Source organism: Streptomyces massasporeus (assembly GCF_014648995.1).
GTDB lineage: Bacteria > Actinomycetota > Actinomycetes > Streptomycetales > Streptomycetaceae > Streptomyces > Streptomyces massasporeus.
The window spans coordinates 171,528-402,213 of record NZ_BMSE01000002.1; the positions used below are offsets into that span (position 1 = coordinate 171,528).

Below are 230,686 nucleotides of genomic sequence, written 5' to 3' on the forward strand. Positions count from 1 at the left end.
AAATGGACATCAGCGGCGGAAGCGCGGGAGTCAAGTGAGCCACCCCACCACCACACTCGGTCAGGACACCACACCGGACCACACCACCACACTCGACCAGGGCATCGCGCTCGACGCCCGCGGCATCCGGTTCGAGGGCGGTCCGCAGCTCGTGCTGTGCGCGTCCCTGTTCTACTTCCGCCTGCCCCGGGAACAGTGGCGCGCCCGGCTCGCCCAGGTCCGGGCCTCCGGCTACACCTGCGTGGACGTCTACCTGCCGTGGAACTTCCACGAGACGGCCCCCGGCCGCTGGTCCTTCGAGGGCCGGCGGGACGTCGCCGCCTTCCTCGACCTCGCCCAGGAGGAGGGGCTGTACGTCATCGCGCGGCCCGGCCCCTACATCTGCTCCGAGTGGGACGGCGGCGCGCTGCCGGCCTGGCTGGGCCTGGACCCCCAGCTGAAGGTCAGGCAGCACGAGCCGCGCTTCCTCGACCGGGTCACCGCCTGGTTCGACCAGGCGCTGCCGCTCCTCGCCGAGCGCCAGTACCCGGCGAACGGGCCCGTCATCATGGTGCAGTTGGAGAACGAGCTGGACTTCTTCGACTGCGAGGACCGGACCGGCTACCTCACCGCCCTGCGCGACCAGGCCGTCCGGCACGGCATCACCGTGCCGCTCATCGCCTGCTCCGGACAGGGCGACCTCGAAGGCGCCACCGGAGACGTCCCCGGTGTCGTACCGGCGTGCAACTTCTACCCGGACGACGACTCCCCGCACATCGAACCCGAAGTGCGGCGCTACGCCGAGCTGCTGGCGGAGCGCGACCTGCCCCTGCTGATCACCGAGACCAACCGCCGCCACCGCACCCTGCGCCGCCTCCTGGCCAGCGGCGCCTCGCTGATCGCCCCCTACCTCCAGTCCTCCGGCTGGAACTTCGGATACACCCCGTCCGCGGGGAACTGGGGCAGGCCCGGCAACCTCATGAGCCACGGCTACGACTTCGGCGGCTACGTCTCCTCCACCGGCACCGAACGCCCCGAGTACGCCGAGGCCCAGATCCTCGCCCGCGTCATCGACACCCTGGGACAGCGCCTGGCGCTCGCCACTCCGACCGTCCCGCACACACCGGTCACCACCGACTTCCCGACCAGCTCGTCACCGTCGGCCCTGCGACTCGACGGGGGCGGCCTGCTCCTCGCCGTACCGCATCTCGGGACTCGGACGGGGATGGGATCAGGGGCGGGGACGGGGTCCGGGGCGGGAACGGCGGTCGTGAACGGCGTGCCGGTCGCCGTGGGGCCCGATTCGTGTCCGTTGATGCTGGTGGACGTGCCCCTGGGGCCATGGGGCCACGAAGGGACGCTCACTCTGGCGTCGGCGGACCTGGTGGCGGCGGGGGAGGGCGTGCTGGTGTTCGCCTCCGAGGTGCCGGTCACCGTCGTGATCGGGGACGCCCGGGTCGAGATACCGGCACCGGCGGCCGGAGTGCCGGGGCGGGCGACGGCCGAGGGGCTGACTCTCGTAGCGCTGGCCCCGGCGGACGCCGTACGCCTGCGCGCCACGGACCGCGATGGCACCGTGCATCTCGACGCACCGACACCCGCCCGGCCCACATCGGCGCCCGTGGCGATGCGGCGCGCGCGCCGACGAGTGGACACCACCGCTCCCGAGCGGGCGGCGGGCCGGCACGAACTGCCGCCGACGCTGGAGTCGCTCGGCGTGTACCGGGGGCGCGGCACCTACCGGACCACGACGGATCTCACGGGCGTCGACGAACTGCTGCTCGTCGGGGCGGCGGACATCGTCGACCTGACGATCGCAGGCAGGGCGCGCCCGACGATCGCCGGATTCGGGGCCACCCGGCGAATCGACGTCCGGGAAGCGACCGGTTCCGTCGACGTCGAGGCCGTAGTGGAGATCTGGGGACACGCGAACTTCGACGACGCGCGCCTGCCGGCCCTCCGCCTCGGCGCGCTGCGGGGGCTCGGCATGGTGTGGACGGTCCGGGAGACGACGGACGTCTCGGCCCTGTGGGAGGTGCACGGTCACTGGGCGGGCCGCCCGGCACCCCTGCGCGAGCTCGGCGGCTGGAGCAGCACCCGCGTCGGCGTCCCCGTCACCTACACCCGCGAGATCCGGTCGGACACTGCGGCGGCTCTGCATCTCAAGGGGGTGGTCGAGCCGGTGCGGGTGACGGTGGCGGACGCCGAGCAGCACACCGACCACGAGGCGTACGCCGTGCACGCCGAGGACCCGTGGGTCCTGTTGCCCGCGGGCACCCACCGCATCTCGGTCACGCTGCCGCACCACCCCAGCGGCGGCGGCCTCCGTGCCGAACTGCTCGCCCTGGACCCGGTGACGGACTGGACGTGCTCCGCACAGGACGACGACTTGCTGACCGGCTTCGCCACCGAAGCCGCCCCCGGGCAGGAGGTCCAGCTGCCGTTGGCCCTCACACCGGGGGAGGAGGCATGGCTCGACGTGGACCTGCCGGAGTCCCACGACGGCCTCCTGCTACGACCGGACGGCACACAGATCAGGGTGACCGGGTGGGCCGGCGGGGAGTGCGTGGGCCGGGTCTGGGTCGGCGACCGGCCGGACTTCTCGGGTGGCGACGCGAACGTCCTGTGGGTCCCGCCGGGCTGGTCCGGGCTGACCTTGCTGGTGCGGGGGGCTGCGGGACCGAAGGCTCCGGAGTTCCGCACGCTGTGGCTGGAGTCCTCGGACTGACCGCCGGAGGACACCAAATGGTTCGACAGGCCCCGGTCTCCCCACGCATCCTGCGAAGCCCACCGGCGCGCCGGACAACGTGAGGGAGACGACCGTTGCACCCCAGCCCGAATCCCAATCCCAAGCCCACGCTCCATCCCACCATCCGCCACATCACCTTCGACTGCACGGGCGAGCCCTACGAACTGGCATGCTTCTGGGCCGAGTTCCTGGGCCACGCCGTCTCCGACATCGACAAGCCCGGGGATGACGAGGTCCTGGTGGAACTCCCGGACGGCGCACCAGGCCTCCTCTTCGTCAGGGTCGAGGAGGCCAAGACGACGAAGAACCGCATCCACTTCGACATGGGCCCCACGGGCCGCACCCGCGCCGAGGAGGTCGAACGCGCCGTGTCCCTGGGCGCCCACGTCCTCACGGACCGCACCCTCCCGAACGGCCGAGGCTGGGTCGTGATGGCGGACCCGGAGGGCAACGAGTTCTGCATCGAGCGGGGAGAACTGGGTTGATCGGAGGCGCGGCTGAGCTGCAATCAGGAAGGGCGAGTGCCAGTGAAGGAAGACGAACCAAGGGTGTACGAGATCCGGATCCACGGCTGCCCGACCTCAGGGGAGGCTCTCGCGCTCCAGGCCCCGATCGAACGCCTCCTGTGCCCCGACCCCGACCACGCCCCGCCCTGCGAGATCCCCTGGAGCTTCACCCTCGCCGACGGCGACGACGACGCCTCCACCGCCCTCGTCCTGGGCGTGTATACGTCCAGCGGCCGGGCCACACAGGTGGCGGACCGGGTGCGCGCGCTCGTGGGAGAGTCACGGACCGTCGGTGTGAGCGAGGGCGACGACGGGGAGTGGGAGGAACTGGTCGAGCAGTATCGGGTGGAGAAGCGGCTGCGCTAGGTCGATTCAGGGCCTCGTGCTGACGTACTTCATGGGCTGGACGAAGGAGCGCCACGCATCGTCGCTGACAGCGATCACATCCGCCTCCCCCCTCTTCGAGTCTCGAACAAGAGCGCCATGACTCGTGACCGCGCACTCCACGCACTCGCCTCCGGCACCGTTGCTGTAGGACGACCGGAACCACACGAGACGGCTGCTGGCGTCGGACTCAGGCGATATCACTACGTGTAATCCTTCAAGATCGTCTCGATCAACAGGGCCGAGCGTTGAGGACTCAGGGCTGCCGCTCGCAGGCCGTCGAACGCCCTCATGTACTCACGTACATGATGCTCGCCCTCCAGGTACACAGCATCCGTAATGCCGTCCCGGTACACGATGTCCGGATCCTCGGGGGCTGGAAAGCCCAGCATGGTGAATGACCCAGTGGTCGGACAGGTCCCTGAGTTGAAGGGAAGGACCTGCAAAGTCACGGTCGGCAGCTCGGCCAACTCCAGAACTCGTTCCAACTGCTCCCTCATCAGGGCGCGATCACCGATGACGCGGCGCAGCGCGCCCTCGTTCACGATGAACCAGGCGTCCGGAGCTTCCGCCTGCCGCAGCATGGCTTGGCGTTCCATGCGCACACGCACCGCCTTCGCGATGTCCTGCGCGGACATATGCGCCCCCGCCTTGTGCAACTCCGACGCGTACACCTCGGTCTGCATGAGCCCGGGCACCACCTCGCACTGGTACTGGCGGAAGGTTGAAGCGTCCTGCTCCAGGCCGATGTAGATGTTGAACCACTCGGGCACACCGGCGCCGTGGACCTGCCACCAACCGCGCACTTTCGCCTGTCGAGCCAGTGACTTGAGGAACTCGCGCAGTTCGTCGCTCGTGTCGTAGAAGCGGCACAGGGCGTCGATGTCCGAGGGCTGGACGCGTCCGCTGCCCGTCTCCATCCGGTTGACCTTGGAGCCGCTCCAATCCAGCGCCTCGCCGACCTGAGCGCAGGTCAGGGCGCTCTTCTCTCGAAGCTTCTTCAGCTCGATCGAGAGGCGTCGTCGGCGTGCCGTGGGCGATCCGGCCATCTCAACCCTCTTTCAGATAGCGAGTGCTCAGTCTCGCGCCAAGGGTTGTGCTTGCCAATCACTCGGAAGTGGGAATCCCTTCCTGCAAATTGCAGAACGGGATGGGCTCCCCGCACTCTGGTCACCGACGCAACTCACCGTGAGCGTTCGTGACGTTGCGCTGTCAATGCGGTGTCAACCGCGATGAAAGGGGTCCGCATGAGTCAGGAAGCCTGCATGCCACGCAAACCATGGGACGTCGCCTTCACGGCCGAACCCGCGGAAGTGGCGGCCCTACGCCGGATCATGCGGCTGCACCTGGGTGTCTGGGGGTTGCAGCACCTGGTCGACGAAGCCCAACTGTGCGTCAGCGAGCTAGTCTCCAACGTCATCACTCACGTGGGGCCCGGTACCCCCGCAACGCTGGCCGTTTCCATGAAGAGCAAGCACCTGCGCATCGAGGTGCACGACCCTGACACGCGTGCCCTTCCCACTCTCCGCGACGCGGACACGGACGCCGAGGAGGGGCGCGGGATGGCTCTCGTGGACGCGGTCGCCGACCGCTGGGGCGTGCTGCTACGCCCAGATCGCAAGATCACGTGGTGCGAGCTGGCGACACGGCTCGCCACGGCCGACGGGCACGTCCAAGCCTCCAGCGTGATGCGCGCCGAGGCCTTGCTGCGCCACTACGCTGCCGCTGCACAGCCCCGGCACAGGGTGGGTGCGAGCAGATTGACCTCGACCGCGGCGGAAGAGACGGCGATCGCGGCGATCGCCGACTTCCTCCACTGGTTCCGAGCCCACGGCCGAGACGCGGACGACATGCTCGACCGAGCGCAGATGCGCTTTGAGGCCGAGCACGCCGCCCCACGCCGGGGGCTGTGAGGCATCAGCCGGCGATTGCTGAGTACGTCCAGACATCGGCCGGAATCGAGTGCTTCAACTGCCATGTGATGGCCATCGGCTTGCTGCCTGTGTGCTCCGCATAGTCGGCAGGGCCAAGCAACATCCATGGCTGGGCGCCGCCGATGTCTGTGCTCTTGTAGCGACGCACGAAGAGCAGGACGTGGCTGCCTTCAGTGGCGTGGCGTTGGTACCGCAAACCTGTGGGAGAGGTCTCCGAGGTCTGGTTTTGGGACTCCCAGTGAAAGCGGGTCTCGCTGAGGGCATAGTCGTGGTAGCGGGTCTGAGGGGAGAAGTCCTTCTCATCCTTCTCCAGGGTGATGAGGAGGGCGTCGACCTTCATGGACTCGCACCACTTCACGCCCTCGCGGAAGTCGCCGGGCATGAAGCCGCCGATAGCGGACTGGCCCAGGGCAGGCAGGATCTCCTCGCGACTGTATGAGGCGTGGACGGTCAGTGGGACTCCCGTGTCATCCCCGATGCCGAGGAGTGGAATCGGGACGTGCTCCGTGTGAGCGAGGTTGTACGCCAACATCTGGCGGAGTTCACTCCGCACAGCCGGCTGTTTGCGTAGCGCCGCGAAGCCGGAGTCATAACTGGCGAAGCCTTTGCGGGTCACACCGCCGAGGGGCCAGAGCTGGAAGAAGAGCATGCGGGCATACGCCTGTCCCTGTTCGTCGAGCTCGCTGTAGGCAGGCGCGTCATCTTCCAACATCCGGGTGTATGCGGTAACACGCAGTGGATCATCCACGTGCAGAAACGCAGGGACGCGTTTGAGGAGCGCTGCTTCACCTTCAGGTGCCTCGCCCTTGAGGAGACCCGCACGGCGTAGGAGACCGGTCCAGGAGTTGCCGTTTCCTCGGTAGAGCTCCTTCGGCTCACGGCCGCTCTCTTCTAGGTAACGGCTGAGCGTTGGCTCTGCATAGTCCGCAACTTCGTGCGCTAGTGCGGTGACATTGACGCCGATCTGATCCTTGATGTTGGCGATGATCGCCTTCCTCGCCTTCTCTTCAAGGATGATCTGGCAGCCAGAGGGGAGCTGAGGGAAGTCGTGCTCGATGTGGTCGAGGAGCCGCTTGCGCGTCAGGTTGGTGAGTGCTCGGAACTGGTTCTCGAAACGGAACTCCTTGCGATGCTGTCCAATGAAGTCCAGCACGGTGAGCACCGCTTTGCCTTCAGACCGTCGGAGCCCGCGGCCGAGCTGCTGCAAGAACACCGTGGCGCTGGACGTGGGGCGCAAAAGCAGCAGTGTGTCTACGTCTGGGATGTCGAGGCCTTCGTTGAAGAGGTCGACCGAGAAGATCACCTGGAGCTTGCCCGATGCCAGGTCATTCAGCGCTTGCTTGCGCTGCTCGGCCGGCGTCTCCCCAGACAGGGCGACGGCCTCAAGGCCGGCCGTCCGGAAGACCTCCGCCATGAAGTGGGCATGGGCTACTGACACACAGAAGCCCAATGCTCGCATGGTGTGGGGGTCGGACAGCTTTTCCCGAACGGCCTTCACAACCAGCCGAGCGCGTCTTGCGTTGCTCGACAGCACATTGCTCAGCGCAGTTGGGTCATACGTCCCGCGCTTCCACTCCACCGTGCTGAGGTTTGTGGAATCGCTGATGCCGAAGTAGTGGAAGGGGCTGAGTAGATCATTTTCCAGTGCCTCCCACAGGCGCATTTCCGCTGCGATCCGGCCGTCAAAGAACTCGTCCTGAATGTTCTTGCCGTCCATGCGCTCAGGCGTGGCGGTGAGCCCAAGGAGCTCCAACGGCTTGAACTGATCGAGGATCTTGCGGTAGGTCGGTGCGGTTCCGTGATGGAACTCGTCGATGACGATCACATCGAAGTGATCCGGAGCGAGACGGTCCAGGCCCTTGACGCTCAGCGACTGCACGCTGGCGAAGACGTGCGACCAACGCTCTGGGATCTCACCACTGTGTAGCGATTCGCCGAAGTTCGCCTCCACCAAGACGTCTTGGTACGTCCTCATCGACTGATCGAGGATTTCCTTGCGGTGAGCGACGAAGAGGAGCCGCAGGTCACGGCCGTGCTTCTTGCGTAGTTGTTTGTAGTCGAGCGCTGCCATCACGGTCTTGCCCGTGCCTGTGGCTGCCACCAGCAGGTTCCGGTGTCTGTCGTGCACCTCCCGCTCAACTTCGAGTCGCTCCAGCATGTCGCGCTGGTGGGGGTACGGTCGTACCTCCAGCCCTGACAAGGTGATTCCACGCTGAGTCGCGGACGTCGATGAGGTACCGCCCGCAATCGCCAGGGCTTCGCGAAGGCGTTCGCCATCGGCCTTAGGGTCGTACGTCTCGAAGGACGGGTCGCTCCAGTAGGCGTCGAAGGTGGCCTCGAACTTGCGCATCACGTCAGGCGTGGCCACCGAGGAGAGTCGGACGTTCCACTCCAGGCCATCGAGAAGCGCTGCCTTCGACAGGTTGGAGCTGCCCACGTATGCCGTGTCGTATCCGCTCTTACGGCGAAACAGCCACGCCTTGGCGTGCAGCCGCGTCGAGCGGGTCTCGTAGTTGACCTTGACCTGTGCGTTGAACTCTTCCACGAGCCGATCCAACGCGCGTCGCTCGGTTGCGCCGATGTAGGTCGTTGTGATGACCCGTATCGGTACCCCTCGTGCATGGGCTGCCTTGAGCGACTGCTCAATGATCCGTAGCCCATGCCACTTCACGAAGGCGCACAGCAGGTCCACGCGGTCGGCGGTAGCGAGTTCCGCGCGCAGTTCGAAGCCGAGGCTTGGATCTTCCGGCGAGTTGGTGATCAGAGCAGTATCGGATAGCGGGATACCCGGACGAACGGCGAAGACGCCGGGCGCCTCTTGCCGGGTGATCGCGAGGAGTTGGCGTGGTCCGTCGGCGACCAAGTCCACCCACTCCTTGGCGCCGTGCAGTGTGCTGAGGGACTCCAAGATGTGGTTGGCGGCGTAGACCCGTTCCTCTGCCGGAAGGTTCTGCAACACCTGCCGAACCGTCCCCCCGATGTGTCGCGCTAGGACGTGCGGCACAGATTCAGGCCCCACGAACTCGCTGATGGGGTGCCATCCGCGGCTGGCCAGCTCCTTCAACTGCTGCTCGAAGCGGAGCGTGATCAGCTGCTCGTACAGTCCATCGGCTGGGGTAGAGACGTCGGTGCGGCTCTCAGACACAGGCAGGCTCCCCGGTTGATCGTGTCGATCGACGAGGCTGTTCTATCAAGAGGCACTGACAGGTCCATGGGAGTGGCAAACGGCGTCTCATGTCGGACAGGGTCGGTCGCCCGTATGCGCGATGCCGATCTTCTTAGAGACGGAACTGATCGTATCGAGTTACGTTTTGAGTGTGCTCTTACGTGACTTGCTCATACGCATAGCGGAGACCTACGACCCCGAGGCCGGTACGGCTAGCGGTGTATCAGCCCAAGACCTCCTTCGGGAGGTCGCGAGGATGCCCGATCTGCCCTTGCCTCATGGCTTTGTCGCGTCGGGGTACGGAGGGAAGGGTTCTGCGAGCAGGACTCCCTGGATCGGAGTGTTCGGCGAGTCCATCAATACGCAGGCCCAGGAGGGTCTGTACCTCGCCTACATCTTCGACTCGACCCTGACCTCCGTGACCCTCACGTTGCAGCAGGGCGTCACAAAGCTTTCGGACACATACCCCAAGCTGGGCGACCGGCTGAGGGAACTGAAGCGGCGGGCACGGCACCTCAGGGCGGGTATGGAACCCGAGTTGGCCGCGCGTTGGGCTCACAAGCCGGTCTTCAGCTCCAAGCTCGAACGCCCCCGTGCCTACGAGGCCGCGAGCGTGGCAGCGCGACGGTACGAGATTGCGAGCATGCCAGCGGAGGAAGTCCTCGCAGAGGAGCTCCGTGTGGCATCTCTGCTTCTCCGCGACGCTGCCGCAAGCCATCGCGTCTGGCTCCAGCAGCCGTTGGTAAGCGAGCCCATTGTCTACGAGGGTGAGGGCCATCTCCCCCTCCCCGCCGATGACCCCCTCGACGGCTTTCGCCCGAACGACAGCAGCGACTACCACGTCCACATCAGGGGCGGCCGCCGGCGCAGGGAACGGCACCACGAAGAGCTCATCAAGGACTTCGGCCTTCACGTTGTCATGTGTGGGTATCAGCCGATCACGCTAGGCATGTATCCCAGGGACCTAGTCCTGCGTCGCCCCGCCGTGGATCAGCAGCGCTCCTGGCTTGTGGAGGGCAAGGCCGTCAAGAAGGGCAACGCGACCCAAGCCGTCCGTGAGGCCGTGGGGCAGCTGTACGAGTACAGCTACTACTGGCACCAGAAGCGCGGCGAGCCCAAGCCGCACCTTGTGGCCCTCTTCACGGAAGACATAGGGCACTACGCCGAGTACCTAGAGGAACACGGCATTGCGTCGATTTGGAGGGCTGAGGGCGGGGGTTGGGCGGGTTCTCCCACAGCCGCCTCGTGGGACCTGGCCGTAGGAGCCTGACCAGGCGACGTACGAACCCGGGCGACAAGTGGTTGCCGTAGAGGCCGCCCGCTTCCTGGCCAGTGTCGTGCCTCCCCGCCCCGCCTCAAGGGCGCTTCACTCCGCTGCGCTGCGTTCCGCGTCGGCTGGCGCCGATGGCCCTGCGGGCCACCCTTGACCCGGGCCGCTCCAGCACGGGAGAGAAGCGAGCGGGCGGCCCGGGGAAGTGGGGGCCAGGGTGGGGAGCGCAGCCGTGCGCTGCGCAGGTGCCCGGCGTGACGGGCGCGTCAGCGTTTCCGCGCACGCCGGGTCGGCTCGGCGGCGACCTGCCGGTGGTCCTGGTGTCCCTCGTCAGGTGAGGCGCGTGGCGCGGCCGGCCGCCGGATTGTCCCCGCCCCCGCGTCGGCTCTCAGGCCGTGCCGCCGTGGCATTCTCCGTACGAGCGGCCCGACCCACACCAGCAACCCGCCCCCTGCTGCGGCGGCCACGCCACCGCCCGTCCCCGCGCCGCCAGCGTCGTCGCGTATTGAGGGAGGAGGGTCGGGTCCGTCGGGGAGGAGAGCTCCGATGCGGCGAACGCCTCGTAGGACGGGACCGTGCCGGTGACGATGCCCAGGTTCGGGGTGCCGGAGGCGGACAGTTCGCGGAGGGCCGTCTCTATGGTCGCGAGATGTTCCTCGTGGGTCGGGTACTCCGATGCGAGGGCCGGGTACGCCTCCAGGAGTTCCGTGAGCTCGCCCGCCGGCCAGTGCAGGATCGCTACCGGGAAGGGGCGGGAGAGGGCCTCCCTGTACGCGCCCAGTTCTGCTCGGAGGCGGAGGATCTCCGCCTCCAGTTCCGCGGGGTTCTCCGAGCCCAGGGACCAGACCCGCTTGGGGTCGTGGAGTTCGTCCAGGGTGATCGGGAGGGAGTGAACCGTGTCCGCCAGGGCGTCCCACTCGTCGTGGGTCTTGCCGAGCATGCGGCGGACCCGGTGGCGGCCGAAGAGGAGGGGGTGCGTGGCGTAGGGGGGCTCCGCGACGTCCGTCAGGAGGCGGTGCACGGCCTCCGTGAACGTCTCGTGGGCCGCTTCCAGTTCGTCGTGGGACTCCAGGGACTCCGCGACGATCACCCAGGGGGCCGGGTCCGTGGGGGACGCCACCCGGACGCCATCGATGATCGCGCGGGCCTCGGCCTCGTGGCCGTACTCCCAGAGGTTCGAGGCCTTGAGCGCCCGTACCAGGTGGGGGTTCTCCAGGCCGTCCGGGGAGGACAGCAGGCGGTCGTAGAGCGAGGTCGCGGTGGGGCGGTCGCCGGAGAGTTCCAGGTGGGCCGCTGCCCGCAGCAGCAGGGCCTCGGCGTCCTCGGGATACAGGCCGGCGGTCCGCTCCAGGCGTGCCGCCTCGGCGGTGTGGTCGACGTTTTCGGCAGGCGTGTCGGGGCGCATGGGGGACACCGTACTGCCGGGAGGTGACGAGCGTGAGAGATGGGCAGGCCAGACCCGATATCGAGGGCGTCCAGGGGCTCGCGGGTTTCTCTCACGCTCCGCGCACCTCTAGAGCGTCACGCCGTCTATCTGGAGGGTTTGGACTGATTTTGCCGCGAATGGGACAGCTACCGACTTGCCGGACAGGCGGATGTCCGAGCGGGCCGTGTAGAGGTCGCCGCCGCCCGTCGTGACCGTGTTCCAGCGGGGGACCAGGCCGCCCGAGCCGCCCGTCACCGTCGAGAAGCGGGAGAGGTCGAAGGTGAGGGTCTGGGCCGACGTGGACGTGTTGACCGCCACGATCACCAGGCGGCGGGCCGCCGCGTCGTACGCCGCCACCGCGTAGTCCACGCCTGTGTCCAGGATCGTCATGCCGGGGCGGATGTGGCGGCTGAACTGGGCCATCACATAGTGCTTGGTCTGGACGGTGGTGGGCTGGAGGGTGTTGGCGTCGTAGGCGATCATCGCCCAGCCGCTCGACGGGTCCATGACCTGCCAGTAGCACCAGGCCGTGGGGTGCAGCCAGCGGAAGTCGAGGCAGAGGTTCGAGGCCATCGTCAGGCCCGTGCCGTCGCTGTCGCCCGTCTCGGAGTTCCACAGCTTCTTGCGGGAGGTGGTGACCACGTCCGCGTAGAGGAGGTCGCGGCGGCCGCCCGAGCCCTGGTAGCCGTGCACGTTGACTTGGGAGACCAGGCCCTTGGTGGTGGAGTTGAAGGACGACCAGGTGGAGCGGGCCGTGTCGTAGTTCGTCTCGTCCGAGGCCGCGATGCGCAGGCCCGTGAGGCCGCGCTTGTCCAACTCGCTGCGCATGTAGGGGAGTACGGCCGCCTGGACCGCCGGGTCCATGTGGCAGCCCTCCTGGGTGCCGGTCGCCGTCCACCAGGTGGAGGCCGGCTCGTTGAAGGGGTCGACCGTCGCGAAGTTCACGCCCCAGTTGTTCTTGGCGTACAGGGCGGTCGCCGCCAAGTGGCTGGCGTGCTGGCGGTAGTTCCAGGTCTGGAGGTTGTTGCCGCCGCCCGAAGCGCCCGAGGGGTTGTGGTTGCTGCACATCCACCACATCGGGGAGTTCGCGAACAGTTCGGTGATCGCGCCGCGCTGCGTGGCCTTCACCAGCATCGCGCGCTGGTTGGCGTCCGCCGTCCACTTCCACGCCGAGGACGTGGGGTCCTCGTTGTTCCAGTCCTGCCAGAAGCCCTCGATCTGCTTGAAGGCGGGGATGTTGGGGGACTTCACCATCGTCTCGCCGCCGACGCTGTTGGAGCTGCACGCGCCGAGGTTGTAGCGGGCGATGTTGAGGCCCAGGCCGGGCAGGGAGCGGCCGTTGTACGTGACGGACTTGGTGGTGAAGAACAGGTCGGCGAAGTCGTCCCGGGCGCCGAAGACGTTGGCCCACCAGGCGAGGGAGGTGCCCCAGCCCTCCCAGGTGCCGTACGTCGTCGACGGGTTGACGGCGATCGTTGCGTCCGCGTGCGCGGTGCCCGTCGCCAGGGCGCTGCCGAGGAACGTTCCGCCTGCTGCGGCCAGCAGACTTCTGCGTCGGATCACGGCTCCTCCGTAAGGGAGATGGGGGCGGGCGCCGGTCCCCGGCCCGGCGCACAGGGGTGCCCCCGTGGTTGGTGACGAGAAGCATCGGGTGTGGCGGGTGGGTTGTCGAGAGTTCTGACGAACCTTTCTCAAACCCGTGTACGAAGTAGCGGGCCCGGGTGGAAGGGTGGTCCTGTATAACGGACGACAGGCATACGCACGTACGAGGGGAGAGGCAGCCGTGAACCGGAGCTGGGCCACTCTGCGTCCCGCCCTCGCGCTGCTCTTCCTGCTCGTCGAGGTGGCGCTGCTCGACACCGGCAGCCTCACCGCCACCGTCGCGCTCGCCGCGACCGCCGCCGCCTCGTCCGCCCTCGCGCTCTGCGCCGTCATCGCCTCCCGCTGCGCGCCCACCGTGCCGCGCACGCGGGTGCGTACGGCCATCCGCGACCGGGACCGGCGTACGGCCTTCCTGCCCCAGCGCGATCCCGACGCCCGGGGGCGTACCCGGCCCCGGGCACCCGGTCACCCCCTCCGGGCGACCGTCGCGTAGGGGCGTATCCACACCAGGATGAGGGCGTAGCCACACCTGAGGTGACCCCGCGCGGGTCGTCATGCCGCCATGACCTGTTCCGGCACGACGAGACCCCCGGAGGGCTCACCCATGTCCGTCTTCGCCAACCTGGTCGAGCACCTTGCCGACCTGCTCCAGCCGCTGTTCGGCGCCTCGGCCGCCGCCGCGGCGATCGTCCTGTTCACCGCGCTCGTACGACTCCTCGTCCACCCCCTGTCCCGGGCCGCCGCGCGCGGCCAGAAGGCCCGCACCGCACTCCAGCCGAAGATCGCCGAGCTGCGGAAGAAGCACGGCAAGAACCCCGAGAAGCTCCAGAAGGCCGTGCTGGAGCTGCACGCCGAGGAGAAGGTGTCGCCGCTGGCCGGCTGCCTGCCCGGGATGCTCCAGATTCCCGCGTTCTTCCTGCTCTACCACCTGTTCTCCAGCGACACGATCGGCGGCGAGGCCAACGGGCTGCTCGGCCACCAGCTGTTCGCGGCGCCGCTCGGGGAGCGGTGGACGGACGCGCTCCAGGGCGGTGTCCTCAGCGGTGCGGGGCTTGTCTACGCCGGGCTGTTCGTGGTCGTCGGATGCGTCGCCGCGTTCAGCTACCGGCTCAGCAAGCGCATGACGGCCGCGAACCCGGCCGCCCAGGTCGGAGACGGCGAGCAGCTGCCCGGACTGGGGGCGGTGACCAGGGTGATGCCGTTCATGTCGTTCTTCACGCTGGTCACCGTGGCCGTCGTGCCGCTGGCCGCCGCGCTGTACGTCGTGACCAGCACGACGTGGAGTGTCGTCGAGCGGGCCGTGCTGTACAGGTGACAGTGCGGCCGGGGTCCAGTACGTGAACGGGGTATTGCGGAGTGCACTCTCAGCTTGGAGGATCGACCAGTCCTCCGATGGCTGCCCCGCCGCACCCGGGTCGCGCGCATCGGCCGGGCGCCCGCGATCGAGGGAGACTGATCATGAAGCTGCTGCGAGTCGGTACGGCGGGGGCGGAGCGGCCCGCGCTGCTCGACGCCGAGGGGATCCTGCGGGACCTGTCGGGTGTCGTCGCGGACATCGACGGCGCGCTGCTCGCCGACGAGGAGGCGCTCGGCCGGGTCCGGGCCGCCGCCGACGCCGGTGACTTGCCCGTCCTGGACGCCACCGGGCTGCGGGTCGGGCCGCCGCTGGCGCGGATCGGCAAGATCGTCTGCATCGGGCTGAACTACCACGACCACGCGCGCGAGACCGGCGCCGAGCCGCCCGCCGAGCCGGTCGTCTTCATGAAGGCCCCGGACACCGTGGTCGGGCCGAACGACACGGTCCTCGTGCCGCGGCGGGCCCTCAAGACCGACTGGGAGGTCGAGCTGGCCGTCGTCATCGGGCGTACGGCCCGGTACCTGGGGTCCGTGGAGGAGGGGCTGGCGCATGTCGCCGGGTACGCGGTGGCGCACGACGTGTCCGAGCGGGAGTTCCAGATCGAGCGGGGCGGGACCTGGGACAAGGGCAAGAACTGCGAGACGTTCAACCCGCTGGGTCCGTGGCTCGTGACGGCGGACGAGGTACGCGACCCGCAGGACCTGTCCCTGAGGCTCTGGGTCAACGGGGAGCTGAAACAGGACGGGACGACGGCCGAGCAGATCTTCTCGGTGGGTGAGGTCGTGCGGTACCTCAGCCAGTTCATGACGCTGTACCCGGGCGATGTGATCAACACCGGTACGCCGGCGGGCGTAGCGCTGGGAGCGCCCGAGCCGAAGCCGTTCCTGCGGAGCGGGGATGTCGTGGAGCTGGAGATCGAGGGGCTCGGGCGGCAGCGGCAGGAGTTCAAGGACGCGTAGGCGCTCCGCCGGGAAGGCCGGGGAACTGCGGTCCGTTTCCGGCTGCAGGCAGTCCGTGGCCGGTCGCGCAGTTCCCCGCGCCCCTTGGGGCGCTCACCTCACGCCAGTGCGGAAGCCAGGTCGCGCCACGCCTTCCTCGGCAGGGCGTCCCGCGGCGCACCGTCCAGGACTTGCAGGGCCACGTGGTCCGCGCCCGCCTCGAAGAACGCGTCGATCTTCGTGCGGATCGCCGCGTCGTCGCCCCAGGCGAACAGGGCGTCGACCAGACGGTCGCTGCCGCCGTCCAACAGATCGTCCTCGGTGAAGCCGTGCCGGAGGAAGTTGTTGGTGTAGTTCGGCAGGGGGAGGTAGATCTCCAGGAACTCGCGGGCGAGGGCGCGGGCGCGGTCCGGGTCCGTCTCCGGGACGACGCCCAGCTCCGGGGCGAGCAGCGGGGCCTCGCCCAGGAGCTCGCGGGCGTGCGCCGTGTGCTCCGGGGTGACCAGGTACGGGATCGAGCCCGCCGCCCGGTCGCGGGCCAGCCGGAGCGACTTCGGGCCCAGGGCGGCCAACAGGCGCCGGTCCGCCGGCACTCCGGCGGCGTCCAGGCCGTCGAGGTGCTCGACCAGCGCCGAGTAGGGGCGGGCGTACTGCTCCACCCGCTTGGCGTGGCTCACACCGAGGCCCAGCAGGAACCGGCCGGGGTGGGCCGACTCCAGCTCCCCGAAGGCCGTGGCGGCGGCGTCCGGTTCGTGCTGCCAGATGCTCTGGATGCTGGTGCCGACCGTGAGCTTCGAGGTCGCCTCGATCAGCGGGGCGGCGTTGGCGGCGGAGCTGTTGCCGCCCAGCCAGACGGCGCCGTAGCCGAGTTCCTCCAGTTCGGCGGCGGCCTCGGCGAGTTCGCCGCGCCGGTCCGGGTCCTCCGAGCGCAGGCCTACGCTCCAGATGCCGTACCGGCCGACGGTCTCCTTCAGGGGGGTGGTCATCGGTGGGGATCCCTCCGGTTGGGGCGCCGTGCTTGATCACGCGTACGCAGGTGCCAACCGGAGGGAGTCTCCGGTCATTCCGGGTGCGGGACCTGGAGGTCCTGGAACCGCTCCAGCGCCTCGACCACGAGCCGGTGGTCCTGGAGCTGCGGCAGCCCCGACACCGTCACCGCGCCGATCACGCCCACGCCCTCGACGGTGATCGGGAAGGAGCCGCCGTGGGCCGCGTAGGTGTCCGGGTCGAGGCGCGAGGACTCCTCGAAGGTGCTGCCCTTGGCGCGGAAGCGGGCGCCGACCAGGTAGGAGGCGGAGTGGTAGCGCTCGACCACCCGGCGCTTGCGGGCGATCCAGGCGTCGTTGTCCGGGGTGGAGCCGGGCAGCGCCGCGTGGAAGAGCTGCTGGCCGGCGCGGTGGATGTCGATGGCGACCGGAGCCTGCCGCTCCCGGGCCAGCTCGACCAGGAGCGAGCCGAGCGCCCAGGCGTCGTCGTACGTGAACTGGCGGAACACCAGCAGGCGTTCCTGCTTCTCCAGCTCCTCCAGGCTCGGGGTGAGCTCCGGGTGGAACTTCGGGGTGAGCCCCTGGCTGTGCGAGGGGTTGCTCTTCTGGGTCACAGGGTCACCGTCACCTTCTCGCGGGCCGAACGACGGGCGGCCTCCAGTACGTCCAGGGCGGCGGCCGCCTCCCGTGCGGTCACCGGGTTCGGGGCGCCCTCCAGCAGGGCCTTCGCCACGGCCGCATAGTAAGCGGGGTAGTCGCCGGGGAGTGTGGGTTCGGCGCGTCCGCCGCCGGTCACCGGGGACTCGCCGGAGCCCACGCGGCCCCACAGCGACTCGGGCTCCGCACCCCAGCCGGGGCCGGGGCGCAGGCCGTCCCGGAGCGCCGCCTCCTGGGGGTCGAGGCCGTACTTGACGTAACCGGCGGTCGAGCCCAGGACGCGGAAGCGGGGGCCGAGCTGGGCGGTCGTCGCGGAGACGTAGAGGTGGGAGCGGACGCCGCCGGTGTGCGTGATCGCGATGAACGTGTCGTCGTCGGTCTCGGCGCCCGGGCGGCGGATGTCCGTCTCCGCGTACACGGCGGCCGCCGGGCCGAAGAGGACCAGGGCCTGGTCGACGACATGGCTGCCGAGGTCGTAGAGCAGACCTCCGATCTCTGCGGGGTCGCCGGACTCCCGCCAGCCGCCCTTCGGCTTCGGACGCCACCGCTCGAAGCGGGACTCGAACCGCCACACGTCGCCCAACTCACCCTCGTTCAGCAGCTTGCGCAGGGTGAGGAAGTCGTTGTCCCAGCGGCGGTTCTGGAAGACGGAGAGGAGCAGTTCGCGCTCCTCGGCGAGGGCGGCGAGCTCGCGGGCCTCGGCCGCCGTGCCCGCGACGGGCTTGTCGACGACGACCGGCAGGCCGGCCTCCAGCGCGGTCCTCGCGAGCGGCACGTGCGTCTTGTTCGGGGACGCCACGACGATCAGGTCCAGCTCGGCGGCCCGGTCGAACAGCTCGTCCGGCGTGGCGGCGAGGCGGACGTCCGGGAACTCGGCACGGGCCTGTTGCTGCCGTTCCGGGTTCGAGGTGACCACCGTGTCGAGGGTGAGGCCCTCCGTGGCGGCGATCAGCGGGGCGTGGAAGACGGAGCCGGCGAGGCCGTAGCCGACGAGGCCGACGCGGAGGGGCGAGCCGGGGGCTGTGCCGAGGGGTGTGCCAGTCATGCCACCCACTTTCGCAACGCTGTTGCCAAAGTGCAAGCGCCGGGGACAATGGGGGGTGTGAAGAGGGCGGACGACCGTACGGGCGGAGTGGGCGGCATGCGCGGGACGGGAGGCGCGGGGGCGGCCGGCACGGCCGGGGTCGGGGCCGGGTCGGGAGTCGGCGCCGGGGGTGGCGGGGTCAATCTGCTCGCCCTGCGCAGCCACAACGCCGCGCTGGTGCTCGACCTGCTGCGGACGGCCGGGGACGAGGGCATCAGCCGCCTCGAACTCGCCGAGCGGACCGGCCTCACCCCGCAGGCCGTCAGCAAGATCACGGCACGGCTGCGGGAGGACGGCCTCGTGGCGGAGGCCGGCCGCCGGGCGTCCACCGGGGGCAAGCCGCGCACGGTGCTGCGGCTGGTGCCGGAGGCCGGGCACGCGGTCGGGGTCCATCTGGACCGGGACGAGGTGCGGGTCGTGCTCGTGGATCTGCGGGGGACCGTGGTGGGGGAGCGCCGGGCCGCGCTGGATCTGGGGGCGGGGGCGGAGGCCGTACTGGGAGCGGTGGGGGAGACGGTGGCGGGGGTGCTGCCGGGTGGGTTCGCGGGGGGCTTTGGGCTTGGGCTTGGGCTTGAAGGGGACGTGCGGCCGGGGGCGGCCGGGTTGGACGCGGACTCGCTGCCGGGGCCGGCCGGGTTTGGAGGGGTCCCGTTGCCGGGGTCGCCCGGGCTTGACGGCGGCTCCCGGCCGGGAGCCGCCGGGTTTGACGGAGGCTCGCTGCCGGGGCCGGCCGGGCTCGATCCATCCCTGCTCGGGGTCGGCGTCGCGTTGCCCGGGCCGCTCGATCATGTCCGGGGTGTGCTGCACCGGGTGACCGGATTCCCCGGGTGGGACGGCTTCCCGCTGCGGGAGGCGCTGGCCGGGCGGCTCGGCGTGCCGGTCGTGGTCGACAAGGACACCAACGCGGCGGCGCTGGGCCTGGCCGCCGGGGGCGAGGGGGGCTCCTTCGCGTACCTGCACCTCGGCACGGGACTGGGGGCCGGGTTGGTCATCGGCGGCAGCGTGCACCGCGGGGCCAGGACCGGGGCCGGGGAGTTCGGCCACCAGGTCATCCAGCTCGACGGCCCGCCCTGCACCTGCGGGGACCGGGGGTGCGTCGAGGCCCTGTGCCTCGGTGCCGTGGCGCGCGGAGATCTGGACGAGGCGGCGCGAGTGCTGGGAGCCGGAGCGGCGAACCTCGTCGGGCTGCTCGACATCGACGTCGTCCTGCTCGGCGGCCGTACGGTGGCGGCGGCGCCGGAGGCCTTCGTGGGCGGGGTCGGTGCGGTGCTGGAGGCCCGGGCCCGGCGAACGGGCCAGGACGCGGTGCCGGTGCGCGTCGCGCCCGGCGGGGACGGGGCCGTGGCGGTGGGGGCGGCGCAGTTGGTGCTGGGGCCGGTGTTCGGGCATGGGGGTGGGTGAGGTGCGGGGTGGTGGGGCGGATCGGGAGGTGTTGGGGGTGATGGCTGCGTCGGGGCGGGGCGGGGCGGTAGGGGCCGCTCGGCTCGTGCTCGGGGCGGCGGATTGCCCGGTGGCTTCGTTCCGCTGCTGGTGACCTACGCGGTCCTCACCGCGGTCGGTGCCGTCCTCGCGGGATGGGCCCACACCCGCGCGAAGACCCTGGGGCGCCGCTGAGGCCTGGGCCGCCGCCGGGCTCTGCCCGCCGTCCGGGTTCCGTCCGGCGCCGGGCCCTTTCCGCCGCCAGGCCCTGTCCGCCGATCGGGCCCCGTCCGGCGCCTAGCCTCGTCCGCCGACCAGGACCTGCCCGCCCACCGGGCCCTGCCCGGCGCCAGGCCCTGTCCGCCGATCGGGCCCCGTCCGACGCCAAGCCTCGTCAGCCGACCGGGACCTGCCCGCCCACCGGGCCCCGTCCGCCGCCAGGCCCTGTCCGCCGATCGGGCCCCGTCCGACGCCAAGCCTCGTTCGCCCACCGGGGCCTGCCCGCCCACCGGGACCTGCCCGCCCACCGGGCCCTGCCCGGCGCCAGGCCCCGTCCGACGCCAAGCCTCGTCCGCCGACCGGGACCTGCCCGCCCACCGGACCCTGCCCGCCCACCGGGCCCTGCCCGGCGCCAGGCCCCGTCCGACGCCAAGCCTCGTCCGCCGACCGGGACCTGCCCGCCCACCGGACCCTGCCCGCCCACCAGGCCCCGTCCGCCGCCAAACCCTGTCCGTCGACAGGGCCCTGTCCGCCGACCGGGCGGATCCGCGCCGCCGTTCGGGGCCCGTTCGCGTCAAAGTCGTCTCGCGAACCCCGCCGCTCGGAATGTCACATCATCATGCGAATCTGCACGCCCGCTCATCTCTGCCTGGCGGCGGCAGCGGCGGCCGCCGCCCTGCTCCCCGGTGCTCACCCGGCGCACGCGGACGCCCCCGCGCCCTCCTGTGCCGCGCCCGACGACCACACCTTCCCGCTCACCACCCGCATCCACGGCGGGCCGGACACCTACACGGCCGGGGGCGGGTTCGGGACCTGGTACGTCGACCTGACCAACACCACCGACCGGACCTGCACCGGGATCCACCCCGTGGTCGTGCTCATCGACGACAAGCGGGCCCTGGACCCCTCCCAGCCGCGCCTCGAGTTCTTCGAGGGCGAGCGGGCCCACCCCGTGCGGTTCGAGAAGACCGGCGAGGACGAACTCGTCGGGGCGTTCGCCGACGAGGAGGACCGGTTCGCCGGGTTCACCGTCGAGCCGGGCGGAACCGTCACCGTGAAGGTGCGGCTCACGCTCACCTCGGGCGCCGTGCCCAACGGCGTCACGGCCAACGCCGCGGTGGTGCAGCGGCACGACGACGACGGTGACTGGGTCGGGCAGTCGAACGACTACCGGTTCGGGATCGACGACGGTGAGGCGGGGACCGACACCGGCACGGACACGGACACCGACACCGGCACCGACACCGACACGGGGACGGAACCCCGCCCCGACTCCAGCGCCTCCGTCCCGCCCCGCGAGGACCGGTTCCCCTTCGCGGAGGAACTGGCCCGCACCGGAACCGGCACCCAGGTCGCCGCGGCGGCCGCGGCCCTGCTGCTCACCGGCGGGGTGCTGCTCGTCGCACGCCGCCGTCGCTGAGCAGGACGTCCCGCCAGTCGGGACGCCGCACACGGGCCATTCCGCAAGATCCCGCCACTGTCTAGGCTGGGTCGTACGCAGGACCGCGTACGGCAGGAGATCCCGCACATGGCAGACCGCAAGCCCATCGAGTCGTGGCTCACCGACATGGACGGTGTGCTCATCCACGAGGGCGTGCCGATCCCCGGCGCCGACGCCTTCCTGAAGAAGCTGCGCGAGTCCGGGAAGCCCTTCCTGGTCCTCACCAACAACTCGATGTACACCCCGCGCGACCTGCACGCCCGGCTGCGCCGCATGGGCCTGGAGGTGCCGATCGAGTCCATCTGGACCTCGGCCCTGGCCACCGCCCAGTTCCTGGACGACCAGCGGCCGGGCGGCTCGGCGTACGTCATCGGCGAGGCCGGGCTGACCACCGCGCTGCACGACATCGGCTACATCCTGACCGACCACGAGCCGGACTACGTCGTCCTCGGCGAGACCCGTACGTACTCCTTCACGGCCATGACGAAGGCGGTGCGGCTCATCCTCGGCGGCGCCCGGTTCATCTGCACCAACCCCGACGAGACGGGCCCCTCCACCGAGGGCCCGCTGCCCGCGACCGGCGCGGTGGCCGCGCTGATCACCCAGGCGACCGGCAAGAAGCCGTACTTCGCGGGCAAGCCGAACCCGCTGATGATGCGGACCGGGCTGAACGCCATCGGGGCGCACTCCGAGACCAGCGCGATGATCGGCGACCGCATGGACACCGACGTGCTGGCCGGCATGGAGGCCGGGATGCAGACGTTCCTGGTGCTCACCGGCCTGACCCGGCCCGAACAGGTCGAGGACTTCCCGTACCGGCCGTCACAGGTCGTGGACTCGATCGCGGACCTCGTCGACCGGGTCTGAACCCCGGGCGGCGGACCGCGTCGAACCGGTCCGAACCCCGGGCGGCGGCAGGCGAGGGCCCGAACCCGCCGTCGTCCCCCGCCGCCGAACCCACCGTCGTCCCCCGCCGCCGAACCCGCCACCAAACCCGTCGTCACCCGTCCGGAGCAGCCGCCGCTTCCCTGAGGATGCGGCGACCCACTGCGCGGGGGAGGCTCCAGGCATCTGGAGGTTCACGATGGGTTCCCTGAGAGTCACTGTCTGCACCGGAGTCCTGGCTGCCGTCGCCCTCGCCCCGGCGGCGTACGCGGCGGACGCGGGGAGCGTCTCGGTGACCCCGGCCGTCCCCGCCCCCGGCAGTGACATCACACTCCGCGTCACCGGCTGCGCGCAGCGGACGGCCGTCGCCGCCTCGGCGGCGTTCGTCGCTGACGCCCGGCTCACCGTCACCGGCGCACGCGAACTCACCGGCGAGAGCCGCGTCCGCTCCACGGCCGAGGCGGGTTCGTACGCCGTGCGGGTCACCTGCGGTGCCACGCGACAGACCGGCACCCTCACCGTCCGGGACGGCAAGGCGCGAGAGCCCGAGTCCGCGCAGCCGTCCGCGCAGGAGGCCGAACCGCCCGCGCGCGAGGCCGCACCGCTCCCGGTTCCCGGGGCCGGTGGTCAGCCACCCGCCCCTGGGATGGGCGGGCACCTGCCCGCACCGGGCGCCGCCCCCGGGATGGGCGGGCAGGTGCCCGCACCCGGCGCCGCCGGCGCAAGCGGCCGACTGCCCGCACCCGACGGTGGCGGCCAGCCGTCCGCTCCCGGTGTCGACGGGGAGCCGTCCGCTCCCGGCGTAGACGACGACGCCCCCCTCTCGCACCGGCCCAGCGCCCCGGCTTCACCCGTCGCCCCGGTCCAGGCGGGCGGTGGCGGTGCCGCCGAGCTCGTCGCCGCCGAGGAGCGCGGCGCCGGTCCCGGTACGGCGCAGGGGGTGACCGGGCTGGTGCTCGCCGGCGTGGCCGCGGTGGTCGTCGCGCTGCGCGGTCTCCGCCGGGGCCGCGGAACGGACTGACGATGCACGATCACGATCACGTACAGAGGCGCTTCTCGGGCACCGGCAGGCTGCTGACCGGCATGGCCTGGGTCGTGCTGCTGCTCGGGCTGTGGCTGTGGGGCCGCGAGGTCACCGAGATGCGGCACGGCATCTCGGCCCCCGCCACGGGCGACATGGCGGCGGCCGGACGGCCCCCCGACATCAAGCTGCCGCCCGAGCACCGACCGCTGGGCGACGCGCTGCCGCAGCGCGTCGACATCCCCGGGCTCGGCGTCCAGGCCCCGGTGGTGGCACGCGGCCTCGACGCACGCGGGGCGCCCGATCCACCGCCGTACGACCAGCCGGACGTGGTCGGCTGGTACTCCGGCGGGGTCGCGCCCGGGGCACCCGGCACCGCGCTGATGGTCGGTCACGTCGACACCGACACCCGGCCCGCCGTGTTCTACAAGGTCAGTGCCATGCGGCCCGGCCAGACGATCCGGGTGATCCGGGCCGACGCCAAGGTCGCCGAGTTCACCGTCGAGTCCGTCCAGGTCCTCACCCGCGACCGCTTCGACGCCCACCAGGCGTACGGCCCCCGCGAGTCGGGGCGGGCCGAACTGCGGCTGGTCACCTGCGGCGGCAGCTTCGACCGCACGACCCGCGGCTACACGGCGAACGTGGTCGTCTCGGCGTACCTGACGGGAACCGGCCTCTGAGGTCCGAGGGCGGTGCGGCCCGGCGCCGCCACCCAACCCGGTCGACGACCCGCTCCCCCTGAGGCCGCCGACCGGGCCGGTCCTCCACCGCGCGCACGGGCTGCGGGAGTAGCCCGGCGAGCTGCGCGGGAGGCCACGGAGTCACGGTGGGTGAATCTCTGGCCGGAGGCCGGGCATGTGCTGAGAAGACTCCAGGACCGAAGGGCCACCCCGGCCCAGACGTTGGATAACACCAAGTCCCGATACGGTGGCGCTGCGTCATCCACGCAGGTGGGGTTCGCCTCGTGGGTGTCGCGGGACGTATGTCAGGATTGAGACTTGTAACGCTGCACCCAAGGGGGAGTTGGATGTACGGCAGCAGGGGGGCGGGGGTGTTCGCCGGGAGGCGGATGTCCGCAGCGGTGCTGGGGGCGGCACTGCTGGTGACGGGGTGTTCCTCCTCCGACGGAGGAGACGGATCGGACAAGGGCGCCGACGCGGGCGCCGGGATCACCCAACAGCCCAAGGAAAAGGCCCCGTTCTGGGTCAATCCGGACGGAACTGCGGCGCGGCAGGTCGCCGCCCTGGAGAAGTCCGGCAAGAAGCAGGACGCCGAGCAGATCCGCAAGATCGCCGAGCAGCCGGTCGCCGAGTGGGTCGGCCCGGACAATCCGCAGGAGCAGACGCAGGGCTTCACCGAGGCAGCCGACAAGGCCGGCCGTACGGCCCTGCTCGTCCTCTACAACATCCCGCACCGCGACTGCGGCCAGTACTCGCAGGGCGGCGCCGCCGACGGCAACGCCTACCGAGAGTGGCTCGACGGCGTCGCCGCGGGCATCGGCGACCGGGCCGCCACGATCGTCCTGGAGCCGGACGCCCTGCTGCACCTGGTCGACGGCTGCACCCCGGAGCAGTTCCACGAGGAGCGTTACGACCTCCTCAAGGGCGCCGTCACCAAGCTGAAGTCCCTGAAGAACACGAAGGTCTACCTGGACGCGGGCAACGCCGGCTGGCAGCACCCCGACCAGATCTTCGAGTCCCTGAACCGCGCGGGCATCGCGCAGGCCGACGGCTTCTCGGTGAACGTCTCCAACTTCTACTCCACCAAGGACTCCATCGCCTACGGCAAGCAGCTCTCCACCAAGGTGGGCGGCAAGCACTTCGTCATCGACACCAGCCGCAACGGCGAAGGCCCCTACGGCGCCGGCAACCCCGACGAGCGCTGGTGCAATCCGCCGGGCCGCTCCCTGGGCGAGACCCCGACGACGAAGACGGCGGACCCGCTGGTCGACGCCTATCTGTGGGTGAAGCGTCCGGGCGAGTCGGACGGCGAGTGCAAGGGCGGGCCGAAGGCGGGCCAGTGGTGGGCGGACTACGCTCTGAAGCTGGCGAAGGCCACCGGCTGACGGACCGGCCCGCAGAAGCCGACCGGCGCATACGAAAGGGGCGCTCTCCTCGCGGAGAGCGCCCCTTGCCGTCTTCTTCCACGCCTGCTTCTACGGCACCTTGACCCACTGCGCCTTGCTCGGGGTCCCGTCGGCGTCCGTCACGAACATCATGTACCAGCCCGCCTGGACCAGGTTCCGGTTCTCCGGCACGGTCACCGTCAGCTTGTCGCCGGACGCCTTGAAGTCCAGGGCGATCGACCGCTGGTCGACGTCCGTGACGTGCGTGGCGGCGCTCGGCCGGATCAGCCGGACCTTCTTGACCCGGGAGGCGTCCGAGGAGGTGAACGTCCCCGTGCCGCCGCGCTCGATGGTCTGCGGCCCGCCCGACAGCGAAGGCTGGTCCCCGTCGCCGTACAGGTAGGGCGGCGTGTAGATCTCGATGCGCTGCTCGAACTCGCCCGGCTTGGTGTTGGCCTTGTCGGCGTAGAGCGAGTCGGAGCCGAAGAACATCACGCGGCCGTCGGGCAGCAGGATCGAACCGGAGTGGTAGTTGCGGCCCACGAGCGGGTCGGCGACGCGCTTGAGCTCGTTCTTCTCCGTGTCGTAGAGCCGCGCCTCGAGGATGTTGGAGTCGCCGCGGCCGCGGTAGTCCTCCGAACCGCCGGAGATCAGCACGCTGTCGTCGGGCAGGACCGAGGCGCTCGGGTAGCGCGTGCCCTTGTCCAGGGACGGGCCGTCCTCGAAGCTCGGGTTCGGCTTCTTCAGGTCGACGATCCGGGTCTTCTCGCTGGACTTCTCGGACTCGCCGACGCCGCCGCCGCCGACCACCATGTACTTCTCGTTCTGCGCCGGAGGCAGCAGCACCGTGCCGGACGTCTCCATCAGTGTGGGGTCGCTCAGGCCCGGGATCTTCGAGAACTTGTTGGTGTCGACGTCCCACACGCCCGGCTCACGGCCCACGTTGTCCGGCCCGTAGCCCGCGTTGGACCCCGAGTAGAAGATCTTGCCGTTCTGCATGAGGAACAGCGCCGGGTAGGTCGGGAACTGCCGGACCTTGCCGGTGTAGGTCCACTTCTTGGTCTTCGGGTCGAACACCTCGTTCTTGCCGGGGACCAGCTGGCCGATGTCGTCGAGGCCGGAGACGCTGAGGATCTTCCCGTCGCTCAGGGTGGTGAGCGTCGGGTACCAGCGGGCCTCCTTCATCGGGTCGACCTTGATGTACTTCTCGGCTACGGGATCGAACTCGAAGGCGTCACGGATGCCCTGGAAGTCCTTCTTGTCCAGGGCGAGCTTCTGCGCGATGCCGTAGGTGTTCTTGGCGGCGGAGCCCTTCAGGCCGTGCACGCGGTAGTTGTCCTGCGTGCCCGTCTCGTACTTCTTGCCCCGCTTCTGCGCCTCGACGTAGATCCGGCCGAGACCGGGGTCGTTGCGCAGGAACTTGCCGGTCGCCTTGTCGAAGACCTTCTTGGCGCGCGGCACGAGCACCGGGTCCTTGGAGACGAAGGTCTTGCCGTTCTTCTTGCCGGTGAACGTGGTGCCCGCGGGCAGGGTGATCGGCGCGTCCGGGTTCTCGTTGTGGACGATCATCAGGCCGCCGGCCTTGGTGACGTCACCCTGGAGCTTCTCGTAGCGCTTGGTGCCGCCGGCGATCAGCAGATTGCCGTTGGCGAGCTGGGTGTGGCCGGTGCAGAACAGGTCGGCCGGTGTGGGGACCTTCTTGATGGTGCCCTTGAGCGGGTCCCAGATCCGGGTGTCGAACTTCTTCGCGTCGAAGTTGTCCTGGTTGTTGCCCGACCCCGCGACGAGCAGCACCTTGCCGGTGCGCAGCAGCGCCGCGTGGATGGTGTTCTGCCGGTACTCCTCGGGGAAATCGACGATCTCCCACTTGCCGTTCGCGGCCTTGTACTCCGGCTTGTTGATCTTGTACTGGTGGTATTTCTCGGTGCTGAAGCGGTAGAGCCACGGCCCGTTCATCCCGGCCAGCGCGAGTACCACCGCCGTGCCGATCGCGAGTCGACGGGCCCGGCGGCGGCCTGCACGGTCGTTCATTCCTTACGTCCCCCAAGTCCACCAAGGGCGATCTGCATGGTCTGGTCGGATCCCCCGACCTCCCCGTGTGCGCCCGGGGTCGCGGCCCAAGTGGGCTTCTGCTGCGGGGTGTGCCCGGTCGGCTGCTGCGGGATGGGCAGCGGCTGGGTCCGGGGAGCTCCCCCAGGGTCCTGCGGCCCGCCCTCGGCGGGGGCGGCGGGCTTCTTCGCGTCCTGCCGCAGCTGCCAGCGCCAGGCGAACACCGGCGAGGCGGTGATCAGCAGCGCGAACGTCGCCCAGATGATCATCGCGGGGTGGGAGTGGCCGAAGACGAAGCCGGCGGTGATCGAGGCGCCGAAGATCGCGACGAAGTACCAGTGGTAGCGGAACGTGGCGAACCAGCGGTCCGGGCTGGCCGAGTCGCCCTTGGGCGTGACCACGAACTTGCTCTTGCGCCGCAGCATGGAGTCGATCAGCGCCTTCGCGTACAGCGGCGCCGACAGCGCGGACATCACCATGCCGGCCACACCGCCGGAGCCCTCCGGCTCGTGCGGCGAGACGTTGTGCCGGCGGTTCCAGACGTACAGGCCGATCTGCAGGGCGGAGGCGTTGCCGTAGAGCATCAGCCAGACCGCCGGGTCGATGTTCACACCCGAGGCACCCAGACCCAGGAACAGGCAGCAGCTCAGCGCCGCCAGGATCCAGTTGAGGGCCGACATCGGGTAGAAGATGATCATCATCGTGTAGTTGAAGAGCTTGCTCGGCGGCAGCGAGTACCAGCCCTTCCAGTACTGCCCGATGATCGTCTCGTACGTCCCTCGCGACCAGCGCATCTGCTGGGTGAAGAAGTCCGTCCAGGCGCTGGGGCCCTCACCGACCGCGAGCACGTCCGGCGTGTACACCGAGCGCCACTTCCGCCCCGTCGCCGGGTTCTTGTGGCGGTGCATCTCGAAGCCGGTCGCCATGTCCTCGGTGATCGAGTCGTACAGACCGCCGATCTGCTTCAGCGCCCTGATGCGCACGGCGTTGGAGGTGCCGACGAACATCGGGGAGCCGTAGCGGTTGCCGGCGCGCTGGATCAGCGCGTGGAAGAGGAACTGCTGCGACTCGGCGGCCTTGGTGATGGGGTTGTCGTAGTTGCCGTAGACCTGCGGGCCGATGACGAAGCCGACGTCCGGGTCGCGGAAGAAGCCGAGCATCCGCTCCAGGTAGTTGGGCAGCGGCACGTGATCGGTGTCGACCGAGGCGAAGAAGTCGTAGTTGTCGCCGTGCGCCTCGAGCCAGGCGTTGTAGTTGCCGTGCTTGGTCTTGGCGCGGTGCGGACCCTTGGCCTGGTTCCACTTCGCGACGCCCTTGCGGGAGAAGTGGTGCACGCCGAGGCGCTCGCAGACCGCCTTCACGTCGGGGTCGTCGCCCTCGTCGAGCAGCCACACGTGCATCAGGCCCCGGTGGCGGATCTTCACCGCCGCCTCCAGGGTCTTCGTCACCATCTCCAGCGGCTCCTTGCCGGGCACGAAGGAGGTGAGGAAGGCCACTCTGGTGCCGGTCTCGGGCACCACCGGGATCGGGTCGCGGGCCACCAGCGTGGCGTGCGCGTTCGACAGCACGTTCATGCAGCGGAAGAACTCGATCAGACCGATCGAGACGAGCATCACCATGTCGAGCGCGGGCAGCCAGTCGAAGGCCGGGTAGTCGCGCTCGGTCCAGTGCTCGGGCTGGAGCAGCCAGAACAGCAGCACCAGCGACAGCACCGGGGCGGCGGCCAGCATCAGGGCGACGCGGATGCGGTGCGGTTCCTGCGAGATGAGCGAGCGGTACTGCACCTTGTACGGCTTGCTCGGATCCGGCTGGGTGAGGGGACCCGCGAGCCGGCTGTAGTGCTCGTAGTCGTATCTCGGCAGCGTCTTCTTGATCCGTCGGAACGTCCCCGTGGTGCTCATCCGGTGCGATGGCACCCTGAGCTGGGTGGTCTGGGACGGGTCGTGGTCCTGCCGGGCACCCGTGGGCCTCGACGTCATGAGTCATCCCCCCACACGCGGACAACCGCGTGTTTCGTAGCTTCTTACCGTCTGCTCCAGGTCCCCCTCGACCTTCACAGACGTATCAGTGGTGGATCGCAGTCACCACGTCATCCACACCCTATAGACACGGCAACGCGACCTTCCGGTTGCATGATGCCCCCCTTGGCATCGGTTCATGAACAGGGCCCCTACCCCCGCCCACGCCGCAACCGGTCCCGAATCCCCCCAACTGCCGCGAACGCGCAGCACCTTGTACAACCAGAAAACCAGGGTTCTACGGCGTTCATCATGATCGCAAGATGCGAAACATGGTGGTTACCGGTCAAACGCGTTCATTGTGGCGGGTGTGGGGACCCTGTGGAGCCGTTGTGGACAGGCGGGCGCGGATGTTGCCGAAGTGCTCTCTTATGGCCTCCTCCGCCCGCATCGAATCCCCGGACCGCACCGCGTCGAGGATCTCCCGGTGCTGCCGGCAGGTCACCATCGGGTCCTGCGGCTCGCCCCCGAGGTCCGTTCGCACCCGGTGGAAGGCGTCCCAGAACGCCTCCAGGACCTCGCACAGCAGCACGTTGTCCAGCCCCCGGTAGAGGGTGGCGTGGAAGGCCCGGTCGGTCTCGGCGAGGCCGGCTCCCTGCGCGGCCTGCTCTTCCATACGGTCGACGAGCGCATCCAGTTCAACCAGGTCCGCTTCCGGTATCCGGCCGGCGAGCCGGGACACGAGCCCCGTCTCCACCGCCTCCCTCAGCTCCAGCAGCTGGAGCAGGGAGTCCTCGCCCCGGCAGTGCCCGGCGACCGTGCGGAAGGCGAGGCCCTCGATCATCGGGGCCAGGGACATCGGGCCGACGTAGGTGCCGAAGCCGTGCCGGATCTCCACGATGCCCATCGCCTGGAGCGCCTTCAGCGCCTCCCGCACCGAGTTCCGGCTCGCGCCGAGGTACTCCATCAGCTCGGGCTCGGTCGGCAGCGGGGCCCCGGAGGCCAGCCGGCGGTCGATGATGAGCTTCTTGATCCGCTCCTGTAGGTCACGCGCTGCCATGGCGAGAGGGTATCCGGCCAATCGCGCGGTGGGCCGGGTTCCGGCCAGAGAGAGGTCCGGCCAGGTATCAGCTCAGGAGTCGGACTCATGAGGGAGCGCAAGAAGGCCCCTCGCTTCCGCGAGAGGCCTTCCGGTCTGTGCGCCGCCAGGGACTCGAACCCCGGACCCGCTGATTAAGAGTCAGCTGCTCTAACCAACTGAGCTAGCGGCGCCTGCTGACGTCGTAACTCTACAGGACGTCCGGAGGTGCTCCGGACCACCTGCCCGGGCCCGGGAGAGGGGCCCATAGGGCGGCCGTGTACATCATTCGGACCGTCAGCATGCGCGTGCGGAAGACAGTTGCGAAACTGACGACGCGCGCCCGCTGCACGGGCGCCGCATTTTCCGCCGGAAGTGTGAGGGGAATCGCATGGAGTCTCCGGTATTCGAGGAAATCGACCCCGCGAGCGACTGCGACTGCCCCGGCTGCGTCCACTGGCGCCGCGCCCTGCCGCATTCCTGGGCGGGCCGGGCCGGCGCCCACCCGGCCGCGCATCGGGCTCTCGCCCTGGCCGCCGTCGCCTCGGCCGCGCTCGGCGCGGGTCACGCCGTCCCGGCCGCCGCCGCCCCGCACGCACCCCACCGACCGGGCATCCCCGCAGGTGACGAGCCCGACACCCCCCAGGGCGCCCCGGCCCCGCTGCACGGCCCCGAAGGCCGTCCGGCCAAGCCCTCGGTCGCCCCCAAGCCCACCGCCATCACCCGCACGGAGATCATCAACCGGGCCAAGATCTGGGTCGCCGCGAAGGTGCCCTACAGCATGAGTGCCTATTGGTCCGACGGTTACCGGCAGGACTGCTCCGGCTATGTCTCGATGGCCTGGAAGCTGCCCGGAAACGAATGGACGGGCAGCCTCGCGCAGTACGGGGAGAAGATTTCCAAGGAGGAACTCCAGCCGGGCGACATTCTGCTGTTCCACAATGCGTCCGACCCCGAGCAAGGCTCGCACGTCACCATTTTCGGCGGCTGGACGGACGCCTCGCACACCTCCTACACCGCCTACGAGCAGACTCGCCCGCACACCCGCCGGCAGTCGACCCCGTATGCCTATTGGAACAACTCCGACCGGTACGTGCCCTACCGCTACAAGGGCGTCACCCCGGAGGAGTCGGTCCCCGGCAAGGACGGCGGCCAGCCGGGCGCCCCGGCCGCCACGCCGTATCCGGGAGCGGCGTATTTCGGCCCCGGCGCGAACAACAAGTACGTCACGCAGCTCGGCCGCATGCTCGTCGCGCGCGGGGCCGGCGGCTCCTACGCGTCGGGCCCCGCGCCGCGCTGGACCGACGCCGACCGGCGGGCGACCCGGGCGTTCCAGACGGCGCAGGGCTGGACGGGCGCGGAGGCCGACGGGCTGCCCGGCCCGCACACCTGGGAGCTGCTGGTCACCGGCAAGGGCAAGGAGGTGAAGGACGGGGCGGTCGGCCCGCCGCCCGCCTCCCACGGCGTCCCCGGCTACCCGGGGCGGGCGATGTTCCGCCCCGGCGCGAACAACACCTACGTCACCCAGCTCGGCAAGCGGCTCGTACGGAAGGGGTTCGGCAGGTTCTACCGGGTCGGGCCGGGGCCGATCTGGAGCGAGGCGGACCGGCGGGCCGTCGAGGCCTTCCAGCGCACCCAGGGCTGGCGGGGCGGCGCGGCGGACGGCTACCCGGGGCCGGAGACCTGGCGGCGCCTCTTCTCGTAGACCCCTCGGTCCGCCCTCGCCCTTCCGGGCGGTCCCCCACCGACCACTGTTGTGACGCATCTGGCGCGGAGGCTGGAGGCACGCATGAGTACGACCACTTCCCACCCGTCCGAGCCCGACGGACCGGCCGACGGACCGGTCCGGCCCGCCCGGCTCATCCAGAACGAGGCCACCACCGAGATCCCCGTCCACCTGCTGTTCCGCGACGACCCCGATCCGGCGCCGGTGCCGCTGAAGCCGGCGGTCGTGGGCCGAAGGCAGGGCACGGGGGAGCAACCGCGCCTGCGGCGCCCGGCGGTCGGCGCCCCGAAGCGCCCGGTGCCGCAGGTCGATCCCGACCTGGCGGAGCGGCCCGCGCGGGTGCTGCCCGGCGCGGTGGGCGTACTGGCCGGAGCCTGTGGCGCCGCCGGGTGCGTGGCGACCTCCTGGTGGGCCGGGGTGCTCCCGCCGCTCGCGGTGGAGGCGCTGCGGCTGCCCGGGTACACCGGGGCCGGGCTCGGGCTCGCGCAGTGGGCGGCGTACGCCGGGGCCGGGGCGCTCGGGCTGTTCGGGCTCGGCGGGCTCGCCCGGGGCCGTGCCGGGCGGGCCTGGGTGCTGGACCTGTTCGGCCGTTACCGGGGGACCGTCCGGCGCTCCGGCCTGCTGTGGGTGAATCCGCTGCTGCTGCGCCGCCGGGTGGACGTGCGGCTGCGGCACTGGCGCAGCGAGCCCGTGCCCGCGGCCGACGGGAGCGGGGTCGCGCTGCGGGTGGTCGTCCTGGTGGTGTGGCGGGTGCGGGACACGGCCCGGGCCATGCTGGGCGTCGAGGACCACGAGGCGTATCTGCGCGAGTGCGTCGAGGCGGGGCTGGCCCGGGTACCGGTGGCGATGCCGGGCGGGCCGAGGGGAGCCGGGGACGCGGCGGGCGAGGCGCTGACCCGGCTGGTGGCGGCGGACGCGGCCCCGGTCGGTCTGGAGGTGTTCTCCGTGCAGCCGGTGCGCGTGGAGTACGCCCCCGAGGTCGCCGCCGCGATGCACCGCCGCCGGATCGCCGCGCTGGACGCCCAGCACCGGGCGAGCGTGCTCACCTCGGTCGTGGACTCGGTGGAGGACACGGTGACCCGGCTGACCATGCGGGGCCTGGTGGAACTCGACGACTACGAGCGCAAGGTACTGGTGAAGGACTTGACGGTGGCGTTCTGCGCCGGACGGGGCGAAACAGCTCCGTGATTGGTATGGACATGTTCAACAACCGCCCATAATCTCGAACTTGGTCTAGACCTACACGCACGGCTCACCGAACTTCCCCCACGTTCTCCAGGAGCGGCAGCATGCGTACAAGGACCAAGTTGTCCGCAGCCGCGGTGGGACTGGCCACGACCGGAGCCCTCGTGCTCTCCTCCGGCGGTGCCAGCGGCCACGGCTACACCGACCTCCCCATCAGCCGGCAGAAGCTCTGCCAGAACGGCACCGTGACCAACTGCGGCTCGATCCAGTGGGAGCCGCAGAGCGTCGAGGGCCCGAAGGGCTTCCCGGGCTCCGGCCCGGCCGACGGGCAGATATGCAACGCCGGGCTCGGCCACTTCAGCCAGCTCAGCGCACCGCGCACCCCCTCCGGCGGCGCCTGGCCCGCCACGAAGGTGACGGGCGGCCAGAACTACACGTTCCGCTGGCAGTTCACGGCCATGCACGCCACGACCGACTTCAAGTACTACGTCACCAAGCCCGGCTGGAACCAGAACCACAACCTGGCCCGGTCCGACCTCAACCTCACACCGTTCTTCACGGTGCCGTACAACGGGCAGCGCCCGCCCTCCACGCTCTCCCACAGCGGCAGGCTGCCGACCGGGCTGAGCGGGCGTCATGTCATCGTGGCCGTATGGACGATCGCCGACACGGCCAACGCGTTCTACGCCTGCTCGGACGTGACCTTCTGAACCTCTGAGGTTCTCTTGAGTCACCGGTGCGGCCGGGGTGGGTAGGTTCCTCCCACGCCGGCCGCTCGGGTCCGGCGCATCGACCTCGGGGGATGCGCGATGGACGTGATCTTCTACGTCGTGCCCGGCCTGATCATGGTCCTGGCCCTCTTCATGGCCCACCGCGTCGTGCGGCGCTGGCTGCAGATCCGGGGCGCCTGGAACAGCGGCCTGACGGCCGAGGGCCGCTGTCTGCGGACCTTCACCACGGTCGGCGGCGGCCACGGCGACACCTCGGTCCGCACCACCCTGCACCACGTCTACGAGTTCATCGCACACGACGGCCGGGTCATCCGCTTCGAGGAGGACGGCGGCCCCGCGACGACCGTCGAGGGCGACTACGTCACGGTCTACTACACCGACGGCCGCCAGGTCGTGGCCACGGCCGAGGCGCCCAGCCGGGCCAGGCAGGCGGTGAGCGCCCTCGGCATCCTGGCGTTCCTCGGCGTGATCGTCGTCTTCTGCGCCGGCTTCGTCACCACGTACAGCCAGACCTTCGGCCCGTACGGCGACTTCGTCTTCAGCGTCGACAGCCAGACGTCCGTGACGCCGTGAACCGTGACGCCGTGGCCCGTGACGCCGTGGCCCGTGGTGCCGTGACCCTCCACATCTGACGATACGTCAACTACCGTGCGCACCCATGGACTCACGGGCGAGCACGGTCGCGGAACTCATCGCCGCCCGCTGGGGCGACCACCGCCCCGGCCTGCGCTGCGAGGACCGGACGATGACGCACCACGAGGTGGCGGCGGGCGCCGCGGCCCGCGCGGCGCTCCTCACCGATCTCCTCCCGCCGACCGCCGAACCCCACCTCGGCGTGCTGCTCGACAACACCCCCGAGTTCCCGCTCTGGCTCGCCGCGGCATCCCTGGCCGGGGCCGCGGTCGCCGGGGTCAACCCCACCCGGCGCGGCGCCGAACTCGCCCGCGACATCCTCCACACCGAGTGCCGCGTCCTGATCACCGAGCGGACCCACCTGCCGCTTCTGGAGGGCCTGGACCTGCGGGGCGTGCGCCTGCTGGTGACGGACACGGCGGAGTACACCGGGCTCCTCACCCGCTACGCGGACGCCCGCCCGGACCCCTCCCGCGCCACCCCGCGCGACCGCTTCCTGCTCTACTTCACCTCCGGCTCGACGGGCACCCCCAAGGCCGCGCTCTGCTCCCAGGGCCGCCTGGCCGCCGCCGGGCACTCCCTGGCGGACCAGTTCTCCCTGAGCCCCGACGACGTCCATTACGTCTGCATGCCGATGTTCCACGGCAACGCGGTGATCGCCGACTGGGCACCCGCGCTGGTGACCGGTGCGACGGTGGCGCTGCGCCGCCGCTTCTCGGCGTCCGGGTTCCTGCCGGACGTGTGCCGGTACGGGGCGACGTACTTCACGTACGTGGGCCGGGCGATCCAGTACGTCCTCGCGACCGCGCAGCGAGGGGACGACCGGGACAATCCCTTGCGCCTGGGCTTCGGCACGGAGGCGGGAGCGGTGGACGCGGCGGCATTCGAGCGGCGGTTCGGGGTGCGGCTGGTGGAGGGCTACGGCTCCTCGGAGGGCGGGGCGGCGATCCCGTGGTCGCCGGGCACCCCGCCCGGCGCGGTCGGCCGGGCGGCGGCCGGGCTCGTCGTCCTCGACCAGGAGACCCGCGAGGAGTGCCCGGCGGGCGTCTTCGACGGGGCGGGGCGGCTGCTCAACGGGGACGAGGCGATCGGCGAACTGGTCAACCGCGGCCCCAGCCCCTTCGAGGGCTACTGGCGCAATCCCCGGGCGGAGGCGGAACGCCGCGGGTGGGGGTCCTCCCGCTCGAGCGAAGCCGCGGGTGGGGGAGGCTGGTACTGGACGGGCGACCTCTTCTACCGCGACACCGACGGCTACCTCTACTTCGCCGGACGCACCGACGACCGCCTCCGCGTGGACGGGGAGAACCTGGCGGCCGCGATGATCGAGAACATCCTGGCCCGCTACGAGGGCGCCGAGGCGGTGTGCGTGTACGCCGTACCGGACCCGGTCACCGGCGACCAGGTCATGGCCACGCTCGCCGGCACCTTCGACCCGCTGTCCTTCGCGGAGTTCCTGCTCGCCCAGCCGGACCTCGGGACCAAGATGGCGCCCCGGTTCGTGCGGGTGGTGGAGCGGATGCCGGTGACGGCCACCCACAAGATCCGCCGGGCGGAGCTGCGCAGGGAGGGCCTCTGCGGCCCGGACCCGGTGTGGTGGCGGAGGCCGGGGGAGTGCACGTACCGCAGGCTGACCGACGGCGACCTCGAAAACGCTGAGGGGCCTCTCGCTCCCACGAGAGGCCCCTCATCCGTGCGCCGCCAGGGACTCGAACCCCGGACCCGCTGATTAAGAGTCAGCTGCTCTAACCAACTGAGCTAGCGGCGCATGACTCTCGCCAGCCATCGGAACCGTGTTCCGCGGCGGGCGACGGAGAAAATACTACCCAATGCCGAGGGGTGCTCCGGACCACCCGGGCGAGGGCCGGGGCGACGCCACGGAGATCCGGCAGAAGGACCTAGATCGCCATGGAGAGCAGCACCGGGGCCGCGTGGCGGTTGAGGGCGTCCGCGGCCTGGCGCAGGCGGTGGGCGTGCTCGAGCGGGAGGGACAGGGCGAGGCAGCCGACGGAGGAGCCGGCCGTGATCGGGACGGCCGCGCAGACCGTGCCGACGGCGTACTCCTGGAGGTCCAGGACGGGCACGGTGGGCGGCTGGGCCTCCAGGCGGGAGAGCAGGAGCCGGTCACTGGTGATGGTGCGCGAGGTGAGGCGGGCCATCTTGTGCCGGGCGAGGTGGTCGCGGCGCCCGGCGTGGTCGAGCTGGGTGAGCAGGCTCTTGCCGATGGCCGTGGCGTGGGCCGAGGAGCGGAAGTCGACCCACTCGTTGACCTTGGGCGCGTCCGGGCTGTCGGCGTACTGGGTGATGCTGATCTCGCCGTCGACGTACCGGCTCATGTAGACGGCGGCGCCGACCGAGTCGCGCAGCCGGTCGAGGGTGCGCTGGAGCTTGTCGCGCAGGGCCTGCTCGCGGTGCTGGGCGGAGCCGAGGCGGGCCAGGGTCTCGCCCGTGACGTACGCGCCGTCGGCGATCTGCTCGACGTAGCCCTCGCGGCGCAGCATGCGCAGGAGCGCGGTCAGTCGCTCCGGTGTGATGCCGGTCTGCCGGGATATCTCGGCGTCGGTGACACCGCTGGAACCGCGCGCCACCGTCTCCAGGACGCGCAGGGCTTCCTGGGCCGAGTGGTACGGGGTGGTCGGCTCGTGCTTCAGCGCCACGGTGGTCTCCCCCTGCGCTTGCTGTAGGGCCGTAATCCGGTCAGTGAACCTCTTCCAGGTTAACCGGCAAAGGGCTTGCGGGGAGCGGGGGTTGACAAGATTCCCGGGGCCCCGGACTGGGGCAATGGCACTCTGGCATATGCCAGAAGCATGCCCCAGTCCCCCCTCGTGCGAGGGGTCGGGTGTTGCGCCTGGTCACGGGCCGTAGTCACAGCACTGCGCTGAGGAACTCCCGTGTCCGGTCCAGCTCCGGGTCGCTGAAGATCTTCTCCGGCGATCCCGACTCGATGATCCGGCCCGAATCGAACATCAGCACCTGGTCGGAGATGTCCCGGGCGAAATTCATCTCGTGGGTCACACAGAGCATCGTGATGTCCGTGGAGCGGGCGATGTCCCTGAGGACGTCGAGGACGCCTGCGACCAGCTCGGGGTCGAGCGCGGAGGTCACCTCGTCCAGGAGCAGCACCTGCGGGCGCATCGCCAGGGCCCGGGCGATCGCCACCCGCTGCTGCTGGCCGCCGGAGAGCTGGGCCGGGTGCGCGTCGCACTTGTCGGCCAGGCCCACCATGTCCAGCAGGCCCTTGGCCCGCTCCACCGCCTCGTCCTTCGACATGCCGAGGACCGTGACCGGCGCCTCGGTGATGTTCCGCAGCACCGTCATGTTCGGGAACAGGTTGAACTGCTGGAAGACCATCCCGATCTTCTTGCGGACCTCGCGGACCTGCTTGTCGGAGGCCGGGAAGAGCTGCTGCCCGTCGACCGTGATCGTGCCCTCGTCGGGCTTGAGCAGGGTCATCAGCAGTCGCAGGATCGTCGTCTTGCCGGATCCGGACGGCCCGATCAGGGTGACGTGCTTGCCGGCGTCGACCGAGAAGTCCAGGTGGTCCAGGACCGTGTTGCTCCCGAACTGCTTGGTGACCTGCTCCAGCCGGATCAACTCGCCGGTGCTCCGGTCGGGGTTCTTCTCGGGGTTGGTCCCGGGATTGGGGAGAGTGTCAGTGGGCAAGGCGTCGCTCCAGGGCTCGCAGGGCAAGGGAGGCCAGGTAGGAAATGACGATGAAGGCCACGCCGATCACCGTCAGCGGCTCGGTGAACTGGAAGTGCTCCTGCGAGTACAGGCGCGCCTGGCCGAGCATCTCCAGCACCGTGATCGCCATGACCATCGGCGTGTCCTTGAGCATGGAGATGACGTAGTTTCCGAGCGCGGGGACGACCCGGCGCACGGCCTGCGGCAGGATCACCGCGGACCACGTCCGGTGCAGCGGCAGGTTCAGTGCCGTCGCCGCCTCCCACTGGCCGACCGGCACGGCCTCGATACCGGCCCGGTAGACCTGCATCGTGTACGTCGAGTAGTGCAGCCCGATCGCGAAGACGCCGGTGGTCAGCGCCGAGAAGGTCAGGCCCCACTCGGGCAGCACGTAGAAGAGGAAGAACAGCTGCACCAGCAGCGGGGTGTTGCGGACGAACTCCGTGACCACGCCGACCGGCCAGGTCACCCAGCGCGAGGGCACCCGCATCAGCAGCGCCCACACCAGGCCCAGCGCGAACGAGATCAGCGAACCGAGGGCCAGGATCTGCACGGTGACCAGCAGACCGTCCCAGAGGTGCGGCATGAAGCCGCTGACTGCGCTCCAGTCCCACTTCATGCGACAGCACCTCCCACACCGGTGGTCTGCGGACGGTCCAGCTCCTGATCGGGCGTACCCCCGACGGGCTTTCCGGTGCCGGCCTTGAGCTTGCGCTCCAGGCCGCGCATGCCGCGGGTCAGTACGAAGGCGATCACGAAGTAGATCAGCAGCACGATCGTGTAGATCTCCGCGCTCTCCTGGAGCGCCAGGCGCACCAGGTTGCCGCTGAACGCCAGGTCACCCATGCCCATGATGGACACCAGGGCGGTGCCCTTGAGCAGTTCGACCAGCAGGTTGGAGAACGGCGGGATCATCTCCGGCACGGCCTGCGGCAGCAGGATCAGCCGAAGCCGCTGCCAGGGCGTGAAGCTGAGCGCGATCCCGCCCTCCTTCTGCGCCGGGTCCACCGCGTTCAGCGCGCCGCGCACGATCTCGGAGCCGTACGCCCCGTAGGTCAGACCGAGCGCCAGGGTGCCCGCCCACAGCGGCACCAGCTGCCAGCCGAAGGCCACGGGCAGCACGAAGTACACCCAGAAGATCATCACCAGCGCCGAAGTGCCGCGGAACACCTCGGTGTAGACGCCCGCGAGGAAGCGGACGATCCACAGCCGGTGGGTACGCGCCACGCCGACGACGAACGACACCACGGCGCCCAGCAGGGCGCTGCAGACGAGCAGCTGGACCGTGACCCAGACGCCCTTGAGTACGAGTTCCCAGAGTCCCGAGGTCATCCGCCGCAGAGCTCCTTCGCGGTCAGATCCGTCATCTCGGCCTTGGTGAAACCGAAAGGCCGCAGGATGCGGAAGAGTTCGCCGCTCTTCTTGAGCTTGCGCAGCTCCACGTTGAAGGCGTCCCGCAGGTTGGTCTCGGTCGGCCGGAACGCGAAGGCGCCTCCGTCGACATGCGGTTTGCCGCCCACGATCGGTGTGAAGGGCTTGGTCGCCTCCGCCTTGGCGGACTTCTTCACCACCTCACGGGTGGTGAGCGCGGTGCCGGCGAACACGTCCACGCGTCCCGCCTCTACGGCGTTCAGGCCCGCGACCTGGTCCGGGACGATCAGGATCTCGCTCTCCTCGTACCCCGCCTCGACGGCGTACTGGATCTCGGCGTAGCCGGTCCCGGTGGCGAACTTGGCCTTCTTCGCGACGACGTCCTTGTAGCTGTGCAGCCCCTTCGGGTTGCCCTTGCGCACGATGAACGAGTCGAGCATCTGGTAGTCGGGGTCCGCGAAGATGACCTGCTCGCAGCGCTCGGGGTTGACGTACATCCCGGCGGCCACGACGTCGAACTGCTGGGAGTTCAGGCCCGGGATGAGCGAGCCGAACTCGGTCGGCACGGGCTGCACCCGGTCGATGCCGAGTCGCTTGAAGATCACCTTGGCCAGTTCCGGGGCCTCGCCGGTCAGCTCGCCGTTCTTGTCGATGAAGCCGAACGGGATCTCGCCGGCGATGCCGAGGCGGACGACGCCCGCCGCCCGGAGCCGGTCGAGCAGATCACCGCCCTTGACGTCCGACGCGGTGGCGACCCTGCTGCATCCGGCGGCGCCCAGCGCGCCGAGCGCCGCGACCCCCGCGAGCAGCGACCGGCGTGTGGGCCCGGAGACGGGCCCGGATATGGGTTCGGGACTTCGCAGTGTGCTTCTGTGTGGGCTTCTCTGTGGTGGAGCCATGGGCGCGCGGCTACCCGACCGCATCCGAGTTATTCCGGTCTTTTCAAGCCCCGCACTTACCCGTGCGCTCTTGACCTGAGCGGCGGTGGGCACTCCCATGGAGGGCATGGCTGATCGCTACATCGAAGTCTCGCTGGTCAAGCGCGACGTGACCTGCACGGCCAGGCTGCTGGACGATCGCGCGCCCATCACCTGCGCGGCCGTCTGGGATTCCCTTCCGCTGGCCGGCGACGTCTACCACGCGAAGTACGCACGCAACGAGATCTACGCCCTTTTCCCGCCCTTCGCTCAAACCGAGCCACCCCTGGAAAACCCGACCATCACCCCCATTCCCGGCGATCTGTGCTATTTCACCTTCGCCGGGGCGGAGTTGGGGACCAAGGCCTACGGCTACGACCGCGAGGTCCGCGCCGGGACCACGCTCGTCGACCTGGCCCTGTTCTACGAACGCAACAACCTGCTGCTGAACGGCGATGTCGGCTGGGTTCCCGGCATCGTCTGGGGCCAGGTCGTCGACGGCCTGGAGACCATGGCCGAGGCGTGCAACGACCTGTGGAGGTCGGGAGCGGCGGGGGAGTCGCTCAGCTTCCGGAGGGCCTAGGCCGGCCGGCGGAAGCCACCCCGGCCTCGTACAGCGCGTGGGCCGCCCGCAGCACCAGATCGTCCCGGTGCCGGGCGGCCACGAGCTGCAGTCCGATCGGCAGACCGTCCGCGTCGGAGCCGACCGGCACGCTCGCCGCGGGCTGCTGCGTCATGTTGAACGGGTAGGTGAACGGGGTCCAGCCCGTCCACCGCCGATGGCCGGATCCCTTCGGTACCTCGGCGCCCGCCTCGAACGCCGTGAGCGGCATGGTCGGCGTGACGAGCAGGTCGTAGGTGTCGTGGAAACGGCCCATCCGGCGGCCCAGGTCCATCCGCACGTCCACCGCGGCCAGATACTCCAGCGCCGAGTAGCGGGCGCCCCGCGCGCAGATCTCCCGCAGACCCGGGTCCAGCAACTCCCGCTGATGCGGGCCCAGGTGCTGCGTCACCCGGGCCGCCCCGCTGAACCACAGGGTGTGGAAGGCCTCCACCGGGTCGGTGAGGTCCGGGTCGGTCTCCGTGACGTACGCGCCGAGGTCCGCCAGCCGCTCCACCGCCTGCCGCACCGCCCTCGCGACGGCCGGCTGCACCGCCACCTGCCCGCCCAGTGACGGCGAGTAGGCCACCCGCAGCCCGCGCACCCCGCCCGCCAGGCCGTCCGTGTACGGACCGGCCGGGGCGGACAGCGCCGACCAGTCGCGCGAGTCCGGATGCCCGATCACGTCCATCAGCAGCGCCGCGTCGGCCGCGTCCCGGGTCATCGGCCCGACGTGCGCCAGCGTGCCGAAGGCGCTGGCCGGGTAGAGCGGCACGCGCCCGTACGTCGGCTTCAGCGCGAAGATCCCGCAGAACGACGCCGGGATGCGGACGCTGCCGCCGCCGTCCGTGCCCAGCGACAGCGGTCCCGCGCCGAGCGCCACGGCCGCCGCGCTGCCGCCGCTCGACCCGCCCGCGGTGCGCGAGGGGTCGCACGGGTTGCGGGTGATCCCGCTGAGCGGTGAGTCCGTCACGCCCTTCCAGCCGAACTCGGGGGTCGTCGTCTTGCCGATGAACACCGCCCCGTGCTCGCGCAGCCGGGCCACGGACGGCGCGTCCTCGTCCCACCGCCCCGCCGGATCCACGGCCCTCGACCCGCGCAGGGTCGGCGCCCCGCGCTGCAGCAGGATGTCCTTGACGGTGACCGGCACCCCGTCGAGCAGGCCCCGTGGCTCACCGCGCCGCCATCGCTCCTCGGACTCCCGGGCCTGCTCCAGAGCCTCTTCGGCGGTCAGCCGGACGAAGGCGTTCACCTCCGGCTGGATCGCCTCGGCCCGCTCCAGCGCCGCCCGTGTCGCCTCCACGGGCCCCCACTCGCCCTTGCGGTAGCCGTCGAGGAGCCGTACGGCTGTCAGCTCGGTGAGCTCGGTCATCAGACCTCCCAGGAACGTCAGTGACCAGGTACGTACCCACGCTGCTTGTCGACCACGTTCTTCAACGGCTCCCCGCTGGCCCAGAGTTCGTACAGGTCCACGAACTGGGCGCCGAGTTCGTCCCGCCAGCCGACGATGTCGCCGCTCATGTGCGGGGACACGATCAGGCCCGGGGCCTGCCACAACGGGCTTTCGGCGGGCAGCGGTTCGGCTTCGAAGACGTCCAGGGCGGCGCCCGCGATCCAGCGCTTGGCCAGGGCCTCGGCGAGCGCGTCCTCGACGACGAGCTGGCCACGCCCGATGTTGACGAACCGGGCGGACGGCTGCATCAGGCCGAAGCGCCGGGCGTCGAACATCCCGTGCGTCTCGTCCGTGAGCGGCGCCGCCGCGATCACCCAGTCGGCACGGGCCAGCAGCCGGTCCAGATCCTCCGGGCCGTGCATGCCGGAGCGCGCCGCGCGGCCCACCAGCGCGGTCGTGATGTCCAGCGCCCCCAGCGTGCGCGCGATCGCCCGGCCGATCGGCCCCGAGCCCACCACCACGGCCCGGCTCCCGGCGATCTTGAGCGACTCGCGGTGCCGCCAGGTCCGCTCCCGCTGCAACTCCAGCGTCCTCGGCAGGTCCTTGGCCATCGCCAGCACGAGCGCGGCGACGTACTCCGCGATCGGCTGGTCGAAGATGCCGCGCGCGTTCGTCACCACCGTGTCGGAAGCGGCGAGTTCCGGACACATCAGATGGTCCACGCCGGCGCTCGCCGTGTGCACCCAGCGTGGCCGCGGACCCTCGCCGGGCCACGCGTCCCGCACGGCGCGCGAGGTGAAGTCCCACACCAGGAGTACATCCGCGCGCGGGAGGCGCTCGGCGAGCCCCGCCGCGTCCGTGTGTTCGATGCGGGCGTGACCGGTGAGGCGGCCGAGGCGCGGGAGGGGTTCGGCGTCCAGGACGAGAAGCGTGGGGGTGGGCATGAGCAGCCGTTTCTCCAGCCGTTCGGCGGGGCCGGCCGGCCTGGGTGCGGCCGCCGGTGACGACGAGTTAACCCGGTGTTGACCAAGGAGTGATCCGGGCGGATTGACCACGCTCGCACCCGAACCTACCGTCGTCAACACGGGCGTTCCCACGATCCGTTGCACACTACTTGCCCAGCGTGAGGCCGGTGCCTGCCATGGACGTCTCATTTCTCGGCGGGCCCAGCCCGCAGCGCGGGGTCGGCGTCGTCGCCCCCTTCGACTTCGCACTCGACCGCGAGCTGTGGCGCTGGGTGCCGGACGAGGTCTCGCTCCATATGACCCGAACACCGTTCGTGCCGGTCGAGGTCAGTCTCGACCTGGCCCGGCTGGTCAGCGAGCACGAGACGCTGAGCGAGGCGGTCCGCACGCTCAACGCGATCGCCCCCGAGGTCGTGGCCTACGCCTGCACGTCGGGCAGTTTCGTCGGCGGCACGATGGGCGAGCGGGCGATGTGCGAGGCGATGAGCCGGGCCGGTGCCGTACCGGCGATCACCACCTCCGGCGCGCTGCTGGAGGCCCTGGTGGAGCTGGACGTACGCCGGGTGGCGCTGGTGACGCCGTACACGGTCTCGGTGACGCAGTCGCTGGAGGCCTACGTCGCCCAGGCCGGTGTCACGATCTCCGGCTGCGCCTTCATGGGGCTGACCCGGCACATCTGGAAGGTCCCCTACCGGGAGGTGGTGGACATGGCGCGGCAGGCCGTCCGCGGCGACGCCGACGCGCTGTTCATCAGCTGCACCAACCTGCCCACGTACGACGTGATCCCCCAGCTGGAGGCCGAGCTGCGCATCCCCGTGATCTCGGCCAACCAAGTGACGATGTGGGCGGCACTGCGCCGACTGGGTACCCGTGCGGTGGGGCCGTACCAAGCGCTGATCAATCCGGCGGCGCGTTCCGGTCCCGCAGCGCCGGGGGCGGACCCCGGCCCCGTACTGCCGGAAGAAGAGCAGCAGGAAGGCTGGACATGACAGCACTGGGATTTCTCTACCCGGGCCACTCCGCCGAGGACGACTATCCGCGCATCGAGCAGTTGCTGGGCAGCGACATCCGGGTGGACCTGGTGCACACCGACATCGGTGAGGACGCGCACCGGGTGGACGCGCTGCTCGAGATGGGCTCCGCCGGCCGGCTCGCGGCGGGCGTCCAGGAACTGCGGCACGCCGGTGCGGACGCGGTGGTGTGGGCCTGCACGAGCGGCAGCTTCGTCTACGGCTGGGACGGCGCGCAGGAGCAGGTCCGCGCCCTGGCCCAGACCGCCGGGCTGCCGGCCTCGTCCACGTCCTTCGCCTTCGCGCACGCGGTGCGGGAGCTGGGGGCGCGCAGGGTCGCGATCGGAGCGACGTACCCGGAGGACGTGGCGCAGCTCTTCGCCGAGTTCCTGCGCGCGGCCGGCGTGGAGGTCGTGTCGGTCAACAGCTCCGGCATCATCACGGCCGCCGAGGTCGGCACATGGGGCGAGGCCGAACTCCTCGCCCTGGCCCGGAACTCCGACCACCCCGACGCCGAGGCCCTCCTCCTGCCGGACACGGCCCTGCACACGGCGGCCCACATCCCGGCCCTGGAGAAGGAGCTCGGCAAGCCGATCCTCACCGCCAACCAGGTCACGGTCTGGGAGGGCCTGCGCCTGGCGGACCGGCGGGTGAACGCGCCGGAACTGGGGGCGCTCTTCACACGGGAGCCGATCGTCCAGGTGTGAGGTCTCGGGCACGGTCCTCGCCGCCCGCGGGCAACCGCCGCGGGCGGCGAGGCGCCCTCGGCCCGAGCGACCGCTTCCGGGACGGCTCATTCCCGCTGTTCCGGCGGTGGCGGTGGGGGATGCGGCGGTGGTGGCCCGCTGGGCCGCTCCCGGCGGCCACGGGGAAGGGCCGAGGGGAACGCGAACCCGACGGCTCCGCCGGCAGCGGCCCCGACCGCCAGGGCCAGCAGGAAGCCCCAGCCGACACCCGCGTCGAGCAGTTGTTGCGGCCCGGCGACCACGGCTCCGAAGAAGCCTGCCGCGCCTGCGCCGCGCAGTCTGTCGCGCAGACCCGTCCCGTTCTTGCTCACGGGCGTTCGCTCCGCGCCCGGCGCCACCGAAGCACACGCAGTACGACGTAGGCGGCGAGGGCGAGGGTGAAGGCGACGCTCGCCGCCGCCCGGGCGACCCTCCAGGCGATACCGCCCGGGTCCCAGACCGCCTCGACCAGATTCATGCCGACGGCCACCGCGAACGTGGCTTTGAGGCATCCGGCCGCTCGCGCCACCCGGTACGCACCAGTCGTCATGAAGTCCGAGTGCCCCGGTGCGGCCGAAAACGGGCGCCGTGCCCTCGAACGCGCCCTGCATGCAGGCCGGAATCGGTCCCACCCCTTCTTCGGTACATAGTGGGGCGTAAGCTCCCCAACTCACCGGTCAATGCTGAGGAATGCTCAACTCCGCCGCATCGGGCGACACGCGGGTTGACCGAAAGCGCGTTCCCCATCTGCTGTCCATCGCGTGCACACTGACCACGTCCGCAGCCAGTCATGCCGTGAAGGACTCTCCGATGGCCGAATCGGGCCCGTTCAGATCCTCTGCAAGCGCTGTCCAGCTGTCCGGGCGCCTGCTGTGCTGGAGCCTGGCCGCGGCCATGGCCTCGGCCGCCGCGGACGCCTCCCTCCACCCCGACCTCCGCTGGTGGGGTGCCGTGTGGCCGCTGCCCTGGTGGTTCACCGGCCTGGCCGCCCTCGCGTGGACCGTCCTGCGGGCCCGCGAGAAGGCGCACCGCACGCCCCCGCAGGACAGCACCCGGAGCGACTGGGAGCAGGCCGCCTGACGGTCCCGGGCGCAGCGGCCGGGAATAAGCGGAGACAGTCCCCTGTTAGAGCCGGAACGACAGCACCGGCGCACAGCAGGAGGCACCCCACCGTGGCGGCAGACGAGATACGCGGCGACGAGATACGCGGCGCGGCACAGGGCAGCGCCCCGGCCCCCCTCTCCGTACTGGACCTGGTCACCGTGGGGGCCGGCCGCACCGCCTCCGACGCCCTGCGCACCAGCGTCGACCTGGTTCGCCTCGCGGAGAACCGCGGCTTCCACCGGTACTGGGTCGCCGAGCACCACTCCATGCCGGGCGTGGCCTCCTCGTCCCCGGCCGTGATCCTGGCCCACCTCGCCGCTCACACCGACCGCATCCGGCTCGGCTCGGGCGGTGTGATGCTGCCCAACCACGCCCCGCTCGTGATCGCCGAGCAGTTCGGCACGCTGGAGGCCATGGCCCCGGGCCGGATCGACCTCGGCCTCGGCCGCGCCCCCGGCACGGACGGCGCCACGGCCGCCGCCCTGCGCCGCACGGAACGGCTCAACGAGGGCGCCGACGACTTCCCGCAGCAGCTCGCCGAGCTGACCCGCTTCCTCGACGACGACTTCCCCGACGGGCACCCGTACCGCCGCATCCACGCGGTCCCCGGCCCGGTGCAGGCCACGTCCCCCGGCGGCGTCCAGTCCCCGCACCGCCCGCCGCTCTGGCTGCTCGGCTCCTCCGGCTTCAGCGCCCGCCTCGCCGGTGCCCTCGGGCTGCCGTTCGCCTTCGCCCACCACTTCTCGGCGCAGAACACCGTGCCGGCGCTGGACCTGTACCGGGAGTCGTTCCAGCCGTCCGCCGTGCTCGACGAGCCGTACGCCCTCATCGGCGTCTCCGCGCTCGCCGCCGACGAGGAGAAGGAGGCCCGTCGCCAGGTGCTGGCCGCGGCCCTCAGCATGGTCCGGCTGCGCACCGGCCGCCCCGGCCTCGTGCCCAGCCCCGAAGAGGCGGAGGCCTACGAATTCAGCCCCATGGAGCGCGACTTCGTCGACTCCTGGAACGCCAACGTCATCCACGGCACCCCGGACGAGGTCCGCTCGGGTCTCGACGACCTCGCCAAGCGCACCGGCGCCGACGAGCTGATGATCACGGCCAACGCGCACGGCGGGGACGTCCGCCTGCGCTCCTACGAACTGATCGCCGACGCCTACGGGTTGCCGACGCCCGCCTGAACGTCCGGCGTGCCCAGCAGCTCGGAGATACGGTCCGGCGACACCGGACGGGAGTACAGCCAGCCCTGTCCGGTGTCGCAGCCGATGCTCCGCAGCCGCGTCGCCTGCGCCGAGGTCTCCACGCACTCGGCCGTGACGGTCAGCCCGAGCCGGTGCGCGAGCTGGATCATCGCCTCGACGACGACCTCGTCGGCCGGGTTGGCACGGGCGGCCGCCTCCCGGTCGTCGTACTGGAAGCCGCGTACGAAGGACCCGTCCAGCTTCAGCACCGACACCGGCAGCCGGCTCAGGTACGCCAGGTTCGAGTAGCCGGTGCCGAAGTCGTCGATGGCGATCCGCACGCCCATGTCGCTGAGCGCCTTCAGGGCCTGTAGCGGACGCCCCGCCGAGCCCATCACGGCCGACTCGGTCAGCTCCAGCTGGAGCAGGTGCGGGGCGAGCCCGGTCTCGGCCAGCGTCTCGGCCACGTCCGCCACCAGGTCCGAGTCCCAGACCTGCCGCACCGCCACGTTCACGCTGACGAAGATCGGCGGCTCGTCCGGGTGGTCCAGCTGCCACCGCCGGGCCTGCCCGCAGGCCGTACGGAGCACCCAGCGGCCCAGCGGGACGATCGAACCGTCCTCCTCCGCGAGTCCGATGAACCGATTCGGCGTCAGTACGCCGAACTGGGGATGGTTCCAGCGGATGAGGGCCTCGACCCCGTGCAGCCGGTCGTCCTCCATGCCGACCAGCGGCTGGTACTCCAGCCGGAACTCGCCCCGGTCGATGGCCGGCCGGAGCGTGGAGGCGAGAGCCTGGCGGGTCATGCGGTGCGCGTTGCGCTCCGGGTCGAACAGCGTCCAGCGGGCCTTGCCGTCGGCCTTCGCCCAGTACAGCGTCGTGTCGGCGGCCTGCATCAGAGCGGTGGGGGTGGTGCCGGCCGCGTGCCGCTCCACGACGCCGATCGACGCCGAGACCGACAGCCGCCGGCCGTCGATGTCGAACGGGTCCTGGACCGCCCGCAGCGCCGACTCGGCCAGCTCGGCCAGCTGTTCGGTACCGGTGGAGTCCTCGACGAGCAGCGCGAACTCGTCACCGCCCAGCCGGGCCACCAGCGGGATGCTGGTCCGCGCGTGGCCGGCCTCGTCCGCACAGCGTGTGAGGCGCTCGGCGACGGCGGCCAGCAGCCGATCCCCGACGCGGTGGCCGAGGGTGTCGTTGATGGCCTTGAAGCCGTCCAGGTCCAGGTAGCACAGCCCGATCCGGCCCGTGCCGCTCTGCTCGTACGACTCCGCCTCCAGCGCGGCCGACAGCCGCTCGAAGAACAGGGTGCGGTTGGGCAGCCGGGTCACCGGGTCGTGCATCTGCAAGTGCCGCAACCGGGCCTGGAGTTCCCGGCGGGCGCTGATGTCGGCGACCGACAGCAGCACACCGTCTTCGGCGGGCAACGGGGCGATCGTCACCTGCACCCACAGCGAGTGCCCGTCCGGGTGCTTGAGCCGACGCGTGCAGCGCAGCCGGGACTGCCGTCCGCGCAGCACCTCGCGGTAGGCGTGCCAGGTGCGGGCGTCGGAGGAGAGGTCGACCAGGTCGGCGGCGACGGACCCGGCCAGTCCGTCCGGGCTGCCGCCGAGCAGCGCGGCGAGCGCGTCGTTGGCGCTGACGACCGTGCCCTCGCGGTCGACGACGGCCATGGCGAGCGGGGCGGCCGTGAAGACGGAGCGATAGGGCTGCCGGGTCGGGGGCTCGGTACGGGGAGACGTGTCGATCTCACTCTCTGTGACGACCGGCCGGTCCAGGTCTGCCGCGGGCGCCGGCCCTTCGGAGGTTCCGCTCACCGCTCGCTCCCGCATGTATTCGATCTCTGTCCGTGCAGGAAAGGTCAGGAAAGTGTGCCGATCATAGAGGCTGGCCCCAGGGCCTTCCAGCCGGTGTCCAGTCTTCCCGGCCAACCGGCCCTTCTGCCAGATCGTTTCTGCGCGCACCTGGACGGCTTCTTCAGGCCCCCGACCAGTTGTGACGTTCTGTGAGTACTTCGGGGGTGTCGGCTTCCGTGATTTTTCGGCCCCTTCACCCAACCGGTGCAGGCAAACAGGACGCAGTACGACAAATCATCACAGGCTGGGTGCGGTGTCCCGCGAACCGTACCCGGAGGTACCCGTGCCGCGTCCGTTTCCGCGCGCCCGACTGCGCAGTACCGCGGCCGTGTTCACCACCATGTCCGCGCTCGCCGCCACCTCCCTCGGTGCCGGTCCCTCGGCGGCCGGGCTCGACTCCGCCGCGCCCTGCGCCCTGACCCGGACCGACGCCCACCACTCGGAGGGCCTGGACACCTGGAACGCCGCCTATCCGCGCCCGGCCCGGTCCCTGAACGCGGTGATGGTCTTCCTGTCCTTCCCCGACGCCTACCCGCTGACCACGCCGCAGGAGCTGACCGCGGACCACTTCCCGGCCACCACCCGCTTCTTCGAACGCGCGTCCTACGGCCGTTTCACGCTGCGCCCGCACGCGCTACGGCACTGGATCCAGATGCCGAAGCCGTCCACCGCGTACGCCATACGGCGCGACTGGAAGCCCGAGCACCGGGCCGCGTACCTGCGTGACGCGCTCTCCGTGGCCGACCCGCGGGTGGACTTCTCGCGCTACGACGTCGTGTACTTCGTCGCCGACCCGGACGCGCCGGGCGTGGACTCCGACGCGACCAAGGTGGTGAACCTGACGAGCCCGCTGCGGGCCGACGGCACCGATCTGCGCCGGATCGTCACGGTGTTCGAACAGCATCCGCCGGACCGGCTCGTCCTCGCCCACGAGACCGGGCACGTGTTCGATCTGCCCGACCTGTACCACCGCCCCGCGGACGGCAAGGGCGACTGGGACACGCACGTCGGCGACTGGGACCTGATGGGCAGCCAGTTCGGACTGGCCCCCGACCTCTTCGCCTGGCACAAGTGGAAGCTGGGCTGGCTGGATCCGCGGCAGGTGCGGTGCGTGCAGGACGCCGGCCCCGCCCGGCTGACCCTGGAGCCGCTGGCGGCGGGGGCGGGGATGCCGACGACGGGGGCCGCGGGGGCGCAGCCCTTCGGACTCGGGCGGGGCACCAAGCTCGCGGTGGTGCGGACGGGGCCCGACAGTGTGCTCGCCCTGGAGGTGCGGGGGCCGGTGGGCAACGACGTGGCGGCCTGCCGGCAGGGGGTGCTCGTGTACCGGGTGCGGGGCGGGGCGCAGTCCGGGGGCGGGCCCATCGAGGTGATCGACGCCCACCCCCGCACCGACGCGTGCTGGGAGGACTCCGTCTACCCGCCGCTCGCTGACGCGCCCATCGGCATCGGGGAGAGCTTCACGGTGCCGGGGGAGGGAGTGCGGATCGAAGTGGAGGGGCGTACGGCTTCGGGGGCGTGGACGGTGAAGATCGCGGTGGGGTACTGACGGGCTTCACGGTCAGGCGCTTCATGGTCACGGGCTTCATGGTCACGGGCTTCTTCGGGGCACGCGAAAGGCCCCTCGCTCTCGCGAGGGGCCTTTCACCGTCTGTGCGCCGCCAGGGACTCGAACCCCGGACCCGCTGATTAAGAGTCAGCTGCTCTAACCAACTGAGCTAGCGGCGCCTGCTGACGTCGTAGACCTTAGCATCCTGGTCGGCGGGAGGAAAAATCGAAATCCGCACCGCCGAGCGGGCCGCCCGGACGGCCGCCCAGAGCAGTACTTCGGGGCCGGGAAGCCAGGGCTGACGGGTGTCCGGGGCGACGAGCCAGCGCGAAGCGGAACGGGCGGGGACGGTGTCCCCGGCGGGCGGCGAAGTGGCGGGGGAGATGCTGTCCGACCGGGTCGGGGCGGCGGGGGAGGAGCTCTCCGACGGCGCCGGGGCGGCGGGGAAGACACTCTCCGACGGCGCCGGGACGCTGAGGGAGGCGCTCTTCGACGGCGCCGGGACGGTCACCGCGTCGCCGGTGCCGTGGCACAGCAGCGGCGGTACGGCGTCCGTACGGCTGGCTTCCCGGCTGTCCCGGCCACCCCACTCCTCCCACTCCAGCAGCGCGGGGAGCCGATGAGCCGTCCCGGGGGCGGCGAACAGCAGCATCCGGCCCCGGAACTGCGCGACCGGGCCCGAGCCGGGGCCGTCGTCCCACAGTCGGTCGAGCATCCGCCGGCCGAACATCGCGGGCGCGCTGACCACGTCGAAGACCGACCCGCAGGGCAGCACGACCGGGGCGTCCGGCCGCTCCTCCCAAAGGGCGAGCGTGCTTCGCGGATACGTTCCTGCCGAGGCGAGCCAGGCGGCCCCGTCCGGGGTGACATCGGAGGCGTTCCATGCGCTGCTCATGGCATCAAGGTGTACTCGCCGTGAGTGCCCGGTTCCCGAGGGTTGCGGGAAATCGGGACAGGAAGGGGTGGGAGGGAGTATCTTGCCCGCCTGGCATATGCCAGGTGATCGGGAAAAGGCGTGCGGTGCCCTGTCAGGCGGAGTCGCCGGGGCCCCGGCCCTCGGCGTCGCCCCGCATCAGGTCCCGCCCGAACTCGACCATCTTCTTGGCGTAGTCCTCGGTCCACTCGGCCCGCTCGGCGATGTCCGCGGTCGTCAGCCGGTCGAACCTGCGCGGATCGGCCAGCTGCGCCGCCGCCATCGCCTGGAACTCCACCGCCCGGTCCGCCGCGGCCCGGAACGCCAGCGTCAGTTCCGTCGCCCGGGCCAGCAGGGCCCGGGGGTCGTCGATCGACTCGAGGTCGAAGAAGTGCTCAGGGTCGGAGGCCGCCTCCGCGGGCTCGAAGAGCAGGGGCGCGGGGCGTAGCCGCGATTCGTTCCGACGCGGCGTGGGCTCCGCCATGTCTTCTCCTCCTCGTACGTCGCGCTGGCCCTCCCGGTGGAGTGGGCCACCGTCCATTGTCTCGCGGGCGCGCAAGTGGGCATCGCGGTAGTGGGTACGGCCGCCACACCACCTGGCGTTCGTCACGGCTCCCGGGACACGCCGTGTTCCGGCCACATCAGCGCCGCCCGGCGACCCGGTGTTCCGGCCGGATCAGGGCCGCCAAGCGACCCGGTGTTCTGCCAGGTGCGCGAGCACCGCGTGGTTGGCCTCCCAGCCGTCCGGGAACTTCACCACCGTCCCCAGCTGGACCGGCTCCGTGGACGGATAGTCGTCCAGCAGGTCGGTCACCCCCGCTCGGCAGACCACGATGCAGGCGTGCCGGTGGCGGGAGGCCAGGACGCAGAGGCGGCCCGTCTCCAGGTGGAAGGCCGTGGCGTCGGGGCGTCCGGAGAGGGGGTGGAGGACCACGGTGACGTCGTACTCACGTCCCTGCAGCCGGTTCGCCGTGTCCACGACCACGTCGGTGACACCGAGGCCGGCCAGCGCCGAGCGCACCGCTGCCGCCTGGTCCCGGTGGGCCGTGCCGACGGCGACCCGGTCGGCGGTGAGAGGCGAGGGCGCCGGGGAGCGTTCCGAGGTCGCCGCCCCCGCCCGGTCCAGCAGACGCCGTACGACCGTCGCCACCGCCAGGACCGCCTCCGGGTCCGTGCGCGGGGTGTGCCGGGCGGGCAGCTCCAGCAGCCCCCAGCCCGACTCGGCCGCCTCGTCGATCACCCGGTCGGGACCCGAGCCGTCCGACGGCACGCCGAAGGCCAGGGTCCGGTCACCGGGGCCGGTGCCGCTGCGGAACGGCGTGTACGGGTAGAACGCGTCCGAGACCAGGGGCGCCGCGGAGGCCGGGAGCCGCCAGGAGACCGGCAGCCGGTGCTGGGGCAGGTCCGGGTTGTGCGCCAGCAGGGTCGTCACCGCCGAACCCGAGGGGTCGTACGTGAGGCCCGCCCACTGCTCGCTGCCGACGATCGCGAACGGGTCGAGCTGCCCCGGGTCGCCCACGAACAGCGCCCGCTCGAACAGCCCGGCCACGGCGAGCAGCGCGTCCGAGCGCATCTGGTACGCCTCGTCGACGATCGCGTGCCGCCACGGCTCGTCGACCTTCACATGCGCCCACTTCGCCGCCGTCGAGATGACCACGGCCTGCCCGGCCAGGTCACCCGCCTTGGCCGACTTGCGCACGCTCGGCAGCTCGTCGAGCGCCTTGTCGTACGGGTCGGAGTCGCTGCTGTGCAGCCGGCCCACCGGCAGCTCGGGGTTCTTCTCGGCGAGCCGCAGGACCAGGTCGTCGACCTGGGCGTTGGTCTGCGCGACCACCATCAGCGGGTGACCGGCCTCGGCCAGTTCCAGGGCCGCGCGGACCACCAGCGTGGACTTGCCCGCGCCCGGCGGGGAGTCGACGACGACACCACGCGCGGTGCCGTGCAGCGTGTCGTGCAGGATCGCGTCGGTGGCCTGGGTCGCGGCAGCCGAGGGGTCGAACACCGTGGTCACAGCACATCCTCCTCGGTCACCGGGTCGGCCGCCTCGAGAGTCAGCTCTCCGGGCGGCCCGCCGTGCGTCCACGGCGTCTCCTCCGGGTCGGGCAGCTTCGCGCCGCCCCGCTGCTCGTGCTCGAAGAGCGTGAAGCAGACCCGGTCGCCCTTCTCCGGCACCGAACCCGGCTCGGGCTCCTTGCCGCGGCCCATCTTGTCGAGGATCCGCAGGACGACGTACGCGCCGTCCTCCTCGTCCGCGACGAACTCGGCCGACTGCGGCTTCCCGCCCAGCGACCGGTACACCTTCGTCCGCTCGCCGAGATGCGGCCGGTCGTCCGTGCGCACCGTGACCAACGGGCGCGGGCTGGGCCGCTTGCCCTCGCTGTACGCCATCACGACATCGGTGACCTCACCCGCGAACGCCTCCCCGGACAGCCGCCGGCCCGCCATCACCAGCGGGTCGTCGAGGGCCTCCTGCGCCTCCAGCCGGGCCTGTTCGCGCTCGCGCGTGGCGAGCTTGTTCGCCGCGGTGACCGCGTCGTCGCGGCGCGGCTGCGGGGGCTCCCCGGCCAGCACCCGGTCGCGGTGTCCGGTGAACGACCAGCGGTCGCGGGTCCACCGCTCCTCGACCCGCGCCCCCTCGGGCAGCTCCCGCAGCAGGTCGAGCCCCCGCCAGACCGCGTCCCAGGTGGGCCGGGTGCGGCTGAGCACCAGGTCGCGGATCTCCCGCTCGGCGGCGCTCAGCGCACCCAGCCGGTCGTCCGCCTCCAGGCCGTCCTCGGCGGCGGCGAGGGCGGTGCGGGCCCGGTCGTAACGCTCGATGGCCGGGGCGAGCAGCTTGTTGTCGAAGGCCGGGTCGGTCGCCGGACCGGCGGGCGGGCACGTCAGCTGCCCCTGCGCGTCCCGCTCCAGCTCGGCGCGCAGCGCGGCCTCGGCACCGGTGACGCCCTGCGGTGGGTCGATCCAGGCGAGCAGCGCGCCCAGATGCTGGTCCTCCAAGGTGGATTGCCCGGTCACCCAGTGCCGGCCCAGGACGTCGGTCATCGCCAGCAGCAGCGAGGAGCCGGGCACCCGGGACCGCTCCCCGAAGTGCGTCAGCCACCGTCCGAGCAGCGGCACCCGGGGCGGCGCCGGATAGGGAGCCTCCGGATCCTGCTCCGCCGTACGCCGGAACCGCGTCGAACGCCCGAGCAGCCGCACCAGGTCGATGCCCGCGCGGCTCGGCACGATCAGCTGCGGCGCGTCCGCGCACAGGTCGACCTCGACCTTGACGCGCTTGCCGGTCTCCGGGTCGGTCTCGGTGCGCTCGGCGGCCTCCACGGCCTCGGCGTAGGAGTCGACGTACGGCAGCACGACGTCGGCGAGTTCGGCCAGGAACGCGAACCTCAGGTCGCGGTCGCGGGGCTGCGGGACGGCCAGCAGACGTGGGGCGTCCCGGTCGGTGCCGACCAGCGCGCCCAGCGGGGCGCCGGCCTCACCGGCGGTGATCAGCGGCACGAACACCAGCGGGCGGTCGCCGAGATGCCGGTGCCGGACGGTGGCGGCGGGCTGGGCACGGCCCGTGCTGACGGCTTCGAGACGGGCCAGGGTGGAGATCAGCGACACGCCGCCTCCAGTGCCTCGGCGCGCAGGGCGGCAGCCCGCCGCAGGGCCGCCACGGCCGGGTCGTCGGGATCGCCCGCCTCGCCGCGCGCGGCCGCGAGGACGTCCTCGACCGTCGTGAGGCCGCCCAGCTCCGCCCGCAACGGACGCCCTAGCGAGGTCACCGCGCCCTCCTGGCGGGACCGGGCCCGGCAGTGGAAGGCCAGTTCGCACGCGGACAGGCACTCGGGCGCGTACGTCGCCGGGACCGACTCCACGGCCGCCGTCAGCTCATCGGAGGGCAGCTCGGGCGAGAAGCACGTGCCCTCGGGGAGCGCGTCGGCGATGTCCTCGATGCGGGTCAGCCGGGTCAGCTGGCGGGCCGTCACCGCCCGCTGCTTGCGGATGTCGACGGCGGACGCGGCCGGCAGATTGGAGAAGTCCCTGGGGCAGACGAGCAGCACCCGGTGCCGCACCCGCGGGGCCGGGGCCCCCTCCGCGCCGAGACGGGCCGCGACCTCCTCCAGCGCCAGCACGTACACCGCCGCCTGCCGTGCCGCCGCCCCGACCTTCGCCGCGTCCGCCGAACCGTCCAGCAAGGGGAAGGACTTGATCTCCACGACCGTCCAGCTGCCGTCCGGATGCACCACCACCGCGTCCGGCTCCAGAAAGGCGGGGGAGCCCGCGACGTCCAGCGCGAGCATCGGATGGTCGAGCAGCGTCCACGCGCCCGGGTGCCCGGCGGCCTCCCGCAGCTCCAGCTCCGTACGGGCCGTGCGCCCCCGGGGACCGGCCGCCGTCAGGTCGGGCACGCGCGCGTCGGCGGGCGGCTCGGCGGACCGGTCGAGCTTGTCGTGCACCAGCCGCAGCAGCTCCGCGCCGCCGTCGGCCTTGACCTTCGCCTCGAAGGCATTGCCTCGGGTGAGCGCGAACTGCGACTGCCCGAAGGCCGACGGCGCGCCCAGCGCGCTCGCCAGCGCCGCCTTGTTCACCCCGGCGCCGTCGAGGATCGCGCGCCGCGCACAACCGGGGTTGGCGGCCAGCGCCGCCAGGGCGCGCGCGTCCAGCGCCTTCGCGGGTACGTCGGGGCCGCGCAGCTCAGCGAGCCGCTGCCGGAGCGCCGTCCCCCGCGTCCTTGGGAGAGGCACCCGGCTCGGCTCCGTCTTCGAACCGCGACTCGCGCTGCCGTGGAATTCGCTCACCCGCGGAAGTCTGGCATCCGGCACTGACAATCGAGGAACCCGCGGCGGAGGAGTCCGCCGCGACGGGGGCGGAAGCCGAGGCGGAGGAGTCCGCCGTGACCGGTGCGGCCGACGGCACGAACCGCGCCTTGACCCGGTCCGCGGTGCGCGTCACGACGGGGGCCAGCAGCAGCCCGACGCCCATGACGGCCGCGCCCGCGACCGCGTCGAGGAAGTAGTGGTTGGCGGTGCCCATGACCACGATCGTGGTGATCAGCGGGTAGGCCACGGCGGCCGTCTTCGTCATGCGCGAACCGCCGAAGCGCCACAGCATCACGCCGCACCACAGGGCCCAGCCCACGTGCAGACTCGGCATGGCCGCGTACTGGTTGGTCATGTCCCCCATGCCGCGCGGTGCGCTCGCCGCACCGCCCCACCAGCCGTAGGAGCTGTACTGCGCCATCGTGTCCACGAAGCCGTGGCTCGCGTCGAGGAGCCGGGGCGGGCAGGTCGGCAGCAGGGTGAAGCCGATCAGGCCGATGAGGGTGGACGTCATCAGCCAGGTCCGCGCGGCGCGGTACCGCACGGCGCGGGAGCGGAAGAGCCACACCAGGACGGCCGGAGTGACCAGGTAGTGCAGCGACGCGTACCAGAAGTCGGCGGGTATGCCTATCCAGGCCTCGCGCGTGAAGAGGCGGTTGAGGGGGTGCTCGAAGTTGAGGTACAGCCCCTTCTCGAAGCGCAGGATCGTCAGACCGTGGTCGACGGCGCCGGAGACGTCGCCGCGGGCGAGGAGCCGGCCGGCCGAGTAGCACGCGTACACCAGCAGGATCAGCGGCAGCTCGGTCCACCAGCGCAGCCTGGGCGCGGGGGCCGCCGCCTCGGTGCCCGGTGTCTCGGTGTGCTGCATCCGATCGTCCTCCCCCTTCGTCGTCACGCGTAGCCCGTTCGGCCGTGCCACTTTACGGTGTGTGCGCCCGCCCCGGGGGGCGCCTCCGGCCCTCAAAGACGCAGAGATCGCCCCCCGGGTTGCCCACGGGGGGCGTGCGCGATGATGGAGGAGTTCCCCTTGCGCTGTTCTTCTCGCGTTGTTCTTCCGGAAAGGTGACCCATGCCCGCGCGCATCCTCCTGGCCCGCCACGGACAGACCGAGTGGTCCCTGTCCGGTAAGCACACGGGCAGGACCGACGTGCCGCTCCTCGAGGAAGGCCGGCGCGGCGCGAAGCTGCTCGGCGAGCGCCTGCACCGGGCCCCGTACGAGGGCCTGGCCGACGTCGAGGTGCGCACCAGCCCGCTGGCACGCGCGCGTGAGACCTGCGAACTGGCCGGCTTCGGCGACCGCGCGCGTACCTGGGACGCGTTGCTGGAGTGGGACTACGGGTCCTACGAGGGCATGACCCCCGCGGACATCCAGGCCGTCCGGCCCGGCTGGCTGATCTGGCGCGACGGTGTCCCGGGCGGGGAGTCGCTCGCCGAGGTCACGGCCCGGGCCGACGAGGTGGTCTCCTGGGCCCGCTCCGAGGACCGCGACGTCCTGGTCTTCGCCCACGGGCACATCCTGCGCTCCATCGGGGCGCGGTGGCTCGGCCTGCCGATCGACTTCGCGGCCCGGATCCGGCTGAACCCGACGTCGCTGTCGGTGCTGGGCTGGGCCTACGGGGAGCCGGCGATCGAGAGCTGGAACGACCTGGGGCACCTCGCCCAGGACGTGCCGGACGTCGCGCGGCGGGCGTGACGTTCGCGACAGTCCCTCAGGCCGTCCGCGGCGCCGAGGCGTGCCGCTCCAGGAACGCCGACACTCCGGAGGCCCTGCGGTGCGGCAGCAGCACCCGCGCGGTCGCCGCCAGCATGGTCTGGACGCGGGACGACTGGACCTCCTCCAGCAGATCCAGCACCCGCATCCCCGCCACCGCCGCCTCGTCCGGCCGGCCACCGCGCGCGAGGTCGTCCGCCAGCTCCGCCGTGTAGAGGGCGATGTTCCGCGTGAAGTGCGGATCCTGCAGCTCGGCGGCGCGCCGCGCGTGCCGTGCCGCCCGGGGCCAGTCGCCGAGCGTGGACCAGCACTGCGCCTCCAGGCCCTCCAGTTCGGCCTCCCCGTAGAAGCTCATCCACTCGGGGTCGGCGTCCGAGGGGCCCCGCTCGAAGAAGGCCTGCGCCCGGGCCAGTGCCTGTTCGCAGCCGACGCGGTCGGCCAGTCCGGCCCAGCCGCCCGCCTCGCGCAGCGCCAGCAGCGACATCAGCCGGGCCGAGCCCACGGGCCGGGCGACGCGTTGCGCGGCCTGGGCCGCCCGGACCGCCTCGCGTGGCCGGCCCGCGTCGCGCGCGAGGAACGCCGTGTTGCAGAAGGCGTGCGCCTCAAGGCCCGGGTCGCCGGTCATCCGGGCGGTCGCGAGGGCCTCCGCGTAGTGCGAGCGGGCGTCGTCGAAGCGCCCCGAGTCGTGGGCCAGCCAGCCCACGGAGATGGCCAGTTCACCGGCACCGGAGTAGAGCCGGTCCGCCGTGGTCTGCCGGGTCGTCCCGGCGTCCAGCAGGGCGTAGGCGGCGCGCAGCGGGGCGGCGGCGCGGCGGTAGAGGCCGTCCGCGCCGTGCCGGTCGTCGAGCAGCCGGATCCGGCGGACGGCTTCTTCCAGGGCGCCCGCGTCGCTCGCCCCGGCGCGGTGCACGGGGCGCTGTGCCGCCGAGGCGTCGCGGGAGAGGCCGACAGGCCCCAGTGAGGCGGCGGCCACCGTGGCGCCTCCGCCGGTCATGAACGCGCGACGTAGCACGTCGCTCTCCTCGTAGGTGTCGTGCGGGTGGTACGGGTCGTACGGGTTCTGCGTTTCATACGGCTCGCACGCCCCGCTGGTCTCACTCGTGGCGTTCACCGGGTTCGCGGTGCGCGTCAGGGGCGCGTCCTCGGTGTCGCGCGCCCGGCGTCCGCGTACCGACGAGCGGGGCGCGAACCCCAGGTCGGTGAGTGTGCGGCCTGGGTACATGTGCAAAAACACCCGTTCGTACGCGTAGTTGGGGCAGCGGATCTCGCCCGCCTCGACCCGGCCGATGTACCGCGCGTCACAGCTGACCTGCTCGCCGATCTCGAGCCCGGCCCGGCGGATCACCGCGGCGAACTCGGCCGGCGAGCGCTGTCCGCGCAGTCGCCGGAAGACGAGGTTCGGCCGTGGTGGCCGGTGGGGTTGAGACGAGGTCACCGTTGACGACGCCATGGCCGGGTCCTCCCGTGCGAACCGTCGAACCATGCCGGATCCAGGGCCGCTTGTTGCGAGTTTGTCCGCATGGGTGGCCCCGTGCCCGGCGGGCAAGAACGTACCTGCTGTGATGGAGTCGCCACGCTGGGTTTGGCGACAAACCGGATATCCCATCCGTGATCTGCCATGAAGTGCCATCCTTTGCGGCTCACTTCCGCCGTAGCCGTTGACGCTGTGCCGCGTTGAACCTCGCGGACCGGGAGGCCCCCGACTCCCGACCGCTCGTCCAAGCAGGGGTTTTCGTGGTGGAGGCCGGGATGGAGACCAGCCGGATCGACGATCCTCGTACGCCGCCGGGTGCACCGGCGGCCGGCTGCGATGTGGTGACGGTGCCGGCGCGGCAGGGGCTGGAGGCGGTCGACATCCTGCGGCGCGGACCAGGGGACGCGGTGGGACCCGTGCTGCACGACGACGGTGGTGACACCCTGGGCTTCCTGGTTCCGCCGGGGACGGCCGCCGGGTGGGACGTGCCGGGCAGCACCTGCACACAGACCGACGGGCGCGGACAGACCCTGGCACCCGAGTCTCCCGTGGCGGGCTCGGACTGGCTGCTGCCGCCCGGCGAGGCGGACCTCGCGACCGATCCGGCGGTGCTGCGCGAGGCCCTGGGGGAGGCCGCCCGGATGATCAAGGCGGCGGACAGCTGCCGCTGAGGCCCCCGGCCGGCTGACACTCGGCTGCCTCCGGTCGGCTGACGCTGGTCTACCCCGGTCGGCCGGCGCTGGAGTGCTCCCGGCCGGCCGATGCCGGGATGCGTCCGGCCGACGGGCGCTGGGGCCCCCGGCCGGCCGTACACGCCGGCGTCCCGCCTTCCGGGCCGCCGGAGCCGTACGCCCTGCTTAGCAGCCCACCCCGATAATGAGCCCATGGGAAAGTCCAAGGGCGGCCGGCGCAGACAGGCCGGTGCGGAGGCCGTCGTCGAGAGCGTCGACGGCGGGCTCGCCGAGCTGATCCCCGACCGCGAGCGGGCCCGGGCCTGGACCCTGGTGATCGACGGGGCCCCGCAGTCGCACGTCGACCTGGACGACCCGGCGTACCTGTCCTTCGAGTACCAGCGCCGCCTCGGGCACGTGATCGACCTCGTCGCCCCGCCCGCCCGGCCCGTGCACGCCGTGCACCTCGGCGGCGGCGCCCTCACCCTCGCCCGCTACGTCGCCGCCACCCGGCCCCGCTCCACCCAGCAGGTCGTCGAGCGGGACGGCACCCTCGTCCAACTGGTCCGACGAGAGCTGCCGTTGGATCCGAACGCGCGCATACGGGTGCGCTCCACCGACGCCCGCGAGGGCCTCGCCAAGGTGCCGGACGGCTGGGCCGACCTCGTCATCACCGACGTGTTCAGCGGGGCCCGGACACCGGCCCACCTGACCTCGACCGAGTTCCTCGACGACGTGCGCAGGGCCCTCAAACCCGGCGGGGTCTACGCCGCCAACCTCGCCGACGGACCGCCGCTCGCCCACCTGCGGGGCCAGATCGCCACCGCCGCCGTCCGGTTCGAGGAGCTCGCGCTGGTCGCGGATCCCGCGGTGCTGCGCGGCAAGCGCTTCGGGAACGCGGTCCTGGTCGCCTCCGACCGCCCGCTGCCCGTCGCCGAGCTGACCCGCCTCGCCGCCTCCGACCCGCATCCCGCCCGGGTCGAGCACGGCAGGACCCTCACGGACTTCACCGGCGGGGCCGCGCCCGTCACGGACGTCGCGGCGGTGGCGTCGCCCGCACCGCCCGCGTCGGTGTTCAGATGATCCCCGAGGGCACTCGACAGACGCCGATGCCCGCCGACGGCCCTCAGCAGGCGCCGATCACCGCGTACCGCACTCAGTAGGTCCCGATCTCCACCCGCGGCGGCCCGTCGTGCCAGGTGCAGAACACCGACACCCGGTCCGCACCCGAGGAGAACTCCACGCGGATCCACGACTCCGTCTTCCACACCTGCATCGACCAGCCCGCCCCGGGTGTCGCCGAGACGAGCGAGGCGGAGGTCCTGCCCAGGTCGAAGACCGCCCGGCCGCCGTCGGTGTCGTAGCTCTTGACCCGGCCGGAGGCGGCGGGGGCGGTGCCGGGCGAGGACGTGGACGAGGACGGCGTGGGGGAGGGGGCCGGTTTCCCGGACGCGGACGCCGGAGGCGTGCTCGGCTGCCGCCGCTTCGGCGGAGGCGTCCGTTCCGGCTCCGGCGTGGCCAGCGCCTTCGGCTCCCGCGTGGACGCGTCGGCGGCCTTGATGGGCAGGGCGCGCGGCGGGTCGTAGGCCGTTCCCGCCATCACCGTGTGGACACCCCACCACGACAGCGTGACCGCCGCGCCCGTGGCGAGCAGCCAGGCCAGTCCGTGTACGAGTCCTCTGCGCATCGCGGGCCATATTGCCTCACGCGCCCCACGCGTGGCCCGCAAACGGCGTCCTGCGGTACCCCGTTGTCCACAGCAGGGGAGTTGTCCACAGGCCCGCACCCGGCTGTTCGAGATGGCGTACGGTGCGGCGCATGGCAAGTGTTCTCGTGGTCGAGGACGACCAGTTCGTACGCTCGGCGCTGATCCGGCATCTGACCGACGCCTCGCACACCGTGCGCAGCGTCGGGACGGCGCTGGAGGCGCTGCGCGAGGTCGCCCATGTCCGCTTCGACGTGGTGATCCTGGACCTCGGACTGCCCGATCTCGACGGGTCCGAGGCCCTGAAGATGCTGCGCGGGATCACGGACGTGCCGGTGATCGTCGCCACGGCCCGGGACGACGAGACGGAGATCGTACGGCTGTTGAACGCCGGGGCGGACGACTACCTGACCAAGCCCTTCTCGGTCGAGCACCTCTCGGCCCGGATGGCGGCCGTGCTGCGCCGCGCCCGCTCCGGCGCCGCGGAAGGGGAGCCGTCCCCCGTGATCCGGGTCGGCGGCCTGACCGTCGACCCGCTGCGCCGCCAGGCCGAGCTGGACGGCACGCGACTCGACCTCACCCGGCGCGAGTTCGACCTGCTCGCCTTCCTCGCCGGCCGGCCCGGCGTCGTCGTCCCCCGCAAGGAACTGCTCGCCGAGGTGTGGCAGCAGTCCTACGGCGACGACCAGACCATCGACGTCCATCTGTCCTGGCTGCGCAGGAAACTGGGCGAGACGGCGGCCAGCCCGCGCTATCTGCACACCCTGCGGGGCGTCGGCGTGAAGCTCGAACCACCGGGGGCGCCGCGATGAGGTGGGCCCTGGTCAAGGTGTCCCTGGCGGTGACCACCATGGTCGTGCTGGCCTTCGCCGTGCCGCTCGGACTCGTCATCCGTGAGATGGCCCGCGACCGTGCCTTCTCCAACGCCGAGCGGGAGGCCGCGGCCGTCGCCCCCGCCCTGTCCATCACCACCGACCGCGACCAGTTGGAGCGGGTCGTCGCCTCGGCCGGCTCCGACGCCGGGATGGCCGTGCACCTCCCGGCGGGTGACGGCCGGGAGGCCCTCGATCTGGGGCGGCGGCGCGCCGCCGACGAGGACATCGCGGCCGTGCGGAAGCTGGGCCGCGCCTCCACCACCGGCGTCACCGGCGGCTGGACACTGCTCCAGCCGGTCGCCCTCAGCACCGGCAAGATCGCGGTCGTCGAGGTGTACGTGCCGGAGTCCGACGTCGCCAACGGCGTGGGGACCGCCTGGGCGGTGCTCGCAGGGGTCGGGGTGGCGCTGATCCTCGGTTCGGTCGCGGTCGCCGACCGGCTGGGCGTCCGCATGGTCCGGCCCGCGCGGCGTCTGGTCGAGGGGGCGCACGACCTGGGGGAGGGCCGGCTCGGCGCCCGCGTTCCCGAGGAGGGCCCGAGCGAACTGCGGCTCGCGGCGGTCGCGTTCAACTCGATGGCCGACCAGGTCGTCCAGCTCCTGGCCAACGAGCGGGAGCTCGCGGCCGACCTGTCCCACCGGCTGCGGACACCCTTGACCGTGCTGCGGCTCAACACCGCCTCACTGGGGGAGGGCCCGGCCGCGGACCAGACCCGGACCGCGGTCGAGCAACTGGAGCGCGAGGTCGACACCATCATCCGTACGGCCCGGGAGGCCAAACCGCAGACGGCCGCGGCCGGTCCGGGCGCCGGGTGCGACGCGGCCGAGGTGGTCCGGGAGCGGATGGCGTTCTGGTCGGCGCTCGCGGAGGACGAGGGCCGCAAGTGGCGGGTGGCCGGGGCCGACCGGCCGGTGCGCATACCCGTGGCCCGCGCCGACCTGGCCGCCGCACTCGACGCGCTGCTGGGGAACGTCTTCCGGCACACCGCGGAAGGCACCGCCTTCGCGGTCGACGTGCACAACGGCGAGGACGCGGTGATCGTCCTCGTCTCCGACGCGGGCCCCGGCATACCCGACCCCGAGGCCGCGATGGCGCGGGGCCGCGGCTCCGGCAGCGACGGCTCCACCGGGCTCGGCCTGGACATCGTGCGCCGGCTCGCGGAGGCCACCGGCGGGGACGTACGGCTCGGATCCTCGGTGCTCGGCGGCACCGAGGTGCGGATCTGGATCCAGCTGGACGGCCGCGCCCCCGCGAGCGGAGGACACCGGCAGATGCGGCGGCGCCGCCCCGGCAGGCTCACCGCCGCGTACCGCCGCACCCGGTCCCACTGACCGCTGCCCGCGGGCGGCCTTCACGAGACGGTCACGTTTCGACAAATGAAGGGAACGGCTCTTGACGCATGACCGGACATGCGGCTGTCATTGCGCCACCGTGTTCGGTCAAGTTGATTTCTGGTCGATTACGACTAGAAATCGCGCCACACCCTCGTGGCCGAACCCTGCCTTCAGGAGCCGTCCATGCACGACCTCTCTCCCTCCGGTTTCTCCCTCCCCGCTCCCAGTCGCCGCACCCTGCTGCGCGGAATGGGCGGCGCGGCCCTGCTCGGCGCCGGCATACCTCTGCTGAGCGCCTGCGGGGGCAGCGGCTCGTCCGCCGACCCGAAGACGGTCAGTCTCGGCTCCAACTCGTCCGACGCCGTGCCGAAGAAGGCGTTCGCGGAGATCTACGCCGCCTTCACCAAGAAGTCCGGCATCAAGGTCGACGTGAACACCAAGGACCACAACACGTTCCAGGAGCAGATCAACTCCTATCTGCAGGGCACGCCCGACGACGTGTTCACCTGGTTCGCCGGCTACCGCATGCAGTTCTTCGCCTCGAAGAAGCTGGCCACGCCCATCGACGACGTGTGGCAGAAGATCGGCGGCAACTTCCCCGAGGCGATGCAGAAGCTCAGCAAGGGCGAGGACGGCAAGTACTACTTCGTGCCGCTGTACACGTACCCGTGGGCGGTGTTCTACCGCAAGAGCGTCTTCGCCCAGCACGGCTACAAGGTCCCCACCACCTGGGACGACTTCGTCGCCCTGTGCAAGCGGATGCAGAAGGACGGGCTCGTCCCGATCGCCTTCGGCGACAAGGACGCCTGGCCCGCGATGGGCACCTTCGACCAGATCAACTTCCGCACCAACGGCTACGACTTCCACGTCGAGCTGATGGCCGGCAAGGCCTCCTGGACCGACCCCAAGGTGCGCAAGGTCTTCGACCACTGGACGGAGATCCTGCCCTACCACCAGGAGGGCGCGGTGGGCCGCACCTGGCAGGACGCGGCGCAGACGCTGGTGGCCAAGAAGGCCGGCATGTACCTGCTGGGCACCTTCGTCGGTCAGCAGTTCACCGACAAAGCCGACCTCGACGACCTGGACTTCTTCGCCTTCCCGGAGATCGACCCGCAGTTCGGGCAGGACACCGTCGAGGCGCCCACCGACGGCTTCATGCTCTCCAAGGCCCCCAAGAACCGCGACGGCGCCGTCAAACTCCTGGAGTACCTGGGCACGCCCGAGGCCGAGCAGATCTACCTCAAGGCCGACTCCAGCGTGGTGGCAGCCTCCACCAAGGCCGACACCTCCTCCTACACCGCGCTGCAGAAGAAGTCCTTCGAGATGATCTCCGGTGCGAAGAGCCTCACCCAGTTCATGGACCGCGACTCCCGCCCGGACTTCACCTCGACGGTGATGCAGCCCGCGCTGCAGAACTTCGTCCGCAACCCGAAGAACATCGACAGCATCCTCTCGTCGATCGAACGCCAGAAGAAGACGATCTTCGCCTCCTCCTGACCGAACGGAGACCCGACGACTCGGATCACGACATGACCGCCACCCCCGCGAAGGCTCCGGAGTCGGCCACCCCGCCGGCTCCGGGGCCCGCCCCCACGTCCCCGTCCGCCACGGCGCCCCACGGGCACCGCCGGCTGCTCACCCGCCGCGACCGCCTCACGCTCGGCCTGATGGCGGGCGTGCCCACGATCCTGCACGTCGCCCTGGTGTGGCTGACGGCACTGGCCTCGATCGCACTGGCCTTCACCACCTGGGACGGCATCGGCTTCGACTCCATCAAGTGGGTCGGACTTCAGAACTTCCGTGAACTGTTCACCAGCAACCCGCAGTTCTGGCCCGCCGTCGAGCACAACGTGATCTGGTTCGTGGTGCTCATCCTGCTGCCCACGCCCTTCGGCCTGTTCCTCGCCGTGCAGCTGGACAAGAAGATCCGCTTCAGCCGCGTCTACCAGACCGCGTTCTTCCTGCCGGTCGTGATGTCGCTCGCGGTCATCGGGTTCGTCTGGCAGCTGATCTACAACCCGGACACGGGCCTGATCAACAGCATCATCGGCGCCAACAAGCCCGGCCACTACATCGACTGGATCGGCGACCCGGACCTCAACCTGTGGGCCGTGCTCGTCGCCGCGTCCTGGCGGCACGCCGGCTACATGATGATCCTCTACCTGGCCGGCCTGAAGAGCGTCGACCCCGCCCTGCGCGAGGCGTCCGCCCTGGACGGCGCCGGCGAGTGGCAGACGTTCAAGAACGTCATCTTCCCGACCCTGCGGCCCACCAACACCGTCGTCCTGGTCGTCACGATCATCGAGGCGCTGCGCGCGTTCGACCTGGTCTTCGTCTTCAACAAGGGCGCCCAGGGCACCGAACTGCTGTCGATCCTGGTGACCAACAACATCATCGGCGAGTCCAGCCGCATCGGATACGGCTCCGCGATCGCCGTCGTCCTGCTGGTGATCTCGCTCGCGGTGATCATCCCGTATCTGATCGCCACCTTCCGGAAGGAGCGGCGCGCATGAGCTCCCACCCGTCGCCCCCCACCACCCTGAACGTGGCGCTTCGCGCCGCCCCTTCGAACTCTGGCGGCCCGCGGGGGCAGCGCACACCGATCCGCCCCGCCCGGATCCTGCTGCATACCTTCCTCGTCGTCACCGCCCTGGCCTGGCTCGCCCCCCTGCTGTGGGCGCTGCTCGCGGCGATGCGGCCGTATGCGGAGACCAGCACCAGGGGCTATGTCTCCTGGCCCGACAAGCTCACCTTCGACAACTTCACGAACGCCTTCCAGCAGTCGGACATGCTGCACTACTTCGGCAACACGCTGCTGATCGCCGTCCCGGCCGTGCTGCTGACGCTGCTGCTGTCGTCGATGGTCGCCTTCTACGTCAGCCGCTTCGACTTCCGGGTCAACCTGTTCCTGCTGCTGGTGTTCACGGCCGGCAACCTGCTGCCCCAGCAGGTCATCATCACGCCGCTGTACCGGCTGTACCTGCTGATCGACCTGCCCGGCATCACCATGAGCGGCAAGCTCTACGACTCCGCGCTCGGCCTGGTGCTCATCCACGTGGCGTTCCAGTCCGGGTTCTGTGCCTTCGTGCTGAGCAACTACATGCGCTCCCTGCCGCATGAACTCACCGAGGCCGCCCTGGTCGACGGCGCCTCCGTCTGGCGCCTGTACTGGCAGATCGTGCTGCCCCTGTGCAAGCCGGCCATGGCCGCCCTGGCCACCCTGCTCTCCATCTGGATCTACAACGACTTCTTCTGGGCGATCGTCCTGATCTCCACCGGCGAGAACATGCCGATCACCTCGGCGCTGAACAACCTCTCCGGCCAGTACTTCACCGACCCCAACCTCGTCGCCGCCGGAGCCCTCCTCACCGCGATCCCGACCCTGATCGTGTACTTCGCGCTCCAGCGCCAGTTCGTCAGCGGCCTCACCCTGGGCGCCAACAAGGGCTGACGCCCACCTCCCCGAAAGAGAACCTCCGTGCACCACCCCTTCACCCCGGTCGCCTCCGTGCCGGTCGATCCCCGCAAGGCGCGCGTCCACGAGGAGGGGTGGCAGTCCTGGAGCCCCAGCGGCGCCTACGCCCTGGACGCAACGCCCTACCGCCCGACCAACGCCAACTGGGCCACGGTCTGCTACCGCCCCGGCGTCACCGCCCCCGTCGGCACCTTCCAGGGCGAGGGCCTGCTCGCCCTCGACCCCGGCGACGGCTCGCCGGTCCGGCTCTGGGCGGCGGCCGAGCCGACGCGTGAGGTGCCGTCGATCCGGCTGGTCGGCGGGGACGGGCGGGTCGCCGAGATCAGCGCCGACGGGCCGGTGAAGGAGTGGACCGGCCCGGACATCCAGTCGGTCCTGGGCGAGTGGGCCACCGGCCTCGGCCTCGACTCCCCCCGCCCGGCACCGACCGTCTGGTGCTCCTGGTACGAGTACTTCACGGCCGTCACCGAGGACGACATCCACGAGAACCTCCGCGCGATGGACACCCTCGACCTGCCCGTCGACGTCGTCCAGATCGACGACGGCTACCAGCGGGCCCTCGGCGACTGGCTCACCCTCTCCGGCCGCTTCCGCTCCCGCGCCGGCATCGCCGAGAAGATCCGCTCCCGCGGCCGTCGCGCCGGCATCTGGACGGCCCCGTTCCTCGTCGACCCGGCGAGCGACCTGGCCGCCGCGCACCCCGACTGGCTGGTCCGCGACACCACCGGCGGCTTCGCGCACGCCGGCCGCAACTGGGGCCACGACCTGCGCGTCCTGGACACCACCCACCCGGACGCCGCCGCGTACCTGACCGAGGTCTTCACGACCCTGCGCGCCGAGGGCTACGACTACTTCAAGACCGACTTCCTCTACGCGGGCGCCCTGGACGGCGTACGCCACGCGGACGTCGACGCCCTCACGGCCTACCGCGCCGGCATCGGCCTGATCCGCGACGCCATCGGCGAGGACGCCTACCTCCTGGGCTGCGGCGCGCCCCTCCTCGCCTCCATCGGCCTGTTCGACGCGATGCGCGTCAGCCCCGACACGGCACCCCACCGCCGCCCCGAGGCCGATGACTACAGCCAACCCGGCCAGGACCCCGCCGAGTTCACGGGAGCGGCCCGCCAGTGGCAGCACCAGCGCCTCTGGATCAACGACCCGGACTGCCTGATGGCCCGCCCGGCGGTCGAGACCCGCGAACAGTGGGCGGCGCACGTGGAGGCCACCGGGGGCCTGATGGCCTCCAGCGACCGGCTGCTGTCCCTGGACCCGTGGGGCGTGGAGACGACGCGGCGGCTCCTGTCGGGCGCCCGCCGCTGAGAGACGGCCGGGGCGCGGCACCCCCCGGCCGAGAGACGGGCCGGGGCGCGGCACTCCCCTAATCGTGCCGCGCCCCACCCCCGTTCCCCCGTCGGTCAGACCGCCTCGGCCTCGGGCAACGCCCCGGTCCGCGCCGCCCGGCCGTACCACAGGGCGCTCGTCTTCGGCGTGCGTTCCAGCGTCGCGTAGTCCACGTAGACCGCGCCGAAGCGCTTGCCGTAGCCGTACGCCCACTCGAAGTTGTCCATCAGGGACCACAGGTAGTAGCCCCGGACGTCCGCGCCGTCCGCGATGGCCCGGCGGACCGCCGACAGGTGGCCGTGCAGATAGGCGACCCGCTCCGGGTCGTGCACCCGGCCGTCGGAGTCGATCTTGTCGTCGTAGGCCGCGCCGTTCTCCGTGATGTACAGCGGCAGACCCGGCGCCTCCCGGGTGTAGCGCATGATCAGCTCGTGCAGACCGGTCGGGTCGATCGTCCAGCCCATCTCCGTGCGGTCGCCGGGCGTCTGGTGGAAGGCGACGTCGTCCGCGGCCGGCCACGGCGAGTGGTCGCTCGCCCCGTGACCGTCGGCGCGCGGCGCCTTCGCCGACGCGTCCGCCGCCGAGACCAGCGAGGGCGTGTAGTAGTTGAGGCCCAGCGCGTCCAGCGGCTGGTTGATCAGCTCCAGGTCACCGTCGTGGACGAAGCCCCAGTCCGTCAGGGACGCCGTCGCCACGTACAGCGACTCCGGGTAGGCACCGTGCAGCATCGGCCCGTGGAACACGCCGTTGGCCAGGTCGTCGATCCTGCGGGCCGCGTCCAGATCCGCCGGGTCCTGCGAAAGCGGCCGCACCACCGAGGAGTTGAGGCTGATCGCGACCGTGTTGCGGGCCGGCATCACCGACCGCAGCGCGGACGCGCCCAGCCCGTGCGCCAGATTCAGATGGTGCGCGGCACGCAGCGAGGCCGCCGGGTCCGTACGGCCCGGGGCGTGCACCCCGGAGGCATAGCCCAGGAACGCGCTGCACCACGGCTCGTTGAGCGTGATCCACTGCTCCACCCGGTCGCCCAGCGCCTCGCCGACGATCTGCGCGTACTCCGCGAACCGGTACGCCGTGTCGCGCTCCGGCCAGCCGCCCGCGTCCTCCAGCTCCTGCGGCAGGTCCCAGTGGTAGAGGGTCACGGCCGGCTTGATGTTCTTGGCCAGCAACTCGTCCACCAGTCGCCGGTAGAAGTCCAGGCCCTTCTGCACGGCCGGGCCCCGCCCGGTCGGCTGCACCCGCGACCACGAGATGGAGAAGCGGTAGGCGCCCAGGCCCAGCTCCGCCATCAGCGCCACGTCGTCGCGGTAGCGGTGGTAGTGGTCGACAGCGATGTCACCGGTCTCGCCACCGGCCGTCTTGCCCGGCGTGTGGCTGAAGGTGTCCCAGATCGACGGCGTACGGCCGTCCTCCCGCACCGCACCCTCGATCTGGTACGCGGACGTCGCCGCGCCCCACAGGAAGGCGGGGGGAAAGGCCACCGGAGTGGCCGGGTACTCGGAGTCAGGCATGGAAGCGCTCCCAAGGGGGTCGTATGGACCGACGAGTGGAGGGGGGAGGGGAGAAGGGGCCGAGGCGGCTGTGGCTCGGCCCCTGGGAAAGCAGGACTCAGCCCTTGACGGCGCCCTGCATGATGCCACCGACGATCTGCTTGCCGAAGATCGCGAAGACGATCAGGAGCGGCAGTGTGCCCAGCAAAGCGCCGGCCATGATCAGCGACTGGTCCGGGGTGTAGCCGCGCCCCAGCCCCGCAACCGCCACCTGCACGGTCGGGTTGCCGGTCTGGGTCAGGACCAGGAAGGGCCACAGGAAGTCGTTCCAGGTCTGCACGAACATCAGCATGCCCAGGACGGCCATCGCGGGCCGCGCGGTCGGGAACACCACGTGCCACACCACGCGCCAGCTGCTCGCGCCGTCCACCCGGGCCGCCTCGATGATCTCGTCCGGCAGCGCCTGGATCAGGTACTGCCGCATGAAGAACACACCGAACGCGCTCACCAGCGACGGGAAGATCACCGCTTGGAGCTGGTCCGTCCAGTCGAGCTTTGCGACCATCATGTACAGCGGGATGATGCTGAGCTGCGGCGGCACCATCATCGTGCCGATCACCACCAGCATCGCCGCGCCGCGGCCCTTGAAGCGCAGCTTGGCGAAGGCGAATCCGGCGATCGTCGACAGGAACACGATGGTGAACGACGAGATGCCGGCCACCAGGGTGGTGTTGAGGAACGCCTCGCCCAGGTTGGCGTCCGTCCAGGCCACTTCGAGCTTGTCGAAGAGGCCGGAGCCGAACCAGAACGGCGGCGGGGTCTGGGCCAGGCGCTGGTTGTCGCGCGAGGCGGCGATAGCTGTCCACACCAGCGGGAACAGCGAGATGACGGTGAAGAGGGCAAGGATGACGTACGCCACCGGGCCGGCGTGCAGCTGCCCGCCCGCGCGTGCCGCCTTCATGCCACGTGACCGCTTCGGCGGCTCGGGGACCGCGTCGGCCGGGGGTTTCGTCAGGGTCGTCGTCACGGCCGGTTCTCCTTAGCTACTGGCGCGCAGCCGGCGCGAGATGACGTAGTTGACGACCCCGATCACGATGAGGATCAGGAACATCGTCCAGGCGATGGCGGAGGCGCGGCCCAGGTGCTGGTTGATCCAGCCCTGCTCGTACAGGTACAGACCGAGCGTCTGGAACTGGTGCTGGGATCCGCCGGAGGCGCCCTTGTTCGCGTCGAAGAGCAGTGGCTCGCCGAACACCTGCGAGGCGCCGATGGTCGACACCACGACCGTGAACAGGATCGTCGGACGCAGCGAGGGCAGCGTGACGTGGAGGAACTGCCGCCAGCGACTGGCTCCGTCCAGTGCCGCCGACTCATAGAGGTCCTGCGGGATCGCCTGCATCGCGGCCAGGTAGATCAACGCGTTGTACCCCGTCCAGCGCCAGACGATGATGCTGGACACGGCGATCTGGGACGGCCACTTGTCGTTCTGCCAGTCGACGTGGTCGATGCCGACCGCGTTCAGCGCCCAGTTGATCATGCCGTAGTCGCGGCCGAAAAGCAGCACGAAGACCAGCGAGGCGGCGGCGATCGACGTGGCGTAGGGGGCCAGCATGACGACGCGGTAGAAGGTGGAGCCGCGCAGCTTGTAGTTGAGGATGTGCGCCAGGCCCATCGCCATCAGCAGCTGCGGAACCGTGGAGATGATGCCGATCGTCAGGGTGTTCTTCGCCGCGTTCCAGAAGAAGTCGTCGTCGAAGATCCGTGTGTAGTTGCGCAGGCCAACCCAGGACATGTCCGTGGGTGCCGTCAACTCCACCTGGTGAAGCGAGGCCCAGCCGGTGTACAGCAGCGGGAACAGGCCGAACGCGAGGAAGAGCAGGAAGAAGGGCGAGACGAACGCGTAGGGGCTCCACCGCATGTCGCGTTGCCAGCGACGGGAGAGCCGTGCGCGCTTCTTCATCGCCCGCTCCGTGTCCGCGTCGGCCGGCGGGCGGCCCGGGGCCGCGCCCCCCTCCTTCACGGGGGGCGCGGCGGTGTCGTGCCTGGATGCCATTCCGGTCACTGGTCCAGGTTGTTGTCGATGGTCTTGACGGCCGTGTTCCACGCCTCCTCGGGCGACTTGCCCTGGGTGACGAGGATGACGCCGTTGTCCGTCAGACCCTGCTGGATGATCTGGTCCTTCGGGCCGATCGTCTGCACCGGGCTGCTCTTTGCGGCCGCGGCGAAGATGGTGCCGATCGGAGTGTCACCGGTCATCTCGTTCTTGGCGCTCTTCACCGCGTCCGACTCGTAGGCCGCCGGGGTGCTCGGGAAGCTGCCCTGCACGGCGAACAGCTTGGCCTGCTGCTCGGGTGCGGTCAGCCAGGCGGCCAGCTTCGCGGCCGCCTCCGTGTTCTTGCCCGACTTGGGAACCGCCAGGAAGGAACCGCCCCAGTTGCCGGACTTCGGCGACGCGGCCACGTCCCACTTGCCCTTGGCGTCCGGCTTCGACTTGCCCTTGATGTAGCCGAGCATCCACGGCGGGCAGGACATCGCGGCGAACTTGCTGTTGGCGATCGTCGTGTCCCAAGCGGGCTGGAACTGAGTCTGGTTGCCGATCAGTCCGTCCTCGGCGGCCTTCGCGGTGAGGTCGAACGCGTCCTTCACAGCCGGGTTCGACTTGTAGATGACCTTGCCGGAGGAGTCGTAGAAGCGGTCCTTCTCACTGCTGAGGATCGCCTGGAGCAGACCGCCGGGGGAGTCCAGGAAGGTGGTGCCCTTCGGAGCCTTCTTCTTGTAGTCCTCGCCGACCTGGACCAGCTTCTTCCAGTCACCGGCCCACAGTTTGGCGACCTCCTCGCGGTCGGTGGGCAGACCGGCCTTCTCGAAGAGGTCCTTGCGGTAGCAGATGGCCATCGGGCCGACGTCCGTGCCCAGGCCCACGGTCTCACCGCCCTCGGTGGTGGCCTGCTGCCACTTCCACTCCAGGTAGTCGCTCTTCTTGCCGTACTTGGAGAGGTCCAGCAGCTTGGCGGACTGGGTCTTGACGATCTCGGCGATGTTGCCGACCTCGACGCCCTGGATGTCCTGCAGGCCGCTGTTGGTGGTCAGGTGGTTGACCAGGGTGGGGTAGTAGTTCTCGTTCCGCTCGACGACCGTCTGCTGGATGTCGATGTCCGGGTGGAGCTTCTCGTACTCCTTGTAGAGGCCGGCCTCCTCGAACCCGAAGGTGCCGAAGAGCCCCAGAGTGATCTTGGTCTTGCCGCCGCTGTCGCCGCCGCTGCCGCCCGACGAGCCGTCGCTTCCGCCGTCGTCGGCACAGCCGGCCAGCAGCCCGGCGCCCAGCGACGCGACGGCCGCGACGACCATCGCCTTGCGGGCGGTTCGGATGCGTGCTCGCATGTCGTCCTCCTGTTGCCCTGACGTGCCGACCCCCCGGCCAACTGCATTGTCGGACCGTTTTACGCGCTTAAGGCTCGGGCGGGGAACGTGCGGGTTGTGTATGTGTCAGGTAGTGTGGGAGCGCTCCCACCAGTGATGTGTTGAAGAGTCCCCGGTCGCGGCGGGGGTGTCAAGGGACCGGACAGGGAGAGATGCGTTCAGTTATCTGCCTGTTAACTGGACCCGGGGCCGGACCGGTTGGGGCCCGGGCCGTAGGGATCAAGCCGACAGGAATGCCGGTCGCGCCGGTTCCACCGGCGAAGCGGAGGGCCGGGGGCGGCGCGCCCTCGGCTGCGGTCGGGCGGCTGACGAGCCTGTTAAATTCCAGGCCAGTCGCAGAGTGCGGGTGTGGACGGGAAGGCGGAGCCCATGGCAACCCACGGAGCGCGGGGCCGAAGTGGTGGCCGGCCCACCCTCGAAGAGGTGGCGGCGCGCGCCGGTGTCGGCCGCGGCACCGTCTCGCGGGTGATCAACGGCTCGCCCCGGGTCAGCGACGCGACCCGCGCGGCCGTCGAGGCGGCGGTCGCGGAGCTCGGCTACGTCCCCAACACCGCGGCCCGCGCCCTGGCCGCCAACCGTACGGACGCGATCGCGCTGGTCGTCCCCGAGCCGGAGACCCGGTTCTTCGCGGAGCCGTACTTCTCGGACATGCTGAAGGGCGTCGGGTCGGCGCTGTCCGACACGGAGATGCAGCTGCTGCTGATCTTCGCGGGCAGCGACCGGGAACGCGCCCGCCTCGCGCAGTACCTGGCGGCCCACCGCGTGGACGGCGTCCTGCTGGTCTCGGTGCACGCGGACGACCCGCTGCCCGACCTGCTGGCCCAGCTGGAGATCCCGGCGGTGATCAGCGGTCCGCGCTCGTCGGCGGAGACGCTGCCGTCGGTCGACTCGGACAACTACGGCGGCGCCCGCCAGGCCGTCGAGCACCTGCTGTCCCGGGGCCGGAGCCGGGTGGCCCACATCACCGGCCGCCTCGACGTCTACGGTGCCCAGCGCCGTGTCGACGGCTACCGCGAAGCCATGAGCGACGCCGGCCTCGGGGTGGACGAGGGGCTGATCGAGGCGGGGGACTTCACGGAGGAGGGCGGACACCGGGCCATGGCCGTCCTGCTGGAGCGCCACCCCGACATCGACGCGGTCTTCGCCGCCTCCGACGTCACCGCGGCCGGCGCCCGCCGGGCGCTGCGCGACGCGGGCCGCCGCATTCCGGAGGACGTGGCGCTCGTCGGCTACGACGACTCCGCCATCGCCCGCCACATGGAACCGCCGCTGACCAGCGTCCGCCAGCCCATAGAGGAGATGGGCCGCCGGATGATAGACCTCCTGCTCACCGAGGTCGCCGACCGCCGTCCGCTGGCGTCCCGGGGCCTGGAGCGCCGGCAGATGGTCCTGGCCACGGAGCTGGTGTCCCGGTCCTCTTCGTGACGCAACGGCCCACGGGCGCGGGGGAGTCGGCTAGGGCGTGACGGCGGTCCGCGGGCCGAGGCCGGGGTGGCGCCGCAGGACGTCCAGGCCGTCGGGCACGAACAGCCGGTTCCGCAGCGCCTCCCGCAGGTCCGCCTCGCCGAGCCACCCGTGCCAGGCGATCTCGGACGGGTCGGGGGTGAGGGGCTCCGTCACGACGGCCTCGTGCACCCCGAGCCAGTACGGGCTGATCGCCCCCCGGCAGAGGAACTTGAAGACGAACCGCACCCGCGCCCGGACGCCCAGCTCCTCGGCCAGTTCCCGGGTCGCGGCCTCCTCGTAGGACTCGCCGACCTCGACGGCCCCGCCGATCAGCCAGTCGTGGTGGCCCGGGAAGCGGGACAGGTGCTCTGGCCTGCGATGTACCAGCACCCGTCCCCGCGAGTCACGGCACACCGTGGTCGCGACCCGGTGCGGCCAGCCCTCGCGGATCGCCTCGTCCCGGTCGACCACCCCGAGCACCCGGTCCTGCTCGTCGACCCGTTCCACCCGCTCACCCATGGGCCTCACGGTCCCACGCCCTCACACCCGGGCCGGCGCCGGCCGTCGCAGCAGGTAGACCGCCGCCGTCACGACCAGGACGGCCATGCAGGCGATGAACACCAGCCCCGCTCCCTCCAGGCCGATCGGCCCGGTCAGCAGGCCGACGCCGATCACAGGGACGGAGATGCCCGTGTAGGCCACCACGAACAGCGTTGAGATCACCGCCGCCCGCTGGTGCTCGGGCGAGGCCTGGGCCACGTCGGACAGGGCGCCGCGGAACGCCAGGCCCTGGCCGATTCCGCCGACGAGCGCGCTGGCGACCAGCAGGGCCATCTGGTCCCAGCGCAGCGCACCGGCGAGCAGCGCGAGCCCGGCGAGGAGCCCCGCGCAGCCCAGCGGCAGGGAACGCCGTACGCCGACCCGGCCGACCGCGAGTTGTCCGACGGTCGACGAGAAGAACGCCAGCGCGACGATCAGCCCGCTCACGGCGTGGTCGTCGACGTCCAGGGATTCCACGAGGAAGGCCGGGCTGACGGAGGTGAACACCCCGAACAGGGCGAAGCCGACGAAGGAGGCGGTGGCGGCGGGGCCGAACACCGCGCGCACCTGCGGGGGCAGGGCGGGACGCTGCGGGCGTACGGCGCGCAGCGGCTGCCGTTCCCGTACGGTCTCCGCGAGCCGCAGCAGGACGGCGGCCGAGGCGGCCACCAGCGCGAGGTGGGTGACGAACGGCAGGTACAGCGGCCAGGAGGCGTACTGCGCGAGAAGCCCGGAGAGCAGCGGACCGCAGCCCAGTCCGCCCATGTTGGCGGCTGTCGCCACGAACGTGGCCCGGGAGGCACCGCCCTCGGGCGCCAGCTCCATCACGTATGCCGTGGCGGCCCCGGTGAACAGCCCGGCGGACAGTCCCGACAGCAGCCGTCCCGCGTAGAGCCAGCCGAGCCCGGTGGCGCACAGGAAGCAGACGGCGCTCAGTGCGGCGAAGCCCAGACCGCACAGCAGGACCGGGCGCCGGCCCACGGCGTCGGAGGCGTTGCCGACCAGCAGCAGCACTCCGATCACCGCGAAGGCGTACAGGGCGTAGACCACGGTGACGGTGAGCTCGGAGAAGCCGAACTTGTCCTGGTAGAGGGGATAGAGGGGAGTCGGCAGTGTGGTGCCGGCCATGCAGACGGCGAACACCGCACCGCCGAGCACACACGCGCGCCATCCCGGGCGTCCACCGTCCATACGGCCGACGGTAGCCGCGGCCCGCGGACGCGCCCTCGACCGGCGCGCTGGAAACACGCGCGCTGGAAAAGACCCGCGCCTGGAAACGCTTCAGCCGGTGGCCTCTTCCGAGACCACCGGCTGAATACTCAGGGTGAGTGACGGGACTCGAACCCGCGGCATCCTGGACCACAACCAGGTGCTCTACCAGCTGAGCTACACCCACCATGACCGGCTTGGAGATCAGTGATGTCCCCGACCGGCCGAGAAAAAGTGTACAGGGTCCGAAGGGGTGCTCGCGCCCGGCTTTCTCCGCGGCCCCCGACGGGCCCCCGTCCTGCCTACTGAGCAGGCAGGACGTGCTTCGCGGCGATCGTCCGCGCGGTGTCCGAGTCGGGCCCGGGCTGCGGGACGAACAGGGCCTCGCGGTAGTACCGCAGCTCCGCGATGGACTCGCGGATGTCGGCGAGCGCGCGGTGGTTGCCGTTCTTCTGCGGGCTGTTGAAGTACGCCCGCGGGTACCAGCGGCGCGCCAGCTCCTTGATCGACGACACATCGACGATCCGGTAGTGGAGGTAGCTCTCCAGCGTCGCCATGTCGCGCAGCAGGAAGCCGCGGTCGGTGCCGACGGAGTTCCCGCACAGTGGGGCCTTGCCCGGCTCCTTGACGAACTCCCTCACGTACGTCAGGACCTGGTCCTCGGCGTCCTTCAGCGTCGTGCCGCCGGCGAGCTCCTCGAGCAGCCCGGAGGCGGTGTGCATCTGACGCACCACGTCCGGCATCGTCTCCAGCGCCTGGTCCGGCGGCCGGATGACGATGTCCACGCCCTCGCCGAGCACGTTCAGCTCGGAGTCGGTCACGAGGGCGGCCACCTCGATGAGCGCGTCGTCCGACAGCGAGAGGCCGGTCATCTCGCAGTCGATCCACACCATGCGATCGTTCATGTGTCTAACCTTACGGCCCGCCGCCACCGGCCGGGCCGCCCGTGCCGGGAAAGCCGAAGGGCCCGCGGGGAGACGTGCTCCCCGCGGGCCCCGGCTACCGGATCACGGCGCGCTGCGCTGCCCGGGCAGGCTTGCCGACAGGGCCGGCGACTGGCCCACCGCACTCGCCGCCGCCGTACGGCGGGACTGCAGCGGGACCGGGTGTTCCGGATGCAGCGGGGCGGGCACCTGGCCGGGCTGGCCCGGATGGTGCCCCGCGTGGCCCGGATGGCCCGGCATGCCGGACCCGGGACCGCCCGGCGCGCTCTCGGTCTCCTGGGGCCGCTCGCCCTGCGGACGCCGGGCTCGGTACGCCGCCCGGTACGCGGCCGGGGACGAACCCAGCTGGCGGCGGAAGTGCCCGCGCAGGGCGACCGGCGACCGGAAGCCGCAGCGCCCGGCCACCTCGTCCACCGAGTAGTCCGACGTCTCCAGCAGGCGCTGCGCCTGGAGGACCCGCTGCGTGATCAGCCACTGCAGCGGAGCGCTCCCGGTCAGCGAGCGGAAGCGGCGGTCGAACGTACGCCTGCTCATGTACGCGCGTGCCGCCAGCGTCTCCACGTCGAACTGTTCGTGGAGGTGCTCCAGCGCCCAGGCGACGACCTCGGCGAGCGGGTCGGCGCCGATCTCCTCTGGTAAAGACCTGTCGAGGTAGCGCTCCTGCCCGCCGCTGCGGCGCGGCGGCACGACGAGCCGCCTGGCCAGGGCCCCGGCCGCCTCGTTGCCGTGGTCCGTGCGCACGATGTGCAGGCACAGGTCGATGCCCGCGGCCGTGCCCGCCGACGTCAGCACGTCGCCGTCGTCGACGAACAGCTCACGCGGGTCCACGTGCACCGACGGATAGCGCTTGGCCAGCGTCGGTGCGTACATCCAGTGGGTGGTTGCGGGGCGGCCGTCCAGCAGGCCCGCCGCCGCGAGGACGAAGGCGCCGGTGCACAGCCCGACGATGCGGGCGCCCTCCTCGTGGGCGCGGCGCAGCGCGTCGAGCGCCTCCTCCGGTGGCGGAGAAGTGATCGAACGCCAGGCCGGTACGACGACCGTGCCCGCGCGTGAGATCGCTTCCAGGCCATGTGGTGCGGTGAGTTCGAGGCCCCCTGTGGTCCGTAGCGGGCCGTTTTCGCCCCCGCACACCAGTAGTCGGTAGCGCGGTACGCCGGCGTCCTGGCGGTCAACCCCGAACACCGACAGCGGTATGGAACTCTCGAAGATGGGGCCGCCGCTGAACAGCAGCACCGCGACGATCTCCTTGCGGCGTCGCCCGGAAAGTTTCCGGGCCGCGGCTTCCGGCGCGGCAGTGGAGTCGTGGCTCATACTGCTAAGCCCCCCTCGGTGGTCGCGGCTCCTCGGTTGTGTCGCTCCTGCACGTTTCCCCTCGGTCCTGCACGAGTCCCCCGCCGTAGACAGTCAAGATCGAATCTACTGTGTGCCGTCGTGCCGAAGTGGCCGGTTAGTCACCCGGCACATTGTCGACTTGGCAACTTGGCGTGAAGCATTCGATCACGAAGCGTTGCACTCGTGGGGCGTGCAGGGAAGTGCGCCTTGTCGCGGTGGCCAATCCACGTAGGGTGCGCTGACCCCCTGAGGCCCTTTCCGTGCAGGTCGAACGGGGGTTGGGGGGTGGTCGGACCGGGGGATGCGCCACTATGAGAAGTTGGCTGAAAACCGACGTGCGTGTGCGCGGAAACCGGTCAGCCGACCGGTGTATCCCCTCCGGTGTGCCGTCCGCCACGGTGCGACCCCGTTCCGGTGCGGTGGCGGCGGCCCCGGTGGGGTGCCCGGTCCTCGGCCGCGAGCCGGGCCGCACCGCGCTCGGACTGGCGCAGCAGCACCCGGCAGGCGCCCGTGACGGCCGCGAGCCCGAGGGCGGTGCCGGCGGCACCGGCCAGAGAGGCGCCGTAGCCGAGGAGCACCACCGGGACGAGCAGGCAGCTGAAGGCAGCCCAGCGAACCACATCCGTCGCGGTGTCCCGCGGCGGCGGGGTCGCGCGGTCCGCCTCGGCGGCGGGGCGTGGTGCGGACATGGGTGCTCCCTGTGGCGTGACTCACGGAGTTCAACGCGTGGCCGGGCCGTCGGTCACTGGCGGCCCGGATCGCCGCACGTGCCCACGGCTGAGTGAATCCCGTGCAAACCGCCTGTACAGCGCAGCAACCATTGCGTTACGGGCGGTGCCTCGTGCATGCTCCCTGGAACCCGCACGCACCGTGAGCGGGATCTGGGCTAAGGAGGCGTGCCGCCGTACCCTTGAGGGTATGGGGGTGGGAAGACCATTCCCGGACACAGCTCCGCCGCACACTGTTGTCCCCCATATAAGGATCACGACGCCGAGACAGCCATGGCCGGTCACGAATTCTTCGAACCCGCGGACCGCAAGCGGCCCGTCGCCGATCCCACGGCGGCCGAGCCCCTGGCGGCGGAAGAGCCACGCCATTCCTGCGATCCCGCCTTCAAGCACGGGGTCGTCGTCGGCTTCGACGGCTCCACCTCCAGTGAGCGCGCCCTGGCGTACGCGATCGGCATGGCCCATCGCTCCGGGTCGGGCCTGATCATCGTCCACGTCGCCAACCGGCTGCCGACCACGGTGTGGGCGGGCTGCGAGCCGCCCGTGTTCGTGGACGTGCCGGACCACCGCACCGAGGTGCTCGGTCTCGAGCTGGCCTGCGCGGACTACCTCGCCGAGGTGCCCTGGATCCTGGTCGAGCGCGGCGGCGACATCTGCCACGAACTCGAAGAGGTGGGCCGGGAGTACGAGGCCGACGCGATCGTCGTCGGCTCCACCCACGGCATCGTCGGGCGCATCTTCGGCTCGGTCGCGGGGCGGCTCGCCAAGCGGGCGCAGCGGCCCGTCATCGTCATTCCCTGACGTTCACGCAGGAGCGGCCTCCTGCGGCAACTCCCTTGTGCACCACGCGAATCTACTCACGCGTAGAGGTGTTTGTGCCCTTGTGAAGGGCATATACGGGACACCGCACAACTGCACATGCACGAAGGGAGCCCGCCGTGGACAAAGACGTCTCCGCGGGAAGTGGAATCACGACCGTGGTCGGTCGACTCGCCCTGGGAATCACCCTGTTGGCCTTCGGGCTGGGGCATACCGCTCTGATCGACGGCGTGTCGGCCGCTGACGCCGTGTCAATCGCCCAGTACGTGGGGGGAGTAGCCCTCTTCGTCACCGGCCTCGTGGCCCTGCGCGAGGGCGACGCCGCCGGTGGGACGGCGTTCACGGTGCTCGGGGCCCTGTGGTTCACCTGGGCCGTGACCGAGGTCGCCTCCGGTAACGAGGCAGGGTTGTTCCTGCTGTTGTTCGCCCTGGTGGCGCTGTCCCTCACCGTCGCGGGCGGGGACCAGCTCGGACAGGGCGTGTACGGGCTGTTCTTCGTGTCGCTGGTCCTGCTCGCGATCGCCGCGTTCGCGGAGAACGGCGGGCTGGCGAAGGTCGGGGGCTGGTTCGCCGTCGCCGCGGGCGCGGTGGCCTGGTACGCGGCGACCGCCGCGTTGGCGCACTGGCCCACGGCACTTCCGCGACGCGCTGCCGGCCGGGGCGTGACGGCCACCGGTTAGCTGCGCCGGCCGGGGAGTTGGGCGGCTTCTCGGCGATGAAAACGGACCCCCCGTGCATGGTGGCAGCACGTGGGGGTCCGTCCTCTTTCGTCGGCCTGTGCGGGTGCGTGGGGGCTTGTCGCGCAGTTCCCCGCGCCCCTTGAAGGAGGGCCTCTACTCCACCGTCACCGACTTGGCGAGGTTGCGGGGCTTGTCGATGTCGCGGCCGAGCGCCAACGCCGTGTGGTATGCCAGCAGCTGGAGCGGAATGCCCATCAGGATGGGGTCGAGTTCGTCCTCGTTCTTCGGGACGACGATCGTCTCGTCGGCCTTCTCCTGGGGCTGGTGGGCCACCGCGAGGATCCTGCCGCTGCGCGCCTTGATCTCCTCCATGGCGGCGCGGTTCTTCTCCAGCAGGTCGTCGTCGGGGACGATCGCGACCGTCGGGAGGGCCGGCTCGATCAGGGCCAGCGGGCCGTGCTTGAGCTCCGAGGCGGGGTAGGCCTCGGCGTGGATGTAGGAGACCTCCTTGAGCTTCAGGGAGGCCTCGCGGGCCACCGGGTAGCCCCGGACGCGGCCGATGAAGAGCATCGAGCGGGCCTCGGCGAACTGCAGGGCCAGCTTCTTGACGTCGTCCTCGTGCTCCATGATCTCGGCGATCTGGGCGGGCAGCTTGCGCAGGCCCTCGATGATCCGCTTGCCGTCCCGGACCGACAGGTCGCGGGTGCGGCCCAGGTGGAGGGCGAGGAGGGCGAAGGCCACCGTGGTGTTGGTGAAGCACTTGGTGGAGACGACACAGACCTCCGGGCCGGCGTGCACGTAGATGCCGCCGTCCGCCTCGCGGGCGATCGCCGAGCCGACCACGTTCACCACGCCGAGGACGCGGGCGCCCTTGCGCTTGAGCTCCTGCACGGCGGCCAGGACGTCGTAGGTCTCGCCGGACTGGGAGACCGCGACGTAGAGGGTGTCGGGGTCGACGACGGCGTTGCGGTAGCGGAACTCCGAGGCGGGCTCGGCGTCGGCGGGGATGCGCGCCAGTTCCTCGATCATCTGGGCGCCGATCATGCCCGCGTGGTACGAGGTGCCGCAGCCGAGGATCTTCACGCGGCGGATCCGCCGGGCCTCGCGGGCGTCCAGGTTCAGGCCGCCCAGGTGCACGGTGGAGAAGCGGTCGTCGATGCGGCCGCGCAGCACGCGGTCCACGGCGTCGGCCTGCTCGTGGATCTCCTTGTGCATGTAGGTGTCGTGGCCGCCCATGTCGTAGGAGGCGGCCTCCCACTCCACGGTGGTGGGCTCGGCCGTGGTGCGAGTGCCCTCCGTGGTGTAGGTGCGGAAGTCGTCGGCCTTCAGGGTGGCCATCTCGCCGTCGTCGAGGGTGACGATCTGGCGGGTGTGGGCGACCAGCGCGGCGATGTCCGACGCGACGAACATCTCCTTCTCGCCGATGCCGAGGACGACCGGGGAGCCGTTGCGGGCGACGACGATCCGGTCGGGGAAGTCGGCGTGCATGACGGCGATGCCGTACGTGCCCTCGACGAGCCGGAGGGTCTCGCGGACCTTGTCCTCCAGCTTGGGCGCCTGCGCGCGGGCGATGAGGTGGGTGAGGACCTCGGTGTCGGTCTCGGAGAGGAACTCGACGCCGTCCGCCTCCAGCTTGCGGCGCAGGTCGGAGGCGTTGTCGATGATGCCGTTGTGCACGACGGCGACCTTGTTGTCGGCCGACATGTGCGGGTGGGCGTTGACGTCGGACGGGGCGCCGTGGGTGGCCCAGCGGGTGTGGGCGATACCGGTCGTGCCCTTGAAGCGCGCCGGGACCTTGGCCTCCAGGTCACGCACGCGGCCCTTGGCCTTGACCATCTTCAGGCCGGACGTCTTCGGGGACGTGACGACGATGCCCGCGGAGTCGTAGCCGCGGTACTCCAGACGCTGCAGGCCCTCCAGGAGGAGGGGCGCGACGTCACGCTTCCCGATGTAACCGACGATTCCGCACATGTATACGTATTCCTAGCCGTAGACGATGCGCCGCAGCTGCCGGAGCGAGAGCTCCGGCGGGGCCACCGCGCGGTATTTGAGATCCGCCTCGATCCGCTCGAAGATCGCCGCGTTGACCAGGCCCTGGGCCTGGAGCTCGCGGTGGCGGCGACGGACGTACTCCTCGGTCGTCTCGTCGAAGTAGGCGAGCACGTCCTGGATCACGCGCAGCGCCTCGCCCCGCCCGAGGGCGGTGGACCGCGTCAGATGATCAACGAGTTCGTCGTGCACTCGCTAGATCTTGGGGCACCGGCGACGCTTTCGCAAGAATTCTGCCCGACTTCGGGCAAGCGCCTGCGGGGATCCTTTGGGGGAACGTTGAACGTGTCATGAGGGCTTGTTCGTGACGCGTCCACCGGGTGTCCGGAATCCCGTTGCCCGAGGCGTCGATTTTTGGACGCCATGGACACTCCTCGTATGGGCGTACCCGAGCGGCTCGCCGAGCGCATGACCATGGCCGAGCAGCACGAGTACCTGCGCGCCAGGTTCTCCCGGCGCACGATGATCAGAGGCGGCGCCGTCACGCTGGGCGCCGTCACGGGTGGCGCGTTCGTGCCCGGCGCCACCGCCCAGGCCGCCGTCCCGAGCGGCCGCCCCGGCACCGAGACCGTCGACGGCGCCCATGTGGCCCCCTTCGGCCGTCACCTCGCCTACGGCACCGACCCGCGCACCGAGATGACCGTCTCCTGGCAGGTCCCGGTCGCCGTCAAGAAGCCCTTCATCCGGATCGGCGCCCACCCCACGGACCTCTCCCGCAAGATCGACGCCGAGGTCCGCACCCTCTTCACGCCCGCCGGTGTCGGCACGAGCGGCAACCACACCCAGTACTACGTCCACGCCAAGCTGACCCATCTGAAGCCGGGCCGTACGTACTACTACGGCGTCGGCCACCAGGGCTTCGACCCGGCCGCACCGCACCTGCTGGGCACCCTCGGCACCTTCACCACCGCCCCCGCGCACAAGGCGCCGTTCACCTTCACGGCCTTCGGCGACGAGGGCGTGAGCTACCACGGCCTGGCCAACAACGCCCTGCTGCTCGGCCAGAACCCGGCCTTCCACCTGCACGCCGGCGACATCGCCTACGCCGACCCGTCCGGCTCCGGCCAGACCTCCGACACCGGCTTCGACTCGCGGATCTGGGACCAGTTCCTCGCCCAGACCGAGTCCGTCGCCAAGTCCGTCCCCTGGATGCCCGCCTTCGGCAACCACGACATGGAGGCCTGGTACTCGCCGGGCGGCTACGGCGGCGAGGAGGCCCGCTGGACGCTGCCCGGCAACGGCCCCGACAAGAAGAACCTCCCGGGCGTCTACTCCTTCGTCCACGGCAACACAGCGATCATCTCGCTCGACGCCAACGACATCTCCTTCGAGATCCCGGCCAACCTCGGCATCTCCGGCGGCACCCAGACCACGTGGCTGGAGACGCAGCTCAGGAAGTACCGGGCCTCCCACGACATCGACTTCATCGTCGTGTTCTTCCACCACTGCGCCTACTGCACCTCCACCTCCCACGCCTCCGAGGGCGGGGTCCGGCAGGAGTGGGTGCCGCTCTTCGAGAAGTACACGGTGGACCTGGTCATCAACGGCCACAACCACCAGTACGAGCGCACCGACGTGATCAAGGGGAACAAGGTCACCAAGAAGCTCCCCATCGGCGGCACGGCCTACCCCGAGACCGACGGCGTGGTCTATGTGACGGCCGGTGCGGCGGGCCGCAGCCTCTACGCGTTCAGCGCCCCGCTGTCGTACGAGGGCAACGAGCACGACGTGGAGTCCGTGGCCTCGTTCGTCAACGTCAAGGGCGGCAAGCAGAACGAGACCGTCGCCTGGTCCCGGGTGCGCTACCTCGACTACTCCTTCCTGCGCGTGGACGTCACCCCCGCGCCGAAGGGGCGCCTGGCCACGCTGACGGTGCGCGGCATCGCCGAGACCGGGGACCAGGTCGACCACTTCACGGTGGCCCGCCGGGCGAAGTAGGCGCGCGTCCTACATCCGCTTGAGGATCGCCTGTTTGGCCAGGGCGAACTCGTCGTCCGTCAGCACGCCCGCGCGGTGCAGTTCCCCGAGCTCGCGCAGGCGGCGCAGCAGGGCGTCGTGGTCGTCCTCGGCGGACGCGACCGCAGGAGAGGGCAGCTCCGGTCGCGCGTCCACCGGGTGTGCGGCGGCGGCCCGGGCCGGGTGCGGAAGCCTGGCCTGGACCGCCGCCGCGACCAGCGCCATCAGCGGGTCCTTCTTGAAGCCCCACAGCTCCACGGCGTTGGGGTCGTACTTGGGCGGGGTCTTGGTGGGCGCGTGCCGCACGGTGAAGCGCAGGTGGCCGTTCTCCAGACCGGCCGCCGGGTGCCACTCCACACCCGTGATGTCGGCGAGCGGGAGCGTGCGGGCGCCGGCGGCGGCCTTGGCGTCCTCCGTCTTCCAGTTCCACTCCAGGCGTATGCGCTCGCCGTCGAAACCGGCGGTGCCGTCCCCGGCGGAGACCGACAGGGGGACCGACGGGCCCGGCAGCAGATAGGCGTCGACCGGGCCGGCGGGGACCTGGTCGAGCAGCAGGGCGCTGCGGACCTCGTCCACGAAGTACTCGGCGACGCCGTAGCGGTCGGCCTCCACGATCAGCTGGTACGGGTCGTGGGGCTCGGTGAGCCGGCCGCCGGTCGCGTGCAGCAGCGGGTCGGCGCCGTCGCGCAGCCGGAGCCTGAGCCGCCCCGACTTCTTGCCCTGCTCCAGGGAAACGCCCGCCAACGCCCCCAGCGGGACGTTCAGTTCACCCAGCTCCTTGCGCAACAGACTGACGTTCTTGTCCCGTCCGGGAGTCAGTCGCAGCGCGTCCCCGTCGAAGGCCCACGTACCGTCCTTCTGGATGATTTCCGCCATGGGGTGGATTGTTCCACCCGTCTCACGAGAGAGTGGTCCAGACCTCCTGGAGCTCAACGGCTCGTGAAGGGACACGCTTGTGAGAGATGGCCGTGTGAGACAGCACCGCAGAACGCTCCGCCTGCTCGGTTCCCTGCTGCTGGTCGCGATGGCCGCCTCGGTGACCGGGGCCGCTCCCGCACCGGCGGCATCGCCCACCCCGCTCGACCGGGTGATCCCCGCGCCCGCCTCGGTCACCCCGGGCGGATCCCCGTACCGGATCACCCGCGGCACCCACATCCGCGTCGACGGATCCCGCGAGACCCGGGACGTCGGCGAGTACCTCGCGAAGATCCTTCGCCCCTCGACCGGCTACCGCCTGCCCGTCACCGCCCAGGGCGCCGGGGGCATCCGACTGCGCCTGGCCGAGGGCCCGTTCGGGGCCGAGGGCTACCGGCTCGACAGCGGCCGGGGCGGCGTCACCATCACCGCCGCCAAGCCCGCCGGGCTCTTCCACGGCGTGCAGACCCTGCGCCAGCTCCTGCCCGCGGCCGTCGAGAAGGACTCCGTCCAGCCCGGCCCCTGGCTGGTCGCCGGCGGCACGATCACGGACACCCCGCGCTACGGCTGGCGCGGCGCCATGCTCGACGTCTCCCGCCACTTCTTCACCGTCGAGCAGGTCAAGCGCTACATCGACCAGCTCGCCCTCTACAAGATCAACAAGCTGCATCTGCACCTCAGCGACGACCAGGGCTGGCGCATCGCCATCGACTCCTGGCCGCGCCTGGCCACGTACGGCGGTTCCACGGAGGTGGGCGGCGGCCCCGGCGGCTTCTACACCAAGGCCGACTACCGGGAGATCGTGCGCTACGCCTCCTCCCGCCACCTGGAGGTCGTGCCCGAGATCGACATGCCCGGCCACACGAACGCGGCCCTCGCCTCCTATGCCGACCTGAACTGCGACGGGGTGGCGCCGCCGCTCTACACCGGCACCGAGGTCGGCTTCAGCTCGCTGTGCGCCGGCAAGGACATCACGTACGACTTCGTGGACGACGTGATCCGGGAACTCGCCGCGCTCACGCCGGGCAGGTACCTCCACATCGGGGGAGACGAGGCGCACTCCACCAGCCATGAGGACTACGTGAAGTTCATGGACCGGGTGCAGCCGATCGTCGCGAAGTACGGCAAGACGGTGGTGGGCTGGCACCAGCTGACCGGGGCGACCCCGGCGAAGGGTGCTCTCGCCCAGTACTGGGGGCTGGACGGCACCAGTGCCGAGGAGAAGGCGCGGGTGGTGAAGGCCGCGCAGAACGGGACCGGGCTGATTCTGTCCCCGGCGGACCGGGTGTATCTCGACATGAAGTACACGAAGGAGACGCCGCTGGGGTTGTCCTGGGCGGGGTATGTCGAGGTGAAGCGGTCCTACGACTGGGATCCCGGGGCGTATCTGCCGGGGGTGCCGGGCGGGGCCGTACGGGGTGTCGAGGCGCCGATGTGGTCGGAGACGCTGGAGAACTCCGAGCATGTGGAGTTCATGGCGTTTCCGCGGTTGCCCGGTGTTGCCGAGTTGGGGTGGTCGTCGGCGGCTTCTCATGACTGGGAGCGGTACAAGGGGCGGCTTGCTGCGCAGGCTGAGCGGTGGAATGTCCTGGGTATTGAGTGGTATCGGTCGCCGCAGGTTCCGTGGGGAGCCGGCGGGGGGTGATGTCTCTGCGGGCCGGTGGGGGCTGGTCGCGCAGTTCCCCGCGCCCCTAAAAGATTGCGCAGTTCCCCGCGCCCCCAAAAAGACGCGCACCCCCGGTGGACCGTACACCGGGGGTGCGCGTCTGTCTGTGAGGTCAGAGGTCCGCTATCGGGTTCCTCAGGGTGCCCACCAGCTGGAGGGCGCCCGACGGGTCCGACAGGTCGACCATCTGCTCGTTGTTGCGGAGCTGGAGGCGGTTGAGGCAGGAGAGGGCGAACTCGGGGGCGAACATGTCGTACTGCTTGAACTTGTCGGCGAGTTCGGGCATCGAGTCCTGGTAGGCGCGGGTGACCTCCGCGACCGTGTGCCAGAAGTCGTCCTCCTCCAGGATTCCCTCGGTGGCGAGGTTCGCCGCGAGGAAGCGGAAGAAGCAGTCGAAGACGTCCGTGAAGATCGACAGGAGCTTCTTGTCCTCCGGGACCTCCACGCGGAGCCGCTCGACCGTCGGCGGCAGCACCGCGTCCGGGTCCATGACCGCGATCTCCTCGGCGATGTCCTTGTAGATCGCGCGCTGCACGACCCCGTCCTTCAGCACCAGGATGACGTTCTCGCCGTGCGGCATGAACACCAGGTCGTAGGCGTAGAAGCTGTGCAGGAGGGGCGTGAAGTAGGCCTGGAGGTAGCGGCGCAGCCACTCCTTCGGGGTGAGGCCCGACTGCTCGATCAGGGCGCCCGCGACGGACGCCCCCTGGTGGTCGACGTGGACCAGGGACGCCATGGTCGCCAGTGACTCGCCCTCCTGGAGGGACGGCACCGGGCTCTCCCGCCACAGCGCGGCGAGCATCTTGCGGTACGGCGAGTAGCGGTCCGTCGCCTGCTCGTACTCCAGGTGCCGGTAGCCGACCGCCGCGCGCTCCCGGATGATCGACAGGCCCGTGGACCGCAGCGCCGGGTCGCCCTCGATGAGCTGGGCCAGCCAGTCGTTGATCGCCGGGGTGGCCTCCATGTACGCCGCCGACAGACCGCGCATGAAGCCCATGTTGATGACCGACAGCGCGGTCTTGACGTAGTGCTTCTCGGGGCTGGTCCGGTTGAAGAACGTCCGGATGGACTGCTGGGCCAGGTACTCGTCGTCGCCCTCGCCCAGGCACACCAGGTGCCCCCGTGCGACCTCGGCGGCGAAGGTGACGGTGAGCTTGTTCCACCACTGCCAGGGGTGGACCGGGATGAACAGGTAGTCGGCGGGGTCCAGGCCCGCCTCGCGCAGGACGCCGTGGAAGCGCTCGACGGTCCTCTCGCCCAGCTCCTCGCGCAGGAACGACTCGTACTCGACGCCGACACCGGCCGTGAAGGCCGCCCGTGAGCGGTGCGCGGCCAGCCAGACCAGGCGGACCGGGCTCGCCGTCTCCGGCGCGTACGACAGGTACTCGTGGATGCCGAAGCCGAGCCGGCCGTTGTTGGCGACGAAGCAGGGGTGGCCCTCGGTCATGCCGGTCTCGATGGCCTGGAAGTCGCCGCGGGCCAGCTCGGCCGCCGTGGTTTTCGGCTTGGTGAGCTTGTAGCAGGTGCCGGAGAGGGTGGAGGAGATCTCCTCCAGGTAGACCGGCAGGATGTCGTCGCTCAGGCCCAGGGACTTCTGCAGTTCGATGAAGAAGTCCAGGGCGGCGAGCGGGAGTTCGGCGCCGTCCCGGTGACGGGTGATGGAGGCGGCGTCGACCTGCCAGTGGTCCAGGGCGCGGCGGTCGGCGGAGAACCGGTAGTTCGTCAGGCCGTCGTCGCTGCGGACGACGTAACTGTCGCCGTCCTGCTCGGGGGTGATCAGCCGCTCGTGCGCGAACTCTGCGAGCGCTTTGCGGACCAGCAGGCGGTTGGCCTGCTCCCAGCGCTCGGGGGACAGGTGTGCCACGGCGTCGGACAGGGTCATATCGCCACTCCTCGGGCAGCCAGGAACTGTGCGCGCGTGCAGAAGCTGAGCAGCGCGCGCTTCTCCGGCTTGTCGATCTCGCGCTCGGCCACGAAGCCGACGGCCTCGTTGAGCGCATGTACTGCCTTGTTGCTCACGTCGGGCTCCACCACGACCCGGCGGGTGCGCGGGTCGGCGAACAGCTCGTCCATCACGGCGGTGATGACGGCCCTGGTGAAACCGTGGATCGGCCGGTCGGTCGGCGCCACCAGGAAGTGCATGCCGACGTCACCGGGCTCCGGGTCGTACAGGCCTTCCAGCTCGACGTACCGGGGGTCGTACTTCTCCATCAGGAACGCCGGGCGGCCCTCGTGCAGACCGATGTAGGCGTCGTGGTGCTCGTGCGCGGCGATCCGCATGTACTCGCGTTCGACGTCCTGGAGTTTCGCGTCCTGCATCATCCAGTAGGCCGCCTTGGGGTGGGTGACCCACGAGTGCAGCAGCTCGGCGTCCTTCAGGGGGTCGAGCGGGCGGACGGTGAGCGTTCCGATGCCGGTGGTGGCGCTCATACGGCGAACTCCTGGAACGCGATGCTCTTCTCGACCGGGTAGTACTCGCTGCCGAGCAGCTCGCGGATGATGTACGCGTTCCGGTACGGGCCCATGCCGAGGTCCGGGCTGGTGATGCTGTGCGTGTGGACGCCGGCGTTCTGCAGGAAGATGCCCCGGCCGGTGACGTCGATCGCGTAGTTGCGGGCGACGTCGAAGTTGCCCTGCGAGTCGTAGACCAGGCGGTCCTTCACGGGGGCCAGGAACTCCGGCTCGGCGTACTTGTAGCCGGTCGCCAGGACCAGGCCCTGCGAGTCCAGCTCGAAGTCCTTGCCCTGCTCCTCCTGGCGGAAGCCGAGCGTGTACGTGCCGTTCTCGTACCGCGCGCTGTGCAGCGAGGAGTTGGTGAGCAGCCGGGTGGGGACGGGGCCGCCGAGGTTCTTCTGGTAGAGCAGGTCGAAGATCTCGTTGATGAGGTCGCCGTCGATGCCCTTGAACAGGCCCTTCTGCTCGGCCGTGAGGCGGTAGCGGGTCGCCTCGGGCAGCTCGCGGAAGTAGTCGACGTACTCCGGGGACGTCATCTCCAGCGTGAGCTTGGTGTACTCCAGCGGGAAGAAGCGCGGGGAGCGGGTGACCCAGTTCAGCCGGTAGCCGTGGACGTCGATCTCGCTGAGCAGGTCGTAGTAGATCTCGGCGGCCGACTGGCCCGAGCCGACCAGGGTGATCGAGTCCTTCTTCTGCAGCTCCGCCTTGCTGTCCAGGTAGCGGGAGTTGTGCAGGAAGTCGCCGCCCAGGCCCTGGCAGGCCTCGGGTATGTAGGGCGGGGTGCCGGTGCCGAGGACCAGGCGACGGGCCCGGTAGGTGTCCCCGGCGGTGGTACGCACGACATAGAGCTCGTCCTCGTACGTCACCTCGGCGACCGTCGTGCCGAAGCGGATGCTGCTCAGTTTGCCCGCGGCCCAGCGGCAGTAGTCGTCGTACTCGACGCGCAGCGGGTAGAAGTTCTCGCGGATGTAGAACGAGTACAGTCGGCCCTTCTCCTTCAGGTAGTTCAGGAAGGAGTACGGGGACGTCGGGTCGGCGAGGGTGACCAGGTCCGACATGAACGGGGTCTGGAGGTGGGCGCCGTCCAGGAACATGCCCGCGTGCCACTCGAAGTCGGGCTTCGACTCCAGGAAGACGCCGTCGAGCTCGTCGATCGGCTCGGTCAGGCAGGCCAGGCCGAGGTTGAAGGGGCCGAGCCCGATCCCCACGAAGTCATGAGTCGCGGGAAGGGGGGCCGGGTTGTCAGGACGCGCGGTCAAGGGACTCTCCCAGGTACTGCTCGGCGTGGCCGGCGATCAGGTCGAGGACGGCGGCGATGTCGGACGCCTGCGTCTCGGGGTTGAGCAGGGTGAACTTCAGGTAGTGGCGGCCTGCGACCTTGGTGCCCGCGACGATGGCGTCACCGGAGGCGAACAGGGCCTTGCGGGCGTAGAGGTTGGCGCGGTCGATCTCGGCGGGGTCGGTGACGGCCGCCGGGATGTAGCGGAAGACCAGCGTCGACAGGCTCGGCTCGACGACGACGTCGAAGCGCGGGTCGGCGGCGATCAGCTTCCAGCCCTCCCGGGCCAGGTCGCACACCTCGTCGAAGAGCTGCCCGATGCCGTCGGCGCCCATGGTCCGCAGGGTCATCCACAGCTTGAGGGCGTCGAAGCGGCGGGTGGTCTGCAGGGACTTGTCCACCTGGTTGGGGATGCGCTCCTCCACCATGCGCCGCGGGTTGAGGTACTCGGCGTGGTAGGTGGCGTGGCGGAGCGTGGCGGCGTCCCGCACGAGCACGGCCGAGGAACTCACCGGCTGGAAGAAGGACTTGTGGTAGTCGACGGTGACCGAGTCGGCGCGCTCGATGCCGCTGATGCGGTCCCGGTGCTTCAGGGAGGCCAGCAGGCCGCAGCCGTAGGCGGCGTCGACGTGCATCCAGGTGCCGAACTGCTCGCACAGCTCGGCGATCTCGGGCAGCGGGTCGATGGAGCCGAAGTCGGTGGTGCCGGCGGTGGCGACGACGGCCATGGGGACGAGGCCGTCCTTGGCGCAGCGCTCCAGCTCGCGGGCGAGCGCGACGGTCTGCATGCGCTTGTCGTGGTCGACGGGTATGGAGACCACGGCGTCCGGGCCGAGCCCGAGCAGCTTCGCGGACTTCTTCACGCTGAAGTGACTGACCTCGGAGGCGAAGATGCGCAGTTCGGAGAGGTCGTTGCTCTTGGCCTCCTCGCGGGCCAGCAGCAGCGCCTGGAGGTTGGACTGGGTGCCGCCCGAGGTGAACACGCCGTCGGCGGCCGGGCCGAGGCCGATCCGCTCGGTCGTCCAGTCGATCAGTTTCCGCTCGATGAGTGTGCCGCCGGCCGACTGGTCCCAGGTGTCCAGCGAGGAGTTCACGGCGGACAGGACGGCCTCGCCGAGCACCGCCGGGATGACGACCGGGCAGTTGAGGTGGGCCAGGTAGCGGGGGTGGTGGAAGTAGATCGCGTCCCGGAGGTAGACGTCCTCCAGTTCGTCGAGCACCGCGCCGGTGTCGTGCAGCGGCTGGTCGAGGTCGATCTCGTCGATGCGCGGGGAGAGCGCGTCGACGGTGATGCCGGTGAACGGCCGGTCGGTGGCGGCGAGTTTGGCGGCCACCCGCTCGACTCCGTCGGTCACGGAGCGGCGGTACTGCTCCGCGGTGGTGTCGTTGAGCAGGTGCGAGCGCATGTGGGGGTCCTCCGGTGGGGACAGTCCGGTGTGGGACGGGATGGGCTGGTCTCCGGCGTCCAGAACTTAGGTAAGCCTAACCTAACTTGACCGAGGTAAGAGCAGGCCCTGCCGTGACGGTGGTCACTCGTGTCACCTCATCGCCGGTGAGCTGCGGCTACGCCTCCGCCCGCAGCTGCTCCTCGCTCGCGCCGCGCCGCCAGTAGCCGACGAACGTCACCCTGCGGCGGTCGACCCCGCGGTCGCGCACGAAGTGCCGGCGCAGCTCCTTCACGCATCCGGACTCGCCGGCGATCCAGACGTACGGACGCTCCGCCGGGGGCAGATGGGCGGCACGGAGGGCGTCGAGGGTCATGGGGGACCCCGCGGTGCCCCTCTCGTCCCGGACCAGCCAGGTGATCTCGGCGTCGGCCTCGGTCGCCAGGTCCTGGATGTCGCCGGCGTGCGGGACCTCCAGCCAGACCCGGGCGCGGGTGCCGGCCGGCAGCGCCTCGACGATGGCCGAGGCGGCCGGTACGGCGGTCTCGTCGCCCCAGACGACGACGAGGTCGGTGTCCTCGGGCGGCCGGAACCGGATCGCCCGGTTGTCGGCGACGGCCGGCCCGAGCAGCAGGACCCGGTCACCGGCGGCGGCCCGGGCGGCCCAGCGGGAGGCGGGGCCGGCCTGGACCGTGGCGCCCGGCTCGGTGCCGTGCAGGGCGAAGTCGATGTCGATCTCGTCCGGGTCGCGGCGCAGGGCGCGCAGGGTGTACGACCGCATCACGGCCCGTACGTCGTCCGGGAGTTCACGCCAGCCCTGCCACCAGCCGTCCCCGAGTTCGAGCGGGACGACCGGCTCGGGCTGCCCGGGGTGCGGCAGGAACAGCGAGAGGGACTGGTCGCGCCCGTCGGAGTGGAAGGCGTGCAGATCGGGCCCGCCGAAGGTGACCCGGACCAGAGACGGCCCGAGCCGCCTCGTCCGCAGGACCTGGAGGGAGAAGAAGCGGAACGGGGCGGCTACGGCGGTGGTCACGTGCGGCTCCTGGACGTCAGGAAGGGGCAGGGGGTCAGGCGACCTTCTTGGCCGACTCGATGGCCTTCGCGAGGTTCTCCACGAGAGGCGTGCACTTGTCGTACGACAGGATCGGCTCGGGCGAACGCGAGATGACCTGACCGGCCTTGACCGCGGGCAGCTTCTTCCAGGTCGCCTCGGTGATGTCGGCCGGCTGGATGGTCGAGGCGCGGTCGTCCATCATGATGACGTCCGCCGGGTACTTGTCGACGTTCTCCCAGCTGAGGTTCTCGAACCAGCCGCCGTTGGCCTCCATGGCCTTCTTCGGGGGCTCGACGAAGTTCACGCCGAGGGCCTTGAAGTACTCCAGGTCGATGGAGAAGTTGGAGCCGGAGACGTAGAAGATGGCGTCCGAGGCGGAACCGGCCAGCACCTTGATCTCGGGGCGGGACTTGGCGGCCTTGCGCAGCCGCTCGGAGGCGGCCTCGAAGCGCTTCTTCGCCTCGACGACCTTCGCGGCCTTCAGGTCGGCGCCGAGCGACTGGGCGAGCTCGGCCATGCGCTGCAGCGGCTTCGGCATCTGACGGTCGAAGACCGAGACGGCCACGCTCGGGGCGAGCTTGGCGATCTTGTCCTTGGATGCCAGCGGGACGTACCACAGGCTGCCGGCGGCGTCGAAGGTGGTGGTGATGAGCACCTCGGGCTGGAAGGCCGCGTACTGCTCGACGTTGAACTGGTCGAACCTGTTGCCGAAGACGGTCAGCTTGCTGACGTCCATGTCGCCGGCCTGGACGTCGGCCTTGCCGTCCTTGGTCTTGGTCGGGCCGAAGACGCCCTTGACCTCGATGCCGTAGTCGTACAGGGCGGCGGCGACACCGGTGAACGCGACGATCTTCGTGGGGACGTGGTCCAGGCTCACGGTCTTGCCGCGGTCGTCCTTGAACGACCAGGGGCCGGACTTGGCGGCACCCTTCGCGTCCGAGCCGCCGCCGTCCTTGGAGTCCTCACTGCCACACGCGGTCACGAGGGCGCCGAGCCCGAGAGCACCACCGGCGGCGAGCAGGCCGCGGCGGGAGTAACGGGCGGTTCTGGCGTTCGACATGACTGGGTCTGCTTTCGTGCGTACGGAGCCACTGCGGGCATGGCCGACAGCCCCGTGGCTGAGATCGACCTTAGGTTAGCCTAACCTGAGATCTTGTCCAGGGGGTCGGGGGGTGTGTGCCCGATGGTGAGGGCCTGGATGCCTGAGGATGCAGTGATCCGGATCACGAGGGTGCCGTACGCGGGCACCTTCCGTCGGGTCGGCGCCCACGGCGTTGCACGGTACGTCCAACCGGGTCCGGGCCTACGGCTTGAGCCGGCGCGCCACGGCCCTGACCAGGTCGGTACGGGAGACCTGAAGAGCGAAGGCCTCGCCCTGGTCCGCCGCGGGCTTCGCATACCAAGGGAGGCCGCGGCGGCGCCACTTGGCGGGAACGAGGTCCTCGGGGACCGGCGGCAGGCCCCACGCCCAGCCGCCGAGCCGCAGTTGTCCGGCCCACAGCCCCGCCGGCAGGTCGGCGACCGGCACCCGCACGACGAGGTCGGCGCCGGACGGCGAGGCATGGGCCGGGAAGACGGCGGTGCCGCCCCGGCCGTCCTCCAGGTGGACGGCGAGAGCGCCGTCGGGGAAGCCGGCGAGGGTGCAGCGAACGCCGAACTCCAGCTCGGTGGGCGCGTCCGCCGCCCACCGCACCGTGGACACGCTCACCTGCCGCAGCACGCCATGCTTGCGCTCGCCGATGTCGAGGGTGAAGTTGCCGTGCGGTGTGGTGGTGTAGAGCGTGACGGCGCGGGCCTGGCCGCCCCTGTCCACGATGTGCGTGGCTGCGGCTCCCGACACGGATGCGTCCCGCTTGCTGCCGATGCGCACAGCTCGGCTGATGCCCTGGGCGCCGATGACGAGGGAGATGTCCCACAGTCCGTCGGGCAGTTCGCTGCCGTCCGCGGCGGTGTCGACGTCGACGGAGACCTCGAAGCCGGCCGTCTCGTAGACGTAGTGGCCCTCGTCATCCTCTGCGCCGAGACCGGGGGTGGGGGTGTGCGCGACCGGCAGCCGGTACTCCGTGCCGCTGTCCCGTTCGCGCAGGAGGAGCTCGGTGGTGACGTCCTCGGTCGCGATCCGGTGCAGGTAGCCGTGGCCGGTCAGGTGCAGCGAGGATCCTTGCAGCTCGGCGCGGGTGACGCGGTGGCGCACCCCGAGCCGGCGAGTGACGTCGTAGCAGGCGTCGGGGATGCCGCGGGACGGGTCGCGAAGGTAGGGGTAGCGGGCGTAGGCGCGGCCGCCGTCCACGAGGACGGGTGTGGCGACGCCCTTCCGGCCCAGTTCGCTCTCGAAGCGGACCAGTTCGAGCAGTTCGTCCAGCATGGTGTGCCGTACGAGGTGCAGGCGCAGGCGGGCCATCGCCGACAGCCGGTCGTTCAGCCCTTCGTGCCACAGCGGGGCGATGACCTCGGCGAGCCGGGCCAGGGCCTTCTCCTGCTCGGGGCGGGGCTCGTGCACCAGGTGATCGAGGAGCTGCTGCACTTCGACGGTCAGGTGGCGGTGGGCCAGGTGGTCACGGTCGGGGCCGGGAGGCACCTGTTCCAGGAGCAGATCGACCATGCGGGGCAGGAAGCGCAGCCGGGGCTCGGAACCACCGGTCCGCAGGGTGATGTTGCCGCTGTCCTCCCGCTCGACCCAGTACAGGCAGTCGTAGTCCGCGACGACGGAGATGCCGTTCGCGTGCAGATAGGCGGGGGCGACGAAGAGCTGATCCTCGCCGATCTTCAGGTCGGTCGGGAACCGCAGGTCAAGCCGCTCCAGCAGGTCGCGGCGGAACAGCTTCATGGGGTTGAGGGTCCAGTACACGCGGGACGAGAACACGTCGGTGCGTGGTTGGTTGCGCCGGAACATCGAGGTGGGCGCTCCGCGCCCGCCGACCCCCACCATCTTGCCGAGCACGATGTCCGTGCCGTTCGCCTCGGCCATGGCGGCCATGCGTTCCAGTGCTTCGGGGGCCAGATGGTCGTCGGCGTCCAGGAAGAAGACGAACGTCCCTCGGGCGTGGTCGAGCCCCTTGTTCCGCGGGGCCGACGGACCACCGGAATTCGACTGGTGGAAGACCTGTAAGAGCGTCGGGTATTCCTTCGCGAGACGGTCGAGCTCTTCACTCGTCCCGTCCGTCGAACCGTCATCGACGGCCAGGATTTCCAATGCTTCGGCGCCGATGCTTTGGTCGGCGACGGAGGTGATGCAGCGCGTGATGTAAGGCATCGCATTGTACGCAGCGAGAACCACGGAAACGGCAGGGCCGGCCATCGGAAAGCTCCCCCGGGGAAACGAGGCACGCTCCCCTTTTTTGGCTTGGTCAGAGCCCGCCCGGTGGTCAATCCGGGCATGGGGAGGTGCCATATGGGGCGTAAAGATACCATGGAGTAATAGTGTCTGCAAAGTGGCCTCATGAAGGACTCGCAGCTCGGAGCTGGTTTCGGCCAGTTGGCCTGATGGGTGATTTGTCCGCAACCCGGGGTTGTGTTGTGGCATCTGGTTCGTGACGGTGAAGGGTTGACATTCTTTACCCGCGCCATTTTTAGTCTGCGCTTACAACTTTCATAGCGGGCGGGGGTGGGTCTTGCCCGGATGAACCCAAGGGGTGGGGTGTGCGTACGCGTATGCGTCCGGGCTGGGTATTGGCCGCGACTACAGGCGTCTTTGCCTTGGCTATATGCGGCTTGTCATTGAGTTCGCCGCAGGCCGCGGCAGCCACGTGCACGGCGGGAACATCGAGTGACTTCAACGGCGACGGCGTGACCGACACGGTCATAGCCGACCCGACCGCGACAGTGAACGGAGCCAAGGCAGCCGGGCTGGTGCGCGTCGTACTGGGCGGCGGCAAGGGAGTGTCGGAGATCTCCCAGGCGACGAGCGGCATGAGCGCGTCCCCCGAAGCCGGTGATCAGTTCGGCTTCTCCCGCTCGGTGTACGACATGGACGGGGACGGATGCACCGACCTGGTCGTGGGGGCCCCGTACGAGGACGTCGCCAAGGACGGGGGCCGACTGGTCGACGCCGGAGCGGTGTACGTCATCCACGGCACTCCGACCGGCATCGGCGCGGGCTCGAAAGTGGAGGGCTACACCCAGTCGGAGCTCGACTCCGGCACCTCCACCGAGGCGTACGACTGGTTCGGTTACGCGGTGAGGGCCGGAGGAACCGCGAACGGCACGCCGTACCTCGTCGTCGGAATACCCGGTGAGAACGTCACCGTGGGCGGGACGACGTACACCGACGCGGGCTGCATCGCCTACCTCCAGGGGACGACGAAGGTGTCGGTCAGCCAGAAGGACCCGAACGTCCCCGGCGACGTCGAGGCGCATGACCGCTTCGGTTACTCACTCGCGGGAACGAACCGGTTCTTCGCCGTGGGCGCACCGGGCGAGGCGATCGGAGACGCCAAGTTCGCCGGCGGTGTCAGTGTCTTCAGCCACACCATGGTCGGCGGACTGCCCACCCCCCTCGTGGGACTCGACCAGGAGGGCCCAGGAATCGGCGGGGCAGCCGAGGCAGGCGACGGGTTCGGTACGTCGCTCTCCATGACGGGTTACCGGCCCGGCGATCAGACGTACAACTCGGACGTCCTGCTGGCTGTCGGGACGCCGGGCGAGGACATCGACAAGAGCACCGACGCCGGGGGTGCGGCGGTCTTCCGTGTCCAGCCGTCCGGCACGTACACGGAGTTGGCGGCGATCGACGCCGTGGACCTCGGAGAGACCCCGGCTGCCGGTGACTTCATGGGGCAGCGCGTGACGATCGCCAACACCGACACCGCGGCCGTCACGACCTCCGCGTCCGTCCGGCTCGCCGTCGGTGTGCCCGGTAGGGACACCACGACGGCCAAGGACGCTGGAGCCGTCCGGATCCTCCGCCCGCTCGACGCAGCGGTGGGCGCGGCCGACAAGATCCTCGTCCGTGGCGCGGGGCTGCCGGGAACCGCGACTGCCCGCGACTACAACGGCATGGCCTTGAACTCGGGCTCCGTCAACCTTTACGTCGGGATCCCGCACAGCAAGGCCTCCGACTCCCCCAAGGGAGTGCTCCACGTGCTCCCTTGGACGGACATCGACGGCACGACCAAGGTCGGCACCACGACCTACCTGCCCGGCTCGGGCGGGCTGCCCAACGAGGGCGCGGCGTTCGGAACGGTCGGATGAGCAGCGGATCGGGAAGAGGGAAACGCGCCACGATGATCACCCGACGCCGTACGGCCACTGTCGCCGCCACGCTCGTGGCCCTGCTCGCGGCCGGTATGAGCGGTGCGCCCGCCGAGAAGGCCGTCGCCGCCGATACGAACCCGACCGAGAATCCCGCGACTCCGGCCCTCAGTATGGCCGATGCTCGCATCAGAGCCGCGCAGTCCGGCAAGCCGGTCGAGGTCGTCAGCCTGCGTGACGAGCGCAGCACCACCGTGGCCAACCCGGACGGGACCTTCACCAGCAGCGAGTACGTGCAGCCGGTCCGCGTCCGGAAGAACGGCACGTGGACGGACATCGACACGACGCTGGTCCAGCGGAAGAACGGCACCCTCGCGCCGAAGGCCGCACTGACCGCCATGTCCTTCTCCGGAGGCGGAAACACCACCTTCGCCGAGATCGAGAAGGACGGTCGCACGCTTGCCCTGGACTGGCCCGAAAAGCTGCCCGAGCCCACGGCGGAGGGCTCGACCGCCACGTACACCAACGTACTGCCGGGCGTCGACCTCAAGGTGACGGCGAGTGCCGAGGGCTTCTCGCACGTCCTGGTCGTCAAGAGCGCCGAGGCCGCGGCCAACCCGGAGCTGGCGAGGCTGGAACTGCCGGTCGACACGTCCTCGCTGGAACTGTCGGAGACATCGGACGGCGGCCTCACCGCCACCGACAGCGGAGCCGGAGGAGACGTCTTCGAAGCCCCACAGCCCATCATGTGGGACTCCAGCAAGGGCGCGGCCCCAGAGCCCTCCGCCCCGGAAACGGCTGAGGAAGAAACGATCACTCCGCCGGACGGCGCCCAGGTGGCCGACGTCGCCGTGGACCTGACGCCCGGCACCATGACCCTCACTCCCGACGCGGGCATGCTCGCCGACGCGGACACCGTCTACCCGGTCTACATCGACCCCGTGGTCAAGACGGCGAACCGCAGCGGGTGGACCATGGTGTCGTCGCACTACTCGACCGCCGAGTTCTGGAAGTTCGGCGACGACGAGGGCTTGGGCAGATGCCCCTCCGACGTGTCGTACCGCTGTTCCAGCAACAGCGACGTCAAGCGCCAGTTCTTCGCGATACCGACCGGTGGTTTCAAGGGCAAGGACATCGTCAGCGCCGAGTTCGCCGTGACGATGGTGCACACCTACAGCGACTCCGGACGCGAGGTGCAACTCGCCCGGGTCAACAGCACGGGCGCGAGCGCGATCAACTCGTCGACGAACTGGTCCAACCAGCCCTCTTCCAAGGAGACCGTCGCCTCCAAGTCACCGACCAATCCCGCGGGTTCGTGCACCTCGACCAACCAGAACGTGCGCTTCGGTGTCACGGGCACCGTCCAGAAGGCCGCCGACAACGGCTGGGACACCACGACGTTCCGCCTCAAGGCCGCCAGCGAGTCGGACACCTCGTACTGGAAGCGCTTCTGCGGCAACGCGCATCTCTCCGTGACCTACAACCGGCCACCGCTCCGGCCGGACCAGGACGACCTGAGCATGACGCCCGGCGACACATGCGAATACGGGCGGGCCACCGAGCACTACGTGACCAGGCCTCCGGCCCTGTACGCCGTCGTCAAGGACTACGATCACGGCGACCTGGGCTCCAACTCGGAGACGCTGCAGGCCGAGTTCAAGGTGTGGTGGACCAACAGCTCCGGAGCGGAGGTCGTCCACTATGCGAAGACGGGAAAGAAGAGCACCGTCGACGCGAGCAAGGACGGTCAGACCGGCCAGGCGACATTCAAGTACACCGTCGGTTCCGACCTGTCGAGCGATGAGCACGCAGGATTCTCCCTGCCCAAGAACACCGTCATAGGCTGGGCGGTCCGTGGCTACGATCAGAAGGCGCCAGGGCCCTGGTCCAGCGATGGTGACCAGACGCGCTGCGAGTTCATCTTCGACGACACCAAGCCCCAGGCTGCCGCGGTCACATCGGCCCAGTACCCGAGTGACGATGAGCGGCACGCCGGTATCGGCGACTACGGCGACTTCACGATGGACTCACCGGCACCGGACGTGACGCAGTACAGGTACTACTTCACGGGCCCTCAGGCGGACACCGCCCGTAAGACAGTGAACCCGCGGTCTGCCGGGGGCTCGGCCACCATCCGCTGGATGCCACCTGCCGAGGGCTCGTACACCCTGCATGTCACCGCGGTCGACGGCGCGGGCAACCCGCAGAAGACGCCGACGAGTCATGTCTTCCTGGTCAGCGACGGGCGGGCCCCGGTGGCGGCCTGGACACTCGGTGACGCGAAGAACTCCTCGAAGGCCGCGGGCAGCAGTGGAGCACCGGACGCGGCCGCCGGTTCGGGAGTGACGTTCGAAGCGGACGGGCCTCTGGGCTCCGCCGATACCGCGGCGTCGCTGGACGGGACGGAGAACGCCTATCTCGACGCCGGCAAGTCCGCTGTCGACACCAGTGGCACCTTCTCCGTGAGCGCCTGGGTGATGCTGCCCACGCTGCCCACCGAGAACGTCAACGTGGTCAGCCAGGACGGCACCGCTCAGCCCGGCTTCGAGCTGGGGTACGACGTCGACAGCGCGTCCTGGACCTTCCGCATCCCCGTGAGTGACATCGAGTCCCTCGGCTCCTGGAAGGTCTCCGGCGCGGCGGCCGTGGCCGGTAGCTGGACTCACCTCATCGGTGTCTACGACGCCGAACTCGGCAAGATGATGCTCTACGTGAACGGCGTGCTCGTCGATGACGACGTCCAAGCGCGCCATACGGCATGGAACGCCGCCGGAGCGCTCCAGATCGGCCGCAGGATCGACCTCGGGGGATACACCAGCCACCTCAAGGGCAGCGTGGCCGACGTCAAGCTGCACGACCGCGTCATCCCGCCCACCGAAGGGCAGCAGCTCGGTGGCATCCAGCCCCACCAGCTTGCCTACTGGCAGCTGGACGAGGCGGCGGCCGGCCTGTCCCCGGAGGCGGCGGGCGGCACCGGTCTGACCCTGGGCGGAAGGGCTTCCGTCTATGTGCCGGACGATTCCTGCGACCCCGCGGCCGATCCGGAGTGCACACCACCCGCCGCGCCGCTGTGGGGCGACGGCCACCTGGCCCTGAACGGCACCGGCGCCTACGCGACGCGACCCGCCGGGCTGCTTTCCCGGGAGGACAGCTTCACTCTCACCGCCCGGGCCCGGCTCGCCTCGGCGAAGCCGGCAACGGACCAGACGGTGCTCGCCCTGTCCGGAAGCAGCGGCAACGCGATCAGGGTGAAGTACAGCGCGGCAGCGGCCCGGTGGCAGCTTGTGGCGACCGAGGCCGGTTCCACCACTCCGGTGACGGTGCTCGACCCGAATCGTGTGCCGAGTTCACAGGGAGCCGGAGATCACCTTGCGCTGGTCTACAACGCGGTCTTCGGCGAAGTGGTCCTCTACGTCAACGGTACGGCGGTGGGCAAGACGGCCTGGGACAACACCTGGGACTTCAACACGACGAGCCTCCAGGTCGGCCGTGCGCTGACCGGAGCCACGGCAGGCGAGTACCTCTCCGGCGCCATCGACGAGGTTCGTGTGTATCAGGGCCCCCTCGATGCCGCGCTGATGGCGATGGTCTCGGTCCTGCCGGCCGGCGCCAGCATCGAGGAATCCTCGGCCTGACACGTCAGCCCGGAGCGGGCGGCTCGGGTGGCCGCTCGCTCCTTCGCCCTTGCGCACCAGCTTCCCTTGCATCCCCCGAACACTCATGGAGATGTCATGTCCTCGCCCCCATGGTTCCGGTCCACGAGACCGGCCTGGCGCAGCGGCCGTCGCGGTGCGGCGGTGCTGCTCGGCCTGGCGTTGTCGATAGGCCTGCTTCCGCAGAACGCCCCCGAAGCCGCGGCCGACGAGGGCATGAAGAGGCCCAAGGCGCAGACGGACCTGGACGATCCGGTCCGGGGGAAGAACGCCGAACCGAAGGCCTTCAGGAAGACCGACCCGGCCGAGAAGGCAGCGGTCGGGCGGCCCGGCAAGGTCCGCTGGCCCAAGGCCGGAAGCGCCGAGGTCAAGCTGTCCGGCAAGGCGGCCGAGGCCGCTGGGCTGCCGTTGAGCGCCGAAGCCGCCGGGGGCAAGAAGGCCGCGGATGCCGTCCGCGTGGAGGTGCTCGACCAGGAGGCATCCAAGGCGGCCGGTATCGACGGCCTCCTGTTCACCGTGTCCCGCAGCGACGGTGAAGCAGCAAGGGGCGGCGCACAGATCACGCTGGACTACTCGGGCTTCGCCGATGCCTACGGAGGCGGCTACGGCTCTCGTCTCCGGCTGGCCCAGTACCCGGCGTGCGTGTTGTCGACCCCGAAGCACAAGGCTTGCGCGACTCCGACCTACCTGGAGAGCACCAACAACGCGGCGAAGGAGACGCTGACGGCGACTGTGAGCGCCGCCGGCGACACGTCAGGCGTCGCCCCTCAGCTTCTCGAGGCGCAGTCGGCCGCTTCCTCCGCCACCGTACTGGCGGCCACCGCGAGCAGCGGCGGCGACGGCGGCGACTACAAGGCAACCGGCCTCTCCGCGTCGTCCGAGTGGGGTGTCGACACCAGGTCGGGTGCCTTCACCTGGACGTATCCCTTGTCCGTGCCCCCCGTGCCGGGCGGGCTGCGGCCAAGCATCGGCCTGGGCTACAACTCCCAGTCGATCGACGGGCAGACGGCCACGACGAACAACCAGGGTTCGTGGGTGGGGCAGGGCTTCTCCTACGAGCCCGGCTACATCGAGCGCCGGTACAAACCGTGCGCCGACGACGGCCATGACGACACGTACGGCGACCAGTGCTGGGCATACGACAATGCCACCGTCGCCCTGGCCGGCGGCACCTCCGGCGAACTGGTGAAGGACGACGCCACCGGCGACTGGCGACTCGCCAACGACGACAACTCCAAGATCGAGCGCCTGACCGACACGACCAACGGCGACGACAACGGCGAGTACTGGAAGCTCACCACCACCGACGGCACCCAGTACTTCTTCGGCCGGAACCGGCTGCCGGGTTACGCGGCAGGCAACGAGGAGACCGACTCCGCCTGGACCGTCCCGGTGTACGGCGACGACTCCGGTGAGCCCTGCTACAAGGCCACGTTCGCCGATGCCCACTGCTCACAGGCCTGGCGCTGGAACCTCGACCACGTCATCGATCCGCACGGCAACGTCATGTCGTACTTCTACGGCAAGGAGACGAACCACTACACGCAGGGTCTGAAGACGGGCGAGAACGGCAAACCGTACATCCGCGGCGGCTACCTCAAGCGCATCGACTACGGCCAGCGCAAGGACAAGGTCTACTCGGCCAAGCCCGCTGCCCAGGTCGTCTTCACCCTCGCGGAACGCTGCGTCGGCGCGGCGGCCGACTGCGAGCCCGGGGATCTCACGGACGCCACGGCGGCCAGATGGCCGGACGTGCCCTGGGACCAGAACTGCAAGGCGAGCACCAAATGCGCGGGTCAGAACTCGCCCACCTTCTGGACCCGCAAGAAGCTGGCGAAGATCACAACGCAGATCCGCACCGGCGATGCCAAGTACAGCCCGGTCGACGAGTGGAGCCTCGCCCACCTATTCACCGACAACGGTGACAGCTCCAAGTCGCTGTGGCTCGACGGCATCAACCACACCGGCAAGGTCGGTACGGACGCGTCCGTCCCGTCCGTCAAGCTCTACGGCAAGCAACTCCCCAACCGCGTCGACAAGCTCGGCGACAACATCCAGCCCTTCCACCGTTTCCGCCTGTCAGGGGTGGAGAACGAGACGGGCGGGGCACTCAGCGTCAACTACGCGCCCAACGAGTGCACACCGGCGAACCTGCCCGCCGAGGACTCCTCGACCAAGCGCTGTTTCCCGGTGAAATGGAACCCGCCGGGTGAGAAGGACCCGATCCTCGACTGGTTCCACAAGTACGTCGTCGAGTCCGTGACCGAGACCGACCTGACCGGTGGCAACGGCGACAAGATCACGTCGTACGCGTACGTCGGGGACGCAGGCTGGCGCAAGAGCAAGGCCGACGGCCTCACCAAGGCGGAATACCGTACCTGGGGCGATTGGCGCGGCTACGGCAAGGTGCGCGTCGCCACCTCGAACGGCACCAACTCCCCGTCCAACACGAAGACCGAGCACGTCTTCTTCCGCGGTCTTCACGGTGACGTCAACGCGAGCGGTGCCACGCGCTCCGCATCGGTGACCGACTCGAACGGGACCTCGTACGAGGACACGGAGTGGAAGGCCGGTCAGGAACTCGAGACCCTCACCTACGACGGCGCCACTGTCACCGAGAAGTCGGTGGCGGTGCCGTGGACCACGGTGACGGCCACGAGTACCCAGGACTGGGGCACCCGCAGGGCTCGCTACGTCGCGAACGGTGCGACCGACACCTATGTGGCGCTCGCCATCGGCGGCTGGCGTCGTACGAGGGCGACCACCCAGTACGACGCGAAGACCGGGCGGGTCCGCCAGGTCGACGATTACGGCGCGGTCGGTGTCGCCGACAACGAGTGTGTCCGCACCGAGTACGCGGACAGCGAGAGCCGGCACATGTACGCGTACGTCTCCCGGGTGGAGAAAGTCAGCGTCGAATGCGGCGTGACTCCCGACCGGCGCACCCAGGTCATCTCCGACGACCTGACCCTCTACGACGGCTCCACCACGCTGGGCACGGCCCCGACCAAGGGCGACGTGACCACCACCAAGCGCCTCGAGTCGCACAGTGGCACGACGGCCACCTATCAGACCACTGCCGTCACGACGTACGACGACTTCGGTCGTCCGCTGGTGGTGAAGGACGCGGAGACGGCCTCGTATCCGACGGAGTACGCCACGTCGACCACGTATGCGGAAACGTACGGCCTCGCCACGAAGTCGGTGGTCACCAACCGAGCAGGCTGGACGGCCACGACCGAGTACGCGCCGCAGTGGGGCGTGCCGACCGCCAAGGTCGACCAGAACAACCGGCGCACCGAACTCGCCTACGACGGGCTGGGCCGCCTGACGTCGGTCTGGCTTCCGGACCGCATCGGCGCGACCGAGTCGATCAAGTACACGTACCTGGTGCGCGGGAACACCGGCCCGACCGCTGTGCAGACCCAGAAGATCGAGAAGGGAGGTCAGTCGTACGGCAGCGAATGGACGCTGTACGACGGCCTGTTGCGGCCCCGCCAGGAGCAGACCGAGGGACCGGGAGGCGGCCGCATGGTCGCCGACACCCTCTACGACGGCTCCAACCGAGTGGTACAGGTCAACGACACCTATTACGCCGCAGGTGCCCCGTCCTCCCAGCTCTTCAATCCGGTCAACGCCGACCTCACCGGTCAGACGGTGACCCAGTACGACGGTGCCGGAAGGGTCACCGCCTCGATCTTCAACGTGCAGGGTGAGGAGAAGCACCGCACGTCCTTCGTCCACGGCGGTGACCGGGTCACCACGACCCCGCCGGCGGGTGGCGCGAAGACGACGGTGGTGAAGGACGCCCGGGACCACACCACGACACAGATCCAGTACCCGCAGGGCGGGGACGCGGTCACCACGTCCTACGGCTACACCCCGGCCGGTCAGCTGCAGAAGGTGACGGACGACGCCGGGAACGCATGGACCTACGCCTACGACCAGTTGGGCCGTAAGAAGAAGGCCGTCGACCCGGACACGGGGACGGCGGAGTTCACCTACGACGCCATGGACCGTCAGACGTCGGTGACGGTCAACGGCAGCAAGACCTCCACCCAGTACGACGAGCTGGGCCGGCCCGCTTCCACCTGGCAGGGAGAGCCGAACACCGGCACCAGGCTGTCGATGACGAAGTACGACACCGTCGCCAAGGGCGAGCTGTACGGCGTCTACAGCTACAAGGACGGCGCGGTCCACTCGTCGGTCACCTATCCGACCCTCGACGCGAACAACGACTACAAGCCGGTCTCGACGAAGTACTTCCTGTCGAAGACGGCCGAGCCGCAGCTGGGTGGGACGTACGAGTTCACCGCCCAGTACAGCGACGACGGGACGGTGCTGGGGCAGGGCCTGCCTGCGGCGGGCGACCTGCCCGCGGAAGCCCTCGGCTACTCGTACGACGAACTCCAGCGGCTGACTGGCCTCAACACCTCACTGGGCGGACTCAAGTACGTCACCGATGTGTCGTACTCGCCGACGTCCGACCTGGAGCAGGTGGAACTGTCCACCGGCGAGTCGACGGCCAAGAAGACCTGGCTCAACAACACGTTCGAGGCGGGCACGCACCGCCTGGCCAACGCGACTGTCAGGGTGGAGGGCGCGGCGAGCGCCGCCTACGACGCGGACTTCACGTACAACGCCGTCGGCGACGTTCTCTCGATCGCGGACACGCCCGGCAGCGGCACGGGCGATGTGCAGTGCTTCAGGTACGACGGCCTGCGGCGTCTGACCGACGCGTGGACCTCGTCGGTGGCGACCAACGGGGCCAGGGGCACGGGCGGTGCGGATGCGGCGTGTACACCGGATGCGTCGTCCTCGACGGTCGGCGGGGTGTCCCCGTACTGGACGGAGTACGGCTACGACGCGATCGGCAACCGGAAGAGCGAGACGCGGCACGGTATGGGCGGGGCCCCGACCTCGACGCGGACGTACGCGTACGGGGAGAAGTCCGGTCCCAACGGCACGAACTCCGGTCCGCACACGCTGTCTTCGGTCGTGGAGAAGACTGCGGCCACGAGCACGACGCCCGAGGTCACGTCCCAGGACACCTACACCTACGACGTGACGGGCAACACCAAGACCCGTGTTCTCAACGGGGACACCCAGTCCCTGGACTGGGACAAGCAGGGTGAGCTGACCAAGGTCACCAACGCCGACGGCACGGTGACGCAGTACACGTACGACGCGTCGGGTGAGCGGATCCTCCGGGACACCTCCAAGGAGAAGACGTTCTACCTGCCGGGCATGGAGCTGCACCTGGACAAGTCGACGTCCAGGGTGACGACGACTCGCTACTACGCGTTCGGCGCCATGCAGATCGCCATGCGGGACGCAGCCGGTGTCCACTTCCTGGCGTCGGACCACCAGGGGACGTCTCAGCTGGCGATCAACGCCAAAACCGGTGAGACGACGCGCCGCCGCACGGACCCGTTCGGTAACCCGCGCGACGAGTCCACGTCATCGTCCTCGGCTCCCGCCTGGGTGAACGACAAGGGCTTCGTCGGCGGGACGGTCCAGAAGTCCACGGGCTTGACGACCCTCGGGGCGCGTGAATACGACTCGGACACGGGCCGCTTCATCTCGGCGGACCCGATCATCGACTACACCGACCCGCAGCAGATCAACGGCTACTCGTACAGCAACAACAACCCGGTCACCTTCTCCGACCCGAGCGGCCTCAAGCCCGACGACTGCGTGAACGTCGGCATCACCTGCACCCTGGAGCGTGACGGCGGGTGGGAGGTCAAGGCGACCGACACCTACTACACCTACTACGGGGTCAAGAAGCCGACCGAGTCGCCGGCGCAGCACCGGGCGCGCCAGCAGAAGGCGCGAGCGGACGCGGCCAAGCAGCGGGCGATCGCCGTCGCCAAGGAACTCGGGCAGATCATCGCGGACGAGCTGGGCATCACAGACGCGCTGGACTGCTTCACCACGGGCGCGTTGGGCTCCTGCGGGGCCACGGCACTCAACGTCGTCTCGTCGCTCGTGGCCGGCGGACCGCTGTCACGGCTGGCGGCGAAGTACTGGAACAAGCTGGACAAGGCCTGGGCCTTGATCAAGCGCATCGGAGGCCTGAGCCGCAGGCTGTGGGACAGCTTCCAGGACTGGCGCAAGAGCAGCAAGGCGGCGGACGAGGCGACGGAAGCCGTTGCCTGCAAGGTGGGCAACAGCTTCACACCCGATACCAAGGTGTTGATGGCCGACGGTTCGACGAAACCGATCAAGGACGTCGACATCGGCGACAAGGTCTTGGCGACCGACCCGAAGACGGGTGAAACCAAGGTCGAGACGGTCACGGCCGAGATCAAGGGCAAGGGCCTCAAGCACCTCGTCAAGGTCACGGTCGACATCGACGGCAAGAAGGGCTCGAAGACGGCTTCGGTCACGGCGACCGATGGTCATCCGTTCTGGGTGCCTGAGCTGGGGGAGTGGGTCGACGCCACTGATCTGGAGGCGGGGGAGTGGCTGCGGACTGGCGCGGGCTCGCGTGCGCAGGTTGCTTCCGTGAAGCGGTGGACGACCGGCTGGGCGGCGGTCCACAACCTAACCGTCAGCGATCTGCACACGTACTATGTGGTGGCGGAGTCCTTGCCGGTCCTCGTTCACAACTGTGGTGGATCACAACCCGGGCACTCCGATCTCTGCAGGTGCGACCCGGAGAAGCCCCGCAGCGAGGTGGTCATGGACGCGGACTCGTTCGAACAGGCCAGAAACCAGGCCCTGGACATCGTGGGGCCCATCGACACCGGTTCGTGGCAGCGTCGGCAGGGAACGATGGAGTCGGCGGTCGACACCTTCGGCAGGGATACCGGGTTCACCGCGACCAGCGGTGGGGAATACAGGTCGTTCCGCCTGGATACCGACAATAGAATTGGCCCGCACATCAATGTGATGACGGGCAAGGGTGCGGCGGTTCGAAAATGGGCGATTAGGTTCCCTGGTGGGAGCATTTCGACGTGGTTGAGGCGGAACGCATGACAGGCGGTAGCTCTTATGGAAGGAATCCGGAATATCTTCCGGACTTCATAAACGACCCCCGCGACGATGACGGCCGGCAGGTGGTGAAGCTGGATCTCGCCGAGAATCGCGCACTGGCGGCAGCGACGCTGAGCAGATTTCCGGCGACCACCGGCGACGTGATCGACTTCGAGGCCAGTCCGTTCGAAGACCGTCTCTGGTGGGACGATGAGGAGCACTGGACGAGGATGGCGGCGGAGCTGCTCTACTCGTACGTGCAGCGGGGTGAGCGGATCGCCGTCATCTGGGGCAACTACCTCATGCCGACTGTGACTATGCCCGCGGATGTCGCGGTGCGCCATGCGCGGGACATCCTGGACGCCGGGCCGCACTTCTGGATCCACCCACTTGGCGGTTCAGTCCTCATCGAATGCTTGATGGATGGACAAGTGACGGTCGCGACGATTCCGTCAGGCTGAGTGAAAAGCCCGATAAACGCCCCGCCGATCTCTCGGCGGGGCGTTCTCGCTCGACTCGGTGCCGCTGGGTAGCTTCCCGCTGCCGCAGTTAGGAGGCCCGCCGAGAATGCTCCGGCGGAGCGTTTGCGGGAGGAGCAGGTCCTGCCGCTCAGCCCACCAACCCCAACTCCCGCGCGATCAGCATCCGCTGCACCTCGCTCGTGCCCTCGCCGATTTCCAGGATCTTGGAGTCTCGCCACATGCGGGCCACCGGGTATTCGTTCATGAAGCCGTAGCCGCCGTGGATCTGGGTGGCCTCTCGGGCGTTGTCCACCGCGACCGTGGACGAGTGGAGTTTCGCCAGGGCCGCTTCCTTCTTGAAGGGGGCTCCGGTCACCAGGCGGGCCGCTGCGTCGCGCCAGGCGAGGCGGGACGTGTGGGCCTTCATCTCCATGTCCGCGATCTTGAACTGGATGGCCTGGTTGGCGGCGATGGGCTTGCCGAAGGCGTGGCGTTCCTTGGCGTACTTGACCGACTCGTCGACGCAGCCCTGCGCGAGGCCCGTCGCCAGCGCCGCGATCGCGATGCGGCCCTCGTCGAGGATGCGCAGGAACTGGGCGTAACCGCGGCCCTCCTCGCCCAGGAGGTTCTCCGCCGGGACGCGGACGTCCGTGAAGGACAGCTCGCGGGTGTCCGAGGCGTTCCAGCCGACCTTGGAGTAGGGGGCCGCGACCGTGAAGCCCGGGGTGCCGGACGGGACGATGATCGAGGAGATGTGGGGCTTGCCGTCGGGCTTGCGGCCCGTGACCGCCGTGACCGTCACCAGGCCCGTGATGTCCGTGCCCGAGTTGGTGATGAAGCACTTCGTGCCGTTGATCACCCACTCGTTCGTGGCGGAGTCCAGACGGGCCGTCGTACGGGTCGCGCCCGCGTCGCTGCCACCGTCCGGCTCCGTCAGACCGAACGCGCCCAGGAGTTCGCCCGAGCAGAGGCGGGGGAGCCATTCGCGCTTCTGGGCCTCGGTGCCGTAGAGGTGGATCGGCATCGCACCGAGTGAGACGCCCGCCTCCAGGGTGATCGCCACCGAGGAGTCGACCCGCGCCAGTTCCTCCAGGGCCACACCGAGGGCCAGGTAGTCGCCGCCCATGCCGCCGTACTCCTCGGGGAACGGCAGGCCGAACAGGCCCATGCGGCCCATCTCCCGGACGATCTCGTACGGGAACTCGTGCCGCTCGTAGAAGTCGCCGATCTTCGGCGCCACCACCTCGTGCGCGAACTCCTCGACCGTACGGCGGAGTTCCTCCAACTCGGGGGAGAGACGGTAGTCCATGGTGATCAGTGCTCCTCGGTGTCCTCGTGGGACAGGGCTCGGACGGTGCGGGACGGGCTGGGTCGGCCCAGGTGGGTGGCCATCCACGTGCTCGTGGCGACGAGGCGGCCGAGGTCGATTCCGGTGTCGATGCCGAGGCCCCGCAGCATCCACACGAGGTCTTCGGTGGCCAGGTTTCCGGTCGCCGACTTCGCGTACGGGCAGCCGCCCAGGCCGCCCGCCGAGGCGTCGACCGTGGTGACGCCCTGCTGGAGCGCCGCGAGGGTGTTGGCGAGGGCCTGGCCATAGGTGTCGTGGAAGTGGACGCCGAGGGCGGTGGGCCCGACGCCCGCCTCGTCCAGGGCCGCGAGGAGCGCGACCACGTGCCCCGGGGTGGCCACGCCGATCGTGTCGCCCAGGCTCAGCTCGTCGCAGCCCATGTCCAGGAGGGCCTTGCAGACCTTCACCACCTGGGGGAGGGGGACCGCGCCCTCCCACGGGTCGCCGAAGCACATGGAGAGATAGCCGCGGACATGGACGTCCTCGGACTTCGCGCGGTTCACCACCGGCTCGAACATCGCCAGTGCCTCGTCCACCGTGCGGTTGAGGTTGGCCTTGGCGAAGGATTCCGTCGCGCTGGCGAAGACCGCGACCCGCCGGGAGCCCAGCGCCAGGGCGCGGTCCAGGCCCCTCTCGTTCGGGACGAGCACCGGGAGTGCCACCGGGAGATCGCTGACGAGAGGGAACAGCTGTTCCGCGTCCGCCAGTTGGGGGACCCACTTGGGGTGGACGAAGCTCGTCGCCTCGATCGTCGTCAGGCCCGCGTCGGCCAGGCGGCGGATGAACTCCGCCTTGACCTCCGTGGGGACCGTCGCCTTCTCGTTCTGCAGGCCGTCGCGCGCACCGACCTCATGGATGCGGACGCGGGTGGGCAGGTCCCTGCTCGGGACGGCCATCGGGAGTCCTGGGACCGTCATTCCGCCGCCTCCTCGTGCGGTGCGATGACCGCCAGCACCTGGTCCATGGCGACCGTGGTGCCGGGGGCCACGTCCAGCTCGGTGACCTTGCCGGCGTGCGGCGCGGAGATGACGTGCTCCATCTTCATCGCCTCCACCACCAGCAGGCTCTGACCGGCGCTCACCTCGTCGCCGACGGCGACCTTCACCACCGTCACCGTGCCGGGCATCGGCGCGGTCAGCGAGTCGGCGCCCGCGTGGGCGGCGCGGGTGAGGGACGCGGCGACCGGGTCGTGGTCGCGCACATGCCAGGCGTCGCCGTCGCGGCCGAGCCAGTCGGCGGCGCGGTGGAACGTGTGGCGGACGCCGTCCAGGGTGACCGCAACCCGGTCGTCGGTGACCGTGGCCGTGCCGCGCGGGGTGTGCTCCAAGGGCTCCTGCACCCGCAGGGGGAAGACCGGCGGCTTCGGCGCACCGCCCAGGCGCCAGCCGCTCGGCACCGAGAACGGGTCCGTCCAGCCGCCCGGCTCCGGCTTCAGGGCCTCGAGGCGTACGGCCGCCGCCGCCTCGTACACCTCCTCCGGTACGTCCGTGGGGACCAGTCCCTCGACCTCGCGCTCGACCAGGCCCGTGTCCATGTCGCCGGAGACGACCGCCGGGTGGCCGAGCAGGCGGCGCAGGAAACCGGCGTTCGTCTGCACGCCGAGCGTGACCGTCTCCGCCAGGGCCGCCCGGAGCTTGCGCAGGGCCGTCGCGCGGTCGGGGCCGTAGGCGATGACCTTGGAGAGCATCGGGTCGTAGAGGCTGCCGACCTCCGTGCCCTCGGTGAGACCCGAGTCGGTGCGGACGCCGTCGCCCTGCGGTTCGCGCAGCTTCAGGACGGTGCCGCCGGAGGGGAGGAAGCCGCGGGCCGGGTCCTCGGCGCAGATGCGGGCCTCCACGGCGTGACCGGTCAGCCGTACGTCCTGCTGGGTGAAGCCGAGGGGCTCCCCGGCCGCGACCCGCAGCTGCCACTCGACCAGGTCCAGGCCCGTGATCAGCTCCGTGACCGGGTGCTCCACCTGGAGGCGGGTGTTCATCTCCATGAAGTAGTACGACGACGGGTCGTTGCCGGGGACGATGAACTCCACCGTGCCCGCGCCCCGGTAGCCGCAGGAGCGGGCCGCCTGGACCGCCGCCTCGCCCATCGCGGAGCGCGTCTCCTCGTCGAGGAGGACGCTCGGCGCCTCCTCGATGATCTTCTGGTGGCGACGCTGGAGGGAGCACTCGCGCTCCCCGAGGTGGACCACGTTCCCGTGGCCGTCCGCCAGGACCTGGATCTCGATGTGGCGGGGGCGGTCGATCCAGCGCTCGACGAGGAGCGTGTCGTCGCCGAAGGAGGCGCGGGCCTCGCGACGGGCCGACGCGATCTCGTCCTCCAGCCGGGTCAGGTCCCGCACCAGGCGCATGCCCTTGCCGCCGCCGCCCGCGCTGGGCTTCAGCAGGACGGGCGCGCCCAGCTCGCGGGCCGCGTCGGCCAGATCCGGGTCCCGCCCGCCGGGAACGACCGGCACCCCGGCCTTCTGGACCGTCTCCTTGGCGCGGATCTTGTCGCCCATCAGGGCGATGGCGTCCGCCGGAGGGCCGATGAAGACCAGGCCGGCCTCGGCGCAGGCGCGCGCGAAGGCGGCGTTCTCGGCGAGGAAGCCGTAGCCGGGGTGGACGGCCTGGGCGCCCGTGCGGGCCGCGGCCTCCAGCAGGCGCTCCACCGAGAGATAGCTCTCGGACGCCGGGGCCGGGCCGATCCGGACCGCCGTGTCGGCCTCGCGGACGTGCCGGGCGTCGGCGTCGGCGTCGGAGAAGACGGCCACCGAGCGCACGCCCATCGACCGCAGCGTACGGATCACCCGTACGGCGATCTCGCCGCGGTTGGCCACCAGTACTGTCTCGAACATCGTCGTCCGTCCCCTCACATCCGGAAGACGCCGAACTGGGGGTCACCCAGGGGCGCGTTGGCGCACGCGGTCAGGGCCAGGCCCAGGACCTGGCGGGTGTCCAGCGGGTCGATCACACCGTCGTCCCAGAGCCGGGCCGACGCGTAGTAGGCGTTGCCCTGGCGCTCGTACTGGGCGCGGATCGGGGCCTTGAAGGCGTCCTCGTCCTCCGCGGGCCAGGCTTCGCCGCGGCCCTCCAGCTGGTCCCGCTTGACGGTCGCGAGGACCGAGGCGGCCTGCTCGCCGCCCATGACCGAGATCTTGGCGTTCGGCCACATCCACAGGAAGCGGGGGGAGTACGCCCTGCCGCACATCGAGTAGTTGCCCGCGCCGTACGAGCCGCCGACCACGACCGTCAGCTTCGGTACGCGGGTGCAGGCCACCGCCGTGACCATCTTGGCGCCGTGCTTGGCGATGCCGCCCGCCTCGTAGTCCTTGCCGACCATGAAGCCCGAGATGTTCTGGAGGAAGACCAGGGGGATGCCGCGCTGGTCGCACAGCTCGATGAAGTGGGCGCCCTTCTGGGCGGACTCGGAGAACAGGATGCCGTTGTTGGCGACGATCCCCACCGGGTGGCCGTGGATCCGGGCGAAGCCCGTGACCAGGGTCTGGCCGAACTCGGACTTGAACTCGGCGAAGCGGGAGCCGTCGACGACCCGGGCGATGATCTCGCGCACGTCGTAGGGGGTGCGGGAGTCGACCGGGACCGCGCCGTAGAGGCTGTGCGGGTCGACCTTGGGCTCCGTCGCCTCCTGGACCTCCCAGGGGAGTGCTCCTCGAGAGGGGAGCGTGGAGACGATGGTGCGGACGATGCGGAGCGCGTGCGCGTCGTTCTCCGCGAGGTGGTCGGTGACGCCCGAGGTGCGGGAGTGGACCTCGCCGCCGCCGAGCTCCTCCGCCGTGACGACCTCGCCGGTGGCCGCCTTCACCAGGGGCGGGCCGCCCAGGAAGATGGTGCCCTGGTCGCGGACGATCACCGCCTCGTCGCTCATCGCCGGGACGTACGCCCCGCCGGCCGTGCACGAGCCGAGGACGGCGGCGATCTGGGGGATGCCGGCGCCGGACATGCGGGCCTGGTTGTAGAAGATGCGGCCGAAGTGGTCGCGGTCCGGGAAGACCTCGTCCTGCATGGGGAGGAAGGCGCCGCCGGAGTCCACCAGGTAGACACAGGGGAGGCGGTTGTCGAGGGCGACCTCCTGGGCGCGGAGGTGCTTCTTGACCGTCATCGGGTAGTACGTGCCGCCCTTGACCGTGGCGTCGTTGGCGATGACCACCGTCTCGCGGCCGCTGACCCGGCCGATGCCGGCGATGACGCCGGCGGCCGGGGCCTGCCCCTCGTACATCCCGTCGGCCGCGAGCGGGGCCAGCTCCAGGAAGGGCGAGCCCGGGTCGAGGAGGGTGTCCACGCGGTCGCGGGGGAGCAGCTTGCCGCGGGCCGTGTGGCGGGCGCGGGCCTTCTCGCCGCCGCCCTGTGCGGCGGCGGCGAGCTTGGTGCGCAGCTCCTCGACGAGGGCGTGGTGCCCCTCCTCGTTGGCCCGAAAGGCCTCCGACGCGGGGTCTGCCGCGCTCGTGAGCTCCGGTGCCTCGTGCATCCTGCGGGTCCCCTCACCTTGTTAATGAGCGTTAACGCATTTCCTTCAGGTTAACGACCGCTAACCTCCCTGTCTAGAATTGTTTTCATGGCCACCAGAACCGACGCCCCCACCCGCCGTGAGCAGATCCTCAAGGAGGCCGCTCGGCTGTTCGCCGAGCGGGGGTTCCATGGGGTCGGAGTCGACGAGATAGGCGCCGCGGTCGGGATCAGCGGGCCCGGGCTGTACCGGCACTTCGCGGGCAAGGACGCCATGCTCGCGGAGCTGCTGGTGGGGATCAGCGGGCAGTTGCTGACCGGGGCGAAGCGGAGGCTGGCGGAGGCGGACGGGGGTGGGGCGGAGGCGGTCCTCGACTCGCTGATCGAGGGGCACATCGACTTCGCGCTCGACGACCGGCCTCTGATCACCCTGCACGACCGTGAGCTGGACCGCCTCCGGGACACCGACCGGAAGATGGTGCGGCAGTTGCAGCGGCAGTACGTGGAGCTGTGGGTCGGGGTGGTGCGGGAGGTGTACGCGGGGTTGGGGGAGCCCGCGGCTCGTTCTGCCGTGCACTCGGTGTTCGGGTTGTTGAACTCGACGCCGCATCTGGGGAGGGCGGGGTCGTTGCCCGGGCGGGGTGCTACGGCGGAGTTGTTGCACCGGATGGCCCGGGGGGCGTTTGCGGCGGCGGTCGATTAGGGGCCTTCGCCCACCCGCCCGCCCGTATCTGTCGGCCAGGAGGCTGGACTCGTCCCGGGGCTCCGCCCCGAGCCCCGGCGGGGGCTCCGCCCCGAGCCCCGGCGGGGGCTCCGCCCCGAGCCCCGGCGGGGGCTCCGCCCCGAGCCCCGGCGGGGGCTCCGCCCCCCCCCGCACCCCCACCCACTCCCGAGGCACCCCCCGGCGTGACGAGCGTTACCCCACCCCCACCCTGGACGGTCGTCGATACCCGCCGGTATCTTTGGCTGAGCAAGCGCTTAGACATGCGAAGTCGTGGAGGTGGCGGCGTGCGCCGTACGGTGTTCAACGAGGATCACGAGGCGTTCCGGGAGACCCTTCGCGCCTTCATCGAGGCCGAGGTCGTACCGGTGTACGACGAGTGGTTCGCGGCGGGCCAGGCGCCCCGCGACTTCTACTACAAGCTCGGTGAGCTGGGCATCTTCGGCATCAACGTGCCCGAGGAGTTCGGCGGCGCGGGCCTGGACAGCCACAAGTTCGAGGCCGTCCTGTACGAGGAGACCGCTCGCGCGGGCGTCGCGTTCGGCGGCTCCGGCGTGCACGTGCTGCTCGCCCTGCCGTACCTCAAGATGCTCGCCACCGACGAGCAGAAGAAGCGGTTCCTGCCGAAGTTCGTCTCCGGCGAGGAGATGTGGGCCATCGCGATGACGGAGCCGGGCACCGGTTCCGACCTCGCGGGCATGAAGTCCACCGCCAAGCTGAGCGAGGACGGGACCCACTACGTCCTCAACGGCGCCAAGACCTTCATCACCGGCGGCGTGCACGCCGACCGCATGATCGTCTGCGCCCGCACCTCCGCGCCGACCGCCGAGGACCGCCGCCACGGCATCTCCCTCTTCGCCGTGGACACCAAGTCCGAGGGCTACTCCGTCGGCCGAAAGCTCGACAAGCTCGGCCTGAAGACCTCCGACACCGCCGAGCTGGCGTTCGTCGACGTCAAGGTGCCCGTCGAGGACCTGCTCGGCGAGGAGAACAAGGGCTTCTACTACCTCGGCCACAACCTGGCCTCCGAGCGCTGGGGCATCGCCTTCGGTGCCTACGCCCAGGCCAAGGCCGCCGTGCGGTTCGCCAAGCAGTACGTCCAGGACCGCACCGTCTTCGGCAAGACGGTCGCGTCCTTCCAGAACACCAAGTTCGAGCTGGCCGCCTGCCAGGCCGAGGTGGACGCCGCCGAGGCCGTCGCCGACCGCGCGACCGAGGCCCTCGACGCCGGTGAGCTCACCCCCGCCGAGGCCGCGAGCGCCAAGCTGTTCTGCACCGAGGTCGCCCACCGCGTCATCGACCGCTGCCTCCAGCTGCACGGCGGCTACGGCTTCATGAACGAGTACCCGATCGCCCGCCTGTACGCGGACAACCGCGTCAACCGCATCTACGGCGGCACCAGCGAGATCATGAAGTCGATCATCGCGAAGAACATGGGCCTGTAAGCCGACCGTAGTCATTGGCCGGTACAACAGTTGCCATGAGCAATGCACTTCAGGGCCTCCTCGATCTGCTCGACCTGGAGCAGATCGAGGAGGACATCTTCCGCGGCCGGTCCCGGTCCGCCGTCGTCCCCCGGGTTTTCGGCGGGCAGGTCGCGGCCCAGGCGCTCGTCGCCGCCGGCCGCACGGTCCCCGAGGACCGGCCCGCGCACTCGCTGCACGCGTATTTCCTGCGCCCCGGCGACCCCGGCGCGCCCATCGTCTACACGGTCGACCGGATCCGCGACGGCCGCTCCTTCACCACCCGCCGGGTGGTCGCCGTCCAGCACGGCAAGCCGATCTTCCATCTCTCGGCCTCGTTCCAGGTGCACGAGGACGGGCTGGACCACCAGGAGCCGATGCCCGCCTCGCCCGACCCCGTGACCCTCCCGACCGGTGAGGAGCGGCTGCGCGGGTACGGGCATCTCGACCCCGTCGTGGTGGAGAAGTTCCTCGAGGCCCGGGCCGCGGTCGATCTCCGATACGTCGACGAGCCGCCCTACGGCCGGTTCGGCGAGCCGCGCGAGCCGCACTCGCAGGTGTGGTTCCGGACCAACGGCAAGCTCGCGGACGATCCGCTGCTGCACGTCGTTCTCGCCACCTACGTCTCCGACATGACGCTGCTCGACTCCGTGCTGCTCGCGCACGGGCGCGGGGGGTGGGCCGTCGGGGATGTGGTCGGGGCCTCGCTCGACCACGCGATGTGGTTCCACCGGCCGTTCCGCGCCGACGAGTGGCTGCTGTACGACCAGGAGTCCCCGTCCGCGTACGGCGGCCGGGGACTGGGGCAGGCACGGATCTACACGCAGGACGGGCGGCTCGCCATCACCGTGATCCAGGAGGGCGTGGTCCGCGTCCCGCGCGAGCCGGGCCCTAGCTGAGGCCCGCCTCCGACAGCAGGTAGGCCGTCATCGGGTCGTAGTGGCGGGGGCTGATCACGTGGTCGTCGAGGGGCACCGTCACCTGCACGGTGCCCTCGGCCTCGGCGATGAAGAGGGCCGGGTCGTTGCAGTCGGCGTAGCCGACGGAGTCGACGCCGTGCTGGCCCGCGTAGCCCGCCCAGCCGTGGTCGGCGACGACCAGGTCGGGCAGCGGGCGGCCCTCGCGCTCCAGGCCCTTCAGGATCGCCTTCATGGGTTCGCCCGAGTGGGTGTGCCACAGGGTGGCGCCGTGCTCCAGGACCGCCACGTCCGCGAACTGCATCACGTAGCCCTCCTCGGTCGTCAGCCCCTCCGGGATGACGACGATCTCGCAGCCGGCCGCGCGCAGCGCCGCCGCGGTCGCGCGGTGCACGTCGAGGAGGCCGCCGGGGTGGCCGGTGGCGAAGAGGACGCGCTGCTGGCCGTCCGCCGCCTTGCGCAGCCGCCCGGCCAGCCGCTCCAGACCGTCGACGGTCAGCTCCGGGTCGATGGTGTCCTGGCCGTACCGGTACTCGGGGTCGTCGTTCACACCGACCCGCTCCGCCATCACCGCGAGGACGTCCTGCTCGTCGCCCCAGCGGTCGCCGAGTTCCAGCCCGAACCAGTAGTGGCGGTCGCTGTTCGCCAGCTTGCGGTAGTGGGAGAGGTTGTTCTCGCGGGGTGTGGCGACATCGCCCGCGATGCGCGTCCTGACGAGGTGTTCGACGAGTTCGGCGCGGCTGGGTGTCCCGGATATCGGCATGACATCCATTGTGAGGCAGCCGACTGTGGGCGTCCCTGGCGTATCGCACGCTGGGATGTGCGTCACGTACTCAGCGGGACACCGCTCACGTACTCAGCTGTGCCGCAGCGCGAACCAGAGTTCCATCCGTACGTCCGGGTCGTCGAGGTCCGTCGCGAGGAGGGCCGCGCAGCGGGCGATGCGCTGGCGCACGGTGTTGCGGTGCACGGACAGGGCGACGGCCGTGCGGTCCCAGCTGCCGTGCAGGGAGAGCCAGGTGCGCAGGGTCTCGGTGAGCGCGGGGTGGGCCGTGACGGGGGCGAGCAGGGCGCGGGCGTGGGCCGCCGCCTCGCCGGGCGGGACCAGGTCGGCGAGGGCGGGGCGTGCGCCGTGCCGGAGCAGCGGGGCGCGGGTGGCACGGGCTCGGGCCAGAGCGCGGGCGGCCTGGGTGTCGGCGGCTGGCCAGTCCTCCGGTTCCACGGCGGCGCTGACGCCCAGGGTCCAGCCGGGCAGCGGGTCGGCCGGTGCCCGGTCGGCCGGGACCAGGACCCGTACGACGTCCTCCGCCGGGTCGACCAGCGCGGACCCGAGCGCGGCGCCGAGCGCGGAGGCCGCGACGGGGTCGGAGGCGCCGTCCCCGTCCGGCCGGGCCCGCACGACGACCCACGGCCCGTCGCCGAGCAGCGACGCGACCTCCTCGGGCGGCACGCCGAGCAGCATCCGCACCAGCGCGGAGGAACGGGCGGCCCCGGTGCCGCTCTGCTGCTCGCCGGTGAGCAGCGACAGCAGCACGGCCGCGACGGAGGCGACGGTGTGGTCACCGGCGGTCCGCTGCGGCGCGGCGACCCCGAGCACGAACCCGTGCCCGGCGCCCAGGCTGTAGGCGGCGAGATGCAGCCCGGCGACGGAGTCGGTGGCGGAGGCGGGGGCGGGGCGGCTGGGGTCGGTGGGTGCTGCCGCCGCGGGAGGCTCGGACCGGGTCGGGGCGCCGGGCTCGGCCTGCCGTGGCGCGCCCGGGTTGGAGCCGCTGTGCGGTGCCGCACTCGCGGCCTGCGTCGGCCGGGACGGTCGTACCACCTCCGTCAGCCGGGTCAGCGCCGCCCGGGCCTCTTCCCCGGGCTTCCGTCCCGCCGAGGCGATCTCCGTCCCCTCCGGCCCGTACAGCACCGCCCAGCCGCCCAGTCGCTGGGCGAGTTGGCGGAGGACGGAGGGGACCGGGTCGGGGCGGGACGCGGCGGTGGCGAGGCTCTGCTGGGCCTCGGTGACGCGGCGGAGTTCGGCGAGGCGGGCCCGGGCCATCAGCTGCCAGACCGCGCGGGCCACGCCCGAGAAGGTGGTGCGGGGCGGCACCTCCAGCAGAGGCAGGCCGTGCGAGGCGCAGGCCGCGACCAGGGCCTCCGGCACCGTGTCGTGCACCGGCGCCACCCCGAAGCCGAGGGCGGCGCCGCCCGCCGCCACGATCCGGGAGACGTAGTCGTCGAAGTACGAGGTCTCCGGGCCCACCGCCTCCGGGATGTGCACGCCGGCGCTGAGCAGCAGCTCGCCGCCCAGCAGATAGGGGTACGGGTCGGCCATCTCCGAGGTGTGCACCCAGTGGAGGACGACCTCCTCGGCGGGCGGCCCCGCGAGCTGTCGCAGGCCAAGGTCCTCGCGGGCCAGCAGCGCGGTCAGCGGGACGGGTGGGGTGGGCGGGACCGACGGATCCGGCATGGTGTGCGTTCCCTCCATCCAGCACCGGCTCCAATGGATGAAACGTACACTTCGCAGTCGCTTTCCGGCCACCTAAGGTCAGTCCTCGTCACCCGCCGGCGACACCGATCGAAGGAGGCCCTCATGGCCGTCGACTACGCCGTCATCGTCGTGTACCTGGCCGGCATGCTGGCCATGGGCTGGTGGGGCATGCGCCGCGCCCGCTCCAAGAGCGAGTTCCTCGTGGCGGGCCGCCGCCTCGGCCCGGCCATGTACTCCGGCACCATGGCCGCGATCGTCCTCGGCGGCGCCTCCACCATCGGCGGTGTGGGCCTCGGCTACCAGTACGGCCTGTCGGGCGCCTGGATGGTCTTCACCATCGGCCTCGGCCTGCTCGCCCTGTCCGTCTTCTTCTCCGCCCGCATAGCCCGGCTGAAGGTCTACACCGTCTCCGAGATGCTCGACCTGCGCTACGGCGGCGGGCGCGCCGGGATCATCTCCGGTGTCGTCATGTGGGCGTACACGCTGATGCTCGCGGTCACCTCGACCATCGCGTACGCCACGATCTTCGACGTCCTGTTCGACATGAACCGCACGGTCGCGATCGTCCTCGGCGGCTCGATCGTCGTCGCGTACTCCACCCTCGGCGGCATGTGGTCGATCACCCTGACCGACATGGTGCAGTTCGTCGTGAAGACCATCGGCGTGCTGCTCCTGCTGCTGCCCATCGCCGTCGTGAAGGCGGGCGGGTTCAGCGAGATGAAGGCGCAGCTGCCCACCGAGTACTTCGACCCGCTGGGCATCGGCGGCGAGACGATCTTCACCTACGTGCTGATCTACACCTTCGGCATGCTGATCGGGCAGGACATCTGGCAGCGGGTCTTCACCGCCCGCAGCGACCGGACCGCCAAGTGGGGCGGAACCGTCGCCGGCACCTACTGCCTCGCCTACGCCCTCGCCGGCGCGGTCATCGGCACCGCGGCCAAGGTGCTGTACCCGGGGCTCGGCAGCCCGGACGACGCCTTCGCGACCATCGTCAAGGACGAACTGCCCGTCGGAGTGCGCGGCCTGGTGCTGGCCGCCGCCCTCGCCGCCGTGATGTCGACGTCCTCCGGCGCGCTGATCGCCTGCGCGACCGTCGCCAACAACGACATCTGGTCCCGGCTGCGGGGCCTCGGCAAGGCACCGGCCGACAACGCGGATGACCATGACGAGGTGAAGGGCAACCGTCTCTTCATCCTGATCATGGGCCTCGCGGTCATCTGCACCGCCATCGCGATCGACAACGTAGTGGAGGCCCTGACCGTCGCCTACAACCTCCTCGTGGGCGGACTGCTGGTGCCGATCCTGGGCGGGCTGGTCTGGAAGCGGGGCACCGTCCACGGCGCCCTCGCCTCGGTCGTGGTCGGCGGACTCGCGGTCATCGTGCTGATGGCGACATTCGGCATCCTCGCCAACGAGCCCGTCTACTACGGCCTGCTCGCCTCCCTCGCCGCCTACCTGGTCGTATCCCTGGCCACCCCCGCCACCGACGCCGCCGTCCTCACCGCCTGGCGCGAGCGGCTCGCGGGCCGCTCTCCCGAACTCGCGTCCGAACCGGTCGCGGCTCCCCAGTAGAGTCGTAGAACAAGCAGTGCATAGCAGTACATACGCGATGAAGCGTAGGAAAGAGAGCATTTCTTCATGAGCAGCAACGAGACTCCGCGCGGGCCCGTCGACTCCTCCCGCGTCCCCCGGTACGCGGGGCCGGCGACCTTCGCCCGGCTGCCCCGGCTGGACGAGGTCGGCCGGGCCGATGTCGCGGTCGTGGGCGTGCCGTTCGACTCGGGCGTCTCGTACCGGCCGGGCGCCCGCTTCGGCGGCAACGCGATCCGTGAGGCGTCCCGGCTGCTGCGCCCGTACAACCCGGCGCAGGACGCCTCCCCGTTCGCCCTCGCCCAGGTCGCGGACGGCGGCGACATCGCCGTGAACCCGTTCAACATCAACGAGGCCGTCGAGACCGTCGAGGCCGCCGCCGACGACCTGCTCGGCACCGGCGCCCGCCTGATGACGCTCGGCGGCGACCACACCATCGCGTTGCCCCTGCTGCGCTCGGTCGCGAAGAAGCACGGCCCCGTCGCCCTGCTGCACTTCGACGCCCACCTCGACACCTGGGACACCTACTTCGGCGCCGAGTACACGCACGGCACCCCGTTCCGCCGCGCGGTCGAAGAGGGCATCCTCGACACCTCCGCCCTGTCCCACGTCGGCACCCGCGGCCCCCTCTACGGCAAGCAGGACCTGACCGACGACGAGAAGATGGGCTTCGGCATCGTGACCTCCGCCGACGTCTACCGGCGCGGCGCCGACGAGGTCGCCGACCAGCTGCGCCAGCGCATCGGCGACCGGCCGCTGTACATCTCCATCGACATCGACTGCCTCGACCCGGCCCACGCCCCCGGCACCGGCACCCCCGAGGCCGGCGGCATGACCTCGCGCGAACTGCTGGAGATCCTGCGCGGCCTGGCATCCTGCAACCTGGTGTCGGCCGACGTCGTCGAGGTGGCCCCCGCGTACGACCACGCGGAGATCACGTCGGTGGCGGCGTCCCACACCGCCTACGAACTGACCACGATCATGTCGCGCCAGATCGCCGCGGCCCGGAAGGACTCGGAAGCGAAGTGACTCACGACCACGACCTGGTGCTCCGCCCCACGCCCGCCCAGACGGAGGCCGCCCTCAATCCTCCTCCCGGCCGCAACGGCGGAGACCTGGTCGTGGAGACGCTGGCCGGGCTCGGCGCGACGACCGTCTTCGGGCTGCCCGGCCAGCACGCCCTCGGCATGTTCGACGCGCTGCGTCGCTCGGACCTGAGGTACATCGGCCTGCGGGTGGAGAACAACGCCGGGTTCGCGGCGGACGCGTACGGCCGGATCACCGGTGAGGCCGCGCCGCTGCTGCTGTCGACCGGCCCGGGGGCCCTGACCTCCCTGGCCGCTCTCCAGGAGGCGGCGGCGGCCTCCGCGCCCGTGCTGGCGATCAGCAGCCAGGTCCCGACGGCGGGCCTCGGCGGCGGCCGGCACGGCTACCTCCACGAACTGCCGGATCAGGCCGCCTCGTTCCGGGGCGTGGTCAAGTCCGTCCACACCGTCCGCACCCAGTCCCAGATCCCCTCCGCGATCGAGGCGGCCTGGACGTCGGCGCTGACCGCCCCGCACGGCCCGGTGTGGGTGGAGATCCCGCAGGACGTGCTGCTCGCCGAGACGGCGATCCCCGTCGTGACGGGCGGCGACGCCTTCCCCGAGGAGCTGCCGCCGCGCCCCGAACTGACCGCCGTGGCCGCCGATCTGCTGTCCAGGGCGGCCCGTCCGGCGATCATCGCGGGCGGGGGAGTGGTCCGGGCCGACGCCTCCGGCAAGCTGAGGCAGCTGGCGGAGCGGCTCCAGGCACCCGTCGTCACCACCCCCGGCGGCAAGGGCGCGTTCCCCTGGACGCACCCGCTGTCGCTCCAGTCGTGGATCGAGGACCGGCACACCACCGACTTCCTGGAGGACGCCGACGTCCTCCTGGTCGTCGGCTCCGGCCTCGGTGAACTCTCCTCGAACTACCACACGTTCAAGCCGCGCGGCCGGGTCGTCCAGATCGAGGCCGACCTCGGCAAGCTGGAGTCCAACCACCCGGCGCTGGGCATCCACGCGGACGCCCGCCTCGCGTTGCAGGCGCTGCTGGAGACGGTTGCGGCCCGCGAGGACGCGACGGCCGAGGACCGGGTCCGCGATGTGCTCGCGAAGGTCGCCGACCGAATCGACTCCCAGGAACTCACCCTGGAGCAGGACGTGCTGGCGTCCGTCCGCAGGGCGCTCCCCGCGAGCTCCCCGTCCTTCTGGGACATGACGATCCTGGCGTACTGGGCCTGGTCGGCCTTCGACGCCAAGGGCCCCAATCACATGCACTCCGCCCAGGGCGCGGGCGGCCTGGGCTACGCCTTTCCCGCGGCCCTGGGCGCGGCGGCGGCCGACCCGACCCGGCCGGTCCTCGCGGTCTCCGGCGACGGCGGGGCCCTGTACTCCATCGCCGAGCTGGCGACGGCCCGCCAGTACGACCTGAACGTCACCTGGCTGATCGTGGACGACGGCGGCTACGGCATCCTGCGCGAGTACATGAACGACGCGTTCGGCGAAGCGACCGCGACGGAACTGTCACGGCCCGACTACGTGGCGCTGGCGGAGTCCTTCGGCGTCCCCGGGGTCCGGACGACCCCGGAGAACCTGGAGCAGGACCTCGCCAAGGCGCTCGCGGCGCCCGGGCCCTCGGTGGTCCTGCTCCCGGCCGTGCTGCGGATGTTCGCGCCGACGCACCTGGGGTGAGCGCCGGCCGGCCCGCAGCATCCGACGCGCCGCCCGAGGGGCCCGGCGTTCGACCGCCTGGTCGTCTACAGACCGTCGCGGACCATCGCGGCGACGATGTGGACGTGGCGGTCGGCGGCCGTTCCCGACCACTCGTTGTCGTAGTTCAGGCCGTAGGGCCAGAAGTGGCCGCCGCCGGTGGAGATCTTGGCGCCCGAGCCGTCGTACTGCTTGACCAGCGCGGTGGCCTGGCCGCCGGTCCAGGTGCCGCTGCCGCCGAGGCGGGACCAGCCCGAGCTGGTGCCCACGCCGATGGTGTGGGCGATCTCGTGCAGGGCCGTCCGCTCGCTCATGTAGCTGCGGTTGCTGCCGAAGCGGATCGTGCCGTTGATGTTGCCGTCGGCGGTGGGGACGCCCGGCTCGTAGCGGACGGTGAGGGTCTTGCCCAGGTCGCTGAGGTTGTTGTAGCGGGCCACCGCCGCGTTCATGGCCTTGGTGATGAGGTCGTAGGCCGAGCTCTGGTCCGCCGTGGGGTTGCTCGCGCGGACGAGGGACCAGGTGATGGTGGCCGCCGCGGCGCGGTCCCGGGCGGGGGCGGGCGGAGCCTGGGGGGTGGCGGCCTGAGCGACCCCGGGGCCGGCCAGCAGGGCGGCGGTCAGGGCGGCTATGAGGGCCTTGCGTGGGCTCATGTGCGGATCCTCCTGTGGGGGTGGTCGTCACGAAACACGCGAAACTTCGGACGACGTTCGGGATCTCGGACAAACTGACGCCGCCGGCCACTCACATCCCTTGTTCGACGCGGCAGTTGGCGCGCTGTCGACCGCAAGTATCCCGGTGGGAAAGGCGGAGTCAAGAGTTCCGGCAGGGGTCAGTGGAACCAGAAGAGCAGCGTGTCGGGGTTCGTCCCGAGCTGCCGCGCGCTCTCGTACTCCTGCGCCTCGAACCGCATGGCGTCGATGAACCGGCGGGCCGCGCCACGGAATTCAGGGTCGAGACGGTCGAGTACGCGTGTGTAGGCGTCCGCGAGGTCGGCGGCGCGCCGGGCCGGCAGCGTGCCGATCGCGGGCACCGCGTCGCCGGGGTGGGGCAGCCGCAGCGGCGGGCCGCTGAACAGGAACGCGCCCGGGAGGAGGCCGGACGGCACGCCGTGCCGGGCCAGTTCGTCGTCCATGGCGTGGAACCAGGACGGGCGGCGCCAGGCACCGAGATCGGTGGGGTCGGAGAAGTGCGCCGCGACGGCCTGGTAGAAGGCGTAGCTGTACGCGGGGCAGAGATCGGTGCTCGGGGTGCCGTCGATCAGCTCGTCCAGGGCCCGGCTGATGGAGACGTCGAGGTCGATGCCCTGCTCCCGGAAGCGGGCGTCGGTCCGCTCGCACTCCGTGCGCACCCGGGCGAGGGTGCGCTCCTGCTGCTCGGTCCGCTCCACCGCCGTGAGCAGCCGCACCACCGTTCTCATGTCGCCGGTGCTCATCTCGAGGCAGTAGCCCACCGTTGCGTTTCCCTTCACCCGTTCGCCGGACACCCGTGTACATGATCGGGGACGCGGGAACGGCCCCGGACCGAGTGCCGGGGCCGTTCGACGGTGTGCGGTCGCGTCGGGTCAGCTGACGTCGGACGCGTCCAGGCGGTAGACGGCCGACTGGCCGGACTGCGAAGAGGATTCGGAGCCGTTGCCGGAGGCCGTACTCGTACGGTTGCTGTAGTCGCTCTCCTTCACCGCCGTGCCGTGCTTCTGCACCCACGCCGTGACCTCGGAGCTGACGGAGGAACCGCCGCCCGGGCCGCCGCCCATGCCGCCGCCGAGCTGGACGTAGTGCAGTTCGCCCTTCTTCACCAGCTCCTTGAGCTTGGCGAGCGTCATCGCCTTGTCGCTGCCGGACCAGCCCCACATCGAGATGACGGGCTCCCCGCTGCTCACGATGAGCTGGGCGGCACCCTGCGAACTCGACACCGCCAGCAGCCACTTGGCACCGTCCCGGTGCTTCTTGAGGTACGCGATCAGCTCGCTGCTCGCGCCACCACCCATGCCGCCACCACCGGGGCCGCCCCGCACGCCGCCGGAAGCCCGCTCGCCCTGTGTGCCGTCAGGAGCCTGCCCGCCGCCCTGCGTACCGCCAGGAGCCTGCCCGCCCTGCATGCCTTCCGGAGCCTGCCCGCTCCGCCCGCTCTGTCCGCCGGACGGCATCCCGCCACCGGGGAAGCCGCCCCCGGCCTGAGCGTTGCCGCCCTGCCCGCCGCTCTCGCCAGGACCGCCAGAGCCCCCGCCCGGGATCCCCCGGCCACTGCCGCCCCCGCCCCCGGGCCCGCCGAAGCCGCTGCCCGTGGTCGGTCCGGCCGTCGGGTTCGTACCGCCCATGCCGCCGCCCGCTCCCGACGACGGGACCGACCAGGCGTACGCCGCCGGACCCGCCACCGCCGCGACGACGGCCGCCGCCACCGACACCGCCAGCAACCGAAGCCGCGGCCCCGAGACGCCGGACCGGAAGACGAACAGCCCCACCACGGCCGGCGCCATGACGACCAGGACGGCAGGCCACAGCCAGGTGTTCCAGCCGGAGGCCCGCCGCAGCAGCACCGCCGCCCAGACGGCCGTGACACCCAGCGCCAGAGGCAGTACCCACACCCACCGCCGGTCCGCGCGGAAGGCCCGCAGCAGCAGCACCCCGCCGCCTCCGCACAGCGCCGCGATACCCGGGGCGAGCGCGGTCGTGTAGTACGGGTGCATGGTGCCCTCGGCCAGGGCGAAGGTCAGGTAGTGCAGCACGGTCCAACCGCCCCACAGCACCAGCGAGGCCCGGGTGAGGTCCGTCCGCGCGGCACGGCCGCACAGCACCAGGCCGCCGACGAGCGCGATGCCCGCGAAGGGGATCAGCCAGGAGATCTGTCCGCCGAGGACGTCGTTGAACATCCGGCCGAGACCCGCGGCGCCGGAGAAGCCGCCGCCTCCGCCGCCCCCGCCGTTGCCCTCGCCGCCGAGGATCCGGCCGAGGCCGTTGTAGCCCATGATCAGGTTCCAGGCGGTGCCGTCCGTCGACCCGCCGATGTACGGGCGCTCCGAGGCCGGGACCAGCGACACGGCCGCGGCCCACCAGAAGCTGGAGACGGCCAGCACCACCGCGGCGAGGACCAGATTCACCACGCGCTTCATCACCGCGGGCTTCGCCGCGTACAGATAGACCAGGAACACGGCGGGCAGCGCGATGTACCCCTGGAGCATCTTGGTGTTGAAGGCGAGCCCGAAGCAGGCCGCCGAGCCGAGCAGCGGCAGCAGCCGGCCGTCGCGCGTCGCGCGCAGGGCGAGCGCCGCACCGGCCACCATCAGGAACACCAGAAGGGTGTCGGGGTTGTTGTCCCGGTTGATGGCGACCGTGATCGGGGTGAGGGCCAGGACCAGGGCCGCCACGGCCGCCGCCGCGTGCCCGAACACCCGCTTCACGGAGGAGTGGAGGATCCAGAGGGTGCCCAGGGCGGCCACGACCATCGGCGCCATCATCTGCCAGGTGCCGTAGCCGAAGACCCGGCAGGACAGGCCCATGACCATCAGCGCGAGCGGTGGCTTGTCGACGGTGAGGAAGTTCCCGGCGTCCAACGAGCCGAAGAACCAGGCCTTCCAGCTCTCGGTGCCACTCAGCACGGCGGCGCTGTAGAAACTGTTGAGGCTGGACCCGGACAGGTTCCAGGAGTACAGCACCGCGGCCAGCGCGAGGATCGCGAGCAGCGCGGGGAGGGACCAACGCGGCGCGGGGGCGGTGTCCTGGGGCGGGGCCGCAGGGGGCTCGGCGGCGCGGAGCTGGGTTTCGGTGGCAGATGTCACCCGAGCATGGTGGGCAGCCGCGTTGGGAGGCCGCTGTGCCGAAGCTGGCCGCCGCCTGTGAAACCGGGCGGCTTCCGATAACGACTCGTACAAGCCTTCGTCGCCCGTGCAACCTTTCGCCCGTGTCCGGGAGTCAAGGGGTGCATGACTTCTGGGATATCCCGCCGCGCGAGAGTGCTCGCGGCGGCCGTGGGTACGGGCGTTCTCGTGCCGCTCGTCGCCGCCGCCACCCCCGCCGCCGCTGCCCCGCCGGCCGTGACCTGCACGTCCGCCAAGGCCGGGCTCGCCGCCAAGCTGAAGAAGGACATCACCGCCGCGCTCGCCACCCGCAAGGGCACGGTCGCCGTCGGCCTCTACGACCGCAGCACCAACACGACCTGCACCCTGCGCGCGAGTTCCGCCTACGACTCGGCCAGTGTCGTCAAGGTCACCGTCCTCGCCACGCTGCTGTGGGACGCGAAGAAGACGAACCGGTACCTCACCGACCGCGAGAACACCCTCGCCAAGGCGATGATCACCAAGTCGGACAACGCGGCGACCTCCACCCTGTGGAAGCAGCTCGGCATGACGAAGATCAAGAACTTCCTCAAGGCCGCCGGCATGACGCAGACCACGCCCGGCGCGAACGGCTACTGGGGTCTGACGCAGATCACCGTCACCGACGAGCAGAAGCTGCTGAAGCTCCTCACCGCCAAGAACGCGGTCCTCAGCGACAATTCCCGCGCCTACATCGTCAAGCTGATGGGCCAGGTCGTCTCGTCTCAGCGCTGGGGCACCCCGTACGGAGTGCCCTCAGGCGTCTCGGTGGCCGTCAAGAACGGCTGGCTGCAGCGCTCCACGAACGGATGGCGGGTGCACAGCGTCGGCGCGTTCAAGGGCGGCGGCCATGACTACGTGATGACCGTGCTGTCCCACGGCAACAGCACGATGAACTACGGCATCGCCACCATCCAGGCCGTGGCCAAGGTCATCCACAAGGATCTGGCGGCGAGCTGACAAGCACTAGCCGAGGAGGTCCAGGAGCCTCCTGACGATGGCGAGGATGGTGTAGAGCGAGGGGGGAAGAATGTTTTCCATATCCGGGCAAACGACCACAAGAGGGGCAAGTGCCTCTCCGTGTGACCGACTCACCGGAACGGCCGACCTTCACCTGGCCACCCACCCGACGTCACCGGCCCGCGCCCTACGGTGACGCCCATGCCGCGGGCCCCCCGGCGTGCTCACATCTCCCAGCCCAGCAGCGGAACCCGGACCCCGGTGAGCAGGGCCAGAGCCATCACCGCCGACAGCACCAGCACCGCGGCGAGGCGCACGACGGCGAGTGCGTCCACCGCGGTGCGCAGCGGCGGCCAGGGCGGCAGACGCAGCGACCAGGTCACCGCGACCGAGAGCGCGAGGAGCAGGGCAAGATGCGCGATCGTCGCATCTCCGGACATCTGGCGCGGCGCGCTCGGGTCGAGGTCGTAGCCCTCCGCGTACATCGCGAAGGCGAGCACCCGCCAGCACAGGGCGGCGCACAGGGCCACCACGGTCTCGGCGCGCGCGAAGCGTGGTCGACGAGTCGCCTGGGCGAGTGAGGGCACCATGGCCGGGGAGCGTAGCCCGGGCCTAGGCCATGAGTCGGGGGTTCCTGGTCCTCTGGTCGGGGAAGCGGCGTCGCGGGATGAAATCGGGTGCGTCCCGCGTTGACGCCTTCCGGCAGCTCAGGACGGACGGAAGGCACCGGTGTGACACCGAAACGGGGATGGGCCCGACGACTGTGGGCCTATGCGTGGCGCCACCCGAAGGACGTCGTGCTCGCCCTCGGATCCTCGCTGGCCGGCATGGCCGTGATGGCCCTCGTCCCGCTGGTCACCAAGGTGATCATCGACGACGTCATCAGCGACCACACCAGGGACATGACCACCTGGGCCGGCCTCCTCGTCGCCGCCGCCCTGGTCGTCTACGTCCTCACCTACATCCGCCGCTACTACGGCGGACGTCTCGCCCTCGACGTCCAGCACGACCTGCGGACCGAGATGTACGGCACCATCACCCGGCTCGACGGCCGCCGCCAGGACGAGCTGTCCACCGGCCAGGTCGTCGGCCGCGCCACCAGCGACCTCCAGCTGATCCAGGGCCTGCTCTTCATGCTCCCGATGACCATCGGGAACTTCATGCTCTTCCTGATCTCCCTGGTGATCATGGCGTGGCTGTCCTGGCCGCTCACCCTGGTCGCCCTGGCCGTCGCGCCCGCCATCTGGTGGATCGCCAAGCGCAGCCGCACCCGGCTGCACCCCTCCACCTGGTACGCCCAGGCCCAGGCCGCCGCCGTCGCGGGCGTGGTCGACGGCGCCGTCAGCGGCGTACGCGTGGTGAAGGGCTTCGGGCAGGAGGAGCAGGAGACCGGCAAGCTCCGGGAGGTCGGCCGGCGGCTGTTCGCGGGCCGGCTGCGCACCGTCCGCCTGAACTCCGTCTACACCCCGGCCCTCCAGGCCGTCCCCGCCCTCGGCCAGGTCGCCATGCTCGCGCTCGGCGGCTGGCTGGCGGTGCGCGGGCACATCACGCTCGGCACGTTCGTCGCCTTCTCCACCTACCTCGCCCAGCTGGTCGGCCCGGTCCGCATGCTCGCGGTGGTGCTCACCGTCGGCCAGCAGGCCCGCGCCGGCACCGAGCGGGTCCTGGAGCTGATCGACACCGAGCCGTCGATCGAGGACGGCCACAAGGACCTGCCCGCCGACGCCCCGGCGACGGTCGAGTTCGACGACGTCTCCTTCGGCTACGACGGGGCCCACGGCAAAACCAGCCCCGTCCTGGACGGCCTCTCCTTCGAGATCCAGCCGGGCGAGACCCTCGCCGTGGTCGGTTCCTCCGGCTCCGGCAAGTCCACGGTCTCCCTCCTGCTGCCGCGCTTCTACGACGTCACCCGCGGGGCCGTCCTGATCGGCGGCCACGATGTGCGCGAGCTGACGACGCAGTCGCTGCGCGCCGCGATCGGCCTCGTCCCCGAGGATTCCTTCCTCTTCTCCGACACGGTCCGCAGCAACATCGCCTACGGCCGCCCGGAGGCCACCCAGGAGGAGATCGAGAAGGCCGCCCGCGCCGCCCAGGCGGACCGTTTCATCGCCGAGCTGCCCGACGGCTACGACACCACCGTCGGCGAGCACGGCCTCACCCTCTCCGGCGGTCAGCGCCAGCGCGTCGCCCTGGCCCGCGCCATCCTCAGCGACCCGCGCCTGCTGGTCCTGGACGACGCCACCTCCGCCGTGGACGCGAGGGTCGAGCACGAGATCCACGAGGCGCTGAAGGGCGTCATGCGGGGCCGTACGACCCTGCTGATCGCCCACCGCCGCTCCACCCTGAACCTCGCCGACCGCATCGCCGTCCTGGACGGCGGCCGCCTCGCCGACATCGGCACCCACGAAGAGCTCCAGCGGCGCTCCGTCCTGTACCGGCGCCTGCTCACCGACCCGGACGAGCTGGGCGCGGTCTCCCCGGGCCACACCCAGCCGGCCTGCCCCCAGGAGGACACCTCCGTACGGGACGAGCTCGACGCGGAGTTCGACGCCGAGCGCGGGGTCACCCCACGGCTGTGGACCGGCGACCGCGAGCGCAAGGACCTGGCCCTCGCCGAGAGCCCCGCCACCCCCGAGCTGCTCGCCCAGGTCGAGGCGCTGCCCCCGGCCACCGACGTACCGGACGTCGACGAGGCGAAGGCCGTCCAGCCGGAGGAGTCCTACGGCCTGCGCCGGCTGCTGCGCGGCTTCGGGCTGCCGCTGCTGGTCAGCCTCGCCCTGGTCGCCACCGACGCGAGCATGGGCCTGCTGCTGCCCGTGCTGATCCGGCACGGCATCGACTCGGGCGTCACCCAGGCCGCGCTCGGCGCGGTGTGGGCGGCGGCCCTGCTCGGGCTGCTGACGGTGGCCGTGCAGTGGGCGGCCCAGATCGGCGAGACCCGGATGACCGGGCGCACCGGCGAGCGGGTCCTGTACTCGCTGCGGCTGAAGATCTTCTCCCAGCTCCAGCGCCTCGGGCTCGACTACTACGAGCGTGAGCTGACCGGGCGGATCATGACCCGGATGACGACCGACGTCGACGCGCTGTCGACGTTCCTCCAGACGGGCCTGGTCACGGCCTTCGTCTCGGTCGTCACCTTCTTCGGGATCATGGTCGCGCTGCTGGTGATCGACGTGGAGCTGGCGCTGGTCGTCTTCGCGACGCTGCCGCCGCTGATCATCGCCACCTTCTTCTTCCGCAGGGCGAGCGTGAAGGCGTACGAGCTGGCCCGCGAACGCGTGTCGGTGGTCAACGCCGACCTTCAGGAGTCGGTGTCCGGACTGCGGATCGTGCAGGCCTTCCGGCGCGAGCGGGACGGCGGGCGGCGGTTCACCGAGCGCAGCGACAGCTACCGTCAGGCCCGCATCCGGGGCCAGTGGCTGATCTCGGTGTACTTCCCGTTCGTGCAGTTCCTGTCGTCGGTGGCCGCCGCGGCCGTGCTGATCGTGGGCGGGGCCCGGGTCGACGACGGGACGCTGGCGATCGGCTCGCTGGTGGCGTACCTGCTCTACATCGACCTGTTCTTCGCGCCCGTGCAGCAGCTCTCCCAGGTCTTCGACGGCTACCAGCAGGCGACCGTGTCGCTGGGCCGCATCCAGGAGCTGCTCCAGGAGCCGACGTCGACGAAGTCCGCCGACGAGCCCCTCGAGGTCCTGTCCCTGCGGGGCGAGATCGCCTTCGAGGACGTGCGCTTCGAATACGGCGCCGCCGGCGAGGGCGAGGCGGCCCTGGGCGGGGTCGACCTGCGCATCCCCGCGGGGCAGACCGTCGCCTTCGTCGGCGAGACCGGCGCGGGCAAGTCGACCCTGGTCAAGCTCGTGGCCCGCTTCTACGACCCCACCGGCGGCCGCGTCACCGTCGACGGCACCGATCTGCGGACCCTCGACCTCACCTCGTACCGGCACCGTCTGGGGGTCGTCCCGCAGGAGGCGTACCTCTTCCAGGGCACCGTCCGTGACGCCATCGCCTACGGCCGCCCGGACGCCACCGACGCCGAGGTCGAGGCGGCGGCCCGGGCGGTCGGCGCGCACGACATGATCGCCACACTGGACGGCGGGTATCTCCACGAGGTCGCCGAGCGCGGGCGCAATCTGTCCGCCGGGCAGCGCCAGCTGATCGCGCTGGCCCGCGCCGAGCTGGTCGACCCGGACGTGCTGCTGCTCGACGAGGCCACGGCCGCCCTGGACCTGGCCACGGAGGCCCAGGTCAACCAGGCCACCGACCGCCTGGCCGGCCGCCGCACCACGCTCGTGGTCGCCCACCGCCTCACCACCGCCGCCCGCGCCGACCGGGTCGTCGTCATGGACCACGGCCGGGTCATCGAGGACGGCACGCACGAGGAGCTCCTCGCGCGCGAGGGCCGGTACGCGGAGCTGTGGCGGACGTTCATCGGCGCACCCGAACCGGAGGAGCCGGTCGGCGCGTCCCGCTGACGGCGTCGCCGGGCCGCGTTTTCGTAAACGCTCGCGCAACCGTCCGACATACGTCATGCGTCCGTACATGCGTACGCCGATGGTCGCGGACGACGCGGTACGGGAGGACGACAGTGCACAGTGGAGCGATACGCCGGCGGCTCGCGCTCGGGCTGGCCGTGCTGACCGCGTCCGGGCTGCTCGCCGTCGCGGCGCCGGGTGACGCACAGGCCGCCACCGCGCTCTGCCCCGGGCGCAAGGTCCGCACCCTGCCGTTCTCCACCGGGACCGTGCTCGTCTACAAGCGCGGCGGCTACGTCTGCGCCGTCACCCTCCCCAAGAGGCCCGGCGCCCCGCGGAAGATGTCGGTGAGCGTGCAGGCGCGCGGCAACCGGCCCGTCGTCGACGAGGGCAAGTACGCCCACCACGCGGGTCCGGTGACCGTGCACGCCGGGCGCCGCTGCGTCTGGCTCAAGGGGCAGGTCGGCAGGGGGAAGTTCAGCTCCGGCTGGATCCTCTGCTGACGCCGCGCACCGCGCAACACGCCCCCCGCGCACAGGGTTTTCCCTATGTCCCCTGGTGCTCCGGTGAGTTGGTCCGCTAGCTTCCGGCGCACATCTGTCTCACAGGGGAGTGCGCATGCGCAAGGCGCTCAGATGGCTGCTGGCGCTCACGGTGCTCATAGGCACACTGGGCACGGCGGGAGCGGCCACCGCCGCCGACGCCGCCGGCACCACCGACATCAAGGAGAGGCTGCTCTCCATACCGGGCATGAGCCTGGTCGAGGAGAAGCCGTACACCGGCTACCGCTTCTTCGTCCTGAACTACACGCAGCCGGTCGACCACCACAAGCCCTCCAAGGGCACGTTCCAGCAGCGCATCACCGTGCTGCACAAGGACGTCTCGCGCCCGACGGTGTTCTTCACCGGCGGCTACAACGTCTCCACGACGCCCCGCCGCAGCGAGCCCACGCAGATCGTGGACGGCAACCAGGTCTCCCTGGAGTACCGCTTCTTCACCCCGTCCCGGCCCGCCCCGGCGGACTGGTCCAAGCTGGACATCTGGCAGGCCGCCAGCGACCAGCACCGTGTCTTCAAGGCCCTGAAGGGCATCTACTCCAAGAACTGGATCTCCACCGGCGGTTCGAAGGGCGGCATGACCGCCACCTACTACGAGCGCTTCTACCCGCGGGACATGGACGGCGTCGTCGCCTACGTCGCCCCCAACGACGTGGTGAACAAGGAGGACTCGGCCTACGACCGCTTCTTCGCCCGCGTCGGCACCAAGGAATGCCGCGACCGGCTGAACGCCGTGCAGCGCGAGGCGCTGGTGCGCCGCGAGCCGCTGGAGAAGAAGTACGCGGCCTTCGCGCAGGAGAACGGCCTCACCTTCACCACCATCGGCAGCCTGGACAAGGCCTACGAGGCGACCGTCCTCGACTACGTGTGGGGCTTCTGGCAGTACAGCCTGCTGTCCGACTGCGACCAGATCCCGGCCGACGCCAAGAACGCCACCGACGAGGCCATCTGGGACTCCGTCGACACGATCTCCGGCTTCTCCGCCTACGCCGACCAGGGCCTGTCGGCCTACACGCCGTACTACTACCAGGCCGGCACCCAGCTCGGCGCGCCGACCATCCACTTCCCGCACGTCGAGAAGCGGTACATCCGCTACGGCTACCAGCCGCCGCGCAACTTCGTCCCCCGGGACATCCCCATGAAGTTCCAGCCGTCGGCGATGCGCGACGTGGACACCTGGGTCCGGCACAACGCCCGGCAGATGCTGTTCGTCTACGGCCAGAACGACCCGTGGGGCGCGGAGCCCTTCCGCGTCGGCAAGGGCGCGAAGGACTCCTACGTCATGACCGCCCCCGGCATGAACCACGGCGCCAACGTCGCGGGCCTCGTGCCCGAGCAGAAGGCCCTGGCCACCGCCCGCATCCTCGACTGGGCCGATGTCGCCCCCAGCGCGGTGCAGGCCGACCCGCAGACGGCCAAGCCGCTGGCGAAGTTCGACGCCAAGCTCGACAAGCGGGACGTGCAGCGGGAGATGACGCTGCGCCCGTAAGGCGTGCTGGTGCGCCCGGCCGTGTCACAGCGGCCGGGCGCACCCCACGGGCCGCTTCCCGCCCAGCCGGACGTACAGGGCGGTCGGGGAGGGGCAGTCGGCCCGTTCGGTGACCGCCCGGACCACCTTGTACTGCGGCTCGCGTCGGCCCGTGCCGTCGCAGGCGGTCTCGCGGACCTGCCCGTCGCCGGAGCCGTAGACGCAGTCGCCGACGATCGTGCGGGGTCCGCCCCCGCCGCCCGGGTCACCGGGGTGCGGGGGCTGGAGGTTGCGCATACAGGCGAAGCCCTGCGGGACCGCCCCGTCGCCGTCCTCGTCGGACGCGGGCCGCTGCTCGCTGATGTGCAGCACGAAGTCGGTGGTCGACGGGCAGCGCGGTCCGTCCCGCACCGTGCCGTCGTGCCGCGCCGCGACCCTGGCCGCCGCCCGCTCACCGGTGCACGGCACCTCGGTGAAGCTGGTCGTACCGAACGAGGAGCATTCGCCGACCGCGAGGAACACCGCCCCGTACCCGGACGGCCGGGTCGGTGCCGGCGGCACCGTAGCGGTCTCCCCGGTCCTCCCGGTCGTCCGCTCGCCCAGCCGGCCGTCCTCCGCCACGCCTCCCGACGGGCTCTGGCAGCCGGTCAGCAACGCGCCGAGCAGGACCAGGAGCCCGCAGACCACCCCCACACCACTTCGCTCACGCATCGCCGTCCCCCCGAGTGTGCTCGCCCAGCGTGACCCGCCGTAGCGGGGGCACGCCAGGCAGACGGGGCGGTTTGCGCACGTTGGGGGTGGTGCGCCCGGGCTGTGGCGTACGTCTAGTACGACAGCCCGTAGCCGACGGGGTACAGCACCTGCTCCGGATCATCCGCCCGCTGCACCGGCACCGGCAGTTTCCCGCGTGGCTTCACCCGTCCGGCGATCACCCGTGCGGCGGACCGCAGTTCGACGTCGGTCCAGGAGTAGGCGGCCAGACAGGCCGGCGCGGACGGCAGCTGGGCCACGTCGTAGGGGTTGCGGATCGCCACCGCCACGACCGGCCTGCCGGTCGCCACGAGCTGCTCCACCAGCGCCTTCTGGGCGCTGCCCGCGGTGACGTTGTACGTGGCGGCCACCACCGCGTCCGCGTCCCGCGCCGCCGCGACCGCCTTGGCGATCGTCGCCGCCGAAGGGGCCGTGCCGGTCGACAGGGCCGTGGCGGTGAAGCCCAGTTCGTTCAGCGCGCCCGCGAGCACGCCCGTGGGCGGTCCCGTCGTGCCGGACGGCGACGCCGGGTCCGCCCCGACGACCAGCACCCTGGGGTGCCGGCGGCGCGACAGCGGCAGCAGCCGCCCCTCGTTGACGAGCAGCGTGGTCGTCCGCTCGGCGATCCGGTCGGCCGCCGCCAGATGTGCCCGGGTCCCGACCGTGCGGTCGACCCCGCCCTGACCGACGTACGGCGAACGGAACAGCCCCAGCTTGGACTTCAGCCGCAGCACCCGCAGGATCGATTCGTCGAGCCGGGCCTCGGTGAGCTCGCCCTCGCGCACGGCGGTCAGGACGGCGTTCCAGGCGAGGTCGAGGTCGGGCGGGTTGAGCAGCTGGTCCACGCCCGCCTTCAGGGCGAGCACCGGCACCCGGGCGTCGCCGTACTTGCTGCGCACACCCTCCATGCCGAGGGAGTCGGTGACCACGACCCCGTCGTAGCCGAGGCGTTCGCGCAGGATGCCGGTGAGGATCGGGCGGGAGAGGGTGGCCGGGTCGCCGGAGTCGTCGAGGGCCGGGACCATCAGGTGCGCGGTCATGATTGAGTCGATGCCCGCGGCGATCGCCGCCCGGAACGGCGGTGCGTCCAGCCGCTCCCACAGCTCCCGGCTGTGCGTGATGGTGGGGAAGCCGGTGTGGCTGTCGACGTTGGTGTCCCCGTGCCCGGGGAAGTGCTTGGCGGTCGCGGCGACCCCGGACCCCTGGTACCCGGCGACCTCGGCGGCCACCAGCGCGGACACCGCCCGCGGGTCGGCGCCGAAGGACCGTACGCCGATGACCGGGTTGGCCGGGTTGACGTTCACGTCGGCCACGGGGGAGTAGTCCTGCCGGATGCCCATCGCCCGCAGCTCGGCGCCCGCGATCCGGCCGAGCGCCCGGGCGTCGGACCGCGACCCGCCCGCCCCGACGGCCATGGCCCCCGGGAACAGCGTCGCGGGCTTGCCCACCCGGGCGACGATCCCGTGCTCCTGGTCGGTGGAGATGAGCACGGGCAGCCCGCGCGGCAGCCGCAGGGAGGCCTTCTGGATGCCGTTGGAGAGGTCGGCGATCTGGTGCGGCTCGCGGGTGTTGTGCGCCCAGGCGAAGTAGATGATGCCGCCGACCCGGTACTTCGCGAGCAGCTCGGCGGCCGTGCGGACCCCGATCTCCTTGAGGTTGGCGTCGATGTCGGCCTGGTCGGGTGCGGTGGCGGAGTGGCCGTAGACCCGCATCACGAAGAGCTGGCCGACCTTCTCCTCCAGGGTCATGCGGGAGACGAGGGCGCGCAGCCGGCTGTCGTCCGGGGCGGCGGCGTGCGCGGGCCCTGCGGCCGCGAGGGCGGCGGTGGCGCCGGCCGTGGCGGCGAGGACGGTGCGTCTGGAGGGCTGTGCGGTGTTTCCCGTGCTTCCCGTGCCGGTGTCGTGCACGTGCGCTCCTTCCGGAGGTGATCCGCTCGGATCCACTGAAGGAAACTTCCAAGAGGTCACCAATATCCGGGAAGTTTCTGCCAGTCAAGGGAACGCGCAGCAACCGCACAGGGGCCGCCACCGGCGCGGTTGGAGGGGGCGCGCCGATGGCGGTGGGCCGCCTGCCGCGGTACGGCGGAGAGGGTGGTCAGCGATCGCAGCCAGTGGCGAGGGCCGACACCGCACCGTGGTGACTCTCCGGCGGTCTGCGATTGGACGGGCACGGTCCGGCCCGGGTTCCCGACTCGGCCCCCATTTCCGCAAGTCGGTACGCGGGAGGAACCAGGGGCTCAACGGGGCGGATGAGCCGCCACCTTCGGCCACTGCTCGCCGAGCACCCGGACGCATTCCGCGATGGCCGGACGCCGCGCCGCCCCCGTCCGCCACAGCGCGTACAGCCGGCGCACCGGCATCGGGTCGAGTGGCACCTCCACCACCCCGGCGGGCAGCGGCCCGCGTCCCAGCCGCGGGATGAGCGCCACCCCGAGCCCGGCCGCGACCAGGGCCACGAGGGTGGGGTTCTCGTCGGCCTGGTGGACGATGTCCGGCTCGTGCCCGGCCGTGCGCAGCGTCCGCAGCAGCCAGTCGTGGCAGACCCGCCCCGGCGGCTGGCAGATCCACCGCTCGCCGCCCAGCTCCTCCCGCCGTACGGCCGTCCGCCCGGCGAAGGGGTGCCCCGCGGGGACGAGCAGATCGCACAGGTCGTCCCCGAGGAGTGCCTGCTCCAGGCCCGGCGGGGCGGGCAGCGGCGCGATGTCCCAGTCGTGTGCGACGGCGAGGTCGACGGCGCCCTTCGCCACCAGGTCGACCGACAGGTGCGGGTCGACCTCACAGAGCCGGGCGTCCAGGGCGGGATGCCTGCGGCCCAGCTCGGCCAGCACGCCCGGCATCAGTCCGCGCGCCGCCGACGCGAACGCGGCGATGGTCAGCCGCCCCGCCGGCCGGCCCCGCCGCTCCTCCAGCTCGGTCTCCGCGCGCTCCACGATGGCCAGCAACTCCTGGGCCGTCGCGACCAGTTGCCGGGCCTCGTCGGTGAGCCGCACCCCCCGCCCCTCCCGCTCCAGCAGCACGGTGCGGGTCTCCCGCTCCAGCTTGGCGATCTGCTGGGACACCGCGGAGGGGGTGTACCCGAGGGCGAGCGCGGCGGCCCCGACGGTGCCGTGCACGGAGACGGCATGCAGGGCGCGCAGCCGCTGGAGGTCGAGCACGGGGTGCCCCTCTCTGCTTAGTGATGCTTCATCCAACCATGCAGCAATCATCGCTGGTGCTTCACGGTCGCCGGGGGCGATGCTCACGGCATGCGCCCGTCACACCTCGTCCTCGCCGTCCTGGTCGCCGCCGTCTGGGGCGTCAACTTCACGGTCATAGAGATCGGCCTGGACCACTTCCCGCCGCTGCTCTTCTCCGCCCTGCGCTTCCTGGCGGCGGCCCTCCCGGCGGTGTTCCTCGTCGGCCGCCCCAAAGTGGCGTGGAAGTGGATCGTGGCGGTCGGCCTGGTCCTGGGGGTGGCGAAGTTCGGCCTGCTCTTCGTCGGCATGGACGCGGGCATGCCGGCCGGGCTGTCCTCGCTGGTCCTGCAGATACAGGCGGTGTTCACGGCGGCCATCGCGGCCCTGACCCTGGGCGAACGCCCCTCCCGCGTCCGCCTGCTGGGCATGCTGATCGCCCTGGCCGGCATCGCCGTGGCGGCGGTGGACGAAGGCGCCTCGGGCCCGCTCGGCGCGTTCGCCCTGGTCGTCGGGGCGGCGGCCTGCTGGGGCGCCTCGAATGTCCTCACGCGCAAGGCGGCTCCCCCCGACGCGCTGAACTTCATGGTCTGGGTCAGCACGGTCCCGGTCCTCCCCCTGCTGGCCCTCTCCCTCCTCGTCGAAGGACCCACGCGCGACCTGGCGGCCCTGCGCGCCCTGGACTGGCAGGGCGCGGGCACGGTCCTCTACGTCGCCTGGATCACCACGGTCTTCGGCTTCGGCGCCTGGGGTTTCCTCCTGCGCCACCACCCCGCCTCCACGGTGGCGCCGTTCTCGCTCCTGGTCCCGGTGTTCGGCATGTCGTCGGCGTTCCTGTTCCTGGGCGAGCCGGTGAGCCCGCTGCGGTGGTGCGCGGCGGCGCTGTTGGTGGGCGGGGTGGGGTTGGCGTCACTGACGCCGCGCCGCGCCGCGCCCACGGTGTCGGCCCCGACGGTCGCCGCTAAGACGCCTCGACCAGCATCCCGGGCGGGCTGACGTGCATCGCCGTTCGGTGATTCCGTGATAATGCGAACACGTGTGCCTGTTGTCCCTGGTCGGGGTGGTGCTCGCGGGTTCGGGGCGTGTGTGTGCGGTGGTCGTACATATGGTCCCTCTGCAGGGTTCGGGACTATGAGGGGGTGGAATCAGTGCAGGTGGGGGTGGCTGCAGAGGCGGGGCATGCGCGTTTCACCTACCGGTTGCGTGTGTCGTCTTCCGCCCGCAGGGCTCTGGTGGCGGAGTGGGATCGGTGTCGTTGGGTGTGGAACGAGTGTGTGGCCAAATCCAGGGCTGTGTACCTGCACAACAAGGCGAGTGGGGAGGCGCGGACGTGCGGCCCTGCGCAGCTCGACCGGATGCTGACCGAGGCCCGGAAGACGATCCCGTGGCTCGGTGAGGGGTCGTCGGTTGTCCAGCAGCAGGTCATCCGCGACTTCGGCCGCTCCCGCGCCAAGGCCCACAAGGACATCCGCGAGCGGCTGCCGATGGCGCGCCGGGCGGGGATGCCCACGCACAAGAAGAAGCGTGAGGCGCTGGCGACCTTGAACTACACCCGGCGTGGGTTCCGGTTGAAGGACGGCGGTCTGTATCTGGCGGGTGGGATTGTGGTGAGGGTGGTGTGGTCGCGGGAGTTGCCCACGGAGCCGTCCTCGGTGCGCGTCTACCAGGACAGTCTCGGGCACTGGTACGCCTCCTTCGTGGTGCCCGCCGAGGTGCAGCCGCTGCCTCCCACCGGTCGGGTCCTCGGTATCGACTGGGGAGTGAGGGAGACCGCGACCACCACTTCCGACGAGCACGACCTCCCCCACGCCGAATACGGCAGGAATGCTCAGAAGAAGCTGACCCGGTACGACCGGATGATGGCCCGTCGCAGTCCGAAGAAGGGTCAGCCGGCGTCGAGGGGTTACCGCGAGGCGCGGAAGCTGCGGGCGAAGGCGTACAAGAAGGTCACCCGGCAGCGCCAGGACACCGGCCGGAAGTGGGCCAAGAAGGTGGTCCGCAACCACGACGCTGTCGCTGTGGAGGACTTCCGTCCGAAGTTCCTGGCCAAGAGCACCATGGCGCGCAAGGCCGCGGACGCCGCCATCGGCGCCACTAAGAAGGCCCTGGTCGAGGTGGGCCGCAAGCATGGGCGGGACATCCACCTGGTCCACCCCGCGCACACCACGATGGACTGCGGCAACTGCATGACGAGAGCCAAGCATGCACTGCCGCTGGGTGAGCGCATCTACACCTGCACCGCATGCGGGACCGTGTCCCCACGGGACAAGAACTCCGCACGCGTGATGCTCCACCGGGCTGGCCTCAACCCGGCTGGTGCTGATGGCGCAAGACCTCCTGGAGCGCCGCTCCAGGAGGCAGCCTGAGCCAGGAATCCCCTCCCTTCCCGGAGGGGAGGATTCAAGAGGAAGTCAGCCATGGCTGCTGTTGTCGGGAGTGGCACGGAGGACACGGGTCCGAACACGCCGCTGCCCCGCCGCCGGGTACGCGGGGCAGGGCAGCGGGCGTGGTGCGGCAGCCGGGTCAGCGGGTGTGCTCGGTGAACCTCTGCGCCGTCTCGGCCAGGACCTCCTGGCCGTCCCGTGCCCACAGGACGTCGTTGAACAGCTCCACCTCGATGGCGCCGGTGTAACCGGCCGCCTCCACGTGGTCCTGCCACTCCCGCATGTCGATCGACCCGTCGCCGATCTGGCCGCGGCCGGTGAGGACGCCCTGGGGGAGGGGCGTCGTCCAGTCGGCGAGCTGGAAGGTGTGGATACGGCCGCCCGCGCCCGCCCGGGCGATCTGCGCGGGCGCGGTGTCGTCCCACCAGATGTGGTACGTGTCGACCGTGACGCCGACCTGGTGCGCAGGGAAGCGTTCGGCGATGTCCAGGGCCTGAGCCAGCGTCGACACCACACAGCGGTCCGAGGCGTACATGGGGTGCAGCGGCTCGATCGCCAGGCGGACGCCGTGCCGCTCCGCGTACGGGCCGAGTTCCGCGAGGGCGTCCGCGATGCGCTCCCGGGCGCCGTGCAGGTCCTTCGAGCCGGCGGGCAGCCCGCCCGAGACCAGGACCAGCGTGTCCGTGCCCAGCGCCGCCGCCTCGTCGATCGCGCGGCGGTTGTCGGCCAGGGCCTCCGCCCGCTCCCGCGGATCGACGGCCGTGAAGAAGCCTCCCCGGCACAGCGTCGTCACCGTCAGCCCCGCGTCCCGGACCAGCTTGGCGGTGGCCTCCAGGCCGTGCGCCCGCACCGGCTCGCGCCAGAGCCCCACGTTGCGGACGCCCAGCAGGGCGCAGCCGTCCACCAGTTCCGGCAACGACAGCTGCTTCACGGTCATCTGGTTGATGGAGAAGCGTTCCAGGGACCCGCTCACTGGTTCACCCCGTACACGCTCAGCAGCGTCTTCATCCGCTCTTCCGCCAGCTTCGGGTCGGGGAACAGCCCCAGCCCGTCGGCCAGTTCGTACGCCGTCGCGAAGTGCGGCAGCGAGCGGGCCGACTGCAGGCCGCCGACCATCGTGAAGTGCGCCTGGTGGCCGGCCAGCCAGGCCAGGAAGACCACACCCGTCTTGTAGAAGCGGGTCGGGGTCTGGAACAGGTGCCGGGAGAGCCCGACCGTGGGGTCCAGCAGATCGCGGAAGCCCTGCACATCGCCGGTGTCCAGGACCCGGACCGCCTGAGCCGCCAGCGGGCCCAGCGGGTCGAAGATGCCGAGCAGCGCGTGGCTGAAGCCCTGCTCGTCGCCCGCGATCAGCTCGGGGTAGTTGAAGTCGTCGCCCGTGTAGCAGCGCACGCCCTTCGGGAGCCGGCGGCGGATGTCGATCTCGCGTTGTGCGTCCAGCAGGGAGACCTTGATGCCGTCGACCTTGTCGGGGTGGGCGGCGATGACCTCCAGGAACGTGTCCGTCGCCGCGTCCAGGTCGGCCGACCCCCAGTAGCCCTCCAGGGCCGGGTCGAACATCGGGCCCAGCCAGTGCAGGACCACCGGCTCGGCCGCCTGGCGCAGCAGATGGCCGTAGACCTCCAGGTAGTCCTCGGGGCCGGAGGCCGCCGCCGCGAGTGCCCGGGACGCCATCAGGATGGCCTGCGCGCCGGACTCCTCGACGAGGGCGAGCTGCTCCTCGTAGGCCGCGCGGACCTCGGCGAGCGAACCGGAGGCGATCTGGTCGGTGCCCACACCGCAGGCGATGCGCCCGCCGACCGACTTGGCCTCGGCCGCCGACCGGCGGATCAGCTCCGCCGCGCCCGCCCAGTCCAGGCCCATGCCGCGCTGGGCGGTGTCCATGGCCTCGGCGACGCCCAGCCCGTGCGACCACAGGTGGCGGCGGAAGGCGAGGGTGGCGTCCCAGTCGACCGCGGCGGGCGAGTCGGGGGAGACGTCGGCGAACGGGTCGGCGACGACGTGTGCCGCCGAGAAGACCGTGCGGGAGGTGAAGGGCGTGCCGGGGGTCACGGCCAGGGGCTCGGTGCGGGGCTCGTAGGTCCGCAACGCCCCGCCGGCGCCGGGGAGTCGGATCGTCACAGCGCGATCTCCGGTACGTCGAGACGGCGGCCCTCGGCCGAGGACTTGAGGCCCAGCTCGGCGAGCTGGACACCGCGGGCACCGGCCAGCAGGTCCCAGTGGTAGGGGGCGTCGGCGTAGACGTGCCGCAGGAACAGCTCCCACTGGGCCTTGAAGCCGTTGTCGAACTCGGTGTTGTCCGGCACCTCCTGCCACTGATCGCGGAAGACCTCCGTGGCGGGGATGTCCGGGTTCCAGACCGGCTTGGGGGTGGCGCTGCGGTGCTGGACGCGGCAGTTGCGCAGACCCGCGACCGCCGAGCCCTCGGTGCCGTCCACCTGGAACTCCACCAGCTCGTCGCGGTTGACGCGGACGGCCCAGGAGGAGTTGATCTGGGCGATCGCGCCGCCGTCGAGCTCGAAGACGCCGTAGGCGGCGTCGTCGGCGGTCGCGTCGTAGGGCTTGTCGTTCTCGTCCCAGCGCTGCGGGATGTGCGTGGCGGTGAGCGCCTGGACGGACTTCACCCGGCCGAACAGCTCGTGCAGCACGTACTCCCAGTGCGGGAACATGTCGACGACGATGCCGCCGCCGTCCTCGGACCGGTAGTTCCAGGAGGGGCGCTGGGCGGTCTGCCAGTCGCCCTCGAAGACCCAATAGCCGAACTCGCCGCGCACGGAGAGGATCCGGCCGAAGAAGCCGCCGTCGATCAGGCGCTTCAGCTTCAGCAGGCCCGGGAGGAAGAGCTTGTCCTGGACGACGCCGTGCTTGATGCCGGCCGCGTTCGCCAGCCGGGCGAGGTCCAGGGCGCCGTCGAGGCCGGTGGCGGTCGGCTTCTCGGTGTAGATGTGCTTGCCGGCCGCGATGGCCTTCTTCAGTGCCTCCTCGCGGGCGGAGGTGACCTGCGCGTCGAAGTAGATGTCGACCGTCTCGTCGGCGAGGACCGCGTCCACGTCCGTCGACCAGCGCTCCAGCCCGTGCTGTTCGGCCATCGCCTTCAGCGCGTGCTCCCGGCGGCCGACCAGGATCGGCTCGGGCCACAGCACGGTGCCGTCACCGAGGTCGAGGCCGCCCTGCTCGCGCAGGGCGAGGATGGAGCGGACCAGGTGCTGGCGGTAGCCCATGCGCCCGGTCACGCCGTTCATGGCGATACGCACCGTCTTGCGTGTCACGTCGTTCCCTTCGTACGCGGTCGTCGCGCCGCGTACGCCCCACCCTTCACAGGCGGCCCACTGGGGCACCCGTGGACTGGTGAGCGTTGCAGCAAGCGCTTTCTATATGCGAAGAAGCTAGCCTCTGAACCGCGGTCCGGACAAGACCGTGACCAGGACGAGTTGTTCGAGGGGGCGAACAACCCGGGGTCGGGGGCTTAAGGTCTGCACGGAACCTTGGCCATGGGTTCGCCGGGACAGAGGCGGTCGACCTGCTGTTCCGCGCGGAACCATGGCCAGTGGTCTGGATGTGTACGAGGGCGGAGACGAGAGACGAGATGCGCGACCGGAGGACGACGAGATGACGGTGACCCTGGCGGACGTGGCGGCCCGCGCGCAGGTCTCGCCCGCGACGGTGTCGCGCGTGCTGAACGGGAACTACCCCGTGGCCGCGTCCACCCGGGAGCGGGTGCTGAAGGCCGTGGACGAGCTGGACTACGTGCTCAACGGGCCTGCCAGCGCCCTGGCCGCCGCCACCTCCGACCTGGTCGGGATCCTGGTGAACGACATCGCCGACCCGTTCTTCGGGATCATGGCGAGCGCGATCCAGGCCGAGATCGGCGGCCCGGGCGGCCGGGCGGGCGGGGAGCGGCTCGCGGTGGTCTGCAACACGGGCGGCTCCCCGGAGCGGGAGCTGACGTATCTCACGCTGCTGCAACGGCAGCGGGCCGCGGCCGTGGTGCTGACCGGCGGGGCGATCGAGGACGCGGCACACCAGGCGGCCATGGACGCGAAGGTGCGGAAGCTGGTGGAGGCCGGAACGCGGGTCGTGCTGTGCGGGCGGCCGCCGGCCCCGGAGACCGGGGCGATCGCGCTGACCTTCGACAACCGCGGCGGCGGACAGGAGCTGACCGAGCACCTCATCGGCCTCGGGCACCGGCGGCTCGGCTACATCGGGGGCCCCGAGGAGCGCACGACCACGCGCCACCGGCTGGAAGGCCACCGGGCCGCGCTGGCCGCGCACGGGATCGAGGAGGACCCCCGGTGGACGGTGCACGGGCGCTACGACCGGCGGTCCGGCTACGAGGCGACGCTGGAGCTGCTGCGCCGTGACCCGTCGCTGACGGCGATCGTCGCGGCGAACGACTCCGTCGCGCTGGGGGCGTGCGCCGCCCTGCGCGACTCCGGCCTGCGGATCCCGGAGGACGTGTCGGTGGCGGGCTTCGACGACCTGCCGTTCAGCATCGACGCGGTGCCGTCGCTGACGACGGTACGGCTGCCGCTGGCGGAGGCCGGGGCCCGGGCCGGCCGGATCGCGATGGGACGCGAGGAGGCGCCGCCCGGGGGGATCGCCTCGGTGCGGGGTGAGTTGATGGTGCGGGGGTCCTCCGGGGTGCCGCGGTCTTCTTGAGGCGCTGTGGCTTGAGAGGCTCGGGTTGTTGATGCCAGGGGTGTCGGGGCTGTGGCTCTGGAGGGCTCGGGGTGTTGATGCCGGGGGGTGTCGGGGCTGTGGCTTGAGGGGCCCGGGGTGTTGATGCCGGGGGACGTCGGGGCTGTGGCTCTGAAGGGCTCGGGGCGTTGATGCCAGGGGGCGTCGGGGCTGTGGCTCTGGAGGGCTCGGGTTGTTGATGCCGGGGGATGTCGGGGCTGTGGCTCCAGGGGGCTCGGGGCGTTGATGCCGCGGAGGTGTCGGGGCTGTGGCTCGACAGGGGCGCGGCGTTGATGCCGGCCGTGGCCGTGCTGTGGCTCGTCGCGTGCTCGGCGTCGCTGCGGGGGCCGGGTGACGGTCGCCGCCCGCAGGAGCCCGCTTCGGCGTGAACGGCCTCGGCCCTCATCCGCCCGACGCCCGCCGGTCAGGCTGCTCCGGGTAGGTGCCGCTGGGCCGCCACCTCCGGGCAGCCACCTCCGGGCAGGCTCCGCCGGGCAGGCGCCTCCGGGCAGGTGCCGCCGGGTAGTCCGCTCCGGGCAGGCCCCGCTGGGCCGCCACCTCCGGGCAGCCACCTCCGGGCAGGTGCCACCGGGTAGCCCGCTCCGGGCAGGCTGCCCCGCTGGGCCGCCACCTCCGGGCAGCCACCTCCGGGCAGGTGCCACCGGGTAGCCCGCTCCGGGCAGGCTCCGCTGGGCCGCCACTTCCGGGCAGGCTCCGCTGGACAGCCACTTCCGGGCAGGTGCCGCTGGGCAGGTGCCGCTGGGCCGCCACTTCCGGGCAGGCCCCGCCGGGCCGCCACCTCCGGGCAAGCCCGCTGGGTAGGCGCCTCCGGCGCGTGCCCGCCTGGGAACGCGCAGGCAGGGCGAGTGCGCGAGCCTCGTCCGGGGGCCTCGTCAGCGGACGACGTCGAAGACGTTCTTCTGCAACCCGTTGGCATAGGCCTCGTGCTCGACGAGCCGCAGCTTCTGCGCGTCCTTGTCCGTGGCGCTGAAGAGCCGCTTGCCCGCCCCGAGCAGGAGCGGAAAGACGAGCAGGTGGTAACGGTCGATCAGGCCGGCGTCGGAGAGGGCCTGGTTGAGGGAGGCGCTGCCGTGGACGATGATCGGGCCGCCCTCGGTCTCCTTCAGCGCGGCGACCTCGTCGAGTGAGCGCAGGATCACCGTCTCGCCCCAGTTCGACACCAGGTTCTCCTCGGCGAGGGTGGTGGAGACGACGTACTTCGGCATCACCTTGTAGTCGGCGAAATCCTCCATGTCGGGCCACACGGGACTGAATGCCTCGTAGCTGGTGCGGCCCATCATCATCGCGGTGGCTTCCTGCTGTTCCCGGCCCTTGATCTCGAACGCCTCGGGAAGGAACTCGACGTGCTTGAAGGTCCACCCGGAGTTCCGGTAGCCGGGCTCGCCTCCCGGGGCCTCCACGACGCCGTCGAGCGAGATGAAAGCGGTGCTGATCAGAGTACGCATCGAGGGTCCTCGGTATCTCGTGTCGGGTTGTCGGCGGGTGCCGTCGCCGCACGGTTCCACAACACTCGCGGCTGCGACGCACGAACACCTCTTCCGACTGCCGAGCGCGGAGAAACTCATCGGCCGTCGCCGGTCCTCCCGTCGGCTCGGCCGCCCGGTTCGTCTCGTGCCTGGCTCCGGCTGCCCTGGCGGTCTAAGCTCGAGCACGAATATCTCTGACTGAGTCAAATATCGGGGGTCGAGACCATGACCGTCCAGGACATCCGCTCCTTCAACCGCTTCTACACGAAGGTCATCGGCGCCCTCGACTACGGCCGCCGGCTCTACGCCCCCTACACCCTCACCGAGTCCCGCGTCCTGTACGAGCTGGCCCACGCACCCCGTACGGACGCCGCCGACCTGCGCGCCCAGCTGCACCTCGACGCCGGATACCTCACCCGCATCCTGAACAAGTTCGAGGAGGACGGGCTGGTCGAGCGCGGCCCGTCCGACACCGACCCGCGCCGCCGCCGCATCACGCTCACCGCACCCGGCCGGGAGGCCGCCGCGCTGCTCGACGAGCGGGCGCGGGAGACGGTCGGGGCGATGCTGGACACGGTCCGGGCCGAGGACCGCCCGCGGCTGGCGGAGGCCATGCGGACCGTCCGGACGATCCTGGGCGACGGCGACGGCGACGGCGACGGCGACGGCGACGGCGACGGCGACGGCGACGGCGAACGCGGCGCCCCGCGCCCCGAGGACGTCGTCCTGCGCGAGCCCGCCCCCGGCGACCTCGGCTGGATCGTGCAGCGCAACGCCGCGCTCTACGCCGCCGAGTACGGCTTCGACGCCGACTACGAGGCACTGGTGGCGAGGATCGTCGCCGACTACGGCGAGGACCACGACCCGAACCTGGAGCGGACCTGGATCGCCGAGCTGGACGGCCGGCCGGTGGGGTGCGTGATGTGCGTCCGGGACGACACGCCCGGCGCCGCCCGCCTGCGGCTCCTGCTCGTCGAGCCGGACGCACGCGGCCTCGGCATCGGCGACCGCCTGGTCGGGGCGCTCGTCGACTTCGCGCGCGAGGCCGGCTACCGCGAGGTCGTCCTGTGGACCAACGACATCCTCGGCTCGGCCCGCCGCATCTACCAGCGCCACGGTTTCGTCCTGGTCGCGGAGAAGCCGCACCACTCCTTCGGCCAGGATCTGACGGGCCAGGACTGGCGACTGGATCTTCACGCAACACAGGAGTGACGAAGAGGAGTCGCAGGCGGGGGTGCCGGGTAGGGTCCGTCCACATGAAGCTGGCGTTCTCCACCCTCGGTGTCCCCGGCCTGCCCCTGCCCGACGTCCTGCGGCTCGCGACCACCCACGGCTATCACGGCGTGGAGCTGCGCACCCATCCCGAGGAACCGGTCCACACCGGCCTCGGCCCCGCCGAACGGGCGGACGTCGCGGCCGAGTTCAAGGGAGCGGGCGTAGAGCTCCTGGGTCTGGCGGGCTACGCACGGGTCGCCGCGCCGGGCGACGACGAGCCCGTCCTGGCCGAGATCCGCGCCCTCCTGGACCTGGCCCGCGACCTCGGCGCCCCGTACATCCGGGTCTTCCCCGGCGGCGACCTCGACGTCCAGACCCCCGAGGAGGCCGACGCGACGGCCGCCCGCCGCCTGGGCACGGCCGCCGAACACGCCAATGACCTTGGCGTACGCATCCTCCTCGAAACCCACGACTCGCACCGCACCGCCGCCGACGCGATGCGGATCCTCGGCCTCGTCGGGCACCGCCAGGTCGGCGCCCTCTGGGACGTGATGCACACCTGGCTCGGCGGCGAACAGCCCTCCGAGACCTACGCGGCCCTCTCCCCCCACCTCGGCTACGTCCAGGTCAAGGACATCGCCTCCGTCGAGGACACCACCCCCCTGCCGCTCGGCGCGGGCGTGCTCCCCCTGGCCGAATGCGTCGAGGTCCTCTCCCGCCACAACTGGGACGGCTGGCTCTGCTGGGAGTACGAGAAGCGCTGGTACGAGGCGGCGGCACCCCTGCCCGACCTCCTGGAGTCCGGACGTGAGCACCTGAGCAGGCTGCTGAACGAGTCGGCGTGACGCGTCAGCCCTCGGCGGCCCGGGCGGCCCGGGCGGCCCCCAGAGCCAGGACCGCGAGCAGGGCGATGCACCCGCCGAGCAGCATGACCGCGGACGGCGAGGTGCGGTCCAGGGCGACGCCCCCGAGGAGGGCGCCGGTCGAGATCGTCGCCTGGAAGGAGGCGGTGAACAGGACCGACGCCGCCTCCGGGGCGTCCGGTGCCGCCCGGGAGAACCAGGTCTGTGAGGCGACCGGGACGGCGCCGTATGCGACGCCCCACACGAGCAGCAGCGCCACCGCGCCCGCGTCCCGGCGGCCCAGGACCGGAAGCAGCAGGGTCGCCGCCCCGATCAGACCGGCCGCGAGGCCGAGGACGGTGCGCGGACACCGGACCACCCAGGCCCCGCCCAGCCAGTTGCCGAGCACGCCCGTGGCTCCGTAGAGCAGCAGGAACACGGTGATCGTGCCGCCGCCGGCGTGGGTGACCCGCTCCAGGAACGGGGTCACGTAGGTGTAGGCGCCGAAGTGCGCCAGCACCACGAGGAACGTCAGCAGCAGCGCGAGGCGGATGCCGGTGGTCCTCAGGAGACCGCCCAGGACGCTCAGGCGGGTGGCCCGGACCGGGGGGAGCGGCGGCACCAGCCGCAGCAGCATGACCAGCACGCCGACGGTGAGGATCCCCATCGCCGTGAAGGCCGTTCGCCATCCGGCGAGTTCCCCGACGAGGGTGCCGGCCGGCACACCGAGGACGGACCCCAGCGGAACGGCCGAGAAGATCACGGCCGTGGCCCGGCCGGCCGACTCCGGCGGCACCAGCCGCTCCGCGAGACCGGCACCGATCGACCAGAAGCCGCCGATCGTGACGCCCACCATGACCCGGGAGACCAGCACGAGCCAGTAGTCGGGCGCCGCCGCGGCGAGGACGTTCGCCAGGGCCAGCAGGAGCATGAAGACGCAGAGCATCGGGCGGCGGTCGAAGCGTGCCGTGGCCGCGGTGACCAGGGGAGCGGCGACCGCCGCCAGGAAGCCGGGCATGGTCATCATCAGCCCGGCCATCCCGTCCGAGACGGTGAAGTCGGCCCCGATGGAGGTCAGCAGGCCGATCGGCAGGATCTCGGTGGTGACGATGGCGAAGATCCCGAGCGCCACGGAGACGACGGCCGGCCACCCTCCGCGTGAGGGCCGGGGGGAGGAAGGCCGGTCGTGGACCGGGGCGGTGGTGGGTGCCGGCATGGCGATCCGTCCTGTGGGAGACAGCGCGTTCCGCTCACTCCAGCAGGGCCCCCGGGGGCGGGCTGGCGGGTCTGCGACGGCACCCGTGCCGGTCAGGGGTGATGTCGCATTCCGGCCGAAGGGGTTGGTCAGCGGGCGCCGGGCTTGCCGAACTCCTCGATCAGCACCGGATACTGCTCCTTGCCGTGCCCGGCGGCGACCGCACGATCGGCCATCGCCTTGAGCAGCCTCGGCAGCTCGGCGTTGACCCCCGCCGCCTCGCTCTCCTCGATCAGATGCGCCATCGCCCGCACGTCGGTCTCCAGCGCCGAGACCTCGGCGGGGAACGAACCCCTGTCGATCTGCTCGGCGTACCCCGGCAGCCATTCGGCGACACCGGCGGCGATCTGCCGCGCGAAGGGCGCGTACGCCGCCGCGTCGACGCCGGCCGTCCCGAGCAGGGCCGTGCCCTGGAGCCAGGCGTTCAGCACGCTCCACATCATCGCCAGGCCGGCCACGTCGTACAGCGACGCCAGACCGTGGTCCGCACCGAGGTAGGTGACGGTGCCGAGCGCCCCGAGTGCCGGCTCGTGCGCGTCGAAGTCCGCGCGCGCCCCGCTCTGCAGGATCACCGCGTCAGGGGTACCGATGATCGACGGGACGGCCATGACGGCGCCGTCCAGATAGCGGGCGCCGCGCGCCTCCGCCCACCGGGCTGTCTCCCGGGCCTGGCCCGAGTCGCCCGAGGTCAGGTTGATCAGGGTCGTGCCGTCCAGCTTCACATCGGCTGCGCCGAGTGCCTCGTGCACGGCTCGGTAGTCGGTGACGCAGATGATCGTCAGGCGACCGGGCCCGACCGCATCGCCGACGGTCGGCGCCGATCGCGCGCCCTCGCCCACCAGCCGGTCGGCCTTGCCGGCCGTACGGTTCCACACGGTCGTGGGGTGTCCTGCCTTGAGGAACGCCCCCGCGAGTGCCTGGCCCATCAGGCCAAGTCCGATGACGGTCACGGGTGTTGCGGTTTCGTCGTCCATGGCAGCATCGTCAACGTTGATACCGGTGTGAAGGTCAAGCGAGGTTGTCGATGCGGATCGGGGAACTGAGCCGACGGACGGGTGTCCACGCCCATCAGCTCCGCTACTACGAGGCCCAAGGCCTGCTGGAACCGGCCCGCGGGGCGAACGGCTACCGCGAGTACGACGAGAGCGCCCTGCTGCGCGTGAAACAGATCCGCCACCTGCTCGGGGCCGGCTTGTCCTCGGAGGACATCGCCTATCTGCTGCCCTGTGCGACGGGGGAGGCCCCGACGCTGGTCGGGTGTCCCGAGTTGCTGGCCGCGATGCGGTCACGGCTGCGGCGGCTGGACGACCAACTGGCGAGCCTCGCGCAGTCCCGAGACGCCCTCGCCGACTACATCGAGGCGGCCGAACGCGTAGGGGGCGAGAACTACCCGCCGCTCGGCCTTGCGCTGTCCTCCTAGGCCTCTATGTGCCCGTCTTTGACGGCGGCGACGAACGCGGTCCAGCCACGATGCGAGAAGACCAGGGCGGGCCCGTGGGCGGTCTTGCTGTCTCGTACCGGGACGTCGGGGCGGCCGGGGGCGACTTCGAGGCACTCGCCTTGATCGCCGCCGCTGTAGCTGGACTTGTACCAGCCGGTGAGAGTGTTGTGCTCACTGTCGATCATGCGTATGTTCCTCCGCTGCCGCCCTGACGAGGGCCAGTGACTCCTGCTGCGACAACGCGTCGCTCAGCGCCAGAGCGTAGGCGGTCTGACAGGCACTCACCAGAGCCGGATCGTCCATCAAGTTGCCGGTCTGGAAGCCCTCGACGTAGGCCACCGGGGCCGAGTCCTCGAAGGTCATGAGTGTGAGCAGACTCTGCATGAGTGCGTGCGCCCCCACGCCGTAGGAAAGGACGTGCAGGCGCAGCCGTCCCGACTCGGCCATGTCAGCGACCTTGTGCAACTGCTCTGCCATGACCCGCGGTCCGCCGACGCGACGGTGGAGGACCGCCTCGTCGAGCAGCGTCCAGACGACGGGCTGAGCTGGCCCGTCGAGGATTCGGCGGCGTTGTGTTCGAATGACAACGAGCTCGTCAAGTTCCTCGGGCGTGTGGTTGGGACGGTAGGCCCCGAACAGGGCGCGTGCGTAGTCGTCGGTCTGAAGCACTCCGGGAACCAGAGAGAGTGCGAACTGCTGGATCTGGGTAGCCAGTTGCTCCAGCTCGGCCACCGCCGCGAAATGGTCGGTGTAGCGCGACTCCAGATCCTCCAACCACCGCGCGAAGAACCCGTCCGTCCCCAGCGCCCGGTCGATCCGCCGCGCGTCATCCGGCTTGGGGAGGCGCCGGCCGGCCTCGAAATGGCTGATCAGCGTGGGCGAGCACACTACCTGGTCGCCCAGTTCCTCCTGGGTGAGGCGGGCGGCGGTCCGCCTCAGCCGCATCTCCTCCCCGTACTTCTGACGCGGTGTTCGAAGCATGCGGCGTTCGTCCATCGGCCAACTCCTCTTCTTGACAAGCGCGATGTCAAGCTCCACCCCCTGGCAGCGTAGCGAGCGCCGACCCCACTCTGTGAGTGATCCGGAACAGAACGCAGTCACCGCAGGTGAGAAGGTAGGCAGACAGACGTGGTAGACCTCATCGCCCGGCTCCTGGAACCGATTCTCCGCTTCCTCCTTCCTCCCCGGGGGAGGCGACGGCGACCGGCGGCACCGGCACCACCCCCGCGCCCGTACGTGTGCCCGGTGGCCTGCTGTCGTCCCGACGCGCGTCCGCTCCGGGGAGAGGACAACCGACTGGTGCGCCCCTACCTGATGGCGGAGGCGGGTGCATGACCGGCGGAGATCGCGACCGCGCGGTGGCCGGGCGGCTCCTGCCGTGGACCGGCGCCGACGGAAAGCCGTGCTACCTCGTGGGCGACGGAACCGGCTACGTCTCACGGCTCGCCGACGAGATCGAGGACGTGCGGATCGACATGGCGGACGCCCTGCTCGGGCATGCCGACGAACTCCTGGCGGAGCGCCGGGTGACGAGCGGGGAACTGCACTACCTGGCTCGGCGGCTCAGCGAGTCCCTGCGGGACGTCAAGAGGGTCGCGGAGAGCAGGGGGGCGCGGCTCGCCCACCCGCCCCGGTCGTGACGGCGAGGGGACGGTGTCAGTGCTGCTCGCTGCGACGGGCGTATGCCCGCGCCGCGCGGGCGCGGTCGCCGCAGCGGGTGGAGCACCAGTGGCGGCGACCGTGGCGGAGCAGGTAGCGGTTGCAGGGCGGTGAGCCGCAGGCGGTCAGGCGCTCGGCCGCGGGGGAGGTGAGCAGGTCGGCGGCGTCCGCGGCGAGGGTCGCCAGGGCGAGGTCGACGATCGCGGTGGTGGGGTGGGGGGCGGTGCGATAGGGGCCGGTCTTGTCGTCCCACCGCAGCAGCGGGGCCGTGGGGACCCTGGTCATCGCGTCGTTGACGGCCGACACCGCCGCGGGCAGGGCGGGTACGCCGTCGACGCGGGCGGCGAACAAGGACCTGATCTGTTCGCGCAGTGACCGCAGTTGGGTCGCGCACATCTCCCGCATGCCGGCGTCGACCGGGGCGAGGTCGCGCTGGGTCAGCCAGTGGTTCGCCTGCGCGGGGGTGCCCAGGAGATCGAGTGTGCGCCCGCCGGGCAGGGCGATCGCGGTGTTGGCGAGTGCCAGGGAGGAGTGCTCCTCCTCGCCCTGGGCGGGCGGCGGGGCGGGCTGTTCGGTCACGGGCTCCTCCATGTTTCTCATGGTACGGGTTGCCTGCATCCGTGAGAAGCGGCTACGGTCGTCTCACGGTTCGCCCACGTCTATCCGTGAGGTTCTCCATGTCTTCTGTTCCCGTGACGACCGACTTCCCCGTCCGCGCCCTCGGCGGCCCGACCGCCCTGTTCGAGTACGGCGGCCTGCGCTTCCTGACCGACCCGACCTTCGACGCGCCCGGCGACTACGCCCGGCCCGGGGGTCCGGTCCTGACCAAGACCGCGCCCGCCACCGCCACGCCCGCCGACCTCGGCGGGGTCGACGTGGTGCTGCTCTCCCACGACGAGCACCCCGACAACCTCGACACCTCCGGCCGGGCTCTGCTCGACCGCATACCTCTCACCCTGACCACGCCCGGCGGCGGCGAGCGCCTGCGCGAGAGCCTGGGGGGCAAGGTCAGGGGCCTGGCCGACTGGGAGTCCGTCGAACTGGACCGGCCCGGCGGCGGCACGGTCACCGTGACCGGCGTCCCGGCCCTGCACGGCCCCGGCCCGCGCGAGCAGGTCGAGGCGTTCACCGGCCAGGTCGTCGGCTTCGTCCTGACCGGCGAGGGCCTGCCCACCGTCTACGTCAGCGGTGACAACGCCTCACTCGACGCGGTCCGCGAGATCGCCGGCCGCTTCGCCCCCGTCGACACCGCCGTGCTCTTCGCCGGTGCTCCCCGCTTCCCCGTCCTCTTCGACAACCAGGTCCTCGTCCTGGACAGCGCGATGGCCGCCGAGGCCGCGCAGGTCCTCGGCGCCCGCCGCGTGGTGCCCGTCCACTACGACAGCTGGGCCCACTTCACCGAAGGCGGTGACGCGCTGGAAGCCGCCTTCGCCGCCGCCGGGCTCGCGGACCGGCTGGACTGGGGCAAGGGCGCCTGAGCTGCCGTCACTTCCTCCAGAACAGGTGATGGACCACGCCGCTGGGACTCGGCACGACATCGCAGTGGAAGCGGTCGAGCAGTTCCTCGGGCGACTCCCACAGCCGTGACCCGGACCCGAGCACCACATCGGGCGAGACCGTCACGTGCAGCGTGTCCACCAGGTCGGCGTCCAGGAACTCCCGGATGGTCATCGCCCCGCCGCCGAGCCGGACGTCCTTGCCCCCGGCCGCCTTGCGCGCCTGGGCGAGGACCTCGGCCGGATCCCCGCCGACGAAGTGGAACGTCGTGTCGGAGAGGGTGAACGAGGGGCGCTCGTGGTGGGTCATGACGAACACCGGCGTGTGGAACGGAGGTTCGTCGCCCCACCAGCCCTGCCACTCGTGGTTCTCCCAGGGGCCGCGCTGAGGGCTGAACTTGTTGCGGCCCATGATCTCGGCGCCGATGTTGTGGTGGAAGTCGCGCACCAGGTAGTCGTCGAGGCCCCGGCTCCCGCCCGGGTCGGTGCGGTTCGGCCAGCTCGCGGCGGCGCCGGCCCAGGCGAACATCTCCCCTGGGTCGGCGTGGCCGAACGGCCGCTCCAGGCTCTGGCCCTCACCGGCACCGAAGCCGTCACTCGAGACGTTGAAGTTCTGCACGCGCAGCAGCTGGGACACAGCGCTCCTCCTGTGGTCGATGCAAGAGAGACCGCCCGGACCGGGAAAACTCATCGGCGCGGGCCCGGCGCGTCCAAGGCTCCGGTTTCACCCGGCCTGTGCCACCACGTGGTCGATCACCTGCTGGAAGTCCTCACTCGGCGAGAACTCCACCAGTTCGCTGTCCTCCAGCGCCTCCGGCACATGGCCGGGGCCCCAGTAGTACGCCTGCCCCGCCCGGTACTCCTCCTCGCCCGTGGCCGTGCGCATCCTGATCCGGCCCTTGAGCAGGTAGCCCCAGTGCGGGCACTGGCAGGCGTCGTCGGGCAGGCCCTTGAGGGCCGGGCCCATGTCCGTGCCCTGGGGCAGCGTGATGTAGCCGACCGACATGTCGCCGCCGATCGGCATCAGGCGCAGTTCCACTCCGTCGCCTTCGAGGGCCACGGGTACGTCGTTCCGGGTCGCCGCCGTCATGGTTCCTCCGCTCCGGCCCGCCAGGCCTCAGACGCCCCTCAGGAAACCCCCGTACCTCCAGCCTGGCCCGCCGGGCCGAGCCCCGCGACATCACGATCCGGTCAAGAGGTACCGCCGGGGGCTTGATTCCGCTGCGTGTAATCGATTCCATGCTCCCGTCGATGTAATCGATTCCACGAGCACCCGCCCGGTGCTCCCACGACTGATCCACAAGGAGGTGGAGCGGCGGTGGCCAGCATCAAGGACGTCGCTGCCGAGGCCGGCGTCTCCGTCGCCACGGTCTCGCGCGTCCTGAACGACCACCCGTCGGTCAGCGCCGACGCACGCACCCGCGTGCTGGCCGCCGTCGAGACCCTGGGCTACCGCCCGAACGCCGTCGCCCGCTCCCTGCGCACCGACCAGACCCACACCCTCGGCCTGGTCATCAGCGACGTGATGAACCCGTACTTCACCGAACTGGCCCGCTCCGTCGAGGAGGAGGCCCGCGCGCTCGGCTACAGCGTCATCATCGGCAACGCCGACGAGCGGCCGGACCTCCAGGACCACCACGTACGCACCCTGCTCGACCGCCGGATCGACGGCCTGCTCGTCTCCCCGACGGACGGCGGATCGCCGCTGATGCTGGACGCCGCGCGGGCCGGGACGCCGATGGTCTTCGTGGACCGGTGGATCCCGGGCGTGGACGTGCCGGTGGTGCGGGCGGACGGGCGGAGCGCCGTGCGGGACCTCGTGGCGCATCTGCACCGGCTGGGACACCGCAGGCTCGCCATCATCGCGGGCCCGGCGGCGACCACGACCGGCCGCGAGCGCGTCGAGGTCTTCCGGGAGGCGCTCGGCGCGTACGGCCTCGAGCTGCCCGACGCCTACATAGGGCAGGGCGACTTCCAGGCCGAGAGCGGCCGGCTGGTCACCGAGGGCTTCCTCGACCTGGCCGACCCGCCCGAGGTCGTCTTCGCGGCCGACAACCTGATGGCGCTCGGCGCCCTGGACGCCGTACGCGCGCGTGGTCTGCGCGTACCGGACGACCTCGCGCTGGCCGCCTTCGACGACATCCGGTGGTTCGTGCACACCGATCCGCCGATCACCGCGATCGCCCAGCCCACGGGCGAGCTGGGCCGGGCCGCCGTACGGGCCCTGGTCGACCGCATCGAGGGGCGGCCCGGCGAGTCCGTCACGCTCCCCGCCCGGCTCGTCGTACGCCGCTCGTGCGGCGAGAACTCCACCCCAGTGCAAAGGAGCACGACGTGAGCAACGCGGACGAGTTGCTGCGCATCGAGGGCATACGGAAGACCTTCCCGGGCGTGGTCGCGCTGGACGGCGTCGACTTCGACCTGCGCCGGGGCGAGGTGCACGTGCTGCTCGGTGAGAACGGTGCCGGCAAGAGCACCCTCATCAAGATGCTCTCCGGCGCCTACACCCCCGACGCCGGGCGGATCCTGGTCGGCGGCGAGGAGACGCGCATCCAGGGTGCGCAGGACTCCGAGCGGCTCGGGATCGCCACGATCTACCAGGAGTTCAACCTGGTACCCGATCTGACGGTCGCCGAGAACATCTTCCTGGGGCGCCAGCCGCGCCGGTTCGGGATGATCGACCGGAAGAAGATGGAGGCCGACGCCGAGGTCCTGCTGAAGCGGGTCGGCGTGAACGTCTCGCCCCGCGCGCGGGTCCGCGACCTCGGCATCGCCCGCCTGCAGATGGTCGAGATCGCCAAGGCGCTCAGCCTGGACGCCCGCGTGCTGATCATGGACGAGCCGACCGCCGTGCTCACCTCCGAGGAGGTCGACAAGCTCTTCGCGATCGTGCGCGCGCTGCGCGAGGACGGCGTCGGGATCGTCTTCATCACCCACCACCTGGAGGAGATCGCCGCCCTCGGCGACCGGGTGACGGTCATCCGGGACGGCAAGAGCGTCGGGCAGGTCCCCGCCTCCACCCCCGAGGACGAGCTCGTCCGGCTCATGGTCGGCCGCTCCATCGAGCAGCAGTACCCGCGTGAACGCGCCGACCGCGGCGCCCCCCTGCTGTCCGTCGAGGGTCTCACCCGCGACGGCGTCTTCCACGACGTCGGCTTCGAGGTGCACGCCGGTGAGGTCGTCGGCATCGCCGGGCTGGTCGGCGCGGGCCGTACCGAGGTCGTGCGGGCGGTCTTCGGGGCCGACGGGTACGACAAGGGCACCGTGAAGGTGTCCGGCGCCCCGATCGCCAAGTCCGACGTCAACGCGGCGATGACCGCGGGCATCGGACTCGTGCCCGAGGACCGCAAGGGCCAGGGCCTGGTGCTGGACGCCTCGGTCGAGGAGAACCTGGGCCTGGTGACGCTGCGGTCGGCCACGCGCGCCGGGCTCGTCGACCTCAAGGGCCAGCGCGAGTCCGCCGAGCGGATCGCGGGGCAGCTCGGCGTGCGGATGGCCGGGCTCGGCCAGCACGTGCGCACCCTCTCCGGCGGCAACCAGCAGAAGGTCGTCATCGGCAAGTGGCTGCTCGCCGACACCAAGGTGCTGATCCTCGACGAGCCGACGCGCGGCATCGACGTCGGCGCCAAGGTGGAGATCTACCAGCTGGTCAACGAGCTCACCGCCGCCGGTGCGGCCGTCCTGATGATCTCCAGCGACCTTCCCGAGGTGCTCGGCATGAGCGACCGGGTGCTGGTGATGGCGCAGGGCCGGATCGCCGGTGAACTCTCCGCCGACGAGGCGACCCAGGACGCCGTGATGGCACTCGCCGTCAGCACCCCCACGACAACCAGCACGACGACGACCACGAACGGAACGGAGGCCTCCCGTGGCCACTGACACGCTCAAGAGCACAACGGGCGCGGGTGGCGCCTCGGGAGGCCTGCGCCGCCTCCTGCTCGACAACGGCGCGCTCACCGCGCTCATCGTCCTCGTCATCGCGATGTCGGCGCTGTCCGGCGACTTCCTGACGACGGACAACCTCCTCAACGTCGGCGTGCAGGCGGCCGTGACGGCCATCCTCGCCTTCGGCGTGACCTTCGTGATCGTCTCCGCGGGCATCGACCTGTCGGTCGGCTCGGTCGCCGCGCTGTCCGCCACGGTCCTCGCCTGGAGCGCCACCTCGGCGGGCGTCCCGGTCTTCCTCGCCGTGCTCCTCGCCATAGCGACGGGCATCGTCTGCGGCCTGGTCAACGGCATCCTGATCTCCTACGGCAAGCTCCCGCCGTTCATCGCCACGCTGGCCATGCTGTCCGTGGCCCGCGGCCTGTCCCTGGTGATCTCCGAGGGCTCCCCGATCGCCTTCCCCGACTCGGTCTCCCACCTCGGCGACACGCTCGGCGGCTGGCTGCCGGTGCCGGTCCTGGTGATGATCGTCATGGGTCTGATCGCGGCCTTCGTGCTCGGCCGGACCTACATCGGCCGCTCCATGTACGCGATCGGCGGCAACGAGGAGGCCGCGCGGCTGTCCGGCCTGCGCGTGAAGAAGCAGAAGCTCGCCATCTACGCCTTCTCGGGCGTCTTCGCCGCCGTCGCCGGTGTCGTCCTCGCCGCCCGGCTCTCCTCCGCGCAGCCCCAGGCCGCCGACGGCTACGAGCTGGACGCGATCGCCGCCGTCGTCATCGGCGGTGCCTCCCTCGCGGGCGGCACCGGCAAGGCGTCCGGCACGCTCATCGGCGCGCTGATCCTGGCCGTGCTGCGCAACGGCCTCAACCTGCTGAACGTCTCCGCGTTCTGGCAGCAGGTCGTCATCGGTGTCGTCATCGCGCTCGCGGTGCTGTTCGACACGCTGCGGCGCAAGGCGGGGGCGACCCCGGTGGCCGGTGCCTCCCAAGGCGGCAAGGGCAAGCAGGCGGCGACGTACGGGCTCGCGGCCGTGGTCACCGTCGCGATCGTCGGCGCCACGTCCTTCCTGCACAACGGCTCCTCCGCCACGAGCGGCCCGAAGCTGGGCCTGTCGCTGTCCACCCTCAACAACCCCTTCTTCGTGCAGATCCGGGCGGGCGCCCAGGCCGAGGCGAAGAAGCGGGGCGTGGACCTGACCGTCACCGACGCCCAGAACGACGCCTCCCAGCAGGCCAACCAGCTGCAGAACTTCACCAGTTCCGGCCTCGGCGCGATCATCGTCAACCCGGTGGACTCCGACGCGGCGAGCAACTCCGTCAAGGCCGCCGACAAGGCGAAGATCCCGGTCATCGCGGTCGACCGGGGCGTCAACAAGGCGTCGGTGGACGCCCTGGTCGCCTCCGACAACGTCGCCGGCGGTGAACTCGCCGCCAAGACCGTCGCCGACAAGCTGGGCGGCAAGGGCAAGATCGTGATCCTCCAGGGCCAGGCCGGCACGTCCGCGGCCCGGGAGCGCGCGCAGGGCTTCGCGAACGGCCTCAAGGCCTTCCCGGGCATCCAGGTCGTCGCCCAGCAGCCCGCCGACTTCGACCGCACCAAGGGCCTCGACGTCATGTCGAACCTGCTCCAGGCCCACCCGGACGTCCAGGGCGTCATCGCCGCCAACGACGAGATGGCGCTCGGCGCGATCAAGGCGCTGGGTTCCAAGGCCGGCAAGTCGGTCTCGGTGGTCGGCTTCGACGGCACGCCTGACGGACTGAAGGCGGTCGAGGGCGGCACGCTGTACGCGTCCGTGGCGCAGCAGCCGTCCCAGCTCGGCAGGATCGCCGTGGACAACGCCCTGCGGGCCCTGAAGGGCGAGAAGGTCGAGGAGACGGTGAAGGTGCCGGTGAAGGTGGTCACCAAGGAGAACGTGGCCGGCTTCAGCGGCTGACATCGGGGAACGGCGGGCGGCCGCACACGGTGTGCGTGACCGCCCGCCCATGTCACTCACGTGGGGAGACAACTCATGTACGACTACGACCTCCTGGTCGTGGGGTCGGCCAACGCCGACCTGGTGATCGGAGTGGAGCGCCGGCCCGGTGCCGGCGAGACCGTGCTCGGTTCCGACCTGGCCGTCCACCCGGGCGGCAAGGGCGCGAACCAGGCGGTCGCCGCCGCCCGGCTCGGTGCCCGTACGGCGCTGCTGGCCCGGGTCGGCGACGACGCGCACGGCCGGCTGCTGCTGGAGTCGCAGCGCGCGGCGGGCGTCGACACGGTGGGAGTGCTGGTGGGCGGCGCACCGACCGGCGTCGCGCTGATCACGGTCGACCCGTCCGGGGACAACAGCATCGTGGTCTCGCCCGGCGCGAACGGCCGCCTGACCCCTCAGGACGTGAGCGCCGCCGGGTGCCTCTTCCAGGGCTCGCGGGTGGTGTCGGCGCAGCTGGAGATCCCGCTGGAGACGGTGGTGGAGGCCGTGCGGAGCCTGTCGCCCGACAGCCGTTTCGTGCTGAACCCCTCCCCGCCGCGCCCCTTGCCGCAGGAGGTGCTGGCGGCCTGCGACCCGCTGATCGTGAACGAGCACGAGGCCAGGGTGATCCTGGGCGGCTCCGCCGTCGGGGACACCCCCGAGGACTGGGCACGGATCCTCCTCGCCAAGGGCCCGAAGTCGGTGGTGGTGACGCTGGGCGCTCAGGGCGCGCTGGTGGCGTCGGCGGAGGGTGTCGCGCGCGTGCCGGCCGTGAAGGTGGACGCGGTGGACACGACGGGCGCGGGTGATTCCTTCACCGCCGCGCTGGCCTACCGGCTGGGCGCGGGCGCGTCGCTGGCGGAGGCGGCGGCGTACGCGGCGCGGGTGGGTGCCGCGACCGTGACGAGGGAGGGCGCGCAGGCGTCCTTCCCGACGGCGGCGGAGGTCGCCGCACCGTGAAGAGGACCGGAATACTGAACCGTCACCTCGCCGGTGCGCTGGCCGAACTCGGCCACGGCGACGGGGTGCTGGTGTGCGACGCGGGCATGCCCATCCCCGACGGCCCCCGGGTGGTGGACCTGGCCTTCCGCGCCGGGGTGCCGGCGTTCGCCGAGGTGCTGGACGGGCTGCTGGCCGAGCTGGTGGTCGAGGGGGCGACGGCGGCGCACGAGGTGCGGGAGGCCAACCCGGAGGCGTCGGCGCTGCTGGAAGGGCATTTCCCCGGACTGGACCTCGTGTCGCACGAGCGCCTCAAGGAGCTGTCGGCGGGTGCCCGGCTCGTCGTCCGCACGGGCGAGGCACGGCCGTACGCGAACGTCCTGCTGAGATGCGGCGTCTTCTTCTGAAGCCCCTGGACGGCATCCGCCGCCCTGAACGGTTTCGAGGGGGCCCGGTCCGTCGACCGGGCCCCCTCGGCTTTTCCCCTCCCGTCAGGAGCCCCGCGATCCCCCCAGATCCCCTCCCCAGAGGTCCTGACACCAAGTACGACCCGCGAGGGACGGGAAGGGTTGCACGGCGGAGTAAGAAATTCTTGCCGATCTCGTGAGGAACTCGCCCGCGCCGCAGCGGCGTACGCTGAACGCTATGGTGCTTCTTCGTCCCAGAAGCAGACATATGGGGCAGGAGTCGTCGGGCGACCCGAGCCTTCCTGTGTTCGTCGATGCCTCCGGTCGGCGTGCGCGGTATCTGCGGCGCACCGGCTACGGGCTGGCCGCCGGTGCTGCCACGTACATGGCGGTACTGGGTCTGAGCCTGATGGGAGCAACGCCCTTCGCACCGGGAGCCATCCTGCCCGGCGACATCGCGGCGCCCGCCGCACCGGGACCCCACACCCCCGGCCGGACGCCCCCGGCACCCGGCGAGCCACCCGCGTGGGGCCGCTCGGAACCCGGCGGCCCGAGCAGGCTGCTCATTCCGCAATCCACCGTGGTCGGCCCGCCCCTTGCTCCGCCCCTTGTGCCGGGGGACCCACCCGTCGGCCCCCCGGCACCTCCTGACACACCAGAACCGCAGGCACCAACGACTCCACCTGAGCAGCTCGATCCCGGTGATCCTGCTGCTCCTGCTCCCGCCCCGACACCGAGCACGGGCACCGCGCCCGCCCCGCCTCCGCCCTCTCCTGCTCCGCCGGCCACTGCCCCACCGGCCCCCGAGCCCCCGGTGCAGACGCCGCCACCGGCCCCCGAGCCCACAGGGCCGGCGACCGGCCCCTCGGCGCCGTCCGGTGTCACACCCCCGCCCTCCGACCCATCGGTGGCCGAGGCACCCTGATGCGGCGGCGCCCTGACCGGTCACCCGGCCCTTCACCCAGGTCGCCCGGCCCGCGGCGGACGCGAGCGCCCCTGTCGGCGCGGCATCGGTTCCGGATCGTCGTTCCCCTCGTCCTGCTGGCCTTCGTCGCCTCGGTCCTCCTGGTCGAGGGGTACACCACGCGGGGCTTCGCCGGGGACCAGGAAGGGCGTGGCGGGCGCCCGACGACCGGCGTCCCCCACAGGGTCACCGGCGGCGGCCCCATCGTCGACACCACCGACGATCACCTGCGGACCTATCGCACACCGGCCAAGACCATCGTTCTGACCTTCGACGACGGCCCCGACCCCATCTGGACACCCCGCATACGGGCCGTGCTCGACCACTACGGCGCGCCCGGCACCTTCTTCGTCACCGGGCAACAGACCGTCAGGCACCCGGCCGTTCTGCGCAGTGTGATCCGTTCCGGCCACGAAGTCGGCGTGCACACCTTCTCCCACCAGGACCTGACCACCCAGTCGGCGAGCGCCGTCGACCGCGAGCTGGCGCTGACGCAACTCGCCCTCGCCGGGGCCGCGGGCATCAATACGTCGCTGATGCGCATGCCCTACTCCTCGACCACCTCCGCCCTCGACGCCCCGGCCTGGAGCATGACCCGGCGTCTGGGCGAGAAGGGCTACGTCCTGGCGTTCATCGATCAGGACACCAACGACTGGCGGCGACCGGGCGCCCGGTCGATCGCCGACGCGGCCACGCCCGACGCGCCGGGCAGGGGCGCGGTCGTCCTCCTGCACGACTCGGGAGGAGACAGATCACAGACCGTCGAGGCGCTCAAGACCTTGATTCCCCGGCTGAAGGCCGAGGGATATCGCTTCACCACCCTCGCCGATCTCTTGGGCACCGACAGTCTCACCAGCCCCGTCGGAACAGGGGAACTGTGGCAGGGCCGCGTCTTCGTGGCCGCTGTCACCGTGTCGGGGGCAGCGGTCTCCGCTGTCAGCCTGCTGCTGCTGGTGGTCGGCTCGCTCGTCCTCGCACGGTGTGTGCTCCTGCTCGCCCTGGCCTGGCACCACGCCCGTCGGCACCGGCGCCCGCACACCGGCCTCCACCGAGCCCTCACCCGGCCCGTCAGCGTCGTCATACCCGCGTACGACGAGGAGTTGTGCATCCCGAAGACACTCCGTTCGCTGGCGGCGAGCGATCACCCCGTCGAGATCATCGTCGTGGACGACGGTTCCCACGACGGGACCGCCGACCTCGCGCGGTCCCTCGCCCTCCAGAACGTCACCGTCATCCGGCAGCCCAACGGCGGCAAACCCTCCGCCCTCAACACCGGTGTCCTGCGGGCCTCACACGACATCGTCGTCATGCTGGACGCCGACACCGTCTTCGCCCCCTCGACCGTCGGCCGCCTCGTCCAGCCGTTCGCCGACCCCCGCGTCGGCGCCGTCGCGGGCAACGCCAAGGTCGGCAACCACCGGCGTCTGCTCGGCCGGTGGCAGCACATCGAGTACGTCATGGGCTTCAACCTCGACCGCCGCGTGTACGACCTGCTGCACTGCCTGCCCACCATTCCCGGTGCCGTGGGGGCGTTCCGCGTCGAGGCCCTGAGGGAGGCCGGGATGATGAGTGCGGACACCCTCGCCGAGGACACCGACATCACCATGGCCCTGCACCGGGCAGGGTGGGAGATCCGCTACGCCCCGGACGCACTCGCCTGGACCGAGGCACCGGCCTCGCTGCGGCAACTGTGGCGCCAGCGCTACCGATGGAGTTACGGCACGATGCAGGCGGCGTGGAAGCACCGGCACGCGTTTGTCGAGCGAGGCTCCGCGGGCCGCTTCGGCCGCGTAGGGCTGCCCCTGCTGGCCGTCTTCCAGATCTTCACCCCGCTGCTCGCCCCGCTGATCGACATACTGGCCCTGTACGGCCTGGTGTTCGGAAACCCGCTCACCACGGTCCTGGCCTGGAGCGGCGTGCTGGCTGTACAGGCCATGTGCGCCGCGTACGCCTTCCACCTCGACGGCGAGCGGCTCCGGCCCCTGTGGGCGCTCCCTCTCCAGCAGGTCGTCTACCGCCAGGTGATGTACCTGGTCCTCGTCCAGGCTTGCCTGACCGCGATCAACGGCTACCGGCTGCCCTGGCAGCGGCTCAAGCGCAGCGGAGACGTGATGCTGCCGCCTCAGCCCTCCACCCGCCGGACGTGACCCCCCGGGGGCGGTACCCGGACGCGCCCTACGCCGGATGGCCCACCCGGTTCACCGTCGTACCGACACGCTCTGACCCCGCCTTTTCCCACGCCCGCTCGCCCGAGCCCCCTCGGCTCGTCGCGCGATCGGGTTGAGTTGCCCGCCCTCGGGGCCGTCAGCCTTCCTCCCGGGTTCATCAGCGCTCAGGGTGTGATCATGAGAACTCCGCGACTGCACTCCGTGCACCGTTCCCTCGCGCACTCGGCCGGCGCGACCATCATCGTCCTCGCAGCAGCCCTGACCTCCGCCGCTCCCGTCGCGGCCCTCACCGCCCCGCCGCCTGACCGCCAAGAGGGCCAGACCTCTTCGTGCCACTCGACCCGCGTGCAGAAGCAGGGCCTCGAAGACATCGTGTGGGGTGCCCTGTTCGGACCCCAGAGCATGCAGACCCAGGAGACCCGGTGCGACGACGGCACAGTGGTGGTGGAGAAGGAAGAGAAGGAAGAGACCAGAGGCGTCATGCGGCCCGTGTTGGCCCCCTGACCTGCTGACGCCGCGCCTCCGCCTCGCAGCCGAAGTGGCGCGGGCCTCGGGCGGCCTCGCCCGGCGGTTGGAGTACGGCGAGGGAGCCCTGGGCTCCCTCCTGTACTGGCCTGTACTGGTCTGCGCACCGGCCTGCTCGACGCGGAGAGCCGCCGGACGGCGCCGTCGCCGTACGTCTCTACGAGCGCGCCGGGAGACGGCGGGTCAGCACGCGCGTGAGAGCGCCGTCGTCCTCGACGATGTCCCGAGCGTGTTCGAACCCGATCTTGCCCAACAGACGCAGCGACGCCTTGTTCTCCGCGGTGACGGTGGCCGGACCGCCCACACGTCGAACAGATCCTCGGCGTACACCTTGCTGAAGATCCGCCTGAACAGCGCCCGGTCCTCCGCCTCGGCAGCAGGCCCGTCACCCATCCACCGGGACACCCTCCTGTCCTGGAACAGTGCGACGAAGGCCTCTTCGTCGTCCGGGCCGTAGGGGTCGAGAATCAGGCGCCGGGTGCGCAGCGTCGGGGGCATGCCGGGGGACGCTACCCACGGGGCCACGGGGCGGCAATCGACTTTCGTCCGCACCCCATGCACGGTGGCGGGGGCCGAGGGCGCCACCGGGCCGGAACGACTCGCCGGACCCACCCGTCGGCGTACAGATCCAGCACCTCGACCCGGTACCCGCCCTCGCGCAGGGACCGAGCCACTGCGGTCATCTGGGCGGTGCCGAACAAGGGGGGCTCGGAGTGCGCGTGGACGATCAGGGCGGTGGGCACGGCGGTGGTGCGACGTCAGAGAGTGGTGCCGATCGCCCGCGCCGGCTCCGCCGGCCGCCCCTCGTCGCGCCGGTGGTGGGTCCACTTGCCCATCCTGGTGGGGCGCACCAGCCCCGCCCGTTCGAGCGTGCTCATGTAGCTGGAGACCGTCGACTGGGAGAGTCCCGCCGTCGCCTGGATGCGCGTGACACACACGCCGACCGTCCGACATACCACGATATGTCGATGCCGACGGACCCCCGCAGAACTGCTGCCGGCGCCGGTCTCACCGCCGCAGGCTGTAGCTCACCATCGACGCCCCCACCACCGATCCGAACGCCGGCAACAGGAACTGCGCGAAGGCCTCCCAGCCCCAGATGATGCCCGCGCACGCCGCCGTGATGTTGATGGCCAGGGACATGATCCACAGGGCGACGCTCTGGGCCTGGGGTGACATCGTTCCTCGTCGTCATTCGGGGCCGGGGGGAATGGAATGGGCGGGGCGGAATCAGCCCGGCCCGGGGCTGGGAAGGGGCCGGAATTCCGGCACGGGTGCCCGGTGCGGCAGGGGAGGGCCGGGCGTGTTCCCACGCGGCGTAGAAGACCCCGGGGCCACGATCGCGTGCTCCCCGGAAATCGCCGGAGCCATCACGAGCAGCGTCAACGTGCCGACGGCGCACAGTCCGACGAGCAGCGCGCCCGCGGTGTGGGCGCGCCGGGGGCCGCTCGGGCCAGGGGGACGCATCAGCATCACGGTCGCTCCGGAATCGAGTCCGCCCCCCCATTTCTCGAACGCCTGAATTCTTCCACGGGAAGGAATCACAAAAGGGGCGACCGGGATGCTTGAACTGTAAAGCTTCGGATCCTCTTGTGAACTCACCGTGAAAGCTGAACCCCTGTGCGCATACTGATCGGTCGCTTTATGTGCCGGTCACCGGCGATCCGCCCCGGCCGCACTGTCGTACCCGGGCGGTACCGTCGGATCATGACCGATCAGGCGGGGGCCGCCCAGGCGGGCGAGCGGCGACTGGCCACGCTGGAAGGCGTACTCGAACGCATCACGTACGCCAACGAGGAGAACGGCTACACGGTCGCCCGGGTCGACACCGGCAGAGGCGGCGGCGACCTGCTCACGGTCGTCGGTGCCCTGCTCGGCGCACAGGTCGGCGAGTCCGTGCGCATGGAGGGCCGCTGGGGCTCCCACCCGCAGTACGGAAAGCAGTTCCACGTCGAGAACTACACGACCGTCCTGCCGGCCACCGTCCAGGGCATCCGCCGCTACCTCGGCTCGGGCCTGGTCAAGGGCATCGGCCCGGTCTTCGCCGACCGCATCACGCAGCACTTCGGCATGGACACCCTCCAGATCATCGAGGAGGAGCCCAAGCGCCTCATCGAGGTCCCCGGCCTCGGCCCCAAGCGGACGAAGAAGATCGCCGACGCCTGGGAGGAGCAGAAGGCCATCAAGGAGGTCATGCTCTTCCTCCAGACCGTCGAGGTGTCCACGTCCATCGCCGTGCGCATCTACAAGAAGTACGGCGACGCCTCCATCTCCGTCGTGAAGAACCAGCCGTACCGGCTCGCCTCCGACGTCTGGGGCATCGGCTTCCTCACCGCCGACAAGATCGCCCAGTCCGTCGGCATCCCGCACGACAGCCCGGAGCGCGTCAAGGCAGGCCTGCAGTACGCGCTGTCCCAGTCCACCGACCAGGGCCACTGCTTCCTCCCGGAGGAGCAGCTGATCAAGGACGCGGTCAAACTCCTCCAGGTCGACACGGGCCTGGTCATCGAATGCCTGGCCGAGCTGGCCGAACCCCCTGAGGACCGCGAGGACCCCGGCGTCGTACGCGAGAAGGTGCCGGGCCCCGACGGCGGCGAGCCCGTCACCGCGATCTACCTCGTCCCCTTCCACCGCGCCGAACTCTCCCTCTCCGCCCAGCTGCTGCGCCTCCTGCGCACCGACGAGGACCGCATGCCGGGCTTCCGGACCGTGGCGTGGGACAAGGCGCTGGGCTGGCTGAAGGGGCGCACCGGCACCGAGCTCGCGCCCGAGCAGGAGGCCGCCGTCAGGCTGGCCCTGACCGAGAAGGTCGCCGTCCTCACCGGCGGCCCGGGCTGCGGCAAGTCCTTCACGGTCCGCTCGATCGTGGAGCTGGCCCGTGCCAGGAAGGCGAAGGTCGTGCTCGCCGCCCCCACGGGCCGGGCCGCCAAGCGCCTGTCCGAGCTCACGGGCGCCGACGCCTCCACCGTCCACCGCCTGCTGGAGCTCAAGCCCGGCGGCGACGCGGCCTACGACCGGGACCGTCCGCTGGACGCCGATCTGGTCGTGGTCGACGAGGCGTCCATGCTGGACCTGCTGCTCGCCAACAAGCTGGTGAAGGCCGTCCCGCCGGGAGCGCACCTGCTGTTCGTGGGGGACGTCGACCAGCTGCCCAGCGTCGGCGCGGGGGAGGTGCTCCGCGACCTCCTGGCCGACGGGGGCCCGATCCCCGCGGTCCGTCTCACACGGGTCTTCCGGCAGGCCCAGCAGTCCGGTGTGGTGACGAACGCGCACCGGATCAACGCCGGACAGCATCCGGTCACGGACGGCATGAAGGACTTCTTCCTCTTCGTCGAGGACGACACCGAGGCCGTCGGACGGCTCACCGTCGACGTGGCCGCCCGTCGCATTCCGGCCAAGTTCGGGCTGGACCCGCGCCGGGACGTCCAGGTCCTCGCCCCCATGCACCGCGGCCCGGCCGGCGCGGGCGCCCTCAACGGCCTGCTGCAACAGGCCGTCACACCGGGCCGCCCCGACCTGCCCGAGAAGAGATTCGGCGGACGGGTGTTCCGCGTCGGCGACAAGGTCACCCAGATTCGCAACAATTACGAGAAGGGCGAGAACGGGGTCTTCAACGGCACCGTCGGCGTGGTCACCTCGCTCGACCCCGTCGACCAGCGCCTGACGGTGCTCACGGACGAGGACGAGGAGGTGCCGTACGAGTTCGACGAGCTCGACGAGCTTGCCCACGCGTACGCCGTGACGATCCACCGCTCCCAGGGCAGCGAGTACCCGGCGGTCGTCATCCCGGTCACCACGAGCGCCTGGATGATGCTCCAGCGGAACCTGCTCTACACGGCCGTCACCCGGGCCAAACAGCTGGTCGTCCTCGTCGGTTCGCGCAAGGCGATCGGCCAGGCGGTGCGCACGGTTTCGGCGGGCCGGCGGTGCACGGCACTCGACTTCCGGCTCGGTTCAACGAAAAATGATCGATCAAACGAGTCGTGAAGGTCACAAGACACTTCCAGAAGGGGAACGCAGGGGGCAGGATGAGCAAGTTGGCGGCACTCAGTGCCGTCAATAGGCCCGATGGTCGACCCCGAGTGCACTCTCCTGAGCCAAGTGGGGGATGGTAGAGACAGTCAGGGCAACCTCGAAGATGAGGCACAACGTCGGTGAGGGAAGACGTGAGCGACAACTCTGTAGTACTGCGGTACGGCGACGGCGAGTACACCTACCCGGTGATCGACAGCACCGTCGGTGACAAGGGCTTCGACATCGGAAAGCTCCGCGCCCAGACCGGTCTGGTGACGCTGGACAGCGGTTACGGCAACACGGCCGCGTATAAATCCGCCGTCACGTACCTGGACGGCGAAGCGGGCATCCTGCGGTACCGCGGCTACCCGATCGAGCAGCTGGCCGAGCGCTCCACCTTCCTGGAGGTCGCCTACCTGCTGATCAACGGCGAGCTGCCGACCGTCGACGAGCTCTCGGTGTTCCAGAACGACATCACGCAGCACACCCTGCTGCACGAGGACGTCAAGAACTTCTACAAGGGCTTCCCGCGCGACGCCCACCCGATGGCGATGCTCTCCTCGGTCGTCTCGGCGCTGTCCACGTTCTACCAGGACAGCCACAACCCGTTCGACGAGCGCCAGCGCAACCTCTCGACGATCCGCCTGCTCGCCAAGCTCCCGACGATCGCCGCGTACGCGTACAAGAAGTCGATCGGTCACCCGTTCGTCTACCCGCGCAACGACCTCGGCTACGTCGAGAACTTCCTGCGCATGACCTTCTCGGTCCCGGCGCAGGAGTACGAGCTCGACCCGACCGTGGTCTCCGCGCTCGACAAGCTGCTGATCCTGCACGCGGACCACGAGCAGAACTGCTCGACGTCCACGGTCCGCCTGGTCGGCTCCTCGCAGGCGAACATGTTCGCCTCGATCTCCGCCGGCATCAACGCCCTGTGGGGCCCGCTGCACGGCGGCGCCAACCAGTCGGTGCTGGAGATGCTGGAGGGCATCCGCGACTCCGGCGGCGATGTCGACACCTTCATCCGCAAGGTGAAGAACAAGGAGGACGGCGTCCGCCTGATGGGCTTCGGCCACCGGGTCTACAAGAACTTCGACCCGCGCGCCAAGATCATCAAGGCCGCCGCGCACGACGTGCTGTCCGCCCTCGGCAAGTCCGACGAGCTGCTGGACATCGCGCTGAAGCTGGAGGAGCACGCGCTCTCCGACGACTACTTCGTCCAGCGCAGCCTCTACCCGAACGTCGACTTCTACACGGGTCTGATTTACCGGGCCATGGGCTTCCCGACCGAGATGTTCACGGTCCTGTTCGCCCTCGGCCGGCTGCCGGGCTGGATCGCCCAGTGGCACGAGATGATCAAGGAGCCGGGCTCCCGCATCGGCCGCCCGCGCCAGATCTACACGGGCGTGGTCGAGCGCGACTTCGTGCCCGTCGAGGAGCGCTGAGCCACAGCACCGCTTCGGCCCCCGTATCCGCTTGCCGGGTGCGGGGGCTTTCGCGTGTGGGGGGCGCGCTTCGCATGATCCCTCACGTGATTTCTTACGCAATGAAGAAGGCGCCCCGGCGTCGGTCCCCCCACGGGCCGACGTCCAGGGCGCCTTCCCAGTCCCGGTACGGATTCCCCCCACGGGATCCGGCCGGGCGTCTGTGAGGACAGCGCCTGAATCGCTGGTGAGCAGAACGAGCAAAACTCGTCGTACTGCTGGGGTGATGCATTACCGCTGTGGTGTGCGCTCTGCCGGGACAGCGCACGCCCGGGAGGGCCGCTCAAAGCTTCCCGGCGTACGTGCCCCGGCAACGCATCTCTGGAGAAGTCCCCCAAGACATCTCCAGATGCCAGGTGGCGCCCCCCAAGACGCTCCCTGACATCGTCAACTTAGACCTTCGAACCCCTTCGATGGTTACGTTCGCATCACTGTGATCTGCGCCTCTTGCATATGTCCGTTAGCTGCGCAAGAGCCCGGATATGCCGACCGGGACCCAAGCGTAAGGATGATGCGCGAGCCTTGTGAAGAGCTTATGTGAGCCCGGCCCGGGACTCCAGAGGGGCTCAAATCACGTTCGCCGTGAACTTAGGTGGAATTCGGGGGACTTCACCGGAATGTCCGCAGCCGCAGGCTGTTCGTGACGACGAAGACCGACGAGAACGCCATCGCCGCTCCCGCGATCATCGGGTTCAGCAGGCCCGCGGCGGCCAGCGGCAGCGCCGCCACGTTATAGCCGAAGGCCCACACGAGATTGCCCTTGATCGTGCCCAGGGTCCGGCGCGAGAGCCGGATCGCGTCCGCGGCCACCCGCAGATCGCCGCGGACCAGGGTCAGATCGCCCGCCTCGATCGCCGCGTCCGTGCCGGTGCCCATGGCCAGACCGAGATCGGCGGCGGCGAGCGCCGCCGCGTCGTTGACGCCGTCGCCCACCATCGCGACGACCCGCCCCTCGGCCTGCAGCCGCCGCACCGCGTCGACCTTGTCCTCGGGGAGGACCTCGGCCACCACCGTCTCGATCCCCACGGCCGCGGCCACCGTCTCGGCCACCGCACGGTTGTCCCCGGTCAGCAGCACCGGCGTGAGCCCCAGGGCGCGCAGCTCGCGCACGGCCTCGGCACTGGTCTCCTTGACCGCGTCCGCCACGGCCAGAACGGCCTGCGCCGTCCCGTCCCAGCCGGCCAGGACGGCCGTGCGCCCGGCCCGCTCGGCCTCGTCCCGCGCGCGGGCCAGCTCCGCCGGCACGTCGTCGAAGAGCCGCCCCACGGCGACGTCCCGGCCCTCCACACGCCCGCGTACGCCCCGCCCGGGGACGTTCTCGAACCCGTCGATCTCGGGGAGCCGCCCGGCCCTCTCCTCGGCGCCCAGCGCGATCGCACGGGCGACGGGATGCTCGGAGGCGTGCTCGACGGCGCCGGCCAGCCGGAGCACCTCCTTCTCGTCGGTGCCCTCGGCGGCGTGGACCTCCTGGAGGGTCATCCGGCCGGTGGTGACCGTGCCGGTCTTGTCCAGGACGACGGTGTCGACGCGGCGCGTGGACTCCAGCACCTCCGGGCCCTTGATGAGGATGCCGAGCTGGGCGCCGCGGCCCGTGCCGACCATCAGCGCGGTCGGCGTGGCGAGGCCCAGCGCGCACGGGCAGGCGATGATCAGCACCGCGACGGATGCGGTGAACGCGGCGACGCCGTCGCCCGTCAGCCCGAGCCACGCCCCGGCCGTGGCGACGGCGATCAGCAGCACCACCGGCACGAAGATCCCGGCGATCCGGTCGGCGAGCCGCTGCACCTCGGCCTTGCCGTTCTGCGCGTCCTCCACCAGCTTCGCCATCCGCGCGAGCCGCGTGTCGGCACCGACCCGGGTGGCCTCGACGACCAGCCGTCCGGCCGCGTTGACCGTCGCGCCGGTGACCGGGTCCCCGGCCGCCACGTCCACCGGCACCGACTCGCCGGTGAGCATCGAGGCGTCCACGGCCGAGGCGCCCTCGACGACCGTGCCGTCGGTGGCGATCTTCTCCCCGGGCCGTACGACGAACCGGTCGCCGACGGCCAGCCGCTGCGCCGGGATCCGCACCTCGCGCCCGTCCCGCAGCACGGCCACGTCCTTCGCGCCCAGTTCCATCAGCGCCCTGAGCGCCGCTCCGGCACGGCGCTTGGAGCGGGCCTCCAGCCAGCGGCCCAGCAGGATGAAGGCGGTGACGCCGGAGGCGACCTCCAGGTAGATCGAGGAGGCGCCGTCGCCGCGCGAGACCGTGAGCTCGAACGGGTGCCGCATGCCCGGCATGCCCGCGTCGCCGAGGAACAGCGCCCACAGGGACCAGCCGAACGCGGCCAGGGTCCCGAGGGAGACCAGGGTGTCCATCGTGGCGGCGCCGTGCCGGGCGTTCGTCCAGGCGGCCCGGTGGAAGGGCAGCCCGCCCCAGACGACGACCGGCGCGGCGAGGGTGAGCGAGAGCCACTGCCAGTTGTCGAACTGGAGCGCCGGGACCATCGCCAGGAGGATCACGGGCACGGCGAGGGCGGCGGAGACGGCGAGACGCCCGCGAAGGGCCGTCAGCCCGGGGTCCTCGTCCTCGGCGGCGGAGGCCTCCTCCCGCGAGGGCGCGGGCTCCTCGGCGGTGTACCCGGTCTTCACGACGGTGGCGATCAGATCGGCGACCTCGGTGCCCTCGGGGCAGGTGATCCGGGCCTTCTCCGTCGCGTAGTTCACCGTGGCCGAGACGCCGTCCATCCGGTTGAGCTTCTTCTCGACGCGGGCCGCGCAGGAGGCGCAGGTCATCCCGCCGATGAGCAGCTCGACCTCGGCGAGGGCAGGCTCGCGACCGGCCGGTGCCTGGGCGATGGTGCTGGTCATGTCCTCACTCCAGGAGATGCGGGGCGCCCGGGGAAACGGAACGGGCCGTACGGGCCGGGGCGGCGGCCGTACGGCCCGTACACGGTTACGAGTGCCAGGTCTGGTGCGTCTCAGGCCCGGCCGGCCAGTTCGAAACCGGCCTCGTCGACGGCGTCGCGTACGGCCTTGTCGTCGAGCGGGGCCGCGGAGACGACGGTGACCTCGCCGGTCTTGGCGACGGCCGTCACCGAGCTCACGCCGGGGATCCGGGAGATCTCGCCGGAGACCGCGCCCTCGCAGTGTCCGCAGCTCATGCCGCTCACCTGGAAGACGGTGGTGACGGGGCCCGTGGTGTCGGTCTGGGCGGTCATGTCGTTACTCCTCGTCGAGGCATGTGGGGCTGTGGGGCCCGCTGGGGACCCGCATACCCCACTGTACCCCTAGGGGGTATCGGTTCACGACGCCCGCCGCCGACGCGGCGCCCGGGCCGGCGGCGCTCCCCGGCCCCCCGCTAGCGTGCCCCGAGGCGCCGCACGCCCGGGCGCCGGGGCACCCCGTGCCCCCCGCGGGACCGGGCACGGCATGAGCGAGAGGCGGGTGGAGCCATGCGGGCCGTGGTGTTCGAGCGGTACGGGGAGGCTGCCGAGGTGCGGGACGTCCCGCACCCGGAGCCCGCGGAGCACGGGGTCGTCGTGCGGGTCGAGGCCACCGGGCTGTGCCGCAGCGACTGGCACGGCTGGCAGGGCCACGACCCCGACATCACGCTGCCGCACGTGCCCGGGCACGAACTCGCCGGGGTCGTCGAGGCGGTGGGCGCCCGGGTGACCGGCTGGCGGCCCGGGGACCGGGTCACCGTGCCGTTCATCTGCGCCTGCGGCACCTGCCCGTCCTGCGCCGCGGGCGACCACCAGGTGTGCGAGCGCCAGACCCAGCCCGGCTTCACCCACTGGGGCTCCTTCGCCCAGTACGTGGCACTGGACCACGCCGGCGTGAACCTCGTGGCGCTGCCCGGGGAGCTGTCCTTCGCGACGGCGGCCTCGCTCGGCTGCCGGTTCGCCACGGCGTACCGGGCGGTGGTGCGGCAGGGACGGGTCGCGGCAGGGGAGTGGGTCGCGGTGCACGGCTGCGGCGGGGTAGGGCTCTCGGCCGTGATGATCGCGGCCGCGGCGGGCGCACGGGTCGTGGCCGTCGACGTGTCGCCCGGCGCCCTGGACCTGGCGCGCAGGTTCGGGGCGGCGCGGTGTGTCGACGCGGCGGCCGTGCCGGACACCGCGGCCGCGGTCCGCGAGCTGACCGGCGGCGGTGCCCACCTCTCCCTCGACGCCCTCGGCTCGCCCGGCACCTGCGCCGCGTCCGTGAACGGCCTGCGCCGCCGCGGCCGGCACGTCCAGGTCGGCCTGCTGCCCTCCCCGTCCGGCACGACCCCCGTGCCGATGGCCCGCGCGATCGCCCTGGAACTCGAACTCCTCGGCAGCCACGGCATGGCCGCGCACGGCTACCCGCCGATGCTGGAGCTGGTCCGCAGCGGCGTGCTCCGCCCCGACCTGCTGGTGACGTCCACGATCACCCTGGACGAGGCGCCCGCGGCTCTGGCGGCGATGGGGACCGCGCCGGGAGCGGGGGCGACGGTCATTCGACCGTGGAGCTGACGGTCGTCGGACCGTGGAGCTGACGCACCCGCGAACGGCCGTGCCCCACGCGGCGGTGGGGCACGGCACCGAGGCAGGGGGGCGGGTCAGTCGGCTCTTCGGCGGTTGCCGGGCCTGGAGGCGACCCAGGCCCGGACCGTGTCGGCGTACCAGTAGGGCTTGCCGCTCTCGACGTGGTCGGGCGGGGGCAGCAGCCCGTGTTTGCGGTAGGACCGCACGGTGTCGGGCTGCACCCGGATGTGCGCCGCGATCTCCTTGTAGGACCAGAGCCTTCGGTCGGTCATGACGTGCACCTCCCCGCGCGCACCGCGGCGGCGGCCGTGGACGGCCGTCCGGGGGAGCCGGGCGCTGCGCTGGCGATCAACAAGCCTGTGCCCGGTCAACGACGCTCGGTGATACGGGGCAGGGCCTGTGCGCCGGGTGTGACGGAAGACCCGCGTACTCGCGACACGCGTGACACGAGGGAGGTGTTTGTGACACAGCCGCGGCACATGGGCGGGCCCCGGCGTCGGCGGGGTGTCTTGACACGGGCCCGGACGAACGGAAAGCGCTGTCATGATCTGGTCCGAATGTCTGGACAAAACATTGACAGGGCCTCGAGAGGGGGCTACAAAACCGGGGAGAGCCGAGCATCGAGGGGACACCGATGGCGTACGACCTGATCACCATGGGGCGGATCGGAGTGGATCTGTATCCGCTCCAGACCGGCGTCCCGCTGCCGCAGGTCACGTCCTTCGGCAAGTTCCTCGGCGGCTCGGCGAGCAATGTCGCGGTGGCCGCGGCCCGCCTGGGACGGCGCGCGGCGGTGATCACCCGCACCGGCGACGACCCCTTCGGCACCTACCTCCACGAGGCCCTCAAGGGCTTCGGCGTGGACGACCGCTGGGTCACCCCGGTCCCCGGCCTGCCCACGCCGGTCACCTTCTGCGAGGTCTTCCCACCGGACGACTTCCCGCTGTACTTCTACCGGCGGCCCAAGGCCCCCGACCTGGAGATCGACGCCCACGAGCTCGACCTCGACGCCATCCGCGACGCCCGGGTCTTCTGGGTCACGGGCACGGGCCTGAGCGAGGAGCCGAGCCGCACGGCGACCCTCGCGGCCCTCGCCCACCGCGCCAAGGCCGGCACCACGGTCTTCGACCTGGACTGGCGCCCGATGTTCTGGACCGACCCGGAGGCCGCGCGGCCCTTCTACACAGAGGCCCTGCGCCACACCACCGTCGCCGTCGGCAACCTCGACGAGGTGGAGGTCGCCACCGGCGTGCGCGAACCCCACGCCGCCGCCCGCGCCCTGCTCGACGCGGGCGTCGAACTGGCCGTCGTCAAGCAGGGCCCCAAGGGCGTCCTCGCGGTGAACAGCGCCGGCGAGAGCGCCGAGGTCCCGCCGCTGCCGGTGAACGTCCTCAACGGACTCGGCGCCGGCGACGCCTTCGGCGGCACCCTCGTCCACGGCCTGCTGGCCGGCTGGGACCTGGAGAAGACCATGCGGCACGCCAACGCCGCCGGTGCCATCGTCGCCTCCCGCCTGGAGTGCTCCTCCGCGATGCCCACGCCGGACGAGATCGAGGCGGCCGTCACCGCGGGGGCCGTCCAGTGACCGTCGACGTCTGCGAACTCGTCCGCCTGCGCAGCCACCGCCCGGAGGCGATCGCCGAGGCCGCCGCCCGCCGCCCCCGTCGGCCGCTGCTGAACGGCGACGGCCGCCTGATGATCGTCGCCGCCGACCACCCCGCCCGCGGCGCCCTCGGCGTCGGCGGCCGTGCCCTCGCCATGGCCAACCGAGCCGACCTCCTCGAACGCCTCTGCCTGGCCCTGTCCCGCCCCGGCGTGGACGGCGTCCTCGCCACCGCCGACATCCTCGACGACCTGCTCCTGCTCGGCGCCCTCGACGGCAAGGTCGTCATCGGATCGATGAACCGCGGCGGCCTCCAGGGCGCCCGCTTCGAACTCGACGACCGCTTCACCGGCCACCGCCCCGAGGACATCGAGCGCCTCGGCTTCGACGCGGGCAAGCTGCTCCTGCGCATCGACTACGACGACCCCGGCTCGCTGACCACCCTGGAGTCCACCGCCCGGGCCGTCGACGCCATGGCCGCCCGGCGGCTCCCCGTCTTCGTCGAGCCGTTCATCAGCCACCGCGACGAGCGGGGCCGGCTCCGCAACGACCTCTCCGCCGAGGCCGTGACCAAGTCGATCGCCATCGCCTCGGGCCTCGGCGGCAGTTCCGCCTACACCTGGCTCAAGGTCCCGGTCACCGACAACCCCGACGACATGGCAGAGGTCATGGCGGCCTCCACGCTGCCCGCCGTACTGCTGGGCGGCGAGGTGGGCGACGATCAGGACGGGGCGTACGAGAAATGGCGCGGCGCCCTCCAACTGCCCACCGTGTGCGGGCTGGTCGTGGGACGTTCGTTGCTGTACCCGGCGGACGGGGACGTGACCGCCGCCGTGGACACCGCCGTCGGACTGCTGTGAGGGCCGCCTCATGACCACCCACACCTTCACCGCGGGCGACAGCACAGAAGACCGATTTCTCCCTCTCCCGGGCAGGTCCCGGGCCCAGATCGCCTCCGGCGCGGGAGGCCGCTTTGCTTTGGCAGGAGCGAAGAGCGAGCGACAACTCCCCGCCCGCTACGGCCCCGCGCCGGAGGTCCCCCGCACGAGGCGTCCCACCGCGAAGGAGCGGGCGCCCGCGCACGGCGTGAACGCCCGCCGCGGCCGACGCGTACCCGTGACCACCCCGAGGGAGGGACGACGATGACGTCGACGACGAGGCTGACGGTCGCACAGGCGCTCGTGCGCTTCCTGTCCGCCCAGTACACCGAGCGCGACGGCGTCCGGCAGCGGCTCATCGGCGCCACCTGGGGCATCTTCGGCCACGGCAACGTCGCCGGCATCGGCCAGGCGCTCCTGGAGCACGCCGAGCAGATGCCGTACCACCAGGGCCGCAACGAACAGGCCATGGTGCACGCGGCGGTCGGCTACGCCCGCCAGTCGAACCGCCTGTCCACGCACGCGGTGACGACCTCCATCGGCCCCGGCGCCACCAACCTCGTCACCGGTGCCGCCCTCGCGACCATCAACCACCTGCCGGTGCTGCTCCTGCCCGGTGACATCTTCGCCGGCCGCCCCGCCGACCCGGTCCTCCAGCAGCTCGAAGTCCCGTACGCGGGCGACGTGTCGGTCAACGACTGCCTGCGCCCGGTGTCGAGGTACTTCGACCGGATCACCCGGCCCGAGGCCCTGATCCCCTCGGCGCTGAACGCGATGCGCGTCCTCACCGACCCCGTCGAGACCGGTGCCGTCACCCTCGCCCTGCCCCAGGACGTGCAGGCCGAGGCATACGACTGGCCCGAGGAGTTCTTCGCCGAGCGCGTCTGGACCGTACGGCGTCCCGGCGCCGACCCGGCGGAACTGGCCGAGGCGGTACGGATCATCCGCTCGGCGAAGAGGCCTCTGGTCGTCGCGGGCGGCGGCGTCCACCACAGCCGCGCCGAGGACGCCCTCGCCGAGTTCGCCGAGACCACCGGCATACCGGTCGCCTCCACCCAGGCCGGCAAGGGCTCCCTGCGCCACGACCACCCCCAGGACGTCGGCGGCGTCGGCCACACCGGCACCGCCACCGCGGACGAACTCGCCCGCACCGCCGACCTGGTGATCGGCGTCGGCACCCGCTACACCGACTTCACCACCGCCTCCGGCACGCTGTTCAGCAACCCGGACGTCCGGTTCCTCAACCTCAACATCGCGCCCTACGACGGCCACAAGCTCGCCGGACAGCCCCTGGTCGCCGACGCCCGCAGCGGCCTCCAGGAGCTCACCGGCGCACTCCGGATGCACGCCCACCGGGTCGCCGGCACCTACGCCACCGAGTACACCGAGGACAAGGAGCGCTGGGAGCAGCGCGTCGACGCCTGCTACGAGGTGGACGAACCGGACACGCGCCCGACCCAGCCGCAGGTCCTCGGCGCCCTGGACGAGATCGCCGACGAGTCGGACATCCTGATCAACGCCGCCGGCTCCCTCCCCGGCGACCTGCACAAACTGTGGCGGACCAGGTCGCCCGACCAGTACCACCTGGAGTACGGCTACTCCTGCATGGGCTACGAGATTCCCGCCGCCATCGGCGTGAAGCTGGCCGCTCCCGACCGGCCCGTGTGGGCGCTGGTCGGCGACGGCACGTACCTGATGATGCCGACGGAGATCGTCACGGCCGTGCAGGAGGGCGTCGCGATCAAGGTCCTGATCGTCCAGAACCACGGCTACGCGTCCATCGGCGGCCTGTCGGAGTCGGTGGGCGGCGAACGGTTCGGCACCGCCTACCGCTACCCCTCCGAGGACGGCTCGTACACCGGGCCGCCGCTGCCCGTGGACCTCGCCGCCAACGCGGCCAGCCTCGGCATGCGCGTCCTGCGCGCGAAGACCGTCCGGGACCTGCGGGAGGCCCTCGCCGAGGCCCGGGCGGCCGACACTCCCACATGTGTCTACGTCGAGACCCAAACGGCAGACACAGTGTCGGGCGCGCCTCCCGCGCAGGCCTGGTGGGATGTACCCGTGGCCGAGACCGCGACACGGCCGTCCGCGGTCAAGGCACGTGAGCTGTACGAACGGCACGTCTCCACCCGACGCCGCCATCTGTGAAGGAGTTCCCGGCCATGACGAAGATCGTCAACCACTGGATCGGCGGCAAGACCGTCGAAGGCGCCTCGGGCACGCACGGGCCGGTGACCGATCCGGCGACCGGCGAGGTGACGACGAAGGTCGCGTTCGCCTCGGTCGACGAGGTGGACGCGGCGGTCGCCGCCGCCAAGGAGGCCTACCTGACCTGGGGCCAGTCCTCGCTGGCCCAGCGCACCTCGATCCTGTTCACGTTCCGGGCGCTGCTGGACGCCAACCGGGACGCGATCGCCGAGCTGATCACCGCCGAGCACGGCAAGGTCCACTCCGACGCCCTCGGCGAGGTCGCGCGCGGCCTGGAGATCGTCGACCTCGCCTGCGGCATCAACGTGCAGCTGAAGGGTGAGCTGTCCACGCAGGTCGCGAGCCGCGTCGACGTCGCCTCGATCCGTCAGCCGCTCGGTGTCGTCGCGGGCATCACCCCGTTCAACTTCCCGGCGATGGTGCCGATGTGGATGTTCCCCATCGCCATCGCGTGCGGCAACACCTTCGTGCTGAAGCCGTCCGAGAAGGACCCCTCGGCCTCGCTGAAGATCGCGGAGCTGCTGTCCGAGGCGGGCCTGCCCGACGGCGTCTTCAACGTCGTCCACGGCGACAAGGTGGCCGTGGACCGCCTGCTGGAGCACCCGGACGTCAAGGCCGTCTCCTTCGTCGGCTCGACCCCGATCGCCCGCTACATCCACACCACCGCCTCCGCCAACGGCAAGCGCGTGCAGGCCCTCGGCGGCGCCAAGAACCACATGCTGGTCCTGCCCGACGCCGACCTCGACGCGGCCGCCGACGCCGCCGTGTCGGCCGCCTACGGCTCCGCCGGCGAGCGCTGCATGGCCATCTCCGCGGTCGTCGCGGTCGGCTCGATCGGCGACGAACTGGTGGAGAAGATCCGCGAGCGCGCCGAGAAGATCAAGATCGGCCCGGGCAACGACCCCACCTCCGAGATGGGCCCGCTCATCACCAAGGTCCACCGCGACAAGGTCGCCTCCTACGTCGAGGGCGCGGCGGCCGAGGGCTGCGAGGTCGTCCTGGACGGCACCGGCCACACGGTCGACGGCTTCGAGAACGGCCACTGGATCGGCATCTCGCTGCTCGACAAGGTGCCCACGTCCGCCAAGGCCTACCAGGACGAGATTTTTGGTCCGGTGCTGACCGTGCTGCGCACCGAGACCTACGAGGAGGCCCTGGACCTGATCAACGCCTCGCCGTTCGGCAACGGCACCGCGATCTTCACCCGGGACGGCGGCGCGGCCCGCCGCTTCCAGCTGGAGGTCGAGGCCGGCATGGTCGGTATCAACGTCCCGATCCCGGTCCCCGTGGGCTACCACTCCTTCGGCGGCTGGAAGGACTCGCTCTTCGGCGACCACCACATCTACGGCAACGACGGCACGCACTTCTACACCCGCGGCAAGGTCGTCACCACCCGCTGGCCCGACCCGGCCGACGCCCCCGCGGGCGTGGACCTGGGCTTCCCGCGCAACCACTGAGGCGCGAGAGGCGAGAGTTTTTTCCGGGGGCTCCCTGCGGTTACCGCAGGGAGCCCCCGCCCTGTTCCCGTCGACCTCCGCTTCTCAAAACGACAGCGAAGGCGGGTTTCTGCTGCGGATTTCGTAGGCAAACAGCCATTGACGTGCTGCTTTCGTCGGGGTGTGATGCTGCGCAGTTCACCGCCGAGCCGATGGGAACCGCCGCATGACCGACACGCTCCGCCCCGTCGAGACAGACGTCGCGCAGGCGCCGGACAGTCACCCCGGGAAGCTCAAGCGCTCCATCGGAGTCGTCGGCGGCACCCTCCTCACCCTCTCCTGCGTGACCCCCGCCTCCACCCTGTTCGTGGTGGTCCCCGACCTGTTCGGCTCGCTCGGCACCGCCACCGCCCTCACCATCGCCATCGGCTCGCTGCTCTGCGTCGCGGTGGCGTTCTGCTACTCGGAGCTGGGCACCCTCATCCCCAGCGCCGGCGGCGAGTACGCCATGGTCTCGACGATGGCCGGACGCCTCGCGGGCTGGCTGGTGTTCGTGCTCTCCCTGCTGGTCGTGATGATCGTTCCGCCGGTCATCGCGATGGGCACGGCCGACTACCTCGCCCCCCTCGTCCACCTCGACCCGTCCTGGACAGGCGCCTCGGTCATGCTCCTCGCGACCCTGGCCGGTCTGCTCGACCTGCGCGCCAACGCCTGGATCACCGGTGTCTTCCTGGTCCTGGAGGTCATCGCGGCGGCCGTGGTGGCGGTCCTGGGCTTCAGCCACGCGGAACGAGGCCCGGACAGCCTGGTCTCGATGGAGGTGGCCGGCCCGAGCGGCGCCCCGGACACCGTCACCGCCCTCCTGGTGGTCTCCGGCCTCGCCATCGCCCTGTTCGTCACCCAGGGCTTCTCCACCGCGGTCTACCTCTCCGAGGAACTGGAGAACCCGCGTCGCTCGGTGGCCCGTACGGTCCTCGCCACGCTCGCCATCTCCACCGTGATCATCCTGGTCCCGGTCGCCGCCATCACCCTCGGTGCCCCGGACCTCGCCGCCCTGACCGGCGGGGACATCTCCGCCATGGTCACCGCCTGGTCCAACTCGGCCGTCGGCACGTTCGTCAGCCTCTGCGTGGCCCTCGCGATCATCAACGCAGGGATCGTCATGGTCATCCAGAACTCCCGCGTCCTGTTCGCCTCGGCCCGCGACAAGGCCTGGCCGGAGCCGGTCAACGCCCTCTTCTCCCGCCTCGGCCGCTTCGGCTCCCCCTGGGTCTCCACCCTCGCCGTGGGCGTCCCCGGCGCGGCCCTGTGCTTCGTGAACCTGGACACCCTCTACGGCGTCACGGGCGTCTCGGTGACGGGCATGTACCTGCTCGTCGCGATCGCCGCGCTGCTGTCCCGCCGGGGCCACCACAAGCACACCCAGGCCTGGCGCATGCCCCTGTGGCCGGCGGCCCCCCTCCTCCTCATCGTGGTCCTGCTCTACATCCTGATCCAGCAGGAGACGACGTATCTCCTGTGGACAGGCGGCATCACGGCGGCGGCGACCTTGTACTGGGCGCTGTACCTGCGCCCGCGGCCGGAGACCCGCTGGCTGGTGTCCGTTCCGGAAGAGTGAGTGGCTGCCCCCCAGGGGGGCGCGGGGAACTGCGCGAACAGCCACGACGAACCCCGCACACGGCCGATCACAGAACCCGCCGAGCTCCGAGCCGTACACCACCCGCAGTACGCCGAAAACTCCGTGTACACCCCTGGAAGGCCCCGCACTTCGGCCTCCGGTCGACAACTCATCGACAGCTTCACCCCGTACCGTTGACGCATGGATCTTCGACTGCCCGGACTCAACGGGCTGCTTCGGAGGCCCCGGAGGCTCCTCGCCGCCGGGGCCGCCGTCGTCGTCCTCGCGGGCGCGGGCACGTGGACCGCCGTGGCGAACGACGACGTGCCCCCGGTCCACCACGAGGACCGGACCCTGCCCACCGGCGACGGCATCCGCATCGACACCTCCTTCTTCACCTCCGGAGGAGACCGCCGCCGCCCCGCCGTCCTGCTCGGACACGGCTTCGGCGGCAGCAAGAAGGACGTGCGGCAGCAGGCCGAGGACCTCGCCCGGGACGGCTACGCGGTCCTGACCTGGTCGGCCCGCGGCTTCGGCAAGTCCAGCGGCAGGATCGGCCTGAACGACCCCAAGGGCGAGGTCGCCGACGTCTCGAAGCTCATCGACTGGCTGGCGAAGCAGCCCCAGGTCGAGCTCGACAAGAAGGGCGACCCCCGCGTCGGCATGGCCGGCGGCTCCTACGGCGGCGCGATAGCACTGCTCACGGCGGGCCACGACAACCGTGTCGACGCCATCGCCCCGGCGATCACGTACTGGAACCTCGCCGACGCCCTCTTCCCGAACGGCGTGTTCAAGAAGCTTTGGGCCGGCATCTTCGTCAACTCCGGCGGCGGCTGCGAGAAGTTCGAGCCGGCGTTGTGCCGGATGTACGAGCGGGTCGCCGAGTCGGGCACACCGGACGCCGAGGCGCGCAAGCTGCTCGAAGAGCGCTCCCCGTCCGCCGTCGGCAAGGACATCAAGGTGCCGACCCTGCTGATGCAGGGCCAGTCCGACTCCCTCTTCCCCCTCGGCCAGGCCGACCAGGCCGCGAAGGCGATCCGCGCCAACGGCGCCCCCGTCGACGTCGACTGGATCGCGGGCGGGCACGACGGCGGCGACATGGAGACCGGCCGGGTCGAAGGCCGCGTGACGTCCTGGTTCGACCGCTACCTGAAGGACGACAAGGGCGCCGACACCGGCCCCGCCTTCCGCGTCACCCGCACCCTCGGCCAGGGCTCCGGCGACGGCGAACCCCGCCTGACCGGCGTGACCTCGGACCGCTACCCCGGCCTGGAGGCCGAGCAGCGCTCCATCGCCCTGGCAGGCCGCGAGCAGAGCTTCGACAACCCGCCCGGCGCCAGCCCGCCCGGCATCTCGGCCCTGCCCGGTCTCGGCGGCGCCGGCGGCCTCAGCCAGCTCTCCACGCTCGGCATCGGCGTCTCCCTCGACTTCCCCGGCCAGTTCGCCGCGTTCGAGTCGAAGCCCTTCGGCGAAGACGTCCAGATCACCGGCTCGCCCACCGCCACCGTCCACGTGAAGTCCACCGGCGACGACGCCGTGCTCTTCGCCAAGCTCTACGACGTCGGCCCGGGCGGCGGCAGGCAGCAGGTGCTGCCCTCCCAGCTCGTCACGCCCCTCAAGGTCGAGGGCGCCAAGGCCGGCAAGGACGTCACCCTCACCCTCCCGGCGATCGACCACGAGGTCGACGACGGCCACCGGCTGCGCCTGGTCCTCGCCTCGACGGACCTCGGCTACGCCTCCCCGGTCTCCCCGGCCACGTACACCGTCTCCCTCAAGGGCGATCTGAAGGTCCCCTCGGCCCTCGGTCAGCGCGACACCCAGGGCGGGCTGCCCGCCTGGGTGTGGTGGATGCCCATCGCCGGCGCCGTGATCGCCTCGGCCCTGATCATCACGGGCCGCCGTCGCACCGCCGCCCCCGCCCCGCCCGCCCCCGAGCTGGCCGAAGTCCCCCTCCAGATCACGGACCTCACCAAGCGGTACGCGAAGTCCACCGACCGGTACGCAGTCAAGGACCTCTCCTTCCGCGTGGAGAAGGGCCAGGTCCTCGGACTGCTCGGCCCCAACGGAGCGGGCAAGACGACCACCCTGCGCATGCTGATGGGCCTGATCAAGCCCGACGGCGGCGAGATCCGCGTCTTCGGCCACGCCATCAGCCCCGGCGCCCCGGTCCTGTCCCGGGTCGGCGCCTTCGTCGAGGGCGCGGGCTTCCTGCCGCACCTGTCCGGCCGCGAGAACCTGGAGCTGTACTGGCGCGCCACCGGCCGGCCCGCCGAGGACGCGCACCTGGAGGAGGCCCTGGAGATCGCGGGCCTGGGCGACGCCCTCGCCCGCGCGGTGCGCACCTACTCCCAGGGCATGCGCCAGCGCCTCGCCATCGCCCAGGCCATGCTCGGCCTGCCGGACCTGCTCATCCTCGACGAACCGACCAACGGTCTCGACCCGCCCCAGATCCGCGAGATGCGCGAGGTGATGATCCGCTACGCCGCCGCCGGCCGCACGGTCATCGTCTCCAGCCACCTCCTCGCGGAGGTCGAGCAGACCTGCACCCACCTGGTCGTGATGGACCACGGACAGCTCGTCCAGGCCGGTCCGGTCGCGGACATCGTCGGCTCGGGCGACACCCTCCTCGTCGGCACGGCCACGCCCGTGGACGAGCCCGTCGTGGAGAAGGTCACCGCGCTGCCGGGCGTCGCCTCGGCCGTGCGCACCGACGAGGGCCTCCTCGTCCAGCTCGACGCCGACGGCTCCCCGCAGCGCCTGATCGCCGAACTCGTACGGCTGGACGTGCCGGTGCGGTCGGTCGGCCCGCACCGCCGCCTGGAGGACGCCTTCCTCACCCTGATCGGAGCCGAAGCATGAGCACGCTCGCCGAGCCGCCCGTCGAGGTCGCCGACGGCTACCGCGCGGGCCGCACCCTGCCCTTCCGCGTCGAGCTGGTCCGGCAGCTGAAGCGGCGCCGCACGATGGTCATGGGCGGTGTCCTGTTCGCCCTGCCGGTCATCCTGCTCATCGCCTTCCAGGTCGGCGGCGACCCGGGCGGCAACAACAACCGCGTGAACCTCATGGACACGGCGACCGCGTCCGGGGCCAACTTCGCGGCGGTCAACCTCTTCTCCGCCGCCGGCTTCCTGCTCGTCATCCCCGTCGCCCTGTTCTGCGGCGACACCGTCGCCTCCGAGGCCAGCTGGTCCTCCCTGCGCTACCTGCTCGCGGCCCCCGTGCCCAGGGCCCGGCTGCTGTGGTCCAAGCTCGCCGTCGGACTCACCCTGAGCCTCGCGGCGATGGTCCTGCTTCCGGTCGTCGCCCTCGCCGTCGGCACGGCCGCCTACGGCTGGGGCCCGCTCGAACTCCCCACCGGGGGCAGCCTGTCCACCGGTACGGCGGCCCAGCGCATCCTGATCGTCGTCGCGTACATCATGGTGTCCCAACTGGTCACCGCCGCCCTCGCGTTCTGGCTGTCGACCCGGACGGACGCCCCGCTCGGCGCGGTCGGCGGCGCGGTGTTCCTCACCATCATCGGCAGCGTCCTCGACGAGGTGACGGCCCTCGGCGACTGGCGCCACTTCCTGCCCGCGCACTGGCAGTACGCCTGGCTCGACGCCGTCCGGCCCCAGCCGGAGTGGTCGGACATGATCCAGGGCACGTCGATCTCCGTAACGTACGCGCTCGTGCTGTTCGCCCTGGCCTTCCGCGGTTTCGCCCGCAAGGACGTCGTCTCCTAGGTCAACGGAAGATCACCCACCGGTCTCGAAGGGCCGCCCCTGTGGCTGCTTCGAGACGCTTCCGCAACCCCCCGTACCGCACGTTCCGGCCCCCCGCGGCGTCACAGTCGCAAGAAGCCGACGTCAACGGATGCAGGGGGTACGGACGATGGAGCGGTTCCGGACACGAAAAGCGCTGCTCGCCCTCACGGCCGCGAGCGGCCTGCTGCTCACCGCGTGCAGCGGGGGCGCCGACACCGGCGAGAGCAGCAAGGCCGCCGACCGCCCCGAGTACGGTGCGGGCGAGCCCGCACCCGCCGAGGGCCAGGACGCCGACGAACGGGACGACCTCCGCGAAGACCCCGACCACCTCTCCACCTTCGCCCTCGACGTCGACACCGCCTCCTACGACTACGCCCGCCGGGCCCTCGCCGACGGCCGGCTGCCCGACCCGTCGACGGTCCGCCCCGAGGAGTTCGTCAACAGCTTCCGCCAGGACTACGACCGCCCCGACGGCGACGGCTTCTCGGTCACCGTGGACGGCGCCCGCACCGACGACGAGGACTGGTCCCTGGTCCGCGTCGGCCTCGCCACCCGCACCACCGAGCGCACCGGCGAACGCCCGCCCGCCGCCCTCACCTTCGTCATCGACGTCTCGGGCTCCATGGCCGAACCGGGCCGCCTCGACCTCGCCCAGGAGTCCCTCTCCGTGATGACGGACCGGCTGCGCGACGACGACTCGGTCGCGCTCGTCACCTTCAGCGACGAGGCCGAGACCGTCCTGCCGATGACCCGCCTCGACGGCAACCGCGACGAGATCCAGGACGCCGTCTCCGACCTGGACACCCAGGACTCCACCAACCTCGGTGCCGGTGTCGAGACCGGCTACGAGACGGCCGTGGAGGGCCTGCGCGAGGGCGCCACCAACCGGGTCGTCCTCATCTCCGACGCCCTCGCCAACACCGGCGACACCGACGCGGACAGCATCCTGGAACGCGTCGTTGGCGAGCGCCGCGAGCACGGCATCACCCTCTTCGGCGTCGGCGTCGGCAGCGACTACGGCGACGCCCTCATGGAGCGGCTCGCCGACAAGGGCGACGGCCACACCGTCTACGTGTCCGACTCCGACGAGGCCCGCAAGGTCTTCTCCGAGCAGCTCCCGCGCAACGTCGACCTCACCGCCCGCGACGCCAAGGCCCAGGTCGCCTTCGACCCCGAGACGGTCGAGGAGTTCCACCTCGTCGGCTACGACAACCGCCGCGTCGCGGACGAGGACTTCCGCGACGACCGCGTCGACGGCGGCGAGGTCGGCCCCGGCCACACCGTCACCGCCCTGTACGCCGTCCGCACCGAGCCCGGCGCCGAGGGCCATCTCGCCACCGCCACCGTCCGCTGGCTCGACCCCGAGACCCGCGACCCGCACGAGGAGACCGGCGACCTGGAGACCGACGCCCTCCACGACTCCCTGCGCGCCGCCCCCAGCCGTTTCCAGGTCACCGCGGTGGCGGCCTACTTCGCCGGGGCCCTCAGCTCGCGAGACGACCGCAACCACCGCCTCCCGGGAGCCCCGGCCGGCTTGGGCGAACTCGCCGATCGTGCCCGCGCGTTGTCCGACACCACGGAGGACGGGGCGGTGCGCGACCTCGCCCGGGCCATCGAGCAGGCGGACCGGCAGCGGGATTGAACAGACGGGACGCGGGCCAACCGGGTGAACCTGCGGAACCAATCCTCCTGCGCCGGGTTGATGAGGAAGTAGAGCATGCGGCGCTACGAGAGAGGAACGCGCAGTGCTCAAGGAGGCAATGATCGCTGCGGCGGCCGCCGCTTCTGCCATTGATGTGCCGGTGACGGCCCCTGGGCCGCGAGTCGGGCTCCGGCACGCCTGATTCCTGTTCAGCGCTGCGACCTGTTCATGCCGTCACACCGCCGGGCCCTGGATGTGGCTCTCCGCTCCGAGGCCGGCTGCCCTAATTCTTCAAGCAGGAGGACAACTGCAATGCGACAGACCCTGAGCAAGGGAGCGTTCGCGGCGGCCGCCGCCACGGGGATTCTGTCCCTGTACGGCAGCCCCGCACTCGCTGACTCCGACGCGTCGGGATTGGCGAAGGATTCCCCTGGTGTGCTGTCCGGGAACAGCGTGCAGGTGCCGGTCGACGTGCCGGTCAACCTGTGCGGCAACACCGTCAACGTGATCGCGGCGCTCAACACGGCGTTCGGCAACTCCTGCAGCAACATCTCGCACAAGTCGAAGGGCCACGAGGCGGGCGCGGACGCGTCAGCGGTCGTGAAGGGTTCTCCCGGTGTGCTCTCCGGCAACAACGTGCAGGTGCCGCTCGATGTGCCCGTGAACGCCTGCGGCAACAACGTCGACGGTGGCGCGCTGTTCAACGACGCGCTCGACAACGACTGCGAGAACGGCTCGTACGGCGGCGGCTACGGCGACGACGACACCCCGTCGACGGAGGAGGAGCCGAAGCCCCCGGCCAAGGACGTTTCCGTCCCGCCCGCCAGCGAGACGCCGAGTTCCACGCCTCCGGACAGCGAGGACTCGTCCATCACCGAAGAAGCCGAGGAGGAGGACGGCGCACTGCCCCAGCTGGCCGAGACCGGCAGCGAGGCCCTGGCGGCTGCATCGGCCGCCAGTGCCGTCCTGATCGCGGGCGGAGTGATGATGTACCGCCGCGGCCGCACCACCTCGTCCCGCTAGCGTCCCCGGGTGCCGGACGCTACCCGTCCGGCACCCGTGTTCCCCCGGAACGGCGTCTGCCGTCACTCCGGGACAGCATCATCCGCACCCCCCGTCGACCATGGTCCGGGGGGTGTCGACCGTCGCGGAACACCGCACCCCTGACCGCCGTTCCCGGCACGGGGAGGGGCCGCTGACGACGCTGTCGCCGTCAGCGGCCCCTGGGCTGCCCTGCGGCCCCCGTCAGCCGTGTACCGGCGACGGCGACTCGCTCCGGCTGCCGTCCACCGGAGCGGGGACGATGCCGCCCACGGGCATCGCGCCGAGCCGGCGGCGCACTCCGCGGACGAGTGTCGACGCCGTGAAGGACGCGCCCTGCACGAAGCGCATGGCCGGGCCGAAGCCCGAGGCCGTCACCAGGCCCGCGAGGAACAGGCCGGGGTAGGAGGACTCGAAGCCGCGTCCGACCTCCGGGGAGCCGTCCGGCAGTGCCGCCAGCGTTCCGCGCAACTCCGGGGAGAGCAGTCCGAGTCGGTCGCAACGCGGCCGGAACCCCGTGGCGGCGATGACGTGTTCGGTCTCCAGGCTGCGCAGGGCACCCGCGCGGCTCGCCGTGTCCAGCCGTACCCCGCCCGGCACCGCACACGCCGCGGTGACCTCATGGCCCGGCAGCAGCTCCACCACGCCCTCCACCCGGTCCCGCACCCACCACGCGCCCGCCGGCCCCAGCGCCGTGCTCGCGATGCGTGCCCGGGTCGGCTCCGGCAGCCGTCGGAAGAAGTTGGGGCGCTCCGCGTAGAACCAGTTCCGCCAGCCGGGGCCGAGGCCGCTGTGGGGGGAGCGGGCCGACTGGTACCAGGGGCGCTCCCAGGGCGGCGGCACGTCGTTCCACCGCAGCTGTTCAGCCCGCGCCAGCACACGGACACGCGTGCCCTGCTCGGCGAGCAGCGCGGCCGTCTCCAGGGCCGCCTGCCCGCCACCGATCACCGTGACGTCCTTGTCGCGGAAGCGGTCGAGGTCGCTGTGGTGGCTGCTGTGCGTCACCAGCGCGGGGTGCAGTCCGCGCAGTGCCTGCGGTACCTCGACGAACGGCATCACACCGACCGCCAGGGCCACTGTCCGCGCCTGCACCTCCTCCCCGTCCTCGGTGACCGCCGTGAAACCGTCCGGCCCGGCCGCCACACGGATCACCGTGCGCTCGTCCACCCCCGGCACGGCATTGCGCGCGAACCACAGGCCGTACTCCGCGAACGCCTCGACCGGAATCGGCTTCGCATGACGCGCCGTCAGGCCGTGCTCCGCACAGTAGACGTCCAGACGCCACTGCCCGGCCGGGTCGGAGAGGTTGGACGCCCACGGTTCCGACTTCAGAAACATGCCGCGGGGCATGTTGTCCCGCCAGGACGCCATGGGCCGGCCGAACACGCGCAGGTTCAGCCCGGCGGCCGCGGCGTGGGACGCGATCGACAGGCCGTAGGGGCCTGCGCCCACCACCAGAAGGTCGTACACCATCAACTGCTCGCTTTCTCGTTGTCGGTCAGGGAGGGCGAGGCTGCCCGGGGGATGAGCCGGGGCGTCGGCGCCGCCGTCGTGCCCAGCCGTTCACGCAGCCGGCGCGACACGTGCCGGCCCCACTGGGCCCACATGACCCGCGTGGGGGAGTGGTCGTCCGCGGCGTACCAGGCCAGTTCGCGCCCGCCCGGTGCGGCACGCAGCGCCGCCAGCGGCGCGTAGTTCTCCACCACGAACGCACGCCCGGCCATCGGGATCCCGGCCGGCAGTGCACGGCCCGTCAGGTCCAGGTGCAGGGCCCGTACGACGTCCAGGCCCGCGCTGTCCGCGAAGAGCCGGAACTGGGCACCGGCTCGCGGGTTGAAGTCGAGCAGGTGGTAGCGGCCCGTCGCGCCGCAGCGGCGGAAGTCGAGGTCGAAGATGCCCCGGTAACCCAGCTCGCCGGTGAGGCGCTCGGCCAGCGCCTGCACCCGGGCGTTGGGTGTCCAGCACCCGACCGCGGTCAGCCCCGCCCCCCGCGGCCAGGCCAGCTGCTTACGGCCCGGCCCGCCCGCGCGCACATTGCCCGAGTGGTCGGCGTAGCCGTGGAAGAACCAGTCCCGGTCCGGTCCCGGTGACAGGTACTCCTGGAGCAGCAGCCGGCTGCCCGCTTCCTCGGTGCGCAGGAACAGCTCCCGGGCCTGCTGTACGGACCGCACCAGCACCGTGCTGCGCAGTCCGCTGCCGGCGGGCAGCAGCCAGGGACGGCTCCACTTCGCCACCACCGGCAGCCCGAGCCGCCGCATGGCGTAGGCGACTTCGACCGGACTGTCCGGGATCAGCGTCAGCGGGTGCGGGACGTCGGCGGCCGCGCACACGGCAGCCAGTTCCGCCTTGTCGGCGACGCGCTCGGCCAGGGTGCTCGGCATCGCGGGGAGAAGGTAGGAGGGCGCGAGTTCGTCCCGCATCCGGCCCACGGCGATCGCGCTCGCGTCGTCCATCGGGATCAGGACGGCGGGGCGCGCGATCCGGCCGGCCACCCGGCGCAGCACGGCGAGAATGTCTTCCGGGGACGCTTGCGGGAGCGGCGGGGGATGCATTTGACGTACGTAACGTGACGCGCCGACGGGACTTTCCGCGGTATCCGCGACGACGTGCACTTCCACTCCCGCCCTGCCGAGCGAACGCACGGCCCCCAGCGTTCCGTGGTGAAAAGGGTTCCGGTCGATCCGCAACACGACAGCGGGGACGCGGATGTCAAGCAGCGACACGAATTCTCTCTTTCCTTTCGATCGGCTCACCCGCACGGGCGAGCCCAGCACTCGAAAGCCGCAACGGCAGTAGCGCTCCCGGCTTTTCTATGACTGACTTCATATGACTGCCCGTCAATAACAGAAATCGCGGCAGTGGTCCGGACGAGAGCGAAGAAAGGAGCAGGCATGGACCCACAGCACAAGCGGGCGGGGGTCCGCCGGCTGGCCCGGGGCGCGGCGGCGGCCGCCGCGTCGGCCGCCCTGGTGTCCGGCACCGTGACGGGGGTGGGTGCGGCGCAAGCCGCCGAACCCCGGGCTCCGGCGCCGACCGGAGCCGCGCCCTCGGCCCCCGCACCTGTGGCCGTCACCCAGCCCCCGGCGCCGACCGGAGCCGCGCCCTCGGCCCCCGCACCTGTGGCCGTCACCCAGCCCCCGGCGCCGACCCCGGCCACCACCCCGGCGGATGAGGGGGTCCCGGCCTTCGGTGTCTTCCTCAAGTCCGATGCCCGTGGCGTGGCCCGGATGCCGCTGTTCAGTCACTGGCTGGGCGGCACGGAGCTCCGCGTCGGCCACACCTACCTGCCGGGACACCGCTGGCGCGACATCGAGGGTGCCCCCGATTTCCTGGACATCTGGGCGCACTGGCGCAACGAGAAGGCCGACCGGATGCTCGTCCTCAACGTCCCCATGCAGGAGCGCAATGAGGAGGGCGTCTCCGACGGTGAGGTCAGGCAGCTGCTGCGGCAGGGCGCGGCCGGAGAGTTCGATCATCACTTCCGAGTCCTCGCCGAGCGGCTGGTGAAGTTGAAGGTGCCGGACACGGTCATCGTGCTCGGCTGGGAGATGAACGGCACCACGTACACCCATCGCTGTGGGCCGGACCCGGAGGCCTGGAAGAAGTACTGGAACAGGATCGTCACCACCATGCGTTCCGTGCCGGGCCAGAAATTTCAGTTCGACTTCACGCCGAGCCGTGGCCAGGACGCCATTCCCTGGACGAAATGCTATCCGGGGGACGACACGGTCGACATCATCGGCATGGATTCCTACGACCAGCCGAACGGGATGTCGTTCGATCAACAGGTGAAAGAGCCCTACGGGCTGCAGCATCACGTAGATTTCGCGAAGGCGCACGGCAAACCCATTTCCTATCCGGAATGGGGCCTCTTCCGCAACGGTGACAATGCCGAGTACATGCGGAGCATGCTCGCCTGGATGGAGGAATACAAGCCGCGCTACAACACGCTGACCGACTACTGCCCGCACGGTGTATGGCAGTGCGGAGCCAACCCGAAGTCGTCCCACCTCTACCGGTCCGCTCTGTTCGGCCGCAGCGACCAGGCGACCCCGCCCCTCACGCCCACGCCCACGCCCACGCCGACCCCACCCAGCACAACGCCGCCCCCGGCGGACTGCACGCCGCTGGACCTGGGCAGTTGGGTGGAGGAGTGGCTCGGCGGCAAGCTCTGCCTCCGCTTCGACTGGTCGTGATCCACCAGCCCGGCGGAACCATGCTCTCCGGTGCCCTGTCCGGCCGGGCCCGCCGTCGTCACCGTTGTCCGCGTACATCGGCGGCGGCGGCCGGGCCGGGCACCGAGGGGGCCGGGGCGAGCTCGTCGCCCTGACCGTTCCTCCTGGGGCGCGCCAGGAGGGCCAGGCCGCCCAGCAGACCTCCCGCGCTCGCCCCCACCAGACCGGTCACCGCCGGTGACGCGGACGTGGGCTCGCGCGGCTCCACCGCTCGCGAGAACGGCACGAGCCGCACGTTGGTGCTGTCACTGCTGTCGTCCGCGTGGCGGGTCAGCGAGCGGGTGACCGCGTTGGCCATGTCGACGGCGAGGCCAGGGCGCGAGGAGGTGGCCGAGACGGCGACCATCGGGGCGTCCGGTGACGTCGCCGTGCGCACACTGTGCTGCAGGGTGCGCACCGGAACACCCGCATACACCTGCGCGTCGCCGAGCACCGCCAGCTGCGTGGCGACCCGGCCGTACGCCTGCGCGAATCCAAGGGCGGCGTCCGGCGTGGACTTCTCGGTGGGTACGGCGATGACGTAGCTCGTGGCCGTGTAAGTGGAGGGTGCGAGCAAGCCGTACGAACCGCCGAGCAAACCCCCGACGAGGGTGCCGGCCGCGAGCACGGACCACAGGGGGAGCCCTCTGAGACGAGCCAGGGACAAGCGGCGCTGACGGGTCGGAGTGTCGGTCATGAGGAGGTGGCTCCCAGGGGTGAGAGGGACGGCGAACTTGAGACGGCTGTCGCGTACAAGTCCGTGAGACGGGCCGCGCAGTGGGTGATGCTGTAGTGGCGGGCGATGTCCGAGGCGGTGCGCGGCCGGGCGCCGGCCGCGCGGACCTCGGCGATCGCGCGGGCGTATGCCTCGGGGCCGCCGAGCACACGCCGGGCGCCGGGGTCGGGCGGCCGCACATCCTCGACAGCCGGGCAGGAGGCGTAGAGCACGGGCAGTCCGCACGCCAGCGCCTCCACGGCCGCCAGACCGAACGCCTCCTCCGTGGACGGGGACGCGAGCAGGTCCATCGCCGAGGTGAGCGAAGGCAGGTCCGGGCCGGGCGAGCCGTCGGGCAGGTAGGGACGTTCGCCGGTGAAGACGACGCGGCCGGACACGCCGGCCTCGTGGGCCGTGCGACGCAGGGCGTGCTCCTCGGGGCCGCCGCCCACCAGCAGGAGGCGGCACTCGTCCGGAAGCAGGGCGAGCGCGCGGACGAGGACGTCGAACCGCTTCCCCGCGGTGAGCCGGCCGATACCGCCCACGACCCAGGCGTCCTCCGGCAGGCCGAACTGCCGGCGGGTGCGCTCGCGCCGCTCCGGGTCGAAGCGGAAGTGGTCGAGGTCGATGCCGTTCGGGACGACCTCGATGCGGGGCGCCGGCACGCCCCAGCCTTTCAGGCGCTCGGCCACCGTCGGGGAGACGGCGACCGTCGCCGAGCCGAGCCGCTCGCTGGCGAGGTACAGCCCGCGCACCCCTGCCGTCAGCCTGCGACCCTCCATCTGTGAGTCGCCCAGGGAGTGTTCGGTGGCGACGACCGCCCGGACCCCGGCCATGCGCGCGGCGATCCGGCCGTAGACGCAGGCCCGGTAGAGGTGGGTGTGCACCAGGTCGTAGCCGCCGGCGCGGATCAGCCGGACCAGACGCGGCAGCGCGGCCAGGTCACGGTTGCCGCCCATGCCGAGATGCGTGACGCGAACGCCGTCGGCCGCGAGGCCTTCGGCGACAGCACCGGGGTTGGTGAGCGTCACGACGTCGCAGTCGACGGGCAGATGACGCAGCAGCAGGCGCAACTGCTGCTCGGCCCCGCCGACGCCGAGGCCTGTGATGATGTGCAGAGCCCTCATCTCACAGGCCATCCACCGGGCGCCGGCGCAGCCGGTGCAGCCAGTACTTGAGGTGCAGGCGCCACGCCGTGTCGTCCTGGCCGACGTACACGCGCGGCAAGGCGTGCGGACCGGTCAGCGGGCCCGGATCGATGGCGCAGGCGTAGGTGTACCCCGCTTCCCGTACGGCCTCCACAGCGCGGGCGTCGATCGTGCCGTACGGGTAGCAGAAGCCGTCGACCGGGGTGCCGGTCAGCTCCTTGAGCCGTGCGCGGCTCTCGGCGACCTCGGCCTTGAGCGTGAGCTCGTCCGCCTTGGTGAGGTCGGCGTGCGCCAGCCCGTGCGAGCCGATCTCCACGCCTTCTGCGGCCGCGCGCCGGATGCCGTCCCCGGTCAGCAGCGGCTTGCGCGGGCCGAGCGGATCCCAGGCGTTGTCGCCGCCGAGCCGTCCGGGCAGCACGAAGAGGGTCGCACCGCAGTCCCAGCGGTGCAGCAGCGGCAGGGCGTCGGTGACGAAGTCGGCGTACCCGTCGTCGAAGGTCAGCCCGACCAGGTTGTGCCCCTCGCCCCGGGCGCGGGCGGCGAGCAGCTCGGTCACGGACACGCCCCGCAGCCCGCGCCGGCGCAGCCATGCCAGCTGTGTCTCGAGCCGTTCGGGCGTGACCGTGATGCGGTACGGGTCGTCCGAGCAGTCGCCCACCGAGTGGTACATCGCCACCCAGGGGGCCGGGCCCTTGCGCGGGGCCCGGGGTCTGTCGGTGTCGAGGGAGTCAACGGAGACGGCCATGTGTGAGCCTTCGTGTGACGGCGCGTAGGGAGCGCAGAGCGGACGCGGAACTCTGGGCACCGAAGGCCCAGCTGAGCGGGACGAAGACGAAGGTCACGGTCAGAAGGCCGGCCGTGAGGCCCGCGGCCGGGGACGGCAGCCGGCTCGTGGCGAACGCCCCCGCGGCCGTGGCGACGGCCGCGGCGGACACCAGCCTGCCCAGCTCGGCCAGGACCGGCCGGACACGGACCGAGACGCTGTGTGGGCTGTCCGGCCGGCCCGTTCGCAGTCCGGCGAGCAGCAGGGTCGCCGTGACGGTGATGCCGAGGGCGTTGGCGGCGGCGATCCCCGCCACTCCCCAGGAGTGCACGGAGCCGGCGCCGATCCAGGACGTCACGGCGATGCCCGCAGCCATCGCGCCGAGGGGGTACCAGCTGGCCCGGCCCGCTGAGAAGTAGGACCGCACGAGGGCGCCCACCAGGGTCTGGCCCAGCAGTCCGAGGGCGTACACGCGCATGACGTCCGCTGTCGCGGCGGTGTCACCCGAGGTGAACGCGCCCCGCTGGAAGAGCAGTTCGATCATCTGGGGAGCGCAGGCGATCACCGCGCACATGCCCAGCAGCACCAGCCACGAGGCGAGCGCCAGATCCCGCTCCACGCGGCTGCGGGCCCGCTCGGTGTCGCCGTCCGCAAGAGCGCGCGCCACCACCGGGAAGGTGACGGTGCACACCATCAGCGACAGAGTCATCGGGATCTGGGCGACCTTCTGCGCGTAGTTCAGGTGCGAGATGGCACCGGCGGGCAGGCCGGAGGCGAGGAAGCGCTCCGCGAGGACCTGCGACTGACGGCACAGGGCGAACAGGAGTACCGCGGCGATCAGGGCGAGTTGCATCGGCCGCTCCTCGACCACCGACCCGGCGCGGGCGAAGGGCGGCGCAGGCGACGCCAGTCGCCGCCACAGCGACGGCAGTTGCACCGCCACCATCAGACAGCCGCCCGCCGCGACCCCGACCGCGGCGGAACGCACGCCCCAGCCCTCGCCGAGGAGGAACATCGAGGCGATGATGCCGGTGTTGTAGGCGACGTAGATCGCCGCGGGTGCGAGGAAACAGCGATGCGCCCGCAGGGCGGCACTGCAGTACCCGGCGAGCCCGAAGACCAGCACGCAGGCCGCCGTGATCCGGGTGCAGTCGACGGCGAGCCATGGGTCCGGCAGGCCGGGAGCGAGCGCCCGGACCAGGTAGGGAGCCGTGCCGGCGATCAACGCCGCCACCGCGGCGAGGGCGAGGCAGAGCCGGGGCAGGGTGGCGCAGACCAGGGCGCGGACCGGGTCGCCCGGTGCACCCCGGGCGCGGCGGGCCAGCGCCATGCTGAACGCCGGGATCAGCGCGATCGCCAGCCCGTCCTCGATGAGCAGCGTGGCGGCGAACTCCGGAACCGTCCACGCCACCAGAAAGGCGTCCGTGTCGCTCCCGGCGCCGAACAGCCGCGCCAGCGACTGGTCGCGCACCAGACCGAGCAGTGAACCGGCGATGGACAGCGACGCCGTGACGAGCGCGGCCCTGGCCAGGAAGCTTCCGGAGACCGACGACGACGCCGAGGCCCGGTCGGCCCCGTCGCCGGTCTTGGCGGCGACACGCGCCGGGGGCACGGTCGCCGCGTCGTCCGTGTCGGAGCCGGGGGACTGCGAAGGCACCACCGTCATCGCGCCAGGGCCTCCTCGGCGCGCTCGCACACCTCGGTGCGGGGCGCCTTCGCACGCGCGTCGCCGGTCAGCGCCCACCACGCTCCGAGCCCCATGGCCACGGCGATCAGCACGGTCGAGGGACCGCCGATGTCTCCGTACATGAAGTCGGTCAGCAGCCAGACCAGCAGCCCGCAGGCGACGAGCCCGCAGTCGAGTCCCGGGCCGCGGTCCCGGACGCGCACCACGCGCCGCACCCCGCACACCAGCAGCGCCAGCCAGCTCCCGGCGAGCGCGAGCAGCCCGATCAGGCCCTGCTCGCTCAGCACCAGCAGGTACATGTTGTGCGGAGACAGCAGCGGCTGCCTCTGGTACGCGGCTCCCGCGCCTTCGGTCTCGCTGCCCGACGACAGTGCAAGCGTCGCGTGCCCGTCCCGGTATTCGGGGAAGCCCTTCAGCCCGACACCCGTCAGCGGGTGCTGCCGCCAGATCTCCGTGGCGGACGCCCACAGGGTGTATCGGTCGACGACGGACTGGTCGGGGGCGTCGGCGACCTGGGCGATGCTGCCGATCCGCTGCTGCAGAAGCACCGAGCCCACGCCGAACCCGCCCACCAGGATCACGCCCGCGGCGACCGCGGCCGCGGCCGCCTTGAGCGCGCGCCGCCATCCCGTCAGGACCAGTTGCACGCTGCACGTCAGGACGGTCGCGATCCAGGCTCCCCGGCTGAAGGAGAGCGCGAGCGGCAGCAGCAGCACCGCAGCGCACGCGGCGGCGGCCACCCGCTGCCGTACGGGCACCCGGCCCAGCGCGATCCCGACCGCGCACACCAGGCCGAGGGAGACCGCCGTCGCCATGCCCATCACATCGTGCGGCCCGAAGGTGCCCACCGCGCGGATGTTCGCGCCCTGGTAGGAGGCACCGGTCCGGGTGATGAACTGGTGGACGCCGAGGGCCCCCTGACACAAACCCAGCCCCACGCAGGCCCAGGCCACCATCCGGAAGCCGGTCCGGTCGCGGAGCAGCAGCAGCACGGCCGCCGGAACGAGTACGAAGGTCTGCAGGTAGCGTCCCAGGCCGGTGAGCCCGGCCTGGGACGAGAACGCCCCCATGGCGGCGAGCGCGAGCCCCACGACCGGCAGGCCCAGAACCACGGCAGCGGCGGGCGACAGCGGGCGCCGCCGTTCGAGCGCGAGACGGATCACGCAGTACACCACCACCAGCCCGGAGAACACGTCGGCGGGCCCCGCGCCGTCCGTCGTCAGCGGCAGCGCCAGCAGGGCGGGTACGGCCACCACGAGCAGGGCCGGTGTCAGCGCGGCGACACGGCGGGGAAACGGTGTCAGTGCGAGGCTCACGTCTTCAGCTCCCCGTGGGACGTACCACCGTGGCGGCGGTGCGCAGCAGGATGCAGACGTCCTGCCACAGGGACCAGTCGTCGATATAGGCGTTGTCGAACCGACAGCGGTCCTCGATCGAGGTGTCGCCGCGCAGACCGTGGATCTGGGCGAGGCCGGTGATGCCGGTCCGCATGCGGTGACGGACCGTGTAACCGGGGTAGGTCTGGCCGAACTGAGCCACGAAGTAAGGGCGTTCGGGCCTCGGTCCGACCAGGCTCATGTCGCCCCGCAGCACGTTCCACAGCTGGAGCAGTTCGTCGAGCGAGGTGCGCCGCAGCATCCGGCAGAACCACCGCATCTCGTTCTCGTTCGCCACGCTCCACCGGGTTGCCGACTCGTGTTCGTCGACCGGGCGGTGTGTACGGAATTTCAGCAGCGTGAACGGCTTGCCGCCCCTGCCGATGCGCTCCTGCCGGAACACCACGCCCGGCCCGTCGCTGATCCGCAGCGCCGCGGCGAAGGTCAGCAGCAGTGGGCTGACCAGAAGCAACAGCGTTCCCGACACCAGGATGTCGAGCGTCCGTTTGGCCACGCTGTCACGCCGGGCCGGGGACATGTCCAACCGCCGGCAGGAGAACCCGGCCAGCCGCTCCCGTGTCGCGTACGACGGGGAGTCGGCGTCGACCTCCCAGACCACGCAGCCCGACTCGGCCAGCGTCCGCAGCAGCGGCCCCTGTTCGGTGCGCACGGAAGGGTGCACGGTCAGTACCGCTCCCACCCCGTTCTGGATGACCGCACGCTCGACCTCCTCGGCGGTCGTCAGCACCGGCAGCGTCTCGGTGCCGTCCGGCTGCTCGGCTACGATGCCCACCGGCCGTACGCCGCACCGCGGGTGACGCAGTACGGCAGCGGCCACGCGCTGAGCGCTCGTGACCGGGCCGAGGACGAGTGCCGTGTGCGGGTGGCGCAGCAGCGCGGCGCGGCGCCGCGCGTGCACGACTCCGCGCAGCGCGCAGCAGGCCACCGCGTGCAGGGCGAGGCCTGTCAGCACGGCGCGGAGGGACAACGCGTGTTCCGGCCGGTACGCCGCCAGGAGCGCCGCGAGAGCCAGCCATGCCACCGCGATGCGACCGCACACGGCGGGCAGTTCCTCCAGCAGCCCCGGTACCGGTGGCCGCCCGTCGCGCCGGACCAGCAGCAGCGAGGTGACGATCAGCAGTGTGACGAGGAGCGGATGGCGCTGGGCCTCGCTGAGCGCGAAGGAGCCCGCCAGGGCGGCGAAGCCGTCGACGACGAGCAGCGGGACGGGTGAGGCCGACCGGACCGGGCGCCGTGGGGCGGACGGCCGGAAACCGGTGGCGGTGCCGCGCGGCGGCATGACCGAGACTGGTGAGGATCCGTGCTCCCGTGGCGGTACACCGGGGGAGGGCACGGTACGTTCGGCGGTCACGAGTGGATGGACTCCCTGTACTCGGTGGGCTCGACGCGCTGTGTTGTCCGGTTCGCCTCGGCGCCACGTCCGGTGCCGAGCGGCTGACCGTGCTCAGCGCTGGGGGTGGTGGCGGTCCATGGGCCGAGCAGGTCGCGATAGACGTCCGAGACGGCCTCGGCGGTGTACCGCACGTCGTGCGTGGACAGCACGTGCCTGCGGCCCTGGTCGCCGAGCGACTCGCGCAGCAGCGGGTCTGCCAGCAGCGCGGTGACGGCCCGGGCCAGCGCCGCCGGGTCCTCCGGCGGGACCAGGCACGGGGTGGAGCAGGAGGGCGGCAGGCTCTCGCGGGCGCCGTCGACGTCCGTGACCACCACCGGCCGCCCGCAGGCCATCGCCTCCAGCGGCGCCAGGGCCATGCCTTCCCAGCGGGACGGCAGAACGACGAGATCGGCGGCCTGGTACCAAGGGGAGGCGTCGGCGACGGCTCCCACGAACACCACGGATGCCGGGGCGACTTCGCGAAGCCTGTCGCAGTCCGGCCCGTCGCCGACCAGAACGAGGCGGGCGTCCGGTACCTGCTGTTCGACGGTCTCCCAAGCCCGCAGCAGGAGGTCCTGGCCCTTCTGCCGGCACAACCGCCCCACGCACACGGCGAGCGGTGCCGCCGGGTGGATGCCGGCGAGCGGGGCAAGCCCGGCCCGTACGGCGTCCGCGGTGGCCGGACGGAACCGATCCGGGTCGATGCCGTTGGGGACGACGGTCCACCGGCCGGTGATCCTGGCACCCATGCCGGTAGCGCGTTCCGCCTCACTCACACACACCACGCGTGAGGCCCAACGCGCCCCCCAGCGTTCCCACATGAGCGCCAGGGTCGCGGTGCCCCCGCCGACCGCCTCGAACGACCAGGCGTGCGGCTGGAAGACCGTAGGGATCCGCCCGCGTACCGCGAGGCGTCCGGCGAGCCCGGCCTTCGCGCTGTGGGCGTGCACCAGATCCGGACGCACCTCGTCGATCACCCGTGCCAGATGCCGTACCTCCCGGACGAGCGACGCACCGGGCGACCGCGCCGCGTGCCAGTTCCGTACGCGCGCGCCGAGCGTCCGCAGCCTCGTGGTGAGCGCGCTGTCGGGGCAGGCGACGGTGACGTCCATGCCGTCCGAGAGTTGTGCCTGGACCAGGTCCGTGACGACGCGCGCGACGCCGCCGTCCACCGGCTGGGTGAGGTGCAGGACTCTGGGGTGTGGTGCGGCGGATGAGAGATGCATGTGCGCGGATTCCTCGCTCGCGAAGGCGTACGGGGCGGGCGGCGGCGTACTCACCGCCGTGCGTCGACGGCGACGAAGAGCACGCCGGCCCACGCCGCGTCCTGGAGAGACCGGATCCGGAAGGTCGCCTCGTCACCGGCTTGCAGCAGGCCGCTTCCGAGATCGAACACGTCGGAGTCGTAACCGAGGTTGTTGGCGTAGGCGGGCACACGTGCCGCATCCGCTCCCGGCTCACTGATGGTGGAGTTCAGGACGTCGTCCTGCGGGTTGGCGGTGTTGGTGAGGGCGGACTCGGCCTGGCCGGTCGACACGGTGAGCGAGTCGCCGGTGGTGCGGCGGTCGCCGTTGTACGCCGTCAGGCCCACACGGCCCCACGCTCCCGCGGCGAACCCCAGGCCGGACAGGCGGATCTCCTGTCCCGAACCGGAGCTCAGCGGGGTGAAGCCGTCCCAGACCGCGAGGTGCCGCAGCGGCTCGGCCGGGTTCTCGTAGGCGACCACGAGGGTCCAGCCGCCCCAGGCCCCGGCCGTCGACCTGCCCATGGCGATGTTGATCTGCGCCACGGTGTACAGGCCCGCTCCGCCCTCCCGCACCAGCCGTGTCACGTCGGCGGAGGCCTGGAAGGCGTCCATGCCGTCCATGACGCGGTGTCCGACCATCGTGTCCGCGAGCAACTGCTTGTACTCGCCGCCGGGTTCGGCGATCAGCACGCGCCCGTTGTCCTCCGGCGGCTTCTGCTCGCCCACGCGCAGGTTGCCGCCCCAGTAGAGGCGTGCGTACGTCACCCGGGCGCCGTTGGGGAGACGGACCTCCGCGCGGGAGGAGTTGTAGGTGTTGGCGTCGCGGTCGACATCGACGTAGAACATGTCGAAGTCGCCGTTCACACCGGAGCCGCCTGCCTGGGCGTCCGGGCATGAAGGGCTCTGAGCCGTGCGGCAGGTGATCGATGCGTTGGCCGCGCGTACGATGCCGCCGTGCTGGAGCGTGCGGTACCGCTCGGCGAAGCTGAGGCTCTCGGCCTCCGGTGCGGGTGCGGCCGCCGGCGCGGCCGCCGGGGAACTGCCGGCTGCCCACACGGCGGCAAGGGCGAGGACGCCCACGGTCGCGCGGCGAATCAGCGGGCCAAGGGAATGGCGCATGACCGGTTGTTGCCCTTTCGGAACAGGTGGCCGCGGCAGAGCGCCACGAGTGCGATGTGTCCGCGCTGAGGAGTGCGTCGGGCGGTTCGCAACTCTAGTCATCAACCGGACATAGTCGATGAAATACGTGTCAAACCTGACAGTGTGTCGGAATCGTGAAATTGCAAGTCTTCGCCGTCTCCGGCCGTCGGCTCGCCCTCGAGCAGCGCCTCCGCTCGACGGCGGGCCGCCGCATTGCTCCGCCAGGGACCGGGGTGGTGCGCCCTGACGAACCGCCTGATCAGGCCGGACACGGCGAAAGAGTGAAGTGTGGAATCCCGAAAAGCGCATGAGCGGTTGCGGGAAGTCGTGGGGGCTTCCACGGTTGGCTCAAGATCCAACGCCGTCGAAAGGAATCCCCATGTGTGCTCTGCCCGCACGGCGCATCGCGTCCGGCGCACTCTGCGCCGCCCTTCTGGTCGGGATCACCGGCCCTGTCGCCATGGCGGCCGACTCGTCCCGCGGGCACGGCCATGTGGCGCCCGAGGCCCGGCTGCCCGGCGCGGATGCGCGACTCGCGCAGGTCGGGAAACGGAACTGGGGCGAGCTCGCCCCTGTCGCCGACCTGCTGAGGACCGTGCTCCGGGACAGCAACGGCAGACTGCCCGCGGCCGAGGCCAGGAGGCTGGGGGACGCCGCGAAGGCCGCCCTGGCCGAGGCGGCCGCCAACGGTGCCGGAACCTCGCTCATGTCGACGGTTGTGCGGCTGCCGGCTCCCGCCCTGCCCGCCGCGGCCCCCGGGATGTCGGTGCCGCGCGCCGCCGCCGACCCCGTGACCGACCTGCTGGACCTCGTACTCGGAGCGGTCGACGGCCTCCTGGAGGCGATCACCTCAGCTGCCGGCGGCGTTCTCCCCTCGGTCGACGGCCTGCTGACCGGGGTGGACGACCTCCTCGCCGCGCTGACCGCGGGCGAGCTGTCGTTCCAGGACGAATCCGATGAGTCGACGCCGTCCGACGAGGTGCCCGGCGAGTCGTCGACGTCGGACCCTGCGGAGACGGCCGTCACGCTCCCCGATGTGCCGCTGCTGACGCCGGTGCTGCCGCCGACCCCTTGAGCCCCCACAGTCGTGGTGCCGACCACAGGGGAGCGGCGCCACGACTGTTGTTCTTCGGTCTTTTAATAGATCTCGTATGAGGTATTGGCAATCTTCGGCATCTCCGGTTCCGCCCAGGCGAGGGCTCGTTAGGCAGGGCGACAGAATCCCCTCCGGCGACGCGCGTTGCCGAAGAAAGGAACACGATGAAGTCTCTGAAGGCTGCCGCCGTCTTTGCCGGATCCCTGATCGCCGCAGGTTCCGCCACGCCCGCGTTCGCCCAGGACGTCATGGTCGCTCCGAGCGCCCCCGCTGCTCAGAGCGCTCCGGATGTGCAGGCTGCTCCGGTCGCGCAGGCGGCTCCGGTTGCTCAGGCGGCTCCGGTTCAGAGTGCTCCCGTCGCCCAGAGCGCACCGGCGGTTCAGAGTGCCCCGGTCGCCCAGCCCGCTCCGGCTCCCCAGGCTGTTCCGGCTCCCCAGGCTGCTCCGGCTCCCCAGGCTGCTCCGGTCGCTCAGCCCGCTCCGGCGGTTCAGAGTGCTCCGCCCGCTCCGCCTGCCCCGATTGCTCAGCCCGCCCCCGCTCCTCAGCCTGCTCCGGCCGCTCAGAGCACGCGCGACCTGGCGTCCACCGACCTCACCGGCGGCGTGAGCACCAAGGTCCCCCTGGACGTGACCGCCGAAGGCAAGGAGTCGCTGGTCCACACGGCGAAGAACGCCGCTTCCACGGTCAACGACGCCAAGCCGGTGCACGGCAACCTGTGGTTCTAGGGCGCGAAGCACGCCCTGCGGAGGGCCGGTCCTCGGAAAGTCCGAGCACCGGCCCTCCGCACATGTCCACCCGGTGACGCGGCTCGCTCTCTCCCCCCCGGAACGGATACCGGTGATCACTTGTCTGGCCGCACGGCGGTAACCGCACGGGACATCCGGAGGTTATGGCTGCGACACCGGAACCGGACGAGGAGCGGACCATGGCCGTCAGCATCGGCGGGGGACAGGCCGGGGACGGAGCGCCGGTCCCGGCGCGACCCGTACCGGGCCGTACACGGCGGGAGGCGGCGCGCGCTCTGCGGTTCTGCGCCTTCGCCGCCGCTGTGACGGCCCCGGTGGCCGCCGCCCTCCGGACGCAGCGCCCCGGACCCGGGGGCGCCCCGAGCGGCACCGTCTTCGCCGAGACCTATCGCGGCCGCCGTATCGGCATGGTGTGGACCCCACCGCATGGCCCGGCCGGACAGGGCCGTTGGTACGTCACTGTGGACGGCCGCCCTCTGCACCTGATGCGCCGGGCCGACGGCACCTGGCTGAGCATGGTCGACCACTACTGCTCCTACCCCTCACCGCTCGAGGCCGCCCGTGCCGCCGTCGACGCACTCGGCCCCGGTCAGCGACTGCGTGAGCCTGCCCAGGGGCCGGGAGGCGCGGGCCACATGCACATGGAGAACCGGCGTGGCGTACGTACGTAGGGACGCCGGTACGCTCACCAGGGCCGAGCAGCGGCGGTTCGTCAAGGCGCTGCTGGAGGTCAAACGGCGGGGCGAGTACGACGAGTTCGTGCGCATGCACATCGAGTACTTCTCCGCGGACGGCGAACACGGGCCTCGCGCCGCGCACATGGCGCCCTCGTTCCTGCCCTGGCACCGCCGGTTCCTGCTCGACCTGGAGGGTGCGCTGCGCCGGGTGGACTCCTCGGTGACGGTGCCGTACTGGGACTGGACACGGGACCGCACGACCACTTCCACCCCCTGGACGGCCCATCTCCTCGGGGGCGACGGGCGCCGTTCCGACCACCAGGTGACGACAGGTCCGTTCGCCCATCGGGAAGGCCACTGGACCCTCAAGGTGAACGTGACCGACAGGGTGTTCCTCACCCGGGATCTCGGACGACCCGGAAACCCGATCGGCCTGCCCACGAGGAGCGAGCTGGAGTGGGCGCTGAAGGACCCCGTGTACGACACGGCGCCCTGGGACTCGACGGTCACCCGGGGTTTCCGCAACAAGCTGGAGGGCTGGGGCGCCGGCCGCGGCAACACGGCCTGGCGCAACCACAACCGGGTACACGGCTGGGTAGGCGGGGACATGCTCGGCGGCGCTTCCGTCAACGACCCCGTGTTCTGGTTGCACCACGCTTTCATCGACCTGCAGTGGTACCGCTGGCAACGTCGGCACCGCGATGCCCGCTACCTCCCCGCGACGCCGCCGCGCCGGGGTGACCGGCAGCACGGCCGGATCGTGGCGCGGCGCCAGAGCCTGCCACCGTGGGACGTGACGCCGGCGGAGCTCGAGGACGTCGGCCGGATCTACCGCTACGCGTGAGGTGTCACAGGCTTCACCGGGCACACGGGGAGAGCCCCGGCCTTTGGGGACCGGGGCTCTCGGGTGGGACAGCCGAAGTCAGTGGCGGTGGCCGCTCTTCTTGGTGTCCTTCTTGTCGTGGTTCTTGTGGCTCTCGTTCTTGCACTCGTTGCCGACGGCCGGGTTCAGCAGGCCGATCACGTTGACGGTGTTGCCGCACACGTTGATCGGCACGTGGACCGGCACCTGAACCACGTTGCCGGACAGGACGCCGGGCGAGCCGATGGCCGCGCCCTTGGCTCCGGCGTCGGCCGAGGCGAGACCGGCCCCACTGAGCACCACGGCGCTCGTGCCGAGAGCGACAGCGCCAATCTTCGCGATGCGAGACATCACGTTCTCCCTTACTGACTAGGTAAGTGCGGCAGCAGTACGAGCGCCGCACTGCCCTTTCAACGCGACGACCCCCGACCGGTCACGAGGAATCCTCTGCGAATCACCCGTCTTGAACAGGGGCTGCGCCAAATGGGTGTGGATCGCGGTCCTCGGCTCGTTCCCGGCGCTCTGCCCGATGTACTGGAGGGGACGACGGCCGCCTCGGGGTCGTGGTCCGGCATGGACCCATCCGACTGATGCGTGGCGACGCCGTGACGTGCGCTTTCACAAAAAGATCACGCCGCCCGGCGTTTTCGTGTGGAAAAAGCCGCAGACGCCGCTTATGTTGATGACTGTCGGTGACCGGACTGCCACTGTCCGTGTCGATACGAGAATCGGAGAAGTAATGCGCAAGTACCAGAAGGCCGCGGTCGTCGTGGCCATGCTCGGCAGCGTCAGCTTCCTCGGCGCTGGCGTTGGTCACGCTGCGGGCGGGGACGACAAGTTCAAGCTCGACAACGAGCAGGCCCAGTCCTGCTCGCAGAACGACTCGACCCAGGGTCTGGTCAACGTCGACGACGTCAACGTCAACGTCGGCGCCCTCCTGGGCCTGGCCAACCAGGACAACAGCGAGCGCGAGTCGCTGACCTGCTCGCAGGCCTTCTCTCTGCGTGGCGGCCACTGATCAGCTTGATCAAGGCAGGCCCCGGGGTTCGAACCATTGTGTTCGAACCCCGGGGCCTGCCGCCTGACTGAAGGAAACAGGTAGATGTTCAACTCGAAGAAGACCGCGGCCGTGGCGGCGGTTCTGGGGAGCTTCGCTCTGATGGGTGTCGGTGCCGTCCAGGCGTCGGCCCACGGTGGTCCCGGTACGTGCGTCGAGAGCAGCGACGGGCATGTCCGCTGCGTGCAGATGAGTGAGTACCAGGTCATCAAGGGCAAGGGCGGAGACGTCACTGTCGTCAACCATTCGACGCAGACCTGCCCGACGTCGCACAGCCAGGTCAGCTGTGTCGACAGTGTCGCGCTGCCCGTCAAGGGGGACTGACCTTCCGCCGGCCGGTGCGGGCTTCGTCCGGGCGGCGTGCGCGCGCGGCCCTCGGGGGCGACTCGGAGTTCGGTGACTCGCCGCGCGCCGGTGAGCGGAACTACAAAACGTCTTTTCCAGAAACTTACGCGGTTGGGCGTTTCGCTCGGTGAGAGGCGCACGCGCCGCCTAGGGTTGGCAACTGTTGGTGACCAGTCCATTACGGTCTGTGTCTACTCGAGAAAATCGGAGAAGTAATGCGCAAGTACCAGAAGGCCGCGGTCGTCGTGGCCATGCTCGGCAGCGTCAGCTTCCTTGGCGCTGGCGTGGGTCACGCTTCGGACGGGGACGAGCAGTTCAAGCTCGAGAACAAGCAGGCCCAGTCGTGCGAGCAGAACGACTCGCGTGAGGGACTCATCAACATCGACGACATCAACGTCAACCTCGCCATCCTGGGTCTCGCGAACCAGGACAACAGCGAGCGCGAGTCCGTGACCTGCTCGCAGGCCTTCTCCCTGGGCAAGTAGTCGCCGACCAGGTGATTCAGGCAGGCCCCGGGGCTCGAACCAGGTGTCCGAGCCCCGGGGCCTGTCGCTTGGCTTCTTTGCCGGTATGAGTCCGGAACGACTCACCTGCCCAGTGGCGGCGAGTCGACCGTAAAGGAAAAGGTAAATGCTCACTTCAAAGAAGATCGCGGCGGTAGCGGGGATTCTGGGGAGCTTCGCTCTGATCGGTGCCGGTGCCGCCCAGGCCTCTGCCGATGGTGGCCCCGGCAAGTGCGTCGACGACGGCAACGGTCACGTGCGCTGCGTGGAACTGAGCCAGTACACGTACACCACCGACAACGGCAAGGTCACTGTCGTCAACCATTCGACGCAAGAGTGCCCGACTTCGCACAGCCAGGTCTCCTGCGTCAGCAGCGCCGTCGTCCCCGGCAAGAAGAGCTGACTCCCGCCGAGGCCGAGGCGCCTCGTTCGCGGCGGCGCCCTTTGAGTCCACCCGCACAGCGGGCAATGGCCGGGACCCGATATCGGGTCCCGGCCATCTGCGTGGGCTTGACCCTGCGGTCGATCGCCGACGGCGCACAGCGCCCCGCCCCACGGGCCTCAAGGCAGCCGTCGTACCGGCGCGCCCTCGAGGAACGCGCGGATGTTCTCGACCGCCTGCCCGTAGTACGTCGCGTAGTTGGCCCGGGAGACGTAGCCGAGGTGAGGGGTGGCGAGGAGGCGGGGGGCGGTGCGCATCGGATGGTCGGCGGGCAACGGCTCGATGTCGAAGACGTCGACGCCGGCGCCGGCGATCCGGCCGGAGTGCAGGGCGCCGAGGAGGGCGTCCTGGTCGACGATCGCCGCCCGTGAGGTGTTGATCAGGTAGGCGGTCGGTTTGAGGAGGGCGAGCTCGGCCCGGCCGAGCAGGCCGCGGGTGCGGTCGCCGAGGGCGAGGTGCACGGACACGAAGTCACTGTCCGCGAGCAGCTCCTCCTTGGAACCGGCGAATTCCACGCCCACCTCGTCGGCGCGCTCCCGGGTGAGGTTCTGGCTCCAGGCGCTCACCCGCATGCCGAAGGCGAGCCCGACCTGTGCGACACGGCCGCCGATCTTCCCCAGGCCGAGCAGCCCGAGACGCCGGCCGTGCAGATCGGCGCCGACGGTGCTCTGCCAGGGGCCGCCCGAGCGCAGCGTGTTGCTCTCCTCGACGATGCCGCGGGCGAGGCCGAGCAGCAGGGCCCAGGTCAGTTCGACCGGCGGGGTGGAGGAACTGGCCGTGCCGCACACGGTGACGCCGTGCGCCTCGGCGGCCGCGTAGTCGATCACCGAGTTCCGCATGCCGGAGGCGACGATCAGTTTCAGCCGGGGCAGCCGGGTGATCAGCGACCCGGGGAACGGCACGCGTTCGCGCAGGGTCACCACGATGTCGAAACCGGCCAGGGCCGCGGCCAGGTCGTCCTCGCCCTCGATGTGCCGGTCGAAGGACACGACCTCCACGTCGTCCGTGACCGCCGCCCAGTCGGCGACCTCGGTCGCCACCTGCTGGAAGTCGTCCAGTACAGCGCATCGCAGCCGCACGTCGTGCCCCTTTCACGGCCTGTGGATCGGTTCCCCGGGGCCATGATCGCGCTTCGGCGGCGGCGCGGGAAGTCTCCCCCCTGGCACCCGACCAATCGGTCGGCCCCGGCGCATCCTCACGTGTGGGGAATGCGTGAACGCTTCACTGCACGTCCAAAGGGGGACATGGGGCGGGACGGGGGGAGTCCGCGCGTCGCGCGGGCCATCGTGTGTCTGGTGCCGGTCGGATTCTTCGTCGCCTCGGTCGGGGCGACGGCGGCCAACCGCGACGGGGTCGGTCATCTGGTCGCGGCGACGGCCGTACTGGCGGTGACGCTGGGCCTTCATCTGCTGCACTCCACCCGTGCCGCGGTGCGCCGCCGCAAGCCGTGCCGTGTCCGAGCCGCGACACGGTGGCGGACGGTGCTTCGGGCCGGTGTGAGGGACGGTTGTGGGGCGGGGTGGTCATGGGGCGGCCCTCCGCGTCGGGTCGGGTGTGAGGGCCGGTTGGGCGGTGGCTGTGGTGGTCACGAGACGGGCCCTGCCAGAACCGCCGGGCGTGGCGGCGGTGCTCCGCAAGGCCGGCGGACGGGCGGGTGCGGCTTCCGGCTCGCGGTGGCGCTGCCGTGTCCGAGCCGCGACACGGTGGCGGACGGTGCTTCGGGCCGGGTGTGAGGGACGGTGGGCGGTGGCGGACCGTGCCTCCCGCTGTGCGGCGGTGGTGGTCACGAGACGGCTCTCGCCAGGCCCCCGGGCGTGGCCGCGGAGCTCCGCAGGGCCAGCAGGCCGGCGAGGGTGACGGTCGTGACCGTGAGCACCGGTGCGCCGGCGGCCAGCGCGGTCAACGGCCCGCCGGCCAGAGCCGGTACGGCCGAACCGGTGAGCGCGATGCTGAGCGGCACCAGGACCGACCCGCAGACCACGACGGCCAGCAGCAGCGCGACCGCACAGGTCAGCACGGCCTCCCAGGCCAGCATGCGCAGCACCTGCGCGGACTGTGCGCCGGCCAGCCGCAGCAGGGCGAACTCCCGGCGGCGGCCGGCCGTCGCCATACTCAGGGTGTTGACGACGGAGACGGCGGTGAACAGGTTGATCATCGTCAGGAGCAGCAGGACGAACAGCCCTGCCGCGGCGCCGGACCCCGACGCGTTCCCGGTGCCTGCGTCACCGCCACCGACCCGCGCCCCCGGGAAGTCCGAGGCCAGGGACCGCAGTTCCCGCTCGACCGCGTCCCGGTCGGCTCCGGGGGCGGTCCGTACGAGGACGCTGTCGTCCAGCGGAGCGGCCGCGTGCCGGGCCGCCGAGGCACGGGGCAGCAGCGCGTCGGCGAAGCCGCGGTCGCGGGCGTAGACGGCCGCGACCCGGTAGGTGTCCCGGCCGCCGTCGTCCCAGTCCACCCGCACCCGGTCGCCGACCGAGACCCCCAGGTCGGCGGCCGCGCCGTCGCCGAGCGCCACGGACGTGCCGTCGAGGCGGTCGAGCGAGCCCCGGCGGACGCCGAGGTCGAGGAGGCGGGGGACCGCCTCGGTCCGCATCGCGACCAGGCTGCCGCCGATGAGAGGCGCGGCATCGCCGTCCCCGGCGTTCGCGCGGCGAAGCTCGCCGCCCACGGACAGCTGCCCCGAGGCCCCCGCCACCCCGGGCAGCCGGCCGGCCCGCTCCGCGTACCCCGTGCCGATGCCCGGCCCGGCCGCGGACACCACGTGGTCGGCGACCAGGCGCTGCCGCTCCGCCCGTTCCTCGCCCTGGGAGGTGACCAGCGGAACGCACAGCAGCGTGCCGGTGAGGGAGACGGACAGCACCAGCGGGGTCACGGTGGCGGCCAGCCGTACGTTCTGGCGCAGGAGGTTGCGGACCGCCAGCGCGCCGTCCCGGGGCAGCAGCGGCCGCACCGGCACCAGCAGCACGGCACCCGCGACCCGGCAGATCAGCGGCGCCAGCAGCGCCACCCCCACCATCAGGACCAGCACCATGCTCTCGGCCGTACCGCCACCGCCGTCCAACCGGCCCGCCGCCACCGCACCGAGACAGGCACCCGCACCCGCAAGCACGCACACCCCGAGCAGTACGCGCCGCCACCCCAGCCTCGGCGCCGGGGCGGCCGACTCGCGCAGCACCTCCACCGGCCGCACCCGCGACGCCCGCCGCGCGGCCGCGAACGCAGCGAGCTGCGCCACGACCGCGGCCAGCCCGACCGTCGCCCAGGGCGCGACCGGCCCCACCGCCAGCGGGAACGACGGGGGCAGCACCTCACCGCTCACCAGAAGCCGGTGCAGCAGCGCCGCCACCCCGATACCGCCCGGCACACCGAGGAGCGCCGCCGCGACGGTCACCAGCAGGACCTCCACCGCGATCATCCGGCGGATCTGCCCCTTGGTGGCCGCGACCGCCCGCAGCAGGCCGATCTCGGTCAGCCGCCCGGCGACCGCCAGCGTCAGCGTGCCGGAGACGACGAAGCCGGCCACGAACAGCGACAGCGCCCCGAACGTCCCGACGAGCGAGGAGAGCACCGACGCGGGCGACGGCACATCCCAGAACTCCGCGTCCGCCCGTCCGGCGCCGGAGGCGACCACGACGGTCCCGGCGTCGTCCCCGTACAGGTCGTCGACGGCCTTCTCCACCTGCCGCCGCAGCGCCGCGGGGTCGGCCGCGTCCTCGGCCCGCACGCCCAGCGCCCGCACCGGCTGCGCCGAGTCCGCGAGCCGCCGCGCCTCCCGCGGGGTGTGGAACACGGCGTACTGGCGCGCGGGCTTCCGGGGCGGGTCGGCGATGCCGGAGACCCGGTAGGAGCGCAGCCCGTCCGCACCGCTCAGCCGTACGGTGCCGCCCACTCCGGCGTCGAGGCGTTCGGCCAGGGCGCTGTCCAGCACGACCTCCCGGTCGCCGGAGGGGGCACGGCCCGAGCGCAGGGTGAACGGCCCGAGGACGGCGCTGTCCCACGCGTGCCCCAGGGACGGTCCGTCCCAGGGCGCCTCGACGGTCCGGCCCGAGGCGTCAACCGCCGTGGTGGGGAAGGACAGTTCGGGCACGGCCCGCTCGACGGACGGCAACCGGTCGAGCGCTGCCCGGAGTTCCTCCGCCCGCGGCACGAACGGCTGCCCGCCCACGACCACGTCCGCTCCCGCGTACCGCTCGGCGGGAGAGGCGGCACGCGTGCTCGACTCCAGCAGAACGGCACACGCCGTCGTCATGACGAGCGCGAGCACGAGCGCCACGAAACTGGCCGCCCAGCTTGCTCTGCGGCCCGAAAGGGTCCGCCATGCGAGTCGTAACACGGGTGCCTTTCGGAGCGGGCGGAATTGCCTTGCGGTGCGGAACGGAAAGCTTATCGAAACAGGAACCAGGCAGCACCAAATCCCGGGTCAGGCAAGGGATTTGGCCGATTTGAATACCCGAAACCGTGTGTTTTTCACGGGTCGACTCGTGTGTTGTGTACTGGGGCCCTTCTTCCGGCGTGTGAAAGGTTTTCCATCAGTTCGAGCGAATCGAACGAGAGAGTGCCGAAAAGCGGGGGGACGCTGGGATGCGGTACGACGCGTATGGCGGGCTGGAAGGTCCACGCCTCCGGGTGCCAGGACAACGCCGAGAAGATCCTCGACGCGATCCACAACTTCTGCGTCCCGCGGGGAATCCCCTTCAAGTTCCTGCCCGGCCAGCACATCCTGCAACTGCGGAACATGAAGTACGCCTCCCGGGGCGCCAGCGGCAAACTCGTCACCGTCTACCCGGCGGACGAACAGGAACTGCGCGAGGTGCTCGAAGGCGTCGACGCCCTCGTCGGCGGCGAGCCCGGCCCCTGCATCCTCAGCGATCTGCGCTGGAACCAGGGCCCGTTGTACGTGCGCTACGGCGGCTTCGTCGAGCGGCACGTCGTCTCGGAGAAGGGGGTGCTGGAACCCGCCATCGAGTGGCCCGACGGCACGCTCGTCCCCGATCGCCACCTGCCCGGATTCCACGTCCCCGAGTGGGTGACCCTGCCGGAGTTCCTCCAGCCGCACGCCGAGGCGCGCCGTGCCGAGTCCCTGGCCGACCTTCCCTGCGCGGTCCGCCGCCCGGTGCACTTCTCCAACGGCGGGGGCGTGTACATCGCCGAGGACACCCGCACCGGCAAGGAGGTCATCCTCGAGTGGGCCCGCCCGTACGCGGGACTGACGGCCGACGGGAGAGACGCGGTCAGCCGGCTCCAGTGGGAGCGGGACGTCCTCGAACGACTCGCCGGCGCCGACGCCGTTCCCGCGGTCCTCGGCTACTTCACCGTCGGAGACCACCACTTCCTCGCCCAGGAACTCGTCGAGGGACGGCCGCTCAGCACGCCTCGATGAAGTAGGGAAGGTCTTACGGCACCCATGACCAGCCTTGCCTTCGCCCGATCATGACCCTGTCGGCACACTGCTCGTCTCGGATATCGTCCCGTGCATGTGTTCTGCACTGGACACGCCTCAAGGAGCGGCCGAACTCGCCGAGTCTCTGCTTCCTCAGCTGGGGAACCGTTGGCTGCACACCCAGGCGGTGGCCGCCCGAGCTCAAGAGGCTGCCGCGGCTGTGTCTCAGGCTGACCGGGATCTCCTCGTCGCCGCGGCGTGGCTGCACGACATCGGTTACGCCCCCGAAGTGCGGGATACCGGGTTCCCTCCCCTCGATGGTGCCCGCCACCTCGAAACACTGGGTGCGCCGGCACGCCTGGTGCGGCTCGTCGCCCACCACTCCGGAGCCGTGTACGAAGCCGAGCAGCGCGGGCTGTCGGCAGAGCTGGCCGTCTACGAGCGGGAGGATTCCCCGGTCCTCGACGCGCTGGTCTTCGCGGACATGACCACCGGCCCCGCCGGGCAGTCCTTCGGCTTCGACGTCCGGATCGACGACATCCTGGTCCGCTACGAACCGGGCAGCGAAGTGCACACCGCGACTAGCAGGGCGCGTCCCTACCTCGGCGCTGCGGTGGACCGTACTCAGCGACGCATCGCGGCGTTCACGTCACTGCCGCCGAGCCAACGGGCGATCATCGACGGAAGCGGTTGGTGGCCTCCGACGCTCTTCGCGGTGGAACACCAGGACGTGGAACTGCTGGCTCGGCTGCTCGATGCCGGCGCAGATCCTGACGAAGGCAACGGTGCGACTCCCCTGACACACGCGCTGGACACGGAAGGTGACTCGGCGCTGCAGAGTGGTGACCCCCTCACGGTGGCAACGACGGCTGTGCTCCTCGCGTACGGCGCAGACCCCGAACTGCCCGACGTGACTGGCGATACGCCGCTTCAGGTCGCCGAACGCTACGACCACGCCCCTGCGATCCGGTTGCTGCGCCGGCATCTTCCGGGAGATCGCTCCGGGAAGCGCCAGCCGATGTAGGGCCCGGTCCGTTCAGTCGGACCGCGCTCGATCCGACAGACGACACTTCTGTGCGCACGCCGACATGACGGGGAGGCGGGCCGCACTGGACGAGCCGGGAGACCTGCTGCCCGGCGAGTGACGGGGCCGTTGCCGTCAGCGTTGCCGTCAGAGACACGAAACGCCCTGGAGGGGAGATCCCCTCTGGGGCGTTTTTGCTGGTAGGAGGTGGCGCCCCCGGCAGGACTCGAACCTGCGGCCAAGCGCTTAGAAGGCGCCTGCTCTATCCACTGAGCTACGGGGGCCGGGTGTGGTGGCCTCTGTCCTGGTGCCCTGGTGTGGGCCGATCCGTGACGTCGCCGGGGACAAGGATAGGGCTCCCGCGTCCGTGTCCCTGCTGCTTCGCCTCCGTGGCTCGATGTGGAGGTTCAGTGAAGCGGTCCTGATAATCGCAGGCAGGTACGAATCGTGCACCGCTTTTGGCGTCACAGGCATCGGGTGTTGTGCACTCGTTATGCCTGGAGTGTGCCCGTGTCCCAGTCGTCCCTTCCGTCCCTTGTGTTCTGTCGGCGCGCAGACATGCTCATATGCTTCAGAATTCCCCTAAAATTGGGCATTCTTCACATGTGGTGACCTTGGACGTACGGCCTCAGCTGCTCGACGCACTCTCCGCCCTGCGCGACCGTGTCGCCGCCGCACGCTTCCCGCTGCCCCTGGCGGGGGCCCCACGCGCGCGTGCCAACCGCGACGAACTCCTCGCGCAGCTCGACGACTACTTGGTGCCCCGGTTGCGGGACCCCGAAGCGCCGCTTCTGGCCGTCGTGGGCGGGTCGACCGGAGCCGGGAAATCGACGCTCGTGAACTCCCTCGTGGGACGGCGGGTCAGCGAGGCGGGCGTGCTGCGGCCGACGACACGCACCCCCGTGCTGGTCTGCCATCCGGAGGACCACCACTGGTTCAGCGGGATGAGAGTGCTGCCCGATCTCACCCGCGTGTGGGTGCCCCAGCAGGACTCCACCGACGACCTGCTGCTCCCCGGCGAGAACCCCGCGCGCGTGCTGCGCGTCGAGACCGCCGAGACCATCCCGCCCGGCCTCGCGCTCCTCGACGCGCCCGACATCGACTCCCTGGTCGCCGACAACCGCGTCCTGGCCGCCGAACTCATCTGCGCCGCCGACATCTGGGTCATGGTCACTACCGCCGCCCGCTACGCCGACGCCGTCCCCTGGCACATGCTGCGCACCGCCAAGGAGTACGACGTCACCCTCGTGACGGTCCTCGACCGCGTGCCCCACCAGGTCGTCAACGAGGTGTCACGCCAGTACGGGGCCCTGCTCACCAAGGCCGGGCTCGGCGAGGTGCCGCGCTTCACCGTGCCCGAACTGCCCGAGTCCGCCTGGGGTGGCGGCCTCCTGCCGGCCTCCGCCGTCGCCCAGCTGCGCACCTGGCTGATCCACCAGGCCCAGGACCCCGCGGCCCGGCAGCACGTCCTCGCCCGTACGGCGTTCGGCGTCCTCGACTCCCTCAAGTCCCGCATGCCCGCGCTGGCCGGTGCCGCCGCCGCGCAGTACGCCGCCGCTCTACGGCTCACCTCCGCCGTAGAGGGGGCGTACGACAGCGAGCACGCCCGCGTGCGGGGCCGGTTGCAGAGCGGCGCGGTCCTCGCCGGCGACGCGCTCAAGCGATGGCGCGCCTTCCCTCTGGACTGCACCGCCGCCGAACTCCTCGACGCGCTCGTGGAGAGCCTCAGCGCGCTGCTGCTGTGCGCCGTCACCGCCGCCGACGAACGCGTCGACGACGCCTGGCGGCGCGAACCGGCGTCCGCCGCCCCGGAACTCGCCGCCCGCGAGGCCGGCGCGGACAGCGCCGAGCACCGCATCGGACTCGCCGTACGGCGCTGGCGGCGGGAGCTCGAGGAGCACGCCGAGGAAGAGGTCCGCGAACTCGACCGCAACCTCGCACCCGACCCCGAGCTGGTCGCCGCCCTGGTCGCCACCTCCCTGCTGGGCGGCCGCCGGGGCCGGATGGCCGGCGAAGGGCTCGCCGAGCGGATCGGCGCCCACGGCGCCCTGCGGCTGCGCGACCGGGCCGGACGGCTGCTCACCGAGCACGTGGACCGCGTCCTGCACGCCGAGCGCGAACGCCGGCTCGCCCCCCTCGACGCGCTCGACGTCCACCCCGAACCCCAGGCCGAACTCATCGCCGCGCTGTCCGTACTGCAGAAGGAGAGGTGACCGGTGACCGCCGTCACTGACCAGGACCCCACCGAGCACACCGATCAGCCGGACGACGACGCACATAAGCCAGACGTCCGTAAGTCGGACACTCGTAAGGCCCGTAGGGCATTCGCACACAGCGCAGACGGCCGCGAGGCAGACGCCCGCAAGGCGGGGACGGGGGCAGCCCACGACTCCCCCCGCGGCGCCTCGGACGGTGAGCGCGCCCCTCGCACCGATCCGACCGAGGCGGCCTGGGACGACGGACTCATCGCGCGCCGGGTCAACGAGACAGCCGAAGGAGACCGGTTCCCCATGACGGACAACCGCTCCGCCGCCCCACAGACGGTCACCCCCCTGGTGTATGACGGGTCGCTGCGCTCCCGGCTCGAGGCCCTGCGCGAACTCGTCGGGCTCTCCCGCACCCGGCTCGACAGCCGGACGCTGTCGGAGGCCGGCCGGGTGCTCGACGAGGCGTCGGCGCGGCGCAGGCTCTCCGGGCAGCACACCGTCGTCGCCATCGCGGGCGCCACCGGCAGTGGCAAGTCACAGCTGTTCAACGCGCTCGCCGGGGTGACCATCTCGGAGACGGGCGTACGCCGTCCCACCACCGCCGCGCCCATCGCGTGCAGTTGGAGCGACGGGGCCGCCGGCCTCATCGAGCGGCTCGGCATCCCGCCCCGGCTGCGCCGCCGGCCGCTGCCGACCGGGGACGGCGAGTCGCCGCTGCGCGGACTCGTCCTCATCGACCTGCCCGACCACGACTCCGCGGCCGTACAGCACCGCCGGCACGTGGACCGCATCCTGGCGCTCGTCGACGCCGTCATCTGGGTCGTCGACCCGGAGAAGTACGCCGACGCCGTCCTTCACGAGCGCTATCTGCGGCCGATGGCGGCGCACGCCGAGGTCATGTTCGTCGTCCTCAACCAGATCGACCGGCTGCCCGGGGAGGCCGCCGAGCAGGTCCTCGACGATCTGCGGCGGCTCCTCGACGAGGACGGCATCGCCCTCGGCGAGTACGGCGAGCCGGGTACGACCGTGCTCGCGCTGTCCGCGCTCACCGGTGACGGCGTCGGCGAACTGCGCGAGGCCCTCGGCCAGTTCGTCTCGGAACGCGGGGCGCCGAACCGCCGTATCGCGGCCGACGTGGACATCGCCGCGGCCCGCCTCTGGCCCGTCTACGCCACGCAGCGCCGGACCGGGCTCAGCGAACAGGCCAGGGAGGAGTTCTCCGACCGGCTCGCGGACGCGGTGGGCGCCACGGCGGCGGGTGAGGCGGCCGAACGCGCGTGGCTGCGCAACGCCAACCGCGCCTGCGGTACGCCCTGGCTGCGTCTGTGGCGCTGGTACCAGGACCGCGGCGAACCCACCACGGGCCGGCTCCCCGGACGTACGCAGTCCGATGAGGAGGCGACGGCCCGTCAGCGGGTCGAACAGGCGGTACGGACCGTGGCCGACCGGGCGTCGGCCGGGCTGCCGGCGCCCTGGGCGCAGGCGGTGCGCGAGGCGGCCGCCCGCGGCTCTCAGGGGTTGCCGGAGGCGCTGGACGAACTGACCGCGCGCGCGGGCGTGCCGACGGGGCGGCCGCCGCGCCCGGGGTGGTGGCCGGTGGCCGTCCTCGTCCAGGCGTCCATGACGATCCTGCAGTTCCTGGGCGGGCTGTGGCTACTGGGGCAGATCATCGGGGTCGCGGCACCGAACCTGGGGGTGCCGGTGCTGCTGATGGTGATCGGTATCGTCGGCGGCCCGCTCATCGAGTGGAGCTGCCGGATGGCCGCCCGCGGCCCGGCCCGGCGCTTTGGCCTGGAGGCGGAACGCCGGTTGCGGGAAGCGGCGGCCGGCTGCGGCAGAGCCCGGGTCCTGGACCCGGTGGCGGCGGAGCTGCTGCGGTACCGGGAGGTCCGGGAGCAGTACGGGAGGGTGGTGGGGACGGGGCGCTGACGGGCGTCCTGGCCGGGGGCGGGGCGTTGACGGTACGGCCATCCCGGGGGCGCGGCGCCGACGGTGTGGCCTTCCCTGGGGCGAGGCGAGGCGCTGACCGTGCGGCCACCCGAGGGGGAGGCGCGGCGCTGACGCTACGCCCACCCGGGGCATCACCCCTGCGGGTGGCGGCGTTGTCCACAGGCGTTCGGTGATCCACAGCGCTCAGCGGGCCCGGCCCGGCGGCGGCAGTCTGGCAGACACAGCCGTACGGGACGGGCCCGTACGCGTGTCGGTCCGGCGCGGGTGCCGTGGTCCGGGCGAGGGAGGTTTCGCGATGAACGAGACGATGGTCTGCGCGGTCGGCAGGGTGGCGACGCAGCCGGTGTACCGGGAGGTGGCGTCCGGCCCGTCGGCGAGGTTCAGGATGGCGGTGACCGCGCGCTACTGGGACCGCGAGAAGAACACGTGGACGGACGGGCACACCAACTTCTTCACGGTGTGGGCCAACCGCCAGCTGGCCACGAACACGGCGGCGTCGCTGACGGTCGGCGAGCCCGTGATCGTGCAGGGAAGGCTGAAGGTGCGGACCGACGTGCGCGAGGGGCAGAGCTGGACGTCGGCGGACATCGACGCGGTGGCGATCGGCCACGACATGGCCTGGGGCACCTCGGCCTTCAGGCGGGCGGGCAAGGCGGAGACGGCGCCCTCGCCGACGCAACCGGAGCCCAACTGGGAGACACCGCCGGAGGGTTCCGTGGAGCCGGGGGACACTCGCGTGCAACACCCGCCGGAGGCAGCAGTGCTGACGTGACGTCACTCACTGGCAGGCCTGCCCGAACTGCGGCATATCGACGAGTGCGCACCGAACCACCAGGGTTGATTTGTCGATACGCCCTGCTCACCAGGGATCTTGGCGATAACGATTCCGATTCGGATCACTCGTCCGACCGTCCGACCGGCGGGCGGGCTCCCCCACGTCCCTAGGATGCCGGACATGGCTCTCGGGACTCTTGTGTCCTGTGAGTCCTCTGATTCTGCTGGTGGGACCGTCCCCCCACGTCAACGGTCCTGCTCGAAGGGGAATTTGGTGTTTGCTTCGTTCTCTGAGCTGTTCGTACGCAGGCGAGGGGCGGCCCGCCTCGCCACCGCGACCGTCCTTACCGGCCTTGTCGCCGCGGCCGGGCTGGCCGGTGCCGGCCCGGTCGCCGCCGACGAGACGACGCAGAGTCAGGGCGGCGCGGCCGCGACGATAGGCGGCCTCAAGACGTACGGCGCGGCCGTCATACACGCCGGCACCGGCGACCAGGAGATCTCGGCGGGCCTGTTCGAGATGTCCGTCGACGGCGGCGGCATGCTCCAGACGTACTGCGTCGACCTCCACAACCCCACGCAACGGGACGCCAGGTACCACGAGACGTCCTGGAGCGGCACGTCCCTGGGCGCCAACAAGGACGCCGGCAAGATCCGCTGGATCCTGCAGAACTCCTACCCGCAGGTCAACGACCTCGCGACGCTCGCGCGCAAGGCGGGCGTGCGCGGAGCGCTGACCGAGCAGGACGCCGCGGCCGGCACGCAGGTGGCGATCTGGCGCTACTCGGACGACATCGCCGTCGACGCCCTCGACCCGCAGGCCGAGCAGCTCGCCGACTACCTGGAGAAGCACGCCCGCAATCTGCCCGAGCCCCGTGCCTCGCTCACCTTGGAGCCCTCCGCGGTCTCCGGGCGGCCGGGGGAGCGGATCGGACCGGTGACGGTGCGCACCAACGCCGGCAGCGCGACGGTCACCCCGCCCGCGGACGCCGCAACGAGCGGAGTGCGGGTCGTCGACAAGCAGGGCAAGGTCATCACCTCCACGCCCGACGGCGGGCAGGTCTTCTTCGACGTCCCCGCGGACGCGGCAGCCGGTACGGCGGAACTGACCGTGCAGGCCTCGACCACCGTGCCGGTCGGCCGGGCCTTCGCCTCCGAGAGCCGCAGCCAGACGCAGATCCTGGCCGGTTCGAGCGAGTCGACGGTGTCCGCGACGGCCGGGGCGACCTGGGCGAAGCAGGGCCCGATCCCGGCGCTGTCGGCGGCGAAGAACTGCGCCGAGGGCGGCGTCGACATCATCGCCTCCAACAAGGGCGACGAGCCGTTCACCTTCGAACTGGCCGGCCTGGAGCACACCATCGCCGCGGGCGAGTCCCGCACGGTGACGGTCCCGATCCAGGAGGACCAGGCCTACGACTTCACGATCCACGGCCCGGGCGGCCTGGAGAAGCGCTTCACCGGCGTGCTGGACTGCCAGACCCGCGGCAGCGACACCGGCACCACCACCCAGACCCTCAGCGAACCGAGCCCGGCGACGGTGGGCGGCACGGCCCCGGACACCAACCTCGCCGAAACGGGCGGCTCCGGCATCACCCCCCTGATCGCGGGCGTCGCCATCGGCCTGGTCCTGATCGGCGGAACGACCCTGATCGTGCTGCGACGCAGGGAGGCGACGGCGGGGGAGTGACGGCGGCGCACGGCCGGCCGCTGATCAATCACGTCGGCTGACAGCGGCCGCCGGTCTGCCGTCGGCCCATTCGACCGGGGGCCGGGTTCGTCAGTGCAGGCTCCGAGGGCCCCGGCCGGTCTCGGTGGCGGAGTCAAAAGCGGCGACGCCAAAGGTCTCCGTGTGGCACGATCCACCGCGTGGAGTGGGTGACTCTCGTGGGTACGGCCCTGGGGGCGGTGCTCGGTGTCGGGGCGACGCTGGCCGGTGAGCATCTGCGGTGGCGACGTACCGTCAGGGACACCAGGCTGCAGGACCGCCGGACCATGTACGTGGACTGTCTGGTCGCTCTTCGCAGAGCGCACGAGGCGATGCGGCTGGTCGCCGACGAGAACCACACGGATCCGCAGACGAGGGCGGCCAAGATCCGGCAGGCGTTCCAGGCCTCCGGGTGCGATGAGGCGCGAGAGCGGCTGGTTCTCACGGCGACCGCCGGCATAACGGAAGCGATAGACGGCTCGTACCACTCGCTGCGCGACATTCGCGAGGCGCTCGCGTCGGGGTGCACGATCGCGTCCGAGGAGTACCAGGCCGCCAGGCAGGTCCACGGTGACGCGACCCGGGCAGCGCGCGTGGTCCTCCGCGCGGACCTGGCCGCCCTGGAGGCCTGACCGGTCGCCGCACAGCGGCTCTGGCGACGGACTGTGACTGCCGGGTCCCCCAGCCACCACCAAGAACCCCCAGGTCAGCGCCCCCACCCCATACGCGTTTCCACCCAGGGGTGGCGGTACGGCAAGATGGGGTGTTACTTACCGCGAGAGGGCATGAAAAGGCCCCTCACCAGCGGTTTTCTCGCCGATGAGGGGCCGTGTAGGCAGCCTGGGCCGTCTCTGGGCCGTCGGGCGTCCCTGGGCCGTCATGAGCGTGACCGGCGGCCCGGTACATCGCGGAGATGGCTTTCCACGGGCTGTGGGAGATCTTCCAGGACGTAGCGCCGGAGCCACCGGTACGCGTCCAAGGTGGAGGCCGGCGGCGGTGTGATGACCGCGCGGTCTTGGCCGCGATCATCTTCGTCGCCACCTCAGGCTGCACTTGGCGGCAGCTGCCGCCGGTCTTCGGCGCTTCTTGGCAGACGGTGCACCGGCGATTCACGGACTGGTCCACGGCGCGGGTGTGGGCCAAGCTGCACCGCGTGGTCCTCGACCGACTTGGCATGAACGGCGAGCTGGACTGGTCGCGTTGCGCAATCGATTCGGTCAGTGTCCGGGCGGTCAAAGGGGGCCCCTGACCGGACCGAATCCGACCGATCGCGGCAAGCTCGGGTCGAAGATTCACCTGATCTGTGACCGCAACGGGCTACCGCTCTCGGTCGGCATCTCCGGTGCCAACCTCCACGACAGCCAGGCACTGATCCCGTTGATGCGCGGCATCCCGCCAGTCCGCTCCCGCTTTGGCCCCCGGCGCCGACGCCCAGCCAGGCTGCATGCGGACAAGGGCTACGACTTCGACCACTTGCGAGGTTGGCTGCGCCGTCGGCAGATCGTGCCGCGCAGCGCCCGCCGCGGGGTGGAAAACTCCAACCGCCTGGGCCCGCACCGCTGGGTGGTCGAGCGGACGATGTCCTGGCTGAACGGATGCCGGCGACTGCACCGCCGCTACGAGCGCAAGGCCAGCCACTTCCTCGCCTTCGTTGGCATCGCCAGTGCCCTGATCTGCTACCGGCGCCTTCGCCGATCAGGACATTCGTAGAGTGCCCAGCAGGATGCTAGGCAACAGGAGGTTGCAGGGATGGACGTCTCGTGGGCAGCAACGGACCCCGAATCGCGACAGTTCTCCCCGACTGAGCGAAGCTCCGATATTGCGGATCTGGCCGATCACTTCACCGCACTGCGCTCGCATGGCCAGGGATACCTGGAAGTCCGCCTGCCGGGCGACGAGTTTCCCCTGCTGACCCTGGGCTTCCAAGACGATCAAGCAGTCATCCACCGGTTCGACGCTGCTGAGAAGTCGTCCCTACTCGTCGGCGATGGCACCGCCGCAGCGGATGCGGTCGTCGAAGTGCCGATCATGGACGACCCGGCCGTGTTCAGTGGCGACTGCGTCGTCGCAGTCGATCGCGCCTGGGCCCTCATTCGCACCTTCATCCAGACCAGGGCGCCTGGCGAGCTGGGTGAGTGGCGGGAGCTGTGACCCCGCCTCGATCGCCCCTCGAGACACCGTCTAAGGCGGTGGTCAGGTCCCCTTGGACTATGTGTGGACGGACCCCGACCGACCGAGCTTCTGCGAGGGTCCTGAACCACCTCATTACCTGAGGCCCGCGCGGGCTCCTCTCGTCGTCACTTACCACGCATGAGTGGCGCGTGAGACGTACTCGAACAAACTTATGTACGGACGGCCTGCGCTCCGCCAGCCTGGCCGAGTGCTGCTACGTCTTCCAACACCACGCGGCCCTCTCCCCTCCTGGGTGCGCGAAGCCGTGCTGTCGGCTGCCGGCGGATGGTGCACCTACTGCGGAAGCATGGGAGTTCGCGCCGAGGTAGTCGACCACGTCGTGCCTCTTGAGCAAGGTGGCACCGATGACATCACAAATCTTGTTCCTTCCTGCCGCTCTTGCAATGCGAGCAAGAGGGACCGCACTCCAGGGCAGTGGAAGAAGAGCTTGGAGCGTCGGCATTACGGGCCACCCGGGTGGTGGGACGAGCCGCCGTACCCCGACATCATGGACTACACAGACGCTGGGCTGACGAAGCTCGTTAGCGAGGCACAGAGTGAGGTGCTGGCAGCGGCACGTCCCTATCAGGAGCAGGCCGCTGCAAAGATGAAGGGCCTTGTCGATCGATTTGACGCGAACCTGCGTAACCTCACTCCTTCTCAGAGGGAAGAGGTCCTGGGGGCGCTGCGTGCTCTAACGGATAAATACGACAACTGAAAGTGCCTGCCGAGGTGGCGTCCGCACCGCAAGCGCACCAGATTGAGCAGGGAACAGCGGGGAATCATGGTGAAAGTGGCCGGGATCGTCGGAGCCACGGCCCAACCGTTGGCCCAGGTCAGAACCCAAACCGCCCGCAAGAAGTCGCAGCTTCCCAAGCTGAGGGCTCACGGTGAGAAGCCCACAGCATCTGAACTGCATCAGAGCCGTGGGCTTCGTCAGGACCACTGGATAGCCAGCGGTGACCAGTTGACGGGTTCCCTCTCTCTGCGTGTCAAGGGACGTCGCTGCAGGCAGCCGCTCTTGGTGGTCTCAGGGGCCCGATTCGCCGACCGCCAGGAGGTGACCGCGGCTGGTGGCAACGCGGAGGACGTCCCGGAGACCCCCGCTCAGCTCCTTCGCCAAGCGTCGCATCTCGTCAAGGGTCACATCCCGGTCGCTGAGGGTTTCGGAGGCTTCCTCCAGTAGCTCGGCCGCCGTGCCGAGCTGAACCGCCTCGACGTTGTCCGCCAGGCGGGACATGTAGCCGCCCCGTTCGTCGGTGCTCAGGTAGCAGGGCTTGCCTTCCGGGCCCGACCACGGAAGGAGTCGCAGTTCGGTCGGTGTCGTCATCCCTTGCTCTGCCTTTCGTCGATTACGTGGTGGGTGGAGAACACGGCGTCGACTCGATCCCCCGGGAAGGCCAGAAGCGTGGCCTCGACGACGCGGCCCGTGGAGTCGGTGGCGATGCGAGTGATGGAGAGGACGATGGACGCGATGCCGATCCGGAGGGCCGATGCTTCGTCCGGGGTCGGGAGGCGAGCACTCACCGTCTCTCGGACAGCAGTCGGAGGTGGGCCGAGGAAGGCGAACCTTGTGGCCGCCTCTCTGCACTTGGAGGCGTCGTCGAGCGCTCCGGGCGGGACCAGGTCATGCGGCATGTAGAGGCGCGCCAGGCCATGTGGTGGCTCCCCTTCGCGGCTGAGGCAGGTGAACTCCACGACGGGGCTGCCCGTTGGCACCTTTAGCAAGGTCGCCAGGTGTGCTTGGGCCTGAACTGCGGTGCTGCGGATGGTGACGCGCAAGTCTGGCTCGGCGGCGGTCCACGGGTCCAGGGTGCCCCAGCCGCCGACGTACATGATCTTGCGGTGAGGGTGGTGGACGAAGTTGCCTTTGCCGTGGATCTTCTCGACGAGGCCTTCCCTCTGGAGGGCGGCGAGTGCTCTTCGCAGCGTCACCGTGCTGACCCTGTATCGGCCGGCGAGGGCAGCCTCGGAAGGAAGGCGTTCACTCGGCAGGATGCGGCCAGCTGCGATCTGTTGCCGGAGGTCGTCGGCGATGTCGTGGTGACGGGAGCGCATGGACCCGGTCACCGTCCTCTCAGCATTCGCACGGCCACGAGCCGGGTACGTGCATGTATGGTCAGCAGCTCGCCCGACTCGAAGACCAGTTGCTTCGCTCCCTGGCGGAGCTGGAAGAGGTCTCTCACCCGGACGGCATGGCCTCCGAGTTGAATGATGTCGCCGCGCTGCACGGTGGTCGCGGTGACCTCGATGTTGGAGACCAGCGCGCCACCGGGGGCATACGCCGTCACCGAGTCACCTCCAAGGACGCGGGCGGGTCAACGCCCGAGTGGCACGGGCAGTCGCACGCCTCTCAGATCACCGGGATGTCGGACGGGGCCGGCGTCGGGGAGGCGTCGGCGCAAACGTGGTGCGTGCCGATCCGGCATGCAGTCGAGCGGTAGGGGACGGACGCGGCGTCTGCGATGTGCGGCTGTCGACGATGCGGCATCAGTAAGCCCATGTGAGCGCTGACCAGGCGTCCGCCGAGAGGTGAGGGGCGATGACCATCGCACGTGCCCGGACGCGTCCTTCCATCGCCAGGACGTACGGGCGGACCTGGGCCACGTCCTCTCCTCTGAGCAGGTTTCGGTGAGATGCGCGTCCTCGGCTGTACGCCCCAAGCCGGGGGCCGACGTGCCATCGGGCCTACGAGAGACGGGAAGAGGCGGAGGAGACAAGGCGGGCACTAACGGCCGGCGGTGCCTGTCCCTTGGAGAGTTGCGCACCCTAGTGAGAGAGAAGGCGCGGCGGATACGGTTGAGCACGCTGTTCAGCTCCTATCGCTGATGGCTCGGTCCCCAGACATCGCCCGTCGTGGGGGCCGCTTTGCGTACGACCGCCCATAAGGTGCGGTCGTTCAAGCTGGTGGCGAGGAGCCCGAATCGGTCGGCCTCAGCCACCACGTCCAGGACCTCCCGCCATGACTCGGCGGAGAGCGTGTCCGGCACCTCCGTTTCCA

At 71.0% G+C, this 230,686-nt stretch carries 194 protein-coding genes, 5 tRNA genes and 3 pseudogenes (2 of these 202 only partly in view); 102 read left to right on the plus strand and 100 right to left on the minus strand.

The genetic code is table 11. The features are described from left to right. The 4 genes from IE153_RS05670 to IE153_RS05685 form a co-directional block, all read left to right on the plus strand. Window positions 1-38: the 3' end of a carbohydrate ABC transporter permease gene (locus IE153_RS05670; RefSeq protein WP_189588666.1), read on the plus strand. 880 nt of this gene lie to the left of the window's left edge; only the last 38 of its 918 coding nucleotides appear in the window; its start codon lies off the left edge, out of view; its stop codon occupies window positions 36-38. After that, window positions 35-2,707 carry a beta-galactosidase gene (locus IE153_RS05675; RefSeq protein WP_189588667.1) on the plus strand — a complete coding sequence of 891 codons (2,673 nt, stop codon included), beginning with the start codon at window positions 35-37 and terminating at the stop codon, window positions 2,705-2,707. The genes IE153_RS05670 and IE153_RS05675 overlap by 4 nt, the downstream gene beginning before the upstream one ends. A 95-nt stretch (window positions 2,708-2,802) precedes the next feature. After that, window positions 2,803-3,213 carry a VOC family protein gene (locus IE153_RS05680; RefSeq protein ID WP_189588668.1) on the plus strand — a complete coding sequence of 137 codons (411 nt, stop codon included), beginning with the start codon at window positions 2,803-2,805 and terminating at the stop codon, window positions 3,211-3,213. A 36-nt stretch (window positions 3,214-3,249) separates the two neighbouring features. After that, complete coding sequence (locus tag IE153_RS05685; protein WP_229828833.1) at window positions 3,250-3,600, plus strand: hypothetical protein; 351 nt, start codon at window positions 3,250-3,252, stop codon at window positions 3,598-3,600. Between the two features lie 6 nt (window positions 3,601-3,606). Here the strand turns inward: IE153_RS05685 and IE153_RS05690 are convergent, their stop codons facing one another. Together IE153_RS05690 and IE153_RS05695 are read right to left on the minus strand one after the other, a co-directional pair. Beyond that, window positions 3,607-3,822: a DUF397 domain-containing protein gene (locus IE153_RS05690; RefSeq protein ID WP_308432138.1), complete on the minus strand. Its 216-nt coding sequence runs from the start codon at window positions 3,820-3,822 to the stop codon at window positions 3,607-3,609. Continuing rightward, on the minus strand, window positions 3,822-4,667 hold the full coding sequence (locus tag IE153_RS05695; protein ID WP_189588669.1) for a helix-turn-helix domain-containing protein: 846 nt from the start codon (window positions 4,665-4,667) through the stop codon (window positions 3,822-3,824). The genes IE153_RS05690 and IE153_RS05695 overlap by 1 nt, the downstream gene beginning before the upstream one ends. 198 nt (window positions 4,668-4,865) lie before the next feature. On the opposite strand from IE153_RS05695, the gene IE153_RS05700 reads away from it, so the two are divergent. After that, complete coding sequence (locus IE153_RS05700) at window positions 4,866-5,531, plus strand: ATP-binding protein (protein WP_189588670.1); 666 nt, start codon at window positions 4,866-4,868, stop codon at window positions 5,529-5,531. 4 nt (window positions 5,532-5,535) lie between these two features. Here the strand turns inward: IE153_RS05700 and IE153_RS05705 are convergent, their stop codons facing one another. Then, entirely contained in the window at window positions 5,536-8,697 is a 3,162-nt protein-coding gene (locus tag IE153_RS05705) for a DEAD/DEAH box helicase (protein WP_189588671.1), read from the minus strand. Between the two features lie 121 nt (window positions 8,698-8,818). Between IE153_RS05705 and IE153_RS05710 the strand changes: the two genes are divergently transcribed. Then, a complete protein-coding gene (locus IE153_RS05710; RefSeq protein ID WP_189588672.1) occupies window positions 8,819-9,988 on the plus strand; it encodes an MrcB family domain-containing protein in 1,170 nt (389 codons plus the stop codon). A 388-nt stretch (window positions 9,989-10,376) separates the two neighbouring features. On the opposite strand, the gene IE153_RS05715 is transcribed toward IE153_RS05710, so the two are convergent. Both IE153_RS05715 and IE153_RS05720 read right to left on the minus strand, forming a co-directional pair. Further along, window positions 10,377-11,393 carry an SEC-C domain-containing protein gene (locus IE153_RS05715; protein WP_189588673.1) on the minus strand — a complete coding sequence of 339 codons (1,017 nt, stop codon included), beginning with the start codon at window positions 11,391-11,393 and terminating at the stop codon, window positions 10,377-10,379. Between the two features lie 108 nt (window positions 11,394-11,501). Further along, complete coding sequence (locus tag IE153_RS05720; RefSeq protein WP_189588674.1) at window positions 11,502-12,977, minus strand: glycoside hydrolase; 1,476 nt, start codon at window positions 12,975-12,977, stop codon at window positions 11,502-11,504. 220 nt (window positions 12,978-13,197) lie between these two features. Between IE153_RS05720 and IE153_RS05725 the strand changes: the two genes are divergently transcribed. The 3 genes from IE153_RS05725 to IE153_RS05735 all read left to right on the plus strand — a co-directional run bounded on the left by IE153_RS05725 (window position 13,198) and on the right by IE153_RS05735 (window position 15,332). Further along, window positions 13,198-13,509 carry a DUF6412 domain-containing protein gene (locus IE153_RS05725; RefSeq protein WP_189588675.1) on the plus strand — a complete coding sequence of 104 codons (312 nt, stop codon included), beginning with the start codon at window positions 13,198-13,200 and terminating at the stop codon, window positions 13,507-13,509. A 111-nt stretch (window positions 13,510-13,620) separates the two neighbouring features. Continuing rightward, complete coding sequence (locus IE153_RS05730) at window positions 13,621-14,331, plus strand: YidC/Oxa1 family membrane protein insertase (protein WP_189588676.1); 711 nt, start codon at window positions 13,621-13,623, stop codon at window positions 14,329-14,331. Between the two features lie 143 nt (window positions 14,332-14,474). Further along, window positions 14,475-15,332 (plus strand): fumarylacetoacetate hydrolase family protein, encoded by an 858-nt coding sequence (locus IE153_RS05735; RefSeq protein ID WP_189588677.1) that lies wholly within the window; start codon window positions 14,475-14,477, stop codon window positions 15,330-15,332. Between the two features lie 98 nt (window positions 15,333-15,430). On the opposite strand, the gene IE153_RS05740 is transcribed toward IE153_RS05735, so the two are convergent. The 3 genes from IE153_RS05740 to IE153_RS05750 all read right to left on the minus strand — a co-directional run bounded on the left by IE153_RS05740 (window position 15,431) and on the right by IE153_RS05750 (window position 17,999). After that, window positions 15,431-16,297 (minus strand): LLM class F420-dependent oxidoreductase, encoded by an 867-nt coding sequence (locus IE153_RS05740; RefSeq protein WP_189588678.1) that lies wholly within the window; start codon window positions 16,295-16,297, stop codon window positions 15,431-15,433. Window positions 16,298-16,371: 74 nt separating this feature from the next. Continuing rightward, on the minus strand, window positions 16,372-16,911 hold the full coding sequence (locus tag IE153_RS05745; RefSeq protein WP_189588679.1) for a heme-degrading domain-containing protein: 540 nt from the start codon (window positions 16,909-16,911) through the stop codon (window positions 16,372-16,374). Beyond that, window positions 16,908-17,999, minus strand: a complete 1,092-nt coding sequence (locus IE153_RS05750) for a Gfo/Idh/MocA family oxidoreductase (protein WP_189588680.1) — start codon at window positions 17,997-17,999, stop codon at window positions 16,908-16,910. Before IE153_RS05750 ends, IE153_RS05745 begins: the two co-directional genes overlap by 4 nt. A 96-nt stretch (window positions 18,000-18,095) precedes the next feature. Between IE153_RS05750 and IE153_RS05755 the strand changes: the two genes are divergently transcribed. From IE153_RS05755 to IE153_RS05780, 6 genes are all read left to right on the plus strand, one after another. Further along, window positions 18,096-19,439: an ROK family transcriptional regulator gene (locus tag IE153_RS05755; RefSeq protein WP_189589240.1), complete on the plus strand. Its 1,344-nt coding sequence runs from the start codon at window positions 18,096-18,098 to the stop codon at window positions 19,437-19,439. Window positions 19,440-20,295: 856 nt separating this feature from the next. Beyond that, entirely contained in the window at window positions 20,296-21,096 is an 801-nt protein-coding gene (locus IE153_RS05760) for an LPXTG cell wall anchor domain-containing protein (protein WP_189588681.1), read from the plus strand. 108 nt (window positions 21,097-21,204) lie between these two features. After that, a complete protein-coding gene (locus IE153_RS05765) occupies window positions 21,205-21,984 on the plus strand; it encodes an HAD-IIA family hydrolase (RefSeq protein ID WP_031111693.1) in 780 nt (259 codons plus the stop codon). Window positions 21,985-22,201: 217 nt separating this feature from the next. Beyond that, window positions 22,202-23,023 (plus strand): hypothetical protein, encoded by an 822-nt coding sequence (locus IE153_RS05770; protein ID WP_189588682.1) that lies wholly within the window; start codon window positions 22,202-22,204, stop codon window positions 23,021-23,023. Window positions 23,024-23,025: 2 nt separating this feature from the next. Then, the gene (locus IE153_RS05775; RefSeq protein WP_189588683.1) at window positions 23,026-23,703 is read left to right on the plus strand and encodes a class F sortase; all 678 of its coding nucleotides are present in this window, start codon (window positions 23,026-23,028) and stop codon (window positions 23,701-23,703) included. 347 nt (window positions 23,704-24,050) lie between these two features. Then, complete coding sequence (locus IE153_RS05780; RefSeq protein ID WP_189588684.1) at window positions 24,051-25,088, plus strand: glycoside hydrolase family 6 protein; 1,038 nt, start codon at window positions 24,051-24,053, stop codon at window positions 25,086-25,088. A gap of 90 nt (window positions 25,089-25,178) precedes the next feature. Here IE153_RS05780 and glxA read toward each other — a convergent pair whose 3' ends face one another. The 4 genes from glxA to IE153_RS05800 form a co-directional block, all read right to left on the minus strand. Then, window positions 25,179-27,119 carry a radical copper oxidase GlxA gene (gene glxA / locus IE153_RS05785; RefSeq protein WP_189588685.1) on the minus strand — a complete coding sequence of 647 codons (1,941 nt, stop codon included), beginning with the start codon at window positions 27,117-27,119 and terminating at the stop codon, window positions 25,179-25,181. Continuing rightward, on the minus strand, window positions 27,116-29,116 hold the full coding sequence (locus tag IE153_RS05790; protein WP_189588686.1) for a glycosyltransferase family 2 protein: 2,001 nt from the start codon (window positions 29,114-29,116) through the stop codon (window positions 27,116-27,118). Before IE153_RS05790 ends, glxA begins: the two co-directional genes overlap by 4 nt. Window positions 29,117-29,441: 325 nt before the next feature. Then, window positions 29,442-30,155, minus strand: coding sequence for a FadR/GntR family transcriptional regulator (locus IE153_RS05795; RefSeq protein WP_189588687.1), 714 nt, complete (start codon window positions 30,153-30,155; stop codon window positions 29,442-29,444). A gap of 138 nt (window positions 30,156-30,293) precedes the next feature. After that, window positions 30,294-30,367, minus strand: a tRNA-Lys gene (locus tag IE153_RS05800). 197 nt (window positions 30,368-30,564) lie between these two features. On the opposite strand from IE153_RS05800, the gene IE153_RS05805 reads away from it, so the two are divergent. From IE153_RS05805 to IE153_RS05825, 5 genes are all read left to right on the plus strand, one after another. Next, complete coding sequence (locus tag IE153_RS05805) at window positions 30,565-31,878, plus strand: peptidoglycan-binding protein (RefSeq protein ID WP_189588688.1); 1,314 nt, start codon at window positions 30,565-30,567, stop codon at window positions 31,876-31,878. 84 nt (window positions 31,879-31,962) lie between these two features. Beyond that, window positions 31,963-33,087, plus strand: coding sequence for an SPFH domain-containing protein (locus IE153_RS05810; RefSeq protein ID WP_189588689.1), 1,125 nt, complete (start codon window positions 31,963-31,965; stop codon window positions 33,085-33,087). A 101-nt stretch (window positions 33,088-33,188) separates the two neighbouring features. Next, on the plus strand, window positions 33,189-33,794 hold the full coding sequence (locus IE153_RS05815; protein WP_030837979.1) for a lytic polysaccharide monooxygenase auxiliary activity family 9 protein: 606 nt from the start codon (window positions 33,189-33,191) through the stop codon (window positions 33,792-33,794). A 99-nt stretch (window positions 33,795-33,893) separates the two neighbouring features. Then, the gene (locus tag IE153_RS05820; RefSeq protein ID WP_189588690.1) at window positions 33,894-34,388 is read left to right on the plus strand and encodes a DUF3592 domain-containing protein; all 495 of its coding nucleotides are present in this window, start codon (window positions 33,894-33,896) and stop codon (window positions 34,386-34,388) included. Between the two features lie 85 nt (window positions 34,389-34,473). Further along, a complete protein-coding gene (locus IE153_RS05825) occupies window positions 34,474-36,174 on the plus strand; it encodes a long-chain-fatty-acid--CoA ligase (RefSeq protein ID WP_189588691.1) in 1,701 nt (566 codons plus the stop codon). Here IE153_RS05825 and IE153_RS05830 read toward each other — a convergent pair. The 6 genes from IE153_RS05830 to ehuB form a co-directional block, all read right to left on the minus strand. Beyond that, a tRNA-Lys gene (locus IE153_RS05830) sits at window positions 36,140-36,213 on the minus strand. The genes IE153_RS05825 and IE153_RS05830 overlap by 35 nt on opposite strands. 130 nt (window positions 36,214-36,343) lie before the next feature. Next, window positions 36,344-37,102 carry an IclR family transcriptional regulator gene (locus IE153_RS05835; RefSeq protein WP_189588692.1) on the minus strand — a complete coding sequence of 253 codons (759 nt, stop codon included), beginning with the start codon at window positions 37,100-37,102 and terminating at the stop codon, window positions 36,344-36,346. A gap of 208 nt (window positions 37,103-37,310) precedes the next feature. After that, on the minus strand, window positions 37,311-38,108 hold the full coding sequence (gene ehuA, locus IE153_RS05840; protein WP_189588693.1) for an ectoine/hydroxyectoine ABC transporter ATP-binding protein EhuA: 798 nt from the start codon (window positions 38,106-38,108) through the stop codon (window positions 37,311-37,313). Next, window positions 38,098-38,748, minus strand: a complete 651-nt coding sequence (ehuD, locus tag IE153_RS05845; RefSeq protein ID WP_189588694.1) for an ectoine/hydroxyectoine ABC transporter permease subunit EhuD — start codon at window positions 38,746-38,748, stop codon at window positions 38,098-38,100. Before ehuD ends, ehuA begins: the two co-directional genes overlap by 11 nt. After that, window positions 38,745-39,461, minus strand: a complete 717-nt coding sequence (gene ehuC / locus IE153_RS05850; protein ID WP_189588695.1) for an ectoine/hydroxyectoine ABC transporter permease subunit EhuC — start codon at window positions 39,459-39,461, stop codon at window positions 38,745-38,747. Before ehuC ends, ehuD begins: the two co-directional genes overlap by 4 nt. After that, complete coding sequence (ehuB, locus tag IE153_RS05855) at window positions 39,458-40,399, minus strand: ectoine/hydroxyectoine ABC transporter substrate-binding protein EhuB (RefSeq protein WP_435811837.1); 942 nt, start codon at window positions 40,397-40,399, stop codon at window positions 39,458-39,460. Before ehuB ends, ehuC begins: the two co-directional genes overlap by 4 nt. Before the next feature lie 106 nt (window positions 40,400-40,505). On the opposite strand from ehuB, the gene IE153_RS05860 reads away from it, so the two are divergent. Further along, entirely contained in the window at window positions 40,506-41,000 is a 495-nt protein-coding gene (locus IE153_RS05860) for a DUF3830 family protein (RefSeq protein WP_184846750.1), read from the plus strand. Here the strand turns inward: IE153_RS05860 and IE153_RS05865 are convergent. Further along, a complete protein-coding gene (locus IE153_RS05865; protein WP_189588696.1) occupies window positions 40,981-42,390 on the minus strand; it encodes an amidase in 1,410 nt (469 codons plus the stop codon). The genes IE153_RS05860 and IE153_RS05865 overlap by 20 nt on opposite strands. 17 nt (window positions 42,391-42,407) lie before the next feature. Then, window positions 42,408-43,355 (minus strand): D-2-hydroxyacid dehydrogenase, encoded by a 948-nt coding sequence (locus IE153_RS05870; RefSeq protein ID WP_189588697.1) that lies wholly within the window; start codon window positions 43,353-43,355, stop codon window positions 42,408-42,410. Window positions 43,356-43,552: 197 nt separating this feature from the next. Here IE153_RS05870 and IE153_RS05875 point away from each other — a divergent pair, with 197 nt between their 5' ends. Then, window positions 43,553-44,365: a maleate cis-trans isomerase family protein gene (locus IE153_RS05875; RefSeq protein ID WP_189588698.1), complete on the plus strand. Its 813-nt coding sequence runs from the start codon at window positions 43,553-43,555 to the stop codon at window positions 44,363-44,365. After that, the gene (locus tag IE153_RS05880; RefSeq protein ID WP_185014434.1) at window positions 44,362-45,093 is read left to right on the plus strand and encodes a maleate cis-trans isomerase family protein; all 732 of its coding nucleotides are present in this window, start codon (window positions 44,362-44,364) and stop codon (window positions 45,091-45,093) included. The genes IE153_RS05875 and IE153_RS05880 overlap by 4 nt, the downstream gene beginning before the upstream one ends. A gap of 86 nt (window positions 45,094-45,179) precedes the next feature. Here IE153_RS05880 and IE153_RS05885 read toward each other — a convergent pair whose 3' ends face one another. Together IE153_RS05885 and IE153_RS05890 are read right to left on the minus strand one after the other, a co-directional pair. Beyond that, entirely contained in the window at window positions 45,180-45,443 is a 264-nt protein-coding gene (locus IE153_RS05885) for a hypothetical protein (protein ID WP_189588699.1), read from the minus strand. Further along, window positions 45,440-45,661: a hypothetical protein gene (locus tag IE153_RS05890; protein WP_189588700.1), complete on the minus strand. Its 222-nt coding sequence runs from the start codon at window positions 45,659-45,661 to the stop codon at window positions 45,440-45,442. Before IE153_RS05890 ends, IE153_RS05885 begins: the two co-directional genes overlap by 4 nt. Before the next feature lie 260 nt (window positions 45,662-45,921). Between IE153_RS05890 and IE153_RS05895 the strand changes: the two genes are divergently transcribed. Further along, the gene (locus IE153_RS05895) at window positions 45,922-46,191 is read left to right on the plus strand and encodes a hypothetical protein (RefSeq protein ID WP_189588701.1); all 270 of its coding nucleotides are present in this window, start codon (window positions 45,922-45,924) and stop codon (window positions 46,189-46,191) included. Window positions 46,192-46,283: 92 nt separating this feature from the next. Beyond that, on the plus strand, window positions 46,284-47,390 hold the full coding sequence (locus IE153_RS05900; RefSeq protein WP_189588702.1) for an LLM class flavin-dependent oxidoreductase: 1,107 nt from the start codon (window positions 46,284-46,286) through the stop codon (window positions 47,388-47,390). Here IE153_RS05900 and IE153_RS05905 read toward each other — a convergent pair. Continuing rightward, window positions 47,366-49,222, minus strand: a complete 1,857-nt coding sequence (locus IE153_RS05905; protein WP_189588703.1) for a putative bifunctional diguanylate cyclase/phosphodiesterase — start codon at window positions 49,220-49,222, stop codon at window positions 47,366-47,368. The two genes, IE153_RS05900 and IE153_RS05905, sit on opposite strands and share 25 nt — an antisense overlap. Before the next feature lie 277 nt (window positions 49,223-49,499). Here IE153_RS05905 and IE153_RS05910 point away from each other — a divergent pair, with 277 nt between their 5' ends. Next, complete coding sequence (locus IE153_RS05910) at window positions 49,500-50,795, plus strand: M6 family metalloprotease domain-containing protein (protein WP_229828838.1); 1,296 nt, start codon at window positions 49,500-49,502, stop codon at window positions 50,793-50,795. 105 nt (window positions 50,796-50,900) lie between these two features. On the opposite strand, the gene IE153_RS05915 is transcribed toward IE153_RS05910, so the two are convergent. The 7 genes from IE153_RS05915 to IE153_RS05945 form a co-directional block, all read right to left on the minus strand. Then, window positions 50,901-50,974 (minus strand) — tRNA-Lys (locus IE153_RS05915). Then, the gene (locus IE153_RS05920) at window positions 50,965-51,690 is read right to left on the minus strand and encodes a bifunctional DNA primase/polymerase (protein ID WP_189588704.1); all 726 of its coding nucleotides are present in this window, start codon (window positions 51,688-51,690) and stop codon (window positions 50,965-50,967) included. Before IE153_RS05920 ends, IE153_RS05915 begins: the two co-directional genes overlap by 10 nt. Window positions 51,691-51,823: 133 nt before the next feature. Beyond that, window positions 51,824-52,192, minus strand: a complete 369-nt coding sequence (locus IE153_RS05925) for a DUF8844 domain-containing protein (RefSeq protein WP_189588705.1) — start codon at window positions 52,190-52,192, stop codon at window positions 51,824-51,826. Between the two features lie 192 nt (window positions 52,193-52,384). Beyond that, window positions 52,385-53,719 carry an AAA domain-containing protein gene (locus IE153_RS05930; RefSeq protein WP_189588706.1) on the minus strand — a complete coding sequence of 445 codons (1,335 nt, stop codon included), beginning with the start codon at window positions 53,717-53,719 and terminating at the stop codon, window positions 52,385-52,387. Beyond that, complete coding sequence (locus tag IE153_RS05935) at window positions 53,716-55,308, minus strand: amino acid adenylation domain-containing protein (RefSeq protein ID WP_189588707.1); 1,593 nt, start codon at window positions 55,306-55,308, stop codon at window positions 53,716-53,718. The genes IE153_RS05930 and IE153_RS05935 overlap by 4 nt, the downstream gene beginning before the upstream one ends. Further along, complete coding sequence (locus IE153_RS05940) at window positions 55,299-56,432, minus strand: hypothetical protein (RefSeq protein ID WP_189588708.1); 1,134 nt, start codon at window positions 56,430-56,432, stop codon at window positions 55,299-55,301. The genes IE153_RS05935 and IE153_RS05940 overlap by 10 nt, the downstream gene beginning before the upstream one ends. Then, window positions 56,383-57,375 carry a phosphatase PAP2 family protein gene (locus IE153_RS05945; RefSeq protein WP_189588709.1) on the minus strand — a complete coding sequence of 331 codons (993 nt, stop codon included), beginning with the start codon at window positions 57,373-57,375 and terminating at the stop codon, window positions 56,383-56,385. The genes IE153_RS05940 and IE153_RS05945 overlap by 50 nt, the downstream gene beginning before the upstream one ends. A gap of 201 nt (window positions 57,376-57,576) precedes the next feature. Between IE153_RS05945 and IE153_RS05950 the strand changes: the two genes are divergently transcribed. Beyond that, window positions 57,577-58,200 (plus strand): histidine phosphatase family protein, encoded by a 624-nt coding sequence (locus IE153_RS05950; protein ID WP_189588710.1) that lies wholly within the window; start codon window positions 57,577-57,579, stop codon window positions 58,198-58,200. Window positions 58,201-58,216: 16 nt separating this feature from the next. On the opposite strand, the gene IE153_RS05955 is transcribed toward IE153_RS05950, so the two are convergent. Further along, on the minus strand, window positions 58,217-59,668 hold the full coding sequence (locus tag IE153_RS05955) for an NsdA family TPR-like regulatory protein (RefSeq protein ID WP_189588711.1): 1,452 nt from the start codon (window positions 59,666-59,668) through the stop codon (window positions 58,217-58,219). Between the two features lie 299 nt (window positions 59,669-59,967). On the opposite strand from IE153_RS05955, the gene IE153_RS05960 reads away from it, so the two are divergent. Both IE153_RS05960 and IE153_RS05965 read left to right on the plus strand, forming a co-directional pair. Next, the gene (locus IE153_RS05960) at window positions 59,968-60,363 is read left to right on the plus strand and encodes a hypothetical protein (RefSeq protein WP_189589243.1); all 396 of its coding nucleotides are present in this window, start codon (window positions 59,968-59,970) and stop codon (window positions 60,361-60,363) included. Between the two features lie 213 nt (window positions 60,364-60,576). Continuing rightward, entirely contained in the window at window positions 60,577-61,446 is an 870-nt protein-coding gene (locus IE153_RS05965; RefSeq protein ID WP_189588712.1) for a spermidine synthase, read from the plus strand. 73 nt (window positions 61,447-61,519) lie between these two features. On the opposite strand, the gene IE153_RS05970 is transcribed toward IE153_RS05965, so the two are convergent. Then, the gene (locus IE153_RS05970) at window positions 61,520-62,050 is read right to left on the minus strand and encodes a hypothetical protein (RefSeq protein WP_189588713.1); all 531 of its coding nucleotides are present in this window, start codon (window positions 62,048-62,050) and stop codon (window positions 61,520-61,522) included. 131 nt (window positions 62,051-62,181) lie between these two features. Between IE153_RS05970 and IE153_RS05975 the strand changes: the two genes are divergently transcribed. The 6 genes from IE153_RS05975 (at window position 62,182) to IE153_RS06000 (ending at window position 69,072) form a co-directional block, all read left to right on the plus strand. Continuing rightward, window positions 62,182-62,880 (plus strand): response regulator transcription factor, encoded by a 699-nt coding sequence (locus IE153_RS05975; protein WP_189588714.1) that lies wholly within the window; start codon window positions 62,182-62,184, stop codon window positions 62,878-62,880. Continuing rightward, complete coding sequence (locus IE153_RS05980) at window positions 62,877-64,274, plus strand: sensor histidine kinase (RefSeq protein WP_189588715.1); 1,398 nt, start codon at window positions 62,877-62,879, stop codon at window positions 64,272-64,274. The genes IE153_RS05975 and IE153_RS05980 overlap by 4 nt, the downstream gene beginning before the upstream one ends. 186 nt (window positions 64,275-64,460) lie before the next feature. Then, window positions 64,461-65,774: an ABC transporter substrate-binding protein gene (locus IE153_RS05985; protein WP_189588716.1), complete on the plus strand. Its 1,314-nt coding sequence runs from the start codon at window positions 64,461-64,463 to the stop codon at window positions 65,772-65,774. Window positions 65,775-65,806: 32 nt separating this feature from the next. Continuing rightward, window positions 65,807-66,790, plus strand: a complete 984-nt coding sequence (locus IE153_RS05990; RefSeq protein WP_189588717.1) for a carbohydrate ABC transporter permease — start codon at window positions 65,807-65,809, stop codon at window positions 66,788-66,790. Next, window positions 66,787-67,728 carry a carbohydrate ABC transporter permease gene (locus IE153_RS05995; RefSeq protein ID WP_229828843.1) on the plus strand — a complete coding sequence of 314 codons (942 nt, stop codon included), beginning with the start codon at window positions 66,787-66,789 and terminating at the stop codon, window positions 67,726-67,728. Before IE153_RS05990 ends, IE153_RS05995 begins: the two co-directional genes overlap by 4 nt. Window positions 67,729-67,755: 27 nt before the next feature. Beyond that, window positions 67,756-69,072 carry a glycoside hydrolase family 36 protein gene (locus IE153_RS06000; protein WP_189588718.1) on the plus strand — a complete coding sequence of 439 codons (1,317 nt, stop codon included), beginning with the start codon at window positions 67,756-67,758 and terminating at the stop codon, window positions 69,070-69,072. Window positions 69,073-69,167: 95 nt separating this feature from the next. Here IE153_RS06000 and IE153_RS06005 read toward each other — a convergent pair whose 3' ends face one another. The 4 genes from IE153_RS06005 to IE153_RS06020 form a co-directional block, all read right to left on the minus strand. Next, complete coding sequence (locus tag IE153_RS06005; RefSeq protein ID WP_189588719.1) at window positions 69,168-70,604, minus strand: GH1 family beta-glucosidase; 1,437 nt, start codon at window positions 70,602-70,604, stop codon at window positions 69,168-69,170. 97 nt (window positions 70,605-70,701) lie between these two features. After that, the gene (locus IE153_RS06010) at window positions 70,702-71,610 is read right to left on the minus strand and encodes a carbohydrate ABC transporter permease (protein WP_102912406.1); all 909 of its coding nucleotides are present in this window, start codon (window positions 71,608-71,610) and stop codon (window positions 70,702-70,704) included. A 12-nt stretch (window positions 71,611-71,622) separates the two neighbouring features. Beyond that, entirely contained in the window at window positions 71,623-72,636 is a 1,014-nt protein-coding gene (locus IE153_RS06015; RefSeq protein WP_189588720.1) for a carbohydrate ABC transporter permease, read from the minus strand. Between the two features lie 5 nt (window positions 72,637-72,641). Continuing rightward, window positions 72,642-73,964, minus strand: a complete 1,323-nt coding sequence (locus IE153_RS06020; protein ID WP_189588721.1) for an ABC transporter substrate-binding protein — start codon at window positions 73,962-73,964, stop codon at window positions 72,642-72,644. 408 nt (window positions 73,965-74,372) lie between these two features. On the opposite strand from IE153_RS06020, the gene IE153_RS06025 reads away from it, so the two are divergent. Further along, entirely contained in the window at window positions 74,373-75,428 is a 1,056-nt protein-coding gene (locus tag IE153_RS06025; protein ID WP_189588722.1) for a LacI family DNA-binding transcriptional regulator, read from the plus strand. A gap of 30 nt (window positions 75,429-75,458) precedes the next feature. Here IE153_RS06025 and IE153_RS06030 read toward each other — a convergent pair whose 3' ends face one another. From IE153_RS06030 to IE153_RS06055, 6 genes are all read right to left on the minus strand, one after another. Then, complete coding sequence (locus IE153_RS06030; RefSeq protein ID WP_189588723.1) at window positions 75,459-75,968, minus strand: NUDIX hydrolase; 510 nt, start codon at window positions 75,966-75,968, stop codon at window positions 75,459-75,461. A gap of 21 nt (window positions 75,969-75,989) precedes the next feature. Next, window positions 75,990-77,180, minus strand: a complete 1,191-nt coding sequence (locus tag IE153_RS06035) for an MFS transporter (RefSeq protein ID WP_189588724.1) — start codon at window positions 77,178-77,180, stop codon at window positions 75,990-75,992. Between the two features lie 132 nt (window positions 77,181-77,312). Beyond that, a tRNA-His gene (locus IE153_RS06040) sits at window positions 77,313-77,385 on the minus strand. Window positions 77,386-77,500: 115 nt separating this feature from the next. Beyond that, complete coding sequence (gene orn / locus IE153_RS06045) at window positions 77,501-78,103, minus strand: oligoribonuclease (protein ID WP_185014008.1); 603 nt, start codon at window positions 78,101-78,103, stop codon at window positions 77,501-77,503. Between the two features lie 102 nt (window positions 78,104-78,205). Continuing rightward, complete coding sequence (locus IE153_RS06050; RefSeq protein ID WP_189588725.1) at window positions 78,206-79,453, minus strand: helix-turn-helix domain-containing protein; 1,248 nt, start codon at window positions 79,451-79,453, stop codon at window positions 78,206-78,208. 377 nt (window positions 79,454-79,830) lie between these two features. Next, window positions 79,831-80,163, minus strand: coding sequence for a hypothetical protein (locus IE153_RS06055; RefSeq protein WP_189588726.1), 333 nt, complete (start codon window positions 80,161-80,163; stop codon window positions 79,831-79,833). Between the two features lie 312 nt (window positions 80,164-80,475). Here IE153_RS06055 and IE153_RS06060 point away from each other — a divergent pair, with 312 nt between their 5' ends. Together IE153_RS06060 and IE153_RS06065 are read left to right on the plus strand one after the other, a co-directional pair. Continuing rightward, window positions 80,476-81,003 (plus strand): universal stress protein, encoded by a 528-nt coding sequence (locus IE153_RS06060; RefSeq protein WP_010047889.1) that lies wholly within the window; start codon window positions 80,476-80,478, stop codon window positions 81,001-81,003. Window positions 81,004-81,140: 137 nt separating this feature from the next. Next, window positions 81,141-81,701 carry a GPR1/FUN34/YaaH family transporter gene (locus IE153_RS06065; RefSeq protein ID WP_189588727.1) on the plus strand — a complete coding sequence of 187 codons (561 nt, stop codon included), beginning with the start codon at window positions 81,141-81,143 and terminating at the stop codon, window positions 81,699-81,701. A 153-nt stretch (window positions 81,702-81,854) separates the two neighbouring features. Here IE153_RS06065 and glmS read toward each other — a convergent pair whose 3' ends face one another. Next, on the minus strand, window positions 81,855-83,672 hold the full coding sequence (glmS, locus tag IE153_RS06070) for a glutamine--fructose-6-phosphate transaminase (isomerizing) (RefSeq protein WP_031102631.1): 1,818 nt from the start codon (window positions 83,670-83,672) through the stop codon (window positions 81,855-81,857). Between the two features lie 12 nt (window positions 83,673-83,684). Next, on the minus strand, window positions 83,685-83,942 hold the full coding sequence (locus tag IE153_RS06075) for a hypothetical protein (RefSeq protein ID WP_030838058.1): 258 nt from the start codon (window positions 83,940-83,942) through the stop codon (window positions 83,685-83,687). Window positions 83,943-84,128: 186 nt separating this feature from the next. On the opposite strand from IE153_RS06075, the gene IE153_RS06080 reads away from it, so the two are divergent. Then, the gene (locus tag IE153_RS06080; protein ID WP_189588728.1) at window positions 84,129-85,688 is read left to right on the plus strand and encodes a purple acid phosphatase family protein; all 1,560 of its coding nucleotides are present in this window, start codon (window positions 84,129-84,131) and stop codon (window positions 85,686-85,688) included. A 9-nt stretch (window positions 85,689-85,697) separates the two neighbouring features. Here the strand turns inward: IE153_RS06080 and IE153_RS06085 are convergent, their stop codons facing one another. Beyond that, window positions 85,698-86,582 (minus strand): DUF4429 domain-containing protein, encoded by an 885-nt coding sequence (locus tag IE153_RS06085; RefSeq protein WP_189588729.1) that lies wholly within the window; start codon window positions 86,580-86,582, stop codon window positions 85,698-85,700. A gap of 94 nt (window positions 86,583-86,676) precedes the next feature. Here IE153_RS06085 and IE153_RS06090 point away from each other — a divergent pair, with 94 nt between their 5' ends. Continuing rightward, a complete protein-coding gene (locus IE153_RS06090; protein WP_189588730.1) occupies window positions 86,677-88,266 on the plus strand; it encodes a beta-N-acetylhexosaminidase in 1,590 nt (529 codons plus the stop codon). 133 nt (window positions 88,267-88,399) lie between these two features. Here the strand turns inward: IE153_RS06090 and IE153_RS06095 are convergent, their stop codons facing one another. From IE153_RS06095 to IE153_RS06125, 7 genes are all read right to left on the minus strand, one after another. Continuing rightward, window positions 88,400-90,169 carry an IucA/IucC family protein gene (locus IE153_RS06095; RefSeq protein WP_189588731.1) on the minus strand — a complete coding sequence of 590 codons (1,770 nt, stop codon included), beginning with the start codon at window positions 90,167-90,169 and terminating at the stop codon, window positions 88,400-88,402. Beyond that, a complete protein-coding gene (locus IE153_RS06100) occupies window positions 90,166-90,717 on the minus strand; it encodes a GNAT family N-acetyltransferase (protein WP_189588732.1) in 552 nt (183 codons plus the stop codon). Before IE153_RS06100 ends, IE153_RS06095 begins: the two co-directional genes overlap by 4 nt. After that, entirely contained in the window at window positions 90,714-92,000 is a 1,287-nt protein-coding gene (locus tag IE153_RS06105) for a lysine N(6)-hydroxylase/L-ornithine N(5)-oxygenase family protein (RefSeq protein WP_189588733.1), read from the minus strand. Before IE153_RS06105 ends, IE153_RS06100 begins: the two co-directional genes overlap by 4 nt. Continuing rightward, on the minus strand, window positions 91,984-93,426 hold the full coding sequence (gene desA / locus IE153_RS06110; RefSeq protein ID WP_189588734.1) for a lysine decarboxylase DesA: 1,443 nt from the start codon (window positions 93,424-93,426) through the stop codon (window positions 91,984-91,986). Before desA ends, IE153_RS06105 begins: the two co-directional genes overlap by 17 nt. 157 nt (window positions 93,427-93,583) lie before the next feature. After that, window positions 93,584-94,438 (minus strand): siderophore-interacting protein, encoded by an 855-nt coding sequence (locus IE153_RS06115; protein WP_189588735.1) that lies wholly within the window; start codon window positions 94,436-94,438, stop codon window positions 93,584-93,586. A 34-nt stretch (window positions 94,439-94,472) separates the two neighbouring features. Continuing rightward, window positions 94,473-95,519, minus strand: a complete 1,047-nt coding sequence (locus tag IE153_RS06120) for an ABC transporter substrate-binding protein (protein ID WP_189588736.1) — start codon at window positions 95,517-95,519, stop codon at window positions 94,473-94,475. A 243-nt stretch (window positions 95,520-95,762) separates the two neighbouring features. Next, on the minus strand, window positions 95,763-97,757 hold the full coding sequence (locus tag IE153_RS06125) for a glycosyltransferase family 2 protein (RefSeq protein ID WP_189588737.1): 1,995 nt from the start codon (window positions 97,755-97,757) through the stop codon (window positions 95,763-95,765). A 488-nt stretch (window positions 97,758-98,245) separates the two neighbouring features. Here IE153_RS06125 and IE153_RS06130 point away from each other — a divergent pair, with 488 nt between their 5' ends. The 4 genes from IE153_RS06130 (at window position 98,246) to IE153_RS06145 (ending at window position 110,744) form a co-directional block, all read left to right on the plus strand. Further along, the gene (locus IE153_RS06130; protein ID WP_229828849.1) at window positions 98,246-99,649 is read left to right on the plus strand and encodes an integrin alpha; all 1,404 of its coding nucleotides are present in this window, start codon (window positions 98,246-98,248) and stop codon (window positions 99,647-99,649) included. A gap of 32 nt (window positions 99,650-99,681) precedes the next feature. Next, complete coding sequence (locus IE153_RS06135) at window positions 99,682-103,284, plus strand: LamG-like jellyroll fold domain-containing protein (RefSeq protein ID WP_189588738.1); 3,603 nt, start codon at window positions 99,682-99,684, stop codon at window positions 103,282-103,284. A gap of 96 nt (window positions 103,285-103,380) precedes the next feature. After that, entirely contained in the window at window positions 103,381-110,286 is a 6,906-nt protein-coding gene (locus IE153_RS06140; protein ID WP_189588739.1) for an RHS repeat-associated core domain-containing protein, read from the plus strand. Then, window positions 110,265-110,744, plus strand: coding sequence for a hypothetical protein (locus IE153_RS06145; RefSeq protein WP_229828854.1), 480 nt, complete (start codon window positions 110,265-110,267; stop codon window positions 110,742-110,744). The genes IE153_RS06140 and IE153_RS06145 overlap by 22 nt, the downstream gene beginning before the upstream one ends. Before the next feature lie 148 nt (window positions 110,745-110,892). On the opposite strand, the gene IE153_RS06150 is transcribed toward IE153_RS06145, so the two are convergent. Genes IE153_RS06150 through IE153_RS06165 form a run of 4 tightly spaced genes read right to left on the minus strand, consistent with a single transcriptional unit; the run spans window position 110,893 to window position 116,553 of the window. Beyond that, window positions 110,893-112,053, minus strand: a complete 1,161-nt coding sequence (locus IE153_RS06150; protein WP_185013994.1) for an acyl-CoA dehydrogenase family protein — start codon at window positions 112,051-112,053, stop codon at window positions 110,893-110,895. Window positions 112,054-112,058: 5 nt separating this feature from the next. After that, window positions 112,059-113,009: a hydroxymethylglutaryl-CoA lyase gene (locus IE153_RS06155; RefSeq protein WP_189588740.1), complete on the minus strand. Its 951-nt coding sequence runs from the start codon at window positions 113,007-113,009 to the stop codon at window positions 112,059-112,061. After that, a complete protein-coding gene (locus IE153_RS06160) occupies window positions 113,006-114,922 on the minus strand; it encodes an acetyl/propionyl/methylcrotonyl-CoA carboxylase subunit alpha (protein ID WP_189588741.1) in 1,917 nt (638 codons plus the stop codon). The genes IE153_RS06155 and IE153_RS06160 overlap by 4 nt, the downstream gene beginning before the upstream one ends. A gap of 14 nt (window positions 114,923-114,936) precedes the next feature. Continuing rightward, the gene (locus IE153_RS06165) at window positions 114,937-116,553 is read right to left on the minus strand and encodes a carboxyl transferase domain-containing protein (protein ID WP_189588742.1); all 1,617 of its coding nucleotides are present in this window, start codon (window positions 116,551-116,553) and stop codon (window positions 114,937-114,939) included. 87 nt (window positions 116,554-116,640) lie between these two features. On the opposite strand from IE153_RS06165, the gene IE153_RS06170 reads away from it, so the two are divergent. From IE153_RS06170 to IE153_RS06180, 3 genes are all read left to right on the plus strand, one after another. Next, complete coding sequence (locus tag IE153_RS06170; RefSeq protein ID WP_189588743.1) at window positions 116,641-117,234, plus strand: SACE_7040 family transcriptional regulator; 594 nt, start codon at window positions 116,641-116,643, stop codon at window positions 117,232-117,234. 305 nt (window positions 117,235-117,539) lie between these two features. After that, the gene (locus IE153_RS06175) at window positions 117,540-118,697 is read left to right on the plus strand and encodes an acyl-CoA dehydrogenase family protein (protein WP_031111252.1); all 1,158 of its coding nucleotides are present in this window, start codon (window positions 117,540-117,542) and stop codon (window positions 118,695-118,697) included. Window positions 118,698-118,732: 35 nt separating this feature from the next. Continuing rightward, entirely contained in the window at window positions 118,733-119,614 is an 882-nt protein-coding gene (locus tag IE153_RS06180) for an acyl-CoA thioesterase (RefSeq protein ID WP_189588744.1), read from the plus strand. On the opposite strand, the gene IE153_RS06185 is transcribed toward IE153_RS06180, so the two are convergent. Both IE153_RS06185 and IE153_RS06190 read right to left on the minus strand, forming a co-directional pair. Next, window positions 119,607-120,395 carry a phosphatase gene (locus IE153_RS06185; RefSeq protein WP_189588745.1) on the minus strand — a complete coding sequence of 263 codons (789 nt, stop codon included), beginning with the start codon at window positions 120,393-120,395 and terminating at the stop codon, window positions 119,607-119,609. The two genes, IE153_RS06180 and IE153_RS06185, sit on opposite strands and share 8 nt — an antisense overlap. 93 nt (window positions 120,396-120,488) lie before the next feature. Continuing rightward, window positions 120,489-122,084 (minus strand): PucR family transcriptional regulator ligand-binding domain-containing protein, encoded by a 1,596-nt coding sequence (locus IE153_RS06190; protein WP_229828858.1) that lies wholly within the window; start codon window positions 122,082-122,084, stop codon window positions 120,489-120,491. Between the two features lie 123 nt (window positions 122,085-122,207). Here IE153_RS06190 and IE153_RS06195 point away from each other — a divergent pair, with 123 nt between their 5' ends. The 3 genes from IE153_RS06195 (at window position 122,208) to IE153_RS06205 (ending at window position 126,409) form a co-directional block, all read left to right on the plus strand. Then, the gene (locus IE153_RS06195) at window positions 122,208-123,680 is read left to right on the plus strand and encodes a sodium:solute symporter family protein (RefSeq protein ID WP_189588747.1); all 1,473 of its coding nucleotides are present in this window, start codon (window positions 122,208-122,210) and stop codon (window positions 123,678-123,680) included. Between the two features lie 66 nt (window positions 123,681-123,746). Beyond that, window positions 123,747-124,727 (plus strand): agmatinase, encoded by a 981-nt coding sequence (speB, locus tag IE153_RS06200; protein WP_030838119.1) that lies wholly within the window; start codon window positions 123,747-123,749, stop codon window positions 124,725-124,727. Beyond that, window positions 124,724-126,409, plus strand: a complete 1,686-nt coding sequence (locus IE153_RS06205) for a thiamine pyrophosphate-binding protein (protein ID WP_189588748.1) — start codon at window positions 124,724-124,726, stop codon at window positions 126,407-126,409. Before speB ends, IE153_RS06205 begins: the two co-directional genes overlap by 4 nt. Before the next feature lie 65 nt (window positions 126,410-126,474). Here the strand turns inward: IE153_RS06205 and IE153_RS06210 are convergent, their stop codons facing one another. From IE153_RS06210 to IE153_RS06220, 3 genes are all read right to left on the minus strand, one after another. Beyond that, window positions 126,475-127,077 carry a hypothetical protein gene (locus IE153_RS06210; RefSeq protein WP_189588749.1) on the minus strand — a complete coding sequence of 201 codons (603 nt, stop codon included), beginning with the start codon at window positions 127,075-127,077 and terminating at the stop codon, window positions 126,475-126,477. A 179-nt stretch (window positions 127,078-127,256) separates the two neighbouring features. Then, complete coding sequence (locus IE153_RS06215; RefSeq protein ID WP_438817900.1) at window positions 127,257-127,910, minus strand: DUF7691 family protein; 654 nt, start codon at window positions 127,908-127,910, stop codon at window positions 127,257-127,259. Window positions 127,911-127,988: 78 nt separating this feature from the next. After that, a complete protein-coding gene (locus IE153_RS06220; protein ID WP_189588751.1) occupies window positions 127,989-130,202 on the minus strand; it encodes an ArnT family glycosyltransferase in 2,214 nt (737 codons plus the stop codon). Between the two features lie 144 nt (window positions 130,203-130,346). Between IE153_RS06220 and IE153_RS06225 the strand changes: the two genes are divergently transcribed. Then, complete coding sequence (locus tag IE153_RS06225; RefSeq protein WP_189588752.1) at window positions 130,347-131,198, plus strand: serine hydrolase; 852 nt, start codon at window positions 130,347-130,349, stop codon at window positions 131,196-131,198. 224 nt (window positions 131,199-131,422) lie between these two features. Here the strand turns inward: IE153_RS06225 and IE153_RS06230 are convergent, their stop codons facing one another. Continuing rightward, the gene (locus IE153_RS06230) at window positions 131,423-131,788 is read right to left on the minus strand and encodes a hypothetical protein (protein WP_189588753.1); all 366 of its coding nucleotides are present in this window, start codon (window positions 131,786-131,788) and stop codon (window positions 131,423-131,425) included. A 141-nt stretch (window positions 131,789-131,929) separates the two neighbouring features. On the opposite strand from IE153_RS06230, the gene IE153_RS06235 reads away from it, so the two are divergent. The 3 genes from IE153_RS06235 (at window position 131,930) to IE153_RS06245 (ending at window position 137,716) form a co-directional block, all read left to right on the plus strand. Next, window positions 131,930-135,670, plus strand: coding sequence for an ABC transporter ATP-binding protein (locus IE153_RS06235; RefSeq protein ID WP_189588754.1), 3,741 nt, complete (start codon window positions 131,930-131,932; stop codon window positions 135,668-135,670). Between the two features lie 113 nt (window positions 135,671-135,783). After that, a complete protein-coding gene (locus IE153_RS06240; RefSeq protein WP_189588755.1) occupies window positions 135,784-136,173 on the plus strand; it encodes a hypothetical protein in 390 nt (129 codons plus the stop codon). Between the two features lie 115 nt (window positions 136,174-136,288). Continuing rightward, the gene (locus IE153_RS06245) at window positions 136,289-137,716 is read left to right on the plus strand and encodes a S28 family serine protease (RefSeq protein ID WP_189588756.1); all 1,428 of its coding nucleotides are present in this window, start codon (window positions 136,289-136,291) and stop codon (window positions 137,714-137,716) included. Between the two features lie 24 nt (window positions 137,717-137,740). Here IE153_RS06245 and IE153_RS06250 read toward each other — a convergent pair whose 3' ends face one another. The 3 genes from IE153_RS06250 to IE153_RS06260 all read right to left on the minus strand — a co-directional run bounded on the left by IE153_RS06250 (window position 137,741) and on the right by IE153_RS06260 (window position 141,599). Beyond that, window positions 137,741-138,406, minus strand: coding sequence for a hypothetical protein (locus tag IE153_RS06250; protein ID WP_189588757.1), 666 nt, complete (start codon window positions 138,404-138,406; stop codon window positions 137,741-137,743). Window positions 138,407-138,519: 113 nt separating this feature from the next. Continuing rightward, on the minus strand, window positions 138,520-140,352 hold the full coding sequence (locus tag IE153_RS06255) for a glycoside hydrolase family 3 protein (protein ID WP_189588758.1): 1,833 nt from the start codon (window positions 140,350-140,352) through the stop codon (window positions 138,520-138,522). Window positions 140,353-140,681: 329 nt separating this feature from the next. Beyond that, the gene (locus tag IE153_RS06260; RefSeq protein WP_189588759.1) at window positions 140,682-141,599 is read right to left on the minus strand and encodes a LysR family transcriptional regulator; all 918 of its coding nucleotides are present in this window, start codon (window positions 141,597-141,599) and stop codon (window positions 140,682-140,684) included. Between the two features lie 90 nt (window positions 141,600-141,689). Here IE153_RS06260 and IE153_RS06265 point away from each other — a divergent pair, with 90 nt between their 5' ends. Both IE153_RS06265 and IE153_RS06270 read left to right on the plus strand, forming a co-directional pair. Then, window positions 141,690-142,613: an EamA family transporter gene (locus tag IE153_RS06265; RefSeq protein WP_189588760.1), complete on the plus strand. Its 924-nt coding sequence runs from the start codon at window positions 141,690-141,692 to the stop codon at window positions 142,611-142,613. A gap of 152 nt (window positions 142,614-142,765) precedes the next feature. Then, window positions 142,766-143,983 carry an RNA-guided endonuclease InsQ/TnpB family protein gene (locus tag IE153_RS06270; RefSeq protein ID WP_438817906.1) on the plus strand — a complete coding sequence of 406 codons (1,218 nt, stop codon included), beginning with the start codon at window positions 142,766-142,768 and terminating at the stop codon, window positions 143,981-143,983. A 157-nt stretch (window positions 143,984-144,140) separates the two neighbouring features. Here the strand turns inward: IE153_RS06270 and IE153_RS06275 are convergent, their stop codons facing one another. From IE153_RS06275 to IE153_RS06285, 3 genes are read right to left on the minus strand one after another with little or no spacing between them, the layout of a single operon-like run. Then, window positions 144,141-144,938 carry a sugar phosphate isomerase/epimerase family protein gene (locus IE153_RS06275; RefSeq protein ID WP_189589248.1) on the minus strand — a complete coding sequence of 266 codons (798 nt, stop codon included), beginning with the start codon at window positions 144,936-144,938 and terminating at the stop codon, window positions 144,141-144,143. A gap of 32 nt (window positions 144,939-144,970) precedes the next feature. Next, window positions 144,971-146,122, minus strand: coding sequence for a dihydrodipicolinate synthase family protein (locus IE153_RS06280; RefSeq protein ID WP_189588761.1), 1,152 nt, complete (start codon window positions 146,120-146,122; stop codon window positions 144,971-144,973). Continuing rightward, window positions 146,119-147,270 (minus strand): Gfo/Idh/MocA family protein, encoded by a 1,152-nt coding sequence (locus tag IE153_RS06285; protein ID WP_189588762.1) that lies wholly within the window; start codon window positions 147,268-147,270, stop codon window positions 146,119-146,121. Before IE153_RS06285 ends, IE153_RS06280 begins: the two co-directional genes overlap by 4 nt. A 340-nt stretch (window positions 147,271-147,610) precedes the next feature. Between IE153_RS06285 and IE153_RS06290 the strand changes: the two genes are divergently transcribed. Then, window positions 147,611-148,660: a LacI family DNA-binding transcriptional regulator gene (locus IE153_RS06290; protein WP_189588763.1), complete on the plus strand. Its 1,050-nt coding sequence runs from the start codon at window positions 147,611-147,613 to the stop codon at window positions 148,658-148,660. A 911-nt stretch (window positions 148,661-149,571) separates the two neighbouring features. Here the strand turns inward: IE153_RS06290 and IE153_RS06295 are convergent. Further along, a complete protein-coding gene (locus tag IE153_RS06295) occupies window positions 149,572-150,144 on the minus strand; it encodes a dihydrofolate reductase family protein (protein ID WP_189588764.1) in 573 nt (190 codons plus the stop codon). A 246-nt stretch (window positions 150,145-150,390) separates the two neighbouring features. Between IE153_RS06295 and IE153_RS06300 the strand changes: the two genes are divergently transcribed. Both IE153_RS06300 and IE153_RS06305 read left to right on the plus strand, forming a co-directional pair. Next, window positions 150,391-151,377 carry a bifunctional helix-turn-helix transcriptional regulator/GNAT family N-acetyltransferase gene (locus IE153_RS06300; protein ID WP_189588765.1) on the plus strand — a complete coding sequence of 329 codons (987 nt, stop codon included), beginning with the start codon at window positions 150,391-150,393 and terminating at the stop codon, window positions 151,375-151,377. A gap of 44 nt (window positions 151,378-151,421) precedes the next feature. After that, a complete protein-coding gene (locus IE153_RS06305; RefSeq protein WP_189588766.1) occupies window positions 151,422-152,225 on the plus strand; it encodes a sugar phosphate isomerase/epimerase family protein in 804 nt (267 codons plus the stop codon). 4 nt (window positions 152,226-152,229) lie between these two features. Here the strand turns inward: IE153_RS06305 and IE153_RS06310 are convergent, their stop codons facing one another. Both IE153_RS06310 and IE153_RS06315 read right to left on the minus strand, forming a co-directional pair. Next, on the minus strand, window positions 152,230-153,438 hold the full coding sequence (locus IE153_RS06310) for an MFS transporter (protein ID WP_189588767.1): 1,209 nt from the start codon (window positions 153,436-153,438) through the stop codon (window positions 152,230-152,232). Window positions 153,439-153,566: 128 nt separating this feature from the next. Beyond that, window positions 153,567-154,451 carry an NAD(P)-dependent oxidoreductase gene (locus IE153_RS06315; protein ID WP_189588768.1) on the minus strand — a complete coding sequence of 295 codons (885 nt, stop codon included), beginning with the start codon at window positions 154,449-154,451 and terminating at the stop codon, window positions 153,567-153,569. Window positions 154,452-154,501: 50 nt separating this feature from the next. On the opposite strand from IE153_RS06315, the gene IE153_RS06320 reads away from it, so the two are divergent. Beyond that, window positions 154,502-154,897: a MerR family transcriptional regulator gene (locus IE153_RS06320; protein WP_185013969.1), complete on the plus strand. Its 396-nt coding sequence runs from the start codon at window positions 154,502-154,504 to the stop codon at window positions 154,895-154,897. Here IE153_RS06320 and IE153_RS06325 read toward each other — a convergent pair. Together IE153_RS06325 and IE153_RS06330 are read right to left on the minus strand one after the other, a co-directional pair. Further along, window positions 154,894-155,103 (minus strand): DUF397 domain-containing protein, encoded by a 210-nt coding sequence (locus IE153_RS06325; RefSeq protein ID WP_189588769.1) that lies wholly within the window; start codon window positions 155,101-155,103, stop codon window positions 154,894-154,896. The two genes, IE153_RS06320 and IE153_RS06325, sit on opposite strands and share 4 nt — an antisense overlap. Then, on the minus strand, window positions 155,090-155,914 hold the full coding sequence (locus IE153_RS06330) for a helix-turn-helix domain-containing protein (protein WP_189588770.1): 825 nt from the start codon (window positions 155,912-155,914) through the stop codon (window positions 155,090-155,092). Before IE153_RS06330 ends, IE153_RS06325 begins: the two co-directional genes overlap by 14 nt. Window positions 155,915-156,249: 335 nt before the next feature. Between IE153_RS06330 and IE153_RS06335 the strand changes: the two genes are divergently transcribed. Beyond that, complete coding sequence (locus IE153_RS06335; RefSeq protein ID WP_189588771.1) at window positions 156,250-156,558, plus strand: hypothetical protein; 309 nt, start codon at window positions 156,250-156,252, stop codon at window positions 156,556-156,558. Between the two features lie 16 nt (window positions 156,559-156,574). On the opposite strand, the gene IE153_RS06340 is transcribed toward IE153_RS06335, so the two are convergent. After that, window positions 156,575-157,168, minus strand: coding sequence for a CGNR zinc finger domain-containing protein (locus IE153_RS06340; RefSeq protein ID WP_189588772.1), 594 nt, complete (start codon window positions 157,166-157,168; stop codon window positions 156,575-156,577). Window positions 157,169-157,254: 86 nt separating this feature from the next. Between IE153_RS06340 and IE153_RS06345 the strand changes: the two genes are divergently transcribed. Beyond that, on the plus strand, window positions 157,255-158,055 hold the full coding sequence (locus tag IE153_RS06345; protein ID WP_189588773.1) for an MBL fold metallo-hydrolase: 801 nt from the start codon (window positions 157,255-157,257) through the stop codon (window positions 158,053-158,055). Window positions 158,056-158,062: 7 nt separating this feature from the next. Here the strand turns inward: IE153_RS06345 and IE153_RS06350 are convergent, their stop codons facing one another. Both IE153_RS06350 and IE153_RS06355 read right to left on the minus strand, forming a co-directional pair. Continuing rightward, on the minus strand, window positions 158,063-158,710 hold the full coding sequence (locus IE153_RS06350) for a dihydrofolate reductase family protein (RefSeq protein ID WP_189588774.1): 648 nt from the start codon (window positions 158,708-158,710) through the stop codon (window positions 158,063-158,065). An 87-nt stretch (window positions 158,711-158,797) separates the two neighbouring features. Next, on the minus strand, window positions 158,798-159,163 hold the full coding sequence (locus IE153_RS06355; RefSeq protein WP_189588775.1) for a cupin domain-containing protein: 366 nt from the start codon (window positions 159,161-159,163) through the stop codon (window positions 158,798-158,800). Between the two features lie 228 nt (window positions 159,164-159,391). Here IE153_RS06355 and IE153_RS06360 point away from each other — a divergent pair, with 228 nt between their 5' ends. The 7 genes from IE153_RS06360 to IE153_RS06390 all read left to right on the plus strand — a co-directional run bounded on the left by IE153_RS06360 (window position 159,392) and on the right by IE153_RS06390 (window position 168,891). Beyond that, on the plus strand, window positions 159,392-160,411 hold the full coding sequence (locus IE153_RS06360) for a LacI family DNA-binding transcriptional regulator (protein WP_189588776.1): 1,020 nt from the start codon (window positions 159,392-159,394) through the stop codon (window positions 160,409-160,411). Beyond that, complete coding sequence (locus tag IE153_RS06365) at window positions 160,408-161,952, plus strand: sugar ABC transporter ATP-binding protein (RefSeq protein ID WP_189588777.1); 1,545 nt, start codon at window positions 160,408-160,410, stop codon at window positions 161,950-161,952. Before IE153_RS06360 ends, IE153_RS06365 begins: the two co-directional genes overlap by 4 nt. Beyond that, complete coding sequence (locus IE153_RS06370; protein WP_189588778.1) at window positions 161,942-163,891, plus strand: ABC transporter permease/substrate-binding protein; 1,950 nt, start codon at window positions 161,942-161,944, stop codon at window positions 163,889-163,891. The genes IE153_RS06365 and IE153_RS06370 overlap by 11 nt, the downstream gene beginning before the upstream one ends. Window positions 163,892-163,966: 75 nt before the next feature. Next, window positions 163,967-164,869 (plus strand): ribokinase, encoded by a 903-nt coding sequence (locus IE153_RS06375; RefSeq protein ID WP_189588779.1) that lies wholly within the window; start codon window positions 163,967-163,969, stop codon window positions 164,867-164,869. After that, window positions 164,866-165,255 (plus strand): D-ribose pyranase, encoded by a 390-nt coding sequence (rbsD, locus tag IE153_RS06380; protein WP_189588780.1) that lies wholly within the window; start codon window positions 164,866-164,868, stop codon window positions 165,253-165,255. Before IE153_RS06375 ends, rbsD begins: the two co-directional genes overlap by 4 nt. Window positions 165,256-166,179: 924 nt before the next feature. Continuing rightward, window positions 166,180-168,366 (plus strand): bifunctional polysaccharide deacetylase/glycosyltransferase family 2 protein, encoded by a 2,187-nt coding sequence (locus tag IE153_RS06385; RefSeq protein ID WP_189588781.1) that lies wholly within the window; start codon window positions 166,180-166,182, stop codon window positions 168,364-168,366. Window positions 168,367-168,564: 198 nt separating this feature from the next. Beyond that, a complete protein-coding gene (locus IE153_RS06390; RefSeq protein WP_229828864.1) occupies window positions 168,565-168,891 on the plus strand; it encodes a hypothetical protein in 327 nt (108 codons plus the stop codon). Between the two features lie 178 nt (window positions 168,892-169,069). Here IE153_RS06390 and IE153_RS06395 read toward each other — a convergent pair. The 3 genes and pseudogenes from IE153_RS06395 to IE153_RS06405 all read right to left on the minus strand — a co-directional run bounded on the left by IE153_RS06395 (window position 169,070) and on the right by IE153_RS06405 (window position 170,091). Continuing rightward, window positions 169,070-169,410 (minus strand): annotated as a pseudogene (locus IE153_RS06395) (GNAT family N-acetyltransferase). Between the two features lie 260 nt (window positions 169,411-169,670). Beyond that, on the minus strand, window positions 169,671-169,850 hold the full coding sequence (locus IE153_RS06400; protein WP_438817901.1) for an ArsR/SmtB family transcription factor: 180 nt from the start codon (window positions 169,848-169,850) through the stop codon (window positions 169,671-169,673). Between the two features lie 70 nt (window positions 169,851-169,920). Beyond that, a complete protein-coding gene (locus tag IE153_RS06405; RefSeq protein ID WP_189588782.1) occupies window positions 169,921-170,091 on the minus strand; it encodes a hypothetical protein in 171 nt (56 codons plus the stop codon). 528 nt (window positions 170,092-170,619) lie between these two features. On the opposite strand from IE153_RS06405, the gene recD2 reads away from it, so the two are divergent. Together recD2 and IE153_RS06415 are read left to right on the plus strand one after the other, a co-directional pair. Beyond that, on the plus strand, window positions 170,620-172,899 hold the full coding sequence (gene recD2 / locus IE153_RS06410; protein WP_189588783.1) for an SF1B family DNA helicase RecD2: 2,280 nt from the start codon (window positions 170,620-170,622) through the stop codon (window positions 172,897-172,899). A gap of 179 nt (window positions 172,900-173,078) precedes the next feature. Next, window positions 173,079-174,368, plus strand: a complete 1,290-nt coding sequence (locus IE153_RS06415) for a citrate synthase (protein ID WP_189588784.1) — start codon at window positions 173,079-173,081, stop codon at window positions 174,366-174,368. 648 nt (window positions 174,369-175,016) lie between these two features. On the opposite strand, the gene IE153_RS06420 is transcribed toward IE153_RS06415, so the two are convergent. Together IE153_RS06420 and IE153_RS06425 are read right to left on the minus strand one after the other, a co-directional pair. Next, window positions 175,017-177,257: a heavy metal translocating P-type ATPase gene (locus IE153_RS06420; protein ID WP_189588785.1), complete on the minus strand. Its 2,241-nt coding sequence runs from the start codon at window positions 177,255-177,257 to the stop codon at window positions 175,017-175,019. A gap of 110 nt (window positions 177,258-177,367) precedes the next feature. Beyond that, entirely contained in the window at window positions 177,368-177,607 is a 240-nt protein-coding gene (locus IE153_RS06425; protein ID WP_189588786.1) for a heavy-metal-associated domain-containing protein, read from the minus strand. Window positions 177,608-177,841: 234 nt separating this feature from the next. On the opposite strand from IE153_RS06425, the gene IE153_RS06430 reads away from it, so the two are divergent. After that, window positions 177,842-178,885 (plus strand): zinc-dependent alcohol dehydrogenase family protein, encoded by a 1,044-nt coding sequence (locus IE153_RS06430; protein WP_189588787.1) that lies wholly within the window; start codon window positions 177,842-177,844, stop codon window positions 178,883-178,885. 86 nt (window positions 178,886-178,971) lie between these two features. Here the strand turns inward: IE153_RS06430 and IE153_RS06435 are convergent, their stop codons facing one another. Next, window positions 178,972-179,169, minus strand: coding sequence for a helix-turn-helix transcriptional regulator (locus tag IE153_RS06435; protein ID WP_097216749.1), 198 nt, complete (start codon window positions 179,167-179,169; stop codon window positions 178,972-178,974). A 362-nt stretch (window positions 179,170-179,531) separates the two neighbouring features. Between IE153_RS06435 and iolC the strand changes: the two genes are divergently transcribed. The 10 genes and pseudogenes from iolC (at window position 179,532) to IE153_RS42555 (ending at window position 193,048) form a co-directional block, all read left to right on the plus strand. Beyond that, complete coding sequence (gene iolC, locus IE153_RS06440) at window positions 179,532-180,482, plus strand: 5-dehydro-2-deoxygluconokinase (RefSeq protein ID WP_189588788.1); 951 nt, start codon at window positions 179,532-179,534, stop codon at window positions 180,480-180,482. After that, the gene (locus tag IE153_RS06445; protein ID WP_189588789.1) at window positions 180,479-181,360 is read left to right on the plus strand and encodes a Cgl0159 family (beta/alpha)8-fold protein; all 882 of its coding nucleotides are present in this window, start codon (window positions 180,479-180,481) and stop codon (window positions 181,358-181,360) included. The genes iolC and IE153_RS06445 overlap by 4 nt, the downstream gene beginning before the upstream one ends. 73 nt (window positions 181,361-181,433) lie before the next feature. After that, window positions 181,434-181,541 (plus strand): annotated as a pseudogene (locus IE153_RS41490) (5-deoxy-glucuronate isomerase); the annotation flags it as partial. Between the two features lie 101 nt (window positions 181,542-181,642). Further along, a complete protein-coding gene (iolD, locus tag IE153_RS06450) occupies window positions 181,643-183,526 on the plus strand; it encodes a 3D-(3,5/4)-trihydroxycyclohexane-1,2-dione acylhydrolase (decyclizing) (protein WP_189588790.1) in 1,884 nt (627 codons plus the stop codon). Window positions 183,527-183,540: 14 nt separating this feature from the next. Further along, complete coding sequence (gene mmsA / locus IE153_RS06455) at window positions 183,541-185,043, plus strand: CoA-acylating methylmalonate-semialdehyde dehydrogenase (protein ID WP_189588791.1); 1,503 nt, start codon at window positions 183,541-183,543, stop codon at window positions 185,041-185,043. A gap of 205 nt (window positions 185,044-185,248) precedes the next feature. Further along, window positions 185,249-186,640: an APC family permease gene (locus IE153_RS06460; protein ID WP_189588792.1), complete on the plus strand. Its 1,392-nt coding sequence runs from the start codon at window positions 185,249-185,251 to the stop codon at window positions 186,638-186,640. 201 nt (window positions 186,641-186,841) lie between these two features. After that, complete coding sequence (locus IE153_RS06465; protein ID WP_189588793.1) at window positions 186,842-189,499, plus strand: CocE/NonD family hydrolase; 2,658 nt, start codon at window positions 186,842-186,844, stop codon at window positions 189,497-189,499. After that, on the plus strand, window positions 189,496-190,362 hold the full coding sequence (locus IE153_RS06470; RefSeq protein ID WP_189588794.1) for an ABC transporter permease: 867 nt from the start codon (window positions 189,496-189,498) through the stop codon (window positions 190,360-190,362). Before IE153_RS06465 ends, IE153_RS06470 begins: the two co-directional genes overlap by 4 nt. A 130-nt stretch (window positions 190,363-190,492) precedes the next feature. Beyond that, window positions 190,493-192,025, plus strand: coding sequence for a vWA domain-containing protein (locus IE153_RS06475; protein WP_189588795.1), 1,533 nt, complete (start codon window positions 190,493-190,495; stop codon window positions 192,023-192,025). Between the two features lie 312 nt (window positions 192,026-192,337). Beyond that, window positions 192,338-193,048 (plus strand): chaplin, encoded by a 711-nt coding sequence (locus tag IE153_RS42555; protein WP_189588796.1) that lies wholly within the window; start codon window positions 192,338-192,340, stop codon window positions 193,046-193,048. Between the two features lie 222 nt (window positions 193,049-193,270). Here IE153_RS42555 and IE153_RS06485 read toward each other — a convergent pair whose 3' ends face one another. Further along, the gene (locus IE153_RS06485) at window positions 193,271-194,539 is read right to left on the minus strand and encodes an NAD(P)-binding domain-containing protein (protein ID WP_189588797.1); all 1,269 of its coding nucleotides are present in this window, start codon (window positions 194,537-194,539) and stop codon (window positions 193,271-193,273) included. After that, window positions 194,539-195,789 carry a carboxylate--amine ligase gene (locus IE153_RS06490; RefSeq protein ID WP_189588798.1) on the minus strand — a complete coding sequence of 417 codons (1,251 nt, stop codon included), beginning with the start codon at window positions 195,787-195,789 and terminating at the stop codon, window positions 194,539-194,541. The genes IE153_RS06485 and IE153_RS06490 overlap by 1 nt, the downstream gene beginning before the upstream one ends. 168 nt (window positions 195,790-195,957) lie before the next feature. Here IE153_RS06490 and IE153_RS06495 point away from each other — a divergent pair, with 168 nt between their 5' ends. Next, window positions 195,958-197,262 carry a glycoside hydrolase family 26 protein gene (locus tag IE153_RS06495; protein WP_189588799.1) on the plus strand — a complete coding sequence of 435 codons (1,305 nt, stop codon included), beginning with the start codon at window positions 195,958-195,960 and terminating at the stop codon, window positions 197,260-197,262. A gap of 58 nt (window positions 197,263-197,320) precedes the next feature. Here IE153_RS06495 and IE153_RS06500 read toward each other — a convergent pair whose 3' ends face one another. From IE153_RS06500 to IE153_RS06535, 8 genes are read right to left on the minus strand one after another with little or no spacing between them, the layout of a single operon-like run. Beyond that, entirely contained in the window at window positions 197,321-197,977 is a 657-nt protein-coding gene (locus IE153_RS06500) for a YveK family protein (protein WP_189588800.1), read from the minus strand. Then, complete coding sequence (locus tag IE153_RS06505) at window positions 197,974-199,122, minus strand: glycosyltransferase (RefSeq protein ID WP_189588801.1); 1,149 nt, start codon at window positions 199,120-199,122, stop codon at window positions 197,974-197,976. Before IE153_RS06505 ends, IE153_RS06500 begins: the two co-directional genes overlap by 4 nt. 1 nt (window position 199,123) lies before the next feature. Then, a complete protein-coding gene (locus tag IE153_RS06510) occupies window positions 199,124-199,888 on the minus strand; it encodes a polysaccharide deacetylase family protein (protein ID WP_189588802.1) in 765 nt (254 codons plus the stop codon). Further along, on the minus strand, window positions 199,872-201,572 hold the full coding sequence (locus IE153_RS06515) for a lipid II flippase MurJ (RefSeq protein WP_189588803.1): 1,701 nt from the start codon (window positions 201,570-201,572) through the stop codon (window positions 199,872-199,874). Before IE153_RS06515 ends, IE153_RS06510 begins: the two co-directional genes overlap by 17 nt. Beyond that, complete coding sequence (locus IE153_RS06520) at window positions 201,569-202,909, minus strand: O-antigen ligase family protein (protein WP_189588804.1); 1,341 nt, start codon at window positions 202,907-202,909, stop codon at window positions 201,569-201,571. Before IE153_RS06520 ends, IE153_RS06515 begins: the two co-directional genes overlap by 4 nt. A gap of 4 nt (window positions 202,910-202,913) precedes the next feature. Continuing rightward, window positions 202,914-204,341, minus strand: coding sequence for an exopolysaccharide biosynthesis polyprenyl glycosylphosphotransferase (locus IE153_RS06525; protein WP_189588805.1), 1,428 nt, complete (start codon window positions 204,339-204,341; stop codon window positions 202,914-202,916). Then, window positions 204,338-205,588 (minus strand): glycosyltransferase family 4 protein, encoded by a 1,251-nt coding sequence (locus IE153_RS06530; RefSeq protein WP_189588806.1) that lies wholly within the window; start codon window positions 205,586-205,588, stop codon window positions 204,338-204,340. Before IE153_RS06530 ends, IE153_RS06525 begins: the two co-directional genes overlap by 4 nt. A 50-nt stretch (window positions 205,589-205,638) precedes the next feature. Then, window positions 205,639-206,727, minus strand: a complete 1,089-nt coding sequence (locus tag IE153_RS06535) for a DUF3344 domain-containing protein (protein ID WP_189588807.1) — start codon at window positions 206,725-206,727, stop codon at window positions 205,639-205,641. Window positions 206,728-207,127: 400 nt separating this feature from the next. Here IE153_RS06535 and IE153_RS06540 point away from each other — a divergent pair, with 400 nt between their 5' ends. The 4 genes from IE153_RS06540 (at window position 207,128) to IE153_RS06550 (ending at window position 210,111) form a co-directional block, all read left to right on the plus strand. Next, complete coding sequence (locus IE153_RS06540; protein WP_189588808.1) at window positions 207,128-207,823, plus strand: hypothetical protein; 696 nt, start codon at window positions 207,128-207,130, stop codon at window positions 207,821-207,823. A 623-nt stretch (window positions 207,824-208,446) separates the two neighbouring features. Next, window positions 208,447-208,569 (plus strand): hypothetical protein, encoded by a 123-nt coding sequence (locus IE153_RS42325; RefSeq protein WP_261678816.1) that lies wholly within the window; start codon window positions 208,447-208,449, stop codon window positions 208,567-208,569. Between the two features lie 200 nt (window positions 208,570-208,769). Then, window positions 208,770-209,261 (plus strand): tyrosinase family oxidase copper chaperone, encoded by a 492-nt coding sequence (locus IE153_RS06545; RefSeq protein ID WP_189588809.1) that lies wholly within the window; start codon window positions 208,770-208,772, stop codon window positions 209,259-209,261. Further along, window positions 209,245-210,111 (plus strand): tyrosinase family protein, encoded by an 867-nt coding sequence (locus tag IE153_RS06550; protein WP_189588810.1) that lies wholly within the window; start codon window positions 209,245-209,247, stop codon window positions 210,109-210,111. Before IE153_RS06545 ends, IE153_RS06550 begins: the two co-directional genes overlap by 17 nt. 78 nt (window positions 210,112-210,189) lie before the next feature. Here IE153_RS06550 and IE153_RS06555 read toward each other — a convergent pair whose 3' ends face one another. Further along, window positions 210,190-210,480, minus strand: coding sequence for a chaplin (locus IE153_RS06555; RefSeq protein ID WP_189588811.1), 291 nt, complete (start codon window positions 210,478-210,480; stop codon window positions 210,190-210,192). A gap of 388 nt (window positions 210,481-210,868) precedes the next feature. On the opposite strand from IE153_RS06555, the gene IE153_RS06560 reads away from it, so the two are divergent. From IE153_RS06560 to IE153_RS06575, 4 genes are all read left to right on the plus strand, one after another. Then, window positions 210,869-211,147 carry a hypothetical protein gene (locus IE153_RS06560; RefSeq protein WP_189588812.1) on the plus strand — a complete coding sequence of 93 codons (279 nt, stop codon included), beginning with the start codon at window positions 210,869-210,871 and terminating at the stop codon, window positions 211,145-211,147. 84 nt (window positions 211,148-211,231) lie between these two features. Beyond that, window positions 211,232-211,510, plus strand: a complete 279-nt coding sequence (locus IE153_RS06565) for a hypothetical protein (RefSeq protein ID WP_189588813.1) — start codon at window positions 211,232-211,234, stop codon at window positions 211,508-211,510. A gap of 236 nt (window positions 211,511-211,746) precedes the next feature. Then, on the plus strand, window positions 211,747-212,016 hold the full coding sequence (locus tag IE153_RS06570; RefSeq protein WP_189588814.1) for a hypothetical protein: 270 nt from the start codon (window positions 211,747-211,749) through the stop codon (window positions 212,014-212,016). Window positions 212,017-212,161: 145 nt separating this feature from the next. Next, the gene (locus IE153_RS06575; RefSeq protein WP_189588815.1) at window positions 212,162-212,437 is read left to right on the plus strand and encodes a hypothetical protein; all 276 of its coding nucleotides are present in this window, start codon (window positions 212,162-212,164) and stop codon (window positions 212,435-212,437) included. A gap of 158 nt (window positions 212,438-212,595) precedes the next feature. On the opposite strand, the gene IE153_RS06580 is transcribed toward IE153_RS06575, so the two are convergent. Next, complete coding sequence (locus IE153_RS06580; RefSeq protein ID WP_189588816.1) at window positions 212,596-213,555, minus strand: D-2-hydroxyacid dehydrogenase family protein; 960 nt, start codon at window positions 213,553-213,555, stop codon at window positions 212,596-212,598. A 704-nt stretch (window positions 213,556-214,259) separates the two neighbouring features. Then, complete coding sequence (locus IE153_RS06585) at window positions 214,260-216,749, minus strand: ABC transporter permease (protein ID WP_229828870.1); 2,490 nt, start codon at window positions 216,747-216,749, stop codon at window positions 214,260-214,262. Window positions 216,750-217,073: 324 nt separating this feature from the next. Here IE153_RS06585 and IE153_RS06590 point away from each other — a divergent pair, with 324 nt between their 5' ends. Beyond that, window positions 217,074-217,856 (plus strand): class III lanthionine synthetase LanKC N-terminal domain-containing protein, encoded by a 783-nt coding sequence (locus IE153_RS06590; RefSeq protein ID WP_189588818.1) that lies wholly within the window; start codon window positions 217,074-217,076, stop codon window positions 217,854-217,856. Window positions 217,857-217,950: 94 nt separating this feature from the next. Then, a complete protein-coding gene (locus IE153_RS42560) occupies window positions 217,951-218,880 on the plus strand; it encodes an HD domain-containing protein (protein WP_308432141.1) in 930 nt (309 codons plus the stop codon). Between the two features lie 208 nt (window positions 218,881-219,088). On the opposite strand, the gene IE153_RS06600 is transcribed toward IE153_RS42560, so the two are convergent. After that, a tRNA-Arg gene (locus IE153_RS06600) sits at window positions 219,089-219,164 on the minus strand. 321 nt (window positions 219,165-219,485) lie between these two features. On the opposite strand from IE153_RS06600, the gene IE153_RS06605 reads away from it, so the two are divergent. From IE153_RS06605 to IE153_RS41505, 9 genes and pseudogenes are all read left to right on the plus strand, one after another. Next, entirely contained in the window at window positions 219,486-221,093 is a 1,608-nt protein-coding gene (locus tag IE153_RS06605; protein WP_189588819.1) for a dynamin family protein, read from the plus strand. A 252-nt stretch (window positions 221,094-221,345) separates the two neighbouring features. Next, complete coding sequence (locus IE153_RS06610; protein WP_438817907.1) at window positions 221,346-223,016, plus strand: YfjP family GTPase; 1,671 nt, start codon at window positions 221,346-221,348, stop codon at window positions 223,014-223,016. 316 nt (window positions 223,017-223,332) lie between these two features. After that, window positions 223,333-223,809, plus strand: coding sequence for a single-stranded DNA-binding protein (locus IE153_RS06615; protein WP_189588821.1), 477 nt, complete (start codon window positions 223,333-223,335; stop codon window positions 223,807-223,809). A 276-nt stretch (window positions 223,810-224,085) separates the two neighbouring features. After that, window positions 224,086-225,495 carry a Cys-Gln thioester bond-forming surface protein gene (locus tag IE153_RS06620; RefSeq protein WP_189588822.1) on the plus strand — a complete coding sequence of 470 codons (1,410 nt, stop codon included), beginning with the start codon at window positions 224,086-224,088 and terminating at the stop codon, window positions 225,493-225,495. 179 nt (window positions 225,496-225,674) lie between these two features. Beyond that, window positions 225,675-226,145, plus strand: coding sequence for a hypothetical protein (locus tag IE153_RS06625; protein WP_189588823.1), 471 nt, complete (start codon window positions 225,675-225,677; stop codon window positions 226,143-226,145). A gap of 281 nt (window positions 226,146-226,426) precedes the next feature. Then, a protein-coding gene (locus tag IE153_RS06630; RefSeq protein WP_189588824.1) for an IS5 family transposase occupies window positions 226,427-227,223 on the plus strand; the annotation gives its coding sequence in 2 pieces (ribosomal slippage) (window positions 226,427-226,760 and window positions 226,760-227,223; 798 coding nt in all). 39 nt (window positions 227,224-227,262) lie between these two features. Further along, entirely contained in the window at window positions 227,263-227,664 is a 402-nt protein-coding gene (locus IE153_RS06635; RefSeq protein ID WP_189588825.1) for a hypothetical protein, read from the plus strand. Between the two features lie 193 nt (window positions 227,665-227,857). After that, window positions 227,858-228,121: pseudogene (locus IE153_RS42705) on the plus strand (HNH endonuclease); the annotation flags it as partial. Window positions 228,122-228,193: 72 nt separating this feature from the next. Further along, window positions 228,194-228,403, plus strand: coding sequence for a hypothetical protein (locus IE153_RS41505; protein ID WP_229828872.1), 210 nt, complete (start codon window positions 228,194-228,196; stop codon window positions 228,401-228,403). Between the two features lie 312 nt (window positions 228,404-228,715). Here the strand turns inward: IE153_RS41505 and IE153_RS06645 are convergent, their stop codons facing one another. From IE153_RS06645 to IE153_RS41510, 4 genes are all read right to left on the minus strand, one after another. Then, a complete protein-coding gene (locus tag IE153_RS06645; RefSeq protein ID WP_189588827.1) occupies window positions 228,716-229,015 on the minus strand; it encodes a hypothetical protein in 300 nt (99 codons plus the stop codon). Continuing rightward, a complete protein-coding gene (locus IE153_RS06650) occupies window positions 229,012-229,743 on the minus strand; it encodes a GntR family transcriptional regulator (protein ID WP_189588828.1) in 732 nt (243 codons plus the stop codon). Before IE153_RS06650 ends, IE153_RS06645 begins: the two co-directional genes overlap by 4 nt. Window positions 229,744-229,751: 8 nt before the next feature. Next, complete coding sequence (locus tag IE153_RS06655; protein ID WP_189588829.1) at window positions 229,752-229,976, minus strand: hypothetical protein; 225 nt, start codon at window positions 229,974-229,976, stop codon at window positions 229,752-229,754. A gap of 528 nt (window positions 229,977-230,504) precedes the next feature. Then, on the minus strand, window positions 230,505-230,686 hold the 3' portion of the coding sequence (locus tag IE153_RS41510) for a hypothetical protein (protein WP_229828874.1). 97 nt of this gene lie beyond the right edge of the window; the window shows 182 of its 279 coding nt (coding positions 98-279); its start codon lies beyond the right edge, outside the window — the gene reads right to left on this strand; its stop codon occupies window positions 230,505-230,507.

Excerpts from the sequence above, each read along its gene's own strand:
- IE153_RS05695 (WP_189588669.1), bottom strand. The coding sequence starts at position 4,667 with ATGGCCGGATCGCCCACGGCACGCCGACGACGCCTCTCGATCGAGCTG.
- IE153_RS05700 (WP_189588670.1), top strand. The coding sequence starts at position 4,866 with ATGAGTCAGGAAGCCTGCATGCCACGCAAACCATGGGACGTCGCCTTC.
- IE153_RS05710 (WP_189588672.1), top strand. The coding sequence starts at position 8,819 with ATGCCGATCTTCTTAGAGACGGAACTGATCGTATCGAGTTACGTTTTG.
- IE153_RS05715 (WP_189588673.1), bottom strand. The coding sequence starts at position 11,393 with ATGCGCCCCGACACGCCTGCCGAAAACGTCGACCACACCGCCGAGGCG.
- IE153_RS05730 (WP_189588676.1), top strand. The coding sequence starts at position 13,621 with ATGTCCGTCTTCGCCAACCTGGTCGAGCACCTTGCCGACCTGCTCCAG.
- IE153_RS05735 (WP_189588677.1), top strand. The coding sequence starts at position 14,475 with ATGAAGCTGCTGCGAGTCGGTACGGCGGGGGCGGAGCGGCCCGCGCTG.
- IE153_RS05740 (WP_189588678.1), bottom strand. The coding sequence starts at position 16,297 with ATGACCACCCCCCTGAAGGAGACCGTCGGCCGGTACGGCATCTGGAGC.
- IE153_RS05750 (WP_189588680.1), bottom strand. The coding sequence starts at position 17,999 with ATGACTGGCACACCCCTCGGCACAGCCCCCGGCTCGCCCCTCCGCGTC.
- IE153_RS05755 (WP_189589240.1), top strand. The coding sequence starts at position 18,096 with ATGCGCGGGACGGGAGGCGCGGGGGCGGCCGGCACGGCCGGGGTCGGG.
- IE153_RS05760 (WP_189588681.1), top strand. The coding sequence starts at position 20,296 with ATGCGAATCTGCACGCCCGCTCATCTCTGCCTGGCGGCGGCAGCGGCG.
- IE153_RS05765 (WP_031111693.1), top strand. The coding sequence starts at position 21,205 with ATGGCAGACCGCAAGCCCATCGAGTCGTGGCTCACCGACATGGACGGT.
- IE153_RS05770 (WP_189588682.1), top strand. The coding sequence starts at position 22,202 with ATGGGTTCCCTGAGAGTCACTGTCTGCACCGGAGTCCTGGCTGCCGTC.
- IE153_RS05775 (WP_189588683.1), top strand. The coding sequence starts at position 23,026 with ATGCACGATCACGATCACGTACAGAGGCGCTTCTCGGGCACCGGCAGG.
- IE153_RS05780 (WP_189588684.1), top strand. The coding sequence starts at position 24,051 with ATGTACGGCAGCAGGGGGGCGGGGGTGTTCGCCGGGAGGCGGATGTCC.
- glxA (WP_189588685.1), bottom strand. The coding sequence starts at position 27,119 with ATGAACGACCGTGCAGGCCGCCGCCGGGCCCGTCGACTCGCGATCGGC.
- IE153_RS05790 (WP_189588686.1), bottom strand. The coding sequence starts at position 29,116 with ATGACGTCGAGGCCCACGGGTGCCCGGCAGGACCACGACCCGTCCCAG.
- IE153_RS05795 (WP_189588687.1), bottom strand. The coding sequence starts at position 30,155 with ATGGCAGCGCGTGACCTACAGGAGCGGATCAAGAAGCTCATCATCGAC.
- IE153_RS05805 (WP_189588688.1), top strand. The coding sequence starts at position 30,565 with ATGGAGTCTCCGGTATTCGAGGAAATCGACCCCGCGAGCGACTGCGAC.
- IE153_RS05810 (WP_189588689.1), top strand. The coding sequence starts at position 31,963 with ATGAGTACGACCACTTCCCACCCGTCCGAGCCCGACGGACCGGCCGAC.
- IE153_RS05815 (WP_030837979.1), top strand. The coding sequence starts at position 33,189 with ATGCGTACAAGGACCAAGTTGTCCGCAGCCGCGGTGGGACTGGCCACG.
- IE153_RS05820 (WP_189588690.1), top strand. The coding sequence starts at position 33,894 with ATGGACGTGATCTTCTACGTCGTGCCCGGCCTGATCATGGTCCTGGCC.
- IE153_RS05825 (WP_189588691.1), top strand. The coding sequence starts at position 34,474 with ATGGACTCACGGGCGAGCACGGTCGCGGAACTCATCGCCGCCCGCTGG.
- ehuD (WP_189588694.1), bottom strand. The coding sequence starts at position 38,748 with ATGAAGTGGGACTGGAGCGCAGTCAGCGGCTTCATGCCGCACCTCTGG.
- ehuC (WP_189588695.1), bottom strand. The coding sequence starts at position 39,461 with ATGACCTCGGGACTCTGGGAACTCGTACTCAAGGGCGTCTGGGTCACG.
- ehuB (WP_435811837.1), bottom strand. The coding sequence starts at position 40,399 with ATGGCTCCACCACAGAGAAGCCCACACAGAAGCACACTGCGAAGTCCC.
- IE153_RS05860 (WP_184846750.1), top strand. The coding sequence starts at position 40,506 with ATGGCTGATCGCTACATCGAAGTCTCGCTGGTCAAGCGCGACGTGACC.
- IE153_RS05865 (WP_189588696.1), bottom strand. The coding sequence starts at position 42,390 with ATGACCGAGCTCACCGAGCTGACAGCCGTACGGCTCCTCGACGGCTAC.
- IE153_RS05870 (WP_189588697.1), bottom strand. The coding sequence starts at position 43,355 with ATGCCCACCCCCACGCTTCTCGTCCTGGACGCCGAACCCCTCCCGCGC.
- IE153_RS05875 (WP_189588698.1), top strand. The coding sequence starts at position 43,553 with ATGGACGTCTCATTTCTCGGCGGGCCCAGCCCGCAGCGCGGGGTCGGC.
- IE153_RS05880 (WP_185014434.1), top strand. The coding sequence starts at position 44,362 with ATGACAGCACTGGGATTTCTCTACCCGGGCCACTCCGCCGAGGACGAC.
- IE153_RS05890 (WP_189588700.1), bottom strand. The coding sequence starts at position 45,661 with ATGACGACTGGTGCGTACCGGGTGGCGCGAGCGGCCGGATGCCTCAAA.
- IE153_RS05895 (WP_189588701.1), top strand. The coding sequence starts at position 45,922 with ATGGCCGAATCGGGCCCGTTCAGATCCTCTGCAAGCGCTGTCCAGCTG.
- IE153_RS05905 (WP_189588703.1), bottom strand. The coding sequence starts at position 49,222 with ATGCGGGAGCGAGCGGTGAGCGGAACCTCCGAAGGGCCGGCGCCCGCG.
- IE153_RS05920 (WP_189588704.1), bottom strand. The coding sequence starts at position 51,690 with ATGAGCAGCGCATGGAACGCCTCCGATGTCACCCCGGACGGGGCCGCC.
- IE153_RS05925 (WP_189588705.1), bottom strand. The coding sequence starts at position 52,192 with ATGGCGGAGCCCACGCCGCGTCGGAACGAATCGCGGCTACGCCCCGCG.
- IE153_RS05945 (WP_189588709.1), bottom strand. The coding sequence starts at position 57,375 with ATGCAGCACACCGAGACACCGGGCACCGAGGCGGCGGCCCCCGCGCCC.
- IE153_RS05950 (WP_189588710.1), top strand. The coding sequence starts at position 57,577 with ATGCCCGCGCGCATCCTCCTGGCCCGCCACGGACAGACCGAGTGGTCC.
- IE153_RS05955 (WP_189588711.1), bottom strand. The coding sequence starts at position 59,668 with ATGGCGTCGTCAACGGTGACCTCGTCTCAACCCCACCGGCCACCACGG.
- IE153_RS05960 (WP_189589243.1), top strand. The coding sequence starts at position 59,968 with ATGGAGACCAGCCGGATCGACGATCCTCGTACGCCGCCGGGTGCACCG.
- IE153_RS05965 (WP_189588712.1), top strand. The coding sequence starts at position 60,577 with ATGGGAAAGTCCAAGGGCGGCCGGCGCAGACAGGCCGGTGCGGAGGCC.
- IE153_RS05970 (WP_189588713.1), bottom strand. The coding sequence starts at position 62,050 with ATGCGCAGAGGACTCGTACACGGACTGGCCTGGCTGCTCGCCACGGGC.
- IE153_RS05975 (WP_189588714.1), top strand. The coding sequence starts at position 62,182 with ATGGCAAGTGTTCTCGTGGTCGAGGACGACCAGTTCGTACGCTCGGCG.
- IE153_RS05980 (WP_189588715.1), top strand. The coding sequence starts at position 62,877 with ATGAGGTGGGCCCTGGTCAAGGTGTCCCTGGCGGTGACCACCATGGTC.
- IE153_RS05985 (WP_189588716.1), top strand. The coding sequence starts at position 64,461 with ATGCACGACCTCTCTCCCTCCGGTTTCTCCCTCCCCGCTCCCAGTCGC.
- IE153_RS05990 (WP_189588717.1), top strand. The coding sequence starts at position 65,807 with ATGACCGCCACCCCCGCGAAGGCTCCGGAGTCGGCCACCCCGCCGGCT.
- IE153_RS05995 (WP_229828843.1), top strand. The coding sequence starts at position 66,787 with ATGAGCTCCCACCCGTCGCCCCCCACCACCCTGAACGTGGCGCTTCGC.
- IE153_RS06005 (WP_189588719.1), bottom strand. The coding sequence starts at position 70,604 with ATGCCTGACTCCGAGTACCCGGCCACTCCGGTGGCCTTTCCCCCCGCC.
- IE153_RS06015 (WP_189588720.1), bottom strand. The coding sequence starts at position 72,636 with ATGGCATCCAGGCACGACACCGCCGCGCCCCCCGTGAAGGAGGGGGGC.
- IE153_RS06020 (WP_189588721.1), bottom strand. The coding sequence starts at position 73,964 with ATGCGAGCACGCATCCGAACCGCCCGCAAGGCGATGGTCGTCGCGGCC.
- IE153_RS06025 (WP_189588722.1), top strand. The coding sequence starts at position 74,373 with ATGGCAACCCACGGAGCGCGGGGCCGAAGTGGTGGCCGGCCCACCCTC.
- IE153_RS06030 (WP_189588723.1), bottom strand. The coding sequence starts at position 75,968 with ATGGGTGAGCGGGTGGAACGGGTCGACGAGCAGGACCGGGTGCTCGGG.
- IE153_RS06035 (WP_189588724.1), bottom strand. The coding sequence starts at position 77,180 with ATGGACGGTGGACGCCCGGGATGGCGCGCGTGTGTGCTCGGCGGTGCG.
- orn (WP_185014008.1), bottom strand. The coding sequence starts at position 78,103 with ATGAACGATCGCATGGTGTGGATCGACTGCGAGATGACCGGCCTCTCG.
- IE153_RS06050 (WP_189588725.1), bottom strand. The coding sequence starts at position 79,453 with ATGAGCCACGACTCCACTGCCGCGCCGGAAGCCGCGGCCCGGAAACTT.
- IE153_RS06055 (WP_189588726.1), bottom strand. The coding sequence starts at position 80,163 with ATGTCCGCACCACGCCCCGCCGCCGAGGCGGACCGCGCGACCCCGCCG.
- IE153_RS06060 (WP_010047889.1), top strand. The coding sequence starts at position 80,476 with ATGGCCGGTCACGAATTCTTCGAACCCGCGGACCGCAAGCGGCCCGTC.
- glmS (WP_031102631.1), bottom strand. The coding sequence starts at position 83,672 with ATGTGCGGAATCGTCGGTTACATCGGGAAGCGTGACGTCGCGCCCCTC.
- IE153_RS06080 (WP_189588728.1), top strand. The coding sequence starts at position 84,129 with ATGGGCGTACCCGAGCGGCTCGCCGAGCGCATGACCATGGCCGAGCAG.
- IE153_RS06085 (WP_189588729.1), bottom strand. The coding sequence starts at position 86,582 with ATGGCGGAAATCATCCAGAAGGACGGTACGTGGGCCTTCGACGGGGAC.
- IE153_RS06095 (WP_189588731.1), bottom strand. The coding sequence starts at position 90,169 with ATGACCCTGTCCGACGCCGTGGCACACCTGTCCCCCGAGCGCTGGGAG.
- IE153_RS06100 (WP_189588732.1), bottom strand. The coding sequence starts at position 90,717 with ATGAGCGCCACCACCGGCATCGGAACGCTCACCGTCCGCCCGCTCGAC.
- desA (WP_189588734.1), bottom strand. The coding sequence starts at position 93,426 with ATGCGCTCGCACCTGCTCAACGACACCACCGCGGAGCAGTACCGCCGC.
- IE153_RS06120 (WP_189588736.1), bottom strand. The coding sequence starts at position 95,519 with ATGTCGAACGCCAGAACCGCCCGTTACTCCCGCCGCGGCCTGCTCGCC.
- IE153_RS06125 (WP_189588737.1), bottom strand. The coding sequence starts at position 97,757 with ATGGCCGGCCCTGCCGTTTCCGTGGTTCTCGCTGCGTACAATGCGATG.
- IE153_RS06135 (WP_189588738.1), top strand. The coding sequence starts at position 99,682 with ATGATCACCCGACGCCGTACGGCCACTGTCGCCGCCACGCTCGTGGCC.
- IE153_RS06140 (WP_189588739.1), top strand. The coding sequence starts at position 103,381 with ATGTCCTCGCCCCCATGGTTCCGGTCCACGAGACCGGCCTGGCGCAGC.
- IE153_RS06150 (WP_185013994.1), bottom strand. The coding sequence starts at position 112,053 with ATGGACTACCGTCTCTCCCCCGAGTTGGAGGAACTCCGCCGTACGGTC.
- IE153_RS06155 (WP_189588740.1), bottom strand. The coding sequence starts at position 113,009 with ATGACGGTCCCAGGACTCCCGATGGCCGTCCCGAGCAGGGACCTGCCC.
- IE153_RS06160 (WP_189588741.1), bottom strand. The coding sequence starts at position 114,922 with ATGTTCGAGACAGTACTGGTGGCCAACCGCGGCGAGATCGCCGTACGG.
- IE153_RS06165 (WP_189588742.1), bottom strand. The coding sequence starts at position 116,553 with ATGCACGAGGCACCGGAGCTCACGAGCGCGGCAGACCCCGCGTCGGAG.
- IE153_RS06170 (WP_189588743.1), top strand. The coding sequence starts at position 116,641 with ATGGCCACCAGAACCGACGCCCCCACCCGCCGTGAGCAGATCCTCAAG.
- IE153_RS06180 (WP_189588744.1), top strand. The coding sequence starts at position 118,733 with ATGAGCAATGCACTTCAGGGCCTCCTCGATCTGCTCGACCTGGAGCAG.
- IE153_RS06185 (WP_189588745.1), bottom strand. The coding sequence starts at position 120,395 with ATGCCGATATCCGGGACACCCAGCCGCGCCGAACTCGTCGAACACCTC.
- IE153_RS06190 (WP_229828858.1), bottom strand. The coding sequence starts at position 122,084 with ATGCCGGATCCGTCGGTCCCGCCCACCCCACCCGTCCCGCTGACCGCG.
- IE153_RS06195 (WP_189588747.1), top strand. The coding sequence starts at position 122,208 with ATGGCCGTCGACTACGCCGTCATCGTCGTGTACCTGGCCGGCATGCTG.
- speB (WP_030838119.1), top strand. The coding sequence starts at position 123,747 with ATGAGCAGCAACGAGACTCCGCGCGGGCCCGTCGACTCCTCCCGCGTC.
- IE153_RS06210 (WP_189588749.1), bottom strand. The coding sequence starts at position 127,077 with ATGAGCCCACGCAAGGCCCTCATAGCCGCCCTGACCGCCGCCCTGCTG.
- IE153_RS06225 (WP_189588752.1), top strand. The coding sequence starts at position 130,347 with ATGACTTCTGGGATATCCCGCCGCGCGAGAGTGCTCGCGGCGGCCGTG.
- IE153_RS06230 (WP_189588753.1), bottom strand. The coding sequence starts at position 131,788 with ATGGTGCCCTCACTCGCCCAGGCGACTCGTCGACCACGCTTCGCGCGC.
- IE153_RS06245 (WP_189588756.1), top strand. The coding sequence starts at position 136,289 with ATGCGCAAGGCGCTCAGATGGCTGCTGGCGCTCACGGTGCTCATAGGC.
- IE153_RS06250 (WP_189588757.1), bottom strand. The coding sequence starts at position 138,406 with ATGCGTGAGCGAAGTGGTGTGGGGGTGGTCTGCGGGCTCCTGGTCCTG.
- IE153_RS06265 (WP_189588760.1), top strand. The coding sequence starts at position 141,690 with ATGCGCCCGTCACACCTCGTCCTCGCCGTCCTGGTCGCCGCCGTCTGG.
- IE153_RS06275 (WP_189589248.1), bottom strand. The coding sequence starts at position 144,938 with ATGACCGTGAAGCAGCTGTCGTTGCCGGAACTGGTGGACGGCTGCGCC.
- IE153_RS06290 (WP_189588763.1), top strand. The coding sequence starts at position 147,611 with ATGACGGTGACCCTGGCGGACGTGGCGGCCCGCGCGCAGGTCTCGCCC.
- IE153_RS06295 (WP_189588764.1), bottom strand. The coding sequence starts at position 150,144 with ATGCGTACTCTGATCAGCACCGCTTTCATCTCGCTCGACGGCGTCGTG.
- IE153_RS06300 (WP_189588765.1), top strand. The coding sequence starts at position 150,391 with ATGACCGTCCAGGACATCCGCTCCTTCAACCGCTTCTACACGAAGGTC.
- IE153_RS06305 (WP_189588766.1), top strand. The coding sequence starts at position 151,422 with ATGAAGCTGGCGTTCTCCACCCTCGGTGTCCCCGGCCTGCCCCTGCCC.
- IE153_RS06310 (WP_189588767.1), bottom strand. The coding sequence starts at position 153,438 with ATGCCGGCACCCACCACCGCCCCGGTCCACGACCGGCCTTCCTCCCCC.
- IE153_RS06315 (WP_189588768.1), bottom strand. The coding sequence starts at position 154,451 with ATGGACGACGAAACCGCAACACCCGTGACCGTCATCGGACTTGGCCTG.
- IE153_RS06320 (WP_185013969.1), top strand. The coding sequence starts at position 154,502 with ATGCGGATCGGGGAACTGAGCCGACGGACGGGTGTCCACGCCCATCAG.
- IE153_RS06325 (WP_189588769.1), bottom strand. The coding sequence starts at position 155,103 with ATGATCGACAGTGAGCACAACACTCTCACCGGCTGGTACAAGTCCAGC.
- IE153_RS06330 (WP_189588770.1), bottom strand. The coding sequence starts at position 155,914 with ATGGACGAACGCCGCATGCTTCGAACACCGCGTCAGAAGTACGGGGAG.
- IE153_RS06335 (WP_189588771.1), top strand. The coding sequence starts at position 156,250 with ATGACCGGCGGAGATCGCGACCGCGCGGTGGCCGGGCGGCTCCTGCCG.
- IE153_RS06340 (WP_189588772.1), bottom strand. The coding sequence starts at position 157,168 with ATGGAGGAGCCCGTGACCGAACAGCCCGCCCCGCCGCCCGCCCAGGGC.
- IE153_RS06345 (WP_189588773.1), top strand. The coding sequence starts at position 157,255 with ATGTCTTCTGTTCCCGTGACGACCGACTTCCCCGTCCGCGCCCTCGGC.
- IE153_RS06355 (WP_189588775.1), bottom strand. The coding sequence starts at position 159,163 with ATGACGGCGGCGACCCGGAACGACGTACCCGTGGCCCTCGAAGGCGAC.
- IE153_RS06375 (WP_189588779.1), top strand. The coding sequence starts at position 163,967 with ATGTACGACTACGACCTCCTGGTCGTGGGGTCGGCCAACGCCGACCTG.
- IE153_RS06385 (WP_189588781.1), top strand. The coding sequence starts at position 166,180 with ATGCGGCGGCGCCCTGACCGGTCACCCGGCCCTTCACCCAGGTCGCCC.
- IE153_RS06390 (WP_229828864.1), top strand. The coding sequence starts at position 168,565 with ATGAGAACTCCGCGACTGCACTCCGTGCACCGTTCCCTCGCGCACTCG.
- IE153_RS06405 (WP_189588782.1), bottom strand. The coding sequence starts at position 170,091 with ATGTCACCCCAGGCCCAGAGCGTCGCCCTGTGGATCATGTCCCTGGCC.
- recD2 (WP_189588783.1), top strand. The coding sequence starts at position 170,620 with ATGACCGATCAGGCGGGGGCCGCCCAGGCGGGCGAGCGGCGACTGGCC.
- IE153_RS06420 (WP_189588785.1), bottom strand. The coding sequence starts at position 177,257 with ATGACCAGCACCATCGCCCAGGCACCGGCCGGTCGCGAGCCTGCCCTC.
- IE153_RS06425 (WP_189588786.1), bottom strand. The coding sequence starts at position 177,607 with ATGACCGCCCAGACCGACACCACGGGCCCCGTCACCACCGTCTTCCAG.
- IE153_RS06430 (WP_189588787.1), top strand. The coding sequence starts at position 177,842 with ATGCGGGCCGTGGTGTTCGAGCGGTACGGGGAGGCTGCCGAGGTGCGG.
- IE153_RS06435 (WP_097216749.1), bottom strand. The coding sequence starts at position 179,169 with ATGACCGACCGAAGGCTCTGGTCCTACAAGGAGATCGCGGCGCACATC.
- iolC (WP_189588788.1), top strand. The coding sequence starts at position 179,532 with ATGGCGTACGACCTGATCACCATGGGGCGGATCGGAGTGGATCTGTAT.
- iolD (WP_189588790.1), top strand. The coding sequence starts at position 181,643 with ATGACGTCGACGACGAGGCTGACGGTCGCACAGGCGCTCGTGCGCTTC.
- mmsA (WP_189588791.1), top strand. The coding sequence starts at position 183,541 with ATGACGAAGATCGTCAACCACTGGATCGGCGGCAAGACCGTCGAAGGC.
- IE153_RS06460 (WP_189588792.1), top strand. The coding sequence starts at position 185,249 with ATGACCGACACGCTCCGCCCCGTCGAGACAGACGTCGCGCAGGCGCCG.
- IE153_RS06465 (WP_189588793.1), top strand. The coding sequence starts at position 186,842 with ATGGATCTTCGACTGCCCGGACTCAACGGGCTGCTTCGGAGGCCCCGG.
- IE153_RS06470 (WP_189588794.1), top strand. The coding sequence starts at position 189,496 with ATGAGCACGCTCGCCGAGCCGCCCGTCGAGGTCGCCGACGGCTACCGC.
- IE153_RS06475 (WP_189588795.1), top strand. The coding sequence starts at position 190,493 with ATGCAGGGGGTACGGACGATGGAGCGGTTCCGGACACGAAAAGCGCTG.
- IE153_RS42555 (WP_189588796.1), top strand. The coding sequence starts at position 192,338 with ATGCGACAGACCCTGAGCAAGGGAGCGTTCGCGGCGGCCGCCGCCACG.
- IE153_RS06485 (WP_189588797.1), bottom strand. The coding sequence starts at position 194,539 with ATGGTGTACGACCTTCTGGTGGTGGGCGCAGGCCCCTACGGCCTGTCG.
- IE153_RS06495 (WP_189588799.1), top strand. The coding sequence starts at position 195,958 with ATGGACCCACAGCACAAGCGGGCGGGGGTCCGCCGGCTGGCCCGGGGC.
- IE153_RS06500 (WP_189588800.1), bottom strand. The coding sequence starts at position 197,977 with ATGACCGACACTCCGACCCGTCAGCGCCGCTTGTCCCTGGCTCGTCTC.
- IE153_RS06505 (WP_189588801.1), bottom strand. The coding sequence starts at position 199,122 with ATGAGGGCTCTGCACATCATCACAGGCCTCGGCGTCGGCGGGGCCGAG.
- IE153_RS06510 (WP_189588802.1), bottom strand. The coding sequence starts at position 199,888 with ATGGCCGTCTCCGTTGACTCCCTCGACACCGACAGACCCCGGGCCCCG.
- IE153_RS06515 (WP_189588803.1), bottom strand. The coding sequence starts at position 201,572 with ATGACGGTGGTGCCTTCGCAGTCCCCCGGCTCCGACACGGACGACGCG.
- IE153_RS06530 (WP_189588806.1), bottom strand. The coding sequence starts at position 205,588 with ATGCATCTCTCATCCGCCGCACCACACCCCAGAGTCCTGCACCTCACC.
- IE153_RS06535 (WP_189588807.1), bottom strand. The coding sequence starts at position 206,727 with ATGCGCCATTCCCTTGGCCCGCTGATTCGCCGCGCGACCGTGGGCGTC.
- IE153_RS06540 (WP_189588808.1), top strand. The coding sequence starts at position 207,128 with ATGTGTGCTCTGCCCGCACGGCGCATCGCGTCCGGCGCACTCTGCGCC.
- IE153_RS06545 (WP_189588809.1), top strand. The coding sequence starts at position 208,770 with ATGGCCGTCAGCATCGGCGGGGGACAGGCCGGGGACGGAGCGCCGGTC.
- IE153_RS06555 (WP_189588811.1), bottom strand. The coding sequence starts at position 210,480 with ATGTCTCGCATCGCGAAGATTGGCGCTGTCGCTCTCGGCACGAGCGCC.
- IE153_RS06560 (WP_189588812.1), top strand. The coding sequence starts at position 210,869 with ATGCGCAAGTACCAGAAGGCCGCGGTCGTCGTGGCCATGCTCGGCAGC.
- IE153_RS06565 (WP_189588813.1), top strand. The coding sequence starts at position 211,232 with ATGTTCAACTCGAAGAAGACCGCGGCCGTGGCGGCGGTTCTGGGGAGC.
- IE153_RS06570 (WP_189588814.1), top strand. The coding sequence starts at position 211,747 with ATGCGCAAGTACCAGAAGGCCGCGGTCGTCGTGGCCATGCTCGGCAGC.
- IE153_RS06575 (WP_189588815.1), top strand. The coding sequence starts at position 212,162 with ATGCTCACTTCAAAGAAGATCGCGGCGGTAGCGGGGATTCTGGGGAGC.
- IE153_RS06590 (WP_189588818.1), top strand. The coding sequence starts at position 217,074 with ATGGCGGGCTGGAAGGTCCACGCCTCCGGGTGCCAGGACAACGCCGAG.
- IE153_RS42560 (WP_308432141.1), top strand. The coding sequence starts at position 217,951 with ATGTGTTCTGCACTGGACACGCCTCAAGGAGCGGCCGAACTCGCCGAG.
- IE153_RS06615 (WP_189588821.1), top strand. The coding sequence starts at position 223,333 with ATGAACGAGACGATGGTCTGCGCGGTCGGCAGGGTGGCGACGCAGCCG.
- IE153_RS06635 (WP_189588825.1), top strand. The coding sequence starts at position 227,263 with ATGGACGTCTCGTGGGCAGCAACGGACCCCGAATCGCGACAGTTCTCC.
- IE153_RS41505 (WP_229828872.1), top strand. The coding sequence starts at position 228,194 with ATGGACTACACAGACGCTGGGCTGACGAAGCTCGTTAGCGAGGCACAG.
- IE153_RS06645 (WP_189588827.1), bottom strand. The coding sequence starts at position 229,015 with ATGACGACACCGACCGAACTGCGACTCCTTCCGTGGTCGGGCCCGGAA.
- IE153_RS06650 (WP_189588828.1), bottom strand. The coding sequence starts at position 229,743 with ATGCGCTCCCGTCACCACGACATCGCCGACGACCTCCGGCAACAGATC.